Annotated in this window: 214 protein-coding genes and 4 pseudogenes (1 of these 218 running past the window's edge); 113 read left to right on the top strand and 105 right to left on the bottom strand. The window is 65.8% G+C overall.

The annotated features are described in order from the left end of the window. Positions 1-930, bottom strand: the 5' portion of a protein-coding gene (gene glpX / locus CSQ99_RS05640; protein WP_099038062.1) for a class II fructose-bisphosphatase. It extends 99 nt beyond the left edge of the window; the window shows 930 of its 1029 coding nt (coding positions 1-930); the start codon lies at positions 928-930; its stop codon lies off the left edge, out of view. Between the two features lie 54 nt (positions 931-984). Here glpX and CSQ99_RS05635 point away from each other — a divergent pair, with 54 nt between their 5' ends. Further along, complete coding sequence (locus CSQ99_RS05635; RefSeq protein ID WP_099038061.1) at positions 985-1632, top strand: DUF4245 domain-containing protein; 648 nt, start codon at positions 985-987, stop codon at positions 1630-1632. Positions 1633-1655: 23 nt separating this feature from the next. Beyond that, positions 1656-2483 (top strand): dienelactone hydrolase family protein, encoded by an 828-nt coding sequence (locus tag CSQ99_RS05630; RefSeq protein ID WP_099038060.1) that lies wholly within the window; start codon positions 1656-1658, stop codon positions 2481-2483. Here the strand turns inward: CSQ99_RS05630 and CSQ99_RS05625 are convergent. Genes CSQ99_RS05625 through CSQ99_RS05615 form a run of 3 tightly spaced genes read right to left on the bottom strand, consistent with a single transcriptional unit; the run spans position 2464 to position 5324 of the window. Next, the gene (locus tag CSQ99_RS05625) at positions 2464-3708 is read right to left on the bottom strand and encodes an AI-2E family transporter (RefSeq protein WP_099038059.1); all 1245 of its coding nucleotides are present in this window, start codon (positions 3706-3708) and stop codon (positions 2464-2466) included. The two genes, CSQ99_RS05630 and CSQ99_RS05625, sit on opposite strands and share 20 nt — an antisense overlap. 9 nt (positions 3709-3717) lie before the next feature. Then, positions 3718-4545, bottom strand: a complete 828-nt coding sequence (locus tag CSQ99_RS05620; RefSeq protein WP_099038058.1) for an SDR family NAD(P)-dependent oxidoreductase — start codon at positions 4543-4545, stop codon at positions 3718-3720. Then, on the bottom strand, positions 4545-5324 hold the full coding sequence (locus CSQ99_RS05615) for an SDR family NAD(P)-dependent oxidoreductase (RefSeq protein ID WP_099038057.1): 780 nt from the start codon (positions 5322-5324) through the stop codon (positions 4545-4547). Before CSQ99_RS05615 ends, CSQ99_RS05620 begins: the two co-directional genes overlap by 1 nt. Positions 5325-5388: 64 nt before the next feature. Between CSQ99_RS05615 and CSQ99_RS05610 the strand changes: the two genes are divergently transcribed. Together CSQ99_RS05610 and CSQ99_RS05605 are read left to right on the top strand one after the other, a co-directional pair. After that, complete coding sequence (locus CSQ99_RS05610; RefSeq protein WP_099038056.1) at positions 5389-5853, top strand: SRPBCC family protein; 465 nt, start codon at positions 5389-5391, stop codon at positions 5851-5853. A 40-nt stretch (positions 5854-5893) separates the two neighbouring features. Next, positions 5894-7573: a SulP family inorganic anion transporter gene (locus CSQ99_RS05605; protein ID WP_245908709.1), complete on the top strand. Its 1680-nt coding sequence runs from the start codon at positions 5894-5896 to the stop codon at positions 7571-7573. Between the two features lie 22 nt (positions 7574-7595). On the opposite strand, the gene CSQ99_RS05600 is transcribed toward CSQ99_RS05605, so the two are convergent. The 9 genes from CSQ99_RS05600 to CSQ99_RS05560 all read right to left on the bottom strand — a co-directional run bounded on the left by CSQ99_RS05600 (position 7596) and on the right by CSQ99_RS05560 (position 17739). Beyond that, a complete protein-coding gene (locus CSQ99_RS05600) occupies positions 7596-9173 on the bottom strand; it encodes an arylsulfatase (RefSeq protein WP_099038054.1) in 1578 nt (525 codons plus the stop codon). 284 nt (positions 9174-9457) lie between these two features. Then, a complete protein-coding gene (locus CSQ99_RS05595) occupies positions 9458-10336 on the bottom strand; it encodes a formylglycine-generating enzyme family protein (RefSeq protein ID WP_099038053.1) in 879 nt (292 codons plus the stop codon). After that, positions 10329-11249 (bottom strand): HAD family hydrolase, encoded by a 921-nt coding sequence (locus CSQ99_RS05590; protein WP_099038052.1) that lies wholly within the window; start codon positions 11247-11249, stop codon positions 10329-10331. Before CSQ99_RS05590 ends, CSQ99_RS05595 begins: the two co-directional genes overlap by 8 nt. Next, on the bottom strand, positions 11249-12793 hold the full coding sequence (locus CSQ99_RS05585; RefSeq protein WP_099038051.1) for an arylsulfatase: 1545 nt from the start codon (positions 12791-12793) through the stop codon (positions 11249-11251). The genes CSQ99_RS05590 and CSQ99_RS05585 overlap by 1 nt, the downstream gene beginning before the upstream one ends. A 52-nt stretch (positions 12794-12845) precedes the next feature. After that, a complete protein-coding gene (locus CSQ99_RS05580) occupies positions 12846-14387 on the bottom strand; it encodes an arylsulfatase (protein ID WP_099038050.1) in 1542 nt (513 codons plus the stop codon). 139 nt (positions 14388-14526) lie between these two features. Continuing rightward, on the bottom strand, positions 14527-15657 hold the full coding sequence (locus tag CSQ99_RS05575) for a 3-beta-hydroxysteroid dehydrogenase (protein ID WP_176560891.1): 1131 nt from the start codon (positions 15655-15657) through the stop codon (positions 14527-14529). A gap of 51 nt (positions 15658-15708) precedes the next feature. Then, a complete protein-coding gene (locus CSQ99_RS05570) occupies positions 15709-15921 on the bottom strand; it encodes an exodeoxyribonuclease VII small subunit (RefSeq protein ID WP_099038048.1) in 213 nt (70 codons plus the stop codon). Next, positions 15918-17153 carry an exodeoxyribonuclease VII large subunit gene (gene xseA / locus CSQ99_RS05565; RefSeq protein ID WP_099038047.1) on the bottom strand — a complete coding sequence of 412 codons (1236 nt, stop codon included), beginning with the start codon at positions 17151-17153 and terminating at the stop codon, positions 15918-15920. Before xseA ends, CSQ99_RS05570 begins: the two co-directional genes overlap by 4 nt. A 22-nt stretch (positions 17154-17175) precedes the next feature. After that, on the bottom strand, positions 17176-17739 hold the full coding sequence (locus tag CSQ99_RS05560; RefSeq protein ID WP_099038046.1) for a lipid droplet-associated protein: 564 nt from the start codon (positions 17737-17739) through the stop codon (positions 17176-17178). A 52-nt stretch (positions 17740-17791) separates the two neighbouring features. Between CSQ99_RS05560 and CSQ99_RS05555 the strand changes: the two genes are divergently transcribed. Beyond that, positions 17792-18793: a 4-hydroxy-3-methylbut-2-enyl diphosphate reductase gene (locus tag CSQ99_RS05555; protein ID WP_099038045.1), complete on the top strand. Its 1002-nt coding sequence runs from the start codon at positions 17792-17794 to the stop codon at positions 18791-18793. A 3-nt stretch (positions 18794-18796) separates the two neighbouring features. Here the strand turns inward: CSQ99_RS05555 and CSQ99_RS05550 are convergent, their stop codons facing one another. After that, positions 18797-19819, bottom strand: a complete 1023-nt coding sequence (locus CSQ99_RS05550; protein ID WP_099038044.1) for a DUF6542 domain-containing protein — start codon at positions 19817-19819, stop codon at positions 18797-18799. A gap of 84 nt (positions 19820-19903) precedes the next feature. On the opposite strand from CSQ99_RS05550, the gene ychF reads away from it, so the two are divergent. Continuing rightward, a complete protein-coding gene (gene ychF, locus CSQ99_RS05545) occupies positions 19904-20977 on the top strand; it encodes a redox-regulated ATPase YchF (RefSeq protein ID WP_099038043.1) in 1074 nt (357 codons plus the stop codon). On the opposite strand, the gene CSQ99_RS31975 is transcribed toward ychF, so the two are convergent. The 8 genes and pseudogenes from CSQ99_RS31975 to CSQ99_RS05515 all read right to left on the bottom strand — a co-directional run bounded on the left by CSQ99_RS31975 (position 20978) and on the right by CSQ99_RS05515 (position 26794). Then, positions 20978-21187: a hypothetical protein gene (locus tag CSQ99_RS31975; RefSeq protein WP_245908733.1), complete on the bottom strand. Its 210-nt coding sequence runs from the start codon at positions 21185-21187 to the stop codon at positions 20978-20980. Then, positions 21188-21445, bottom strand: a pseudogene (locus CSQ99_RS31970) (class I SAM-dependent methyltransferase); the annotation flags it as partial. Then, positions 21412-21579: a hypothetical protein gene (locus tag CSQ99_RS31230; RefSeq protein WP_245908707.1), complete on the bottom strand. Its 168-nt coding sequence runs from the start codon at positions 21577-21579 to the stop codon at positions 21412-21414. The gene CSQ99_RS31230 and the pseudogene CSQ99_RS31970, both read right to left, overlap by 34 nt. A 71-nt stretch (positions 21580-21650) precedes the next feature. Then, a complete protein-coding gene (gene arr / locus CSQ99_RS05535) occupies positions 21651-22079 on the bottom strand; it encodes an NAD(+)--rifampin ADP-ribosyltransferase (RefSeq protein ID WP_099038042.1) in 429 nt (142 codons plus the stop codon). A 138-nt stretch (positions 22080-22217) separates the two neighbouring features. Continuing rightward, a complete protein-coding gene (locus tag CSQ99_RS05530; RefSeq protein ID WP_099038041.1) occupies positions 22218-23612 on the bottom strand; it encodes a DUF1254 domain-containing protein in 1395 nt (464 codons plus the stop codon). A gap of 1 nt (position 23613) precedes the next feature. After that, a complete protein-coding gene (locus CSQ99_RS05525) occupies positions 23614-24981 on the bottom strand; it encodes a DUF1254 domain-containing protein (protein ID WP_218014577.1) in 1368 nt (455 codons plus the stop codon). A 71-nt stretch (positions 24982-25052) separates the two neighbouring features. Beyond that, the gene (locus CSQ99_RS05520; RefSeq protein WP_099038039.1) at positions 25053-25346 is read right to left on the bottom strand and encodes a hypothetical protein; all 294 of its coding nucleotides are present in this window, start codon (positions 25344-25346) and stop codon (positions 25053-25055) included. A 254-nt stretch (positions 25347-25600) separates the two neighbouring features. After that, positions 25601-26794 (bottom strand): annotated as a pseudogene (locus CSQ99_RS05515) (acyltransferase family protein). An 88-nt stretch (positions 26795-26882) separates the two neighbouring features. Between CSQ99_RS05515 and CSQ99_RS05510 the strand changes: the two are divergent. Together CSQ99_RS05510 and CSQ99_RS05505 are read left to right on the top strand one after the other, a co-directional pair. Beyond that, a complete protein-coding gene (locus tag CSQ99_RS05510) occupies positions 26883-28205 on the top strand; it encodes a S1C family serine protease (RefSeq protein ID WP_099038038.1) in 1323 nt (440 codons plus the stop codon). 62 nt (positions 28206-28267) lie between these two features. Next, positions 28268-29248, top strand: a complete 981-nt coding sequence (locus CSQ99_RS05505; RefSeq protein WP_245908705.1) for an LmeA family phospholipid-binding protein — start codon at positions 28268-28270, stop codon at positions 29246-29248. On the opposite strand, the gene CSQ99_RS05500 is transcribed toward CSQ99_RS05505, so the two are convergent. Continuing rightward, positions 29245-29934: a guanylate cyclase gene (locus CSQ99_RS05500; RefSeq protein ID WP_099038103.1), complete on the bottom strand. Its 690-nt coding sequence runs from the start codon at positions 29932-29934 to the stop codon at positions 29245-29247. The genes CSQ99_RS05505 and CSQ99_RS05500 overlap by 4 nt on opposite strands. Before the next feature lie 41 nt (positions 29935-29975). Between CSQ99_RS05500 and CSQ99_RS05495 the strand changes: the two genes are divergently transcribed. Beyond that, positions 29976-30152 carry a hypothetical protein gene (locus tag CSQ99_RS05495; protein WP_099038037.1) on the top strand — a complete coding sequence of 59 codons (177 nt, stop codon included), beginning with the start codon at positions 29976-29978 and terminating at the stop codon, positions 30150-30152. Here CSQ99_RS05495 and CSQ99_RS05490 read toward each other — a convergent pair. Then, positions 30149-30931 (bottom strand): adenylate/guanylate cyclase domain-containing protein, encoded by a 783-nt coding sequence (locus CSQ99_RS05490; protein WP_099038102.1) that lies wholly within the window; start codon positions 30929-30931, stop codon positions 30149-30151. The genes CSQ99_RS05495 and CSQ99_RS05490 overlap by 4 nt on opposite strands. Before the next feature lie 31 nt (positions 30932-30962). Between CSQ99_RS05490 and CSQ99_RS05485 the strand changes: the two genes are divergently transcribed. After that, positions 30963-31934, top strand: a complete 972-nt coding sequence (locus tag CSQ99_RS05485) for a hypothetical protein (RefSeq protein WP_099038036.1) — start codon at positions 30963-30965, stop codon at positions 31932-31934. 79 nt (positions 31935-32013) lie between these two features. Here CSQ99_RS05485 and CSQ99_RS05480 read toward each other — a convergent pair. Continuing rightward, a pseudogene (locus CSQ99_RS05480) lies at positions 32014-32396 on the bottom strand (nuclear transport factor 2 family protein). Between the two features lie 72 nt (positions 32397-32468). On the opposite strand from CSQ99_RS05480, the gene alsS reads away from it, so the two are divergent. After that, a complete protein-coding gene (gene alsS / locus CSQ99_RS05475) occupies positions 32469-34139 on the top strand; it encodes an acetolactate synthase AlsS (protein WP_099038035.1) in 1671 nt (556 codons plus the stop codon). A 6-nt stretch (positions 34140-34145) separates the two neighbouring features. Then, a complete protein-coding gene (budA, locus tag CSQ99_RS05470) occupies positions 34146-34973 on the top strand; it encodes an acetolactate decarboxylase (RefSeq protein ID WP_099038034.1) in 828 nt (275 codons plus the stop codon). Positions 34974-35098: 125 nt separating this feature from the next. On the opposite strand, the gene CSQ99_RS05465 is transcribed toward budA, so the two are convergent. Both CSQ99_RS05465 and CSQ99_RS05460 read right to left on the bottom strand, forming a co-directional pair. Continuing rightward, the gene (locus CSQ99_RS05465; RefSeq protein WP_099038033.1) at positions 35099-38023 is read right to left on the bottom strand and encodes an aminotransferase; all 2925 of its coding nucleotides are present in this window, start codon (positions 38021-38023) and stop codon (positions 35099-35101) included. Then, positions 38020-38904, bottom strand: coding sequence for an alpha/beta fold hydrolase (locus CSQ99_RS05460; RefSeq protein ID WP_425437782.1), 885 nt, complete (start codon positions 38902-38904; stop codon positions 38020-38022). The genes CSQ99_RS05465 and CSQ99_RS05460 overlap by 4 nt, the downstream gene beginning before the upstream one ends. A 104-nt stretch (positions 38905-39008) precedes the next feature. Between CSQ99_RS05460 and CSQ99_RS05455 the strand changes: the two genes are divergently transcribed. From CSQ99_RS05455 to CSQ99_RS05390, 14 genes are all read left to right on the top strand, one after another. Continuing rightward, positions 39009-39611: a TetR/AcrR family transcriptional regulator gene (locus CSQ99_RS05455; protein WP_176560884.1), complete on the top strand. Its 603-nt coding sequence runs from the start codon at positions 39009-39011 to the stop codon at positions 39609-39611. Between the two features lie 30 nt (positions 39612-39641). Continuing rightward, positions 39642-40112, top strand: a complete 471-nt coding sequence (locus tag CSQ99_RS05450; protein ID WP_099038031.1) for a VOC family protein — start codon at positions 39642-39644, stop codon at positions 40110-40112. A gap of 192 nt (positions 40113-40304) precedes the next feature. Then, a complete protein-coding gene (locus tag CSQ99_RS05445; protein ID WP_099038030.1) occupies positions 40305-41072 on the top strand; it encodes an MlaE family ABC transporter permease in 768 nt (255 codons plus the stop codon). Between the two features lie 11 nt (positions 41073-41083). Then, positions 41084-41944, top strand: a complete 861-nt coding sequence (locus CSQ99_RS05440; protein WP_099038029.1) for an ABC transporter permease — start codon at positions 41084-41086, stop codon at positions 41942-41944. A 4-nt stretch (positions 41945-41948) separates the two neighbouring features. Continuing rightward, complete coding sequence (locus CSQ99_RS05435; protein ID WP_099038028.1) at positions 41949-43406, top strand: MCE family protein; 1458 nt, start codon at positions 41949-41951, stop codon at positions 43404-43406. Positions 43407-43440: 34 nt separating this feature from the next. Then, positions 43441-44472 carry a virulence factor Mce family protein gene (locus CSQ99_RS05430; RefSeq protein WP_099038027.1) on the top strand — a complete coding sequence of 344 codons (1032 nt, stop codon included), beginning with the start codon at positions 43441-43443 and terminating at the stop codon, positions 44470-44472. After that, the gene (locus CSQ99_RS05425) at positions 44469-45824 is read left to right on the top strand and encodes an MCE family protein (protein WP_099038100.1); all 1356 of its coding nucleotides are present in this window, start codon (positions 44469-44471) and stop codon (positions 45822-45824) included. The genes CSQ99_RS05430 and CSQ99_RS05425 overlap by 4 nt, the downstream gene beginning before the upstream one ends. Beyond that, on the top strand, positions 45821-47143 hold the full coding sequence (locus tag CSQ99_RS05420) for a virulence factor Mce family protein (protein ID WP_099038026.1): 1323 nt from the start codon (positions 45821-45823) through the stop codon (positions 47141-47143). Before CSQ99_RS05425 ends, CSQ99_RS05420 begins: the two co-directional genes overlap by 4 nt. Further along, entirely contained in the window at positions 47143-48300 is a 1158-nt protein-coding gene (locus tag CSQ99_RS05415; RefSeq protein ID WP_099038025.1) for a virulence factor Mce family protein, read from the top strand. Before CSQ99_RS05420 ends, CSQ99_RS05415 begins: the two co-directional genes overlap by 1 nt. Position 48301: 1 nt before the next feature. Continuing rightward, positions 48302-49750 (top strand): MCE family protein, encoded by a 1449-nt coding sequence (locus tag CSQ99_RS05410; protein ID WP_099038024.1) that lies wholly within the window; start codon positions 48302-48304, stop codon positions 49748-49750. Next, positions 49714-50415: an Mce protein gene (locus CSQ99_RS05405; protein WP_099038023.1), complete on the top strand. Its 702-nt coding sequence runs from the start codon at positions 49714-49716 to the stop codon at positions 50413-50415. Before CSQ99_RS05410 ends, CSQ99_RS05405 begins: the two co-directional genes overlap by 37 nt. After that, positions 50412-51197, top strand: coding sequence for a hypothetical protein (locus CSQ99_RS05400; RefSeq protein ID WP_099038022.1), 786 nt, complete (start codon positions 50412-50414; stop codon positions 51195-51197). The genes CSQ99_RS05405 and CSQ99_RS05400 overlap by 4 nt, the downstream gene beginning before the upstream one ends. Then, entirely contained in the window at positions 51197-52105 is a 909-nt protein-coding gene (locus CSQ99_RS05395; protein WP_099038021.1) for an alpha/beta fold hydrolase, read from the top strand. The genes CSQ99_RS05400 and CSQ99_RS05395 overlap by 1 nt, the downstream gene beginning before the upstream one ends. Before the next feature lie 45 nt (positions 52106-52150). Then, entirely contained in the window at positions 52151-53440 is a 1290-nt protein-coding gene (locus CSQ99_RS05390) for a WS/DGAT domain-containing protein (protein WP_099038020.1), read from the top strand. Between the two features lie 48 nt (positions 53441-53488). Here CSQ99_RS05390 and CSQ99_RS05385 read toward each other — a convergent pair whose 3' ends face one another. Continuing rightward, positions 53489-55078 (bottom strand): HNH endonuclease signature motif containing protein, encoded by a 1590-nt coding sequence (locus CSQ99_RS05385; protein WP_099038019.1) that lies wholly within the window; start codon positions 55076-55078, stop codon positions 53489-53491. Between the two features lie 93 nt (positions 55079-55171). After that, a complete protein-coding gene (locus tag CSQ99_RS05380) occupies positions 55172-55771 on the bottom strand; it encodes a TetR/AcrR family transcriptional regulator (RefSeq protein WP_099038018.1) in 600 nt (199 codons plus the stop codon). Positions 55772-55796: 25 nt separating this feature from the next. Here CSQ99_RS05380 and CSQ99_RS05375 point away from each other — a divergent pair, with 25 nt between their 5' ends. Both CSQ99_RS05375 and CSQ99_RS05370 read left to right on the top strand, forming a co-directional pair. Then, entirely contained in the window at positions 55797-56561 is a 765-nt protein-coding gene (locus CSQ99_RS05375) for an SDR family NAD(P)-dependent oxidoreductase (RefSeq protein ID WP_099038017.1), read from the top strand. A 22-nt stretch (positions 56562-56583) separates the two neighbouring features. Further along, positions 56584-57117 carry a DoxX family protein gene (locus tag CSQ99_RS05370; RefSeq protein ID WP_099038016.1) on the top strand — a complete coding sequence of 178 codons (534 nt, stop codon included), beginning with the start codon at positions 56584-56586 and terminating at the stop codon, positions 57115-57117. On the opposite strand, the gene CSQ99_RS05365 is transcribed toward CSQ99_RS05370, so the two are convergent. Then, the gene (locus CSQ99_RS05365) at positions 57114-57812 is read right to left on the bottom strand and encodes an alpha/beta fold hydrolase (RefSeq protein WP_099038015.1); all 699 of its coding nucleotides are present in this window, start codon (positions 57810-57812) and stop codon (positions 57114-57116) included. The genes CSQ99_RS05370 and CSQ99_RS05365 overlap by 4 nt on opposite strands. A 73-nt stretch (positions 57813-57885) precedes the next feature. On the opposite strand from CSQ99_RS05365, the pseudogene CSQ99_RS05360 reads away from it, so the two are divergent. Further along, positions 57886-59639 (top strand): annotated as a pseudogene (locus CSQ99_RS05360) (DUF3556 domain-containing protein). Here CSQ99_RS05360 and CSQ99_RS05355 read toward each other — a convergent pair. After that, positions 59620-60411: a FadR/GntR family transcriptional regulator gene (locus CSQ99_RS05355; RefSeq protein WP_099038014.1), complete on the bottom strand. Its 792-nt coding sequence runs from the start codon at positions 60409-60411 to the stop codon at positions 59620-59622. The pseudogene CSQ99_RS05360 and the gene CSQ99_RS05355 sit on opposite strands and share 20 nt — an antisense overlap. A 187-nt stretch (positions 60412-60598) precedes the next feature. Here CSQ99_RS05355 and CSQ99_RS05350 point away from each other — a divergent pair, with 187 nt between their 5' ends. Genes CSQ99_RS05350 through CSQ99_RS05340 form a run of 3 tightly spaced genes read left to right on the top strand, consistent with a single transcriptional unit; the run spans position 60599 to position 63720 of the window. Continuing rightward, entirely contained in the window at positions 60599-61744 is a 1146-nt protein-coding gene (locus tag CSQ99_RS05350; RefSeq protein ID WP_099038013.1) for a thiolase family protein, read from the top strand. Further along, complete coding sequence (locus CSQ99_RS05345) at positions 61741-62550, top strand: crotonase/enoyl-CoA hydratase family protein (RefSeq protein WP_099038012.1); 810 nt, start codon at positions 61741-61743, stop codon at positions 62548-62550. The genes CSQ99_RS05350 and CSQ99_RS05345 overlap by 4 nt, the downstream gene beginning before the upstream one ends. Positions 62551-62577: 27 nt before the next feature. Beyond that, entirely contained in the window at positions 62578-63720 is a 1143-nt protein-coding gene (locus CSQ99_RS05340; RefSeq protein ID WP_099038011.1) for an acyl-CoA dehydrogenase family protein, read from the top strand. Here CSQ99_RS05340 and CSQ99_RS05335 read toward each other — a convergent pair. Continuing rightward, the gene (locus CSQ99_RS05335; protein ID WP_099038010.1) at positions 63717-64880 is read right to left on the bottom strand and encodes an acyl-CoA dehydrogenase family protein; all 1164 of its coding nucleotides are present in this window, start codon (positions 64878-64880) and stop codon (positions 63717-63719) included. The two genes, CSQ99_RS05340 and CSQ99_RS05335, sit on opposite strands and share 4 nt — an antisense overlap. Positions 64881-64933: 53 nt before the next feature. Here CSQ99_RS05335 and CSQ99_RS05330 point away from each other — a divergent pair, with 53 nt between their 5' ends. Further along, positions 64934-66136 (top strand): NAD(P)/FAD-dependent oxidoreductase, encoded by a 1203-nt coding sequence (locus CSQ99_RS05330; protein WP_099038009.1) that lies wholly within the window; start codon positions 64934-64936, stop codon positions 66134-66136. Beyond that, positions 66133-66477, top strand: a complete 345-nt coding sequence (locus CSQ99_RS05325; protein WP_099038008.1) for a cupin domain-containing protein — start codon at positions 66133-66135, stop codon at positions 66475-66477. The genes CSQ99_RS05330 and CSQ99_RS05325 overlap by 4 nt, the downstream gene beginning before the upstream one ends. On the opposite strand, the gene CSQ99_RS05320 is transcribed toward CSQ99_RS05325, so the two are convergent. After that, positions 66478-68484: an acetate--CoA ligase family protein gene (locus CSQ99_RS05320; RefSeq protein ID WP_099038099.1), complete on the bottom strand. Its 2007-nt coding sequence runs from the start codon at positions 68482-68484 to the stop codon at positions 66478-66480. Next, positions 68481-70103 (bottom strand): phytoene desaturase family protein, encoded by a 1623-nt coding sequence (locus CSQ99_RS05315; RefSeq protein ID WP_099038007.1) that lies wholly within the window; start codon positions 70101-70103, stop codon positions 68481-68483. Before CSQ99_RS05315 ends, CSQ99_RS05320 begins: the two co-directional genes overlap by 4 nt. Positions 70104-70216: 113 nt before the next feature. On the opposite strand from CSQ99_RS05315, the gene CSQ99_RS05310 reads away from it, so the two are divergent. Beyond that, positions 70217-70876 carry a TetR/AcrR family transcriptional regulator gene (locus CSQ99_RS05310; protein ID WP_099038006.1) on the top strand — a complete coding sequence of 220 codons (660 nt, stop codon included), beginning with the start codon at positions 70217-70219 and terminating at the stop codon, positions 70874-70876. On the opposite strand, the gene CSQ99_RS05305 is transcribed toward CSQ99_RS05310, so the two are convergent. Next, positions 70863-72011 (bottom strand): ABC transporter ATP-binding protein, encoded by a 1149-nt coding sequence (locus tag CSQ99_RS05305; RefSeq protein ID WP_099038005.1) that lies wholly within the window; start codon positions 72009-72011, stop codon positions 70863-70865. The two genes, CSQ99_RS05310 and CSQ99_RS05305, sit on opposite strands and share 14 nt — an antisense overlap. A 13-nt stretch (positions 72012-72024) precedes the next feature. Beyond that, complete coding sequence (locus CSQ99_RS05300; RefSeq protein ID WP_245908703.1) at positions 72025-73374, bottom strand: aspartate aminotransferase family protein; 1350 nt, start codon at positions 73372-73374, stop codon at positions 72025-72027. A 118-nt stretch (positions 73375-73492) separates the two neighbouring features. Between CSQ99_RS05300 and CSQ99_RS05295 the strand changes: the two genes are divergently transcribed. Genes CSQ99_RS05295 through CSQ99_RS05280 form a run of 4 tightly spaced genes read left to right on the top strand, consistent with a single transcriptional unit; the run spans position 73493 to position 77753 of the window. Continuing rightward, positions 73493-74722, top strand: coding sequence for a polyamine ABC transporter substrate-binding protein (locus tag CSQ99_RS05295; RefSeq protein ID WP_099038003.1), 1230 nt, complete (start codon positions 73493-73495; stop codon positions 74720-74722). Positions 74723-74728: 6 nt separating this feature from the next. Next, the gene (locus CSQ99_RS05290) at positions 74729-75670 is read left to right on the top strand and encodes an ABC transporter permease (RefSeq protein ID WP_099038002.1); all 942 of its coding nucleotides are present in this window, start codon (positions 74729-74731) and stop codon (positions 75668-75670) included. Continuing rightward, positions 75667-76548, top strand: a complete 882-nt coding sequence (locus CSQ99_RS05285; protein ID WP_099038001.1) for an ABC transporter permease — start codon at positions 75667-75669, stop codon at positions 76546-76548. Before CSQ99_RS05290 ends, CSQ99_RS05285 begins: the two co-directional genes overlap by 4 nt. Before the next feature lie 50 nt (positions 76549-76598). After that, positions 76599-77753, top strand: coding sequence for an aromatic ring-hydroxylating oxygenase subunit alpha (locus CSQ99_RS05280; RefSeq protein WP_099038000.1), 1155 nt, complete (start codon positions 76599-76601; stop codon positions 77751-77753). Here the strand turns inward: CSQ99_RS05280 and CSQ99_RS05275 are convergent. Together CSQ99_RS05275 and CSQ99_RS05270 are read right to left on the bottom strand one after the other, a co-directional pair. Further along, positions 77750-78493: a fasciclin domain-containing protein gene (locus CSQ99_RS05275; protein WP_099038098.1), complete on the bottom strand. Its 744-nt coding sequence runs from the start codon at positions 78491-78493 to the stop codon at positions 77750-77752. The two genes, CSQ99_RS05280 and CSQ99_RS05275, sit on opposite strands and share 4 nt — an antisense overlap. Before the next feature lie 82 nt (positions 78494-78575). Continuing rightward, positions 78576-79850 carry an MFS transporter gene (locus tag CSQ99_RS05270; RefSeq protein WP_245908701.1) on the bottom strand — a complete coding sequence of 425 codons (1275 nt, stop codon included), beginning with the start codon at positions 79848-79850 and terminating at the stop codon, positions 78576-78578. Between the two features lie 82 nt (positions 79851-79932). Here CSQ99_RS05270 and CSQ99_RS05265 point away from each other — a divergent pair, with 82 nt between their 5' ends. After that, positions 79933-80889: a GlxA family transcriptional regulator gene (locus CSQ99_RS05265; RefSeq protein WP_099037999.1), complete on the top strand. Its 957-nt coding sequence runs from the start codon at positions 79933-79935 to the stop codon at positions 80887-80889. Here CSQ99_RS05265 and CSQ99_RS05260 read toward each other — a convergent pair. Together CSQ99_RS05260 and CSQ99_RS05255 are read right to left on the bottom strand one after the other, a co-directional pair. Then, complete coding sequence (locus tag CSQ99_RS05260; RefSeq protein ID WP_099037998.1) at positions 80886-81461, bottom strand: TetR/AcrR family transcriptional regulator; 576 nt, start codon at positions 81459-81461, stop codon at positions 80886-80888. The genes CSQ99_RS05265 and CSQ99_RS05260 overlap by 4 nt on opposite strands. A 5-nt stretch (positions 81462-81466) precedes the next feature. Beyond that, the gene (locus CSQ99_RS05255; protein ID WP_099038096.1) at positions 81467-82405 is read right to left on the bottom strand and encodes an SDR family NAD(P)-dependent oxidoreductase; all 939 of its coding nucleotides are present in this window, start codon (positions 82403-82405) and stop codon (positions 81467-81469) included. Between the two features lie 26 nt (positions 82406-82431). Here CSQ99_RS05255 and CSQ99_RS05250 point away from each other — a divergent pair, with 26 nt between their 5' ends. Genes CSQ99_RS05250 through CSQ99_RS05240 form a run of 3 tightly spaced genes read left to right on the top strand, consistent with a single transcriptional unit; the run spans position 82432 to position 84877 of the window. Further along, positions 82432-82968: a gamma carbonic anhydrase family protein gene (locus CSQ99_RS05250; protein WP_176560883.1), complete on the top strand. Its 537-nt coding sequence runs from the start codon at positions 82432-82434 to the stop codon at positions 82966-82968. 44 nt (positions 82969-83012) lie between these two features. Continuing rightward, a complete protein-coding gene (locus tag CSQ99_RS05245; protein ID WP_099037997.1) occupies positions 83013-84158 on the top strand; it encodes an NAD(P)H-binding protein in 1146 nt (381 codons plus the stop codon). Beyond that, positions 84155-84877: a CPBP family intramembrane glutamic endopeptidase gene (locus CSQ99_RS05240; protein WP_099037996.1), complete on the top strand. Its 723-nt coding sequence runs from the start codon at positions 84155-84157 to the stop codon at positions 84875-84877. Before CSQ99_RS05245 ends, CSQ99_RS05240 begins: the two co-directional genes overlap by 4 nt. Here the strand turns inward: CSQ99_RS05240 and tet(V) are convergent. Further along, the gene (gene tet(V), locus CSQ99_RS05235) at positions 84874-86130 is read right to left on the bottom strand and encodes a tetracycline efflux MFS transporter Tet(V) (RefSeq protein ID WP_176560889.1); all 1257 of its coding nucleotides are present in this window, start codon (positions 86128-86130) and stop codon (positions 84874-84876) included. The two genes, CSQ99_RS05240 and tet(V), sit on opposite strands and share 4 nt — an antisense overlap. Before the next feature lie 89 nt (positions 86131-86219). Continuing rightward, positions 86220-87038 carry an enoyl-CoA hydratase gene (locus tag CSQ99_RS05230; protein WP_099037994.1) on the bottom strand — a complete coding sequence of 273 codons (819 nt, stop codon included), beginning with the start codon at positions 87036-87038 and terminating at the stop codon, positions 86220-86222. An 89-nt stretch (positions 87039-87127) separates the two neighbouring features. On the opposite strand from CSQ99_RS05230, the gene CSQ99_RS05225 reads away from it, so the two are divergent. Genes CSQ99_RS05225 through CSQ99_RS05215 form a run of 3 tightly spaced genes read left to right on the top strand, consistent with a single transcriptional unit; the run spans position 87128 to position 90003 of the window. Further along, on the top strand, positions 87128-88219 hold the full coding sequence (locus CSQ99_RS05225) for a CaiB/BaiF CoA transferase family protein (protein ID WP_099037993.1): 1092 nt from the start codon (positions 87128-87130) through the stop codon (positions 88217-88219). Positions 88220-88255: 36 nt separating this feature from the next. After that, a complete protein-coding gene (locus CSQ99_RS05220) occupies positions 88256-89008 on the top strand; it encodes a 3-hydroxyacyl-CoA dehydrogenase (protein WP_099037992.1) in 753 nt (250 codons plus the stop codon). Further along, positions 89005-90003 carry an NAD(P)H-dependent flavin oxidoreductase gene (locus tag CSQ99_RS05215; protein ID WP_099037991.1) on the top strand — a complete coding sequence of 333 codons (999 nt, stop codon included), beginning with the start codon at positions 89005-89007 and terminating at the stop codon, positions 90001-90003. Before CSQ99_RS05220 ends, CSQ99_RS05215 begins: the two co-directional genes overlap by 4 nt. Positions 90004-90096: 93 nt before the next feature. Here the strand turns inward: CSQ99_RS05215 and CSQ99_RS31665 are convergent, their stop codons facing one another. Next, positions 90097-90228: a hypothetical protein gene (locus CSQ99_RS31665; protein ID WP_099038094.1), complete on the bottom strand. Its 132-nt coding sequence runs from the start codon at positions 90226-90228 to the stop codon at positions 90097-90099. A 287-nt stretch (positions 90229-90515) separates the two neighbouring features. Between CSQ99_RS31665 and CSQ99_RS05205 the strand changes: the two genes are divergently transcribed. From CSQ99_RS05205 to CSQ99_RS05195, 3 genes are read left to right on the top strand one after another with little or no spacing between them, the layout of a single operon-like run. Then, complete coding sequence (locus CSQ99_RS05205; RefSeq protein ID WP_099037990.1) at positions 90516-92789, top strand: MMPL family transporter; 2274 nt, start codon at positions 90516-90518, stop codon at positions 92787-92789. Further along, positions 92786-93466 (top strand): TetR/AcrR family transcriptional regulator, encoded by a 681-nt coding sequence (locus CSQ99_RS05200; RefSeq protein WP_099037989.1) that lies wholly within the window; start codon positions 92786-92788, stop codon positions 93464-93466. Before CSQ99_RS05205 ends, CSQ99_RS05200 begins: the two co-directional genes overlap by 4 nt. Then, positions 93447-94082, top strand: a complete 636-nt coding sequence (locus CSQ99_RS05195) for a class I SAM-dependent methyltransferase (RefSeq protein ID WP_099037988.1) — start codon at positions 93447-93449, stop codon at positions 94080-94082. The genes CSQ99_RS05200 and CSQ99_RS05195 overlap by 20 nt, the downstream gene beginning before the upstream one ends. A gap of 24 nt (positions 94083-94106) precedes the next feature. On the opposite strand, the gene CSQ99_RS05190 is transcribed toward CSQ99_RS05195, so the two are convergent. Continuing rightward, a complete protein-coding gene (locus CSQ99_RS05190; protein ID WP_099038093.1) occupies positions 94107-94820 on the bottom strand; it encodes an NAD-dependent deacylase in 714 nt (237 codons plus the stop codon). A gap of 36 nt (positions 94821-94856) precedes the next feature. Between CSQ99_RS05190 and CSQ99_RS05185 the strand changes: the two genes are divergently transcribed. Beyond that, positions 94857-95222 carry an Rv1152 family transcriptional regulator gene (locus CSQ99_RS05185; protein ID WP_099037987.1) on the top strand — a complete coding sequence of 122 codons (366 nt, stop codon included), beginning with the start codon at positions 94857-94859 and terminating at the stop codon, positions 95220-95222. Here CSQ99_RS05185 and CSQ99_RS05180 read toward each other — a convergent pair whose 3' ends face one another. The 3 genes from CSQ99_RS05180 to CSQ99_RS05170 are packed head-to-tail and all read right to left on the bottom strand — an operon-like array spanning position 95223 to position 97432. Continuing rightward, on the bottom strand, positions 95223-96065 hold the full coding sequence (locus tag CSQ99_RS05180; RefSeq protein ID WP_099037986.1) for a class I SAM-dependent methyltransferase: 843 nt from the start codon (positions 96063-96065) through the stop codon (positions 95223-95225). A gap of 14 nt (positions 96066-96079) precedes the next feature. Beyond that, positions 96080-96601, bottom strand: a complete 522-nt coding sequence (locus CSQ99_RS05175; protein WP_099037985.1) for a DUF1697 domain-containing protein — start codon at positions 96599-96601, stop codon at positions 96080-96082. Between the two features lie 9 nt (positions 96602-96610). Then, positions 96611-97432, bottom strand: coding sequence for a class I SAM-dependent methyltransferase (locus tag CSQ99_RS05170; protein WP_099038092.1), 822 nt, complete (start codon positions 97430-97432; stop codon positions 96611-96613). A 57-nt stretch (positions 97433-97489) separates the two neighbouring features. Here CSQ99_RS05170 and CSQ99_RS05165 point away from each other — a divergent pair, with 57 nt between their 5' ends. Beyond that, positions 97490-97933, top strand: coding sequence for a PPOX class F420-dependent oxidoreductase (locus CSQ99_RS05165; RefSeq protein WP_099037984.1), 444 nt, complete (start codon positions 97490-97492; stop codon positions 97931-97933). 9 nt (positions 97934-97942) lie between these two features. Beyond that, positions 97943-98152, top strand: coding sequence for a DUF5302 domain-containing protein (locus CSQ99_RS05160; protein WP_099037983.1), 210 nt, complete (start codon positions 97943-97945; stop codon positions 98150-98152). A 67-nt stretch (positions 98153-98219) separates the two neighbouring features. Here CSQ99_RS05160 and CSQ99_RS05155 read toward each other — a convergent pair whose 3' ends face one another. The 6 genes from CSQ99_RS05155 to CSQ99_RS05130 all read right to left on the bottom strand — a co-directional run bounded on the left by CSQ99_RS05155 (position 98220) and on the right by CSQ99_RS05130 (position 104429). Further along, positions 98220-99866 (bottom strand): solute symporter family protein, encoded by a 1647-nt coding sequence (locus tag CSQ99_RS05155; protein ID WP_099037982.1) that lies wholly within the window; start codon positions 99864-99866, stop codon positions 98220-98222. After that, positions 99863-100198 (bottom strand): DUF485 domain-containing protein, encoded by a 336-nt coding sequence (locus CSQ99_RS05150; RefSeq protein ID WP_099038091.1) that lies wholly within the window; start codon positions 100196-100198, stop codon positions 99863-99865. The genes CSQ99_RS05155 and CSQ99_RS05150 overlap by 4 nt, the downstream gene beginning before the upstream one ends. A 152-nt stretch (positions 100199-100350) precedes the next feature. Then, positions 100351-102090, bottom strand: a complete 1740-nt coding sequence (locus CSQ99_RS05145) for a sodium/solute symporter (protein ID WP_099037981.1) — start codon at positions 102088-102090, stop codon at positions 100351-100353. Further along, on the bottom strand, positions 102087-102461 hold the full coding sequence (locus CSQ99_RS05140; RefSeq protein ID WP_099037980.1) for a hypothetical protein: 375 nt from the start codon (positions 102459-102461) through the stop codon (positions 102087-102089). The genes CSQ99_RS05145 and CSQ99_RS05140 overlap by 4 nt, the downstream gene beginning before the upstream one ends. Beyond that, complete coding sequence (locus CSQ99_RS05135; protein WP_099037979.1) at positions 102454-103212, bottom strand: LytR/AlgR family response regulator transcription factor; 759 nt, start codon at positions 103210-103212, stop codon at positions 102454-102456. The genes CSQ99_RS05140 and CSQ99_RS05135 overlap by 8 nt, the downstream gene beginning before the upstream one ends. After that, on the bottom strand, positions 103209-104429 hold the full coding sequence (locus CSQ99_RS05130) for a sensor histidine kinase (protein ID WP_099037978.1): 1221 nt from the start codon (positions 104427-104429) through the stop codon (positions 103209-103211). The genes CSQ99_RS05135 and CSQ99_RS05130 overlap by 4 nt, the downstream gene beginning before the upstream one ends. A 38-nt stretch (positions 104430-104467) precedes the next feature. Here CSQ99_RS05130 and CSQ99_RS05125 point away from each other — a divergent pair, with 38 nt between their 5' ends. After that, positions 104468-105046 carry an HhH-GPD-type base excision DNA repair protein gene (locus tag CSQ99_RS05125; protein WP_099037977.1) on the top strand — a complete coding sequence of 193 codons (579 nt, stop codon included), beginning with the start codon at positions 104468-104470 and terminating at the stop codon, positions 105044-105046. Here the strand turns inward: CSQ99_RS05125 and CSQ99_RS05120 are convergent. Together CSQ99_RS05120 and CSQ99_RS05115 are read right to left on the bottom strand one after the other, a co-directional pair. After that, entirely contained in the window at positions 105043-105426 is a 384-nt protein-coding gene (locus CSQ99_RS05120) for a recombinase family protein (RefSeq protein WP_099037976.1), read from the bottom strand. The two genes, CSQ99_RS05125 and CSQ99_RS05120, sit on opposite strands and share 4 nt — an antisense overlap. Before the next feature lie 109 nt (positions 105427-105535). Then, a complete protein-coding gene (locus CSQ99_RS05115; protein WP_099038090.1) occupies positions 105536-106195 on the bottom strand; it encodes a nitroreductase family protein in 660 nt (219 codons plus the stop codon). Between the two features lie 33 nt (positions 106196-106228). Between CSQ99_RS05115 and CSQ99_RS05110 the strand changes: the two genes are divergently transcribed. Next, complete coding sequence (locus CSQ99_RS05110; protein WP_099037975.1) at positions 106229-106375, top strand: DUF1059 domain-containing protein; 147 nt, start codon at positions 106229-106231, stop codon at positions 106373-106375. Between the two features lie 12 nt (positions 106376-106387). Here the strand turns inward: CSQ99_RS05110 and CSQ99_RS05105 are convergent, their stop codons facing one another. After that, positions 106388-107368 (bottom strand): Rv1157c family protein, encoded by a 981-nt coding sequence (locus CSQ99_RS05105; RefSeq protein WP_099037974.1) that lies wholly within the window; start codon positions 107366-107368, stop codon positions 106388-106390. A gap of 55 nt (positions 107369-107423) precedes the next feature. Further along, positions 107424-107996 carry a hypothetical protein gene (locus CSQ99_RS05100; RefSeq protein WP_099037973.1) on the bottom strand — a complete coding sequence of 191 codons (573 nt, stop codon included), beginning with the start codon at positions 107994-107996 and terminating at the stop codon, positions 107424-107426. Positions 107997-108170: 174 nt separating this feature from the next. On the opposite strand from CSQ99_RS05100, the gene CSQ99_RS05095 reads away from it, so the two are divergent. Beyond that, positions 108171-109373: a mannosyltransferase gene (locus CSQ99_RS05095; protein WP_099037972.1), complete on the top strand. Its 1203-nt coding sequence runs from the start codon at positions 108171-108173 to the stop codon at positions 109371-109373. Here CSQ99_RS05095 and CSQ99_RS05090 read toward each other — a convergent pair. Next, a complete protein-coding gene (locus CSQ99_RS05090) occupies positions 109318-109602 on the bottom strand; it encodes a 4a-hydroxytetrahydrobiopterin dehydratase (protein ID WP_099037971.1) in 285 nt (94 codons plus the stop codon). The two genes, CSQ99_RS05095 and CSQ99_RS05090, sit on opposite strands and share 56 nt — an antisense overlap. A 26-nt stretch (positions 109603-109628) precedes the next feature. On the opposite strand from CSQ99_RS05090, the gene CSQ99_RS05085 reads away from it, so the two are divergent. After that, entirely contained in the window at positions 109629-110018 is a 390-nt protein-coding gene (locus CSQ99_RS05085) for a (deoxy)nucleoside triphosphate pyrophosphohydrolase (protein ID WP_099037970.1), read from the top strand. Here CSQ99_RS05085 and CSQ99_RS05080 read toward each other — a convergent pair. Continuing rightward, entirely contained in the window at positions 110015-111337 is a 1323-nt protein-coding gene (locus CSQ99_RS05080; RefSeq protein ID WP_245908698.1) for a cytochrome P450, read from the bottom strand. The two genes, CSQ99_RS05085 and CSQ99_RS05080, sit on opposite strands and share 4 nt — an antisense overlap. A gap of 96 nt (positions 111338-111433) precedes the next feature. Here CSQ99_RS05080 and CSQ99_RS05075 point away from each other — a divergent pair, with 96 nt between their 5' ends. Then, entirely contained in the window at positions 111434-112495 is a 1062-nt protein-coding gene (locus tag CSQ99_RS05075; RefSeq protein ID WP_245908696.1) for a helix-turn-helix transcriptional regulator, read from the top strand. Here CSQ99_RS05075 and CSQ99_RS05070 read toward each other — a convergent pair. Continuing rightward, the gene (locus CSQ99_RS05070; protein WP_099037968.1) at positions 112447-112713 is read right to left on the bottom strand and encodes a hypothetical protein; all 267 of its coding nucleotides are present in this window, start codon (positions 112711-112713) and stop codon (positions 112447-112449) included. The two genes, CSQ99_RS05075 and CSQ99_RS05070, sit on opposite strands and share 49 nt — an antisense overlap. A gap of 297 nt (positions 112714-113010) precedes the next feature. On the opposite strand from CSQ99_RS05070, the gene typA reads away from it, so the two are divergent. Beyond that, positions 113011-114906, top strand: coding sequence for a translational GTPase TypA (gene typA, locus CSQ99_RS05060; RefSeq protein ID WP_176560882.1), 1896 nt, complete (start codon positions 113011-113013; stop codon positions 114904-114906). Positions 114907-115020: 114 nt separating this feature from the next. Further along, entirely contained in the window at positions 115021-116853 is a 1833-nt protein-coding gene (locus CSQ99_RS05055; protein WP_099037966.1) for an ABC transporter family substrate-binding protein, read from the top strand. Here the strand turns inward: CSQ99_RS05055 and CSQ99_RS05050 are convergent. Continuing rightward, complete coding sequence (locus CSQ99_RS05050; protein WP_099037965.1) at positions 116847-118094, bottom strand: chloride channel protein; 1248 nt, start codon at positions 118092-118094, stop codon at positions 116847-116849. The two genes, CSQ99_RS05055 and CSQ99_RS05050, sit on opposite strands and share 7 nt — an antisense overlap. Before the next feature lie 40 nt (positions 118095-118134). Between CSQ99_RS05050 and mshB the strand changes: the two genes are divergently transcribed. Then, positions 118135-119010, top strand: coding sequence for an N-acetyl-1-D-myo-inositol-2-amino-2-deoxy-alpha-D-glucopyranoside deacetylase (mshB, locus tag CSQ99_RS05045; protein ID WP_099037964.1), 876 nt, complete (start codon positions 118135-118137; stop codon positions 119008-119010). A 115-nt stretch (positions 119011-119125) separates the two neighbouring features. After that, positions 119126-119554 carry a hypothetical protein gene (locus tag CSQ99_RS05040; protein WP_176560881.1) on the top strand — a complete coding sequence of 143 codons (429 nt, stop codon included), beginning with the start codon at positions 119126-119128 and terminating at the stop codon, positions 119552-119554. 3 nt (positions 119555-119557) lie between these two features. Here CSQ99_RS05040 and CSQ99_RS05035 read toward each other — a convergent pair whose 3' ends face one another. Next, a complete protein-coding gene (locus CSQ99_RS05035; protein ID WP_141562648.1) occupies positions 119558-120688 on the bottom strand; it encodes a hypothetical protein in 1131 nt (376 codons plus the stop codon). 215 nt (positions 120689-120903) lie between these two features. Between CSQ99_RS05035 and CSQ99_RS05030 the strand changes: the two genes are divergently transcribed. From CSQ99_RS05030 to CSQ99_RS05020, 3 genes are all read left to right on the top strand, one after another. Beyond that, the gene (locus CSQ99_RS05030; RefSeq protein WP_099037962.1) at positions 120904-123483 is read left to right on the top strand and encodes a bifunctional FO biosynthesis protein CofGH; all 2580 of its coding nucleotides are present in this window, start codon (positions 120904-120906) and stop codon (positions 123481-123483) included. A 137-nt stretch (positions 123484-123620) separates the two neighbouring features. Next, positions 123621-124082, top strand: coding sequence for a DUF2231 domain-containing protein (locus CSQ99_RS05025; protein ID WP_099037961.1), 462 nt, complete (start codon positions 123621-123623; stop codon positions 124080-124082). 119 nt (positions 124083-124201) lie between these two features. After that, positions 124202-124753 carry a YceI family protein gene (locus tag CSQ99_RS05020; RefSeq protein ID WP_099037960.1) on the top strand — a complete coding sequence of 184 codons (552 nt, stop codon included), beginning with the start codon at positions 124202-124204 and terminating at the stop codon, positions 124751-124753. Positions 124754-124823: 70 nt separating this feature from the next. Here the strand turns inward: CSQ99_RS05020 and CSQ99_RS05015 are convergent, their stop codons facing one another. The 3 genes from CSQ99_RS05015 to CSQ99_RS05005 form a co-directional block, all read right to left on the bottom strand. Further along, positions 124824-125795, bottom strand: a complete 972-nt coding sequence (locus CSQ99_RS05015) for an LmeA family phospholipid-binding protein (RefSeq protein ID WP_099037959.1) — start codon at positions 125793-125795, stop codon at positions 124824-124826. Between the two features lie 77 nt (positions 125796-125872). Continuing rightward, positions 125873-127894 carry an NADPH-dependent 2,4-dienoyl-CoA reductase gene (locus CSQ99_RS05010; protein ID WP_099037958.1) on the bottom strand — a complete coding sequence of 674 codons (2022 nt, stop codon included), beginning with the start codon at positions 127892-127894 and terminating at the stop codon, positions 125873-125875. Positions 127895-127902: 8 nt separating this feature from the next. Then, entirely contained in the window at positions 127903-128448 is a 546-nt protein-coding gene (locus CSQ99_RS05005) for a PadR family transcriptional regulator (protein ID WP_099038086.1), read from the bottom strand. Positions 128449-128759: 311 nt separating this feature from the next. Between CSQ99_RS05005 and fdxA the strand changes: the two genes are divergently transcribed. Both fdxA and dapC read left to right on the top strand, forming a co-directional pair. After that, on the top strand, positions 128760-129083 hold the full coding sequence (fdxA, locus tag CSQ99_RS05000) for a ferredoxin (protein ID WP_006243040.1): 324 nt from the start codon (positions 128760-128762) through the stop codon (positions 129081-129083). After that, positions 129083-130219, top strand: a complete 1137-nt coding sequence (gene dapC, locus CSQ99_RS04995) for a succinyldiaminopimelate transaminase (RefSeq protein WP_099038085.1) — start codon at positions 129083-129085, stop codon at positions 130217-130219. Before fdxA ends, dapC begins: the two co-directional genes overlap by 1 nt. 3 nt (positions 130220-130222) lie before the next feature. Here dapC and CSQ99_RS04990 read toward each other — a convergent pair whose 3' ends face one another. From CSQ99_RS04990 to CSQ99_RS04975, 4 genes are all read right to left on the bottom strand, one after another. Then, entirely contained in the window at positions 130223-130855 is a 633-nt protein-coding gene (locus tag CSQ99_RS04990; protein WP_099037957.1) for a response regulator, read from the bottom strand. After that, positions 130852-132021: a sensor histidine kinase gene (locus tag CSQ99_RS04985; protein WP_099037956.1), complete on the bottom strand. Its 1170-nt coding sequence runs from the start codon at positions 132019-132021 to the stop codon at positions 130852-130854. The genes CSQ99_RS04990 and CSQ99_RS04985 overlap by 4 nt, the downstream gene beginning before the upstream one ends. 9 nt (positions 132022-132030) lie before the next feature. Continuing rightward, complete coding sequence (locus CSQ99_RS04980) at positions 132031-133512, bottom strand: carotenoid oxygenase family protein (protein ID WP_099037955.1); 1482 nt, start codon at positions 133510-133512, stop codon at positions 132031-132033. 90 nt (positions 133513-133602) lie between these two features. After that, a complete protein-coding gene (locus tag CSQ99_RS04975) occupies positions 133603-135204 on the bottom strand; it encodes a PucR family transcriptional regulator (RefSeq protein ID WP_099037954.1) in 1602 nt (533 codons plus the stop codon). A gap of 95 nt (positions 135205-135299) precedes the next feature. Between CSQ99_RS04975 and pruA the strand changes: the two genes are divergently transcribed. Together pruA and CSQ99_RS04965 are read left to right on the top strand one after the other, a co-directional pair. After that, entirely contained in the window at positions 135300-136928 is a 1629-nt protein-coding gene (gene pruA, locus CSQ99_RS04970; protein ID WP_099037953.1) for an L-glutamate gamma-semialdehyde dehydrogenase, read from the top strand. Between the two features lies 1 nt (position 136929). Next, positions 136930-137892 carry a proline dehydrogenase family protein gene (locus tag CSQ99_RS04965; RefSeq protein ID WP_099037952.1) on the top strand — a complete coding sequence of 321 codons (963 nt, stop codon included), beginning with the start codon at positions 136930-136932 and terminating at the stop codon, positions 137890-137892. A 46-nt stretch (positions 137893-137938) separates the two neighbouring features. On the opposite strand, the gene CSQ99_RS04960 is transcribed toward CSQ99_RS04965, so the two are convergent. Beyond that, on the bottom strand, positions 137939-138481 hold the full coding sequence (locus CSQ99_RS04960) for an NUDIX domain-containing protein (RefSeq protein ID WP_099037951.1): 543 nt from the start codon (positions 138479-138481) through the stop codon (positions 137939-137941). Between the two features lie 21 nt (positions 138482-138502). On the opposite strand from CSQ99_RS04960, the gene CSQ99_RS04955 reads away from it, so the two are divergent. From CSQ99_RS04955 to CSQ99_RS04945, 3 genes are read left to right on the top strand one after another with little or no spacing between them, the layout of a single operon-like run. Further along, on the top strand, positions 138503-139909 hold the full coding sequence (locus CSQ99_RS04955; RefSeq protein ID WP_099037950.1) for an acyl-CoA synthetase: 1407 nt from the start codon (positions 138503-138505) through the stop codon (positions 139907-139909). Continuing rightward, positions 139900-140256, top strand: a complete 357-nt coding sequence (locus CSQ99_RS04950) for a VOC family protein (RefSeq protein ID WP_099037949.1) — start codon at positions 139900-139902, stop codon at positions 140254-140256. The genes CSQ99_RS04955 and CSQ99_RS04950 overlap by 10 nt, the downstream gene beginning before the upstream one ends. A 23-nt stretch (positions 140257-140279) precedes the next feature. After that, on the top strand, positions 140280-140837 hold the full coding sequence (locus CSQ99_RS04945) for a M15 family metallopeptidase (protein ID WP_099037948.1): 558 nt from the start codon (positions 140280-140282) through the stop codon (positions 140835-140837). A gap of 4 nt (positions 140838-140841) precedes the next feature. Here the strand turns inward: CSQ99_RS04945 and CSQ99_RS04940 are convergent, their stop codons facing one another. Beyond that, positions 140842-142020, bottom strand: a complete 1179-nt coding sequence (locus CSQ99_RS04940) for an MFS transporter (RefSeq protein ID WP_099037947.1) — start codon at positions 142018-142020, stop codon at positions 140842-140844. A gap of 53 nt (positions 142021-142073) precedes the next feature. Here CSQ99_RS04940 and CSQ99_RS04935 point away from each other — a divergent pair, with 53 nt between their 5' ends. After that, positions 142074-143264: an ROK family transcriptional regulator gene (locus CSQ99_RS04935; RefSeq protein WP_099037946.1), complete on the top strand. Its 1191-nt coding sequence runs from the start codon at positions 142074-142076 to the stop codon at positions 143262-143264. Here the strand turns inward: CSQ99_RS04935 and dapD are convergent. Next, the gene (gene dapD / locus CSQ99_RS04930; RefSeq protein ID WP_176560888.1) at positions 143261-144214 is read right to left on the bottom strand and encodes a 2,3,4,5-tetrahydropyridine-2,6-dicarboxylate N-succinyltransferase; all 954 of its coding nucleotides are present in this window, start codon (positions 144212-144214) and stop codon (positions 143261-143263) included. The two genes, CSQ99_RS04935 and dapD, sit on opposite strands and share 4 nt — an antisense overlap. A gap of 15 nt (positions 144215-144229) precedes the next feature. Between dapD and dapE the strand changes: the two genes are divergently transcribed. The 4 genes from dapE to CSQ99_RS04910 all read left to right on the top strand — a co-directional run bounded on the left by dapE (position 144230) and on the right by CSQ99_RS04910 (position 148962). After that, positions 144230-145297, top strand: a complete 1068-nt coding sequence (gene dapE / locus CSQ99_RS04925; protein WP_099037944.1) for a succinyl-diaminopimelate desuccinylase — start codon at positions 144230-144232, stop codon at positions 145295-145297. A gap of 82 nt (positions 145298-145379) precedes the next feature. Continuing rightward, positions 145380-147026, top strand: a complete 1647-nt coding sequence (locus CSQ99_RS04920; protein WP_099037943.1) for an ABC-F family ATP-binding cassette domain-containing protein — start codon at positions 145380-145382, stop codon at positions 147024-147026. Positions 147027-147102: 76 nt separating this feature from the next. Then, positions 147103-148224, top strand: coding sequence for a hypothetical protein (locus CSQ99_RS04915; RefSeq protein ID WP_099037942.1), 1122 nt, complete (start codon positions 147103-147105; stop codon positions 148222-148224). Between the two features lie 30 nt (positions 148225-148254). After that, positions 148255-148962: a hypothetical protein gene (locus CSQ99_RS04910; protein WP_099037941.1), complete on the top strand. Its 708-nt coding sequence runs from the start codon at positions 148255-148257 to the stop codon at positions 148960-148962. 4 nt (positions 148963-148966) lie between these two features. On the opposite strand, the gene CSQ99_RS04905 is transcribed toward CSQ99_RS04910, so the two are convergent. Beyond that, complete coding sequence (locus CSQ99_RS04905; protein WP_099037940.1) at positions 148967-151054, bottom strand: AAA family ATPase; 2088 nt, start codon at positions 151052-151054, stop codon at positions 148967-148969. 72 nt (positions 151055-151126) lie between these two features. Further along, positions 151127-152563, bottom strand: coding sequence for an RNA-guided endonuclease InsQ/TnpB family protein (locus CSQ99_RS04900; RefSeq protein ID WP_099037939.1), 1437 nt, complete (start codon positions 152561-152563; stop codon positions 151127-151129). Between the two features lie 128 nt (positions 152564-152691). Between CSQ99_RS04900 and CSQ99_RS04895 the strand changes: the two genes are divergently transcribed. Beyond that, positions 152692-153252 (top strand): LOG family protein, encoded by a 561-nt coding sequence (locus CSQ99_RS04895; protein WP_245908691.1) that lies wholly within the window; start codon positions 152692-152694, stop codon positions 153250-153252. A gap of 58 nt (positions 153253-153310) precedes the next feature. Then, positions 153311-155122: a long-chain-acyl-CoA synthetase FadD6 gene (gene fadD6, locus CSQ99_RS04890; RefSeq protein ID WP_099037937.1), complete on the top strand. Its 1812-nt coding sequence runs from the start codon at positions 153311-153313 to the stop codon at positions 155120-155122. Here the strand turns inward: fadD6 and CSQ99_RS04885 are convergent. Continuing rightward, entirely contained in the window at positions 155112-155666 is a 555-nt protein-coding gene (locus CSQ99_RS04885) for a dihydrofolate reductase family protein (RefSeq protein WP_099037936.1), read from the bottom strand. The two genes, fadD6 and CSQ99_RS04885, sit on opposite strands and share 11 nt — an antisense overlap. Positions 155667-155826: 160 nt before the next feature. Between CSQ99_RS04885 and folP the strand changes: the two genes are divergently transcribed. The 5 genes from folP to CSQ99_RS04860 all read left to right on the top strand — a co-directional run bounded on the left by folP (position 155827) and on the right by CSQ99_RS04860 (position 158910). Next, positions 155827-156651, top strand: a complete 825-nt coding sequence (folP, locus tag CSQ99_RS04880) for a dihydropteroate synthase (RefSeq protein WP_245908716.1) — start codon at positions 155827-155829, stop codon at positions 156649-156651. Next, positions 156648-157598 (top strand): glucosyl-3-phosphoglycerate synthase, encoded by a 951-nt coding sequence (locus tag CSQ99_RS04875; protein ID WP_099037934.1) that lies wholly within the window; start codon positions 156648-156650, stop codon positions 157596-157598. The genes folP and CSQ99_RS04875 overlap by 4 nt, the downstream gene beginning before the upstream one ends. Before the next feature lie 66 nt (positions 157599-157664). Continuing rightward, positions 157665-158039: a DivIVA domain-containing protein gene (locus CSQ99_RS04870; protein ID WP_099037933.1), complete on the top strand. Its 375-nt coding sequence runs from the start codon at positions 157665-157667 to the stop codon at positions 158037-158039. Next, entirely contained in the window at positions 158036-158617 is a 582-nt protein-coding gene (locus CSQ99_RS04865; protein WP_425437779.1) for a DNA-3-methyladenine glycosylase I, read from the top strand. The genes CSQ99_RS04870 and CSQ99_RS04865 overlap by 4 nt, the downstream gene beginning before the upstream one ends. Before the next feature lie 125 nt (positions 158618-158742). Beyond that, positions 158743-158910 (top strand): DUF3117 domain-containing protein, encoded by a 168-nt coding sequence (locus tag CSQ99_RS04860; protein ID WP_003406247.1) that lies wholly within the window; start codon positions 158743-158745, stop codon positions 158908-158910. Between the two features lie 27 nt (positions 158911-158937). On the opposite strand, the gene glgA is transcribed toward CSQ99_RS04860, so the two are convergent. Next, a complete protein-coding gene (gene glgA, locus CSQ99_RS04855; RefSeq protein WP_099037932.1) occupies positions 158938-160101 on the bottom strand; it encodes a glycogen synthase in 1164 nt (387 codons plus the stop codon). A gap of 146 nt (positions 160102-160247) precedes the next feature. Between glgA and glgC the strand changes: the two genes are divergently transcribed. Beyond that, positions 160248-161462 carry a glucose-1-phosphate adenylyltransferase gene (gene glgC, locus CSQ99_RS04850; protein ID WP_099037931.1) on the top strand — a complete coding sequence of 405 codons (1215 nt, stop codon included), beginning with the start codon at positions 160248-160250 and terminating at the stop codon, positions 161460-161462. Here the strand turns inward: glgC and CSQ99_RS04845 are convergent. Beyond that, a complete protein-coding gene (locus CSQ99_RS04845) occupies positions 161459-162049 on the bottom strand; it encodes a DUF4126 domain-containing protein (RefSeq protein ID WP_099038083.1) in 591 nt (196 codons plus the stop codon). The genes glgC and CSQ99_RS04845 overlap by 4 nt on opposite strands. Positions 162050-162271: 222 nt before the next feature. On the opposite strand from CSQ99_RS04845, the gene CSQ99_RS04840 reads away from it, so the two are divergent. Both CSQ99_RS04840 and CSQ99_RS04835 read left to right on the top strand, forming a co-directional pair. Continuing rightward, positions 162272-163204 carry a hypothetical protein gene (locus tag CSQ99_RS04840; RefSeq protein ID WP_141562647.1) on the top strand — a complete coding sequence of 311 codons (933 nt, stop codon included), beginning with the start codon at positions 162272-162274 and terminating at the stop codon, positions 163202-163204. Between the two features lie 48 nt (positions 163205-163252). Continuing rightward, positions 163253-164539, top strand: a complete 1287-nt coding sequence (locus tag CSQ99_RS04835; protein WP_099037929.1) for an HNH endonuclease — start codon at positions 163253-163255, stop codon at positions 164537-164539. A 6-nt stretch (positions 164540-164545) separates the two neighbouring features. On the opposite strand, the gene CSQ99_RS04830 is transcribed toward CSQ99_RS04835, so the two are convergent. From CSQ99_RS04830 to CSQ99_RS04810, 5 genes are all read right to left on the bottom strand, one after another. Next, positions 164546-165220 carry a methyltransferase family protein gene (locus CSQ99_RS04830; RefSeq protein WP_099037928.1) on the bottom strand — a complete coding sequence of 225 codons (675 nt, stop codon included), beginning with the start codon at positions 165218-165220 and terminating at the stop codon, positions 164546-164548. 20 nt (positions 165221-165240) lie between these two features. Further along, positions 165241-166857: an ABC transporter permease gene (locus tag CSQ99_RS04825; RefSeq protein ID WP_099037927.1), complete on the bottom strand. Its 1617-nt coding sequence runs from the start codon at positions 166855-166857 to the stop codon at positions 165241-165243. Then, entirely contained in the window at positions 166854-167798 is a 945-nt protein-coding gene (locus CSQ99_RS04820; protein WP_099038082.1) for an ABC transporter ATP-binding protein, read from the bottom strand. The genes CSQ99_RS04825 and CSQ99_RS04820 overlap by 4 nt, the downstream gene beginning before the upstream one ends. Beyond that, positions 167761-168456 carry a TetR/AcrR family transcriptional regulator gene (locus CSQ99_RS04815; RefSeq protein ID WP_099037926.1) on the bottom strand — a complete coding sequence of 232 codons (696 nt, stop codon included), beginning with the start codon at positions 168454-168456 and terminating at the stop codon, positions 167761-167763. Before CSQ99_RS04815 ends, CSQ99_RS04820 begins: the two co-directional genes overlap by 38 nt. A gap of 112 nt (positions 168457-168568) precedes the next feature. After that, complete coding sequence (locus tag CSQ99_RS04810; protein ID WP_099037925.1) at positions 168569-169237, bottom strand: O-methyltransferase; 669 nt, start codon at positions 169235-169237, stop codon at positions 168569-168571. A 177-nt stretch (positions 169238-169414) separates the two neighbouring features. On the opposite strand from CSQ99_RS04810, the gene sigE reads away from it, so the two are divergent. From sigE to tatB, 4 genes are all read left to right on the top strand, one after another. Continuing rightward, a complete protein-coding gene (sigE, locus tag CSQ99_RS04805) occupies positions 169415-170206 on the top strand; it encodes an RNA polymerase sigma factor SigE (protein WP_099037924.1) in 792 nt (263 codons plus the stop codon). A gap of 88 nt (positions 170207-170294) precedes the next feature. After that, positions 170295-170726 carry an anti-sigma E factor RseA gene (rseA, locus tag CSQ99_RS04800; RefSeq protein ID WP_099037923.1) on the top strand — a complete coding sequence of 144 codons (432 nt, stop codon included), beginning with the start codon at positions 170295-170297 and terminating at the stop codon, positions 170724-170726. Positions 170727-170795: 69 nt separating this feature from the next. Further along, complete coding sequence (htrA, locus tag CSQ99_RS04795; protein WP_099037922.1) at positions 170796-172286, top strand: serine protease HtrA; 1491 nt, start codon at positions 170796-170798, stop codon at positions 172284-172286. Between the two features lie 3 nt (positions 172287-172289). After that, a complete protein-coding gene (gene tatB / locus CSQ99_RS04790; RefSeq protein WP_099037921.1) occupies positions 172290-172724 on the top strand; it encodes a Sec-independent protein translocase protein TatB in 435 nt (144 codons plus the stop codon). Here tatB and CSQ99_RS04785 read toward each other — a convergent pair. The 4 genes from CSQ99_RS04785 to CSQ99_RS04770 form a co-directional block, all read right to left on the bottom strand. Continuing rightward, positions 172721-173863 (bottom strand): Mrp/NBP35 family ATP-binding protein, encoded by a 1143-nt coding sequence (locus CSQ99_RS04785; RefSeq protein ID WP_099037920.1) that lies wholly within the window; start codon positions 173861-173863, stop codon positions 172721-172723. The two genes, tatB and CSQ99_RS04785, sit on opposite strands and share 4 nt — an antisense overlap. A 33-nt stretch (positions 173864-173896) precedes the next feature. After that, a complete protein-coding gene (locus tag CSQ99_RS04780; protein ID WP_099037919.1) occupies positions 173897-175405 on the bottom strand; it encodes a lytic transglycosylase domain-containing protein in 1509 nt (502 codons plus the stop codon). A 98-nt stretch (positions 175406-175503) separates the two neighbouring features. Beyond that, positions 175504-176055 (bottom strand): DUF1003 domain-containing protein, encoded by a 552-nt coding sequence (locus CSQ99_RS04775; RefSeq protein ID WP_099037918.1) that lies wholly within the window; start codon positions 176053-176055, stop codon positions 175504-175506. After that, a complete protein-coding gene (locus CSQ99_RS04770; RefSeq protein WP_099037917.1) occupies positions 176052-177347 on the bottom strand; it encodes a magnesium transporter MgtE N-terminal domain-containing protein in 1296 nt (431 codons plus the stop codon). Before CSQ99_RS04770 ends, CSQ99_RS04775 begins: the two co-directional genes overlap by 4 nt. A 25-nt stretch (positions 177348-177372) precedes the next feature. Between CSQ99_RS04770 and CSQ99_RS04765 the strand changes: the two genes are divergently transcribed. Next, positions 177373-178356: an HpcH/HpaI aldolase/citrate lyase family protein gene (locus CSQ99_RS04765; RefSeq protein WP_099037916.1), complete on the top strand. Its 984-nt coding sequence runs from the start codon at positions 177373-177375 to the stop codon at positions 178354-178356. On the opposite strand, the gene CSQ99_RS04760 is transcribed toward CSQ99_RS04765, so the two are convergent. Together CSQ99_RS04760 and CSQ99_RS04755 are read right to left on the bottom strand one after the other, a co-directional pair. Continuing rightward, on the bottom strand, positions 178334-178759 hold the full coding sequence (locus CSQ99_RS04760) for a DUF4190 domain-containing protein (RefSeq protein ID WP_099037915.1): 426 nt from the start codon (positions 178757-178759) through the stop codon (positions 178334-178336). The two genes, CSQ99_RS04765 and CSQ99_RS04760, sit on opposite strands and share 23 nt — an antisense overlap. 21 nt (positions 178760-178780) lie before the next feature. After that, a complete protein-coding gene (locus tag CSQ99_RS04755) occupies positions 178781-179473 on the bottom strand; it encodes a DUF4190 domain-containing protein (protein ID WP_099037914.1) in 693 nt (230 codons plus the stop codon). Positions 179474-179593: 120 nt separating this feature from the next. On the opposite strand from CSQ99_RS04755, the gene CSQ99_RS04750 reads away from it, so the two are divergent. The 6 genes from CSQ99_RS04750 (at position 179594) to CSQ99_RS04725 (ending at position 185300) form a co-directional block, all read left to right on the top strand. Beyond that, positions 179594-180118 carry a YflT domain-containing protein gene (locus CSQ99_RS04750; RefSeq protein WP_099037913.1) on the top strand — a complete coding sequence of 175 codons (525 nt, stop codon included), beginning with the start codon at positions 179594-179596 and terminating at the stop codon, positions 180116-180118. A 237-nt stretch (positions 180119-180355) separates the two neighbouring features. Beyond that, entirely contained in the window at positions 180356-181774 is a 1419-nt protein-coding gene (locus CSQ99_RS04745; protein WP_176560880.1) for an ABC transporter substrate-binding protein, read from the top strand. Beyond that, positions 181771-182682, top strand: coding sequence for a carbohydrate ABC transporter permease (locus CSQ99_RS04740; RefSeq protein ID WP_099037911.1), 912 nt, complete (start codon positions 181771-181773; stop codon positions 182680-182682). The genes CSQ99_RS04745 and CSQ99_RS04740 overlap by 4 nt, the downstream gene beginning before the upstream one ends. Continuing rightward, a complete protein-coding gene (locus CSQ99_RS04735; protein WP_099037910.1) occupies positions 182682-183518 on the top strand; it encodes a carbohydrate ABC transporter permease in 837 nt (278 codons plus the stop codon). The genes CSQ99_RS04740 and CSQ99_RS04735 overlap by 1 nt, the downstream gene beginning before the upstream one ends. Before the next feature lie 4 nt (positions 183519-183522). Then, positions 183523-184707 (top strand): ABC transporter ATP-binding protein, encoded by a 1185-nt coding sequence (locus CSQ99_RS04730; RefSeq protein WP_099037909.1) that lies wholly within the window; start codon positions 183523-183525, stop codon positions 184705-184707. After that, a complete protein-coding gene (locus CSQ99_RS04725; RefSeq protein WP_099037908.1) occupies positions 184707-185300 on the top strand; it encodes a suppressor of fused domain protein in 594 nt (197 codons plus the stop codon). The genes CSQ99_RS04730 and CSQ99_RS04725 overlap by 1 nt, the downstream gene beginning before the upstream one ends. Here CSQ99_RS04725 and corA read toward each other — a convergent pair. After that, positions 185297-186400 (bottom strand): magnesium/cobalt transporter CorA, encoded by a 1104-nt coding sequence (gene corA / locus CSQ99_RS04720; protein WP_099037907.1) that lies wholly within the window; start codon positions 186398-186400, stop codon positions 185297-185299. The genes CSQ99_RS04725 and corA overlap by 4 nt on opposite strands. Positions 186401-186554: 154 nt before the next feature. Between corA and CSQ99_RS04715 the strand changes: the two genes are divergently transcribed. Genes CSQ99_RS04715 through CSQ99_RS04705 form a run of 3 tightly spaced genes read left to right on the top strand, consistent with a single transcriptional unit; the run spans position 186555 to position 189642 of the window. Further along, entirely contained in the window at positions 186555-187544 is a 990-nt protein-coding gene (locus CSQ99_RS04715) for a malate dehydrogenase (RefSeq protein ID WP_099037906.1), read from the top strand. Positions 187545-187592: 48 nt separating this feature from the next. Further along, entirely contained in the window at positions 187593-188777 is a 1185-nt protein-coding gene (locus CSQ99_RS04710; protein WP_176560879.1) for an NAD(P)-dependent malic enzyme, read from the top strand. A gap of 7 nt (positions 188778-188784) precedes the next feature. Then, the gene (locus CSQ99_RS04705) at positions 188785-189642 is read left to right on the top strand and encodes a glycine betaine ABC transporter substrate-binding protein (protein ID WP_099037904.1); all 858 of its coding nucleotides are present in this window, start codon (positions 188785-188787) and stop codon (positions 189640-189642) included. Positions 189643-189657: 15 nt separating this feature from the next. On the opposite strand, the gene CSQ99_RS04700 is transcribed toward CSQ99_RS04705, so the two are convergent. Then, a complete protein-coding gene (locus CSQ99_RS04700) occupies positions 189658-190497 on the bottom strand; it encodes an SDR family NAD(P)-dependent oxidoreductase (RefSeq protein ID WP_099037903.1) in 840 nt (279 codons plus the stop codon). Between the two features lie 21 nt (positions 190498-190518). After that, the gene (locus CSQ99_RS04695; protein WP_099037902.1) at positions 190519-191349 is read right to left on the bottom strand and encodes an SDR family NAD(P)-dependent oxidoreductase; all 831 of its coding nucleotides are present in this window, start codon (positions 191347-191349) and stop codon (positions 190519-190521) included. A 224-nt stretch (positions 191350-191573) separates the two neighbouring features. On the opposite strand from CSQ99_RS04695, the gene CSQ99_RS04690 reads away from it, so the two are divergent. Next, positions 191574-192536, top strand: a complete 963-nt coding sequence (locus CSQ99_RS04690; protein WP_099037901.1) for a type IV toxin-antitoxin system AbiEi family antitoxin domain-containing protein — start codon at positions 191574-191576, stop codon at positions 192534-192536. A gap of 55 nt (positions 192537-192591) precedes the next feature. Here CSQ99_RS04690 and CSQ99_RS04685 read toward each other — a convergent pair whose 3' ends face one another. Both CSQ99_RS04685 and CSQ99_RS04680 read right to left on the bottom strand, forming a co-directional pair. Next, positions 192592-196314, bottom strand: a complete 3723-nt coding sequence (locus CSQ99_RS04685) for a multifunctional oxoglutarate decarboxylase/oxoglutarate dehydrogenase thiamine pyrophosphate-binding subunit/dihydrolipoyllysine-residue succinyltransferase subunit (protein ID WP_099037900.1) — start codon at positions 196312-196314, stop codon at positions 192592-192594. A gap of 178 nt (positions 196315-196492) precedes the next feature. After that, entirely contained in the window at positions 196493-197245 is a 753-nt protein-coding gene (locus CSQ99_RS04680) for a hypothetical protein (RefSeq protein WP_099037899.1), read from the bottom strand. Between the two features lie 145 nt (positions 197246-197390). Between CSQ99_RS04680 and CSQ99_RS04675 the strand changes: the two genes are divergently transcribed. Continuing rightward, on the top strand, positions 197391-198704 hold the full coding sequence (locus CSQ99_RS04675) for a multidrug effflux MFS transporter (RefSeq protein WP_099037898.1): 1314 nt from the start codon (positions 197391-197393) through the stop codon (positions 198702-198704). Positions 198705-198782: 78 nt separating this feature from the next. After that, positions 198783-200636, top strand: coding sequence for an MFS transporter (locus tag CSQ99_RS04670; RefSeq protein ID WP_099037897.1), 1854 nt, complete (start codon positions 198783-198785; stop codon positions 200634-200636). On the opposite strand, the gene CSQ99_RS04665 is transcribed toward CSQ99_RS04670, so the two are convergent. From CSQ99_RS04665 to CSQ99_RS04655, 3 genes are all read right to left on the bottom strand, one after another. Further along, complete coding sequence (locus CSQ99_RS04665; RefSeq protein ID WP_176560886.1) at positions 200633-201979, bottom strand: FAD-binding oxidoreductase; 1347 nt, start codon at positions 201977-201979, stop codon at positions 200633-200635. The genes CSQ99_RS04670 and CSQ99_RS04665 overlap by 4 nt on opposite strands. Before the next feature lie 40 nt (positions 201980-202019). Further along, positions 202020-205424 carry a TM0106 family RecB-like putative nuclease gene (locus CSQ99_RS04660; protein ID WP_099037895.1) on the bottom strand — a complete coding sequence of 1135 codons (3405 nt, stop codon included), beginning with the start codon at positions 205422-205424 and terminating at the stop codon, positions 202020-202022. Positions 205425-205485: 61 nt separating this feature from the next. Then, a complete protein-coding gene (locus tag CSQ99_RS04655) occupies positions 205486-206022 on the bottom strand; it encodes an LppP/LprE family lipoprotein (protein WP_245908713.1) in 537 nt (178 codons plus the stop codon). A gap of 111 nt (positions 206023-206133) precedes the next feature. Between CSQ99_RS04655 and CSQ99_RS04650 the strand changes: the two genes are divergently transcribed. The 4 genes from CSQ99_RS04650 to CSQ99_RS04635 all read left to right on the top strand — a co-directional run bounded on the left by CSQ99_RS04650 (position 206134) and on the right by CSQ99_RS04635 (position 212212). Continuing rightward, positions 206134-207834: a DEAD/DEAH box helicase gene (locus tag CSQ99_RS04650; RefSeq protein WP_099037893.1), complete on the top strand. Its 1701-nt coding sequence runs from the start codon at positions 206134-206136 to the stop codon at positions 207832-207834. Then, a complete protein-coding gene (locus tag CSQ99_RS04645) occupies positions 207831-208970 on the top strand; it encodes an acyltransferase family protein (RefSeq protein WP_099037892.1) in 1140 nt (379 codons plus the stop codon). Before CSQ99_RS04650 ends, CSQ99_RS04645 begins: the two co-directional genes overlap by 4 nt. Positions 208971-208997: 27 nt before the next feature. After that, a complete protein-coding gene (locus CSQ99_RS04640) occupies positions 208998-209717 on the top strand; it encodes a siderophore-interacting protein (RefSeq protein ID WP_099037891.1) in 720 nt (239 codons plus the stop codon). 116 nt (positions 209718-209833) lie between these two features. Further along, entirely contained in the window at positions 209834-212212 is a 2379-nt protein-coding gene (locus CSQ99_RS04635; RefSeq protein ID WP_099037890.1) for an arylsulfatase, read from the top strand. Positions 212213-212233: 21 nt separating this feature from the next. Here CSQ99_RS04635 and CSQ99_RS04630 read toward each other — a convergent pair whose 3' ends face one another. The 4 genes from CSQ99_RS04630 to CSQ99_RS04615 form a co-directional block, all read right to left on the bottom strand. Then, positions 212234-212818: a TetR/AcrR family transcriptional regulator gene (locus CSQ99_RS04630; protein ID WP_099037889.1), complete on the bottom strand. Its 585-nt coding sequence runs from the start codon at positions 212816-212818 to the stop codon at positions 212234-212236. Continuing rightward, on the bottom strand, positions 212818-214059 hold the full coding sequence (locus tag CSQ99_RS04625) for a cytochrome P450 (RefSeq protein ID WP_099037888.1): 1242 nt from the start codon (positions 214057-214059) through the stop codon (positions 212818-212820). Before CSQ99_RS04625 ends, CSQ99_RS04630 begins: the two co-directional genes overlap by 1 nt. A gap of 82 nt (positions 214060-214141) precedes the next feature. After that, entirely contained in the window at positions 214142-215509 is a 1368-nt protein-coding gene (locus tag CSQ99_RS04620; protein WP_099037887.1) for an FAD-binding oxidoreductase, read from the bottom strand. Between the two features lie 22 nt (positions 215510-215531). Continuing rightward, positions 215532-217187 (bottom strand): L-lactate permease, encoded by a 1656-nt coding sequence (locus CSQ99_RS04615; RefSeq protein ID WP_099037886.1) that lies wholly within the window; start codon positions 217185-217187, stop codon positions 215532-215534. Positions 217188-217317: 130 nt separating this feature from the next. On the opposite strand from CSQ99_RS04615, the gene CSQ99_RS04610 reads away from it, so the two are divergent. After that, complete coding sequence (locus tag CSQ99_RS04610) at positions 217318-219942, top strand: helix-turn-helix transcriptional regulator (RefSeq protein WP_099037885.1); 2625 nt, start codon at positions 217318-217320, stop codon at positions 219940-219942. Positions 219943-219963: 21 nt separating this feature from the next. Here CSQ99_RS04610 and tap read toward each other — a convergent pair whose 3' ends face one another. Continuing rightward, positions 219964-221205, bottom strand: a complete 1242-nt coding sequence (tap, locus tag CSQ99_RS04605) for a multidrug efflux MFS transporter Tap (RefSeq protein ID WP_099037884.1) — start codon at positions 221203-221205, stop codon at positions 219964-219966. Between the two features lie 58 nt (positions 221206-221263). Here tap and CSQ99_RS04600 point away from each other — a divergent pair, with 58 nt between their 5' ends. Further along, positions 221264-222103, top strand: a complete 840-nt coding sequence (locus CSQ99_RS04600) for a uracil-DNA glycosylase (RefSeq protein ID WP_099037883.1) — start codon at positions 221264-221266, stop codon at positions 222101-222103. Here CSQ99_RS04600 and CSQ99_RS04595 read toward each other — a convergent pair. Then, positions 222078-222695 (bottom strand): TetR/AcrR family transcriptional regulator, encoded by a 618-nt coding sequence (locus tag CSQ99_RS04595; RefSeq protein WP_218014576.1) that lies wholly within the window; start codon positions 222693-222695, stop codon positions 222078-222080. The genes CSQ99_RS04600 and CSQ99_RS04595 overlap by 26 nt on opposite strands. 54 nt (positions 222696-222749) lie before the next feature. Between CSQ99_RS04595 and CSQ99_RS04590 the strand changes: the two genes are divergently transcribed. Then, complete coding sequence (locus CSQ99_RS04590; protein ID WP_099037881.1) at positions 222750-224006, top strand: FAD-dependent oxidoreductase; 1257 nt, start codon at positions 222750-222752, stop codon at positions 224004-224006. A gap of 7 nt (positions 224007-224013) precedes the next feature. Next, positions 224014-225051: an LLM class flavin-dependent oxidoreductase gene (locus tag CSQ99_RS04585; RefSeq protein ID WP_099038081.1), complete on the top strand. Its 1038-nt coding sequence runs from the start codon at positions 224014-224016 to the stop codon at positions 225049-225051. On the opposite strand, the gene CSQ99_RS04580 is transcribed toward CSQ99_RS04585, so the two are convergent. Both CSQ99_RS04580 and CSQ99_RS04575 read right to left on the bottom strand, forming a co-directional pair. Next, a complete protein-coding gene (locus CSQ99_RS04580) occupies positions 225052-225495 on the bottom strand; it encodes a nitroreductase family deazaflavin-dependent oxidoreductase (protein ID WP_099037880.1) in 444 nt (147 codons plus the stop codon). Between the two features lie 3 nt (positions 225496-225498). After that, positions 225499-225936, bottom strand: coding sequence for an HIT family protein (locus tag CSQ99_RS04575; RefSeq protein WP_099037879.1), 438 nt, complete (start codon positions 225934-225936; stop codon positions 225499-225501). A gap of 65 nt (positions 225937-226001) precedes the next feature. Between CSQ99_RS04575 and CSQ99_RS04570 the strand changes: the two genes are divergently transcribed. Then, on the top strand, positions 226002-227378 hold the full coding sequence (locus tag CSQ99_RS04570) for an amidase (protein ID WP_099037878.1): 1377 nt from the start codon (positions 226002-226004) through the stop codon (positions 227376-227378). A 61-nt stretch (positions 227379-227439) separates the two neighbouring features. On the opposite strand, the gene CSQ99_RS04565 is transcribed toward CSQ99_RS04570, so the two are convergent. After that, positions 227440-227955 carry a DNA-deoxyinosine glycosylase gene (locus CSQ99_RS04565; protein WP_099037877.1) on the bottom strand — a complete coding sequence of 172 codons (516 nt, stop codon included), beginning with the start codon at positions 227953-227955 and terminating at the stop codon, positions 227440-227442. A 40-nt stretch (positions 227956-227995) separates the two neighbouring features. Between CSQ99_RS04565 and CSQ99_RS04560 the strand changes: the two genes are divergently transcribed. Further along, positions 227996-229027, top strand: coding sequence for an adenylate cyclase regulatory domain-containing protein (locus tag CSQ99_RS04560; protein ID WP_099037876.1), 1032 nt, complete (start codon positions 227996-227998; stop codon positions 229025-229027). Positions 229028-229097 lie beyond the last annotated feature (70 nt).

Here is a 229097-nt window from a genome sequence, read left to right as displayed (position 1 = left end):
GGTGCCGGACTTGCTGCGCATCACGATGGACTGCGTGGTGCAGCCGCCGCCGGTGTAACGCACGCCCTGCAGCAGGTCCCCGTCGGTGACGCCGGTGGCGCAGAAGAACACGTTCTCCCCAGACACCAGGTCCTCGGTCTTGAGCACGCGGTCGACGTCGTGACCGGCGTCGACGGCCTTCTGGCGTTCGTTCTCGTCGGTAGGCGCGAGCTGGGCGTGGATCGCGCCGCCCATACAGCGGATGGCGGCGGCGGTGATGATGCCCTCAGGGGTGCCGCCGATACCCGCCAGCATGTCGGTGCCCGAGTTGGGGCGGCACGCCGAAATGGCGCCGGCCACGTCACCGTCGGAGATCAGCCGGATGCGGGCGCCGGACTCACGAACGTCGGCGATCAGCTGTTCGTGGCGCGGCCGGTCGAGGATGCACACCGTCACATCCCGCACCGACATCCCCTTCACCTTGGCGACGGCGCGGACGTTGTCGCCGATCGGCGCCGTGATGTCGATCGCGTCCACGGCGTCGGGGCCGACGGCGATCTTGTTCATGTAGAAGACGGCCGACGGATCGAACATCGCGCCGCGCTCGGCAACCGCGAGCACGGAGATGGCGTTCGGCATGCCCTTGCTCATCAGCGTGGTGCCGTCGACCGGGTCGACCGCGAAGTCGCACTCCGGTCCGTCACCGTTGCCGACCTCTTCGCCGTTGTAGAGCATCGGCGCGTTGTCCTTCTCGCCCTCACCGATCACGACGACGCCGCGCATCGATACGGAGTTGACCAGCTCACGCATGGCGTCGACGGCGGCCCCGTCGCCGCCCTCTTTGTCGCCGCGGCCTACCCATCGGCCCGCTGCCATCGCGCCGGCCTCGGTCACCCTCACGAGCTCGAGGGCGAGGTTACGGTCGGGTGCTTCACCACGCGCGGGAGTCATGGGGGGATTGTCCCATTAACCGCCCGGCGTTTGAGACCTGGGATACTGGCGACCATGAGCACCCAGCCGCAGCCGGCTCCGAAGCCAGCTAAGTCGCGGCTGCTCCAGGACGGCCGGGACATGTTCTGGTCGATCGGGCCGCTGATACTGGCCTGCATCGTGCTGGCCGGAGTGCTGGGAATGTGCTCGTTTCAGGCCAGCGGGCCCGCTGAGGGGCCTGCGCCGACCTACGACGCGCCCGGTGCGCTGCAGGCCGACGCCGACGCCCTCAAGATCCCCATCCGGTTGCCGCAGCTACCCGAGACGTGGCAGCCGAACTCCGGCAGCAGAAACGGCATCGACGACGGCCGCACAGACCCAGCGTCGGGGCAACGCCTTCGCGCGGTCTCCTCGACCGTCGGTTATCTGGCGCCCAGTGGCATGTACGTGAGCCTGACCCAGAGCAATGCCGCCGAGGAAGAGCTCGTCGCGTCGATGGAGGCCGATCTGTACCCGACGGGCGTCGAGGACGTCGACGGCGTCAGCTGGGTGGTCTACGGCGGCGGAGACCGCGACGGGCGGCCCGGCGAGCCCCTGTGGACGACTCGACTGGACGGTCCGACGGGTCCGGCGCAGGTTGCGATAACCGGCGCCGCGAACACCGACGAGTTCCGTACGCTGGCTGCGGCGACGCAGACCGCCGCTCCACTGCCTGCCAAATAGCCGACTGCCAAGTAGGAGACGCCATGACCGCGCCCGACCCGAATGTCGCCGGCCAGGCGGTGCTAGAAGCAGATCTCACCGGCTGGAATGTTTCGCCCTTCTCCGCCGCGGGCTTCACCCATGACGTGTACCGCAGGGGTGAGGGTCCGGGTGTGGTGCTCATCCCGGAGATGCCCGGTGCCCACCCCGGCGTGTTCGCGCTGGGAAATCATCTGGTGGACAACGGGTTCACCGTCGCGATTCCGTCGCTGTTCGGCACTCCCGGGGCGCCTGCGATGCGCCCCGGCGCGGTGCCGGTGATGTTGCGTGGTTGTGTGGCAAAGGAATTCGCAGGTTTCGCGACCAATGCCGATCGGCCGGTCGCGCATTATCTGCGCGCGTTGGCGCGGGATCTCAACGAGATGACGCCTGGCAAAGGTGTCGGCGTGATCGGTCAGTGCTTCACCGGCGGCTTCGCGCTCGCGGCGGCTGTCGATGACAGCGTGCTCGCGCCCGTGCTCAGCCAGCCGTCGCTGCCGTTTCCGCTGACGCCGAAACAGCGACGCGACCCCGGTCTGTCCGAAGCCGAACTGGAGATCGTCGAACGGCGTGCGGCCAACGAGGGGCTGTGCGCGTTGGGACTGCGGTTCAGTGAGGACCCACTGGTGCCCGCCGAACGGTTCAAGACTCTGAAGGACCGGCTTGGCGATGCGTTCGAGGTCATCGAGATCAATTCGAAGAAGGGCAACGAGCACGGCTTCGGCAAGATGGCACATTCCGTGCTGACGCTGGAGCGCCGCGATCAGGAAGGCCACCCCACCGACGACGCGATGAAGCGCGTCATCGAGTTCTTCAATCAGCGCCTGACGTAGTTGCGGGTTTCGCCTCGTCCTTTTCTGTGTCCTTCTCTGGGCCCTTCTCGACGTCCTCATCCGTCGCGGTCTGGGCTTCTTCGCGCTTCTGCTTGATGCGGCGGCCCAACCACCAGAAGGGGTTTCGGCGCTTGGGTTTCGCATCCTTCTCGTCGGGTTCATCCATCGGCACACCCTTGTAGACGGCCAGGTACACGCTGATCGTGGTGACGATGATGATCATCAGCACCGGGCCGATCACAATGCCCCACGCGCCGAACATCGCGATGCCGGCGAACACCGCCAGCAGCATCAGTGCCGAGTCCAGGCGGGCGGCGCGGGGAACGAGAATCGGGCGCAGGAAGTTGTCGATGTTCGTCACCACGATGAGGTGGAAGAGGATCACGAACACGCCGCCGAAGACGTTGCCGAACAGGATCATCCCGACACCGAACGGAATCGTGATGATACCGCTGCCGAGCGGTATCACCGACAGCGCGGACAGCAGGACCGCGAAAAGGAAGAAGCCCTGGTGGAATCCGGCGATATAGATCGACCCGGCACCGGCGACACCCTGGCAGACGGCGATCACGAACTGTCCCATGACAGTGCCCTTGACCATGGCGCCCATCTTCGCCATGTAGAGGTCGGTGATCTCCTCCCCGAGCGGGTTGAGCCGCCGGATGAGCAGCAGCACCTTGTCCCGATTGGTCAACAACGACAGGAACACGTACAGGAACAGGATCGCTGAGGTGATCGCTCCGAATGCGCCGCCCGCCGCACCCTGCAGGATGCCCAGCAGCCACTTGCCGACTTCCTGTGCGACCGTCGTCATCGAATCCTGGAGCGATTCCGGCGTGATCGTGTAGTCGACGAACGGCACCCGGTGCAGCAGTTCGTTGGCCAACGTCAGTGACCGGTCGCCGAGGGCGGACAGGTCGGTGCGCTGGACCCAGACGGCCACTCGTTCGACCATGGTGGTGATCTGGACAACCGCGAGGAACACGAAGAGGCTCAACGGCACGATCACCGCCGCGAATGCCGCCAGCAGTGTCAGCGTCGCCGACAATCCCGCGCCGAGTCGCTTGTTGAGCCGCGTGTAAAGCGGCTGGAACAGGTACGCCACGACCGCGGCGACCACGATCAGAATGAAGTACCCACGCAGGAAGTACGCGCCGAAGAAGATCGCGACGAACGTCGCGATGGCAAGCGCACGCTTCTGTGTCAGCGTGAATTCGGTCTTCACGCGCTATTTCTAACGGACTTTCGGCCTCGCCTCGACCTGTTTGGCACGCTGGCCCTCGATGAAGCGCATCGACAAGCGATTCATCAGCGTCGGCGCGAGCCTGGCGAACAGCCATTGAGCGCGCGCGATCCGCGGTTTCACCAGGATTGCCTTGTTCTTCTCGATCGCACGCAGGACGTCGTGCGCCAACCGGTCGGCGTCATACGGCTTGCCGCCCTGGGTCTGTAGAAAGTAGTCGCGTCCGATGAATCCGCCGACGGCGCCCTTGTCGAGGATCGGTGTTTCAACCGCGGCCGGGCAGACCACCAGAACGCCGACGCCGCGGGGAACCGCCTCGGAGCGCAACGCCATCGACAGCCCGACGACCGCGTGCTTGGTCGTCACGTAACTGGTGATCTGGCCGGCCGCGGCCAAGCCCGCCATCGAGGCGGTGTTGACGATGTGACCGTGCCCTTGGCGCAGCATCAGGGGGTAGGCCGCCGCGACGCCGTGCACGACCCCGCGGAGGTTGATGTCAATGATCGCGTTCCATTGGTCCAGCGTCAGCAGTTCGGTGTCGCCGCCCCAACAGATTCCCGCGTTGTTGAACATCAGGTCGAGTCGGCCGGCGCGGTCGACCACCTCGTCGACGGCGGCCTGGACAGCCGATGCGTCGGTGACGTCGAGGTGTGCTGAACGGGCCTTGTCTCCCAGCGCCGCCGCGGTCCGCTCGGCGGCCTCACCATCGATGTCGGTGCAGACCACGTATGCTCCCGCTTCGATCAGCGCGCGGCACAAGGCGGCGCCGATACCCGATCCGGCGCCGGTGACGATGGCCTGCTTACCCGCGAAACTCACTAAGCCTCCGCAAGTTTCATGACGTGGCTCAGCACATCCGGATAGCGCTTGAGATGCGCGCCGCCGTTGAGATCGAGGACCTCGCCGGTCAGCCATGAGTTCTTCGGCGAACAGAGGAACACCACCGCGTCCGCGATCTCCTCGGGCTTGCCCGCGCGCCCCATGGCGGTGTTCTCGACGTAGTCCTCGACAAGGCCGGGCACGAGCGACGACCCCTCTGTCAGCGGCGTCTCGACGAACCCGGGCGCGACCGCGTTGACGCGGATGCCGCGCGGACCCCACTCCAGCGCCGCGACCTGGGTCAGCATCGACAGCCCAGCCTTGGCCGAGCAATATGCGCTCATGCCGACGGCCGGCTGCCGTCCGTTCAGTGAGCTGATCGACACCAGCGATCCCCCCTGCCGTAATTGCTGTCCGGCGTATTTCGCGACGATGAACGACCCGTTCAGGCAGACGTCGACGACGCCGCGGAATTCATCGACGGAAAGATCGGTGATCATGCCGAGGCTCCCGAAGCCCGCGCAGTTCACCACGACATCGACCGGGCCTGTCTCGCCGAAGAGGCGTCCCACCGAGGCCTCGTCGGTTACGTCCACCTGGGCGGCGGTGTGTGGCTCGCCCAGTTCAGCGGCCCGGTCGCGTGCGCCGTCCGTGTTGAGGTCGGCGATCGTGACCTGGCAGCCGTCGGCGACCAGCGCCCGCGCGGTGGCCCAACCGATGCCGGATGCTCCGCCGATGACCACAGCTTTCCTGGCCACCCGCTCACTACCGTTGCTCATCCAGTTGCCCTTTCAATGGCGAAGTAGAACGTGTTACAACCTAGCGCTTTGGCAGACTCGACCCATGAGCGATCTGAATATGTCGCAGACGATTCACGTGTCCGTCCCACCCGACACCCTCTACGAGATGGTGTCCGACGTGACGCGGATGGGTGAGTGGAGCCCGGTCTGCCGGGAGTGCTGGTGGGACGAGGGCGCGGGTCCGCATGTCGGAGCCTGGTTCACCGGCCGCAATGTGACACCTGAGCGAACGTGGGAGACCCGCAGTCAGGTGGTGGCCGCCGAGCCTGGGCGGAGGTTCGCCTGGGAGGTCAACAACGGCTGGGTGTCCTGGTGCTTCACCTTCGCACCCGACGGCGAGGGAGCCCTGCTCACGGAGTCCTGGATATTCCTGCCCGCAGGCATTGCCGGGTTTCACCAGCGCTTCGGCGCCGACGCCGATGCGGAGATCGAAAAGCGGCGGCAGGCCGCCGAGGACGGCATCCCCGCCACGCTGGCCGCGATCAAGAAGGCCGCCGAAACCGGCTGATAGGGCTCACCGAACTTCCTCGGGTGGCAGGGTGTGATGGGTGAGCCGGCTTCGGGCACTGGGGCGTCCGCGATTCCGTGACGTGATCGCAGGGCTGGTCACCGGCCTGTTCTCGATCCCAGAAGGTATGGCCTACGCCAGCATCGGCGGCTTCAACCCGGTGGCCGGTCTCTACTCCGGCATCGTCTCCACGATTGTCGGGTCGATGTTCGCCAGGACGGTGCTGATGGTCACCACACTGACCAGCGCGCTCGCCCTGACGTCGCAAAGTGTGTTGACTGCCGCGGGTCTCGACCCGACCGATCCCTCCAACATCGCGGCACTCGTGCTCGTCGCGGGCGCGGTCATGTTGTTGTTCGGGCTACTGCGTTTCGGGGCGATGATGAACTTCGTCTCCAACGCCGTGATGACCGGGTTCACGACTGGTATCGCGCTGCAGATCATCGCAGGAGTGATCCATGACGCCACCGGCTACCGACCCGACAGTCACAACACGATCGGCAAGTTCATCGATGCCTTCGCACGCGTCGGGTCGTGGCAGCTTGCGCCGTGTCTGGTCGCCGTCGCCACCGTCGCGGTGTGGGCGGCGTTTCATTACATCAAACCGCTGGAGGCCTTCGCGACGCTCATCGCGCTGGTGGTGGTGACGGCAGGCGTCGCGATCCTCGCGGTCAGCCGGGAAGTCGATGTCGAGACCGTCGGCGACATCGCTTCCATCCCGAATGCGCTGCCACCGTTGGAGCTTCCGAACTTCGCCGCCATGCCGGAACTCTTGGCCGGAGGATTGGCCGTGGCACTGGTGGGTCTTGCCCAGGCCGCGGGAATCTCGGCTGCGGTGCCCAATCCCGACGGGACTCGTCCGAGCACCAACAAGGATTTCGTCGCCCAGGGCGCGGCCAACCTGGCCGGCGGCTTCTTCGGTGCGCTGCCCACAGGTGGGTCGCTGTCGCGGACCGGGGTGGCCGTCTCCGCGGGAGCGCAGACCCGGTGGGCGGGTATCTTCGCCGGGATTTGGCTGGCCGCACTCGTTCTGGTTGCCGGGTCGTTGGCGGAGCTGATCCCGATGCCGGTGATCGGCGGCCTGATTCTGGTGATCGGGTTGGAATTGGTCGCCGGCCGCTGGCGTGACATCAAGATAGTGCTGCGGACGGCGCCACTGTCCGCGGTGGCGATGCTCATCACGTTCGCGGCCACCACGCAACTGCCGCTGCACACCGCGATCCTCGTCGGGGCGATCACATCGCTTGTGCTCTACTGCGTGAAGGCCGCGGAGTCGGCTCAGCTGATCGCGTTGCGCCCCAACGAGGATGGATGGGAGCGGGCGCCGGTGCCCGAGCAGGCCCCGAGCAATGAGGTCACCGTGCTGCACTACGCCGGAGTCGGACTGTTCGCCGAGGTACCAAGGATCGACGAGGAATGGCCGACGGTGGCGGACTCACACAACGCAGTGGTGGTCTTGTCCATGGCGGCACTGCCCGACGTGCCCTCCTCGAAGGTGATCAACGCGCTGACGAAGTGGGCAACAGATCTGCAGAGCAATGGCGGTCGGTTGATCATCGCCGGGGTGAGCCCGAAGACCGAAAACGAGTTGACCCGGGGCGGCGTCGTCGACCTCATCGGCGAGGACGGAATCCTGCCCGCGACGACACGGGTGTTCGGTGCGCTCGAGGAGGCAGTCGAGCGCGGGCGACAATGGATCGCCGCGCACGGTGACAACTGACGCCCGAGCAGCCGGGTTTGCCTCAATTGCCGGTGGGCAGCCCGATGTTCAACCCGGCGTCCGCAAGTTCCTCTCTGAGGAACTGGAATCTCTGATATTGCGTGACGGTGATCGGGCCCGAATAGCCTTCGCTTTGCAGCTTCCGGGGCGGGTATTTCAGATAGGTCTGCATCAGCTCCTTGACCGCCTCGTTGATGGTCACGAGGGTCCAGGTGTGTTCGGTGTAGTTGTTCATGAAGATGTCGTACCGTTCCTGCGGGTCCTGCCAGAGATCGAAAATCTGGGGGACGGTCGCAACATAGGATTGCGCACCTTTCCAGCCGAGGTTGGTATCGACCGCGAGACCTCCTGTGCTCGCACCGTCATCGCCGCGCAGATTGAAGACAGCCTTGTAGTGGCCGACGCGCACGGCACCGGGGGTGAGTTCGTTCTCGCTGAAGTAGAACCAGGACTTGCGCTCGGACTTGCCGGTTCCCAACAACAGCGGTGACATGTCGTAGCTGTCGAAGATGATGGGTTCGCCCTCGCGGTCGTTGTCCGGCAATTGCGCGCCGGCCAGCGCGGCAAAGGTCGCCATGTAATCGAGGCCGCCGACGATGTCGGAGTTGCGTGATCCAGGTTTGATCCCTGGGCCCCAGGCGATGGCAGGCACGCGATTGCCGCCCTCGCGAACGGTGCCCTTGGTACCGCGATAGGGCGTATAGCCCGCGTCAGGGTAGACGTCCTGCCAGGCGCCGTTGTCCGTCGTCCAGAACACATAGGTGTTCTTGTCGAGACCCAGCGAGCGGATCTTGTCCATGATGCGGCCGATTCGGGTGTCGTTCTCCACGATGGAATCCGCGTACTTCGACTTGGAGAGCGATTTGCCCTTGAAATCGGGGTGCGGCATGTTCGGCTGATGCACCTTCATGAAGTTGACGTGCATGAAGAATGGGGTTTCGGACGTCGCGTTCTCGTCGAGGAACTCCAACGCATCCTTTTCGACGTACTCGTCGAAGTAGGGAATGCCCACGAGCCCTTGCTCCGGCGTATCGACATATTGGCCATTGACCTTGAAGTCCTCTGTCGGCGCCTCGCCCGCTTTGCCCGATAGCGCGCCGCGTGTCACGCGCTCGAACATCGCGCGAAGCTCGTCATCCATGTCCGGGAACCATTCCGGGTCGGCATAGGTGTAGGCGTTGAGGTGATACAGACCGCAGTGCCGCATTTCGTCGAAGCCGTGCGCGTTGGGCAGCGCATAGTCGGACTCTCCGAGGTGCCACTTGCCGGTGAAGAAAGTCTTGTAGCCGGCGGTCTTGACCACAGACGCGAGAGTCCACTCTGCTGCAGGCAGCCCGCCGCCCTGGCCCTGGAATGCCACGGTCGTCATACCGCTGCGATTCGGGATGCGTCCGGTGAGAATCGCCGCGCGCCCAGGTGTGCAACTCGGTTGTGCGTAGAAGGACATGAACTGCATGCCCTCTTCGGCCATCCGATCCAGACTGGGGGTCGGCATCCCGCGGTTTTCGCCACCTCCGTACACGCCCGCATCCCCATAACCGAAGTCGTCGGAGACGATGAGGACAATGTTGGGCTTGGGCTTGCTGGATTCTTGCGCCATGTGTACCTCCCGGTGATGTGCAGTCAGTTCGCTGGCTGCAGAACGCCCTCCTCGATCGAGGAGGTGGCGGCAAAGAAGAGCTCGCAGGCGGACCCGCCGCGGGACTGTCCCCCTGCCGATGGCGCGAAGACGCGCCTCGACTGGTTCACGGCATCCGCCGTGACATTAATCGGCCGATTGCATGTTGAGTTCGTGCGCATTCGCCGATTCCGACATAGCTGACGCATACCCGCCAAAATGAATGATCAACCCGCAGAAGTAGGCCCGGTCCGGCTGATGATGGCTCATCGTTTGACGCAGCGAAATCCGATGTGGCTCATGCCGGTGTCGATCGGCTGTGGACGGCGTGCCGCGGGGCGGTATCGCAGGCAGTAGACGTCGGCGCACAGGAACGATCCGCCCTTGACCACCTTGCGGGGCACCTGAAACTGGGGTTGGCGCTGGTCATAACTGTCTGAGGCGCAACAGGGCTGGTCATCGCGGCTTTCGCCGTACCAGTCGGTGGTCCACTCCCACACGTTGCCCGCCATGTCGAACAGCCCGTAGCCGTTGGGCGGGTAGCTGCGGACTGCGGCGGTGCGCCCGTAACCTTTTTCCGGCCGCCAGGGGAATTCGCCGTGCCAGTAGTTGGCCATCGGCTGGTCAGGCGATTCCGGTTCGTCGCCCCAGGTGTATTCGGCGTCCTCTAGTCCACCCCTGGCCGCGGTTTCCCATTCCGCCTCGGTCGGCAGCGACATACCGGCCCACGCCGCGTAGGCCTCGGCGTCCTCGTGAGCAACGTGCACAACCGGGTGATCGGCGCGCTTGTCGACCGACGACAACGGACCGACGGGGTGGCGCCACGACGCCCCCGGTGTCCACGTCCACCACAGATTGAGATGTCGAAGGTCCACGGGTCCCTGAGTGCGCGTGAACACCATCGACCCTGGCTGTAGGTTCTGCGCGGGCGCGTCGGGATATGCGGCGGGGTCCAAGGGTCGTTCGGCGACGGTGAGATAGCCCGTGGCCGCGACGAACTCGGCGAAGTGGGCGTTGGTGACCGTAGTCGTCATCATCCAGAACCCGTCGACTTCGATCGGCCGGGTCGGCGCCTCCTCAGGGTAGTGGCGGTCCGACCCCAGCAAAGCAGTCTGCGGCGGGATCCGGATGAGGTCGTCACTCACCGAAGACGGTCGTCCAGTCGTTCTTGATGCTCACGACGGTCCAGCCGTAGGTTGCGGCATGCTCGAGCGCCCGTTCTGCGCCTGCCGTGTAGTCGAATTCGCGTTCGGCGTCGTCGTGCAGTACCAGTAACCGCAGGGCTGCCGCCCCTGGCCTTCCCGAGTACTGCAGCATCTCGTCGTCGCCGTTGGAGTTGCCCGCCGACAGGATGGGGCGCCTGCCAATCCGGCTCCAGACCCGCACCGGCTTCTCGGGTCCGTCGTCGAAGATGTCGAGCGCAGGCTGGATCAGCAGATCGCCGTGGCCCTCCGCCCCTTCGAACTTCAAACCCTGTGCACTACCGACGACACGTTCAGGGGGGATGCCGTAGATCGCCGAGGTGATCGGCCGCATGAAATCGCGGCCCCCGCCGGAAACGATGTAGCAGGTGAAGCCGTTGCTCTCGAGATATCGCAGCAACTGCACCATCGGCGTGTAAATACATTCCTGGTAGGGGCGGTTCAGTGTCGGGTGCTTCGCCTCGGCGAAAAAGGCCGATACCCGTGCCGCGTGGTCCTCGACGTTCATCGCCTCGTGAAGGGACATCACCGCCCCGGCAAGTACTTTCAGGTCGGTATCATCGCCTTGGTAGTGCTTGGTGATCGCACCGCCGAACCACTGGAGATCGCCGGCGACCGCGGCCTGGTAGGGCTGCTGGCCGGCTAGCGACTCGTCGGCCACGGCCCGCTCAGCGAGTCTGCGGATGATGAAGTCGAGCTGGATGTACATCGGCTTCTCACACCACAGCGTGCCGTCGTTGTCGAAAACCGCGACACGGGCCTCGGGCGCAACGTAATCCGGACCGTGGGCGGTGACCCGCCCCACAAAGTCGACGATCGCGGACTTCGTCGGTCCGTCGGTCCACGACTCGAGCATCAGCCGCCCCGGGTGGCCAGGAACTTCTCGAGTTCCTCGACCGCGTTGTTGATGGTGAACGACGCCGGTTCCTGCCGCGGCGGGAACTCCTTGAAGGTCTCCAGGAACTGGTTGACGATCGCGGAGCCGTAGAACATCAGGTATAACCGGTCAATGAGCCAGTCCCAGTAAGTGTTCGACGTGACATCGGCGTGTTCGAATGGATCGGTGCGCAGGTTGAAAAGCTTGGGTGCACGCAGCGCGGTAAACGGCTCGAACCACACCTGAAGCGTGCCCTGGCAGCGCTGCTCCATGAACACGATCTTCCAGTTTTCCGCCCGGATCCCGAGCACGTCGCCGTCATCGGAGAAATAGATCATTCCCCGCCGGGGGCTCTGGTCCACTTCGCCGGTGAGATAGGGCAGCAGGTTGTAGCCGTCGATGTGCACCTTGTACTTCATGTCGCCGGCCTGGTGGCCCTTCTTCAGCTTTTCGACGATATCCGTATCACCTGCGGCCGCCAGGAACGTCGGCAGCCAATCATGATGCTGGACAATCTCATTCGATACCGACCCGGGTTTGATCTTTCCGGTCCAGCGGATCATCTCCGGTATCCGGAAGGCGCCTTCCCAGTTGGTGGCCTTCTCGCTGCGGAACGGAGTGGTCGCGCCGTCGGGCCAGCTGTTGGCGTGCGGGCCATTGTCCGTCGAGTAGATGACGATGGTGTCCTCGGCGATGCCCAGTTCGTCGACGAGGTCCAGCAGCGTACCGACATTGCGGTCATGGTCGATCATCGTGTCGTGGTACGGCGACTGCCAACGGCCCGACTGGCCGAGGCTCTCCGGCTTGGTGTGCGTCCGGAAGTGCATGTGGGTCATGTTCATCCACACGAAGAACGGCGTGGCTGCCTCGTGTTGGCGCCGGATGAAATCCGCACACGCCGAGGTGGTCTCGTCGTCGATGGTCTCCATGCGCTTCTTCGTCAGCGGTCCGGTGTCCTCGATGCGTTGCTTGCCGACCGGGCCGTAGCGGTCGTCGACCTCGCTGGAATCCTCTTCGGTTGCCCACGAGTGGATGACGCCACGGGGGAGGAGCGCCTTGCGCAGCAGTGGCGCCTCCTCGGCGGTCGGATAGTCCTCGTGCTCAGGTTCCTCCTCCGCGTTGAGGTGGTACAGGTTGCCGAAGAACTCGTCGAATCCGTGCGCCGTCGGCAGGAACTTGTTCAAGTCTCCGAGGTGATTCTTACCGAATTGCCCGGTGGCATAACCCAAGGGCTTGAGCAGTTCGGCGATCGTCGGATCTTCCTTCTGCAGACCGATATCCACACCCGGCATACCGACCTTGCTCATGCCGGTGCGGTAGACGCTTTGTCCGGTGATGAACGACGACCGTCCTGCCGTGCAGCTCTGCTCACCGTAGGAGTCGGTGAAAAGCATCCCCTCGTCGGCGATCCGGTCGATGTTGGGGGTGAAATACCCCATCATTCCGCGGCTGTAGCAACTCAGGTTCGAGATGCCGATGTCGTCACCCCAGATGACCAGGATGTTCGGCTTCTTGTCAGGCATGCACAATCCCTCTCTTGAATTGTCGTGGCCGTACGCGGGTGCTGTCGATCCTTTAGTCGGATGCCAGGAAATCTTCGAGCTTCTTGACGATCTGATCGACGCTGAAGCTGGCCGGTGGGTGCCGCGGCGGGAACTCCTTGAACGTGTCGAGGAACTGCGCAGCCATCGCCGTGGCGTAGAAGACGAAGAAGTCGTGCCGGAGGAACCACTCGTAGTAGGTGTTCGACGTGATGTCGGCGTATTCGAACGGGTCGGTGCGCAGGTTGAACAGTTTGGGCACCCGTAGCGGTGTGAACGGCTCGGCCCAGGTCCGCAACGTGCCCTGTGCGCGCTGCTCGGCGAAGACGATTTTCCAGTTCTCGAAGCGCATCCCGACCAGTTCGGCGTCGTCGTTGAAGTAGAAGAAGCCCCGTCGCGGGCTGTGCTCGACCTCGCCCATCAGATACGGCATCAGGTTGAACCCGTCGACGTGCACCTTGTATTCGACATCCCCGATCTGGTGGCCCTTCTTCAACTTGTCGCTGATATCGGGATCACCGGCCGCGGCGAGCAATGTCGGAAGCCAGTCATGATGCTGGATGATGTCGTTGGATACCGTGCCCGCCTTGATCTTTCCCGGCCAGCGGATCAACTCCGGAACCCGATACGCACCTTCCCAGTTCGTGTTCTTCTCGCTACGGAAGGGCGTCGTGCCCGCGTCCGGCCACGAGTTGCGGTGCGGTCCGTTGTCGGTCGAGTAGATGACGATGGTGTCGTCGGCGATGCCGAGTTCGTCCAGCACATCGAGCACTGTGCCGACATTTTTGTCGTGGTCGATCATCGCGTCGTGGTACTCGGATTGCCACAGTCCGGCCTGTCCCTTGCTGCCGGGCTTCAGGTGTGTGTACATGTGCATGTGGGTGAAGTTGCACCAGACGAAGAACGGGTTGCCTTCGCCGTGTTGCCGCTTGATGTAGTCCACGGTGCGGTCGGCGATGTCGTCATCGATGGTCTCCATCCGCTTGGCGGTCAGCGGGCCGGTGTCCTCAATCGTCTGCTTGCCGACCGGGCCGAACTTCTCGTCGTCGGGTTCGGTCGACGCCTCGTCCAGCGCCTTGCAGTCGAGTACGCCGCGTGGCAGCGCCGTCTCGTAGAGCTTCGGGAATTGGTCCTTGTGCGGGTAGTCGAACTGCTCGGGCTCCTCCTCGGCGTTGAGGTGATACAGGTTGCCGAAGAACTCGTCGAACCCGTGCACGGTCGGCAGGTATTTGTTCAGATCGCCGAAGTGGTTCTTGCCGAACTGTCCGGTCGCGTAGCCGAGCGGCTTGAGCAACTCGGCGATCGTCGGGTCCTCGGCGGCCCAGCCGATGTCCACGCCGGGCACGCCGACCTTGCTCATCCCGGTGCGGTAGACGCTTTGTCCACTGATGAAGGCCGCCCGGCCGGCAGTGCAGCTTTGCTCGCCGTAGGAGTCGGTGAAGCGCATGCCCTCGCTGGCGATCCGGTCGATGTTCGGGGTGCGATAGCCCATCATGCCGTCGCTGTAGCAACTCAGATTGGAGATCCCGATGTCGTCGCCCCAAATGACCAGGATGTTCGGTTTCCCATTGGGCATGGGCTGCTCCTTCCAGCAGGTCGCCACGACGAACGCTATGCGGTATCAAGGCAACTCGTGCTGGAAAGTGGAGCTTCTCAGCGGAAACTTACGTGCGAGGGTGCGCGTCATCGAATGATGACGCCGCCGAGCGAACGGTCTAACCCTCTAGCGGCGCGGCCGCAATGCTGACCGCCGGCGCGTGGCCGGCGTTCTTCATCTGATGGAACAGGTCGACGTAGTAGGGCAGACACTCGTCCATCGCGCGCTCGGTGGTGAACAGCGGCTCGTATCCGAGGTCGCGTTTGGCCTTGGCGATGGAGAAGTAGTTGTCGAGGTAGAGCCGTTCCACCCCGAGGGGCTCGACCATCGGCTTGGGAATCCCGAACTTGAAGTGAAACCACTGCCACACAGTCATCGCGAACCACACCAGCCGGCCGGGCACACGGATCTTCGGGTAGCTCTGGCCGCACGCCTCCACCACCGGCCGGGAGAACTCGAACATGTTGATCGGATCGCCGTCGTTGATGAAGTACGCCTGACCGGGCGCCGTGCCACCGGGCACCAGATGCTGGGCGGCGAGGATGAAGCCGTGAATCAAGTTGTGTACGTATGAGTTGTCGAGCTTGACGTTCTTGCCGCCGACCAGCACCTTGACGTGACCGGCGAGCACGCTCTCGAACACCTTGCGGAACATGGTCTGGTCGCCGCGGCCCCAGATGCCGCTGGGCCGGATCGAGCAGGTGAGCAGACCAGCGCCATCTTCGCCACCGTTGGCGGCCAGCACGAACTTCTCCGCGACGACCTTCGTCTCGGTGTAGAGGTCGTTGAATCGCTCGGTGTAGGGCAGTGTTTCGTCGCCGCCGGAGATCTTCTTGCCGCCCATCACGACGCTGTTGGAGGCGGTGTAGACGAATCGCTTGACGCCGGCGGCCTGCGCGGCATGCACGAGGTTCTCGGTGCCGGTGACGTTCACCGAGAAGCTGCGCTTGCGGTATTCCTCGGTGACCGACGCGCCGCCCATCAGGTCGATGATCGCCGCGGTGTGGAATACGGTGTCGGTGCCGGCGACGGCGGCGGCCACGGTTTCCAGATCGCAGATGTCGCCCTCAAGGACCTCGAGCTTCGGGTGGGCGGGAAGAGGCGAGGGGACGCGGTCGAATGAGCGGACCTCGTGCCCGCGGTCAAGCAGTTCGGTCACCAGGTTGGCGCCGACGAATCCGGAGCCACCGGTGACGAGTACGCGGCCAAGGTCGGTGGTCAACGTTGAATCACCCATGCCGGGAAGAATAACTGAAACGTGTTACAGTTTCGACCCCTTGTGCCGAGATTCGTTCCGATATCAACTTTCTTCCTGGTCCTTGGCGGCCAGCGCGTCCTCCACCCGCTTGCGGGCTCCAGCGAGCTGCTCTTCGCATCGTTTAGCCAGTTCTTCGCCTCTTTCCCACAGCTTCAGCGAAGTATCCAGATCCAGTCCACCCTGTTCCAGCTGCTGCACCACGGCGATGAGCTCATCGCGGGATTCTTCGTACCCTAGCTGACTAATGGGCTTCATTTTGGTGGTATCCCTTCTGGGCCGTCGCTGACCGCCGTGACTGCGCCGTCGGCCACCCGGACCCGCAGCCTTGCGCCACTTGGGGCGTCGGCGGTGGTCCGCAGTACTGCGGCGTCGGGCAGGGTCTGCACGACCGCATAACCGCGGGCGAGCGTGGCCGCCGGTCCAAGTGTGGCCAGCCGGGCCGACAGATGCCCGACCCGGTCGGCCTCCGCGGCCACCAGGCGGGTGATGTCGCGCCGGGCGGCGGCACGCGCGCGGTGCACCTCCTCAGACCGGGCGGTGAGCGCGGCCAGCGGCGCTGCGAGTACCGGTCGGCTGCGCAGCTGGTCGAGCAGATGCTGCTCGCGGTGCACCCAATTCCGTAGCGCACGGCCACCGCGCCGGCACAGGTCCCTGATGACCGCCTGCTCGGCCGCGGCATCGGGGACGATGCGTTTCGCCGCATCGGTGGGCGTGGCTGCGCGTACGTCGGCGACCAGATCACACATCGGGTTGTCAGGCTCGTGGCCGATGGCGCTCACCACCGGCGTTGTGCACCTGGCGATCTCACGACACAGCGTCTCGTCGTAGAACGGCAGTAGCGCGTCGATGTCGCCACCGCCACGGGCGATCACGATCACGTCGACGTGAGGGTCGGCGTCGAGCTCGCGCAGCGCATCGACGATCTGAGCGACGGTGCTGGGGCCCTGTACCGCCGTATTGCGGATGGCGAATCGCACTGCGGGCCAGCGGGTCTGCGCGACCGAGACGACATCGCGCTCCGCTGCCGACGCCCGTCCGGTGATGAGTCCGACGGTGTTCGGCAGGAACGGCAGCGGCCGTTTGAGGCGCGGATCGAAAAGGCCCTCGGCCTCGAGAAGTTTACGCAGGCGTTCGATGCGCTCGAGTAGCTCACCGAGGCCGACCGCACGAATCTCGTTGACACGCAACGCAACAGTGCCTCGGCCGGTGTGAAACTGCAGCTTGCCCTGCATGATGACCTGCACACCCTCGCCCAGTTTGACCGGCGCGTTCTCGACGAGATCTCGCGGGCAGACCACGGACAGCGACATGTCGGCGGCCGGATCGCGCAGCATGATGAACACGACCGTGGGCCGCAGGTTCAGCTGGGCGATCTGCCCCTCCACCCAAATGGTGCCGAGTTTGTCGATGTACTTCGCGACCCGGGTGGAGACCGCGCGAACGGGCCAGGGGTTGTCGGGGGACTTGCCCGGCTCGGCGTCAGTCATTTTCCAGAAGCGCTGGGGGTGGTCACTTCGCGGTCGCGCGGGTGATCCTGTTGGAAAGCAGCGTCTGGAAGGGTGCGCGTGCCTTGGTGGCGTCCTCGTATGCCAGCAGTGCCTCGAGGTCTGCGACCCGCAACGCGGTCAGCCGCGCCCGGAGCTGTGCCAGCGTGAGCGACTCGTATTCGAGTTCTTCGACGATCTCGGGCGCACTCGCGGACGTCGACTGGGCGGGCGGTGCGGATTTCGTGTTGTCGTCGGATTCGGGTTCACCGCCGGTGAACAGCGCGAAACGACCCTCCGTGAGGCGTTCCCCGTCCACCACCGGTGTTGACGGCCCATCGTCGAGGTCTTCGTCGAAGGTGGCCCACTCGGGCTGCTCTTCCTTCGGCGGGAAGAGCGACTCGATGGTCTCGTCCCCCTTGATGACCAGGTCAGCGACGTCTTGCTGCATTTTCATCACGAGATGCGCGAGCTGACTGGCCACGGTCATCGGGTACGTGAGGATGGTCTGCGGAATCTTGCGGGTTTCCTCGATGGCGGTCACTGCCGCCCCTACCAGCAGACGGACCCCATATGGTGCGGTTGCCATGGCCCCACCCTACGGTTGGCCTGATTACCCCGCGTGTCAGTACCCTGGAAACATGCCACCGACAATCAACATGGGGATTCCGGGCGCATCGAGCTCGGTGACCGGTGGCGTTTCGGGCAAGCGGGTGCTGCTGGCCGAGCCGCGCGGATACTGCGCCGGGGTCGATCGCGCTGTTGAGACCGTCGAGCGAGCGCTCGAGAAGCACGGCGCACCGGTCTACGTCCGCCACGAGATCGTCCACAACGTGCACGTCGTGGAGACATTGGCCAAGGCGGGTGCGATCTTCGTCGAGGAGACCGACGAGGTGCCGGAGGGCTCCCTCGTCGTGTTCTCCGCGCACGGCGTCGCTCCGACCGTCCACGTCGAGGCCGCCCAACGCAACCTCCGGACCATCGACGCCACCTGTCCGCTGGTCACCAAGGTGCACAACGAAGCCAAGCGCTTCGCCCGCGACGATTACGACATCCTGCTCGTCGGTCACACCGGCCACGAGGAAGTCGTCGGCACCGCCGGCGAAGCGCCCGATCACGTTCAGGTTGTAGACAACCCCGACGCCGTCGACAACGTCACGGTGCGCGATCCCAACAAGGTCATCTGGCTGTCGCAGACCACGCTCAGCGTCGACGAGACCATGGAAACCGTGCGCCGGCTCCGGGAGAAGTTCCCGACGCTGCAGGATCCGCCAAGCGACGACATCTGCTACGCCACCCAGAATCGTCAGGTCGCGGTCAAGGCGATGGCGCCGGAGTGCGAACTGGTGATCGTCGTCGGGTCCAAGAACTCGTCGAACTCTGTGCGGTTGGTCGAGGTCGCACTGAACGCAGGCTCCGATGCCGCGTATCTGGTCGACTACGCCGAAGACATCGACCCCGCTTGGCTCGACGATGTGACGACTGTCGGCGTGACGTCCGGCGCATCCGTGCCGGAACTGCTCGTGCGTGGAGTCCTCGAGCGCCTCGCCGAGTACGGCTACGACACCGTGCAGCCGGTCACGACAGCCAATGAGACGCTGGTTTTCGCCCTACCCAGAGAGATCCGGCCGGCCCGCGTTTAACGGTCAGATGTCGTATTCCCAGCTTTCGACGGCCCGGTCCCGCGGCGGTCGGCGGTACTGCGCGTAATCTTCGCCGTCTTCGCCACCGCGATAGCGCACCCGCGATACCGGGTGATGCGTGCCGTTGCCGTTGCTGCCGTGCAGGGGCGGCTGGTCCTCGTCGTAGCGTCGCCGGCGCTCGGGGCGCTCGTATCCGGCGCGGCGATCCGACGGTGGCTTGTCGTCGTAGGGGCGCCTGCGCCTGCCGGACTCTGAGCGGGGTTTGCGGCGCGGTTCGACGGGTGGCTCGGCCTGCCTGCGGGGGCGCGGGCGGCGCGGCCGCTCGGCCACGGGCTCGATGTACTCCGTATCCGGGGGCCGGGCATGCCGTGATCGCGCCGGTGCGGTGCGGCTCGTTGGCCTGGGTGTGCGACTCGTCGATCGGCTGGGGCGCGCGGCTGTGCTTCGCCGCCGCGGCGGCTCGTCGGCCTTGTCGACCTTTTTGTCGGCGCCGCGGCCGGCCAGCAGAGCGGAGATCTTTGATGACACCGCCTCGGCCAGTCCGCCGCCGCTCGACTCCTCCTCGGCCGCTGCGCTTGGCGCGCCCCGACGCGAGGACATCGCGGCGTACCAACGGGCCATTCCGATGAGCAGCACCACAGCGGAGGTGAAGAACATCAGCGGAAAGCGCTCGATGAGCGGATAGGCGCAGTTGATCAGCGTGTCTTTGATATTCGAGAGTTGGCTGCCGGTGAACACGAAGTACGCCGTCGGAACCGCGGCGAACAGCAGCAGTGGCGGCTGGATGCCGGCGGTGAAGATTCCGGCCTGTCGCACCGCCAGCACCGCGAAGATGCAGCCGACGACATAGGTGCCTGCGAACACCGACGTCAACTCTTTGGCGCCGGAACCGGCGTCGTAGGCGAATCCCACCGCCATCAGTGTGGCCGCGATGAGCACAGCACCCCACCACGGAACGCCCGGGATATTGGGGTGCACGGAACGATGGTCGGCTGTCACGGCCGACCGCGCGCGCTGCGCTGACACATGTAGACCGTACCGGCTATTGCTTGGCGAGGCTGTGAGCGCGCTGCTGGCGAGCCCGTCACAGTCTCCTAGACTCTGGAGCCTGTGAGCTTGAATCTGGGAATCGTGGGACTGCCCAACGTCGGCAAGTCGACGCTGTTCAATGCGTTGACGCGGAACAACGTGCTGGCGGCGAATTACCCGTTCGCGACGATCGAGCCGAACGAGGGGGTCGTCGCCCTGCCCGATCCGCGACTCACGGAGCTCGCGAAGATGTTTGACTCGGAAAAGATCGTCCATGCGCCGGTCACGTTCGTTGATATCGCCGGAATTGTCAAAGGCGCCTCCGAAGGTGCGGGCCTTGGCAACAAGTTCCTGGCCAACATCCGCGAAAGCGATGCGATCTGCCAGGTGGTGCGGGTGTTCACCGACGACGACGTCGCGCATGTCGACGGCCGCATCGACCCGAAGTCCGATATCGAGGTGATCGAGACGGAGCTGATCCTCGCCGATATGCAGACGCTGGAGCGCGCGCTGCCACGGCTGGAGAAAGAGGCGCGCACGCATAAGGACCGCCGTCCGGTGCATGAGTCGGCGTTGGCGGCGCAGGAGATCCTCAATAGCGGTACGACCCTGTTCGCTGCGGGAACGGATGTCTCGGCGCTGCGGGAGCTGAATCTTCTGACGACCAAGCCGTTCCTATACGTCTTCAACGCCGACGAGGGGGTGCTCACCGACGACGCACGGGTCGCAGCGTTGCGAGAGATGGTGGCGCCCGCGGACGCGGTGTTCCTCGACGCCAAGATCGAGGCGGAACTGCAGGAGCTCGACGACGAGTCGGCCGCCGAGCTGTTGGAATCGATCGGCCAGACCGAGCGGGGCCTGGATGCGTTGGCGCGCGCGGGTTTTCACACACTGCGGCTGCAGACGTATCTGACGGCGGGGCCGAAAGAGTCGCGCGCGTGGACGATTCACCAGGGCGACACCGCGCCGAAAGCGGCCGGGGTTATCCACACCGATTTCGAGAAGGGCTTCATCAAGGCCGAGATCGTCTCCTACGACGACCTGATCGCGGCCGGATCGATGGCCGCCGCGAAGGCCGCGGGCAAGGTTCGCATGGAGGGCAAGGACTACGTCATGGCCGACGGTGACGTGGTGGAGTTCCGCTTCAACGTCTAGTCATTCGGCGCGCACAGCAAGTGCGGCGTGCCGCCGCGTTGGATCAGTGCCCGCTCGCTGCGCACGGTCGACTTCGACGAACCCGGCCCTCGATAGCATCTGTGACATTCGGTCAACGGGCCAGCGGTAGGCGGTTGTCACCTTGTGGTCGAAGGTTTCGACGTCATCGCCGTCGAAGAAACCCACCACCAGAGTGCCGCCTCTGGACATCGTTCGGCGGAACTCGGCTAAAACTGCTGTGAGGCTCCTCGGTTCGCAGTGAATCAGGGAGTACCACGCGAGGATCCCGCGTAGTGAACGATCTGGAATATCGAGGGTGTGTAGCGAGCCGATCGCGAAATCAATGTTCGGCCAGTTCGAGCGGGCGTTATCGATGAATGCAGGTACCAGGTCTATGCCCTGCGCCGTCAGGCCGAGATCTGTCAAGTAGGCGGTCAGATGGCCGGGACCGCACCCGACATCAAGCACATCGCCCTGGCATCGCCCGAAATTCCGCGCCACAAAACGCAGGTCTTCGGGGCGACGGCAGAGATGGCGCCGAACCTACTGATGTAGATGTCAGCCACCTCGGTGTAGCGGCGCCTGACGATGCGGTCGGCCACGGAACAAACCTATTACGGCTGAGATACTGAATTTGGCACCCGGGCCGCCTGAATGTGAAGCGGAAGCGGATTCAGTCGTAGATCACGTCCAGACCGCGTCGCGCCAAATCGGCCAATGTGTCGCGCATGGCTTGAATCTGTTCCGGTGAATGACCCACCCAGTCGGTGATCTCGCCGATTATTCGTACGGGCTCTCGGGTGCGATAGGAGCGAGTCGGGTTTCCGGGGTGCCGCTTGTCGGTCACGTTCGGGTCGTCCTCGACGGCGCCCGTCGGTTCCACGAGGTATATGCGGCCCCGGCCTTCGCCGACCGCCATCTCGGCTCCCCAGGTGGCGGCGTCGAGCGTCTGGGTGACATAGACGTGGTTGGCGTTGCGGCCGCTGTCGTAGTTCATCCGATGCCCGGGTACCAGCACGTCACCGACCGCCAGGTCGGCCTTGGTGCCGTGCAAAAACGCACCGGACTCATGTGGTTCAAAGGGTTTCGGGCTCTCGGGCACAAGATTCTCCGTCCGTCGATGGTCTGGTCGGACGAGTCTGCGGCACCTAGGGGGTCTTGCCGCAAGCCCCCCGCCCTGCCATAGTTTGAAAGTGGGAGCCGCCTAGTCAGCTGTCCCGCGGTGCTATGAAGGCGCAGTTCACCTGACGGCTTCGAAGTCCGGCATTGTGAATGTCTTCGTGTTCAGCGCCTCGGTCCCGCCGTAGAACCGCACGGCGGGCAAAGGACGCTTGCCCTCGGTCGGAATCCAGTTGGATTCAAGACCTTTGTGCGGTGACGGGCCGACATAGATGGTCACGCCACCGTCGGCATTCTTCGTCATCGTGTCGAGGTCGTAGGAGGACAGGGTGGTTCGGTTCGTCTCGCTGTAGATAAAGGCCATGGTTGCGCGGTCGTAGACCGTCAGTGCCCAGAATTGGGTGACTGGCATGTCTGCAGGCACATCGAGTTTGTAGAGCTGACCTGCTTCGAGCGGCTTTCCCTGGTTATCGGCGATCGCCATCAGATACTGCGTGGCCGGACTGTCGCTGAGCACCTTCGGCATGTACGTGCACCAGAAATACTCCGCGGCACGGCCGATCAAATCAATGTGATCGTCGTAGACGAATGTGAAAGTGCTGTTTTCGTCTGATTGCAGCAGCGAGGCGTAGTGCCGATCGGGCCAGTAGAGCTTGTCGGTCGGGAAGGTGTCGAACCAGTGTTGCAAGAACGCCCAGGCGTCGATGGCGGCCTGGCGCATCGCCCGATTGGCGGTCTCGTCGGGCGCGAAGGGCTGGTCCTTCTTGATGCCCAGCGTGGCCAGCATCCCCATCATGACCTTGTCCTGAGGCTTGACGGGTTCGACGCTGGTGATGGCGTGCAAGTCGACGAAGTGGCGTTCGTCGTAGAACGGAAGTGTGGGGTAGCGGACGTCGATGGGGTCGACGAAGCGTTGTTCGGGTGGATCGGCAGCCTCGGACAGGTAGTAGAGCCGGAGCCGCTGGGCGTAGCGGTAGGCGTCGGCGACGGTCTTGCCCGCGGCCGGTACGGACCGGAAGGCAAGCGCAACACGGAAGTTCGGCGACGCCACCGGTATATACCCCTCGGGCACCACATCGCGGTAGCCGGGCGGGGTGATGAGCAATTTGCCGCCATCGCCCTTGTCTACTCCCGACGGCCCGACGTCGGCTATCGACAGTTGCCACGCGTCGACTACCTGCCCGTACACGCTGCCGTCGGCACCTGCTGCGGGGATCTCCAACACCGCCGGGCCTCGGCGCAGATCTGTGAACGCGGTGATATAGGGCGTGGTGCTGTTCGCGGTGATCGCTTCGAGTTGCGGCGTGGCGGTTCCCGAGTAGGCGATGATGTCGTTGTCCCTCAGGCCGAGATCATCGAAAGCGGCGCGCCGGAAGCTGTAGATCGCCACAGCGGGAAGGCACCACAACGCAGCCTCGAACGCACGCTGGTACTTGATCTGATAATCGAAATCCGTGACGGAGCACGTCGCACCCTCGGGCGGCTGACCGCCCTGCGGTTCAGTTCTTCTGTCCATGTCAGTTCTGACGCGTCACCTGAGGTAACTGCCAGGTTCCGTCGAGGATCGCGTCGGTGGGCTGGTACATACGTAAGATCACGTAGAAATCGCCTGCCGGGGCGGGCAACCAGTTCGTATCCGTCGCCTGGGCTGGCTGCTCGTTCTGAATGGCGATGGTGACCGAACCGCCGGCTCGCTTCTTCAACCCTTCGGTGTCGGTTCCCACTTTGTATCGCTGGATGGGATTCTCAACGAGCATCTTGTCGGCAGCGTTGTACATGGTGAGCGACCAGAACGCGTCGACGGGCGGTTCGGAGGCCATGGTCAGTTCGTATTTGTTTGCGCCGCTGAGTGTCTGGCCGTCGGCGTCGGTGTAGCGGATGGGATACATCGCCTCCCGTTCGCCATTGCCGCCGAGGTATGGCCCGGCGACCATGGCACGCATCGGGTAGTTGAAGCCGAAGCTGTCGAGTCCGGTGACCCAATTCCAGCCGTTGCGTACCGTCGCGGTACTGCCGAAGGACGAAATCGCCACGGCCGGGCCATCGTTTAGCGCGCGCACCACACCGCGACGCGCATAGCCTGAGAGCTTGGACTCGTCGAATCCCTCTGCCGTAAGGCCGATTCGGGCGAACTGACCGAAGAGTGCCTCGTCGGCCGGCTTCACGGCATTCGAGGTCAACGCAAACGCGAGATGCTCAAAGAACCCGAGCTCGTGACCGGAAATCGAGGGCAGAGCGGACAACTCGGGCGAACTCGTGGTCCCGCTCGTTGACTGAAGGGTGAAGTGGTCCTGCAAGTCGTGAACCGGGCCCGCGGCTTCGTCCTGAGCCATGCGCAGCCGCCCCCACAACCATGCCTTGTTGGTCGAGACGTCGAGGCGCGTGGCATCGGTTGGCAGGGTTCCGGTCCATCCGGGCGGCACCAGGACGTAGCGAGCTGACTTCGTGCCGGTCGTCCTTCGACCGATGTAGTGCTCAAGCTCCTGCCACATGTTGAAGACGTTGACGACGTAGTAGCGATCCGAGGTATCTGGAACCGATAGCACCATCGGCTCGTCCAGGACGACGACGGCGCTCATGTACAGGGTGTCGTTGTTGGCGGTCGGCATGTCCTTTGCTGCCGGGGTGGCAAGCTCTCGCGCCCATCCGATCGTGTTGATCGGCGCGCGATAGCTCGTAGCGGCAACTCCCGACGACACGTCGGAATACGTCCGGATGACGCGCTCCATCCGCACGAGGGGATAGCCCCAGCAGTACGCCGAGATTCCGAGCTGATAACCATCGGCCTCGAGACCGGCGGTGATGACCTCTGGGCTGGCGGGAGTAGTCAACAGCGCGTCGTCAAAAGCTTCCCCAGTACCGGCGGTGGGATTCGGCTCAGACACTCCGCGCCTCCTCATTTACGACCCTAGAGGTAATTGACCGAGCTTCGATCGAATAAACGCGCGACACCTAGTCAGCTGTCGCGCGGTTCGATGAAGGAAATCGCGAGAATCATCGCGAGCAATCCAAAGATGGTGATAGCGGACAGCAGGTCGCCCCACTGAAATGGGTAGAGCTCACCGTCGATCGACAACACCAGCACCGTCTCGATGACACCGAACACCACGAAGAATGCACCGAAGAGGATGCGGGAAACCCTGCGATGCAGCGCGGTACGTCGCAGTTCGAGAATCAGCGTCAACAGCAGCAATGGCAGGATCTGTGCGAGCGCCGAGGCCGTCGGGCCGTCCATCACCACGATCGTCATCTGTTCGCTCCGCCCATCGCATCGGACGCTATCAAGCGACTGCACCTTCAGCTAGCGATCGGTGGCGCGTGTTCGAACCCCAGCTGAGGTGCACGACATGTTCCAGTCGATCCTCACGGTGAAGACGCTCACGGCTCAGTTCAACGGCAATGAGATGGCCTGGGTCGGCGAGAGTCATTTCGGCGCCGGACCGAATGTCCAAATCGCCTAAAAGATAGAAATATTCGCCTGGGATGACGATGGCAACCTGCTGATCAAGACCGACTACCCGATGCCAGAATCGGTTGACGCCGACAGCGATCCGTGCGCTCACCTACTCGAGGGGCAGAAGTAGTCCAGCCCGGCCGCGTCCACCGGTGCAGCAACCAGGCAGGCGGAATCGTCAATGCCAGGGTCACTGCGAAGACGGCGATCCACGAGCCGGTGAAGACCGGCCAGCGCAACACCGACGCCATCACGATCTCCATGATGATCACGTGAAGCAGGAAGATCTCGTAAGAAATCTCGCCGAGCCTGACGACCGGAGCTGAGCTCAGCAGTCGCTGGAAGCCATTGCTCTCGCCAAGAACCAACACGGCGACCGTTGAGCAGGCGACGGCGGCGTAGAGGGCGACTTTCGCCAGCGTCTGCCACAGCGTGGCATCACCGGTGGTGACGTCACCGGCGATCGACGTTGACACGAGCAGAAAGCTGCCCACCGCGAGCGGACCTGCGATCAGTAGCCGCACCCGCGCGCCGAGGACCTGCAGCACCGCCAGCGCCATTCCGCCGACGAAGTAGAGCAGATGCGCAGGCAGCCACATGCCCGCCGAGGTGGGTAGCCAGTCGGTCGCGTGTTGCAGCCACAGCCATACCGGGGTGACCGCGGCCAGGCCCCCAAGGCCCACAAGCAGCAGTCCCGGCCGCCAGATCCCCTTGCACAACACCGCCAGCAGCAGCCCGGCCAACAACGGCAGGGCCGCATAGAAGGCGAATTCGACGGCCAGACTCCAGGTCTGCGTCAGCCCCTGATGCATCACGAAGAAGTAGACCGGTTCGTAGATCTGCGTCAGGGTGAGATGCTCCAAAAGGCCCTTCCAGGTGTGCCCGGGGTTGGGGCCTGCGTCACGGAATTGGTACAGCGCAAAGGCGACCAGGACCACGACCACGTAGGCAGGAGCGATACGCCGCAACCGGTGAAATACTTAGCGGCGCAACGACGGTGGCGACGTTCCACCTGCAGCCGCTCGCAGCCACGGACGGAACAACAGAAACCCGGAGAGGACGAAGAAGATCGGGACGCCGATCTCCAGACGCGCGTAAAGCGCCCCAAGGTAGCCATTCGTCAGCTGCCCAGTGCCGTATGCCGCGTGAGTTCCGATGATCAGCAGCGCTGCGAGTGCACGCAGACCGGTGAGCGACGCCACCCGATCCCCGTTGCGGGGCAGGAAAAGTCGTCGGCTATCCATAGGTATCTCTCAGTCCACTCTCAGATGGTCCAGGCAGGCTTGTCTAATCAACTGTGCAATTTGAAGATTCAGGAGCGAAGAAGACGTCATGACCAACACCCCGCCGCGAGCCCCGCGATATCCACACCGTCCGCCCTACGCGGATCATGTTAGGGGACAAGCACGCCCGGATGACGTCAGAACCGAATCGTATCGCTCTCCGTGGGACTGGCGCCACCCAGGTCAAGCGGCGACGCCGCCCTATGGCGCGTATCACACTGTGCGTGAAGATGTTACGGGACCGATTGCCGTTCAACGGCCGAAGCGGTCGCGTGGACATATCAAGATGATCGGCGGAGCCGTCGCGGTCGCGGTGGTGAGTGGCGGCATCGGTGCGGCTGTTGTGGCGGGCCAGTCAGACCCGGCCTCCGTCGGGCCGACCGCGGTGGCCGAAGGGCCGTCGACCAGGCCGGCGGCCAACCTACCGGCCGGTTCGGTGGAGGAAGTCGCCGCCAAGGTGATGCCCAGTGTGGTCAAGCTGCAGATCGACTCGGGCCGTTCCAGTGGCGAGGGTTCCGGCATCGTTCTCACCTCGGACGGGCTCATCCTGACCAACAATCACGTGGTCGCCTCCGCCGCTGCCCCGTCGGGCTACGGAAGTGGTGGCGGCGTACGAGCCACCGTGTCGTTCTCCGACGGCCAGACCGTGCCGTTCGAGGTCGTGGGAACCGATCCCTCAGGCGATCTCGCCGTGGTTCGCGCCCAAGGGGTTTCGGGCCTCACGCCGATCACCATCGGCTCGTCCGCCGATGTGCAGGTCGGCCAGAACGTGGTCGCCATCGGCTCACCCCTGGGCCTGCAGGGAACCGTCACAACGGGAATCGTCAGCGCGCTGAACCGTCCAGTCTCTGCCGGGGATGGTTCCGGTGAGGCGCCCTCGGTGATCGATGCGATCCAGACCGATGCAGCGATCAACCCGGGCAACTCCGGCGGTGCGCTGGTGAACATGAACGGTGAACTGATCGGGGTGAACTCCGCGATCGCGACCCTCGGTGGCAGCCAACAGGGCTCCGGGCCGCCAAACGGCTCGATCGGCCTCGGCTTCGCCATCCCCTCCGATCAGGCCAAGCGCATCGCCGATGAATTGATCTCGAACGGCACGGCCACCCATGGCTCGCTCGGCGTGCAACTCAGCAAGGACCCCACCGCCAGCGGTGCAGCTATCGCCAAGGTCGTCGCCGGAAGCCCCGCCGCGCAGGCGGGACTGCCCAGCGGCTCGGTGGTCACCAAGGTCGATGACCGGGTCATCGACGGGCCCGAGGCGCTGGTCGCCGCGGTGCGGTCGAAGGCGCCCGGTGACACCGTCACGCTCACCTACGTCGACGGGTCCGGCGCAGCTCAGACCACCGACGTCACCCTCGGGCAGGCATAGTCGCGGTGCCGCGCCGTTGATCGGCCTGTCGCACCACAGTGGGATCGGGCACAATCGCGCAAGTGACACCGCCGCAACGCCCCGGCCAGCCTGATTGGCGCGGCCGGGGTGGGCCACCGCCGGACCCGACGACCCAGCGCCTGCCATCCGCCGGACGTCCGGAGCCGCCCACCGATCAGCTCCGCGCGCAGCGACGGTCCCCGCTCACGGGGCCGACCAGGAAAATCCGGCGGGCTGAATCGCCGGCCGACGCGAGTCCGACGCAGAAGATCCCGTCGACGCAGGCGCCGCCGCCACCGTTCACCGAAACCCCGGCGCGCCCGCGCCGCCGCAGCCGTCAGCCGATCGTGCTGATCGGCATCATCGTGCTCGCCCTGGTGGCCGGCGGGCTTGCCGGTGGCGAACTCTTCGCCAGGCACCGTGCGGACTCGATCTTGGTGGCGGTCGCCGAATGCGTCGTCGAGGACGGCGCCTCCGTCTCCTTCGGTGTGAATCCGCCCTTTCTGTGGCAGTACTTCACCGGCGACTACACCAATATCTCGGTCACCACCGACGGCGACCGGGTACAGAGCGCCGACGGTATGACGGCCGAGGTGACCCTCGTCGACGTCCGGTTGCACGAGTCCGGAGATTCCAAGGGCACCATCGGATCGCTCGACGCGACGCTGAGCTGGAAGTCGGCAGGCATCAAGGACACCGTCGCCGAAAACCTGCCCGGCGTGGGCAATCTCGTCACCGGTGTGCGCACCGACCCCGCCGCGGGCACGGTGATCCTGGAGGCCGGCGACAACAACGTCACCGCCAAACCCGTCGTCACTGACGGTGACCTGAACCTGGAAGTCCTCGAGGTGACGGGCCCGCTGCCAAAGGATGCGGTGCAGAGCGCCTTGGACGGATTGACGAAGAAGCTGAACGACAACTACCCGCTCGGAATCCGCGCCGAGAGCGTCGAAGTGACCGGTGCGGGCGTCGTCGGAAAATTCTCCAGTCAGAACGCGTCGATTCCCAACGAGGACGCCAACCCCTGCTTCGCGGGCCTCTAGCCCCCGCTCGGCGGGACCACGACCGCGATTTCGTCGCCGAGCTGGTAGCCGGGCGCGAGCGGCAGATCGTCACCGCTCCAGAACACCCCGGGGTCAAACCAGTTGTAGTGCTTCTCCGTCGACAGCAGTCCCATCTCCTCGTAGGCGATGGCGACGGTTTCGGCGCAGTAGGCGGTCTCGAGGCCGACCTGCAGCTTCTCCTGCTTCTTGCGTTGCGTGGCCTCGCGAACCTTGTTGTGCAGGAACGGGATTCCCCGGGTGAAGTCCGCGGTGTTCACGCGGCCCCGAAACCACCGCCCAGTCAGTTTTGCGGTGCTGGGAAACGGCGTGCCGTCCATGCGGGCAACCACTTTGAGGGCGCGGTCCTCCTGGTCGCGATTGGCGTATGGCGTCAGCTCACGAAACCAGCAGCGCTGGTGGTAGTTGTGCACCCATCGCTCCACGACCTGGCGTGCGTCGTTGAGCTGGACTCCGCGGTGATTGCCGCCCGTCCACATGTCCGTCAGCTTGTCGCCCAGTTCGGCGTGCCAGATCAGCGGCGGCAGATCCTCGATCGCGATCGTCATTCCGACGTGGTTGACCGGGCTGTTGCTCATCGTCTGAATAGCCCGATCGGGCCCTGAACTGCCTCGGAACAGCCACAGATCACCGGTCCGGGTCTCATCGAGCGCCTGCGCCAGCGACACGGTGCTTGGATTCACCGCCACAGCTTAGGCAGACTCTCGGTATGCGTGGCATCTGGAAGTGGGTCGGGCTGGCCGGGGTCGCCGGTGTGGTGGCGGGCGGAGCATTGGTCGCGCGCGATCAACGTCGCCGCAACGCGTACACGCCCGAGGACATCCGCGCGAGGCTGCATCAGCGCGTCGCCGAGGCCGATGAAGCCAAGGACGACAAGAAGCACTAAGCCGCGACGGCGTAAAGCCGGTAGGTCCCGCTGAACCCCTTGAGGTCGGCGTCGCGGCCGCCGTCGAACGCGAAGCCGTCCACCTCGGTGAGTGCGTCGCGGACCTCCTTGCTGACCAACACCTCACCGCCGTCGGCCGCACCGGCCACGCGGGCGGCCATGGCGACGTTGCGCCCGAACAGATCGTCGCCGCGCCGTACCGACTTGCCCACATGGATCCCGATACGCACCCGAATGCTCTCGGATTCCCGACGAAGTGAGCGCTGGATGTCGAGGCTGCGCCGCACCGCCTGGTCCGGCTGGGCGAAAGCGACCATGAAACCGTCGCCCTGGCTCTTCACCACGTGACCCGAATACTTCGACACATGCCGGCGCACCATCTTGTCGTGCCTGCTGATCAGCCTGACCCAGGCCCGGTCCCCGATGCGTTCGTTGAGTTCGGTGGACCCCTCGATATCGGAGAACAGGATCGCGACCCTCCCGCTCGGTGCCAGCCGCGCCAGGTCCGGACGTTCGACCTCGGCCCAGTCGGCGAGGTCTTCGATCGAGGACCGCACCGCTGCCCCGAACCCGTCCTTGCGCAGGATGTTGGCCGTCTGCCATACGGTCTTGACAGCTTCGCGACCACCGGAGAGCAGCATGTTTCTGGTGTCGACACGGGTGCGCAGTTCTTCGAGTTCCTCGCGCTCGCGGTTGCGCTGCACATAGAGCACGACGAGTGCGACGGCCTCCACCGCGGCGATCGCTCCGAGCACGTACGCCGCGATCTGTGCACCCATCACGGGTCAAGTATTGGATGCTGAAGCCGTGATGTCACCGATGCCGGCGATGTCGGGGCAGGCCCCGTACTACGAGAGTCGCTACATCCGGGCCAACCATCCGGACCGGCCGCAGGCGCTGTGGTTGCGCGAGACGTTGCTGTTGCCGACGGTGGGGGAGCCGGTCGCAGATGTGTGGGTGATGGTGTTCGACCCCGACGGGTCGGGAAACCGCGCGCTCAAGGAGCCCTATCCCATCGATGCGGCCACCTACGACTACGACGATTGGACCGCGCGCATCGGTGCGGCCACCCTCGACGACCGCTCGGCACAGGGCGTCGTCACCGGCGGTGCCCGCTCCGCGCGCTGGGACCTGCGGATCACCCCGGGGACCGACGAGCCGGTCAAGCTCCTCACCGAGCGGGCCTACCGGGCGCGCGTCCCGACGGCCAAGACCACGGTGCGACACCCGCTGGCGCGGTTCAACGGCTTGCTCGAACTCGATGACTCACGCGTCGTCCTCGACGACTGGACCGGCAGCGTCAACCACAACTGGGGTTCCAAACACACACCGTCCTACGCCTTCGGCCAGGTGTGCGGCTTCGATAACGCACCGGACTCAACGCTGGAGATCGTGACGGCACGCGCCGCGATCGGCCCGGTGCTGACGCCTGCGGCGACGCTGTTCGTATTCCGGCACGCCGGCGAGGAATTCGCGGTGCGCTCGGTCCTGCACAGCCTGCAGACGCACGCCCGCTATCGGCCGTTCTCGTGGACGTTCGGCGGCCGGATCGGGGATCACATGATCGAGGGGGAGATAATCGTCGAACCCGAAGACGTCATCGGCCTGACCTATACCGACACCGATGGCGGGCAGAGGTACTGCTACAACTCGGCCATTGCGACGTGCCGAATGCAGGTGGCGGGCAGGGCATTTGCACGTGGGGAGCTGGTCGCTTCCCGGCGGGCGATGTTCGAGATCCTCACCGACGTCCGCCATGAAACGGTGCCATTGCTGGCCTAGGCGAACCGTGAGTGTGCGGTTTCGTCCGCGACACGCCGGTACAGCGCATCAAACGGCACACTCGGCAGTGGGTCGTCCGCTAGGCGAACGCCTTCGTCACCGTCGCCATGTCGAAGTAGTCCGACCACTTGACGATCTTGCCGTCGACGACCTCGAAGACGCCCATCACCGGCAGCGCGATCTCACCGCCGTCCTTGCGGCGCATGACGTCGGTGCGTTCGTTCATGACGATCCCGGACGTGCCTGAGCCGTCGCTGACCTGCCGGTGCACCTGGAAGTCAATGCCGTCGAACGCCGCCGTGAACCCGGCGATGAACTCCTTGATCGCCTCCGGTCCGGTCACCGGATCCATCGGGACGTTGTGGTACACGCCGTCTTCGGTGAAGTAGGAGGCCAACTCGGCCGCGTCGGGGCCCACTTCTTGCAGAACTCGGTCACCAGCGCATCAGGGGTTTGTGTCATCCCCTTGTCATACCTTGAATCGGGGCTTGCTCGGTAGGCTGGCCTCCCGCGACCTGATGCAGGAGATGACTGATGGACACGACGCCGGTTCGCTCGGCCCAGCGGGTTGTCGAGACGATCGACCTCGCAGGCGTCCGTTACGTGTTCGGAATACCCGGCGCCAAGATCGACGCCGTCTTCGATGCGCTGCTCGAGGGGACGGCGGAACTCGTGGTGTGCCGCCATGAACAGAACGCAGCTTTCATGGCAGCGGCGATCGGCCGGCTGACGGGTACGCCGGGCGTTGTCCTCGTGACGTCGGGGCCGGGAACCACTAATTTGGCGACGGGCCTCGTCACCGCCACCACCGAGCAGGATCCGGTGGTGGCCATCTGCGGTGCAGTCAACCGCGACCAAAGGCTCAAGCGCACGCACCAATCCATGGACGCGGCACGCTTACTCGGCGCCGTCACCAAGTACGTGGGCGAGGTCGCGGCCCCCGATGATGTCGCCGAGACTGTAGCCAACGCGTTCCGTCTCGCTGCCACCCATCCACGCGGAGCCACCGCGGTGCTGTTGCCCGCCGATGTCGCCGCAGCGGTGACGGCGGCGGCACTGACGACGATGCCCACGGTTCCCCGGATGGGATCCGCTCCGGCGGCGGGCATCACACGGGCCGCCGAGGCCGTATTGGCGGCGCACGCACCTGTGGTGCTCGTCGGTGACCGCGGCTCAGACCCCGAGATCACCGCGGCACTGCACCGACTCATTGCCGACACCGACCTACCGGTCGTCGAAACGTTCCAGGCCGCCGGGGTGATCTCCCGCGAACTCGAGACGCACTATCTCGGGCGGGTCGGGTTGTTCCGAAACCAACCCGGCGACGTCGTGCTCGCACGCGCCGATGTCGTCATCGCCGTGGGTTACGACCCGGTGGAATACGACGCGCAGCTGTGGAATACCGACCCGACCCGGACGGTCATCCACATCGATGCCGTGCCCGCCGCCATCGACAACCACTATCGGCCGGCAATAGAACTACACGGCGATGTCGCGGCGACCCTCGGCGAACTCGCGCCGCTGCTGAGCGGCCTGCGAGTCGGCGCCGAGGTGAACAACGCCATCGCTGAACAGCGTGACCGACTCACCGCCATCGATCAACAGGCAAGAGCAACAGCAGAATCCGAGCACGGACTGAATCCGGCCGCCGTCGTGCTCACCCTGCGCGACCACCTCAGCGACGACGCGACCGTCGCGTGCGACGTCGGCTCGAACTACATCTACATGGCCCGGCACTTCCGGTGCTACCGACCGCGGCACCTGTTGTTCTCCAACGGGCAACAGACGCTGGGCGTCGCGCTTCCGTGGGCTATCGCGGCCGCCCTGGTGCGACCAGACACGCAGATCGTCTCGGTATCCGGTGACGGCGGATTCCTGTTCTCCGCACAGGAACTCGAAACCGCACAGAGGCTCGGAGTGACGCTTACCCACATCATCCTGCGCGACGACACCTACGACATGGTTGCGTTCCAAGAGGTGATGAAGTACGGCCGTACCTCCGGGATCCAACTCGGTTCCTACGACACCGTGAGCTACGCCGCCGCGTTCGGGGCGCACGGCTACCGCGTTAACACAATGGCGGAGTTCGTCAGCACGCTCGAAACCGCGCTTGCCGAGCCAGGAGTCAGCATCATCGACGTGCCCGTTGACTACAGTCACAACGTCGATCTGGGGCAACAACTCCACGACGATGCGTTCCACTGACCCCCTATGACTGATAATGCGCGGAGTCGAATCGCACGGCTCGCCAAGGTATTTCATCATCATCTCCCACTCACGTCGACGACGTCCAGCACGCCCCAGGCCTCCCGCGAGGTGTTCCAGTACTCAACGCTGGAAGCGCTGCTGGGCGGCGTTTACGACGGTGAGGTCACGATCGGCGAGTTACTCACCCACGGTGACTTCGGACTGGGGACCTTCAACAGCCTCGATGGTGAGATGATCATCCTCGACGGGATCTGTTATCAGTTGCGATCCGACGGGACCGCCCGGGTCGCGTCCGACAGCGAGCAGACACCGTTCGCCGCGGTGACGTACTTCAGCCCGCAGGCGACGTCGACTGTGCATGCCCCGATGACCTATCAACAGCTCGATACTCTTGTCTCCGAACAGATTCCAAGCCCCAATCTGAATTATGCCATCCGGGTTACCGGCCACTTCAGCACTGTCAGGACACGGACCGTCGCACGACAGCACCGGCCCTATCCGACGTTGACCGAGGCCACCGAGGGACAAGCCGAAGCGACGTTCACTGATATTGCGGGAACGCTCGCCGGCTACCTCAGCCCCAGCTATGAGCAGGGGATCACCGTGGCCGGGTACCACCTGCATTTCCTCGACGAGAGCCGCACCCAAGGCGGTCACTGCCTCGACTTCACCCTCACCAGCGGCGCCGTCGCGATCGACACCATCACCGCACTGCACCTCAGCCTGCCGCAGTCGGGAGCGTTCCTGACCACCCCGATGCCTCTGCCCGGGGCGGCCGACGAGCAGATCCGCAAAGCCGAAGGCGGCGGGTCATCTGCCAAAGCTCACTGAAACAACGTAAATCGCGCCCGCGACGGCCGCGATCCGATGGTGCTGAGGTCGACGCCGAACGCGGCGCCGACCGTCCATGCCACGACCGCAGCCAGGTTCCACCCGGCCAAACACATCACGAGGGCCTACCAGCCTTCAGTCAGCACCCTGTCCAGGGTGTCGACATAGAAGTCGGCCCCCTCGACATCAATGCACAACGGCGGCTTGGTCTTCAGGATGTTGAGATGATCGCCGGTCGGCTGGATGATCACGCCGAGTTCGAGCATGCGGTCGCAGATCGCGGCAGTCTCCTCGGTTGCGGGCTCGAGAGTCTGCGCATCACGAACCATCTCGACGCCCAGGTACAGCCCGATTCCGTGCACGGTGCCGATGATCGGATGCCGCTGCTGCAGTGCTTGCAACCCTGCCTTGAGGTGCGCGCCGACTCGAGAGGCGTTCTGTTGCAGCGCCTCATCGGCCAACACGTCGAGCACCGTGATGCCGATCGCACACGACAGCGGGCTGCCACCGGTCGACGAGAAGAAGTAGCCCTGCGATGCGAATCTGTCGGCGACCTCGCGGCTGGTGATCACCGCGCCGAGCGGATAGCCGTTGCCCGTCGACTTGGCGATCGACACGACGTCGGGCACCGCGTCTTGCTGCTGGAATCCCCAGAACCATGCGCCGAGGCGGCCATACCCGACCTGAACCTCATCGGAGATCGCCAGCCCGCCGCCGGCGCGCACGGCGGCATACACCCGTTGCAGGTAGCCGTCGGGCAACGCCATGCCGCCCGCATTGCCGTAGACGCTTTCGCAGATGAAGCCCGCGGGCGCTCGGCCGGCGGCGATCAGTTCCTCGATTTGCTGCACCGCATCACCGGCGTACCGCACCGCATCGGCCCCGCGGTACTTGCCACGGAAGCTGTTGGGCGACTCCACCGTGTGCACCCAGTCCGGCCGGGTCGCAAGCGCATTCGGATTGTCGGCGATCGAGGTCGACACCGCGTCGGTGCCGTAAGTCCACCCGTGGTAGGCCTCCCTGACCGCCACCACATCGCGCCGGCCGGTCGCCGCTGTGGCCAGCCTGATCGCCAGATCGCTTGCCTCCGAACCGGAGTTCACCAAGAACACGGTGTCCAACGGGTCAGGCAGGGTGGCCGCCAGCCGCTCGCTGAACTCGACCACCGCCTCGTAGTTGAACCGCGAATTCGTGTTCAGCTTGCGAAGCTGACGGGCCGCGGTGTCGGCGACTCGCGGATGCGCATGGCCGAGCACAGTCACGTTGTTGACCATGTCGAGGTAACACCGGCCCCGGGTCGAAAGCAGGTAGTTGCGCCAACCGCGTTCGATCTGCGGCGGCGTGCGGTAGTAGTGCTCCTGCACCTGGGCGAAACTCGCGTCGCGGCGCGACAGCAAATCGCGGGCAGTCCGCGCCTCCCTCGCACCCAACCCGAGCAGCGGTCGCGGATCCCGTGCCAACGCAAGCCAGCCCGGCGCCAACTCCGCGGTCGTGAACAGCGGGGCCACCGGGGCGCCGGCCGGCCGGACACCAAGCTGCACCCACTGCTGGGCCGGTGCCTGCGCAAGGGTCCCGCCGGCCCGCAAGCTGCCCGTCGCGACCGCCTCCACACCTGAAAGGGTCAACTCGTAACCGCCACCGCGGAAGGTGACGGAGTCCGGCGACGCATCCATGATCTCGCCGTCCCACGGGGCGAGCAGGGCGGTGTCGGCCGCCGGCCACAGGCCGATGCCGGTTGGTACGACCGCGGGGCTCTCATCACTCAATTTCGGCGCCCGATCCAGCCTCGGCTGACCGAACATGGTGGCCGCCAGATCGGCGCCGCCGTCAACGGCGGCGCGCGCCTGCACATCCGCGACATCCGTTGCGAGCCATCGTCCGTCGTCGTAGCAATCCGACGTGGTCGACAGGTCCAGTGTCACCACCGAGGCGACGTCGACGAGTTTGGACGTCACCTCGACCGCATAAGAGGCCGGGGCCAGTCCGAGGTGGGCCTTGACCGCCGCGGTCATGACCTCGATCGGGACCGAGGTGGCCTGTTCGAACATGCGCCACTCGCCGTCGGACTGCCCGGTCACGTAGTCGTTGTCGGGGTCGAGCGCGGCCTGCTGCGCGCCGCTGACGATCAGTACCGCGGTGCGCAGCACCAGTAGCGGCCAGAATGCTTCCGCCTCGGTGACCGACAGCGGCCGAATGTCGTTGAACGCCCGGACCACCGGCAGCACGGAGGCCGGGTGGCTGCCCGCATGCCCAAGCACGCATGACGCCGTGATCGCCAGTTCGGCGACGGCCCAGCTGTCAGTCAGATCCCCGAAGTCGATGACCCCGTCGGCGTGTGCGAACCCACGATCGCGCGACACCACCACGTTCGCATCGGTGAGATCGAGATGCACCGCCTGGCGGGGCAGGTCTTCGGCCAGTGCCGCGATGCGAGACCACGCCGCCTGCGTCGCTGACTCGAGTGCGGTCCGGTGCGCCGGATCGGCAACGTGTGAAATCAGTTCGGCGACAACGTCGGCGCCGTGGCGCAGATCCCATTGCAGGATCCGGTCCAACCCGGGATGGGTGAATGCGGCGAGCGCCCGGCTCACCCGGCCGGCCACCTCGCCGAGACCGGCCGCTGCGGCGGGCGACAGATAGCCGGCCTCGAGCAGCGTTCCGCCCGGAAGATACTGCAGCAGCCTGATGTACGCGGTGCCATCAACCAAACCCGTTATGGTCGTGCACTTCTCACCGGCGAGGTTGGGAAGTGGAACCGCGACCCGCAAGTCGGGTTCGGCCGCGGCGATCTGGTGCGCCGCCAGATCCTGAGCGTTGAGTTCGGCTTCGTTGAAGGCCGGGTTCGCGACCTTCAGCACCCCGGCGATCACCCCGTCGTCTAAAATGACGGTGAAATTCCGGTCTTGCTGGCTACCAAGCGATTTCGCGCGGGCCCGCAATCCGTAGTGCTCGTGCAGGATCTGCTCGGCCTGCTCCTCGCTCACCTGCGGCGCCGGCAACTCCGGCTCTTCCAGGAAATTGAAGCCGACGGTGCGGCGGTTGACGGTCACTTGCAGACGAACTGCACCACGACTTCGGAGAAGGCATCGTTGTCATCCCCGGCGGCCGTGTGCCCGGCTTCGGAGAGCTCGACGAACTCGGCGCGGGGCACCTTCTCCAGAAAGTCTTTGACACCATCGGAACTCACCACGTCAGAAAGCTTGCCACGGATGAGCAGGATCGGGATCGTCGACTCGATCACCGCCCGTTCGAGCTTCTCGATCCGGACGAACGGGTCGTCCGTCGGCGCGGTGAGGAACGCCGGATCCCAGTGCCAGAACCACCGGCCGTCACGCAGTCGCAGATTCTTCTTCAACCCCTCGGGGCTGCGGGGCTTCTTGCGATACGGCAGATAGGCGGCGACCGCGTCGGCCGCTTCGTCGAGCGAGGCGAAACCGTCGATACCACTGGCCATGAAGTCGCGAATGCGGGCGCTGCCGTCCTTTTCGTACCGCGGCACCACATCGACGAGCACGAGTTTGGTCACCTTCTGTGGTCCGGCGACGTAGGCGACCAGCATTCCGGTCATTCCGCCCATGCTGGCGCCGATCAGGACCACCGGACGCCCGATCTGATCGATGACGCCAAGGGTGTCGTCACACAGCGCGTCCACCGTGTAATTCGCGTTCGGCGCCCGGTCGCTGTCACCGTGGCCACGGCTGTCCAGTGCCACCACATGTAGGCCCTGATCGGCCAGGATCTGTCCGGTGCCCTTCCACGAGAACCGGTTCTGGCCGCCGCCGTGCAGCATCAGCACCGTCGGCTGATCGGAATCAGATGTCGCCGCCGGGGCGGCTCCAGCGTCGGAGTTCCCGCGGTTCCACTCGTCGGCGACCAGGGTGATGTCCTCGCTACCGCGGAACTTCACGGTTTGCGGTTCGCTGCGGGTCATACTCACGGCATCCTCCAGGCTGGCCCCGGAGCCTCACGTTACCGAGGCAAGAATTGCGTCGATCTTCGGCCCGCGGGCTTCGCCACTTCCATACACTTTGGTACGTGCAGCCAGATTCTGCCGACGATGGTGACCGCGGATGCATCATCGATGCCGCATACACCTGTCTCGCGGAGCCGCACAGCGGTGCGATTCCAGTGGCGGCGATCCTGCAGCGCGCGGGTGTGTCGACGCGGGCGTTCTACCGCCACTTCGAGTCCAAGGACGAACTGTTCCTGGCGATGTTGCGCCAGGAGACCGACCTGTTGGCCGAGCGCCTTGACCGCATCTGTGCAGACGTCCCTGGCGGCCCGGTGGATCAACTCAAGGCCTGGATCGCCGGCATGTTCGGATTGATTCACGACGACCGGACCCGAATGCATTTCACGGTCATCGACTCCGACGAAGTGCGCGCCGCCAAGGGATACCGCGAGACGCGCGAGCAGGCCCACGCCGATCGGGAGCGCTCGCTGGTCGGGATTCTGCGCCGCGGCCGCGAGGACGGCACATTTCCATTGGCCGATCCCGAAGAAGATGCGATCGCGATCAGTGCGCTGATCAGCAGGGTGCTGCTCTCCCAGCATTACCAGGACGGAGACGGTGTGCAGCGGGCGCAGAACCAGGTTCTGGACTTCGCGTTGCGCGCCCTGGGCGCCACCGGGCGATGAGTTTCAGGCGGTACCGCAGTCTGTTCTGACATGCCTTCGATTACGCCAAGCCTCTGGTTCGACAACAATCTCGAGGAAGCCGCTGCGTTCTACACAGCGATCTTCCCCAACTCCTCGATCGAGGGGTTCGAGCGGTATACCGGCACCGGACCGGGTACGCCCGGCGAGGTGGCGTGGGGCACGTTCTCGCTGGACGGACAGCGGTTCATCGGCATCAACGGTGGCCCGCAGTTCTCGTTTTCCGAAGCGGTGTCGTTCGAAATCCGCTGCAAGGACCAGGCGGAGGTCGACTATTACTGGGAGCGGTTGCTCGACGGGGGCGAGGAGTCGCAGTGCGGGTGGCTCAAAGATCGGTTCGGCCTGAGCTGGCAGGTCGTGCCTGACCGGCTCTATGAGCTGCTCGCCGACCCGGACCCCGAACGCGCCGCCGCGGCAAACCAAGCGATGCTAGCCATGCAAAAGATCGTTGTCGCCGAATTGGAGGAAGCCGTCCGTATTTGACGGTTACTGCATCTAAATAGCGTCCCGGAAGTAGCCTTTCGTATGGCTTCCGCCGGGCAACGTCGCCTCGCTCACGGTCCTGTCGCGCGTCCAGCAATCCGTGATGCTACGGTCACCCGCGTCGCTGTGCTCTGGTCCGATTCACAGCACATGTGGAGCCGGGGGATCTGTTCAGGCGGAAGGAAGTAGCACGTGGTCGCTTCCGACGTCGTCACCAAGCCGGTCCGCGCTGTCGGCGGGTTCTACGGGATGGCGCTCGACACGTTCGTCGCGATGGTCAGGCCGCCGTTTGCATGGCGCGAATTCATCACCCAGGCGTGGTTCGTCGCCCGCGTGTCGATCGTGCCGACGCTGATGTTGACGATCCCCTACACGGTGCTGCTGACGTTCACCTTCAACATCCTGCTCAGAGAGTTCGGCGCCGCCGACTTCTCCGGCACCGGTGCCGCGCTCGGCACGGTGCGCCAGATCGGGCCGATCGTGACGGTCTTGGTGGTCGCCGGCGCGGGAGCCACCGCCATGTGCGCCGACCTCGGTGCCCGGACCATTCGTGAGGAACTCGACGCGCTTCGGGTGATGGGCGTCGATCCGATCCAGGCGTTGGTGGTCCCGCGCGTGCTCGCCGCGACCTTGGTGTCGCTGGCGCTGTCCGCGACGGTGATTCTCGTCGGACTCGCAGGCGCGTACTTCTTCTGTGTCTACATCCAGAACGTCTCCCCGGGTGCGTTCGCGGCGGGCCTGACCCTGATCATCGGGGCCCTCGACGTCACGATCGCCTTGATAAAGGCGGCGTTGTTCGGGCTCTCGGCCGGTCTGATCGCCTGTTACAAAGGCATTTCCGTCGGCGGCGGTCCCGCGGGTGTCGGCAACGCGGTCAACGAGACAGTGGTCTTCACCTTCATGGCGCTGTTCGCGATCAACGTCGTCGCTACGGCGGTGGCAGTGCGGGTGACGATGTGAGTAGCCCCCCGATGGAAAGGAGCCGCCGGCCGATTGACCGGCGGTTCCCGCGCCTGGCGCAGCGGCTTGACGGCTGGGTCGGAGCCTGGAATCAGGTAGGCGTGCAGACCAAGTTCTACGGCAAGACGCTGCGCAGCATCGGCTACGTATTCACGCACTACCGGATCGAACTGATGCGGATCATCGCTCAGATGGGCCTGGGTACCGGCGCTCTGGTGGTGATCGGCGGAACCGTCGCGATCGTCGGGTTCCTCACCGTGACCACCGGCGCGTTGGTGGCGGTGCAGGGTTACACCGACTTCTCCGAAATCGGCGTCGAAGCACTGACCGGATTCGCGTCGGCCTTCTTCAACGTCCGCCTGATCGCGCCGGCGACCACGGCCATCGCACTGGCGGCCACCATCGGCGCCGGCGCCACCGCACAACTGGGGGCGATGCGAATCAACGAGGAGATCGACGCGCTCGAGGTGATGGGGATCCGCAGCGTCGCCTATCTCGCCTCGACCCGCGTGATCGCCGGTCTCATCGTGGTGATCCCGCTGTACTGCGTCGGTGTGCTGGCGTCGTTCTGGGCGGCGAAGTTCGGCACCACGGTCATCTACGGTCAGTCGACGGGCGTCTACGACCACTACTTCCGGACGTTCCTGAATCCCACCGACCTGGTGTGGTCGTTCGTTCAGAGCATCGCGATGGCGGTGGTGATCATGTTGATCCACACCTATTACGGCTTCACGGCAAGTGGCGGACCCGCCGGCGTGGGGGAGGCTGTCGGGCGTGCGGTGCGAACCTCACTTATCGTGGCCGCGTTCGTCGTGATGATGATCTCGCTGGCCGTGTACGGGCAGTCCGGCAACTTCAATCTGGCTGGATGACGCGATGGCTGACGTGAGGGACGACGAAGGGTTGCACCCCGGGTGGTGGACGCTGATCCTGGTGCTCTTCGTGATCGGCGCCATCTGGCTGACGCAGGCGTTGTTCACGGGTTCGTTGAAGAAGTTCGTGCCGGTCACCCTGACTTCTGACCGATCGGGCCTGGTGATGGAGAGCGACGCCAAGGTCAAGCTGCGCGGCGTTCAGGTCGGACGGGTCGCCGCGATCGAAGGCGGCACCGAGCCGGTGAAACTCAAGCTCGAGATCTACCCGGATCAGATCGAGCACATTCCGGCCAATGTCGAGGCGCAGATCCGCGCTACGACCGTGTTCGGCGCCAAGTTCGTCGACCTCGTTTATCCGAGCGATCCCAGCGCGCAGCGCCTCAAGGCCGGCCAAGTCCTGGTGTCCCGCAATGTCAGCGTCGAGGTGAACACGGTCTTCGAGAACGTGGTCGGCGTACTCGACCAGGTCGACCCGGCGAAGCTCAACAGTGTGCTCTCCGCGCTCGCCGAAGGTGTCCGCGGTAAGGGCGATCGGATCGGACAGGCGACCACCGACGCCAATCAGGTGTTCCTCGCGCTCAATCCACGCAGCGAGACCGTGCGCGCCGACTGGCAGGCCCTTCGAGACTTCAGTGATACATACAGCGTTGCGGCACAAGACATTCTCGCGACGCTCAACGCGGCCAGCACCACCAGCGTGACGGTGACCAAGCATGCGGACGCCCTGGACGCGTTGCTGCTCGGCACAATTGGGCTCTCCAACAGCGGCATCAGCCTGCTCGCGCCCAGTCAGGCCGATCTGATCAAGGCCATCAACGTGCTGGAGCCGACCACCAACCTGCTGTACAAGTACAGCCCGTCCTACACCTGTCTGCTGGTCGGCGCCAAGTACTTGCTGGACCACGGCGGGTACGAGGCGCCGGGTGGCAACGGGCGTTCGATCATCCTCGACGCGGGTCTGGCCCTCGGGGACGATCCATACAGCTACCCGCGGCACCTGCCCATCGTCGGCGCCAAGGGCGGTCCCGGGGGTAGGCCGGGCTGCGGCTCGCTACCCGTTGTCAAGGACAACTGGCCGGTGCGCCAGCTCGTCACGAACACCGGTTTCGGAACCGGAGTGGACTGGCGCCCCAACCCGGGCATCGGGTTCCCCGGTTACGTCAACTACCTGCCGACTACTCGCGCGGTGCCCGAACCGCCGAGTATCCGAAACCTGTTCGGCGGACCCGCTATCGGGCCGGTCCCGTATCCGGGTGCGCCCGCCTACGGCGCCCCGATGTACGCACCGGATGGAACGCCGTTGTGGCCGGGACTGCCGCCGGCACCTCCGCCGGGAGCCCCGCGAGATCCGGGTCCGACTCCGGGTTCGGAGCCGTTCGTGGTGCACGCGCCCGCATTCCAACAACCGACGCCGTTGCCGCCGGTTCCACTGCCGCACTTCGCAGCGCCAGGGCCATGACCGTGCACCCGCCGACCGAGAAAGGAATGCCACGATGACCGCCAGCTGGAAAAGCGCAGCCGTACGTCTCGGCATCTTCCTGGCCGTGTGTCTGGTGGGTGTGTTCGCGTTGTATGCGGTGTTCGGGCAATTGCGCTTCGGCGAGAAGTCCAATACCTACAAGGCCGAATTCCTCAATGTGACAGGGCTGGAGACCGGCGACTTCGTCCGCATCGCCGGCGTGGAGGTCGGGCAGGTCGAGCACATCTCCATCCAGCCGGATACGACTGCACTCGTCGAGTTCACCGCCGACACCTCGGTTGTGCTCACCGACGGCAATCGCGCGGTGATCCGCTACGACGATCTGATCGGCGGCCGCTACCTCTCGTTGGTCGAGGGCGCCGGCGGCACCACGAAGATCAACCCGGGCGGCACGATTCCGCTGGCCCGGACCTCGCCTGCGCTGGACCTCGACGCTCTGATCGGCGGATTCCGGCCGCTGTTCTCGGCATTGGACCCCGATCAGGTCAATGCGTTGTCCGGACAGCTGATTGCGGCCTTCGAGGGCCAGGGCGCGACCATCGGCTCATTTCTGACGCAGACCGCGGCGCTGACCAACACGCTGGCCGACCGCGATCAGTTGATCGGGGACGTCATCGTCAACCTGAACACCGTGCTCGGATCCCTCGGCGGCCAGAGTGAACAGTTCTCCAAGGCGGTCGACTCGCTGTCGGAACTGGTGAAGGGACTTGCGGCCCGCAAGACCGACATCGCCAACGGGGTCGCCTATGCGAACGCCGCCGCGGGCAGTGTCGCGGATCTGTTGGCACAGGCGAGGCCGCCGTTCGCGAAGACCATTCAGGAGACCGATCGGGCGGCGGGGATCGTGGTGGCCGACCACGACTACTTCGACAACCTGCTCAACACGCTTCCCGATGCCTATCAGGCGCTGAGCCGACAGGGTATCTACGGCGACTTCTTCTCGTTCTATCTGTGCGACATCATCCTCAAGCTCAACGGTAAGGGTGGTCAGCCGGTGTACGTGAAAATCGCTGGACAGCCGACGGGGAGGTGTGCGCCGCGATGAAGCCGTTCTCAGAGCGCAGTCCGCTCGTCATGGGCGCCATCGGCCTCGGCCTGACCGCCGTGATCGTGCTGGTCGCGCTGCAGTACGACAAGATCCCGTTCCTGAACCAGACCAAGCAGTACTCCGCCTACTTCGCCGAAGCGGGCGGACTGACAACCGGTGCGGGCGTGCAGGTTTCGGGTTTCCGGGTTGGCGAAGTCCAGTCGATCGAACTGGACGGGCCGCAGGTGCTGATCAAGTTCACCATCGACGACGACATCGCGATCGGGGACCGCACGGAGGCGGCGATCAAGACCAAGGGTCTGCTGGGCACGAAGATCCTCGAGGTCATGTCGCGTGGCGACGACCGCCTGGAGGGCACGATTCCGCGTGACCGCACGACGTCGCCGTACCAGCTGCCCGACGCGCTCGGCGAACTCGCGACGACGATCAGCGGTCTGAACACCACCCAGCTTTCCGATTCGTTGCGGGTGGTGGCGGACACGTTCTCCGAGACTCCACCCGAACTGCGGGTCGCGGTCGAGGGCGTCGCCCGATTCTCCGAGACTCTCAACGAGCGCGACGCAGAGTTGCGCGAATTGCTCACCAACGCCAACAAGTCGACGGCCGTGCTGGCCGAGCGCAGCGACCAGGTCGTCAGTCTGGTCGCCGACACCAACGCGCTGCTGGCCGAGCTGGAAAACCAAAGCGCCGCAATCGATCAGATTTCGGGCAGCATCTCGGCGCTGAGCCAGCAGCTGCAGGGGTTCATCTCCGAGAACCGCGACACGATGAAGCCGGCGATCGAGAAGCTCAACGGCGTGCTGACCGTTCTCGACAACCGCAAGGAGCGGCTGCAGAAGGGGCTGAAACTGTTGAGCTCCTACGCGATGTCGCTGGGGGAGTCCGTGTCGTCGGGGCCGTTCTTCAAGAACTACATCGCCAACATCCTGCCGGGTCAGTTCCTGCAGCCGTTCATCGATGTGGCGTTCTCCGACCTCGGGCTCGATCCCAACGTGCTGCTGCCTTCCGAGCGCACCGATCCTCAGGTCGGCACACCGGCTATGCCCGCGATGCCGGTGCCGTATCCCCGCACCGGCCAGGGCGGCGATCCGAATCTTCATCTGCCCGATGCCATTACCGGCAATCCCGGCGATCAGGGGTGCGGCCCGCCCGGGCTGCCGTTGCCCGGCCCGACCGGCTGCTACCCCTACCGCCAGCCGCTACCGGCCCCGCCGCCTGGCGGACCTCCGCCTGGGCCGCCTGCGGTGGCACCGCCGGGTCTGGGGTCCATCCCCGTCCCGACGCCGACCCCGGTGATGGTTCCCGCGCCCGGTGAGGCGCCACCGGTCTCCGGGGAGGCGGGACGATGAATCGCGTTCGCAGAAGTTGGGTCGCTGTAGGCCTCGTCGTACTGCTTGTTGCGGGCGTAGCGGTGCTGTTCCGAACCAGCGACACCATCAACCGCACCAACGTCGTCGCGTACTTCGAGAACAGCAACGGCATCTACGAGGGTGACGACGTTCGGATTCTCGGCGTGAACGTCGGGCGAATCAACAAAATCGAGCCCCAGCCCGATCGGGTCAAGATCTCGTTCTGGTACGACAGCAAGTACCAGGTGCCCGCCGACGCCGCCGCCGCGGTCCTGTCGCCGACGCTGGTGACCTCTCGTGCCATTCAGCTGACGCCGGTGTACACCGGCGGCCCCACGATGGCCGATGACGCGGTGATCCCGCGCGAGCGCACAGTGGTACCGGTCGAATGGGACACCCTGCGTCAGCAGCTCGAAAGGCTTGCCAAGGAATTGCAGCCGACGGAGCCAGGAGGGGTGAGCCCGCTGGGTTCGGCCATCAACACCGCGGCCGACAACTTGCGCGGCCAGGGTGCCAACATCCGCGACACCGTCATCAAGCTGTCCCAGGCCTTTTCGGCCCTCGGCGACAAGAGCACCGACATCTTCTCGACCATCAAGAACCTGTCGATCCTCGTTTCGGCGCTGCAGGACAGCACGACGCTGATGCGTCAGCTCAACCAGAATCTGGCGTCGGTGACCGGGCTGCTCGCCGACAGTCCCGATGAAGTCGCCAACGCCGTGCGTGACTTCAACGCGGTGGTCGGTGAGGTGCAGACCTTCGTGGCCGACAACCGCGAAACGCTGGGCACCACATCCGACAAGCTGGCCGGTGTGACGCAGGCGCTGCACGACAGTCTCGATGACGTCAAACAGTTCCTGCACGTGGCGCCCAACACGTTCCAGAACTACGTCAACGTCTATCAGCCCGCGCAGGGCGGGGCCAGCGCCATCCTGGCGGTGAACAACTTCGCCAACCCGATCAGCTTCCTCTGCGGTGCCGTGCAGGCGGCGTCGCGCCTGAACGCCGAGCAGTCGGCGAAGCTGTGCGTGCAGTACCTGGCGCCGATCATCAAGAATCGTCAGTACAACTTCCCGCCGATCGGGCAGAACCTCTTCATCGGCGCCCAGGCGCGGCCGAACGAGATCACCTACAGCGAGGAGTGGATGCGGCCCAATTACATTCCGCCGCAGCCGCCGGTCGCGCCGCCGCCCGCCGCACCCGATGGTGCGGCGCCGCCACCGCCCCCAGGGCCTCCGCTGCCCGCCGAGGCCGTGGTCGCTACGAATCCCGCTGACGGGCTGCAGGGCCTGATGGTGCCGTCTGGAGTGGGGCCGTGATGACTAGGCAACGAATTCGATTGCGCGCCACCGCGGGACTGCTGGCGATGGGCCTCGTGGTATCGGGGTGCGGTGACTGGCAGGGGCTGAACTCGGTTCCGCTGCCGGGGGTCGAGGGCCGTGGCCCCGGCGCATTCACCATTCAGGCGCAGATGCCCGACGTCGACAACATCGAACCGAACTCCCGGGTTCGGGTCGCGGATGTCACTGTCGGCAACGTGACCAAGATCGAGCGCCAGGGCTGGAACGCCCTCGTCACCATGGAGCTCAACGAGAACGTCCAGCTGCCCGCCAACGCAACGGCGAAGCTCGGACAGACCAGCTTGTTGGGTTCTCTGCACATCGAACTCGCGCCTCCAGCCGACGAGGCCCCCGAAGGCAGATTGCACGAAGGTTCGCTGATTCCGCTGAAGTCGTCGGGTAAGTTCCCGAGCACCGAGCAGACGCTGGCCGCCGTCGCGATGATCCTCAACGGTGGTGGGATCGGCCACGTTCAGGACATCACCGAGGCGTTCAGCACCGCGTGGGCCGGTCGCGAATCCGACCTCCGCAGCCTTATCGAGCAGCTCGACATCTTCATCGGCTACGTGAACGACCAAAAGGGCGACATCATCGCCGCCAACGAGAGCATCGACAACCTGGTCGGCCAATTTGCTGAGCAGAAGCCAGTGGTGGACAAGGCCTTACGCACCATCCCAGATGCCCTCGCCGTGCTGAAAGATCAGCGGAACAACCTCGCCGAAGCGCTTGTGCAGCTGGGCAAGTTCAGTGCGCTGGCCGCCGATTCGGTCGACCAGACAAAGGACGCCCTCGTTCAGGAGCTCAAGGATCTCGGCCCAACGCTCGAACAGCTGGCCAACGCGGGCCCCGCGCTCACCAGGGCGCTGAGCTTCCTGCCGACGTTCCCGTTCCCGAAAGAAACGCTGACCAACTGGATTCGGGGCGATTACGCGAATCTGTCGCTGATTGTCGACATGACGTTGAGTCGCATCGACCAAGGGTTCTTCACCGGGACACGGTACGAGTGCAACCTGACGTGGATGGAGCTGTTCTGGGGCCGCACCATCGGCCAGATGCCCAGCCCGTGCAACCACAATGTCCCGCCCCCGGGCGGCAATCCGTTGCTCGAGGCCTATCGCTGGGATCAGGGGCCGTGACATGCGACTGACTCGACAGATCGTCATCCAGCTGCTGATCTTTTCGATGCTGGCCGTGATAGCGCTGGGAATCATGGTCATCTCCTACATGCGCCTGCCCGCCCTCATGGGTGTCGGGCAGTATCGCGTCACGCTGGAGTTGCCCGAAGCCGGTGGGCTTTACCCGCGGGGAAACGTCACCTATCGCGGCACCCAGGTGGGCATCGTGAAGAGTGTCAACCTCACCGAAAACGGTGTCGCAGCTGATCTTTCGCTCGATTCCAACGTGCCGATCCCCGCTGACCTCGAAGCGGAGGTGCACAGCCAGTCCGCGGTCGGCGAGTTGTTCGTACAGCTGATCCCGCGCAGCGGCGACGGCCCGAACCTGAAAGATGGCGACGTCATCCCGCAGGACCGTGCGCGAGTGCCCATCGACGTGAACACGGTCCTGGACGCAACCAACCGCGGTCTCGCTGCGATTCCCCGTGACAACCTGCGGACCGCGGTGGACGAGGCGTACTTGGCGTTCGGTGGACTCGGGCCCGAGCTATCCCGGTTGGTCGACGGCGGGACGTCGCTGGCCATCGATGCCCGCGCGAATCTCGATCCGTTGACCGCCCTCATCGATCAGTCGAAGCCGATCCTCGATTCGCAGACCGACAGCGGCGGTGCGATCCAGGCGTGGGCGTCGAACCTTGCATCGGTCACCGATCAGCTGCAGTCGCAGGACGGTGCGGTCGCGGGCATCCTGGAGAAGGGGCCTGGCGCAACCGAAGAGGTGCGGGCACTGTTCGACAGGTTGCAGCCCACTCTGCCGATCGTCCTGGCCAACCTGGCGAGCATCGGCGAAGTCGCCGTCACCTATCAGCCGAGCCTCGAACAGCTCCTGGTGCTCTTCCCGCAAGGCACTGCGACGACCCAGGCGATCGGTGTCGCCAAGGCGAACACCAAGCAGGACTACATGGGCGACTATCTGACGCTGAACCTCAATCTGAACCTGCCACCGCCGTGTACGACCGGGTTCCTTCCGACTCAGCAGCAGCGGGTGCCCGCGCTTCAGGACTATCCGGACCGGCCGGCGGGCGACGTGTACTGCCGCGTCCCGCAGGATTCGCCGTTCAACGTGCGCGGTGCGCGCAACCTGCCGTGCGTGACCGTGCCTGGCAAACGCGCCCCCACCGTGAAGATGTGTGAGAGCGACGAGACCTACGTTCCGCTCAACGACGGCTACAACTGGAAGGGCGACCCCAGCGCCACCCTGTCTGGACAGCCGATTCCCCAGTTGCCACCGGGAGAAGTCGCTCCTCCGCCGGGCGCGGCGCCGCCACCGATAGCGGCCGCTGAATATGATCCGGCGACAGGCACGTACGTTGGACCGGACGGACGCGTCTACACGCAGTCCAATCTGGCCCGAAGCGCGGTAGAGGAGCAAACATGGCAGACGATGCTGCTGCCCCCGACGGGGAACTGAACGAGTCTTCGGCCGCTGAAGAGAAATCCGACGGCGCCGAGCCCGAATCAGCCGCGCAGGAGGCCAGCACCGCGTCGGAAACCAAAGCCGCCGACGAGTCTGACGACGAGACGGTGGATGATGCCGCCGACGAGTCTGTCGACGAGGCGGTGGATGATGCTGCGGCGTCTCCGAAGCCGCGGATGTCGCACGTTCGACTGGCTCTGATCGCCGGGCTGGTGGCGGTGGTGGCGCTCGCCGGGCTCACCGGGTGGACGGGCTACCGCGCCTACGACTCCTACCAGGGCGAGAAGCAGCGCCAGCTGTTCCTGCAAGTCGGCAGGCAAGGCGCGCTGAATCTGACGACCATCAACTGGGAGCACGCCGAGGCGGACGTGCAGCGCGTCCTCGACTCGGCGACGGGACAGTTTTACGACGACTTCCAGAATCGTGCGGCGCCTTTCATCGAGGTCGTGAAGCAGGCGCAGTCGAAATCGGAGGGTTCGATCGCCGAAGCGGGGTTGGAATCGGCATCCAGTGAAGAGGCGCAGGTGCTCGTCGCGGTGACCGTGAGCACGTCGAATGTCGGTGCACCCCAACAGGAGCCGCGGGCCTGGCGAATGCGGCTGACAGTGACAAAGGTTGGTGACGAGGCGAAGGTGTCCAACGTGGAGTTCGTGCCGTGAGCAACAGACACAGATTACCCAAGGGCCTGCCCGACAGCGGGAATGAAACCCCGGAGTCGACGGATGCCACCGAATCGTCCGAGACCACCGATGCCGCGGTGACTGACACTGCGGTGACTGAAACTGCGGAGGCCGAGCCTGCGGAGGCCGAGGCTGCAGAAGCCGAGCCTGCGGAGCCCGAAGCAACCGAGCCCGACACTGCGGAATACCCGGAGGATTCAACGGAATCCGCCGAGGCCCCCGAGGTCACCGAGGCTACGAAGCGGAAGGCCGATTGGCCACGCGTTCTCGCCTACGGCGTGCTGCCCGGGCTCGCGCTGCTGCTCGCATTGGGGGCGGGCTTCGCTAGGTGGGAGTACGTCGCAAGTGACTATGGTGCGCTGCCGCCCGTTGCGTCGGAGCAGAACCCTTCTCCGGCAATGGATTCGATTGCCGCGGCCAAGGAAAGCACCATCCAGATGTTGTCGTACAAGCCGGACACCGTCGAGCAGCAACTCAACGGCGCTCGCGACCTGCTGACCGGTGAGTTCCGTGATTCGTACACATCGCTGATCAACGATGTCGTGATTCCGGGCGCGAAGCAGCAGCAGATCTCCGCCGTAGCGTCGGTTCCGGCCGCGGCGTCGGTATCGGCTGATCCGACGCATGCCGTGGTGCTGGTCTTCGTCAACCAAACCGTGGTAGTCGGCCAGGATCCCCCGTCAGACACCGCGTCCAGCGTTCGCGTGACGATGGAGAAGGTGGATGGCCGCTGGCTGATTTCGGAGTTCGAACCCGTCTGATGCTCGAGCCCGACACGATCGACGTCGCGACGCCGGCAGTGCAGCTTCGGGCTCTGTCGTGGGGTCCGGTAGATGCGCCGATCGCATTGTGCCTGCACGGTTTCCCGGACACCGCCCACGGGTGGCGCAAGGTTGCGCCGTTGCTCGTGGCCGCGGGTTGGCGGGTGGTAGCGCCGTTCAATCGGGGATATGCGCCGTCGTTGCTGCCTTCGGACGGCAGCTTCCATATCGGTGCGCTGATGTACGACGCGTTGAAGGTTCTCGATGCGGCCGGGCCGACAGGTCGTGATGTGATCATCGGTCACGACTGGGGCGCGATGGCAGCGGCGGGGCTGGCGGCGATGCCGGACAGTCCGTTCGAGAGGGCGGTGATCATGTCCGTTCCGCCGAGCGCCTCGTTCCGTCCGCCCGGTGGCCGGGTTGCCGATGCCGGCCGCCTGGTTGCGACATTGCCGGCGCAGCTGCTGCGGAGCTGGTACATCCTCTACTTCCAGTTGCCTTGGCTGCCAGAACATTCCACCGAATGGATCGTGCCCCGGCTGTGGCGGAAATGGTCACCCGGATATCAAGCCGACGAGGATGTGCGGCACGTCGAGGCAGCTATCGGGGCGCCCGAGCGCTGGCGCGCCGCACTGGGCTACTACCGCACCGTGGCGCGCAGCACGAAGGCGCCTGCACCGTACACCGAGCTGCACGAACACTGGCTGGCTCCGCCGCAGATCCCCACGCTCTATCTGCACGGTCGCGACGACGGCTGCGCCACACCGGATTATGCGCACTGGGTCGAGAAGATACTGCCGGACAGTAGTGAGGTCGCGATCGTCGAAGATGCCGGGCACTTCCTTCAGCTGGAGCAGCCTGACGTCGTCGCCCGCCAAATCGCCGACTTCGTGGGGCCCGCGCGCTAATCCTTCTTCAGCCCGGAACGGTTGCGGCGGCGCTAGCCTGGATGCATGACGGTCCGCCGGAGTCGCCCCGGCGGCGACATCAAGCAGCGACTGTCTGCCGTGGATGCGCAGACGTACTGGATGTCGGCGAAGATCCCCAACGACACCGTGCTGCTGTACGGGTTCTCCGGCGGGCCCGCCGACCCGGATGCGGCGCTCGAGGAAATCGCCGAGCGGGCCCGCGGCTGTCCCGATCTGACGATGTGTATCCAGGATGGCGGACGTCTCACTTATCCCACGTGGGTGCATCGCGACGTCGACCGGTCGCTGTTCGTGGTGCACGACACCGAGGACCGCACCTTCCAGGCGTGCCTCGACGAGGCGAGTGCCCTGACCGCCGATCGTCTTGATGCGCGGGTGGCGGCGTGGCGGATGCACGTGTTCACCGACATCGAGGGCGTACCCGGTGCGGTGGGCCCGGGCACGGTGGCGGTTCTGCAGATTTCGCACGCGCTCGGTGGTGGTGGGCGCACGTCGGCGCCCGCTGCGATCATGTTCGGTCGGCGCGTTGGCGGCGCGCCTGGAATCGACGCCCCGCGCACCCGGCCCTTCGATTTGCCGATCGTTGGCTTTCGGGCAGCACGGGCGCATCGCCAGCTGGTCGAAGATACCGAGGCAGGACGGGTTCCGCCGCCTGCTGATCTGCGTCCGGTGTTGCGGACCAATGCACGACCTGCGGGACCGCGACGTCTGCGGACCTTAGATCGGCGGCGTTCGGACATGTCTGGTTCCACTGTGACGGTCGCGGCCCTGTCCGCGGTTTCGGTTGCGCTCGCTGAGCATCTGCGAAGCCTCGGCGAGGATCCGTCACACCTGGGTGCTGAGGTGCCGATGGCGAAACCGCCACCGCGCTTGGCGTACAACCACTTCGGGAATGTCGGTGTCGGTCTTCACCCGGAGCTCGCCGAGCCGGAACGTCTCGAGCGAATCGCCGCCGACCTCGACGCTCGCCGGCGACGCGCGGCGCATCCTGCCGTTCGCATGGCGGACCTGGCGTTCGCCGCTACGCCGGCGCCGTTGTTGCGGTGGGGCATGGACCGGTTCGATCCCGATGTAAGGGTTTCGAAGGTCACGGGCAACGCGGTGGTGTCGAGTGTGAATTGCGGTGCGAAGGATTTTCATTTCGGTGGTGCACCAGTGACTGTGGCATGCGCGTTTCCCGGTCTGTCGCCGATGATGGGGTTGACGCATGCCGTGTGTGGGGTCGGCGACACGATCTCCGTCAGCGTGCACGCAGCCGAGTCGGCCATCGGCGATATCGATGCCTATGTCGAACGATTGGAAGCTGCTCTCTAACAGTGCTATTCGCCTGCATGTATCGGGAGAACTGACGGTTGACGGCCGTCAGAACGGCGGCGGATCGTGGTCGCCCACCGATCGCGGCCTGGATCCGAAATAGGTTTCGCTGCAGGTATTCCCGGGATCCTCGCGTTGTTGGCGCGCGCGTTCTTCTGCGTCGGCCTGCAGGGCTCGTTCGTTGTGTCGGCGTTCGTTGTCGATGGCTTTGGTGCGGTTCTGGGTTCGCGTTGCTGTGCGGCGGGGCATCGCCAGCGCGCGAGCGCGGCTGTCGGCGCTCGATGGGGTTGAGTCCCGCGTCGTCACGGGTGCGGTGGGTCGGCACAGGGTGGGGAACAGGAGTCGGCTGCCCGGATGGGTGGTGTAGGTCTGCCCGTGTGGGGAGGTCCAGGTGATGGTGCCGTCGGGTGATTGGTGGTCGTGCCAGCCGCCGAACGTTTTGAGTAGGTGATGTTTTCGGCATAAACATTTGAGGTTGGATGCTTGAGTCGGGCCCGTGGGGTAGGCGATGGTGTGGTCGATGTCGCAATGGTGGGCGGGTTCGTCGCAGCCCGGGAAGCGACACGTCATGTCGCGGCACCGGATGAAGGTGGCCAGTACCGCGGTGGGGAGGTAGCGCGGCTGCGGCGGCGCATCGCCAGGATGAACGATCGGCATAATTTTGGCGGTGCCGGCGATCTTGGCGGCCAATAACGGGGCGGGCAGCAGGCCGCCGCCCATCAGTGCCGCCGGCGCGGTGGCTGCCGGGCCGGTCGGTGGTTCGGGGGTGACGGGTTCGCCCGGCCGCGGTCGACGGGGTTCTTGACCGTCGAGTCGGGCCGCGGTGTCATCGGTCAGGGAGTCTTCGTGGGTGATGACGTGGACGACCACCGTGCTGGGCTGCTCGTCGGCGGCCGGGCACTGCGGATCTTGACATTGGCAGGCGAGGCGGTCGGCGCCGTGTCCGATGGCACCCAGGGCATCAGCGCGACGCTGATCCATGGTTCTGGGATCACCCCCGCACACCGCGTCAGCGATGGCCTGCAGCCGTTGGTCGAGGGCGTCGGCGTCGGTGGCCAACAGCCGGGCCTCGATGTCGGCGGTCCCCGACCCGTCCTCGGGTTTGCGGACATCGGCAAAGCGCCCACGCGCGGTGTATTCGGTGCGGCGTACCGCGGCCGGGTCGTAGCGGTCGACCCAGTAGTCGATCTCGGTCTGGGTCTTGTCCACCGACAACGACGCCCAGCCCGCGACGTGGGCGGCGATCTCGGTATCCACCTTCCCCAGCGCATCGGTGTCTTTGATCAGCCGGGTCCGGGAGACGACCGCGGCCACCATCCGGTAGGTGATCGCCCCGGCAGCGAACACCTCGGCCACCCGCGGCAGCCGGTGGCGCAGCGCGTCGGCGATCAACAATTGATGGGCGGCCACCCCCAACGACACATTCTGTGCGGCGGCCACCGAGGCGGCCACGGCGTCCCAGTTGTCCAGGCACCACTGCTCGCGCTCAAGAGAGCCGTCGGCGGCCAGCATCGCCTCGAGTTCATCGGCCATCGCCGACAGCCGCCGTGCGCAGGCAGCGTTTTCCACCCGCGCCCACGCCCCCACCGCAGCCGAAGCCCGGCTGGTGAGGGCGGTGGCGACGAGGTGATCGAACATGCCTCCACGCTAACCACACCCCCGACACAAAACCCCAGCTCACACCCAACCTGTGGATGAAAACCCGATTGGGGATAACTCTTCGGCCAGAGCTCACGGGCGCAGCGAAGCGATCCCGATGTCGATAGCCGCCTCGAGGTAACTGAGGTCGCCGGTGGCCAACATGATGCCGACGCCGCCCTGGATCCCGGCGAGCAGAGCGGCGGCGACCCGGTCGGCGTTGAGTTCGTTCGACACCTTGCCATCGGCCTGCATGTGTCGCACACCAGCGGTGATCTCGTCATGCCACTGCCGCATCAGCGCCGACGTCACCGCCTGCGCGCCTGGCGTCGTGCGCCCGATCTCCGACATCAACACCGACAGCGAGCAGTTCTGCCCCTGCCGCCTATAGCGGTCCACCACCGCGTCACGCCACCGTTGCCACGCCGCCCAGGACGTCAGCTCCCCGAGGTAGGGCTGCTGGTCGTCGAGAACCTGCTGCGCCTCGTGCGCGGCGACGGCCAGCAGTAGCTGCTCCTTGCCGTCCGGGAAGTAATGGAACAGCTGGCTCTTCGAGGTCTCGGTCCGCGCCATGATGTCTTCGAGGGTCGCCACCGCGACGCCTTGTTCACGAATTTCGGCGGCGGCGCCCTCGATGATCCGCTGCCGGGTCGCACGTCCTTTGGCCGTCAGTTTCTGGACTTGCGAGTCCATTTTGAGAAGCGAACCATGTGGACTCATGAGTCAAAACAGTACGCGGCTCGCGGGCCGCACAGCATTGGTCACGGGATCCACCGGCGGTCTGGGCGTCGCCATCGCCGCCGCATTCGCCGACGAGGGAGCGTTCGTAATCGTCAGCGGCCGTGACAAACAACGCGGGGACGCCGTCGTTGCAGACATCCGTTCTAAGGGAGGCCAGGCCGACTTCGTCGCCGCTGACATCGGCGCAGGCGAAGCCGAAGTGCGCCGTCTCGCCGAACAAGCCACGGCCGCCGCAGGTGGCCACCTCGACATCCTGGTGAACAACGCCGCGTTGCTGATGATGCCGAAGGCCACGGCCGAGATCGACGAGCGCGAGCTGCAGGAAGGTTTCGCGGTAAACGTGTTCGCGCCGTTCCTGCTGACCGGCCTGCTGGCACCCCCCATGGCCGAGCGCGGTCACGGCGCAGTCGTCAACATCGGATCCAATACCGGTCTGCGCGGAAGCGCGGGTTCGGCCGTCTACTCCGGAAACAAGGCGATCCTTCATTCGTTCACCAAGTCCTGGGCCGACGAGTACGGACCTGCGGGTGTCCGCGTCAACGCGGTGGCACCGGGACCCATCTCGACAGAACGTGCCAAAGAGTTCGCCGAGCACGTCGGCCCGATGCTCGCGCGGATTCCCTCAAGACGGATGACAACGCCGGAAGAAGTCGCCGCGAGCGTGGCTTTTCTGGCCAGCGACGACGCCGCCAACATCCACGGAGCCATCCTGAGTGTGGATGGGGGCTGGGCAGCGGTTTAACACATGGCCTAGATTTTGTTGCATGACTGCATACGACTCCGCTGCTGACATAGGCCTGCTGATCCTGCGTGTCGTGCTCGGTCTCACGATGGCCGCGCATGGCTACAACAAGTTCTTCGGCAAGGGCGGGTTGAAGGGCACGGCCGGTTGGTTCGACAGCATGGGCATGAAGCCCGGCATTTTCCACGCCCGGATCGCCGCGACCACCGAGATGTCAGCGGGTATTGGTCTGGCCGTCGGCCTGCTCACCCCGATCCCCGCTGCGGGCTTCGTCGCACTGATGCTGGTCGCCGCGTGGACGGTGCACCGGCCCAACGGCTTCTTCATCGTCAAGGAGGGCTGGGAGTACAACCTGGTGCTGGCGGCGTCGGCGGTCGGCATCGCGACGATAGGGGCGGGGAAGTACAGCCTCGACTACCTGTTGTTCCGGACCTCGGCGCTGTACGACTTCCTGCACGGCTGGTGGGGTTTGGTCATCTCGCTCGGTCTCGGTCTGGCCGGCGGCATCGGTCAGCTCGCCATCTTCTACCGGCCGCCCGCCAAGGCTGACGCTTAAGCCAGCCCGAGCAACAAGTCCGCAAGGACCTGCGGTTGCGACAGCATCGGCGAATGTCCACCGGGCAGTTCGATGAGCTCGGCGTCGAGCCGCTCACGAACGGCTTTGACAGACCACTCGGGCCGCAGCATCCGATCGTCGCTGCACACGACGTACGTCGTCGGCAGCCGTGGGTGTTCGATCAGTGAGAACGGAAACATCGCCGGATTGACCGACTGTGGCCGAAGGCGATCCAGCGCAGCCTGCGCGGTCTGTTCGTCGCAGTCGTAGTAGAAGAGGTCGCGTGCGATGTCACGGTCTGTCCACCGCTGACACATCTGATCGTCGAGTGTGCTCAGTCCCCGTTCGTAGGCGGGGTTGAGCATCTCCGGTTTATCGGCCAGCTGTTCGGCCAGGCTGCGGCCGACGTCGGGGATCATCGCGCACAGATACACGAGATGCCGCAGCGGTCGGCGGGCGGCGACCAGGGGAATCGTATTTCCAGCGTAGGAGTGTCCGACCAGCACAACATCGTCGTCACAGTCATCCAGTGCCGCACACACGATGTCGGAATAGGTATCGAACGTCGCGGAGCTGTCCTCGAGAGGCAGCTCCATGGTCACCACTCCATGCCCGGCTTGCTGCAGTGGCGGTGTCAGTTGCTCCCAACACCATGCGCCGTGATACCCGCCGTGAACCAGTGCGAACGTGGTCATGCAGTGAGCCTAGGGGCCGGCGAGTCCGACGAACTGATTCCGCAGACCTAGAACACGTTCTAGTCTTGCGGCCATGGGATTCCTCAAGCCCGACATGCCCGTCGTCGACTTCGCCGAGTGGAGCAAGGGTTCGCGCTCCGAGATGATCCGGCCCATGGCACGGCACTGGGCCGAGGTGGGCTTCGGCACACCGGTGGTAATGCACCTGTTCTACGTCTTCAAGATCCTGCTCTACATCCTCGGCGGCTGGCTGTTCGCCTTGGCCACTACGGGCGTGGACGGGTTCACCAACGTTGCGCAGTGGTGGACCGAACCCATCGTGTTTCAGAAGGTCGTGCTCTACACCATGCTGTTCGAGGTCATCGGCCTCGGCTGTGGGTTCGGCCCGCTGAACAATCGGTTCTTCCCGCCATTGGGATCGATTCTGTACTGGTTGCGGCCCAACACCATTCGGCTGCCACCGTGGCCGAATCGGATACCGCTGACCAGGGGTGACGCGCGCACACCGCTCGACGTCGTGCTGTACGGAGCCCTGCTGGTGGTCCTCGTCGTGGCATTGTTCTCCAACGGCACCGGTCCGGTCCCTGCGCTCGGCACGACCATCGGCGTACTGCCGATGTGGCAGATCTGGACCATTCTCGGCCTCCTGGCCGCGGCGGGTCTACGCGACAAGGTGATCTTCCTGGCCGCCCGCGGTGAGGTGTACGCATCCTTCACGGTGGCCTTCCTGTTCGTCGGCTACGGAGTCGACATGATCATCGCCGCGAAGTTGGTGTGCGTGGCGATCTGGATGGGTGCTGCGACGTCAAAACTCAACAAGCACTTCCCATTCGTGATCTCGACGATGATGTCGAACAATCCGTTGATCCGGACAAAGTGGCTCAAGCGACGGTTCTTCGAGAAGTTTCCCGACGATCTGCGGCCCGGCCCGGTGTCGCGGTTCATCGCACATTTCAGCACCGCGATCGAGATGCTGGTGCCGTTGGCGCTGTTGTTCTCACATGGCGGCTGGCCTACCTACATCGCCGCCTTCGTCATGCTGTGCTTCCACTTCGGCATCCTGTCGGCGATCCCCATGGGAGTGCCGCTGGAATGGAACGTGTTCATGATGTTCTGTGTGGTAACGCTTTTCGTCGGCCACGCCGAAGTGGGCCTCGTGATATGGCCACGCCGCTGCCCGTCCTGCTGTTCGCCCTACTGGCCACCATCGTGGTGCTCGGCAACCTGTTCCCGCGTAAGATCTCGTTCCTTCCTGGCATGCGGTACTACGCGGGAAACTGGGACACCACGTGGTGGTGCATCAAGCCGTCGGCCAACGAGAAGATCGAGCGTGGGCTCGTCGCCATCGCGAGCATGCCGGCTTCTCAGCTCGAGAAGGTCTACGGCAGTCCGGAACAAGCGATGATCTACCTGTACAAGGGATATGCCTTCCGCGGCTTCAACTCTCATGGCAAGGCCCTGCTGACGTTGGTGCACAACGCACTGGCCGGCCGCAATCAGGACGAGTATGTGATCACCGAAGGTGAGCGGCTCTGCAGCACCGCAGTCGGCTGGAATTTCGGCGACGGTCATATGCACAACGAGCAGCTGATCGCCGCGATGCAGAAGCGGTGCAACTTCGAACCCGGCGAGGTGCGCGTCATCCTTCTCGACGCGCAACCTTTCCACCGCCAGCGGCAGGAATACCGGTTGGTCGACGCGGCGACGGGGGAGTTCGAGCGAGGCTACGTGAACGTCTCCGACATGGTGACGGGGCAGCCGTGGAGCGACGACATACCCATCCACGTGACGTGGTCGGAGACGGACTCTAGCCCATCACATCCCTGACTTTGACGTCCTCGAGCCCCTCCAACATCAAATTGCGCGCCACGTCGAGATGCTTGCGCCAATGAGCTTCGGCCGCCGCGCCGTCGCCGGCGCGCAGCAGCTGCATCAAGCGCCGGTAGGACCGCATGAGCTTGTCGAAGTCCGCCTTCGACACCGGACGGCCTTCCTTGAAGGCGAATGCGGTGTGCCGCACGGTGATCTCGTGCAGCATGCCTGCGATGATCGTCAGCGTCGTGTTGCCCGACAGCTCGACGAGCCGTTGGTGGAAGTCGCCCGTCGTCTCAGCTAGCCGACCCGACTCCCACCCGCCGGGAACGTGGTCGGCCAGCATCCCGTCCAGCTCGTCGAACGCCTCCTGCGTGCCGGACTCGGCGAGAAGCCGGGCGGCCATGGGTTCGATGCCCGACCGAGCCGTGAGCAGGTCCGCGATCGTGGCGCCCGACAGTTCGAGCAGCAGACCCGCGGGACGTGCCACGATCTCGGGACCGGGCACTCGGACGCGGGCGCCAGTGCGCGAGCCGCGGCGAACCTCGACGAGCCGCTCGGATTCCAGCACACGGACGGCTTCGCGCAACGTCGGCCTGCTGACCCCGAAATGGGTCATCAGCTCTGCTTCGTTGGGCAGGAAGTCACCATCTTTGAGCTGGCCGTCGACCACCATGCGCCGCAACGTCCCGGCGACGAGCTCGGCGGTCTTCGGCGATCGAACTGCCGTACCCCCGCCTACCCCGTCCGGGCCGATCATCGGCGCCAGCGGTCCACTACGAGCCACTCCAACTCCCACATATAGCTGCTGGCCGATGTGCCAGCTATACAACTCAGTAAACCATGTGGAACATTGGGGACCGCGCGGATCGCGCCAGAATCGCAGCTGGGGCCAGCCTACCAACCAGTAGGTTGACCTAGTAAACCTAGTTGCTCTACCTTCGGGACTACACGACTTTCAAAGGAGATAGGTCATGGCTGAAGCCGTCATCGTCGAGGCTGTACGGTCGCCGGTCGGCAAGCGCAACGGCGGGTTGTCGGGTGTTCACCCCGGCGAGCTGTCGGCGCAGGTGCTCAATGGTCTGGCCCAGCGCTCCGGCATCGACCCCGGCATCGTCGACGACGTCATCTGGGGCTGCGTCATGCAGGCCGGCGAGCAGGCGCTCGATATCGCGCGCACCGCCGTGCTGGCGGCGGGCTGGCCCGAGACCGTGCCGGGCGTGACCGTCGACCGGCAGTGCGGGTCGAGCCAGCAGTCCATCCACTTCGCCGCGGCGGGCGTGGTCGCCGGACACTATGACGTCGTCGTCGCCGGTGGCGTCGAGTCGATGTCGCGCACCCCGATGGGCGCTTCGCTGGCCAATGGCGGCCACCCGTACCCGGAGGCGTTCCGCAACCGTTACACCCAGACCCCGAACCAGGGCATCGGCGCCGAGATGATCGCCGAGCAGTGGGGATTCGACCGCACGGCGGTGGATCAGTACTCGCTGGACTCTCATGAGAAGGCCGCGGTCGCACAGGATGCCGGCGCATTCGACGACCAGATTGTCGGCATCAAGGATCAGGACGGCAATGCGGTTCTGAAGGACGAGGGTATCCGTCGGGGTACCACCATCGAGAAGATGGCGGGCCTGAAGCCCGCGTTCAAGGAGGACGGTGTGATCCACGCCGGCAACTCCAGCCAGATCTCCGACGGATCAGCCGCCATCCTGTTCATGTCCGCCGAGAAGGCGAAGTCGTTGGGCCTCAAGCCCCTTGCCAAGGTGCACACGGCCACGCTGGCCGGGGCCGATCCGGTGATCATGCTGACCGCACCGATTCCGGCCACCCAGAAGGCGCTGAAGCGCTCGGGTCTGCGGCTCGAGGACATCGGCGTATTCGAGGTCAACGAGGCGTTCGCCCCGGTGCCGCTGGCGTGGCTCAAGGACATCGGCGCCGACGAGAAGAAGCTCAACCCCAACGGCGGCGCCATCGCGCTGGGCCACCCACTCGGTGGCTCCGGCGCCCGCATCATGACCACAATGCTCTATCACATGCGGGACAAGGGAATTCAGTATGGCCTGCAGACCATGTGCGAGGGTGGCGGCCAGGCCAACGCCACCATCATCGAGCTGCTGTGACCGCTGACGCGACCGCTGATGTGACCGCACCGGCTGCTCTCGCCGAGCGGCGGGGCAATGTCCTCATCATCACGCTCAACCGTCCCGAGGCCCGCAACGCCGTCAACAGCGCGGTGAGCATCGCGGTCGGCGACGCCCTGCAAGCGGCGCAGGACGACCCGGAAGTACGCGCCGTCGTGATCACGGGTGCAGGACAATCCTTCTGCGCCGGAGCAGATCTCAAGGCGATATCGCGCCGCGAGAACCTGTTTCATCCCGACCACGGCGAATGGGGCTTCGCCGGATACGTCCACCACTACATCGACAAGCCGACGATTGCCGCCGTCAACGGCACCGCACTCGGCGGCGGATCCGAACTGGCACTCGCCAGTGACCTCGTCGTCGCAGAGGAACGTGCCAAGTTCGGGTGGCCCGAAGTCAAGCGGGGTTTGATCGCCGCCGCGGGTGGCGTGTTCCGCATCGTCGACCACCTACCGCGCAAGGTCGCGATGGAGCTGATCTTCACCGGCGAGCCGATGAGTTCGGCCGACGCACTGAAGTGGGGGCTCATCAACCAGGTTGTGCCCGACGGTACCGCGGTCGACGCGGCTATCGCACTCGCCGAACGGATTACCTGCAACGCACCGCTGGCGGTATGGGCGAGCAAGCGGGTCGCCATGGGCGTCGATGACGGAACCATCACCGGCGACGAGGCCGGCTGGAGCAGGACCATGCGTGAGATCGGGACTCTGATTCGTTCCGAGGACGCCAGGGAGGGACCGCTTGCCTTCGCCGAGAAGCGCCAACCGGTCTGGAAAGCCAAGTAAGCCCACTACGCGTAGTAGGAGAAACCAGTGAAGCGCACGATCTACGACGCCGAGCACGAGGCGTTCCGCGACACCGTCCGTGGTTACATCGACAGTGAACTCGTTCCCAATACCGAAAAGTGGGAGGCCGACCGCATCGTCGACCGCTCGGCCTACGTGGCGGCGGGCAAGCACGGTCTCATCGGGTTCAACATGCCCGAGGAGTTCGGTGGCGGCGGTACCGACGACTTCAGGTTCAACGCGATCATCGACGAGGAGATCGCCAAGGCGGGCGTTCCCGCGCCCGCGCTGAGCCTGCACAACGACGTCGTCGGCCCGTACTTCAAGGACCTGACGAACGACGAGCAGAAGAAGCGTTGGCTGCCCGGGATCACGAGCGGCGAGACCATCATCGCCGTCGCGATGACCGAACCCGGTGCGGGCAGCGACCTCGCCGGCATCCGCACGTCGGCGGTGCGCGACGGTGACGACTGGATCGTCAACGGCTCCAAGACGTTCATCTCGTCGGGCATCAACTGCGACCTCGTCGTCGTGGTCTGCCGTACAGATCCCGAAGCAGGCCACAAGGGCTTCACGCTCCTGGTCGTCGAGCGCGGCATGGAGGGCTTCACCCGCGGCCGCAAGCTGGACAAGATGGGCCTGCACGCCCAGGACACCTCGGAGCTGCACTTCGAGAACGTCCGTGTGCCGAACGCGAACGTGCTCGGCAAGGAGGGACGCGGCTTCTACCACCTGATGACGAACCTGCCGTCGGAGCGGCTCTCGATCGCGATCACCGCGGTCGCAGGCGCACGCGAAACCTGGCGTCAGACACTGCAGTACGCCAAGGATCGCAAGGCCTTCGGCCAGCCGATCGGCAGCTTCCAGCACAACCGGTTCCTGCTCGCCGAGATGGACACCGAGCTCGAAATCACCGAGACCTACATCGACCGGTGCCTGCAGGGTGTCGTCGACGGTGAACTGAGCGCGGTCGAGGCGGCCAAGGCGAAGTGGTGGGCGACCGAGACCGCCAAGAAGATCGTCGACCAGTGCGTGCAGCTGCACGGCGGCTACGGCTACATGCTGGAGTACCGCGTCGCGCGCGACTACGTCGACGGACGCATCCAGACGATCTTCGGTGGCACCACCGAGATCATGAAGGAGATCATCGGCCGCGACCTGGGGCTCTAAACGGGCTCGAGCAGTGCGGCAGGGCCACGCGTCATCAGCTGACGGCCCACGATGATCCGCTGAATCTCGCTTGCGCCCTCCCAGATCCGTTCCACGCGAAGCTCACGGAACATCCGCTCGGCGACGTTCTCGCGCATGTAGCCGCGGCCACCGAAGATCTGCACCGAACGGTCGGCCACCCGGCCCGCCATCTCCGAGCAGTACAGCTTCGCCATGGAGGCCTGCCCGTGCAGTGTCTTGCGGTCGTGCCCGGCGTCAATGGATCGGGCCACCTCGTAGAGCATGGTTCTGGCCGCGAACAGCTCGGTCGCGTTGTCGGCAAGCATGCCCGCCACCAACTGGTGCTCGCCCAGCGACTTGCCGTCGACCACCCGTGTCTGTGCGAACGCCGTCGTCTCGTCGACGAGGCGCGCAGCGGCGCCGACGCAACGTGCGGCCACCATCATTCGCTCGAATCGGAACCAGTCCTGGGTGAACGTCATCGGACCGCCCTCGGTACCGACCAGGTTCGCGCGGGGAACCCGAACGTCGTTGAACGCCACGATCGGGTGCTCGTCGGCGATATGATGCGAATAGTGCGGTGTGCGAACCACTTCCACACCCGGCCACGGCAGATCGACCACCAGCAGCACGTGGTCGCCCTCCGGCAGGACGGCTTCGACGAACACGTAGTCGGCGAGGTTGAACGACGTCACGTGCCACTTGACCCCGTTGACCACATATTCGTCGCCGTCCCGGCGTGCGGTGGCGACGAGCGCGGAAACGTCTGAGCCCGCGTTCTCTTCGGTGATCGCATAGGCCTCGTGCTTCTCGCCGCGTACCGACGGCAGCAGCCAGCGTTGAAGTTGGTAGTCGGTGGCCACGTCGACCCACCACTGCGGGGGAGTGGCCATCACCCAGGCCAGTCCGTTGGTCACCCGGCCGCATTGTTCCTGGACCAGCACCTGCTGCAGTGCGGTACAACCCTGACCGCCGACCGATGCCGGCATGTTGGTGGCATACAGACCCAATTCGATTGCGCGCGCGTGATGCTCGGCGGTGAGTTCCTTCGGCAGCACACCCCCGGCCATCTCGGCCTCCACCTCGTGCGGCATGAGAGTTTCGACGAACGCCCGCGCGGTGTCGCGAATGGTCCGATCCTGTTCGGTCAGGCCGTACATCCGTACCTCCACCCTCTTGACTGAGCGTTCAGTCTATGCCAGCGTTCCATGGTATGACCAGCTCCCACAGTGCCGACGTTGTGGTGGTGGGCGGCGGGACGGTCGGTGCGTGGACGGCCGTTCTGCTCGCCGAGAGCGGCGACCGACGGGTTGTGCTGCTCGAAGTGGCCACCCTGGGTGATGGCGCCAGCAGCCGGGCCGCGGGCATGGTGCGAGCCCAGGGCGGCACGGAGACCGCCATCAAGCTCGGCCTTCGCACCCAGGACTTCTACGCCGCCAGCGGTGATCGCTTCCCGTTGGACTGTGGTTTCGTGGCGCAGGGCTACCTGATGCCGTGTTTCAGCCAGGCCGAAGTGGAGCAGGCGCACGAGCGCATCGCGTTGCAGCGCTCGCTCGGGCTCGACGTGGAGTGGCTGTCCGCCGACGACATCGACGGTCGTGACACCGGCCTGGCACCGGGAGCGACGCTTGGCGCGTCCTATGCACCCGGAGACGGATACATCGACGCGCCGCGCAACGTGCTGGCATACACCGCCGCGCTCACAGCGTGCGGTGTCGATGTGCGCGAACATTGCGCGTTCACCGGCCTTCGCACATCGGGCGGCCGCGTGGTGGGCGTCGACACCTCCGACGGCCCGATCGACACCGAACGCGTCGTGCTGACCGGCGGCCCAAAACTCGGCAAGGTCGGAGCGACCGCAGGAGGACGGATACCTGCGGGCGGAGCGCGACATCAGGTCGTCGTTACCGCGCCCGTCACAGCGTTCGACGTGCACGCCGTGCCGATGGTGTTCGACCTCCCTTCCGGAATCTACTGGCGTCCAGGCGAAGCCGGCGGTCTGCTATGGGGTATGAGCAACCCCGACGAGGCACCGGGCGTCGCCGCGGACTTCGACGAGACCTACTATCGGAAGGCCCGCGACCGCATCGAGGAATTGCTGCCCGGTGTCAAAGGCCTCGGCCTTCGGCGCATGTGGGCGGCGACCATCGACTACACACCGGACCACCTGCCCATCCTCGGACCATTGCTGACCGACGACGGTCCTGTTGAGGGCACGGTCGTGGCAAGCCCCGCCGGGCACGGGATGATGTGGGGCCCCGCGGTCGCGCAGGCCGCCGCCGACCTGACCGCGACCGGCGAATGCGGATGGCTTGACCTCACCGACCTCGGGCTCGACCGCTTCGACGCCGACGGCAACAGTCGCGTTGCCCCAGAACCGATCTCACTACCCTTCCCGGAGAAAGCAGCACTGTGAACACCATCGACACCGCACTACTCACCAAGGCCGCCGACGCAGAACTCGAGGACTGGGGCCCGCTTGCCGAAGCGACAGGTGATCCGATGGCGACGCACGGTCTCGAGATGTGGGTGGACGGCGACAAGTCCGCAGGCATCTGGCAGTGCACGCCGGGACCGTCGTACTGGGTTCAGGACGAGAACGAGGTCATCTACGTATTGTCCGGCCGGATGACTGTCACACCCGACGGTGGCGAACCCGCAGAGATCAAGGCCGGCGACATCGCGGTGTTCCCGACCGGCTGGAAGGGCACCTGGGATTTGCACGAGACGGTGCGGAAGGTCTACTCGATCTTCTGATCACGGCTGTCGGCGGATCATCACGGCGTCCACCGCGATCACTCCGTGCGGTGTAGCGATGACGGGATTGGCCTCCACCGCGTCGAACTCGTTCCCGCGATCGACGGCCAACTGCGAAACGGAGGCGATGACGTCGGCCAACGCGTCGATGTCCACCGCGGGCGCCCCGCGCCATCCGGCGAGTAGTGGCGCCATCCGCAGACTGTCGAGCATCCGCAGCGCCCCCGGCCGCGACAGCGGCGGGTATGCCACCACACGGTCTTGCATCAACTCGATGAGCGTGCCGCCCGCGGCGACCACCACCAACGGGCCGAACGCGTCGTCTCGCACGAACCCCACCGAGATCTCCACACCGCCGTCGACCATCGTCTCGACAGTCACCGCGGCTCCCAATCGCTGCGCCATTTTTCTGTAGGCCGCCGTCAAAGCGGCCTCGTCGGCGAGGCCCAGCACCACACCGCCGACCTCGGTCTTGTGTAGCACCCCAACGGTTTTCAGCACCACTGGATATCCGATCGCAGCTGCCACCGCCACCACCTGGGCGAGCGAATCCGCTGACCGCGATTCCACCACCGGGATCCCGTAGGCGGCCAGCACCTCGGACGCCGACGCGCCGATCTCCCGACGGCGATCACGACTTGGTACCTCCTCGACGGGAAGCGGCCAACGCGCGAGATGACCGAGCGCGGCCAGCCCACTGCGCGCGCCTTCCAGGACTGGAATCCCGTAGTCGCGCAGCCTTTGTGCCGTTGTCTGATCGATCGCCGAGGATACCGACGCAACGACCGCGATCGGCGCCTGCGTCTCGGCCGCAACGTCGAGCACCGCGTCCGCATAGGCGGTGTCGTCGTCGAATTCGGTGACGAGGTCGACCGCAAGGGCGGTGACCCCCACACCTGGATCGTCGACCATCGCGCGCAGACATCTGCCGAACAAATTACGAGTGTCGGCCCCCGTACCCCACACATCGAGGGGGTTGGTCGCGGCGAGCCCGTCGTCGAGCAGCGCGCCGATCGTGGCGAGCGTGTCATTGGCCAGGTCGGCGAACTCGATGCCCAGGTCGTGGGCCAAGTCGGCGACCAGCGCGCGTTCGGCGCCGGAATCATGCACCGTCGCGACGCCGCCCCGGCGGGACCGCTTTGTCGCCGAGAACAATTCCAGCGTATCGGCGAACTCGGCCAAGTCACCGACGTGTACCGCGCCGGTGGCCGCGCAGAATGCGTGCCATGCCGCGCGATCACCTGCGAGCGCACCAGAATGTGCCGCCACCATCGCCTTGCCCCGGGGCGATCCACCCACGGTGAGGATCACCACCGGCACGCCCTGGCCCGCCGCTCGCAGCAGCGCCTTTCGCAGCCTCGGCACGTCGCGCGGCGTCTCCATGAGCAGCGCGATGCTGCGGGTATCGGGATCATCGAGTGCGAACTCGACATAGTCTGCGGTGTTGGTCACCAGTTCCTGGCCGGAGGACACCGCCAGACGGAAGCCGAATCCGCGCCGCGCGCGCAGCAGCGTCGAGAACGCCGACCCGGAATGCGTGATGAGGCTGATTCCGCCGGAGGGCAACGGATCCGGTTCCAGATAGCCCAACGCTCGCACACCGCGCGCGTTGTTGATGAAGCCCATGCATCCCGCGCCGCACACTGCCATGCCCGAACTCGTGGAAATCGCGGTGACCTTATCGCGCAATCCGTGCGCGGAGCCGAACAGCACCGCCCCTCTCGCGCCGATCGCCACAGCGGACTCCAGCTGCTCGAGCAGGGCCTCGTCGGGCACCCCGAGCAACACCAGGTCGACATCGTCATCGAGATCGGTCATTGACGGCGCGCAGAGTGTATCGCCGATCCGGTCGTAGTGGGGATTGACCAAATGCACACGTGCCGAACCACGTTGGGCCTCAATGACCATTCGCGAACCGAAGCTGTCGGGACGCGGGCTGGCTCCGATGACGGCCATCGATCGGGCGCCGAGCATGGCGGCGACGGCCGCGCGCCGCGCTTCGCTCATCGCCTTCCGAAGCGGCGCTTCTTGTCCGCCAGCGCCGCCCGTGCCGCCTGCCATCCGGGGATCCCGCAGACGCCACCGCCGGCGTGTGTGCCCGAGCTGCCGTTGTACAGCCCTCCGATCGGCGTGCGATAGTCTGCGTACCCCGGCGCAGGCCGCATGTGGAACAGCTGCTCCAGCGAGAGTTCACCGTGGAAGATGTTGCCGCCGATCAGGCCGTACTCCTGCTCCATCTCGTACGGGCCGACGACGTCGCGGTGCGTGATCGAGGCCTTGAAACCGGGTGCCACCTGGTCGTAGGTATCGATCACCCGGTCGGCGTAGGCGTCGAGTTCCTCGGTGTGCGGCGCGTTCGACCACTCGGCGGGCACCCACTGGGTGAACAGCGACATGATATGGGTGCCATCGGGATTCAACGTCTTGTCCAAGGTGGTCGGGATGACTCCGTCGCTGAACGGCAGCACCGCGGCCTTACCGACGCGCGCCTCCTGGAAAGCCGCCTCCAGGTAGTCAATCGAAGGCGCCATCTCGATCGAACCGGTCAGATGTTCCGCCATTCCGGAACTCGGATTCGCCGTGAAGCTCGGCAACTGTGCGAGCGCGACGTTGATCTTCACCACGCCGCTGCGGGACTTGAAGTGCTCGATGTCCCCGACGAAGTCGTCAGGCAGCTCGGACGGCGAAAGGTGTTCGAGGAAGGCGATCTTCGGATGCAGCGTGGTGATGACAAGCGGTGCGGTGATCTCTTCACCGTTCGCCAGAACCACACCCCGCACCTGGCCGCCGCGGGTCAGCACCCGGGAAACCTTTGCGTTGGTGCGGATCTCGGCGCCGAAACTCTTCGCGGATCGCGCGATGGACTCAGACACCCCTCCCATGCCACCCTCTGGGTAGCCCCAACTGCCGAGCTGACCGTCACCGACGTCGCCGATGGAGTGGTGCGCCATCACATAGGCAGTTCCCGGCTCACACGGCCCGGCCCAGGTCCCGATGATGCCGTTGACCGCCATCAGGCCTTTGACCTGCGGTGATTCGAACCAGTCGTCGAGGAGATCGGCGATGCTCATGGTCAGCAGTCGGGTGATGTCCGCGGTGAGGCGCGGCGTGATCTTCTTGCGCAGCGGCCAGGCCAGCTTGGCCAGGTCGAGCAGATCGGACGGTCGCTTCGAGCCGACATTGGGCGGCACCTGCGTCAGCAGCGGCCCCATCACCTCGGCGATGCCGCCGATCCAGTCGTTGTATTCCGGCAACGCGTTCGCGTCCTTCTTGGAGAACTTGGACAGCTGCTCGTGGGTGCGCTTGGGGTCGTCCTCGTAGATGATCAGTGACCCGCCCTCGGGAAAGGCCTGGTACGACGGGCCCATCGGATGCACCTTGTAGCCGTGCCGCTCGAGTTCCAGCTCCCGCACAATGGTCGGCGGCATCAGGCTCATCACGTACGACAGCCGGGTCACCCGCAGGTGTGGAGCGTCCTCCCAGGGCGCCTCGGTCGTGGCCGCTCCGCCGAGGGATCCGCGGCCTTCCAGAACCAGGGTCCTGGCTCCCGACCGGGCCAGATAGGCCGCAGACACCAACCCGTTGTGTCCGCCGCCGATGACGACAGCGTCGTAGTTGTTCGACATGGAAGCCCTACTTTCGTCGGCGCTGCGTGCGTCCTGACTGACTGTTCAATCTAACCAAGTGTTAGGCTATAGACAAGAGCAACGATGCACTTCGGAGGGGAGCCGACACGACCATGGCCGAGCCCGCACCCGCGACGGAACAGAACGAGGCGCGACGCATCGAGATGCTGCGCGCCGCAGCGGAGCTGATCTGCGAACGGGGTTTCGGCGACACCCGTATCGCCGATGTCGCCAAGCGGGCAGGCGTGAGCTCGGCACTCGTCATCTACTACTTCGGGACGCGGGACCGCCTCCTTGTCGACGCACTGCGCTATTCGGAGGAGTCGTTCTATGCGGCGGCCGAGCAGATGCTGGGCGAGGTTTCCGCGCTGCGCGAGCGGCTCTCATTGCTGATCCGCTGGACGTGCGTGCGGGAGGGGAACGACGACATACCCGGGGCGTGGGGATTGTGGTTCGACCTCTGGGCCCAGGCCTTCCGGCACGATGAGATCAAGTCCGACCGGGCAGAACTCGACGCCAAGTGGCGAGAGATGATCGTCGACGCGATCCAGTCGGCGGACCCGTCTGAGTTCGATGCGAAAGTCAATGCCCGCATGTTCGCGCTGGAGTTCGCGGCACTCCTCGACGGTCTGTCCATTCAGGTGGCGCTCGACGACCCCGAGATCGACTCAGATCTGGCCTATGACATCGCAATGCGGTTCGCCGAGCGAGAACTCGACCTCGCTCCGGCGAAGAAGCGGGTCAACGGCAGGGCCAAAGTCAAGAAGGGGTGAGTGCGCTTACCTCGTCGGCCACCGGATCGGCCACCGACAGTGCCGAGCTGCGGTGCAATACGCGCACCGCATCGTGCGCACAGACGCAGTTGACCTGCGCCCCTGGCTCGTGTGTCACCGAGCCGGGTCCCGCGTGGTTCGGCACCTCGACAACCAACGCCGCAGGTGCGCCGACGTCGACATGCACTTGCGTGTAGTTGCCGAGGTAAACGACCTCCGACACCACTCCGCTGATCACGTTGTGGCCCTGTCCAACTGGGTCATTTGGCGAGTGCAGGGCGATCCGCTCAGGCCTGATGACGATCGCCGCCACGCCCAAGTCCGCGGAGTCGCCCACGGCCGCCCCGAGGCGCGTGCCCAGCGCCTCACATACTGCCGAGGCGCCGCTGGCCTCCACGACGACGGCGTCAAAGATGTTGGCGGCACCGAGGAATCCCGCGACGAACGTGGTGGCAGGAGCAGAGTAGATCTCTTGCGGTGGACCGACCTGTTCGACGCGGCCCTCGGCAAGCACCGCGATCTGATCGCTCATCGTGAGCGCTTCTTCTTGATCGTGCGTGACATAGACGAAGGTGATGCCGACCTCGCGCTGCACCGCGCGAAGTTCCAATTGCAGCTGCTTGCGCAGCTTCGCGTCCAGGGCGCCGAGGGGCTCGTCGAGCAGCAGCACGCGCGGACGCAACACCAGCGCCCGGGCCAGCGCTACCCGCTGCTGTTGGCCGCCGGACAGCTGGGCCGGTCGCCGTTTGGCGAAGTCGCTCATCCGCACCAGCTCCAGCGCCTCCCCGACACGGCGCTTGGTGTCCTCGCGCGACGACTTCTGGTACCTCAACCCGAATGCGACGTTGTCCCAGACCGTCATGAACGGGAACAACGCGTAGGTCTGGAAGACGGTGTTGACCGGGCGACGGTGCGGAGGATCCCCCGCCACGTCGCGGCCGTCGAGCTCGATCCGCCCGGAGTCGGGTTTCTCGAAGCCCGCGATCATCCGCAGGGTCGTGGTCTTACCGCAACCGGAAGCGCCAAGCAGCGAATAGAACTGGCCCGCGGGGATACTCAGGTCGATGCCCATGACGGCCGGGACGCCGTCGAACGATTTGACCAACTGATGCAGTTGGATCTCGCCACCCGTCACCGCACGGGACCCGTCAGCACATCACCGCGTCGGCGAACCGCGTGAAGTTCGCGGCGAATCGGTCGACATCGTCGCGCTGGTGCTGAACAGACAACAGCCATTGCTCCACCTTCCCCCATGGCGGGAGAAACACACCGCCATTGTGCTGCATCAGCCAGTGCAGATGGCCCAGTCTGGCGTCGATCTGCAGGAAGTCGCGGAATTCGCGCACCTGCTCCCGGCGGAAGGTGACGCAGCCCTTGGCGCCCGCGACGACGACGTGCCAGCCGACGCCGTGCCGGGCGATGACGGATTCCAGGGATTCGCCAAGCCGAGCGGCGAGCCCGTCGAGGTGTGTGTACGCCGCCGGTGTCAGCACGTCGGTGAGTGTCGCGCGGGAGGCCGCCATCGCCAACGGGTTCCCGTTGAACGTGCCGACCTGTTCGTAGCGCCCGTCGGCGATCGCTGACATCACCTCGCGGGTGCCTCCGATGGCCGCGACCGCGATACCGCCGCCCAATGCCTTGGCCAGGCACACCATGTCGGGCACCACGCCGGTGCGCGCTGTGACACCGCCCGGTCCCGTGGTGAAGCCGGTCTTCACCTCGTCGAAGATCAGCAGCGCGCCCTCGGCGTGCACCAACTCGCGGATGGCGGCGAGGTAGCCGGCGTCGGGCGGGATGATGCCTGCGTTCATCATCATCGGCTCGAGGATCATCGCGGCCACTTGTCCGCGATGTTCGGACAGTGCACGGGCCACCGCTTCGGCGTCGTTGAACGGCACCACGATCACGAGATCGCGGATCGCCGAGGGGATACCCGAGTTGCCGGGAACCGAGTTGGGGGAGTCGCGCGGTCCGACCTGGTCGGCCTCGGGAAGCACTGACACCTGCACCGAATCGTGGTGGCCGTGATAGCAACCCTCGACCTTGATGATCAGATCGCGGCCCGTCAGCGCGCGTGCCAGATGCACCGCGTCCATGGTGGCTTCGGTGCCGGAATTGGCGAACCGCCACAGTGGCAGATCGAACCGGCGGGCCAACTCGCCTGCGATCCAGATCGCGTCCTCGGTCGGTTGCGCGAAATGCGTACCACGCCGAACCCGGTCACTGACCGCTTCGACGATCGCCGGATGGGCATGCCCGGCAATGGAAGCGCCGTAGCCGCCGTGCATGTCGACATACTCGTTGCCGTCCACGTCGTAGACCTTCGGGCCTTTTCCGTGGCTCATCCACACGGCCTGCGGCTCGGCGATCTGCCAGTTCGACGTCGCCCCGCCGGCAAGGTGTTCTTGCGCCTTGGCGATGAGTTCCGTGCTGCGCGGCTGGCGGCGCAGGAAGGTTTTCTCCTCGTCCGATATCAGTTGGTCTACGGTGTCTGCCACCTTGGGCTCCACCACCGACGAAGACACGGTAGACCTCCACTCCGCTACGGTTGACTGAGCATTCAGTCTATGCGAGAGTCCTACCAGCGACAAGACGTGAAATCAACGGGAGGTCCCGATGCCAACACCTCCGACCCGCCGTCAGTTTTTGGCGCGCGCAGCGATTCTCGCCGCCGCAGCGCCCACCCTTCCCGCCTTCCTTGCGGCGTGTTCCAAGCCCGAATCGTCTTCGGGAGGACCGAGTCTGACGCTCGCATCGCCGGACAATCCGGTGAAATGGCCGATCCCCGATGACAACAAACCGATCGCCGACAATCTCGCGCCGGAGCAGGGCGCGACGCTCAAGATCTACAACTACGCCGACTACCTCAGCCCGCAGGCCATGAAAAGCTTCGAGGACAAGTACGGCATCAAGATCGAGGTCTCGACCTTCAACGACGGCGACGAGGCGATCACCAAGCTACGCAGCGGCGTCGACTTCGACATCTACAATGCCAACTACACCGAGATCAGCCGCCTGGTCAACGGCGGGCTGCTGCGCCCGCTGAACCACACCTACGTTCCCAACATCAAGAACGTGTGGCCCAGCTTCACCGACCCCTGGTACGACCAGGGTTGGCAGTACAGCGTGCCGTACACCATCTACACCACCGGAATCGGTTGGCGGACCGACCAGGTACCCGCCGATATCGGCGCATTGGCCAATCCGTACGAGTCGTTGTGGGATCCGCAGTACAAGGGCAAGACGGCGGTCATCGACGACTTCCACACGGCGATGGCCATGGTGCTACTGAAGCAAGGCATCACCGACGTCAACACCTCATCGGAAGCCGATCTGAAGATGGTCGGTGAGCAACTGCAGGCGCTGGTGGCCGCCACCTCGCCGAAGGTCACCATCACGATGTACAACGACCTGCCCGCCGGACAAATGGGTCTCGCACAGATGTGGTCGGGTGACGTCATCAATGCGCAGTCCTACCTACCCGAAGGCACCGGCCCGGAAATCCTTCGCTATTGGTTCCCTTCCGACGGAAAGGGACTCGTCGACAACGACATGCTCGTGACGCTCAAGGGCGGCAAGAACCCGGTCCTTTCCCACCTGTTCATCAATCACATGCTCGATGCCGAGGTGGCGAAGGAGAACTTCTCCGCGATCGGTTACCAGCCGCCGCAGAACAGCATCACGCCGGATTCGCTTGTCCAAGAAGAGTTCATCCCGGAGAACCTGCGCTCGGCGATCGTGAGACCGGAGTACTTCGACGTCGGCTACCGACTGCTGGAGCTCGACGCGGCCAACGAGACCGCATGGCGCAACGTGTGGCAGGCCTTCCAGGCCGGCGGGTCGTAAGTACCTGTGGCGGTCCCGGTGGTCACCGCGCCTCCGCGGCAGGCTCCGCCGGCCCGTCAGCGTCGCAATCGGCTGTGGGCCGTGCTGGCCGCTCCCGGAATCGTCTGGTTGTTCGCGTTCTTCTTATTCCCGCTCTATGTAGTGCTGTGCATTGTCTTCGGTCAGGTCGACCCGCTGTTCCGCACTCCCGTCCCGGTGTGGAATCCGCTGCAGTGGGATCCCACCCAGTTCACTTACGTGCTGACCCACATCGTCGGCGACAATGGTGTGTACGGTCCGGCCATCGCGCGCACGTTCATCTACGTGTTGGTTGCCAGCGCGCTCTGCCTACTCATCGCCTTCCCGGTTTCGTACTACGTGGCCCGGCTCGCCGGCAAGCGCAAGGGGTTGGTGCTCGCGCTGTTGATAGCGCCGTTCTGGATCAGCTACATGATGCGGATGTTCGCGTGGGTGAACCTGCTTCAGGACGACGGCCTGTTCAACAAGGTGCTCAGTCTGGGAGGCATGTTCACCCCGGACGTCAAATGGTTGACCGGACAGCCCGTGGTGGTGATCCTCGGGCTGGTCTACGGCTATGTCCCGTACATGATCCTGCCCCTCTACGCGGGCCTCGACCGGCTTTCGCAGCCGATGCTCGAGGCGTCGCGTGACCTTGGCGCCGACCGCTTTTCGTCGTTCTGGCGCGTGACGCTGCCGTTGTGTCGGCCGACGATCGTGGCGGCGCTGCTGCTGACCTGCCTGCCGATGCTCGGCGACTACTTCACCAACGACATGTTGTCGGCGTCGCCGAAGACGACCATGGTCGGCAACCTGATCAACGATGGCGTGCAGGCTCCGGGGCAGACCGGTCAGGCGGGCGCGTTCGTCATGCTGGTATTCCTCATCGCGCTGCTGCCGATGCTGTACTACCTGCGTTCGGTCACGCGAGGCAGCGAGCTGTCCACATGAGAGGCCCCGTTGCATGGTGGAACAACCCGTGGCGGCCACCACGTTTCCTGATCGCGATCACCATCGGCTACCTGCTGTGGTCGCTACTGCCGGTCATCATCGCGGTGGTCTACTCGTTCAACGCCGGCCGATCGCGAACGACCTGGCAGGGCTTTTCGACCCGCTGGTACTGGGGTGACGAGACGCTATCGGTATGGCACAACGACGCGCTGCACACCGCACTCCTGCAGACCATGAAGCTGGGCGTGATCGCGACTCTGATCACGATTCCGCTCGGGACGCTGTTTGCGATCGGCATCGACCGGTGGCGGGGCAGGCTGCCTAACGGGGCGAACTTCCTGATGCTGCTGTCATTCGTGCTGCCGGAGGTGCTACTCGCCGTCGCGCTGCTGTTCGTGATCACTGCGGTGGCGGTACCGGTCGAACTCGGCACCACCGCACAGGTGATCGGCCTCGTCACCTTCCAGGTGTCCTACCCCGCGGTGCTGGTGCGGGCAAGACTGGCCACCATTGGGCCCCAATACGAAGAGGCTGCAATGGATCTCGGTGCGTCACCGATCGGGGCGCTGCGCCGGATCATCATGCCGATGCTGATGCCCGCGATCTTCGCGAGCACTGTGCTGGTGTTCGCCGACGTCATCGACGACTTCGTTTTGGTGCGTTACCTGTCCGGAGACGCTGCTACCGAGCCCGTCTCGGTGAAGATCTACAACACCGCCCGCGCCGCGCCGACGCCGGCGCTCAACGCGTTGGCCACACTGCTCCTGCTCGCGGCGTTGGCTGCCGTCACGGTCGGATTCCTTGTCTACCGATACCTGACCCGATCGGACACCACGACGAAGGACCGCGGCATCGGGGCGTTCGCGGGAGAGGCGTGAACTGGTGGATCCCTGTAGACCACCGAGGTCGCGCGCAGTAGGCTGACTGTATGTTCAAACAGGGTCGGGCTCCAGTCCCTGCCGACGGGCTGGCCGCGGCGCTCGCCCCGTTCGGCCAGTCGCGGATGCTGCCGCGCGAGGCCTATGTCGACCCAGACGTGTTCGCGTGGGAGCAGCGCCACATCTTCTCCGGATGGTCCTGTGTCGGGCACGCTTCGGATCTGGCCGGGGTCGGTGCGCAGAAGGCGGTGGGCACCGGCCGCAACGCGATACTGCTGGTGCGCGCCGAAGATGACGTCATTCGCGCGTTCGCCAACACCTGCAGACATCGCGGGCACGAACTGTTGGCGTGCAACACGGTGACCAAGGGCCGCGGCGTGGTGTGCCCGTACCATTCGTGGTCCTACCGCCTCGACGGCCGACTACGGAACGCTCCAGGGTTCGGTGATGTCGAAGGGTTCGAGCCTGACGAGTTCGGGCTCGCCGAGATGCGACTGGTGAACTGGCACGGCTGGCTGTTCGTCGACCCGAGTGGTCAGGATGCCGAATTCGCCGACCATGTCGCGGGTCTGGACGAGGTAGTCGGCCCGTACCACCCGGAGGACCTGACCATCGTCGCCCGGCACTCCTACGAGCTGGCCACCAACTGGAAGGTCATCGCCGAGAACTATCAGGAGTGCTATCACTGCTCGACCATCCATCCGGAGCTGTCCCGGATCAGCCCCCCGACCAGCGGCGAGAACCTGGATCTGAAGGGCACGTGGATGGGCGGCTGGATGTCGATCGTCGAAGGGGCCGAAACGATGTCGCTGACGGGCAAGAGCGGCGGTGTCGCCATCGCCGGTCTCTCTGAGCGAGAGCTGCGCAGCGTGATGTACCTCGTCGGATATCCGAATCTGCTGGTGAGCCTGCATCCCGACTACGTGATGACCCACCTGATGACGCCGCTGGCCGCGGACCGGACATACGTCGAATGCGCCTGGGCGTTCCCGAAAGACGTTGCCGCCGAATCGGATTTCGACCCGTCGTACGCGGTCGACTTCTGGGATCTCACGAACCGCCAAGACTGGGCGGCCTGCGAGTCCGTGCAGCGGGGACTGACGTCGCCGCATGCCCGGCCGGGACCACTGGCGCCCGACGAGGACGGCGTCTATCAATTCGTGACGCGGGTGGCCCGGGCGTACTCCGGCGCCGCCGGGCCCTAGCCGATCGGGGCGTCCGCCGCAGGCATGGGGGCCTCGGCGGGCGGGGCCGCGGGCGTCGTCGCCGGCGTCTCGCTCGTGGTCGTCGTGGTGGAGGTCGTGCTCGACGTCGCCGACGGCGTGAGAGCGGTCGGCGGCGTCTTGGGATCCAGCACCGTGTCGATCAAATAGATCCGCGCGTCCTTGGCGAAGATCGCACCGCAGACGAGCTTGGCGGTGTCGTTGACCTTGATGTCGCCGCCATCGCCCTCGACCTTGATCTCGGCACCCTGCTGGGTCGGCCGCTGGCCCTTGACGTCCTCGTTGCCGAGCAGGCCGAGGAAGTCGTGGTAGTAGACGAGGTCGCTCAGCGCGGCCGGGTCGGCCTTGAGCGCGTCGACCTGCGCGGGAGCCAGCTTGGCGAAGGCCTCATTCGTCGGCGCGAACACCACGTAGGGGCCGTTCTCCAAGACCGGGACGATGTTGACCGCGGGGTTGAAGCCACCCGAGATCGCCGAGTAGAAGGTGCTGGCGTCGGGGATGCTCTGCAGCGCGGTGCCCACCGGCGAGGTGGACAGCGTCTTGTAGTTCGGCACGGCGGTCTTGAACGCGTCGCAGCCCGGCCCCTGGGGATCGGGAATCTCGAGCTCGGGTGCGGGCTCGGTATCGGGCTGGGCGTAGGCGGTCACGGCCAGCGGTATCGACAGCGCGATCGCGGCGATTCCGGCGGCGGCGCCAATGGTCTTGCTGGTGCGGGTCTTCACGTAAGTGCTCCTCAGATCTTCCAGTCGCATCGCATGGTAAAGCCCGCAACGCGCCTTCGCCAAAGTGAAAAGCTGGTAAAACCTAAGGTGCAGGTGCTCTGACCTGCGTTTTGCGGATCTTGCCACACAACGCGGCCGCGACGAAGCAAAGGCCCCCTGCGAGGTAGAACGCCGTGTCGTAACCACCCTGCAGATCACGCAGCCATCCGGCGCCCGCCGCGGCCACTGCCGCGCCCAACTGGTGGGACGCGAAGACCCAGCCGAACACGATGGGAGAACGGCTGCCGAAGTAATTCCGGCACAACACGATCGTCGGAGGAACGGTGGCTACCCAGTCCAAGCCGTAGAAGATGACGAAGACCCACGTGCTGGGTTCGGCGTGCGGCGAAAGCAGCGACGGCAACGCCAGCAGCGAGACTCCCCGGCCGGTGTAGTAGACGACGAGCAGCAGGCGCGGGTCCACGCGGTCGGTCAGCCATCCGGAGAACACGGTGCCGGCTACATCGAGAATGCCGATGGTCGCCAGCAGGCCGGCCGCGACCGTCGTCGGCATGCCGTGGTCATTGGCCGCCGGAATGAAGTGCGTGCCGATCAGTCCGTTCGTCGTCATCCCGCAGATCGCGAAGCTCGCCGCCAGCAGCCAGAACGCCGGAACGCGAGCGCCGATCAACAGGCCGTCGAACGCAGCGCGGAAGCTCGAAGCCGGGACCGCGGCCGGTTCGGTCGCAGCCGTCGCGCCGTACGCCGTTAAACCCTTGTCCTGCGGGTAATTTCGCATGAACACCAGCACGAGCGGGACCACACACAGCGCCGCGGCCGCGACGATCAGCGACGCCCAGCGCCATCCGTGCCGGGTGGTGACCTCGGCGACGACCGGTAGAAAGATGAGTTGCCCTGTCGCACTGGCGGCGGTGAGCACCCCCGTCACGAGGCCGCGCCGCGACTCGAACCAGCGTGTCGCGATCGTGGCGACAAAGCCCATCGAGATCGCTCCGGTGCCCGCGCCGACGAGCACGCCCCACAGGAGCACCAGCTGCCAGCTCGCCGTCATCGTCACGGACAGCGCCGAACCGCCCGCGATCATCAGCAGCGCCCCCGACAGCACCGGGCGCACACCGAAGCGGTCCATCAGCGCCGCGGCGAACGGCGCCGTGAGCCCGAACAAGGTCATGTTGACCGACATCGCCAGCCCGACCACGCCGTGCGACCACCCGAACTCGTGGTGCAGCGGATTCATCATCACGCCCGGCACCGATCGGAAGGCCGCCGCGCCGAGGATCGCCACAAAGCTGACGGCCGCGACCACCCACGCCCAGTGGATCCTCGGCGCGGTCTGCTGTGCGGCGGTCGACGTCACCGCATCACTCTGGTCAGCGCGAACCCGGTTCGACCAGTGGCATGAATGACAACATTCGTCAAGAACATGCCAAACTGGGTGGATGCACCGCGTCGCCGTCCTCCTGTTGCCGCCCGTCGTCGGGTTCGACGCCACCATCGCGCCGCTGATGTTCTCCAACGCGAGCGACGACGACGGCAACCCGCTCTACGACGTGGTGACCTGCGCACTGTCTGGCGACCCCGTCGCCGCCACGACCGGCTTCTCGGTGCTGGCAGAGGCCGGCCCGGAGGCACTGGTGACCGCCGACACCGTGGTCATTCCGGGTACGAGGTATCCGTCCGCCCGAGAGGACGGCACGCTGACGCCCGACGTCGCGGCGGCGCTGGCACTGATCCGTCCGGCCGCGCGGCTGGTGTCGATCTGCACCGGGGCGTTCGTGCTCGCAGCCGCCGGTCTGCTCGACGGCCGCCCCGCGACCACGCACTGGCGATTCGCCGACGACCTGCGCCGGCTGCATCCACGGGTGCGCGTCGACGAGAACGTGCTGTTCGTCGACGACGGCGACATCCTTTCCTCGGCGGGCCTGGCGGCTGGAATCGACCTGTGCCTGCACATCATTCGGTCCGACCACGGTGCACAGGTGGCGAACGCGGTTGCGAGGTACTGCGTCGTCCCACCGTGGCGCGAAGGTGGACAGGCACAGTTCATCGACCGGCAGGTGCCTGCGCCCGACCACTTCTCGACGGCCCCCACCCGCGAGTGGGCGTTGCGACATCTCCACGAGGAGCTCACGGTGTCGCGGTTGGCCCGGCACGCCAAGATGAGCGCGCGGACGTTCAGTCGGCGGTTTCGCGAGGAAACGGGCCAGGCCCCCGGTACATGGATCCGCAACCGCCGCATCGACTTCGCCCGCGAACTGCTGGAGTCCCGGGACCACCCCGTCGACGAGGTGGCCAGATTGTCGGGCCTGGGCTCCGGCGCAAACCTTCGCCATCACCTGCGCCGTGGTGTGGGGATGTCACCGTCGAGTTATCGCAAGGTCTACCAGGGCGCCTAGCGACTGTCGGGCAACACCGTCGCCACCATCCGGGCGAGGTCGTCGGCGGTCTGCTGGAAGTTGTCGATGCCGCAGCTCGCGTGCACCAACGCGCCGACGAGGCCGAATTCGAGAGTTTGTGTCACCTCGGGCCACGCGCCCGAGCGCAGCATGGTGCGTACCCGCCGGTGATACTCGGCGTGGATGCGCTCCCGGACGGACCGCACCGACGGGTCGGCACCGACGAGCGCGCTGGAGCACGCGGCCGCAAGCCCGGGCTCGTCGGCCAACAGCATCACGAGATGTGAGAACTGGGCCACCATCCGTTCCTGGACACCCAGGTCGACGTCGACGTCCAGCGGTGCGGCTCGCAGCCGGTGGAGATAGATCTCGGCGACGATCGCGTCCTTCGACCAGAACTGCTCGCGCAGCGACCCGACGGATACCCCTGAGCGCTTGCTGATCGCCGCCATGGTGATGTCGGAGTACGGAATCTCGCGCAACAGTTCGACGGTCGCACGCACGATCTCGCGCGTCTCCTCGTCATCGCGACTGCGGTCGTCGTAGGACCGCAGATGTACGACGTCGGACATGCGTCTCAGCGTCCTGTGCTCGCGACGGCACAGAGCCGCTCCGAGACATCCCAGAGCTGCTGTGCGTGTGCCTTGTCCATGGCATACGGTGCCTGGTCATCTCTGATCCGGCAGTCCGCGAGGTATACCGAACCGACGTCCTCGAGATCGTCGCTGACCGCGGCCCACACCTGCGTGGCCGCACCGTGTTCGGGCATCGTGAAGTCGCGTCGTACGTCGACCTTGTCCAGCGCGGGATCCGACGGCACGAACTGCGTCAGGGCGGTGAAGTCGTCGCGGGACATGTGCCGTGCCAGCTCTGTTGCCACGACACCCGGGTGCACCGCGAACGCCCTGATGCCGCGGTCGCGCAGCCGCCGGTCCAGCTCGACCGTATGAAGAATGTTGGCCGTCTTCGATGCCCCGTAGGCGGCGAACTTGTCGTACTCGCGGTGCTCCCAGTTCGGGTCCTCCAGGTCGACGTCGCTGAGCCGGTGCCCGTCTGACGACAGATTCACGATGCGCGCACCGCCGGCGGCGGCGAGCTGCGGCGTCAGTAGCCGCGTGAGTTCGAAATGGCCGAGATGGTTGGTGCCGAACTGCAATTCGAAACCATCGTGCGTTCGGCCGAACGGTGTGAACATCACCCCGGCGTTGTTCATCAGCACGTGGATGGCCGGCACGGTGGCGCTGATCGCGTCGGCTGCCCAATAGACGGCGGCCAGCGAGGTCAGGTCCAACTCCACCGTCGAAGTCACCGCGCCGGGAACCGCGGCGCGAATCCATCCCTCGGTATCGGCCAGGGCGGTGCGATTGCGGGCGGCAAGGATGACGTGTGCGCCGGTGGCGGCGAGCGCTCGCGCCGACTCCCTGCCCAGCCCGGCCGAGGCGCCGGTGACGACGCAGACCTTGCCGGTCAGGTCGACGCCATCGACGACCTCGAGTGCTGTCGGGGTAGTGGTCACCACGTCAGGATGTCACGGTGCATACGATGACGCGCATGCCTGAGCCGCTGATTCTGTCCATCCGCGGTCGTGCGCCCGCGCTGCACGACGAAAGTTGGGTGGCGCCCAATGCGAGCCTGATCGGCCAGGTGACACTCGGCGCGAGTGCCAGTGTCTGGTACGGCGCCACGCTGCGCGCGGAGGCCGAGCCCATCGAGATCGGTGCGGGCACCAACATTCAGGACGGGGTCACGATTCACGTCGACCCCGGATTTCCCGTCAGGATCGGCACCAACGTCAGCGTCGGGCACAACGCCGTGCTGCACGGCTGTGAGGTCGAGGACGGCTGTCTCATCGGGATGGGGGCGGTGATCCTCAACGGCGCGAAAATCGGCGCGGGATCGCTGATCGCTGCCAGTGCGTTGGTGCCACAGGGCTTCGTGGTGCCGCCGCGGTCGCTGGTGGCGGGCGTGCCCGGCAAGACGCGGCGCGACCTCAGTGACGCCGAGGTGACGCACAACAGGAACAACGCGCAGGTGTACCAGGCGCTGGTCGAGCTGCACCGCGACGCGAACAGCGCCTGAATGCGCCAAGGTTCCGATCCGGCGCCTTCGGGTACAGCCGTACGGTGAGCAAACTGCGAATCCTGGTCACCGGCGCGACCGGTTATGTCGGATCGCGGCTCGTCACCGCCCTGCTCGAGGCGGGGCATGACGTCGTCGCGGCCACTCGAAACCCTGCCCGGCTGGCCGATTTCGGCTGGCATGACCGGGTCACCGGGGTGGCGCTGGATGCGCACAACAAGGAGTCGGCACGGCACGCGTTCAATACCGCCGGGCCGGTGGATGTTGTGTACTACCTGGTGCACGGAATCGGGCAGCCCGGCTTTCGCGAAGCGGATAACCGCGCAGCGGCCATCGTGGCGACTGCGGCAAAGAATGCCGACGTGCGCCGGATCGTCTACCTGGGCGGGTTCGTTCCCGACGACGACGACCTCTCCGAACACCTGAGCAGTCGCGCCGAGGTCGCCGAGGCACTCAGCGTGGACGGCGGTCCCGACGTCGTGTGGCTGGGTGCGGCGATGATCATCGGGTCGGGCTCGACATCGTTCGAGATGTTGCGCTACGTCGGCGACCGGTTCCTGCTGATGCCGATGCCCGGATGGTCGGTCAATCCGATCGACCCGATCTCGATCAGCGATGTCATCTACTACTTGGTCGTCGCCGCCGGCGACCGGGTGCCCGCGGGGTCCTATGACATCGCCGGTCCGGAGACATCGTCCTACGCCGACCTCCTGCGGGCATACGCGCGCATCGCAGGCAAGTGGCGCGCCGAACTGCCCGTCAACGGGGTCGACACCGGACTGGTGTCGTGGGTGACGTCGGCGGTGTTACCGGTTCCCGGCGGACTGGCGTCGGATCTCGTGGAGTCGCTCGACCATCCAATGATGGCCTCCGGGAACGGGCTTCGTGATCTGGTGTCCGATCCGCCCGAGGGTCTCGTCGGAATCGATGAGGCGATCACAAGAGCCTTGGAGAGCCGCAAGCCCCGTCCTGTCGACGCCTTGGTCGATCCGCATCACCTGGCCGACACCGATCCGGTGTGGGCGGGCGGCGACACATTGCGCATTCGACAATTGGCCCGCCATATCACTCCGGCGTTCGCGCGACCCGCGCTGGGGCTGCTCGGCGTCGTGCCGGGGCCCGTCGCAGGCGCAGTGCGCACCGGACTCGACACGGCCATCGGCCTGGTACCGAGGATGAAGTCGGCGTGACCCAGCCCTCCGTTACCCGGCCACGATGGCTGGCCGAGGCCAAGGACGTTGTCGGCGCATGCCCTGTGCCGCATCACGAGCCACCCGCGCTGATCCGGCGCAGGCGCATCGTTGTCGCGATCGTATTGGTGATCGGCGCTGGGCTGCTTGGGTATTCGCTCGCCCGCCCGCCGGGAGACGCCTCGTTCTTCTGGCTGACATTGGCACTGGCCGCGGTGTGGGCCGTCGGCGCGCTGGCGTCCGGGCCCCTGCACCTGGGCTGCATTCGATTGCGTGGTCGCAACCAGCGCCCGTTCATCACCGGAACTGCAGTGGGCCTGCTGCTCGGCGCCGTATTCATCGTCGGCGGGTTGATCGCCCGTGAGATTCCCCCCGTACGCGAGTACATCACTCGCGTACTGGAATTCGCTGATTACGGGCCGCTGCTGCTGGTCACTTTCATCACGGTCGTCAACGGCGTGGCCGAAGAGATGTTCTTCCGCGGCGCTCTCTACACCGCGCTCGGCCGGTTTCATCCGGTGCTGGTATCGACGGTGCTGTACGTGATCGCGACGGGCGTTGCCACCGGCAACCCGATGCTGGGTTTCGCGGCGATCATCCTCGGCACGGTGTGTGCGGTCGAGCGCCGTATCACCGGGGGAGTGCTCGCGCCGATGCTGACCCACTTCTTCTGGGGTCTGGTCATGGTGCTCGCACTTCCCCCGATGTTCGGCGCCTAGCGCAAGGGATGCGCCAGTTCGTCCTGCCGCATCTTCGCCGCATACATCGCGATGGCCGCCAATATCACCGGTGCGATACCGGCCACCAAGAAGATCGTCTGCATTGAAACGACTTTCGACAGCGGGCCGACGATCGCGAACGACACCGGCATGAAGGCCAGCGAGACGAAGAAGTCCAGGCTTGATACGCGGCCGAGCATCGCCGTGGGTACCCGCCGTTGCAGCAGGGTGCCCCAGATGACCATGCCCGCACCGTCGGTGACGCCGATGACGAACGTCGCGAGGGCCATCAGCGTGAACGACGACGTGAAGCCGACGATCACCAGAGGGACGGAGCCGACGCCCCACATCGCCATCATCACCGTCAAATAGCGACGGGGTAGCCGACCCGACGAGACTGCAAGCGCGCCAAGGGCGCTGCCCATCCCGAAGAACGCAAGGATGAAGCCGTACATCCGCGCGCCATCGTCGAACCGGTCATTGGCGATGAACGGCAACAGCACCTCGATGGGGCCCAGCACCACGAGGACGAACATGCTCGCGAACAGCAGCGTCCACAGCAACCACGGCGTGCGCAGCATGAACACGAAGCCGTCCCGCAGATCGCGCGCCATATGCGGCTGCTGGCTACCGGGTTCGCGGACAGGCGCTGTGGTGGTTCCTCTGGTGGCGATCAGCAGCACCAAACCGATGGCGAACAGCGCAGCCACGACGACGGAGCCCAGCGCCGGAAACGTCGCACCCACCAACATTCCGGCGACCGCAGGCCCGACGGCGCGCTGGAACACCGGGCGCACCACGCCTTCGACGCCGTTGGCGGCCAGCAATTGTTCGGCGGGCAGGATCCTCGGCAGGATCGCGCTGTAGGCCGGGAAAAAGAACGCCGCCGCAACGCCAAGCAGCCCCGCGGCCACCGCCATATGCCAGATCTGCAGCGAGCCAACCAATCCGAGTACGGCAACCACCGATACGACGATGACGTTGACGGTCTCGACGAGGATGATGATCGAGCGTTGGTTGAAGCGATCGGCGGCGATCCCGCCGACGAGGAGGAAGGCCACGATGCCGACACCGAGGCACGTCGCGACCAGCGATAGCGCTGCGGGGTCATTCTTGAGCTCGATGACCTGAAGGGCCATCACGACGGCCCACATGCCCTCGGCGAAGATCGACAGCGAGACCGCCGTGATCAGCAGGCGGTACTCGCGGATCTGAAACGGTGCGAGCACGCGCCAACCGCCGGCGTTGTGCACCGGCTGCTGGATCTCGTATTGCGTACTCACCTGTCGATGGTCGCCGATGAGCTGTGGCCGAGTCCAACGAATTTCGGCCGCGGCCGTGCCTAGGAGTCGGTGAAATTCGCCTTCCGGCGCTCCTGGAAGGCGCGAGCGCCTTCGCGGAAGTCGTGCGAGACGAGCAGCGCCAGCTGCCCCTCTGTCTCGCGGCCGATCGCGGCATCGAGCTCGGTCAGCGTCGCGGCGTTGATGGCGTGTTTGGTCTTGCGCAGCGATACGACCGGGCCGTTCAGCAATGCGGAGATCACCTTGTCCACTTCGGCGTCGAGTTCCCCGGCGGGATGCACGGCGGTGACGAGACCCCACGCGAAAGCATCGCTGGCGCTGATCCGTTCGCCCATCAACGCCATCCGCATGGCGCGGATACGGCCGACCGCCGCGGCGATCAACGCCGATGCTCCGCCGTCGGGCATGAGACCGATCTTGGTGAAGGCCAGCATGAAGAACGCCTTCTCCGAGGCCACGACGACGTCGGATGCCAACGCCAACGACGCGCCGACACCGGCGCATGGCCCCTGCACGACGGCGACCACCGGCTGCGGCAGGTTCACGATAGACCGAACGGCGTCGTTGGCGGCGTTGAGAACCGACTCGGGTCCGTCGACCGACTTCTGTGCCTGATCCTCGTCGCTGATGCCGGCGCCGGATGAGAAGCCCCGACCTGCACCGCCCAGTCGTACGACCTTGACCCGTGGGTCGGTCGCGGCCTGTTCCAACGTCGAGGTGATGGTCCTGAACATCGCGGCGGTCAGCGAGTTGAGACTGTCCGGCCGGTTCATCGTGACGTGCAGAACGCCGTCGACGAGTTCGACGAGCAGGTCGTCGATACCGGTGTAGGTCTGCTGGCTCGAGTCGACGGATGTCATGGCTGCACCCTAGGACCGATCCACTTGGTTATACAAGTAAGCTATGTCGGCGTCGACAGGGTTGTTGGTACGAAGGGCGGTTAGAGGGCATGGCGGGACCACTTCACGGATTGCGCGTCATCGAACTGGCCAGTATCGGCCCAGGTCCGCACGCTGCGATGATCCTCGGCGATCTCGGCGCCGACGTCGTGCGCGTCGAGCGGCCCGGAAAACTGGGCGGCATCCCGTCGACGAAACGCGAGGCTGCCTTGCGGAATCGGCGCTCGGTGACCGCGGACCTCAAGTCCGACGAGGGTCGCGAACTCGTCCTGAAGCTGGTCGCCAAGGCCGACGTCCTACTCGAGGGCCTGCGACCCGGTGTCACCGAGCGATTGGGCCTCGGGCCCGAGGACTGCGCCAAGGTCAACGAGCGGCTGGTCTACGGCCGCATGACGGGGTGGGGTCAGACCGGGCCGCGGCGCCTGCAGGCCGGCCACGACATCAACTACATATCTCTCAACGGCGTGCTGCACTCGATCGGCCGGGCGGGCGAGCGGCCGGTGCCGCCGCTGAACCTGACCGGCGACTTCGGCGGCGGGTCGATGTTCCTGCTCGTCGGCATCCTCTCCGCGCTGTGGGAGCGGCAGACCTCGGGCAAGGGCCAGGTCGTCGACGCCGCGATGATCGACGGCTCCAGTGTGTTGGCGCAGATGATCTGGGGCTTCCGTCAGGACGGCATGTGGTCCGACACGCGAGGCGTCAACATGCTCGACGGCGGCGCACCGTACTACGACACCTACACCTGCGCCGACGGCAGGCACATCGCGATCGGTGCGATCGAGCCCCAGTTCTACGCCGAGATGATCAAGGGGCTGGGCTTGGATGGTGCCGACCTCCCGGACCAGAACGACATGGGTCGCTGGCCCGAGTTGCGCGCGGCGATCACCGAGGCGGTCGCGGCCAAGGATCGTGATCATTGGGCGAAGGTGTTCGCAGACACCGACGCCTGTGTGACGCCGGTGCTGTCCTTCGGCGAGGTCGAGTCCGAGCCACACGTCACCGAGCGCGACACCTTCTACCGCGACGGCGATTACCTACAGCCGATGCCTGCGCCGCGCTTCTCGCGCAGCGTGCCGCCGACCCCGACGCCGCCAGGACAGGCAGGCGCCGACACCGAAGCTGTACTCCGAGACTGGGTTTAGACCCCAGGTCTACCAAGAAGAGAGGGACACAAAAAAGTGGAGATCAAAGACGCGGTCGCCGTCGTCACCGGCGGCGCCTCCGGGCTGGGCTTGGCGACCACGAAGCGGCTGCTCGACAGGGGAGCGTCCGTCGTCGTGATCGACCTGCGAGGTGAAGAGGCCGTCGCCGCGCTCGGTGACCGGGCCAAGTTCGTCGAGACCAACGTCACCGACGAGGTCGCGGTGGGCAAGGCGCTCGATGTCGCCGAATCGATGGGCCCGCTGCGCATCAACGTCAACTGCGCAGGCATCGGTAATGCCGCCAAGACGCTGAGCAAGGACGGCCCGTTCCCGCTGGACGCCTTCAAGAAGGTCGTGGAGGTCAACCTGGTCGGCACGTTCAACGTGCTGCGACTGTCGGCGGAGCGTATCGCCCGCAACGAGCCGCTCGGTGAGGAGCGCGGCGTCATCATCAACACCGCCTCGGTTGCGGCGTTCGAGGGCCAAGTCGGCCAGGCCGCGTACTCGGCATCCAAGGGCGGCGTCGTCGGCATGACCCTGCCAATCGCCCGTGACCTGTCCCGCGAGTTCATCCGCGTCGTCACCATCGCGCCCGGACTGTTCAAGACTCCGCTGCTGGGCTCGCTGCCCGAAGAGGCGCAGAAGTCGCTGGGTAAGCAGGTGCCGCACCCAGCCCGTCTCGGTGACCCCGACGAGTACGGTGCGCTCGCGGTACACATCATCGAGAACCCGATGCTGAACGGCGAAGTGATCCGCCTGGACGGTGCGATAAGGATGGCGCCCCGATGAGCATTACGACGAAGTTCACCCAGACCTTCGGGGTCGAGCACCCCGTCGTGCAGGGCGGTATGCAGTGGGTCGGCCGTGCCGAACTCGTTGCGGGCGTGGCGAATGCGGGTGCGTTGGGGTTCATCACCGCGCTCACCCAGCCGACGCCTGCGGACCTGGCGAAAGAGATCGCCAAGTGCCGGGATCTGACGGACAAGCCGTTCGGTGTGAACCTGACGATCCTGCCGACGATCAATCCGCCGCCGTACGACGAGTACCGGCAGGTGATCGTCGACGCAGGCATCAAGATCGTCGAGACCGCTGGCTCCAATCCGGCGCCGCACCTGCCGATGTTTCACGACAACGGGATCAAGGTGCTGCACAAGTGCACGTCGGTGCGGCATGCGGTCAAGGCGCAGAGCCTGGGTGTGGACGGCATCAGCATCGACGGTTTCGAATGCGCCGGCCATCCCGGTGAGGACGACATTCCGGGCCTGGTGCTGATCCCCGCGGCGGCGACCAAGATCGATATCCCGATGATCGCCTCGGGTGGATTCGCCGACGGCCGTGGCCTGGCGGCGGCGCTGGCACTGGGAGCCGACGGCATCAACATGGGCTCACGGTTCATGTGCACCGTCGAGTCGGCCATCCATCAGAACGTGAAGGACGCGATTGTCGCGGGCAGCGAACTCGACACCGAGATGATCTTCCGCCCGCTGCGTAACACCGCCCGCGTCGCGAGCAATGCGGTGTCACGCGAGGTCGTGGAGATCCTCAACCGCGGCGGTCAGTTCTCCGACGTCAAGGACCTGGTGGCCGGATCCCGAGGCGTCAAGGTCTATGAGGTCGGCGACCTGGATGCGGGCATCTGGTCGGTGGGTACCGCAATGGGTCTGATCAACGACATCCCGACCTGCGGCGACCTGGTGGCACGGATCGTCGATGAAGCCGAGGAGATCATCACCGGCAGGCTCGCGGGCATGGTCGAGGCGGATCGAGAAGAGAACGTCGCGTAGGACAGAATTTCACCGAACAGGAATCAACGAGATGGGCCCCGCGCTGGGGCAAACCGTCACGGAAGAACGCGCGCCCTCAGGGCGCGCGTTTCTTCACACCGCGGTTGGCAGCGTGTGCTCGTCGTCGAGCTGCTCCGAGGTGTCGCCCTCTACCAGGAAATCACCGTGGTAGAGCGCCTCGAAGTCAACCTTGATGACATCAGCACTGGTGTCGTCGATCCACATGTACTGAACAGTAACCATCACCATTAAGAGTTCTTTGAGTCACGTTTCGGAAAATGATGGCAATTCTTACCGCCGGGTAGGGTCCGAATCTACCCGTAAGTAAGTATTGGCTGGTCGGGACTTGACGTGGGTCGGGATGGCCTCGTCGACAAAATTCACGCCGTCTGGAGCCAAACCATTGAACGTGGCGTCCGTCCGCGTCGTACCTAAGGGAGGTGCGCATTGCACCGCTAACTTATCGCTGATAAGTTAGCGACGGTATTCATCCACTCAGGGGAGAACGCGACGTGCTAGAACGCATCGCAGGGCTGGCGATCAGGGCGCCGAGGCGCATCGTGGCCGTCGCGGCGCTCGTCATGGTGGCCTGTGGGATCTTCGGCATCCCGGTCGCCAAGAGCCTGTCCGCCGGAGGCTTCCAGGACCCCACGTCCGAGTCGGCGCAGGCGACCCAGCTGCTCGTCGACAAGTTCGGCCAGGGCGATATGGAGCTGGTCATCAGCGTGACTGACGACAGCGCGGCCGCCGGTGCGCAGAGTCCCGCGGCCCGCGCGGCCGCCACCGACATCGTCACGGCGCTGCAGGAATCGCCGAGCGTCGGCGAGGTGACCTCGGCGTGGACCGCGCCACAGTCGGCCGCGCCGGCTCTGGTCAGCACGGACGGCAAGACCGGTCTGATCGTGGCCGGGATCACCGGCGGGGAGAGCGGCGCCCAGAAGCACGCCAAAGAGCTCACCGACAGGCTCGTGCACGACCGCGACGGCGTGACGGTGCGGGCGGGCGGTGTGGCGATGACCTACGTGCAGATCAACGCGCAGAGCGAAAAAGACCTGCTGATGATGGAGGCCATCGCGATCCCGCTGAGCTTCATCGTGCTGGTCTGGGTGTTCGGGGGGCTACTGGCCGCGGCGCTGCCCCTGGCCGTCGGCGGATTCGCGATTCTCGGGTCGATGGCCGTGCTGCGTGCAACCACCTATGTCACCGATGTGTCCATCTTCGCGATGAACCTCACCATCGCCATGGGTTTGGCGCTCGCCATCGACTACACGCTGCTCATCATCAGCAGGTACCGCGACGAGTTGGCCGACGGCGTGGATCGGGATCGGGCGCTGATCCGCACGATGACGACCGCCGGTCGGACGGTGCTGTTCTCGGCGCTGACCGTCGCGCTGTCGATGGTGGCGATGGTGCTGTTCCCGATGTACTTCCTCAAATCGTTCGCCTATGCCGGGATCGCGGTGGTGACCTTCGCCGCCGTGGCCGCGATCGTGGTGGCGCCCGCGGCGATTGTCCTGCTCGGCGACCGGCTCGACGCGCTGGACACCCGTCGGCTGTTTCGCCGTCTGCTCGGGCGACCCGAGCCAGTGCGCAAGCCGGTCGAGCAGATGTTCTGGTACCGCAGCACGAAATTCGTTATGCGCCGGTCGATTCCCGTCGCTGTCGCCATCATCGCCCTGCTACTCCTGCTCGGCGCGCCCTTCCTGGGGATCAAGTGGGGCTTCCCGGATGACCGTGTGCTGCCGCAATCCGCGTCGGCGCGCGAGGTCGGCGACGAACTCCGCAGTGAATTCGCCGTCGACTCGTCGACCAATGTCACCGTCGTGATACCCGATGCGGCTGGGGTGGCCCCGCCCGAACTGGATCGCTACGCGGCGGCACTGTCGCGGGTTGCCGACGTGTCATCGGTGTCCGCTCCCGGCGGTTCGTTCGTCGACGGTCAGTTGACCGGCCCGCCCGCCGCAGCCACCGGCATGAAGGACGGCAGCGCGTTCCTCACCATCGGCAGCTCCGCGCCACTGTTCACCGACGCGTCCGAATCCCAACTCGACGCGGTACACGCCGTCAGCACACCGGGCGGAAAGCCAATTCTCGTCACCGGGTTGGCGCAGATCAACCGTGATAGTGCGCAGGCGATCACATCACGGCTGCCGCTGGTGCTGGGCGTGATCGCCGGAATCACCTTCGTGCTGCTGTTCCTGCTCACCGGCAGCGTGATTCTTCCGCTGAAGGCGTTGGTGCTCAACGTGTTATCGCTGTCGGCCGCGTTTGGCGCGCTGGTGTGGATCTTCCAGGACGGCCACCTGGGTGCGTTGGGCACGACCCCGACCGGAACTCTGGTCGCGAACCTGCCGGTGCTGTTGTTCTGTATCGCGTTCGGGCTGTCGATGGACTACGAGGTGTTCCTGGTGTCCAGGATCCGCGAGTTCTGGTTGAAGTCTGCCAAGACGCGGGCGGACAACGATGAAAGCGTGGCGCTCGGACTCGCGAAGACCGGACGCGTCGTCACCGCGGCCGCGCTGCTGATGTCCATTTCGTTCGCCGCCCTGATCGCTGCCGAGGTGGCCTTCATGAAGATGATGGGCGTCGGCATGACGCTGGCCATCATCGCCGATGCGACACTGGTTCGTATGGCGTTGGTACCCGCATTCATGCACTTGCTTGGACGGTGGAATTGGTGGGCGCCCAAACCCCTGGTGAAGCTGCACGAGCGGATCGGCATCAGCGAGTCGGCAGAAGATCCTGCGTCGGCCGCCGCAACGCCGGCGGCCGTGCCCGCGCGATGAAACGGCGGCGCGCGGCCCGCGGATCGGGTGAGCAGCTCCGCGATGAGATTCTCGATGCGACGACCGATCTGCTGTTGGAAACCGGTCACGCCAAGGAGGTTTCCATCCGATCGGTGGCCCAACGCGTCGGGGTGACACCGCCCTCGATCTATCTGCATTTCACCGACAAGGACGCATTGTTGGACGCGGTGTGCGCACGGTATTTCGAGAAGCTCGACGAGGAGATGCAGGCGGCCGCCGCGGATCAGCCTTCGGCCATCGATGCGCTGCGGGCGCAGGGGCTCGCCTATGTGCGTTTCGCGGTGAAAACCCCTGAGCTGTACCGCATCGCCACCATGGGAGAGGGTCGGCCGGGAAGCGACGTGGATGTGATGCTGAACAATTCGGCGTTCGTTCATATCCGCAACACGGTCGCGGCCTTGATGGCCGACGGCATCCTCCCGGAGAGCGATCCGACCACCGTCGCGCTGGAACTGTGGACGGCCGCGCACGGGGTCGCGGGGATGTTGATCTCACGGCCGTACCTACCCTGGGGCGAGAAAGAGGACTTCGCCGACCGGGTGCTGAAGGCCATCGTCGTCGGCGAGATTGTGTGTGGCGCGATCGGACCCGCGACGGCACCGCAGGACGCCGTCGCCCAATTGAAGGGACTGCTGGATGCCCGAGACAGTCGATAACCCGTTCTTCGCCCGGTTGTGGACGGTGATGTCTGCCCACGAGACCGATGCCATCCGGCAGCTGCGGCGAGAGAACCTCGCGGGCCTGACCGGTCGCGTGCTGGAGGTCGGTGCGGGCACGGGGACGAACTTCGAGTTCTACCCCGAGACGGTGACGGAGGTGGTCGCCGTCGAGCCCGAGCGTCGGCTGGCTGAGCTGGCGCAACGGGCCGCGGCCACGGCGCCGGTGCCCGTCACCGTCAGCACCGACACGGTGGAGCAGTTCATGGCATCCGGGCGCGAGCCGTTCGATGCTGTGGTGTGCTCACTCGTGCTGTGCTCGGTCGAGGACCCCGAAAGTGTTTTGCGGGAACTGCATTCGTTGTTGCGTCCCGGAGGGGAGCTTCGGTACCTCGAGCACATTGCGAGCAGCGGGGCACGCGCAGGCCTGCAGAAGTTCGCCGATGCGACATTCTGGCCGCGAATGCTGGGCAACTGCCACACGCATCGTCACACCGAACAAGCCATCACCGGCGCAGGGTTCGCGGTGTCGGGCGCGCGGCGCGAGTGGACGATGCCGACGTGGGTGCCGCTTCCGGTGGCGGAGTTCGCGATCGGCCGCGCGGTCAAGCGGTAGCCGCACCAAAACGCACACAAATCCCTAGTCGAGCAGGGCGGGCAACCTCTGCAGGAGGCGGGGCAACGCACCCGCCGCGGTCTCACGCAGCGACACCGTCGCGGCGGCGGACAGCGGCGTGGGCTCGGGGTTGACCTCGATGACCACCTTGCCGTTGGCCAGCGCCATCTCCGGCAGCCCGGCCGCGGGATAGACGATCGACGAAGTGCCGACCACGATCACGAGGTCGGCTGCTGCGACCGCGTCGATCGAGCGCTGCCACTCGTCGTCGGGCAGCGCCTCGCCGAACCAGACGACGTTGGGCCGGATCAATCCGCCGCAGGCGCACCGTGGGGGATCGACCGTCTCCACCGGTTCGGTCATCGTGGGCAACTCGTCGGTGTACGTGGAATTACAGCGATCACAACGAAATTCGAACAAGCTGCCATGCAGGTGGTAGACGTTCTTGCTGCCGGCGCGCTCGTGAAGATTGTCGACGTTCTGAGTGACGACGTGCACGTCGGCGAAGTCCTGCCAGGCCGCCACGGCCCGGTGGCCGTCGTTGGGGGCGACCGAGCCCATCATGTAGTGACGCCACAGGTACCAGGCCCACACCCGCTCGGGGTTCGCCTGCCAGCCCTCCGAGCTGGAAATTTCGTAAGGGTCGACTTTGGCCCACAAGCCAGTCTCGACATCGCGGAACGTCGGCACACCGCTCTCCGCCGAGATGCCCGCGCCGCTGAGGACCGTAACCTGCACATGACCAAAGTAGCTGCTTTGGGCGATACTGAGCACGTGACCGAGTTGGGGGATTGGGTTTGTATCGACCATCGCGCTCCAGGCCCACTGTTTGACCAGCTCAGGACACAGATCATCGACGGCGTGCGGGACGGTCGGCTGCCACCGGGCACGCGGTTGCCCACCGTACGCGAACTGGCCGGTCAACTAGGCCTTGCCGTCAACACGGTGGCCCGCGCCTACCGTGAACTGGAGACTGCGGGCGTTGTCGAAACCCGAGGCCGCTTCGGCACTTTCGTTGCCCGGGTCGACCCCGCCGATGCCGCGATGGCCACCGCCGCGCACACCTATGTGTCGGCGGCAAAGGCTCTCGGCATCGATAAGGCCGACGCGGTCCGCTACGTCGAAGCTGCATTCGGCTAGTTAGCCGAACTCCAGAAGCGTGTTCACCGGGCGCACGGAGTCGAAAAGCGAGATCCGCTGAACCGCGGACACGACCGCGTTGAACGCTTTGCCGCGTCCAGGCGGCATCGGCAAATCGTGCACAGCTCGAATGCCGGGCACCTCGTTGGCAAGATTTGCCAATTCTGAAGGCGTCATGCTGAACGGCATTGGTGGCACCCGGTAGCGCAGCGTGGGCCGCAGCAGTCCCCGGGTGACGCCTTTGGCGAACCAGTCCGGCGCCAGGTCGAACATCATCCGTCCACCAGCGAAGCGCTCGGCGCACGCGGCGATCAAGCCGAGGGCTTCGGAGGGCTGCAGGTACATCAGCAGGCCCTCGGCGGTGATGAACACACCGTCGTCGGTCCGAACCCGCTCCATCCAGCTGAAGTCGAGCGCCGACTGTGCGCACATCTCGATCCGCTCCGATTGTGGCAGCAGCTTGCGGCGCAACTCGATCATCGGTGGGAGATCGACGGTGAGCCAGCGGAATTCGTTCCCAACCCCGGCGGTGTCGAGGCGATAGAAGCTGGTTTGCAAACCCTCCGCCAGCGCCACCACAGTGGCTTTCGGGTGGTCGGTGAGGTAGCGGCGTGCCTCGGTGTCGAAGGCACGCGCGCGGACCGCCATATCCTGACGGCGGCTGAAGCCGAACTTGGCCCATTCGAAATCGATCGAGTCGACGAGCCGGATCGCCATCGGATCGTCGAGGATCGAATCCGGGCGGCGAGCCTCGTTGGCGCGCACCTGCAACGTCATCAGCGCCGTCTCGGACACGCCGGTCAATACGGCGCCGTCGGCCTTCGCGGTCGGTTCGGAACTCACACGGCTGAATGTACCTACCGCAGGACTTTCTCGATCGTCCGCAGGTTGCGGGTGGTCGTCGAGGACTTGTAGCGCTTCTTGCCCATCGTCTTGCCGATCGTGGTGTCCAACGTGCCCTTGTTGGGGACCTGCCAATAAATGACACCCTCACCGCGCTCGATCTTCTCGTCGGCTCCTGCGTCTTTGGCGAGGTCTGCGAGTTCGTCGAGCACGTCGGCGTCGGTGACGAACGTGACGTAGGAATGGAACCCGTCGACCTCGCGTTCGAACGGGAACCGTTCCGATATCGACCGCACGGTGTCGAGGTCGTAGGCCAGCACCCAGGCGTCGTAGCCGAACGCGTCGCGCAACGCCTTTTCGGCCTTCTTTCGGACGCCGTCCACGCCGGACCGGCTGTCCAGCAACACATTGCCGCTAGCCAAAATCGTTTTCACATTGGTGAATCCGGCGTCTTCGAATGCCTTCGCCACGTCGGCCATCTTTAGGTTCACGCCGCCGACGTTGACGCCGCGAAGAAATCCGGCATATCGGGTCATGGGGCGAGCCTAGAACTGCAGCAGCGTGTAGCTCGGGCGATTGCGCCGGTAGAAGCCGATGCGATCCAGCGGTTGCCAGGCCGCCATCTTCCATAGGAGGCCCCGCCCTGCGGGTTGTGCCCGGTCATGCGCGGCACGGACGCCGGGAATGCGACCGGCCAGCGCGACGGCGTCGTCGGGGGACAGGGAGAACGGCATCGGCGGGGCGATATAGCGGTCGGAGAGCTTCAGGCCCTTCAGGGTGCGCTTGCTGAGCCACTCCGGGATCGAGTCGAACATCATCTGCCCGCCGGGGAACCGGGCCGCGCAGTCGCGGATCAGGCCGAGCGCGTCATCGCGTTCGAGATACATCAGCAGCCCTTCGGCGGTGATGAACACGCCGTTCGAGTCGTCGACGCGGTCCGTCCAGCTCAGGTCCAGCGCCGACTGGGCCAGCGGCACGACACGATCGTCGGCGGGTAGCAGCTGTTTCCGCAATGCCATGACCGGCGGGAGATCGACTGAGTACCAGGTCAATTGGTCGGCAACACCGGCGCGCTCCAGACGCCAGAAGCTGGTCTGCAGGCCCTCGGCCAGGGCGACCACCGACGCCTTGGGGTGCGTGGTCAGATAGGCGCTCGCGGCGGTGTCGAAGGCAACGGCCCGCAGTCCGTGCGACTGGTTGGGTTTACCGAACTTGCGGTAGTCGTAGGAGATCGCGTCGAACAGCGTGACCGCCCAGGGGTCGCGGATCACCCCGTCGGACCGCTTGGCCTCGGTGCCGCGGTTGTGCAGAGTCCACAGCGTGGTGGCCGAGACGCCTTCGAGGACTTCTCCACTGACCGTCATCATCTGCTTCATGCTAGATATGTCGCAATTCACGCGGAGATTCCGACGTAGGCTGCAGTCATGGGACGTCACGTTCTCGACGACAAGCTGTTGGCGTTGATCGGCGGAAACTCGCTGGGCGTCCTGGCCACGATCAAGGGTGACGGCAGGCCGCAGTTGTCAAACGTGTCGTACTACTTCGACCCGCGCAATCTGACGATCCGCGTGTCGATCACCGAGCCTCGGGCCAAGACCCGAAACCTGCGGCGCGACCCGCGCGCGTCGATCCACGTCAGCTCGGACGACGGCTGGTCGTACGCGGTGGCCGAGGGTGACGCCACGCTGACCCCGCCGGCCGCCTCGCCGCAGGACGACACCGTCGAAGCGCTGATTGCGTTGTACCGCAATATCGCCGGTGAGCATCCTGACTGGGACGACTACCGACGGGCGATGGTCGACGACCGGCGGGTCGCGATGACACTGCCGATCAGCCATGTCTACGGCATGCCGCCCGGCAAGCGTTAGGCTGCGATCATGGCAGCGGAGGGCAGGAGCGAAGCGACCCGGGATTCTGACGGGGCACCGGAAGACGACACCAAGCGCAAGTTCAAAGAGGCGCTGGAGCGGAAGAAGGCCAAGTCAGCGGGTGGTTCTGCCCATAAAGACGGCGGAGCGAAGGGGCCCAAGGCGCAGGGACATGGTCCCCTCGAGAGTCGCCGCGAGTTCCGGCGCAAGAGCGGCTAGTTAGTTGCGAATTCGGCGCGCTAATCAACCGTGACGGGCGATTAGCGCGCCGAAATCGCGGTCAAGATCAGTGGCTGACGGCCTTCTCGGCACCCACGCCGGTCAGGCACCGCACCTCGAACTCGGCGTTGATCTCCGGGTCGCCGCGATCCGGTGAACTCAGGGTGCCGACGATGCCCAGGATGAACGCCAGCGGGATCGACACGATGCCGGGGTTGGCCAGCGGGAACCAGGCGAAGTCGACGTTCGGCAGCATTGCGGTCTTCGCTCCGGACACCGCCGGCGAGAAGATGATCAGCACGATCGTCGAGGTCAGACCGCCGTACATACTCCACAGCGCACCGCGGGTATTGAACCGCGGCCAGTACAGCGAGTAGATGATGGTCGGCAGGTTGGCCGCGGCGGCCACCGCGAACGCCAGCGCGACGAGGAACGCGATGTTCTGCTCAGCGGCGAGGATGCCGAGACCGATGGACAGGATGCCGATCACCACCACGGTGATGCGGGATACGCGGACCTGCTCGCTCTCGCTCACCTGATGGCTCTTCATCACGCTCGCGTAGATGTCGTGCGCGAATGACGTTGCGGCCGTGATGGTGAGGCCGGCGACCACCGCGAGGATCGTCGCGAACGCGACGGCCGAGATGATGCCGAGCAAGACGACGCCACCGAGTTCGAAGGCCAGCAGCGGCGCTGCGGAATTCTGTCCGCCGGGGGCCTCGCGGATCGCATCGGGTCCGACGAGCGCCGCTGCGCCGTAACCCAGTGCGAGGGTGAACAGGTAGAACGCGCCGATGAGCACGATCGCCCACACCACCGAGCGACGCGCCTCCTTGGCGGTCGGCACTGTGTAGAAGCGCATCAGCACGTGGGGCAGGCCCGCCGTGCCGAGCACCAGTGCCAGCGCCAGCGAGATGAAGTTGATCTGCGAGGTCAGCGAGGCGCCGTACTGGGCGCCGGGCGCAAGGACGTCACGGCCGGCCACCGCCGCATCCGACGAGCCCGAGACCGCGGTCTGCGCCGCGCCGAGCATCTCGGAGAAGTTCAGCCCGAACTTGGCCAGCACCCAGACCGTCATCATGGCCGCGCCGCCGATCAGCAGGACGGCCTTGATGATCTGCACCCAGGTCGTGCCCTTCATGCCACCGATCAGCACGTAGGCGATCATCAGCAGACCGACGACGGCAATGACAAGCGCTTGACCGATATCGCTGGTGATGTTGAGCAGCAGGGCGACGAGGCCGCCGGCGCCCGCCATCTGCGCCAGCAGGTAGAACAGGCACACGGCCAGCGTGGTGGTTGCGGCTGCCATCCGCACCGGTCGCTGCTTGAGCCGGAAGCTCAGCACGTCGGCCATCGTGAATTTGCCTGCGTTACGCAGCAATTCGGCGACCAGTAGCAGGGCCACCAGCCATGCGACCAGGAAGCCGATGGAGTAGAGGAAGCCGTCGTAGCCGTAGACGGCGATGGCGCCTGCGATTCCAAGGAAGCTGGCCGCGGACAGGTAGTCACCGGAGATTGCGATGCCGTTCTGCGGCCCGGTGAAAGACCTTCCCGCGGTGAAGAACTCGGCTGCGGTGGCGTTCTTCTTGCTGGCACGGATCACGATGAAGAGTGTGATCGCTACGAAGAGACCAAAGATGCCGATGTTGGCGACGGGACTGCCGACCGTGGTGCCGTCGGCGGCGAGGATGGTCAGGGTGTCGTGGTTCATGCTGCGCCGCCTTCGAGCTTGTCGCGGATCGCCATGGCGCGCGGGTCGAGTTCGCGGTTGGCGAAGCGGACGTAGATCGCGGTGATGACGAAGGTCGACACGAACTGTCCGAGGCCGACGATGATGCCGACGTTGATGTTGCCCCACACCTTGGTGGCCATGAATTCGTGTGCGAACGCGCCGAGGAGCACGTAAACCGTGTACCAAACCAAAAACAGTGCGCTCATCGGGAACACGAAGCGGCGCAATCGGCTTCGTAGCTCCTGGAATTCCGGGCTGGCCTGGACGGCCATGTACTCCTGACCGCTGACTGCGGTTTCTGTTGGCGGCATCATGTGCTCCCTAGGCGTCGAATGTGAACCGGCTCAACTGGTGAAACTAGATGAGATGCAGGTCACATACCCACCCCTTGCGGAGTCAACACGGCGAAACCCGCAGGTGATGCGGTGAGCGGTCGATCGCTGACGACGAACGGTGGAGGGATCTAGCCCCTGGGCACGCGCTCGACGCCCATGCCCAGCCGTTCCGGCACGTGCATGCGGGCGAAGATCTGCGCGACGTCGGCGGGCGCTGCGGTCCGCGTGAGGCGGCTGACGAGAATCATCGTCGCGAACGCCAGCGGAACGGTGATCGCCGCGGGGTAGCCGATCATCACCGCCGGCCAGCCGCCAAGCACTTCATCGTCGATCCCGCCTGCCACCGCCACCGTCACAGCGGTGCCCGACAGCACGCCACCGACCACCAGTCCACAGGCAGCGCCCCATGCGGTCAGCCCTCGCCACCAGATGCCGAGCACAAGCAACGGGCACAGCGTCGACGCGGCGACGGCAAAGGCCAGTCCGACGCTGCGTGACAACTCCAGCTCGCCGGTGGTGGCCAGCGACAGCGGGATCGGGATCAGCCCGCCAACCACCGCCGCCACCCGGAAGTCGCGCACGCGGCCGCGCATCACGTCGGTCGCCAACGCACCCGCGATGCTGACCAACAGACCCGACGACGTCGCCAGGAACGCCGCGATGGCCCCGGCGGCGACGAGCGCGGCGAGCAACTGCCCAGCCGCCCCGCCGATGGCGCTCGACGGCGCGAGAAGGACCGCGGCGTCGGCGTTCCCGGTGATCAGGACCCGCGGAACGTAGAGGCGGGAGAAAACGCCCAGCAGCGTCGGGAACAGATAGAACAGCGACAGCAGGGCGATGACGGCCAGCGCTGTGTGCCTGGCCGCGCGGCCGTCGGGGTTGGTGTAGAACCGCACGAGCACGTGCGGTAACCCCATGGTGCCCAGGAACGTTGCGACGATGATCGACAACACCTGATAGAGCGGATGGTCGCCGCCGAGACCGCCGCCAGACGCGATCCACTCGGCGCCGCTGCTGGGCGTGCCCGCCACCACAGGTGTCGCCGCGCCTGCCGCAAGAATCAGTGTCGTGCCCGCATCCAGGGTGTGGTCGCCGGGCACCGGGATCTGCTGGGCATCAACGGGTGTGCCGTCTAGCAAGCCCGTCACCGTGATGCCCGCGGGGTTGGCGACCCGCACCACCACATCGGTTTCGATCGCGACCGTGGTGTCCGCGGTGACTATCGGGGGTAGTGGGCCACCGAGGTCGCCGCGGTCGGTGACGAACAGGCCCAGCAGCGCCAGTGCGGGTATCGCGATCGCGGTCAGCTTCAACCAGTACTGGAACGCCTGGACGAACGTGATCGACCGCATACCGCCCGCCACCACGTTCGAGATGACGATGACGCCGACCACCAGTGGACCCACCCAAACCGGAAGACCCAGAAGGGCTTTCAGTGCGAGTCCGGCGCCCTGGTATTGCGGCACCAGGTAGTAGATGCACACCACCACGACGACGATCATGGCGACCTTGCGCAGGCGTGCCGAACCCAGTCGGAACTCGGCGAAGTCCGGAACCGTGTAGGCCCCTGAGCGGCGAAGCGGCGCAGCGACGAACAGCAGCAGTCCGAGATACCCCGCGGTGAAGCCGACCGGATACCACAACGCGTCGGCACCGTACTTGGCGATCAAGCCGGCGACACCGAGGAACGATGCGGCCGAGAGGTATTCACCGGAGATCGCGGCGGCGTTCCATTGCGGACCCACGGTTCGTGAGGCGACGAGGAAGTCGGAGGTGGTGCGGGAAAACCGAACTCCGTACACGCCGATCGCGACGGTGGAGACCACCGCCAGCAGCAGCGCGGCCGCGGTCAACGGTGACCCGGTCATGGTTCGCTGTCGACGACGCCGACGAAGTCGCGCTCCGCCTGCTCGGCCAATCGCACGTACAGCCGTCCGACACCGTAGAAGAAGGGATAGACCAGCACGGCGAGGACAAGCCAATTGAGCCGGATGCCGGCGACGGTGATGGCGGCGAGATCCGGAAACGCCGCGTTCAGCAAGGGAATCGCCACAACGGCACACACCACGACGGTGGCCAGACGCAATGCCAGTCCCAACTGGGCGCGCATCAGACCGCGCACCAACGCGTCGCCGACGAGGGTCTGTTCCTGTACCTCGATCCGGGTTCGCACCATACGGGCACCGCGCCGCTGGGACAGCACGACGCGTTGGCGTTGAGGTCTTTCGTTGCTAGTCATCGGGTTTCAGGTTCCGCATCGGGTCGCGGACAACGCGGTCGCGCAGTTCGCGGGCCTGGCGTCGGCTGACGGGCAGTTCGACCGCGGGTGAAGCGCCGTTGGCGCGCAGGCGCACCAGCACCCCTGAATCGCTGTTCCGGAGCCCGGTGACCTGTCGCAGCGCCACCAGATAAGACCGATGCACCCGGTGGAAACCCTTGTCACGCCAACGACTTTCGAGGGTACTCAACGGGATGCGCACCAGGTGCGATCCCGACGAGGAGTGCAGCCGGGCATAGTCGCCCTCGGCCTCCACCCACCCGATGGTGTCCCGCGGCACCAGGTGGGTGACGCCGCCGAGTTCGGCTGGGATCACGTCGTCGTCGGCCTGGCTGGGTTCGATCGTCGCCGCCAGCACCCGTCGTACCGCCTCGTCCAGACGGTCCTGGCGGATCGGTTTGAGCAGATAATCCAGTGCGCCGACGTCGAAAGCCGCCACCGCTTTGTCGTCGTGGGCCGTCACGAACACGATGGCGGGCCGGTTCGAGAAGTTGGCGAGCACGCCGGCGAGTTCGATGCCGGACAGCCCGGGCATGTTGATGTCGAGGAAGATCGCATCGATGGGCCGGCCGTTGAGTTCGCGCAGCGCCGACGTGGCGTCACCGGCGCGCAGCACCTTGCCGATGTCGCCGTGCCGGGAGAGGAGGTAGGCCAGCTCGTCCAGCGCGGGCGCCTCGTCGTCGACCGCGAGCACCGTCAACACCTTGCTCATGCCCGCACTCCCGCGCGGAATTTAGGTACTCGCATCACGACCTTTGTGCCTGCGCCGATCGCCGTTTCGACCACCAGACCGTAGTCGTTGCCGAACGCCGCGCGCAGCCGGTGATCGACATTGGTCAGCCCGACGTGCGCGGAATCCTTCTTGTCGACCGTGTCGACCGTGTCGACGGTGTCGTCCTTGTCGTCGGACAGCGCGTCACCGTGTCCGGTGCGCAAGGTGTCGGGGTCCATGCCGACCCCGTCGTCCTCGACCGTGATGATGCAGTCCGAGCCCTCGTCGCGGGCGATGATCTCGATCTCGCCACCCCCCTGTCCCGAAAAGCCGTGCCGGACCGCGTTCTCGATGAGGGGTTGCAGCGCCAGGAACGGCACGACGACGTTGAGCACCTCCGGCGCGACCTGGAGCCTGACCTTCAGCGCGTCACCGAATCGCGCGCGCTCCAGGGTGAGATAGCGGTCGATGTTGCGAAGTTCGTCAGCCAGCGTCGTGTACTGCCCGGCGGCGCGAAACGAGTAGCGGGTGAAGTCGGCGAATTCGAGGATGAGCTCGCGGGCACGGTCAGGGTCGGTGCGTACGAACGACGCGATCGTGTTGAGTGCGTTGTAGATGAAGTGCGGGCTGATCTGGGCCCGCAGCGCCAATACCTCGGCTCGGTCGAGACGGGCTCGCGACGCGTCGAGTTCGGCGAGCTCGATCTGACTCGTCGCATATCGCGCGACCTCACCGACTGCGCCGAGTAGGCCGGGCGCGGGGGAGCGGGTGGTCACGACGACCAGGACGCCCAGTGCGTCGCCACCCTCGGTGAGCAGTGGCTGCGCGACGACCGTCGAGCTACGGGCATGGGTCAACACCCGTCGTCCTCCGGAGATCGACTCGCCGGCCGAGCGTTCACACGCGTCGTGCACGTCGGGCGTCCACAACGTGTCGTCGGAAGGATCCTGTGCCAGCAGGTGCCCGTCGGCGGCGAAGACGGCCACGCCTTCGGTACCGGTGAGCCCGCGCAGGAACGGGGCGGCGGTGTCGGCGGAGTCGGTGTCCAGGCCCTGACGCAGGGCGCGTGCGGCCAATGAGGCGGTGTGTAGCGCGGTGTGGACGGCCCGTTCCGTGGGGGTGGCGACGACCCGGCGGGTGCGCACCGTGACGACCGCGGCGGCAACGGCGGCGATGAGCAGCACCGCCGCCAGGATTATCGCGAGCTCGCCGGACATCTCACCTCACCAGGTCGATGTCAATTTAAACTGGCGAGGTGGCGAAACTGCAGCTAGTTCAAGATCCCGCGGCCGACGAGCTGTTGGAGTCGAATCCATTCGCGTTGCTGGTGGGCATGCTTCTCGATCAGCAGTACCCGATGGAGGCGGCGTTCGCGGGGCCGAAGAAGATCGCTGATCGCATCGGCGGGGTGGACGCCCGCGAGATCGCCGATTACGACCCCGAGAAGTTCGTGGCACTGTGTTCGAAAACCCCTGCGATACATCGCTTCCCAGGCTCAATGGCCAAGCGGGTGCAGGCGCTGGCGCAGCTCATCGTCGACGACTACGGCGGTGACGCATCGGCGCTGTGGACGTCGGGGGACCCGGACGGGGCCGAGGTGCTGCGCCGGATCAAGGCGTTGCCAGGCTTCGGCGAGCAGAAGGCGAAGATCTTTCTGGCGTTGCTGGGCAAGCAGTACGGCGTGACGCCCGACGGGTGGCGCAAGGCCGCGGGCGATTACGGGAAGGCGGGGTCGTTCCTATCGGTCGCCGACGTGGTCGATCCCGGCTCGCTGGAGAAGGTCCGCTCCTACAAGAAGCAGGCCAAAGCGGCCGCCAAGGCGGCGAAGAGCTAGCGCGACTGGCGGTCAGGCTGCAGATCGAGGTCGGCCAGGGTGCGCAGGATGCCCGCGACGACGCGGCCGGTCGTCGTGCCGGTGTCCAAACCCTCCCGCAATGCCCGCAGGCGCAGTCCACGGTCGGTGAGGTCGGCGATGGTTCGGGTCACCTCGGTGGTCGTGCGGCCGAGGCGGTCGAGTGCGACGACGATGACCGTGTCGCCGGACTTGGCGTAGCTCAGCATGGCGTACAGGCCGCCTCGGGCCCGGTCGGCGGATTCGGCCAACGTGTCGGTGAACACCCGCCTCGGGTCGACGCCCTCGGCGCTGAGCGCGCCGAGTTGACCCTCGAGGTTCTGCCCGACGGCGCCAGCGGCGTAACCCAACATGCAGGTCATGCATATAAGGTCCCACGCCTGCCGTCAGTGCGGAAGAGGTGCGGCGTCTTCGAGGCTGGCTAACTGCCGAACTGTTATCGAACGTCCACCTACCGGCGGGAACCGCGTTCTAGGCCCGAAACGGCTCACCGTCGAATCGGTCGCGGGTCGCGAACTCAGAAACCGGCTTACGGGTGAGCTTGCGGATCTGCTTCACCGGCCGGCCGATCGGCAGCAGCGCGGCGACCGCGTAGTCCTCGGGGATCCCGAGCAGTTCTTTTACGCGGGGCTCCTCGGCCACCGTCACGGTCGCCAGGACGCCGCCGAAGCCCTCGTTGCGCGCGGCCAACAAGATGTTCCACACGAATGGATACACCGAGGCGCCCGCGATGAGTCCGATTCGGTCGAGGTTCTGGTCGAATGCGGCGCATACATTGAGGTCCACGCACACCACGAGTACGGCGCCGCAGTAGATGAACGGTGTGTAGGGGCCTGCCTCGGTGGCAGCGACTTCCTGCGGCGAGACTTTCATGGGTTTCACCGGGTTCCAGGGGAATTCGCCGTTCTTGACCTGCGCCGTGTAGCGGCGCGCCCCCGTGACGCTGAGGTCGGCCAATGCCTGACGCGTATCCCCGTCGCGGACGACGATGACATGGGTGCCCTGGCGGTTGCCTCCGGTGGGCGCGAAGCGGGCGTTGTCGAGGATGCGCCCGAGCGCACCGTCGGGCAGGGGATCGTCGGTGAATCGACGGACAGCACCCGTCGTGCGCATGACATCAGAAAGCTCCATGCCCAACATCATCGGCTGTGGGAAGCTGAACGTATGAAGACACACCTGAATTGCCCGTGCGGCGAGGCGATCACCGGTGAGACCGAGGACGATCTCGTGGAGAAGGCCCAGGCTCATCTGTCAGAGGTGCACCCCGGCCGCGACTACGACCGGGACGCGATCCTCTTCATGGCCTATTGACCCAGGCGCAGGTCAGGGAACGACCGTAGAGCCGATGGTCGGCATGAACTGACACTGCATCTCGGTGGTGCTGACCTGACCGAAGATGGTCGAGATGATGCTGCCCGAGCCGGTGTCGGCGATCGCGACCAGTGTGGTCGGTCCCTCTGGATTGATATCTGACCGCGGCACCAACGTGGCCCCGCCCGACTTGCCGGTGGTCAGGTTCACCCAGGTGACGTTCAGCGGCAGCTTCTGCTCAGCGGCCGGCCCCGGAGTGCCGATCGCGGTGAACACGTAGGCGGTCTGGCCCGGTCCCGGTCCAGGCGTCGGAATCTTCGCGGGGCCGGCGACCGAAATCGCTGTGGCGAGGACGTTTCCGCCGTCCTTCTGGCACCCGTTGCTGATCGACGGATACAGGAAGTCCTGCGTCGTCGGAGCATCCGGACCGAATTCGGGGCCGCCGGGTGCGGCGGCGGGTGCGGCCGCGGCCGGATCCGGGCCAGGCGCCGGAGCCGGAACAGGAACCGCGACCTCCGGTGCAGGACCTGGGGCAGGCGCGGCGACTGCCGCAGCCTCAGGGGCTGGGGTGGGTACCGCTTCTGGGGCAGGCACCGCCTCCGGCACGGGTCCGACGGCGTGAGCCGGGTTGACTCCCGCGGGCAGGTGCGCAACGGTGCCCGGCGCCGCGCCCGGCGCCGGGGTGTGGGCCACGAACTGGTTGACGGCCGTCGCGACGTTTCGGGAATCGGCCGGGGCTGCGGCGTCGCCGGCGAACACCGCGGCGGCCGCCATCAATGTGGATGCCGCACTGGTCGGATCAGCGGCAGCCGCCTGAATGACGGGCCCGAGACTCTGCACCGCAGGCAGGCCCGGCGCCTGGAGCGCGTCGATCGGCAGTGGTGCGGGCGGTGCCGGCTCTGCGTTGGCAACACCGGTCACGCTGCCGAACAGCAGCGTGACCGATGAGCCGATCGCAACGGCAGCGGTGGCGAACATCGTCCTGGTTGACATGACTCCCCCAAAGAGTGGTTGTAGTTGGTCTTCTCGGTCGATGTCGCCGCGGCCGTCAGGGCAGGGCCGACAACGGCAGCATCAGCGGTGCTGCGGGAAGTGCCGCTGCGGGTGCGGCCGCCGCGGGTGCGGCCGCCGCGGGTGCACCGAGCGCAGGTGCGGCGGCAGCGACCGGTGCGGCAGCCGTCGAAGCTGCCGGCAGGAGGCCGGCTAGCGGCGTTCCGGCGGGCAGCAAGGAGGCAAGACCGCTCAGCGGCGACGCGGCCTGCGTCAGCAGGTCGGCCGGGTTGGTCGCGGGCGCAGCCGCAGTGCTCACCGGAGCCGCGCCGGGCAGTCCCGCCGGAGTCTGCGGAAGGGTGATCGACGCGGTCGCGGCCGGCGGCGGTGTTGCGGGTGTCGCGGCCGGGGTGGAGGCGGTGTTCAGCAGCGACGTGACGCCCTGCATGAGCTGGGTCGCGGCGGCTGGATTGGACGCGAGCTGCTGGATGAACGGCAGGCCCGGAACGCCGGGGGTAGGGGCGGGTGCCGCAGGCTGGGCGGCAGCGGTGCCACTCAGCGTCACCGCGGCCGTGACGGCTCCCGCAGCGGCAATCATCGTGGTCACGAACAGTTTTCCGGTGATGTGCATGGTTCTCCCATTCAGGTTTGTCGGCACGCCTTCGCCCGAAGCTACGGAGTTACTGGTGTGACTCAAGTGACACGTGTGGCATTTATTCAACCGTTACGGATGCGAAGGCAAACGGTGACCGGTCGATAGAATCGACGGATACACACGCCACCCGCTGCTCCGACCGCCGCGCGAATGCCTGCCCGACTGGCCGCCGCGGCGCCGATTCTGTTGGTGATCAGCGTCGTCGCGCGCCTGGCGTGGACTTACCTTGTGCCCAACGGGGCCAATTTCGTCGACCTGCATGTGTATGTCGGCGGAGCGGGCATGCTCGACGATCCTGGCACGCTCTACGACTACGTCTACGCCGATCAGACGCCGGACTTCCCGCTGCCGTTCACGTATCCGCCGTTCGCGGCGATCGTGTTCTACCCGCTGCACCTGTTGCCGTTCGGGCTCGTCGCGTTCGCGTGGCAACTCGGTCTTTTCGCGGCACTGTATGGCGTCGTGCGCATCAGCCAGCGGCTGTTGGGGCTGAAGAGCCATCGAGCCGCCCGGGCGGCGATGTTGTGGACGGCCGTCGGCATCTGGATCGAACCCCTGCGCAGCACCTTCGACTACGGGCAGATCAACGTGCTGCTGGCGCTGGCGGTGCTGTACGCGGTGTACAGCACGCGATGGTGGATTTCCGGACTTCTCGTCGGTCTCGCGGCAGGGGTGAAACTGACTCCGGCGGCGTCGGGTCTGTACTTCCTCGGGGCCCGGCGATGGGCGGCCGTCGTGTTCTCGGCGGTCGTGTTCTTCGCCACGGTGGGCATCTCGTGGTTGGTCATTGGCGACGAAACCCGTTACTACTTCACCGAATTGCTGGGTGACGCCTCCCGGGTAGGGCCGATCGGTACGTCGTTCAACCAGTCCTGGCGCGGCGGAATATCCAGGATCCTCGGGCATGACGCGGGCTACGGGCCGCTGGTGCTGGCCGGCATCGTGGTGACGGCGGCGCTCGCGGTGCTGGCGTGGCGGGCGATCGGCGGGGCTTCGGACCGGCTCGGGGCGATCGTCATCGTGCAGTTGTTCGGACTGCTGTTGTCGCCGATCTCGTGGACGCACCACTGGGTGTGGCTGATCCCGCTGATGATCTGGCTGCTGCACGGGCCGCTGCGGGCGCGGCTCGGCGCACGCGTGCTGGGCTGGGGGTGGTTGGCGTTGACCCTCGTCGGGGTGCCGTGGCTGCTGAGCTTCGCGCAGCCGACGATCTGGGACATCTCCCGGCCGTGGTACCTGGCGTGGGCCGGGTTGATCTACATCGTGGCGACGCTGGCGACTTTGGCGTGGATCGCCGCTACTGGCCGACGATCGCGTCGATCTCCTTCGCCATCTCCACGTCCTTGTCGGTGATACCGCCCTCGGAATGCGTCACCAACGCGAAAGTCACTGTTCGCCAACGGATGTCGATATCTGGATGGTGGTCGGACTCCTCGGCCTTCTCGCCGACGCGCCGCACCGCGTCGATGCCGTCCAGGAAGGCTCCGAATTTGATCGATCGCCGCAGAGCGCCGTCGGCGCGCTCCCAGCCGTCGAGGTCGGGCAGTGCGGCGTCCACTTGGTCGTCTGTCAATACAGCCATGCTTGTTAGGTATACCGTCAGCCGCGATGTCAAACCAGATCGTCGTCGCCGGTGCACTGATCACGGATAACGCGCTGCTGGTCGCACAACGAGCCAGGCCACCTGAACTCGCCGGGCTGTGGGAGCTGCCCGGCGGCAAGGTGGCGGCAGGGGAAACGGACGGGGAGGCACTCGCCCGTGAACTCAAGGAGGAACTCGGCGTCGACGTGACCGTCGGCGCCCGCCTGGGCATCGACGTCGCGCTCAATCCGACCACCGCACTGCGCGCCTACCGGGTCAGCCAGACCGGCGGCACCCTGCACGCCAACGACCACCGCGCGCTGCGCTGGATCACCGTCGATGAACTCGACGGCCTCGACTGGGTGCCCGCCGACCGCACGTGGGTCCCCGAGCTCAGACAGGCGCTGACGTCCTAATGGGCTGCGACAGCGCGCACCGGCACCGACGTCGGCCCGGACAATGACGGCGTCGTCGTCCACTTCACCGGCCCTGCGAGTTCGAGTCCCGCGATGCGGTCGAACAGCCCGTTGAGGGCGACGACCACCTCGAGCCGGGCCAGATGCGCACCCATGCAGAAGTGCGAGCCATGGCCGAAGCCCGTGTGACCGACAGGATTTCGTTGGACATCGAAGCGGTCGGGGTCGGGGAAGCGGAGCGGGTCACGGTTGGCACCCGCGTAGTACAGCACCACCCGCGAGCGAGCGGGAATGACGGTATCGGCGATCTCGTAAGACGCCAGCGTCGTGCGCGTCACCCACTGCACCGGTGAGCCCCAGCGCAGCGTCTCCTCGATGGCGGCCGGGATCAGGTCGCGGTTATCTCGCAGCCGCGCATAAAGATCCGGGTCGGTGGCCAACTGGATGAGCAGGATACCGAGCAGGTTGGTGGTCGTCTCGTTGCCGGCGATCAGCACGATCAACGCGGCACTGAGCGCTTCCAGCGGTGTGATCTCATGCGCCGCGAGCGCCTTGCTGATACCGCCGAGCACATCGTCGTGCTCTTCGGAGCCGCCGGGGCGGCGACAGGTGGCGGAGGTGCGGCGGCGATGCAGTTCGTCGACGATGAGGCCCCGCAGCGACAGGATGCCCGGCAGTGCATGGCCGATCGTCATGGTGACGGCGCCGAGCGTGCTGGCACCGAACAGTGCCGTGACTCCGTTGGACCACACCCGGAAATCCCGCCAGCGGGAGCGGTCGATGCCAAGCAGTAGTGCGATGGCCGAGACGGGCAGCGGCACCGTAAGGGCGGGCACCATGTCGACGACCTCGCCGCGGGCCAGCGCATCGACGCTGGGATTCACGAATTGCGTCAGCGATCCCTCAAGTCGACGCATCGCCGACGGCGTGAAGTACGGCGCCAACACCCGGCGCAATCGCGCGTGATCGGGTTCGTCGGTGGAGACGACGCTCGGCATCACCGTGGACCGCAGCAGGACTCCCGAGCTCGACGACAACACATCGTGGGCGCGCGCCGCCGCGGTGACGTCTTCGTGGCGGGCCATCATCCATACGTTGAGCTTCTCGTTGACATGCACGGGGTGCTCCCGCAGTCGCTCCAACGCGGGGAACGGGTTCCTGATCGTGTCGGTGTCGGTGGGATCGAAATGAGTCCGCGGCACGCTCCTCGCGACAGAGCCGACCCGCGCGCGCCGCAGGTCCCGAACCGCACCCTGGCCGATCATCAGTCCGAAATCGCGCATCGTCGACGCGGCCACCGGCAAGGTAGGAGCTCGCATGTGGACAAGGATGTCGCCGTGCACGCTGCAGCGACATGATTGCGACGGCCAACTAGGTGGTCGATTCGGCCAACCACATGGCTCAAGCGGCCGCGCGTGACACGATCGCAGGCGATGGTGGCGACCAGGAGTCCGGCCGGAATTCGCTACGCGTTCGCGGTGGCCCGCGACGCTGGGCTGACCAGCCAGCGGCTCCTGGCCGGCACGCACTGGACCGAGAACGGAGTGGTGGCCGCCGGCTATCGGATCGATCAGGACGACGAGTTCGTCATGACCGCCAATCTCGCCCGCGAACTCGGTGACCCGCTGGCCGCGGGGATCAGCGTCGGATCGCAATTCACCGTCGGCGATTTGGGCATCTGGGGTTACGCGTTGCTGTCCAGCGCCGATGCCGGGGAGGCCCTGGCCGTCGCGCTTGCCTACGCGACGCTGTCGCCGACGGTGTTCAATCCTCAATCGGTGCGGGTCGGTGACGTGACGACTGTCGTGCTGCGTTACGAACATCTGCCCGTCGACGTCCGCGAATACTATGCGGCGCGCGACCTTTCGGCCCTGCCGTTGCTGCTGCGGATGTCCGGGCTGGCCTCGGCGCCGCTGACGGTGGAGGTCCCTTTCGACGGGGAGCAGGGTGGGCGACTACGCACTGCGCTGCATCCCTTCGACGTGGAAACCGGTGCGGCGCAATATCGTTTCCGAATACCGACCGGCGCCTTGGCGCTGCGCCTGCCGACCGCGGACCCGACCACCCGCGCCGCCTGCGCGCGCGAATGCGAACGCCTGGTGCACACCCGGGAGTCGCAACCCACCCTGTCGGCCACCGTCCGATCCCGTTTCGCGCAAAGTCCCGGGGCAATGCCCAGCATCGATGCGCTGGCCGCTGAACTGCATATGAGCACCCGCACGCTACGTCGTCAGCTCGACCATGAGCACACGTCGTACCGGGAGTTGCGCAACGACGTCGCGCACACGCTCGCCGTCGAATTGCTCAGTGTCGTAGGGCTATCGGTCAACGAGGTGGCCCGCAGACTGGGCTACAGCGACACCACGGCGTTCTCGCACGCGTTCCGGCGCTGGACGGGCAAGCCGGCCAGTGATTTCCGGGCTGCCACTCAGTACCGCAGCGAGTCGGTCAGCACCCGCACCCGATCGGTCGGGTGAGTGACCGCATGCAGCGGGTGCAGCAAGATCGGGTGGCGGCAATGCGGGCATGACGCCTGTGGCTGATTCGTCGGCGCTGTGGTCAGGTGATGGCACGCCGAGCAGTGCACCACGTGGAATCGGCCCATCCAGTTGAGCAAACCGAGATAGATCGCCAGCGTCGCAGCCGAAGCCACCACGAAGATCAGCGCGATGGTGAGAACCTCGTAAACCGTCATATTCGGCACCTCCAACGGCAAGTGAGAACACCTGGGAGACGCTTTAACGGTACGCCGCGGGGTCAGTTCTTGCGGGCGCGCTTGTATATCTTTTCGAGCTCCTTGCCGCGGATGCCCATGAGTTCGGCCTTACGCACTTTGTGCAGCACGAGCGGACATTTCTTGCACCTGGGTTTGCTTCGGCAGCACTTCTTCTTCGGTTTTATGTCGAGTAGCTTGCTGGCCTTCAAGTGAGCTATCTCTCTCGCATCTCTCTCGTTTTCGCGATTGAGTACCCGCACTGCGACACTTATCGGCGTGGATTTTAGGAATGTCGCCATTGTTGCGCACGTCGATCACGGGAAGACGACCCTGGTCGATGCGATGCTGCGGCAGTCCGGCGCCCTGACCCACCGCGGTGATGATGCCATCGAGCGATTGATGGACTCCGGTGACCTGGAGAAGGAAAAGGGCATCACCATCCTGGCGAAGAACACCGCCGTGCACCGCCGCCACCCCGACGGCAGCATGACGGTGATCAACGTGATCGACACCCCGGGCCACGCCGACTTCGGCGGTGAGGTGGAACGTGGGCTGTCCATGGTCGACGGGGTATTGCTGCTGGTCGACGCCTCCGAAGGCCCCCTGCCGCAGACCCGCTTCGTGCTGCGCAAGGCGCTCGCCGCGCATCTGCCGGTGATCCTCGTGGTCAACAAGACCGACCGCCCCGACGCCCGCATCGCCGAAGTCGTCTCCGACAGCCATGATCTGTTGCTCGACGTTGCCTCGGATCTCGACGAGGAGGCCCAGAAGGCCGCCGAGGACGCCCTCGGACTGCCCACGCTCTATGCGTCGGGCCGTGCCGGGATTGCGAGCACCATCGAACCCGCCAACGGCGAGAACCCCGAGGGCGAGAACCTCGACCCGCTCTTCGATGTGCTTCTCGAGCACATCCCGCCGCCCAAGGGCGACCCCGAGGCCCCGCTGCAGGCCCTGGTGACCAACCTCGACGCCTCGGCGTTCCTCGGCCGACTCGCGCTCATCCGGATCTACAAGGGCCGGATCCGCAAGGGTCAGCAGGTCGCGTGGATGCGCGAGGTCGACGGGCATCCGGTCATCACCAACGCCAAGATCACTGAGCTACTGGCGACGGAGGGGGTGGATCGAACATCCACCGACGAGGCCATCGCCGGCGACATCGTTGCCGTCGCGGGGCTGCCCGAGATCATGATCGGCGACACTCTGGCCGATACTGAGCACGCCCACGCGCTGCCTCGGATCACCGTCGACGAACCCGCCATCTCGGTCACCATCGGCACCAACACCTCGCCGCTGGCGGGCAAGGTGTCCGGCCACAAACTCACCGCCCGCATGGTCAAGTCACGGCTGGACGCCGAACTCGTCGGCAACGTCTCGATCAAGGTGGTCGACATCGACCGGCCCGACGCGTGGGAGGTGCAGGGCCGAGGCGAGCTCGCGCTGGCGATTCTCGTCGAGCAGATGCGTCGCGAAGGCTTTGAGCTGACCGTTGGCAAACCGCAGGTCGTCACGCGCACCATCGACGGCAAACTGCACGAGCCGTTCGAAGCCATGACCATCGACTGCCCCGACGAATTCGTCGGCGCCATCACCCAGCTGATGGCCGCCCGTAAGGGCCGCATGGAGGAGATGACCAACCACGCCGCGGGCTGGGTCCGGATGGACTTCATCGTGCCCAGCCGCGGGCTGATCGGCTTCCGCACCGACTTCCTGACGCTGACCCGCGGCACCGGCATCGCGAACGCGGTGTTCGACGGTTACCGGCCGTGGGCGGGGGAGATCCGTGCCCGCCACACCGGATCGCTGGTCTCGGACCGAACCGGCAAGATCACGCCGTTCGCCCTGACCCAGCTCGCCGACCGCGGCCAGTTCTTCGTCGAGCCGGGGCAGGACACCTACGAGGGCCAGGTCGTCGGCATCAACCCCCGCGCCGAGGATCTCGACATCAATGCGACTCGCGAGAAGAAGCTCACCAATATGCGCTCTTCGACGGCCGATGTTTTCGAGACACTGGCCCGCCCGCTCGAACTGGGGCTCGAGCTGGCCATGGAGTTCTGCGCCGAGGACGAGTGCGTTGAGGTCACGCCGGAGATCGTGCGGGTGCGCAAGGTCGAGTTGAACGCCACCATGCGAGGTCGTGCGAAGGCCCGCGCCAAGTCACGCGACAGCGGTTAGGCCGTCTTCGGTCAGCGCGGGGCTCAACCGGCACTCAGAGTCCGCTGCGCGGCTGCCGATACCCTGAACAGCGTGCCGAGGCCCGTACGCGTCATTGCCGCGATATCCGCGCTGATGACGCTCATATCGGGCTGCACCGTCAGCCCCCCGCCGGCGCCGCAGAGCACCGACACCACCGAGACGACAGCCCCACCGCCGGCGAAGGCAACGCAGATCATCATGGCCATCGACTGGATCGGCCCGGGGTTCAATCCGCACCTGCTGGCAGATCAGTCGCCGGTCAACGCAGCCATCAGTTCTCTGGTGCTGCCCAGCTCTTTCCGACCGGTGCCCGATCCGAAGACCCCGACCGGATCGCGGTGGGAGCTCGACACCACGCTGCTGGAGTCGGCCGAAGTGACCAGTGAGGATCCGTTCACCGTCACCTACAAGATCCGGCCCGAGGCGTCGTGGACGGATAACGCCCCGATCGGCGCCGACGACTTCTGGTATCTCTGGCAGCAGATGGTGAGCCAGCCCGGTGTGGTCGATCCCGCCGGGTACGACCTCATCACCGGCGTGCAGTCAGTGGAGGGCGGCAAGGTCGCGGTGGTGACGTTCTCGCAGCCGTATCCGGCGTGGCGCGAGCTGTTCAACAACATCCTGCCCGCTCATATCGTCAAGGACGTCCCAGGCGGCTTCTCGGCAGGCCTGGCTCGTGCGCTGCCCGTCACCGGCGGTCAGTTCCGGGTCGAGAACATCGATCCCCAGCGCGACGAGATTCTGCTGGCCCGCAATGACCGCTTCTGGAGCGAACCTGCCAAACCCGACCTGATCTTGTTGCGTCGCGGCGGTGATGCGGCCGCGCTGGCCGACTCGATCCGCAACGGCGACACCCAGGTGGCCCAGGTCCACGGCGGAGCGGCCACCTTCGCGCAACTGTCGGCGATTCCCGATGTGCGGACTGCGCGAATCGTCACCCCCCGCGTCATGCAGCTGTCACTGCGAGCACAACAGCCTGCACTGGCCGATTCCCAAGTGCGCAAAGCGATTTTCGGCTTGCTGGATGTCGACCTGCTCGCCGCGGTGGGGGCGGGCGACGACAACACCGTGACGCTGGCGCAGGCGCAGGTGCGATCGCCGTCCGATCCGGGCTACGTGCCGACTGCGCCGCCGGCGATCTCGCGAGAGGCCGCGCTCGGGCTGCTGATCGACGCGGGCTATGAGGTGGAGCCCGTCGCGACGCCGACACCGCCGACACCCGGTACGCCGGCTCCGGACAACGATCGCGGCCGCATCCAGAAGGACGGGGTGCCGCTGTCGCTGGTGCTCGGTGTCGCCGCCAATGATCCGACGTCGGTGGCGGTCGCCAACACGGCTGCCGATCAACTGCGCAATGTCGGCATCACCGCATCGGTTTCGGCGCTCGACCCGGTGGCCCTCTACGGCGACGCCTTGACGAACAACCGCGTCGATGCCGTGGTGGGCTGGCACCAGGCCGGGGGTGACCTGGCCACCGCGCTCGCATCCCGGTACGGCTGCCGTGCGCTGGAGGCCACCCCGATAGCGACGGCTGAGACCGAGACGTCCGCGCCGCAGACACCGACCGCTACGGCGACGGGCCCGACACCCTCGCCGCCGGCCCCGACGACGACCGCCACTTCGACCACCGATGCGAGCCCCGAGCCGGAAACCGACGAGTTGGTCCAGGCGCCAAGCAATATCACCGGGATCTGTGACCGCAGCATTCAGCCGAAGATCGACGCCGCACTCGACGGCAGCGAGCCTATCGACTCGGTGATCACCGCGGTGGAACCGCGACTGTGGAACCTCTCGACGGTGCTGCCGATCCTGCAGGACACCACGATCGTCGCCGCGGGGCCCAGCGTGCAGAACGTCAAGCTCTCCGGTGCGGTGCCGATCGGAATCGTCGGCGATGCCGGCACGTGGGTGAAAACCCGTCAGTGAGACGGCGGAGAAGCCTCAGCCGCTTGGCGTCGTTCGCGCATCACCCGTAGGCCGTGTGCGGCGAACGCGGCTATCGCGAACACGATCAGGAACCAAAACGGCGGGTGCGCCAGTTCCCACACGAACAGGGCCGCAAAAAGCGGTGATCGCTGAGTGATCGCCAAGACCCCGGCCGCACACGTGAGCGCCAGCGCTGATACGTGGATGTGCGTGCCTGCCAACTGATTCAGCGTGAGTGCGACAACCGATCCGGCCGCCGCACCGGTGGCCAAGGCGGGGGTGAGCAGGCCGCCGACGGCCCCTGCGCGCAGGAACACCGCTGTCAGAAGCGGTTTCAACAAGAGCAGCATGCATGCTGCGCCGAGCGTCATCCCGCTGTCCACCGCGACCGTCAGAATGCTTCGCCCGTTGCCCGGCAGTTCCGGATACCAGATCGAGCAGATGCCGATCAGCAGACCGGCCGCCGCGATCGCCGGAATCAGAATCCAGGAGTGATACTGCACTTTCGGGCGGGCGACGTTCATCACCCGGTTGAACGCCAGGCCGATGGCGCCGGCCAGCGGTGCGATGGCCAATGCCAAGAACGCGAACAAATAGGACGTCTGCGCCTCCGGCCAATCCAATGGGTGCTCGAGGTGGGTGACGGGCGCGGCGACCGCGACCGCCAGACTCGACGTGATCAAGGCGGTGCCCAGCACCCGCGGATGCCAGCTGCCGAGCAGAATCTGCGCGGCGAACAATGCCCCGCCCAGCGGCACGCTGTAGACCGCTCCCAACCCCGCACCGGCGGCACAACCGAGCAGAATCTCACGGTCGCGCGCCGTGAGGGCCAGCCGTGAGGTGCCGAAATCGCCGAACGCAGCAGAGAGTTGGCGAGGCGCGCCTTCGCGGCCCAACGACGCGCCCGCACCGACGAGCAGGACTTGAAGGAGTGCGTCGATGGACATCGACAGGCGGGGGATCGGGCGATGCGCCGTGATGGTCTCCGCCAACGGCGGAACGGTCGTCCGCCGCCGCAACATCCACCACCCGAAGCCGGCGAGCGCACCGCCGATCATCGGACCGAGCGCCCGCCGCACCGGACTGCTGTCACCGACGCCGGACAGCAGCGTGCCGAATGAATAGTGGTACGTCAGGTGTTCGATCGCGTGCAGCAGCAGCGTGGTGGCCGCACCTGCGGCTCCGGCGAGCAGGCCGACGATGATGATCGCGCATGCGAACTCGACTGTGCGGCGCGACACCAGGCGAATCTAGCGCTCCGTCGTCGTGCAAGCTGTGGCAATGGAGAGTCCGCGGCTGTTGTTTGTACATGCGCATCCAGACGACGAGACGCTGACAACGGGTGCCACCATCGCGCACTACGTTGCGCTCGGCGCGCGGGTACAGGTCGTCACATGCACGTTGGGTGAGGAGGGCGAGGTGATCGGCGACCGGTGGGCACACTTGGCCGTCGACAAGGCCGACCAGCTCGGTGGGTTCCGCGTCGGCGAGCTGACCGCGGCGCTGCGCGCTCTCGGTATCGACGAGCCGGTCTTCCTCGGCGGTGCGGGCCGCTGGCGAGACTCGGGGATGGAAGGTACCCCGCCGCGACATCATCAGAGGTTCGTCGACGCCGATCCGACGGAAGCGGTGGGCGCTCTGGTCTCGATCATCCGCGAGTTGCGCCCACATGTCGTCATCACCTATGACCCGCACGGCGGGTACGGGCACCCCGACCACATCCACGCCCATGAGGTGACGATGGCGGCGGTCGCGGCATCGGCGGACACCGAGTATCCCGGCGAGCCCTGGACCGTGCCGAAGGTGTACTGGACGGTGATTTCGAGAACCGCGATGGGCGCCGCCCTTGACGCGCTGGACGACGTACCCGATGACTGGATTCGGGTGTCCATCGACGACGTGCCGTTCGGCCACCCCGACGATGCGATCGACGCGATCATCGACGTCCCCGACCAGCTGCCGGTCAAGGAGGCGGCCCTGCGGGCACACGCCACGCAGGTCACCGTCGCGCCCGACGGCCGGTCGTTGGCTTTGTCGAACAACATCGCGCTCCCACTCGGCGCCGTCGAGCATTACATCCTGGTGGCGGGCGTCGCGGGCGCCCTCGACCACCGCGGGTGGGAAACCGATCTGCTTGCGGGCCTGAACCTCGAATAGCGGGGCCGCAACGGGGTAAGCTCCCGGACAACTCGTGGCCCGTGGAAGGGATGACAATGGACCCGGATCTGGATCCGAACCTGCAGCACTGGCAGGACCGGCTCGACAACTTCCAGTGGGTCCTCGGTTCGCTTGCCGGCGTGCTCGACAGCATTCCGACCTGAGTTCGTTTGCACCCGCCGCCGACTATCGGCGGATCACTGTTCTGACGCTGCTCGCTATCGACGGCGCTCTTTGCGCGATCCTCGCGTCGTTCTTTCTCCCGACCTACATCGGTACCTGGCCGTTTCCGATCAGCGCGCTGGTCGCCGGTGTGGTCAACGCCGCACTGGTGTGGGCCGCGCTGCACTGGACGTCGTCGCCGAGAACTGCGGCCCTACCCCTGCTCACCTGGCTGCTGACCGTGGCGGTGCTGTCGCTAGGCGGGCCGGGCGACGACATCGTCTACGGCGGCGCCGGAATCATGCAGTACGGGACTCTGCTGCTGATCGCACTCGGCACGCTGCCCCCCGCAGTGGTCCTGTGGCGTCACGTGAACGCCTGAGTGTCACGTCTCGGTGTCGCCACCTGGGTCGGCCGTTTTCTGCTGCTCGCCGTTGTCATTCGTTGTCGTCGTCGGGCCGGTAGGCCCCCCATTCGGGTTCTGCGACAAAGGTGACGTCGTGGCGTTGTCGAGGCCCTCGGCTTCGGTCTGCTCTGTGCGCCCCTCGACCGTCAGTCCGGTGTCTATCTGCTCGTCTTCCTCGACCACGACGAACTCTTCGATCTGCTCTTCCCCGTCGGTGTTGAGGTTCACGTCGAGTTCACCGATGAATTCGTCCTGCGTCAGCTCTTCACCTTTGGTGAGCTCTTCCTGTTTGCCGATGAATTCGTCCTGCGTTAGCTCTTCACCTTGGTTGAGCTCTTCCTCTTCACCGATGAATTCCTCCTGCGGAGGCGCTTCACCGAGGTCCTCGGTTCGGGCCAGCTCAGTCGACTCGTCGAACAAGGACGTCATCATCAACCCGGCGTCCGCATCTTCCGCGGCGAAGGGGCCGATGGGCGGAATCGGCGGCAGCGGCGGCAACCAGAAGGCAAGCTCGTCGTTCGCGAAGTAGATGAACGAGTTGACGGTGTCGACCACAACGTTGCCCAGCCCGTCCCAGAAGCTGATGCTCCCGCCGAGCCAGTCGGCGACGTTGAAGGTGATGCTTCGCACGATGCGTTCGACGAGGTTGTAGACGATGTTGATTTGAGGGGCTAGCCAGCCCACGTAGGGAATCCAGCCGACTGCGTACGCAGCGACCTCAAATCCCCACGCCACCCACGGTTCGACGGCGTTGTAGACGTTTTTGATCGCGCTGTCGATCGAATTGCCGCCCACGACCGGGGGAAAGTCGGGCTCGGGAAAGGGGGCACCGGCGCTCGGCGGCACGATGATTCGTCCCAGCCAATCAATGAGCAGATTCGGCAGGTCGACAGATGCGACTGAGGGGCCGAGCAGCATCTCCGACGAGCTGTGCTGGTCTGTCAGCAAGCGTGGTTGCGGCGATAGCTGCGTGGGCTGGACGCTTGCGGTCAATCGGACCGTTGGTTCAGGGGCTGGCTGCGGAATCGGCCGCACCGGGGCGAGCGCGACAGCACCGGCGGTCAGCATCGTCACTCCGGTCACCATCAACGAGCGTGCGGTGCGGTTCATGTTGTCCTCTTCATCCGACCCGGCCCGAAACCAACCTACAGGATGTTTGCCCACACGTTAATAATTACTCGACGAGTTTTGCTGACTAGGGTCTATGCGACAGCGGCGCGCCGCAGTCGTCGTTGCGCGGACTACTGTGGCCGGTATGTCAGGCGCCGGTGTTTCAGAATGTGAGACGTGCGGATGATCCTCAACGAACGCGGGGTTACACGGGAGTGGCTCTGAACCCCCAGCACGGCGCCGATCTCCCCAGCCCGGTGGTCCCACCGAAGTCCGGCACGCCCAGTCCTGCGGGCCTGCGTCGCGTGCTGCGACGAGCCCGCGACGGTGTGGCTCTCAACGTCGAGGAAGCCGCGATCGCGATGACCGCCCGCGGGGATGACCTCGTGGACTTGTGCGCCAGCGCCGCCCGGGTCCGTGATGCCGGTCTCGAGGCCGCCGGCCGACGCGGACCCGATGGGCGGCTACCGGTGAGTTACTCGCGCAAGGTGTTCATTCCCGTCACCCATCTGTGCCGTGACACCTGCCACTACTGCACGTTCGTCACGGTCCCCGGCAAACTGCGGGCAGAGGGCGCCGGCATGTACATGGAGCCCGACGAGATCCTCGAAGTCGCGCGTCGCGGCGCCGAATTGGGTTGCAAGGAGGCGTTGTTCACGCTCGGCGACCGCCCTGAGGCGCGGTGGGACGAGGCACGGCAGTGGCTGGACGAGCGTGGCTACGATTCGACACTGGACTACGTGCGGGCGATGGCCATCCGGGTACTGGAGGAGACCGGGCTGCTGCCGCATCTGAACCCGGGCGTCATGAGCTGGTCGGAGTTGTCTCGGCTCAAGCCGGTGGCGCCGTCGATGGGCATGATGCTGGAGACCACATCGCGGCGGTTGTTCGAGACCAAGGGCCTGGCCCATTACGGCAGCCCGGACAAGGATCCAGAGGTCAGGCTGCGCACGTTGGCCGACGCGGGCCGCCTGTCGATCCCGTTCACGACGGGACTGCTGGTCGGGATCGGGGAGACCCTTGCCGAGCGCGCCGACACCATCCATGCGATCCGGCGTTCGCACAAGGAGTTCGGACACGTTCAGGAAGTGATCGTGCAGAACTTCCGGGCCAAGGACCACACCGCGATGGCGGCGACGCCGGATGCTGGCTTCGATGACTTCGTCGCGACGGTGGCGGTCACGCGCCTGGTGATGGGACCCAAGGTGCGTATCCAGGCACCGCCGAACCTGGTGTCGCGGCAGGAGTGCCTCGCGCTGATCGGCGCGGGAGTCGACGACTGGGGCGGCGTGTCGCCGCTGACCCCGGATCACGTCAACCCGGAGCGGCCGTGGCCCGCACTCGATGAGTTGTCCGCGGTCACGGCCGAGGCCGGCTACGACCTGGTGCAGCGGTTGACGGCACAGCCGCAGTATGTGCAGGGCGGCGCCGCGTGGATCGATCCGCGGGTGCGTGGGCACGTCGACGCGCTGGCCGACCCGGATAGCGGTCTGGCACGCGACGTCAACCCCGTCGGACTGCCGTGGCAGGAGCCAGATGAGGCGACCGAATCCCTTGGCCGAACCGACCTTCACTCGGCCATCGACGACTCGGGCCGGCTCACCGAGACGCGCAGCGATCTGGGTAGCGCGTTCGGCGACTGGGAGTCGATCCGCGAGAAGGTGCACGAACTGGCGGCCCAGGCACCGGAACGCATTGACACCGACGTGCTTTCGGCGTTGCGTTCCGCCGAGCGTGACCCGGCCGGACTGTCCGACGACGAATACCTGGCGCTCGCGATGGCGGACGGTCCTGCGATGGATGCTGTTGCTGCACTTGCAGACTCATTGCGGCGCGATGTCGTTGGCGACGATGTGACCTTCGTCGTCAACCGCAACATCAACTTCACCAACATCTGCTACACCGGCTGCCGGTTCTGCGCCTTCGCGCAGCGCAAGGGCGACGCAGACGCGTTCTCGCTCTCGGTCGACGACGTTGCCGAACGGGCGTGGCAAGCGCACGTCGCAGGCGCGACCGAGGTGTGCATGCAGGGTGGTATCGACCCGGAGCTACCGGTGACCGGCTACGCCGATCTGGTGCGGGCGGTCAAGGCGCGGGTGCCATCGATGCATGTGCACGCGTTCTCGCCGATGGAGATCGCCAACGGAGTGACCAAGAGCGGTTCAAGCATCCGCGACTGGCTCACCGAGCTTCGTGAGGCCGGCCTCGGCTCGATCCCCGGTACGGCCGCCGAGATCCTCGATGACGAGGTCCGCTGGGTGCTGACGAAGGGCAAGCTGCCGACGTCGATGTGGATCGAGGTCGTCACCACCGCACACGAAGTCGGGCTGCGGTCCAGTTCGACGATGATGTACGGCCACGTCGACACGCCGCGGCACTGGGTCGGCCACCTCCGCGTGCTGCGCGAGATCCAGGACCGCACCGGCGGTTTCACCGAGTTCGTGCCGCTGCCGTTCGTGCACCAGAGTTCGCCGCTCTACCTGGCAGGCGGGGCACGGCCCGGGCCCACGCATCGCGACAACCGCGCTGTGCATGCGCTGGCGCGGATCATGTTGCACGGCAGGATCTCCAACATCCAGACCAGCTGGGTCAAGCTCGGCACCGAACGCACCCAGGTGATGCTCAACGGCGGCGCCAACGATCTGGGCGGCACGTTGATGGAGGAGACCATCTCGCGGATGGCCGGTTCGGAGTTCGGCTCGGCCAAGAGCGTCGAGGAGCTCACGTCGATCGCCGAGGGCATCGGCCGTCCGGCGCGGCAGCGCTCCACGACGTACGCGCCGCTGGCTGCCTAGCCTTACCTAACCACCGGTCACCGAAATACGCTGCGGTAGTTGGGCTTTACGCAATTCAACCGTAATACTGCGTTTCGGCGTTCCTGACTTCTGACCGTGTATACCTTGGGTGGGCCGTCGTCGACACCGGGAGTGCAATGGACACCATCTCTGGAATTCCCGCCCACGCGCTACTGGTGCACGGCATCGTGGTACTCGCACCCCTGACCGCGCTGCTGGAAATCTTGTGCGCGTTCTGGCCCGCGGCCCGGCGTCGGCTGGTGTGGCTGGTGCTGGTCTTCGCCGCAGTGACCACGGTGCTTACCCCGTTGACGACGACGGCAGGCGAGTGGCTGCTGGAAGAAGGCGGGCCACCGCGGCCGATTCTGCTGGAACATGCCGAGCGCGGAGAGTGGATGATCTACTTCTCGGTCGCCATGCTGATCGTCGCGCTGGCGTTGGCGGCGCTGCACTGGGCGGAAAGCCGGTCGGACAAACCGCGGAAGGCCGCGACCATAGTGCTCGCCGTCGTTGCGCTTGTGGTGGGGGTGTCCTCGATCGTTGCGGTAGTTCGGATCGGCCACTCCGGCGCGGAGACCGTCTGGGGCGATAGGGGCTGACTCTGCTGGCTGCTGCTTCCAGTCCCGGGCGCCGGTCCGGAATACATTCGGACCGCAGTCCGTTTACTTCCTTTGAAGGTGCCGGGGAGGCCGGCGCTCTGAACAAGGAGTTAACGAGCATGACCGCAGCCACCGGAACCGCCCAGCTCGCCACGGGTACATGGGCGATCGATCCCGTGCACTCGACCGTCGGATTCTCCGTACGTCACCTCATGGTGAGCAAGGTGCGAGGCACCTTCGACACCTTCAGCGGCGCGATCGTCGTCGCCGAGGACGGCACCCCGTCGGTGACCGCCGAGATCGCCGTCGACTCCATCAACACCCGCAATGAGCAGCGCGACGCCCACGTGCGGTCAGCGGACTTCTTCGACGCCGAGCAGTATCCGACCGCCAACTTCGCCTCGACCGGTGTCCGGCCCAATGGGGACACCTTCCTCGTCGACGGCGACTTCACCCTCAAGGGCGTCACCAAGCCGGTCACCCTCGAGCTGGAGTTCAACGGCGTCAACCCCGGCATGGGGCACGGCGAGGTCGCAGGCTTTGAGGCATCGGTGGTGTTGAACCGCAAGGACTTCGGTATCGACATCGACATGCCGCTGGAGACCGGCGGCACCGTGGTCGGCGATAAGGTCACCATCACGCTCGAGATCGAGGCGCTCAAGCAGGCGTAAGCACGAGCACCAAAGCTGGCGCGCCTGCAGGCGGACGAGATCCTGCAGACGCGCCGGCTGCGTTTGGTGCTCACATCTCGAAGCAGCCGCCTGCGCCGTCGCTTGCCGGGATATCGATGTCGCTTGCCGAGAACTCGGCCGTCACTCCGCTATCCGTGACTTCGAGCGAATCCGCGCGGAGGTTGTACTCGTTGTCGGTGAGTTCGCTCGTCATCTCGTCGAGCTTGGACTGCAGGTCTTCGGCAGGCAGATCCAGGTCTCCGCCGAGCGTGAATCCGTCGGGCTGGATTTCCAGCTTGATTCCGCCGTCGGCTGTCGTCTCGGGTTTGACGGCGATACTGCTGTCGAACATCCCCGCCAAGGTGACGATCCCGGTCGAAGGATCGGTCCGGATGCCTGTCACGACGTCGTCGGTCGAGATCCAGTCGCCCAGGAAACTCAGGAAGCTGCCCTCGAGGTATTCGTCGATGGCCTCCTTGAGAGCGGTGTTGGCAGATTTCCGCATCCCTTCGTTCGTCCAGTCGACGGTCGCGTCGATGGCGCCGACGGTGCCCTGCCCGTTCACGCCACCTTTCGTCTCGACGTCGTCGACAGCGATGTTCGCGGTCATGCCTTCGGCGCTGAGAATGTGAGAGCCGTTCGTTGTGATGGTGAACCCGGTGTAGCTGTCGTTGAAGTACTGCATGAGAACCGGCGGCGAGGTCTCGAACGACACGTCCACGGAGTCCTCGGAAGCCTCGATGAAGCACGCGGTGGCCGACTTGATCTTGTCGACGGCTACCGTGCGCGCGTAGAGCTCGGCGCCGAGTAGGCCCCCGGCGGCGATGGTGAGCACGATGACTGTGACGAGCAGGAGTGTGACCGGACCGCGAGAGCGTTTGCGTTTGGTGATCGGTTGCGGTGGTGCAGGCGGGGCCGGCGGAGCCACCTGACTGGACCAGGCCTGCGTGGGCAGGGTGTGAAAGGTCTGTGTCGGCGCAGTATGGAAGGCCTGCGTCGGCGCAGTATGCAGCGTGTTTTGGGCGTACATCGGGTAGGTCATGTCCTGGTCTTCCGGCTAGTGGCGTTGATGGAAGACTGAGCGCACGCGCTTGGAAGATTCTTAATGCGGGCCCCGAGCTACAGCCGCGCCGCCAGTTCGGTGCCCTGCCTGATCGCTCGCTTGGCATCGAGTTCTGCGGCCACGGCCGCACCGCCGATGACGTGCGGGTCGACGCCCTTGGCGCGCAATGCGTCCTCGAGATCGCGTACCGACTCCTGGCCGGCGCAGATCACCACGTTGTCGACCGCGAGCACGCGCGGACTCGACCGATCGGATCCGAAGGTGATGTGCAAGCCATCGTCGTCGATACGTTCGTAGTTCACGCCCGACAGCTGTTGCACGCCTTTGGCCTTCAGCGAGGCCCGGTGGACCCAGCCCGACGTCTTGCCCAGCCCCTTGCCCTGCGGGCCTTTCGTCCGCTGCAGCAGGTACACCTCGCGGGCCGCTGGCGATGGGATCGGAGTCGTCAGCGCACCACGCACCTCTTGCGGGTCGGCCGCACCCCATTCGGCCTTCCACTCTTTCAGGTTCAGCGTTGATGACTCGTCGGTGACGAGGAACTCGCTCACGTCGAACCCGATTCCGCCCGCGCCCACGACGGCCACCGTCTTACCGACCGGCGAACCGGTGATGGCTTCCGGGTAGGAGAGCACCATTGGGTGGTCGATACCGGGAATGTCGGGCATCCGCGGCGACACCCCGGTCGCGAGCACCACCTCGTCGAAGCCGGCCAGTTCGTCGGCTTCCGCCCGTGTGCGTAGCCGCACATCGACGTCGTATTTGTCGAGCATGCGCGTGTAGTAGCGCAGCGCCTCGCTGAACTCCTCCTTGCCGGGAATCCTTCGGGCCAAGTCGAACTGACCGCCGACGACGTCACCGGCCTCGAACAACGTCACCCGATGGCCGCACTGCGCCGCGCTCACCGCGGTGGACAATCCAGCGGGTCCCGCCCCCACCACCGCGACGCGCTTGGCCCGACGCGTCGGACCGAGCACCAGCTTCGTCTCGTGACCCGCGCGCGGGTTCAGCAGGCACGACACCGTCTTGTGCGCGAATGCGTGGTCCAAACAGGCCTGATTGCACGCGATGCACGTGTTGATCTCATCGGCGGCGTCCGCCTCTGCCTTGCGTACCCAGTCCGGATCGGACAGCAGCGGCCGCGCCATCGAGATCAGCGCGACGTGTCCGTCGGCGAGAATGCGCTCGGCGGCCTGCGGCATGTTGATCCGGTTCGATGCGACCACCGGAATGCTGACGAGTTCGGCCATCGCGTTGCTGATATCGACGAACGCACTGTTGGGAACGGAGGTGACGATCGTTGGCACCCGGGCCTCGTGCCAACCGAAGCCGGCGTTGATGATCGTCGCTCCCGACTTTTCGACTTCTCTTGCCAGCGATACGATTTCGTCCCAGCTCTGCCCGTCCTCGACGTAGTCGGCCATCGACATCCGGTAACAGATGATGAAGTCACGGCCGACGGCCGCGCGGGTACGGCGCACGATCTCGACGGGGAACCGCCGCCGATTCTCCGCCGTGCCACCCCACTTGTCTCTGCGCTTGTTGGTGCGCGGCGCCAGGAACTGGTTGAGCAGGTAACCCTCGCTGCCCATGATCTCCACGCCGTCGTAGCCCGCGTCGCGGGCCAGCAGCGCGCACTTCACGAAGTCATCGATCGTGCCTTCGACGTCTCGCAACGCGCGCGGCTTGAACGGGTTGATCGGCGCCTTGATCGAGGATGCACTGACCGAAAACGGATGATACGCATAACGTCCCGCGTGCAAGATCTGCAGCAGAATCTTGCCGCCGGCCCCGTGCACCTCAGCGGTGATCCTGCGATGACGACGGGCATCCGACGAGGACACCATCTGCGCCGCGAACGGTAGCAACCAGCCGGTTCGGTTCGGCGCGTAACCGCCGGTGATGATCAGCCCGACGCCGCCGCGGGCGCGCTCGGCGAAATACGCCGCAAGCCGGTCGGTGTCACGCGCGCGATCCTCCAGGCCGGTGTGCATCGATCCCATGACCACGCGATTACGCAAGGTGGTGAAGCCGAGGTCCAACGGCGACAACAGGTATGGATAAGGGGGGCTACGTCTCATCCTCGTCCTTAAAGGGCTGCGATCACTTCGTCGAGCCAGTCGATGGCGCTCTCTTCCGCGCGGATTCCGCCGCGCAGCACGAGGTATTGGTGCAGGGTTGCGCCGCTCAACGCGCCGGGGTCGGGAAACTGACGCTTCTCGAATCCCCGATACGCATCGAGTAATTCGGCCCGCTCGGCACGTAGCGACGCGACCTGCGCGCGCAGCGCGTCCATGTCACCGTGCTCGATGCCGCGCACCTTGACCGCCAGGTCCCGGGTGCGGTTGTCCGCCACCGTGCTCCCGCGACCCGACAGCGGTTCGGCGATCCAGCGGGCGAGTTCGACACGGCCGGCGTCGGACACCGTGTACACCTTCTTGTCCGGCCTGCCCTGCTGGGTGACCGGCGTGACGTGCACCCAGCCGTCATCCTCCATCGCCCGCAGCGTGCGGTAGATCTGCTGGTGAGTGGCTGCCCAGAAGTATCCGATGGACCGGTCGAACCGCCGGGCGAGCTCGTATCCGGATCCGGATTGCTCGCACAGCGCGACGAGAATCGCGTGGGGCAGGGCCACCTGCGCAGCGTAGGACGCCGAGGGCCGGATATGCAACTTGTTGCACTGCACTCAGGCGCATACGATGTCGACGCTCGTGCAGCCACGCTGAGCACTCGATCAGCGCGCTGACATGATGGGTGTGGCGACTGGTCTAGGTGTATCTGCGACGTCTAGTATCAGTAACCACGCGCCACCCTTAACCGGGCGGCGCGTAAAGTTAGGGCACACTGAGACGACCGTCCAGGTATGTATTACGCATACTTGCTCAGAACTCATGGGCCTTGACCCGAGATGGCAGCCCCATTGGACAGGAGATCGAGGAGCAACCTGTGACGTACACGATTGCCGAACCCTGCGTCGACATCAAAGACAAGGCGTGTATCGAGGAATGCCCTGTCGACTGCATTTATGAGGGCGCACGCATGCTGTACATCCACCCCGATGAGTGCGTGGACTGCGGTGCCTGCGAGCCGGTCTGCCCGGTCGAGGCCATCTATTACGAGGACGATGTGCCGGACCAGTGGTCCAGCTACACGCAGATCAACGCCGACTTCTTCGGCGAACTCGGATCCCCCGGTGGCGCGTCCAAAGTCGGCCAGACCGACAACGATCCCCAGGTGGTCAAGGATCTGCCGCCCCAAGGCGAGGACTGATAACGGCTCGGCAGTCCGCGGAGCGTAGCGAGGCGGCGCGACGGCTCCGTTCGGCGTCTTTGCCTGTGTTCCCCTGGGACACCCTGGCTGACGTCACCGCGCTCGCCCGGTCGCACCCCGACGGCATCGTCGACCTTTCGGTCGGCACCCCCGTGGACGAGGTGGCTCCGGTCATCCGTGACGCGCTGGCCGCGGCCAGTTCGGCACCCGGCTACCCGACGACGGCGGGCTCGCCCGCGTTGCGGGCCTCCGCGGCGGCGGCGCTGCAACGCCGATACGGAGTCACCGGTTTGACCGACGAAGCCGTGCTGCCGGTGATCGGCACCAAGGAGCTCATCGCCTGGTTGCCCACACTGCTCGGCCTCACACCCGATGATCTGGTCGTGGTGCCGGAATTGGCTTATCCAACATACGAAGTCGGGGCGCGGCTGGCAGGAACACCTTTCGTGCGTGCGGATTCACTGACTCAGCTGGGCCCGCAGTCGCCCGCGCTGGTCTACCTGAACTCACCGAGCAATCCGACCGGCAAGGTGCTGGGCGTCGACCACCTGCGCAAGGTGGTCGGCTGGGCGCGAGACCGAGGTGTACTCCTCGCCTCCGACGAGTGCTACCTAGGGCTGGGCTGGGACGGCGAGCCGATCTCGGTGCTGCATCCGTCGGTCTGCGACGGCGACCACACCGGACTGCTCGCCATCCACTCGCTGTCGAAGACGTCGTCGCTGGCGGGCTACCGCGCCGGGTTCGTCGCCGGCGATCCGTCGGTGCTCGCCGAGTTGCTGGCCGTGCGCAAGCACGCAGGGATGATGGTGCCGACGCCGGTGCAGGCTGCGATGGTTGCCGCACTCGACGACGACGACCACGAACGTGAGCAGCGCGGCCGTTACGAGCGGCGCAGGGCTACGCTCATGCCCGCCCTGCAGTCGGCCGGGCTGACCGTCGATCATTCCGAAGCAGGGCTGTACATCTGGGCCACGCGCGGCGAGGCATGCCGCGACACGGCGAACTGGCTGGCGCAACGCGGGATCCTGGTGGCGCCCGGCGAGTTCTACGGTCCTTCAGGCGCACAGCATGTCCGGGTCGCGTTGACCGCGACCGATGAACGGATGGCCGCTGCCGTACAACGACTTACGGCGTAGTGCTCATCCGAGCAGACCCATCGACATCGCGGTCGTCACAGCTGCGGTGCGGTCCGAAACGCCGAGCTTGTTGAAGGTCCGCAGCAGATGAGTCTTGACGGTCGCCTCGCTGATATGCAATGCGCGTCCGATCTCGGCGTTGGTCTTACCGGTGGACACCAGGCCCAGCACCTCGATCTCCCGCATGGACAACGCCGCTGAAGCGGGTTGGCGCACAAAGCGAACCAGTCGATCGGCAACCGTCGGCGCCAATACCGTCTTCCCGCGCGCCGCGTCACGAACTGCTTGCGCGAGTTCGGCGCGGGACACGTCCTTCAACAGATACCCGGCTGCGCCTGCCTCAACCGCGCGCAGGATGTCGGTGTCGGACTCGTAGGTGGTGACGACGACGATGCGTGTCCCGGGCAGCAGTGCGAGTATCCGCTCGGTCGCCGTCACACCGTCGGTGTCCGGCATCCGCAGATCCATGAGAATGACATCGGGCCGCAGGGCTTCGGCCATGGCAATCGCCTCGGCACCGGAGCCCGCCTCGCCCACGACGGTGAGGTCGCCTTCGGCGTCGATCATGCCGCGCAGCCCCTCACGAACCACAGGATGATCGTCGACCAGCAACACCTTCGTGGCGGCGGCGGTCACGAAGGCACCTCGACCGTCAGCGTCGTCCCGCCGCCTGCGGCCGCCGAGACGCTCACCGCGCCGCCCACCTGCGCCACCCGGGCGCGCATCCCACGCAGTCCGAAGCCCTCGATCTGTCCGCGGTTCAGTCCAATGCCGTTGTCCGTCACCGTAAGCCGGACTCCTGAATCCGAGGGCGACAGCTCAACCGTGACGGCGCTGGCGTGCGCGTGCTTGCGGATATTGGCGAAGGCCTCCTGCACGGCACGCAGCAGCACCACATCGGAGGCCATGCTCTGGGGTGGCACGTCGCCGGCGATGTGCACGGTCACGAGCGCGTCGGTCTCTGCCGCGAGCCGGTCACACTGACGCTGGATGGCGGCGGGCAGTGGCTCTTCGAGGGGGCTCGGCGTGAGTTCGGCCACCATTGCCCGTGCTTCGGCAAGGTTTTCCCGTGCGGTGGCAGCAATCAATTCGACGTGTCTTTTCGCCTTCGCGGTATCGGATTCCAACTCGGGTTCGACGGCCTGGGCGAGCATGACGATGCTGGTGAACCCCTGGGCGAGCGTGTCGTGGATCTCGCGGGCCAGTCGTTCTCGTTCGGCAGCGGTGCCCGCCTCTCGTGACAGGCGGGCGCTCTCGGCGCGCGTGGCCGCGAGTTCGCCGACCAGTGCCGCCAGCTGTCTACGCTGCCGCATCGACGTGATGATCACGGTGCCGATCACCGGCGCGATGATGACGCCAATGAACGTAAAGGCAATGGCGATACCGATATTCGGCGACCGAATTCCTTCCCTGACTATGACCAGGGTCAGGGGGATCAGGTTGATCGCCGTGGTGGTCACCAACGCGGCGCGCAGCGTCAATGTCGCGAACACAATTGGGTAGAGCGTCGGCACCGCCGCCACTGCAACCGGAGAAGCCCACAGCGCGAGGGTCCACAGAGCCACCACAACTCCGACGAATAATGCTGCAGCCCAGCTGTTTTCAGGCAGGATAAAGATCCTGCGGCCCAACGTCACTACGCAGAGCATCATGCCCGCGATCGCAGCGATGGCTACCGGTGCGGTTCCCGGAAATCGATGATCGAGCACGACCACCGCGAACATGGCCGCCGCACCGACACCGACGACATAGACCATCCACAGCCAATGCCACTCGGCGCCGCGCGGACCGTCCACACCCATGCGGCGACTTTAGTCCTCCGCCGTCGGTACCCAGTTGCCGTGGAAACCGTGCGGCACCCGGGCCGGAAGGTGCACGGTCGCCACCGTTTCCATGGTCTGGCCGTCGAGGAGAACCAGGTCGCTGCGGTCGGAGGATTTGTCGTAGACGAACCCCATCACCACGCCGTCGTCTTCGGCGGCGTCGGCGCTGGTGGGGACGAAGACGAACTCGCCGGGTTCGCGGCCTGCCCCGAACACGTGGGACTGGGTGCGTCGCGTGGTGACGTCGACCTTGAGGATCGCGTTGGGCTCCGAGATCCCCTCCTTCTCTCCCGAGAAGCCGACCGAGTATCCGTAGCGATACCGGCGTCCGACCCGTCGCTCGTCGACCCGAGGGAACTCCTGCGACGTGTCGTCGATGCGTTCCTCGGCGACCTTGCCCGCGGTCAGGTTGACCGTCCACCGATCCAACGTTGGGTGGCCCGGCACGAGCGCATGGCCCGAAGCGAACACTGACGCGTGCCGCACGATGTCCAGCACCACCTGGTCGCCGTCGTCGTAGGCGTTGAGCGGATGGAACACATAGCACGAGTTCACCTCGAACCAGCGGATGTCGGCCGCGGTGCCCTCGCGCGGCATCACGCCGACGCGGGCCTGCCGTTCAGGGGCCCAGCGGTACGGCATTCCGGACGGGCCGCCCCCTCCGCGCGCCGACCCGCGCATCGCCGCGCGCAGGAAGAAGTCCGGTGCGGCGTGCCGTTCGGCGAACCGGGTCAACAGTGTCGCGACGGTCTTGGCCGGTCTGCTGTGCAGTTTCGAGCCGAAGTCCAACGCCACCGGAAGGTCGTAGAGAACGACATACTTCTCGGTCAGCGAGAAGTCGTGCATCATCGTCTGCGCCCTCAGTCGGATGTCCACCGTGCGACGGACTTTCCCGTCGACTCCGGTCACCGTGTACTGCACGATGTTTCCGCGCATCGGGTTGTAGGAGACCGCGTGCAGTTCACCGGTTAGCGGGTCCCGCTTGGGGTGGGCGCTGTATCCGGCGAAGAGCGTGCCGCAAAAGTCGGACGGTCCAACGGTTTCCAGTTCGTCGGTCAGCTCGTAGGGACGCGCTCCGGCCTCGACGATCGCCAGCGTCCTGCCGCCCTGCCCGATGATGTTGGTGTTCGCCGCGAAGTCGAACCCGCCTTCGATAGGACCGCCACGCCAGGGCTCGCCCAACTTGCGCGCGACGTCCGCGGACCTCACCCACCGGTTGCGGTACCAGTGCGCCCTACCGTCGCGCAGCCGCAGACCATGTGCCATTCCCGACCCGAGGAACCAGTGGTAGCGGGCGGGGTCCACCTCGCCGATCGGATTCGGGCCGATGCGCAGATAGCGCCCGTCGAGGTACTCCGGAATCGTGCCCGTGACGTCGAGGTCGAGGGCCGTGATCTCCTCGCGCACCGGAGCGAAGTTTCCGTTCAGGTACGGGTTCTCTGTCTCGCGGACAGGGACTGCTGTCGTCATGAGGCCATCGTGCGCCTGAAGGCGGGGTTCGCGCGACGCCTTGACGGATGAACTTCGGTGTCCCTCGATCGGTTGACAGCCGACCTGGGGCTATCGCTCGGTGGCCCGCAATCCGAGCGTAAGCACCAACCGCACGTCGGGATCCTCCAGCGAGGTGGACATCAACTTTTCGATGCGCCGGACCCGGTATCGCACGGTGTTCGGGTGCACATGCAGGTGCTCGGCGACGGCGGATACGTCGCCGAAACCGTCCAGATAGGCCTTCAGCGTCTCGGCCAGGATCGGGTCCTCATCGCGCAACAGCCGCACGCGGGGATCGACCAGTCTGGGTCGCTGGGCCACGTGTGACACGATCTCGTCCAGGAGCACGGTGGTGTGCGCCTCGTCCAGCGAGGTGATTTGTGCGATCGCGCCGGGGTGGCGATCCGCACTGTCGAGCACGCGGTCGACCTCGATCCGGGCCGGAGCGGCGCCCGCCAGTCCGCCGAGCGGTGCAGCGACGACGGCGCGAAGGGTCAGGCCGAGTTCGCGATGCATCGCCGCCACGACACCACGCACCCACGACATCACCGATGACGGTGCACCGATCTTGGGTAACAAGACGTAGACCCGCCGACCGAACGACACCGTCTGGGCATCGGCGCGAAAAGCACTGGCGCTCAACGCAATGACACCGGTGGGTGCAGACCCTTCGGACCGAGGGCCACCCGGGAACGCCTGGAATCCGACGAGCGCCGCCCGGCCGTCGGCGGTGATCCCCAGCTCTCGCGCGATCGCGGCGACGTCGACGTCGTCGCCGGCAAGCCCGAGCAGTTCGGTCACCTGCACCGCATGGGTCGACGGCGTCGACGCGAGCCGCGCCATGACCCGGGCGGCCAGCACCGCGCCTCCGCGCAGAATCTCCTCGGCGTCGTCGGCCAGCGGTGCGGACCCCTGCTGCAACCAGATCGTCCCCCCGAACGCCGCCGGACGGCGCGCGTCGGCACTCGGAACGTGAATGCCGACAGCCAGCCGTGGGCGCAGGCCGAGTTCGGGCCGCTCGGCGACCCGCACCACGGCACCGCCTGCGCGCAACGCGTCGAAGATGCCCCACTGGCCGATCCACTCCAAGTGTTCGGGCGGACCGGCACGGCCCAGGATGGTCAACCGGCGCAGTTCGTCTGCTTCGCCGCTGGACGCCGAATACGCGAGTACATGCGACTGGTCGTCTTCGATGCTGACCATGCCTCGGGTGCGGTCCGCGATCGACTGGGCGAGCCCGAACAGATCGGTCCCCGAGTCACGGTCGCCCCCGTCGCCGTGGTGTTCGAAGGCGTGGTTGACAAGCCGGTACAGCGATTCCCAACGCGCCCGCGTATCGACGGCCACCACCGCTGTGCCGAGTGCGACGGCCCGAGCCACCGCAGCCTCGCTGGGTTCCTTGACGAAGATGGCCGTCGGCACCCTTCCGGTCCCGGCGAACTGCTGCTCGAGCCAGCGCACGGCCTCGGCGTCGGCGACGCCCAACAGGAAGAAGAGATCCGCGGAACCGGCGCCGACCGACAGACCCAACCGGACGTCGTCGGCGTCGACGAGGGCGACCGAGCCGACCGGCATATCCAGGCCGCGGGGGGCCTCGACCAGCGTGACCATCGTGCGGTCCAGGGCCAGCAGCAGCTGACCGAGCCCGAGGCCGGAGGACGGTGCGGTCATCTACGCGCTCCTTTGTCCGATCCAACTATAGAGCTAGATACTATTTGTCCGATCAGCCATCGGTTAGCAACGGCGTCAGCGGGGATCCTTGGTGCATGGACGCCATCACCGACGTGCCCTCGCCTGCCAACGAGCCGGTCCACGAATACGCACCCGGCTCTCCGGAGCGCTCGCGGCTCACCGAGGCCCTGAAAACGCTGGCCGCCGACCCGAGAGAGCTGCCCCACGTCATCGGCGGCGCCCACCGTATGGGTGGGGGGACCCGCACCGACGTGGTTCAGCCGCACCGCCACAGCGCACGACTGGGCACCTTCACCAACGCAGAGCATGCCGATGCGACGGCCGCCATCGATGCGGCGATCGCCGCCAAGCCAGGCTGGGAAGCCACCCCGTTCGACGAGCGCGCCGCGGTCTTCCTTCGCGCCGCAGACCTGCTCGCCGGACCCTGGCGGGAGAAGTTGTGCGCGGCCACGATGCTGGGCCAGTCCAAGACTGCCTATCAGGCCGAGATCGACGCGGCGTGTGAACTGATCGACTTCTGGCGGTTCAACGTCGAGTTCGCCCGCGAGATCCAGGCGCAGCAGCCCATCAGTGTGCGTGGCGTATGGAACCGCACCGACTATCGGCCCCTAGAGGGATTCGTCTACGCCATCACACCGTTCAACTTCACCGCGATCGCGGGCAATCTGCCGACCGCGCCTGCGCTGATGGGCAATACCGTGGTGTGGAAGCCGTCGCCCACGCAGACATTCGCCGCATACCTGACCATGCAGCTACTCGAGGCGGCCGGCCTGCCGCCGGGTGTCATCAATCTGCTGACCGGTGACGGGGTTGCGGTTTCCGATGTGGCGCTTGCCGATCCGCGACTTGCCGGGATCCACTTCACGGGGTCGACGGCGACATTCCAGCACCTGTGGCGCGAGGTGGGCGCCAACATCGACCGCTACCACACCTATCCGCGGCTGGTCGGAGAGACCGGTGGCAAGGATTTCGTGCTGGCTCATACATCCGCCAGGCCCGATGTGTTGCGCACAGCGCTGATCCGCGGCGCATTCGACTACCAGGGCCAGAAGTGTTCGGCGGCATCGCGGGCATTCATACCCCGGTCGGTGTGGCAGCAGATGGGCGACGACTTCCTTTCGGCCACCGAGGCGTTGTCCTACGGCGACGTCACCGACCTGACCAATTTCGGTGGTGCGCTGATCGACGAGCGGGCATTCGCGAAGAACGTCACGGCGATCGAGCGTGCCAAGAGTGCTGCGGGCGTCACCGTTGCCGTCGGCGGCGAATACGACGACAGCGAAGGCTATTTCGTCAAACCGACGGTTCTGCTGTCCGACGATCCGGCGGACGAGTCGTTCTCCACCGAGTACTTCGGACCGATCCTTTCGGTCCACGTGTACCCGGATGGCGACTACGAGCGCATCATCGACGTCGTCGATGCCGGAACCCGGTACGCGCTGACCGGAGCGGTGATCGCCGACGACCGTTCGGCAGTGCTGACCGCCCAGCAGCGGTTGCGTCATGCGGCGGGCAACTTCTATGTCAACGACAAGCCGACCGGAGCGGTCGTCGGCCAGCAGCCGTTCGGTGGCTCGCGGGCGTCGGGGACCAACGACAAGGCGGGCTCACCGCTGAATCTGCTGCGCTGGACGTCGGCCCGGTCGATCAAGGAGACGTTCGTCCCGCCGACGAACCACGAATACCCGCACATGGAGGCATGAGATGGGCGTCTTCGAGCAGGTTGCACGCCCGGCGATCATGGCGGCCAGCCGGTCCGGCGGGATGCGCCGCGCCGCGGAGCGCCTGCCTGTCACCCGGGATGTGGTGCATCGCTTCGTCCCCGGTGAAACGGTGGCGGACGCACTGGAATCCGTTGGGCAGTTGAGGGATTCGGACCGTCTGGTGTCGATCGACTACCTCGGCGAGGACGTCAGCGACGTCGACGCGGCGAGCGCCACCGTTGAGGCCTATCTGACGTTGCTCGACGCCCTCGACCACCGTGGGGAGCCCGCGGCCGCCGTGCGACCGCTCGAGGTGTCACTGAAGCTGTCGGCCCTGGGGCAGGCCTTACCCCGCGACGGCGAGAAGATCGCGCTGGAGAACGCCCACACCATCTGCGAGCGGGCGCAACGCGCCGGGACGTGGGTGACCGTGGACGCCGAGGATCACACGACGACCGATTCGACGCTGTCCATCGTGCGTGATTTGCGTACTGAGTTCGGGTGGCTGGGCACGGTTCTGCAGGCCTACCTGCGGCGCACCGAGGGTGACTGCGCAGAGTTCGCCGCATCGGGTGCGCGCATCCGACTGTGCAAGGGTGCCTACGACGAGCCCGCGTCGGTGGCCTACCGAGATCGCGAGGACGTCACCGCGTCCTACCTTCGGTGCCTGCGGGTGCTGATGGCGGGCGACGGCTATCCGATGGTCGCCTCGCACGATCCAGAGGTCATCGGGGCGGTACCGGCTCTTGTTCGTGAGTTCGGCAGGGGCATAGACGATTTCGAATACCAGATGCTCTACGGAATTCGCGACGCCGAGCAGCGCAGGCTGGCCGCCGAGGGCAACCATGTCCGCGTCTACGTGCCGTTCGGTACGCAGTGGTACGGGTACTTCGTGCGTCGGCTGGCCGAGCGGCCCGCCAACCTGACGTTCTTTCTGAGGGCGTTGGCCGAGCGCCGTCACTAGCAGTCCCCGGTGCGGAGGCGGCACGTCGAACAACACAATCTGCGAATCATGCTCGGCGTTCGGACAACAAGAACAGCGCATACGCCGCGATGGACTGGGCGTCGGTGATCTCGCCGTCGAGCATCATCTGCTCCACCTCGGCACGGTGAAACCATGCGCTGTGCATGTCCTGTTCCTCGTGCTCGCGCGCGTGCTCGCCCTCGGTGAGTCCTGTCGCGACAAACACCCAGCCGCGCTGGCTGGTCATACCCGGCGCCACGTCGAGCTGGCCGAGCAGTGTCAACGTCTGGGCGCGCAAGCCCGTTTCCTCGCGCAGTTCCCGGGCGGCGAGCTCGTTTGGCTCGAGATCCTTGAGGTCCGGCGCCGTGCCCTGGGGGAACTCCCAGCGCCGCAGACCCAGCGGATAGCGGAACTGTTCGACCAGGTGGAGTCGATCGCCGTCCCGGGCGATCACCAGCGCATACTTCGGCTTGTCGAGGACCGCGTAGATGCCGTTGCTGCCGTCGGGCCGCCGGATATCGTCTTCGCGCAGCGAGAACCAGCTGTTCCGATAGACCTCTCGTGACGCAACTTTCTCGATCCAATCCACCAGGCCAGTATCCTCACGTTCGTGCTGCTGTCCTCCTTGAACCCCGCGGCGGTGGCGGCTGGCGCCGACATCGGCGACGCGGTGCGCATCGACGGCGCGGTGCTCAGTCGTAGCGATCTCGTCGGTGCGGCGACCTCCGTCGCCGAGCGGGTGGCTGGCGCGCAACGCGTCGCGGTGCTCGCGACCCCGACTGCTACCACCGTGCTGGCGGTGACGGGCTGCCTGATCGCAGGCGTGCCCGTCGTCCCGGTGCCGGCCGACGTCGGCGCGGCTGAACGCACACACATCCTCAGCGACTCCGGAGCGCAGGCGTGGCTGGGGGAGAAGCCGGCGGACACGGGCGGACTCCCGCACGTCCCCGTGCGATTGCACGCACGGTCGTGGCACCGCTACGCCGAGCCGCATCCCGAAGCGACGGCGCTGATCATCTACACCTCGGGCACCACCGGCCCTCCCAAGGGGGTGGTGCTGAGCCGGCGCGCCGTCGCCGCCGACATCGACGCGCTGGCCGAGGCCTGGCAGTGGACGCCCGAGGACACCCTCGTGCACGGCCTGCCGCTCTATCACGTGCACGGACTGGTGCTGGGCCTGCTCGGGTCGCTTCGCATCGGAAATCGGTTCGTACACACGGGAAGGCCGAAGCCCGACGCCTATGCCGCGGCCGGCGGATCGTTGTACTTCGCCGTTCCGACCGTATGGTCACGGGTGGCCGAGAATGCCGCAGCGGCGTCGGCGCTGACCTCTGCTCGTCTGCTGGTGTCCGGAAGCGCCCCGCTGCCGGTGCCTGTGTTCGAGCGGCTGGCCGAATTGACCGGGCATTCGCCCATCGAACGCTACGGATCAACGGAGTCGCTGATCACCATCAGTACCCGCGCCGACGGGGAACGCCGCCCCGGATGGGTGGGACTGCCGGTGAAGGGAATCGAAACAAGACTGCTCGACGAGTCGGGTGCCAATGTCGCACACGACGGTGAAACCATTGGGCGGCTTCATGTCCGGGGCGCGACACTGTTCGACGAGTACCTCAATCGCCCCGACGCCACCGCCGACGTGTTGGACGCCGACGGCTGGTACCACACCGGCGACGTCGCGGTGATCGACGCCGACGGCATGCATCGCGTCGTCGGCCGCGAGTCGGTCGATCTGATCAAGACCGGTGGCTTCCGGGTCGGTGCCGGTGAGATCGAGGCCGCGCTGCTCGGGCACGCCGGTGTCACCGAAGCTGCGGTGGTAGGTGTTCCGGACGACGACCTCGGCCAGCGCATCGTCGCGTTCGTCGTGGGCGATGCTGATCCGCAGGTGCTGATCGATTATGTGGCACAGGAGCTTTCGGTACACAAACGACCGCGGGAGGTGCGGATCGTGGATAGCCTGCCGCGCAATGCGATGGGCAAAGTGCTGAAGAAGGAGCTGGCACAGTGGCACTGAAGTTCGACGAGATCTGTATCGACGCCCACGATGCCACCGCCTTGGGCCGCTGGTGGTCGCAGGTGCTGGACTGGCCGCACGATGTGGACGATGACGGCGACGTCGTGTTGCACGCGCCAGCAGGTGCGGGTGTGAACTGGATATTCATCGCAGTTCCCGACGAGAAAGTGGTCAAGAACCGTATCCACCTCGATTTCCGTCCCGATGACCAGCAGGCCGAGGTGGACCGCGTCCTGGCTCTGGGTGCGCGCCATGTCGACGTCGGGCAGCACGGCGACGAGAGTTGGGTCGTGCTGGCCGATCCGGAGGGCAACGAGTTCTGCATCCTCGCTGCCACAGACGATTGACTTCGCCCACCCCGATCGTCGGCATGGTCGTGGCGGCGGTCGCCCTTCTCTTCGGCGCGTGCGCTACAGCGCACGCGCAACCTTCACCGCCCCCGGCGCCGAGCGAGGCGGAACAACCTCTCGACATCGGCACCGCCGCCACCGACACGTTCGGCGGCTGGCTGCCTGATGGCGTCACATTGAGCCCGTTCGACGTGGCGAACCCGATCGTCGGTGCGCTGGATCCCACGCTATTGGCCGCGATTCAGGACGCGGCGCGTAAAGCCGCGGCCGAGAATATCGACATCCAGATCAACTCGGGATGGCGATCGAGAGGATTCCAGGAGCGACTGTACGACGATGCGGTGCGCGCCTACGGCAGTCCGGACATCGCGCGCCAGTTCGTCGCGTCGGCCGACACGTCAAAGCATGTCGAAGGTAAGGCGGTCGACATCGCCCCGGTGGAGGCCGACAAATGGCTGATCGCCAACGGCCAGCAGTTCGGGCTGTGTCAGATCTACGCCAACGAGATATGGCATTTCGAGCTGGCCGTCGACGACCAAGGCCGCTGCCCGCCGCTGAAACCGAACGCCGCAGGCTGAGTCGTCATACGCTCTGGGGGAACGCTTTTCGCGCTGTCAGTGCCACCGCAAGCCCCAACCCCACCAGGGCCGCGGCCACCAAGGGCAGCGCTGTGAGACCCACGGTTTGAAGCAGGACCGCGCCGATGGCGGCGCCACCGGCGATGCCGACATTCGCCGTGGCGTTGACCCAGGCTCCGGCCTGTTCGGGGGGCAGCGCATGAGTGCGCACCGCGGTGGCCTGGTAGATGGACGGAATACCGCCGAATGCCCCACTCCACAACGCCGTCGCCGCAAGCACCGCGACGAGCGTCGGCCATGAGATGCCCAGCGCCGTGACCGCGACGATGACACCGCCGAGTGCGACCGCCACGGTACGACGGGGACTGCGGTCGAGGTTGCGCCCGACCCACCACAGGCCAACGAGCCCACAGGCGCCGCACGCCAACAGAATCGGGCCGACGAACGCCGGGCGGACTCCACTGGACAGCAGCAACACGCTGATGAACGTATACGCCGTGAAATGTCCGAGGAACGTCAGCAGATTGGAGGCCGAAACGGCCGCAAGCGCACCACGGCCGCTTCCGTCGCGATGAGTCGCGTGCGGTGTGTGCTCCACCCGGGGCAGCAACTTGTACACCGCGACGACCGTCAGACACGACAGCGCCGCCAGGACCGCGAACGAGACTCGCCACCCCGCAGCGGTCCCGACCGATGTCGAAAGCGGCATTCCGAGAACGAATCCCGCCGACGCGCCACCGGACACGATGGCTAGTGCGCGGCCGACGTCGGCGGGCGAGACCAGGCGGGGGACGTATCCGATCACCAGGGAGAAGAACAGCGCATGCGTCAGGCCGCCGACCGCACGGCCCGTGGCCACGACGGCGAACGTCGGCGCCGCGGCCACGAGGGCATTGCTGACGACGTAACCGAGCAGGGTCGCCAGCAGGAGTGGGCGACGGGGAAACCGCGTCGTGGCGACGGTCAACGGCACCGCAAGTGCCGCCACCATCACCGCGTAGAGGGTGACCAGCAGACCGGTGACGGATTCAGGCCTCGAGAACGTCGCACCGATATCGGGGAGGAGTCCCACCGGCAGCATCTCGGTGGTCACGGCCAGGCCCGAGGCCGTCGCGAGCGAGAGCAGTCCGGGCAGGCGCGTGCGAAGCCCGTGCGCGGCGGCGCGATCGGCGGTCAGGGTCACACGGTAGAGAATATACTCGTTGAGCGAGTAAATAAAATGAGATACTTCCGCTGATGGCTCACGATCCGAGGCAGTCAGCGCACTCGCGTTGGCTGGGTGCCGCTGCGCTCCTTGCTGTGGTGCGGTCCGAGCCGGGGATCACGAGGACCGCCGCCGCCCAGCGCCTTGGCATCGGCAGCGGAAACGCCACCGAGCTGACCACCCGGCTGCGCGCGTCCCGGCTGCTCGACGAACAACCGGCGCCGGCTCAGGGGCGCGGTCGTCCGACGACGGCGCTCGGGCCCCACGCCGAAGGGCCACTGGTGCTCGCGGTCGATCTGCGGGCCAGCGACTGGCGACTGGCCCTTGCGGGCATCGACGGGCGGCCGAACGTGGTCAACCAATCCGGGTATGCGGATGATCCGGACTCCGCCCTGGCACAAGTGGCCAAGGCGATCGGCGCGGTCTACCGGCGAAACACCAAGAGGCTCAGAGCGATTTCGATCGCCGTCGCGGGCCCCGTCAGCGGTGCCCGGCTGGGTCAGTTCCCCTCCAGGGGGTGGAGCGATGTCGACCTGTCTGTGCTGACGGCGAAGGTCGGAAACCGTGCCGACGTCGCCCTGCTGGTGGGCAACGACGCCACCCTGGCCGGACTGGCCGAGGCGAGGACCGGCGCTGCACGCGGAGCGACCACCGCGCTTCACCTGATCGTCGCGCAGGGGATCGGCGGCACGCTGGTGGTCAACGGCGAGCCGGTGACAGGGGCGCATGGAGCGGCGGGAGAATACGGCCACATCCCCTTCGCCGATCCGCATCTCATCTGTCCCTGCGGGGCTCGGGGCTGCTGGGACCTGACCGTCGACGGACGCGCGCTGGCCCGTCATCTCGGTGACCCGCCACCCGATGACGCGGTGGGCTACGTGCACGCCGTCATCGACCGGCCCGACCGGGATGCGCGTACCCGACGGGCATTGAACGCCGTCTCCGATTCGCTGGGGCGCGGCATCGGCGGCCTGGTGAATCTGCACGATCCCGACGTCGTCACGCTGGGCGGTGCGGCTGTGCCGTTACGGGCAGCGGCCCCGGAGGCCTTCGTCGACGCGTACCGCGACGGGCTGATGTCGTTCCGCAAGGCGGCGCCGCCGCCGGTGCATGACGGCGTCCACGGTGAGGAGGGTCCGCTGCACGGTGCTGTCGAACTCGCGCTCGATCACGTCGTCAGTGCCGCAGGCGTCGCCGATTGGGTTGCCCTGCAGGACTTCTAATTGGCGTGCAGGGCCTCGTTCAGCGTGATACCGCTGCCGTCGCGCTTCACAACCTCGACAGCGCCGGTCACCGAATTGCGCCGGAACAGAAGATTGTTGACACCCGAGAGGTCGCGAGCCTTCACCGTTTGGCCGTCAGAGGTGGCCACTTTGGTGCCGGCGGTGACATAGAGACCGGCCTCGATCACACAGTCGTCGCCCAGTGAGATGCCCAGTCCGGCGTTGGCCCCGAGCAGGCAGCGCTGGCCCACCGAGATCACCTCGGTGCCGCCACCGGACAGCGTCCCCATGATCGACGCTCCGCCGCCCACGTCGGAGCCGTCGCCGACGACCACGCCCGCCGAGATGCGGCCTTCCACCATCGAGTTGCCCAGCGTTCCTGCGTTGTAGTTGACGAAGCCCTCGTGCATCACGGTCGTACCCGCGGCCAGGTGCGCCCCAAGGCGAACGCGGTCGGCGTCGGCGACGCGCACCCCCGGCGGCAGCACGTAGTCCACCATGCGCGGGAACTTGTCGACGCCGTACACCGTCACCGGACTGCGCCGGCGCAGGCGGGCCCGCACGATCTCGAAGCCGTCGACCGAGCATGGTCCGTGGTTGGTCCACACCACATTGGTCAGCAGGCCGAAGAAGCCGTCGGCATTCAGGCCGTGCGGTGCGATCAGCCGGTGCGAGAGCAGGTGCAGCCGCAGATATGCGTCATAGGCATCGGTGGCCTTGTCGTCCAGCGACGAGATGGTGGTACGGACGGCGACGACCTCGACGCCGCGGTCCTCGTCGGGTCCGGTCAACACGCCCAGTTCCTCGGGAATCTCGGCGACGGATAACCGGGCGGTGCCCGAGTCTCCTTCGGCGCCCAGTTCCGGCGCGGGGAACCAGGTGTCGAGGACCGTTCCGTCGGCCGCGAGCGTCGCAAGGCCTATACCTGCAGCAGAAGTCACGCCGATCAGACTAACGTCAGGCGGGTGGCCCTGGACTTGCACGGCGACCCGATCGCCCTGACCGCGGCGCTGGTGGACATCCCCAGCGAATCTCGCAGTGAGCGCCGCATCGCCGACGAGATCGAAGCCGCCCTGCGTGATCAGACCACCGGTTTCGAGATCGTGCGCAATGCCGACGCGGTGCTTGCGCGCACGAACCTGGGCCGGCCGTCACGTGTGCTGCTCGCCGGTCACATCGACACCGTTCCTGCCGCCGACAATGTGCCCAGCCGCCTGGCCGACGGGGTACTGCACGGCTGCGGTACGTCGGACATGAAGTCGGGGGATGCGGTCTTCCTGCACCTGGTTGCCACGGTGGCCGAACCGCAGCACGACATCACGCTGGTGATGTACGACTGCGAGGAGATCGAGGCCGCCGCCAACGGTCTCGGCCGTATCGAACGTGAGCTGCCCGAGTGGCTGGCCGCCGACGTCGCCATTCTCGGCGAGCCCTCAGGTGGTTACATCGAGGCCGGCTGCCAGGGCACGCTGCGGGTCGTGGTGAGTGCGACGGGAACTCGGGCGCACTCGGCGCGATCCTGGTTGGGCGACAACGCAATCCACAAAATCGGTGCGGTGTTGGATCGACTGTCGTCATATCAGGCCCGCAATGTCGACATCGACGGCTGCACCTATCGCGAGGGGTTGTCGGCTGTGCGCATCGACGGCGGGATCGCGGGCAACGTGATTCCCGACGCCGCCGCGGTGACGGTGAACTTCCGATTCGCGCCCGACCGCAGCGTCGACGAGGCCGCCGCGCACGTACGCGAGGTGCTCGACGGGCTCGACGTCGCGATCGAGTTGACCGACGCGGCCAACGGTGCGCTTCCGGGCCTGACGGCACCCGCTGCCGCTGCGCTGGTGGACGCCGCCGGGGGACAGGTACGGGCGAAGTACGGCTGGACCGACGTCGCCCGGTTCGCGGCGCTGGGCATCCCGGCGGTCAACTACGGCCCCGGCGACCCGAACCTCGCCCACCGCGTCGACGAGCATGTCGACACCGCGGCGATCACCGCCGCAACCAGCATGTTGCGGAGATACTTAACCGGTTGACACCGATCAGTACGCTGGAAGCATGCGGTGAGACAACGACTCCGGTGTCCGAAAGTCGTTTTCGTTACGAGAGATCTCTCGCATGTCTACTTCTGCATCTATCACCTGTTCCAACTTGTCGTTCGCATTCGGTGACGGCACACCTCTCTTCACCGATCTGTCCTTCACCGTGGGCGGCGGCCGCACGGGACTGGTCGCACCCAACGGAGCCGGTAAGAGCACGCTGCTCCAGTTGATCGTCGGCGATCGCACACCCACCGGCGGATCGATCAGTGTCGACGGCACCGTGGCCTATCTGCCGCAGACGTTGCCCTTCGTCGCGGACAGAACCGTCGCCGAGGTGTTGGGCGTCGCGCCCGCCATCGCCGCGCTGAACGCGCTGGCCGACGGCGATGCCGGTGACGACGTGTTCGCCGCGATCGGTGACGACTGGGACATCGAGGAGCGCAGCCGCGCTCAGCTGGACCGGCTGGGCCTGGGCCACCTCGACCTCGACCGTCGCCTCGGTTCACTGTCAGGCGGCGAGGTCGTCTCCCTCGGGCTGGCCGCGCAGCTGCTCGAACAGCCCGACGTGCTACTGCTCGACGAGCCGACCAACAACCTCGACGTCGACGCGCGGCACAAGCTGTACGACGCCCTTGATGACTTCACCGGATGCCTGTTGCTGGTCAGTCACGACCGGGTGCTGCTCGACCGGATGGACCGCATAGCGGAGTTGCATCGCCGGAGCCGCCCCGGCGGCGACATCGAACATGGCGAAATGCTCTTTTATGGCGGCAATTTCACGATGTACGAAGAAGCGGTCAACGAGGCCCAGCGGGTAGCCGAGAGCAACATCCGCAACGCCGAACAACACCTCAAACGCGAGAAGCGTGAAATGCAACAGTCACGCGAACGCGCGGCCAAGCGGTCGTCCTCGGCTGCGCGCAACCTCAAGGATGCCGGGCTTCCGAAGATCATCGCCGGCGCGAGGAAGCGCAGTGCGCAGGAATCCGCGGGCCGGATCGACGGGGTCAATGCCGCGCGCGTTGCCGACGCGAGGGCCCGTCTCGACGAGGCCGAGCGCACGCTTCGAGACGAGGACGTGCTCGTTCTGGAGTTGCCGGACACAAATGTGCCTGCCGGGCGAACGGTCGTGCAGGCCGACGGACTGGCGGCCCGCCGTGGGGGCCGGACGCTGTTCACCGATGTCGATCTGTCACTGCGGGGTCCTGAACGCATCGCACTCACCGGTCCGAACGGGGCAGGCAAGTCGACCCTGATGCGCATCATCGGCGGCGAGTTGGCACCCGACGGTGGCAGCGTCCAGCGTGCCGACGGCCGAGTGGCCTACCTGTCGCAGCGACTCGACCTGCTGCGCCCCGAGAGCACCGTCGCGGAAAGCCTGGCTGCGTCCGCGCCGAGCCTTTCGGAAACCAGGCGCATGCATCTGCTGGCCCGGTTCCTGTTTCGTGGCAACCGCATCCACCTGCCGGTGGCCGCACTGTCGGGGGGTGAGCGGCTACGCGCGACGCTGGCCTGCGTGCTCTACGCCGAACCGGCGCCGCAGCTTCTGCTGCTCGACGAGCCGACCAACAACCTCGACCTGGTCAGTGTCGGTCAGCTGGAGGCTGCACTGAACGCGTATGAGGGCGCATTCGTGGTCGTCAGTCACGACGAGCGATTTCTGGCGCAGATCGGCGTGCAGCGCACCCTGCGGCTATCGGCCGGCCGGCTGGATCCGATGTAGTCTCCGCTGATCGTCGATCTTGACCGACCGAATTCGCGGACCGGCAGCTACCGGGGACACGGTAAATTTGGTCCCTATGGCGATCGAGCCCGATACCAGCCCGTACGGGGGTCAGACGGTGACCGGCCCGGGCTGGCCGAACGTCGACGAGGAGGCGCTGGCCGCGGCGGCCGCCACCTACGAGGCGCTGGCGGCCAAGATCAGCGGCACAGTGGTCCCTGCGCAGCAGGGACAGCTGATGAAGCTCACCGACGTGTGGGAGGGCACGGGGTCGATGGCCGCCGCAGGCGAGGCGACCACGATCATCGGCGGCCACGAGGCCAACGCGATGCACGCCACCGCGATCGCGGCCAAACTGCGCGCCATGGAGGCCACAGTCGTGAAAACGAAACTCCTGGCAAACACCATCGCGCAGGAGACGCAAGCGGAATGCGAAGCGATCGCCGCGATGCCCTTCCCGAACGCTGCGGAGCTGGCCAGGAGCCGGGTCATGATGGGCCTTTCGCAAAACATGGCCAACGTGACCACCAACACGACCGAGCTCGCGAACACCCTCGGCGTGCCCCCCAGCCTGCCGCTGCCCGGCGCCCCATCGGTGCCCGGCGCCAAAGAGGCCGAGGACACGACCGAGGAAGCCGCCAAACAAGCCGGTCAGGGCTCTGACCAGGCGATGCAGATGCTCAGCCAGCTGGGGTCGATGGCCGGACAGCTTCCGCAGATGCTGATGCAGATCCCCCAGCAGATGATGCAGCCGCTGCAGCAGCTGTCCCAACCGCTACAGCAGCTGACCTCGATGTTCGGGCAGGGCGGCAAGGCGGATTCGATGGGCGCAGCCGGAATGCCGTTCTCGTCGTTCTCCAACCACCCGCTGGCGGGCGGAGGCGGTGCCGGCGGTGGCTCCGGCATGGTGCGGGCAGCGTCGCTGCCCGGCTCCGGAGGTGTGCCCTCCCAGACGCCGTTGATGGCGAATCTGGTGGGCGGCGCCAAGCCGGTGTCCACCGCTCCGGCCGACGGCGCGCTGGCTGGTAGCTCCGCAGTCGGCGGGGTGGCGCCGATGGCCGCGGGCGGCGGTATGGGTGGGATGGGCCCGATGATGGGCGGTGCGCGCGGCGAGAGTGGCGGCACATCGCCGGGGCTGGCCGTGCCGGCGCCGCTCGACCATGACCTCGACGACGATGACGCGGACGATGACTGGTGAGAGCTTCAGCGATGAAAAGGATGGACTGCGATGGGTAGCCCGCTGAAAAAGCCCGAGGGCATCAGCTGGAACGCGGCTTCGATCGAATTGCCCGAGATACCAATGCTTCCCCCGGGCCCGGACGCGATGAGCGCGACGATCTCCGCCGTGCTTCCCACGCTGGCTGCCCAGTTGACCGCCAACGTCGCCGCGCTTCAGGCGAAGGAGCACACGTACTCCGGCAAACTGGGCGCTGCGCAGGCGGCATACACGAGCTCCGATGAATCCGGATCGCAGTCCGTCGGCCAAGTTGTCGGCATGCTCGGCAAGCTGGGTGAACAAGCGGGCCAGATGGCGGGCGCGCCCGCGCAGGCCGCCCAGGGCGGGTCCGGCATGTTCGGTTCGCTGATAGAGCAGGCGATGAAGGCGGCCCAGGGCGGCGAGGGTGGGGCCGGTGGTCAGGCTCCGGCGGGCGGCGCGCACGCCGGTGCCGCTCCTGGCGCACTGCCGCCGGGACAGCAGCAGCCTGGGCGTGACCCCCTTGAACAGCGGGTCGAGCGGCTCGAGGAGCGCGCTGAGGCCGAAGATCGCCCGTTCGAACAGCCCGCAGCGCAGCGTGAGGAACGCGAACCGCTGCAGCGGGCCGACGACAGCAACCTGGCTTCCGGACCGCGGGACGGCGCCTCCGGTGCGGCCCCTGTGGCGCCACCGGAGCAGCCGCGCCACGCGGCCGATGAGGACCTGGGTCGCAGGCTGTAGCCGTCTAGTGGTCGGCGGCCTGCGCGGCCGCATCCTTGGCGGCACGGTGCATCCCGATTGCAGTCAGCCGCTGTGACGCCTCGCGCAGGCCCGCAATGTCGCGACTGACCAGTGCGCGGGCATGGTCGAGCGCCAGTTGCCCAATTACGCAATCACATTCGGAGCTGGCGCGCGCGATACCGTCGGCCGCCCGAATATCGCCGAGCCGCACCGAATCAAACAGCGCCCGCAGTGCGACCGCCGCCTGCCCGCCACGCTCGGCGGTGCGTGCTGCGTCGCGCGCCGCGGTGATGGCGCCATGCGTGTCACCCCGCGCGGACATCGTCCACGCGCGCGCCAACGCAAGCTCCGGCGCGAACAGCATCGACTTCAGTCCGTGCCGAGACTCTGCACGGGACAACGCCTTTCCCGCTTCGACCGTCGCCCCCTGTTGGCCGAGCGCCTGCGCCAACAGCATCCACGCCAACGGGCCCCACGAGTAGCCGGTCGGTGCCAATGCGGCAGCCGCCCTGCGCAACAGCCGGACCGCCGCCTCGAGTTCGCCCTTCGCGATCAGCACATCGGCCACCAACACCTCGCCGATGGCGCGCCCAGGCTGCTGCAGCTGCGCGAAGTCGGTGAGCTGTTGGCCGAGTTCCTGTGCCTTGTCCAGTTCGCCTGCCATCAACAGCGCTGTCGTCTGGCCGAATCCGCTGGTGAACCGCAACAGTCCCGGATGCCCCGCAGCCATCGCTCGTTCGGCGAAGGTGTCGACCTCGGCGAAGCGTCCCATCCGGGCCGAACTCAACGCCGCGGCAGCGGCCGCCCACCCGATCGCGGTGTCGTCGGCCGACGATGACGAAAGGACCTCGCCGGCGATCTGAAGTGCACGACCGGGACCGCCGGCATTCATCGCGAACGTCGCCGACAATGCGTCGAGGGTGATCTGGGCAGCAGGGGAGGACACCTTGTTTCGCGTCGCCTGCAGAAACGCCGTGGCGCGTTCTGGCTCAGACAACATCCAGAATTGGTTGGCCGCCAGCGGAAGGGCCCACGCCATCAACTCGGCTTCCGAAAGAGTGGACGGATCAACCTGGGCCAGAACAGAATCGGCGTCGCGGCCACGGCCCTGCCACGCGAGGGAATAGGCCAGTGTGAGCCGCGCGGGCAGGCCGGCTGCGCGTTGCAGTGCTGCCCGGCTCAGCCGCTCGGACAGGACCAGGTCGCCGAGGCGCAGGGCTTCCCCGGCGGCGGTGACGATCTCCGCGGTCGGCTGTGGGCGATCGGCGTCCAGTGCGAGCACGGCCAGCCGTAGCAGGTCCACCACGTCGCGAGAGGGCGCGGCGCCGAGTCGCTCGACGAGCTCTGTGCGCAGTCGGCGCAGTTCCGGGCCGCCCATCGCGTCGCGCACGGCGTCGACGAACAGCGGATGGGCCGGTCGCACCTGCTCGTCATCGACGACGATCGCGCCGGCGACCTCCGCCTCGGCGACGGCTTCGCGGCTCACCAGATCGGAGAGCTGAGCGAGTGGGAGCGGATCGTCGACGGCCAGGTATTCCAGGACCCGGTGAGCAGTGGCGGGCAGTGCCGCGACGAATTGTTCGACCAGAGTGGCCACTCGGCTTTCGTCATGACCGGCGGGGTGCAGCTCGAGTCGCTCGAGCAGGTCGTCCTCCCACAGTGCCGAGATCTCTTCGGCCACAGGCCCGTTGGGTGCGACCGCCACGATGAGCGTCGCCGCGCCACTGACGGCCAACTGATAGACCAGCGCCGCCGACAACTTGTCCAAGAGGTGCGCGTCGTCCACCACCAACAGTCGTCCATCGCCGAGTGACTCGCGCGCGTTGCGCAGCACCTCCGCGGTCTTGCCGGTATCCGGTACCTCGATGAGGTGGCTGAACGCGGCGAACGGGATTGTGGCGGTTGGCGCCGTCGCAATGACCCAGTCCACGCGGTCGAACTGGGCGCCCAAACGTGCGACGGCGGCACGGGCCAGCGTGGTCTTGCCGACTCCCGCGGGGCCGACGATCACCGTCCCGGCCCGAGCGCCCCACCCGGCTTCGAGAGTTTCCAGTGCCGGTTCAAGCGGCGCGGTCACCCACTCAACTGGCACGGCCGGAGTCTAAAGCTAAAGCGTGTCGAATCCTTGAAGAATTTCGACACCGACCTTCCCGGGCGTCCTCGGTTACGCCACCGACGCGGCGTGAACGTTGGTTCCGGCTTCATCCCGGATGGTTTCACCGGCACACGCAGGGTGTCGGTCAGCGCCGTCCGGTCGGCGGGCATTTGTGGCCCGGCCCCGTTGCTTTGGGGTCCGGGGTTCGAGGTGGCAGTTGTAGTTCGCTTCGCCCCAGCGAGCCAAGTTGATCGCTGCGTTGAGGTCGCGGTCAACGGAGTATCCACAACTGCAGGTGAATGTGCGATCTGCAAGTGTCAGTTCTCCGTTGGCTAGCCCGCAGGCGGAACAGAGTTTGCTCGATGCGTACCACCTGTCAGCCACAGTGACTGTTCCCCCACGCCATTGCTGTTTGTATTTCAGCATTCGTGCGAAATCGGTCCACCCGGCGTCGGAGATCGCTCGGGCTAGACGATGGTTGCGCAGCATCCCCGACACATTGAGATCTTCGATAACTAGTCGGTCGTGGGTCTTGACCAACGTGTTCGACACCTGGTGTAGGAAGTGGCGACGTGCATTCGCGACGCGGTAGTGGTGCCGCCCGAGTTTCGCTGCGGCAGCTTTACGGTTTTGGGATCCTTTCTGCTTACGTGACAAGGATTTCGACAATCGCCTTTGTCGACCGAGGCGACGGGCTAGTGCTTTGGGTGCGTCGGCTATGCGGGCGACTTCAGTACCGTCCTCGGACGCAGCCACGACGAACGTCGACAAACCACGATCGAGGCCGACCCACCCACCGCTATCGGAAGGTTCTCGCGGCGAATGCATATGCGCGGGGTGCAGGTTCGCGGCTTCGATGTTCAGCGCGATCCACCAGCGTCCCGCCTGACGGGTCACAGTGGCGAAGAGGATCTTGGCACGGCCGTTAGCGATCATGCGCCGCAACCGACGCGTGTCGTCCTGCACCGCCAACTGTCCGATACCGGGCAAGCTAACAGAACGGGGACGTCCGCCGTCGCCGACCCGGATCGAGGGAACCCCCCGCTTTGAGTGTCTGTTGCGCAGCCTAAACGAAGGCGTTACGCCGTTCTTTTTCTTGAATTTGGGAAAGCCGACCTGCATCCCTGCTCCCCTGCCGGATCGGGAGTCCGACCACGCGGCGAGAGCCCGACCGCAATCAACGGCTGCTTCCTCGAACACCTGCTGGCAGACCTCGTGCCGCCACGCCAACCCGGTCACCTGTATCTCCGGTAGTCCAGACTTTTCGACAGAAAACACGCGGCCTGCTTCTTCGGGTTTCTTCCATGCATTGAATGCGTTGATGAGGTCGAAACCGGTCCATGGCACATCTGTGTGCCTGCCAGAGTTTCGTTGGTCAAGACCAGTTTTCACCATTCGCAGGCACTGGTTGAACGCGAAACGTGCCGCTCCAGCATGCCGGTCGAGCGCGTCGTGCTGGGCGGCGGTCGCATCCAGACGAAATTTGAAGGTAGTGTGGCGGCTCATCTCACGTCGAGCGTCCCACTGCCCACCGACAAGGGTCCGGTAGCCGTCAGTGAGCGATCACTGAGCGGCTTCCTGGACTTACACGCCTAACTCGTTCGCACGACATGGACACGCCCTATGTTGTCCTTGTGTCCGGCGAACCCGACCGCGAATGGGCGGTCTGTGTCTACTGCGCGTCGGGACCGACGCACCCCGAACTGCTGGCGCTGGCCGAGCGGGTGGGCGCCACGATCGCGGAGCGCGGCTGGACGCTGGTGTCCGGCGGCGGAAACGTCTCGGCGATGGGAGCGTTGGCAGTCGCGGCCAGGGGACGCGGTGGCCATACGGTCGGCGTGATTCCCAAAGCGTTGGTGCACCGCGAGGTCGCCGACGTCGACGCCGACGAACTCGTCGTCACCGACACGATGCGTGAACGCAAGAAGGTGATGGAGGAGCGGGCTGACGCGTTCATCGCTTTGCCCGGTGGGATAGGCACGCTGGAGGAGTTCTTCGAGGCTTGGACCGCCGGTTCCCTGGGTATGCACGACAAGCCGGTGGTGATGCTCGACCCGTTCGGGCATTACACCGGTTTGCTCACTTGGCTGCACGGGCTGATCGACAGCGGCTACGTCACCCAGCGCGCGCTGGACCGGCTGGTGGTCGTCGAGGACGTCGACGCCGCTCTGGCCGCCTGCGAACCGCGCGGGTGAGTGCGCTCACCCGCGCCGATAGTGTGTTCGGCAAGCGAACACCGGAGGGACTCACCGAATGGCCGACCAGAAGTCCGGCGTCCGGAGCAGCGTCGGGCTGCTCGACATCGCCACCCGCGTACCGCGCCTGTTGATGGACGCGCCCGTCATGCTGCGCGGCGCGATGACGGGGTTCATGGCGCGCCCGACGGCCAAGACGTCGATCGGCAAGGTATTCCAGGACCGCGCGGCGCGCTACGGTGATCGGGTTTTCGTGCGGTTCGAGGACCAGCAGCTCACGTACCGCCAGGCCAATGAGACCGCCAACCGCTACGCGGCGGTGCTGGCCGCGCGCGGGGTCGGGCACGGCGATGTCGTCGGCGTCATGCTGCGCAACTCGCCGCAGACCGTGTTGCTGATGCTTGCCGTGGTCAAGTGCGGCGCGATCGCGGGGATGCTGAACTATCACCAGCGCGGCGACGTGCTCGCCCACAGCATCGGACTGCTCGACGCCAAGGCGGTCGTCGCCGAAACCGATCTGATCGAATCCATCACCGACAGTGGCGCCGACACCACCGGGCTGATGACGATCGAGGAGTTGGACCGGCTCGCCGCCACCGCCCCCACCCAGGACCCCGCGACGACGGCCGCGGTGCTGGCCAAGGACAAGGCGTTCTACATTTTCACGTCGGGCACCACGGGGATGCCGAAGGCCAGCGTGATGACCCACTACCGGTGGCTACGCGCGCTCGCCGGCTTCGGCGGTCTGGGCCTGCGGCTGCACAGCGACGACACGCTGTACTGCTGTCTGCCGCTCTATCACAACAACGCGCTGACGGTGGCCCTCGGATCGACGGTGAATGCCGGTGCGACCCTGGCGCTCGGCAAGTCGTTCTCCGCCTCGAAGTTCTGGGACGACGTGATCCGCTACCAAGCGACGGCGTTCATCTACATCGGCGAGATCTGCGCGTACCTGCTCAACCAGCCGCCCAAGGACACCGACCGCAAGCACAAAGTGCGGGTGATCATCGGCAACGGTCTGCGGCCGGCCATCTGGGACGACTTCACCAAGCGTTTCGGCATCCCCCGGGTGTGCGAGTTCTACGGCGCCAGCGAGGGCAACACCGCATTCGTCAATGTGCTCAACATCGACAAGTCGACCGGGATCTGCCCGACGCCGGTGGCATTCGTGGAGTACGACGCGGAGACCGGAGATCCGGTGCGCGACGACAACGGTCGTGTGCGCAAGGTCAAGACCGGCGAGCCGGGGCTGCTGCTGTCGAAGGTGAGCAACTTTCAGCCTTTCGACGGTTACACCGACAAAAAAGCCAGTGAGAAGAAGCTTGTCCGCGACGCGTTCAAGGAAGGCGATACCTGGTTCAACACCGGCGACTTGATGCGCTCGCAGGGCTTCGGGCACGCCGCCTTCACCGACCGGCTCGGCGACACCTTCCGGTGGAAGGGCGAGAACGTGGCGACCACGGAGGTCGAGGCCGCGGTGTCGAGGGACTCGCAGATCGAAGAGGCCACCGTGTTCGGCGTCGAAGTCGAAGGTGCGGGCGGTCGGGCAGGTATGGTCGCGATCCAGCTCAAGGACGGCGAGGAGTTCGACGGCAAAGCCTTGGCGAAAGCGGCATACGAGCGCCTCCCCGGTTACGCCGTGCCGCTGTTCGTCCGGGTGGTGTCCGAACTCGCTCACACGTCGACGTTCAAGAGCCAGAAGGTGGACCTGCGCAAGCAGGGCTACGGCGGCACCTCGGGCGAAGGCGACGAGGAGGCCGAGAAGATCGAGGACCCGATCTACGTCCTCTCCGGGCGTGACGAGGGCTACGTCGAGTTTTACGACGAGTATCCCCAAGAGGTCGCCGCGGGCAAGAAGCCTAAGAACTGAGGCGTTTCTGGTAGTGCAGCAAGAGCGCGCCGCTCTCGGTGGACTGCGAGCTGACCAGCTGCAGGCGGCGCTGTTCCTGCTGCCCGTCGAACATCCGATATCCGCGTCCGGCGAAGGTCGGCGCGATCAGCAGCCGGTAGTCGTCGATCAGACCGGCGTCGTGCAGCGACTTGGCCAGCCCGACGCTCGCGTGGATGCCGATGTCGCCGATGTTTGAGCCGTCCTGTTCCTTGAGGTCGCGGACGTACGTTTCGGCAGGGCCGCCGACGACGACGGAATTCGACCACTGCGCGTTGAGCGGTCTCGAGGTGAACACGTGCTTCGTGGTGGCATTGATGAAGCCGCGAAACGGCTCCTCACCTTCGTTGGGCCAATGGCCCGACCAGTAGTCGTACGTCCCGCGGCCGAGCAGTACGTCGTCCTGGCTGCCGATCACCTCGGCGATGTTGTCGAATACCGCCTGATCGACATCGAAAACCCAGTCGCCGGGTTCCTCGGCAACGCCGTCGAGCGACCACATGTGAAATAGGACGACCCGTCGCATCTCGGCTCCTCTGTCGGTTTCCGCGCTCGATACTCGCTTGGGTTGACTATGCCGCGGACGAAATCTCATCGTTTCTGGGTCGCTTCTGGCCGGCCCGTAGCCTTGGGGCGTGCAGTCGACGTTTCTGGGCCGCCCGGTGGCCGGCGATCGTGCGCTGATCATGGCGATCGTCAACCGCACACCGGATTCGTTCTATGACCGCGGTGCGACCTTCACCGATGAGGCCGCCAAGACCGCCGCCCATCGCGTGATCGAAGACGGCGCCGACGTCGTCGACGTGGGCGGCGTCAAGGCCGGCCCCGGCAGCTCGGTCGACGTGGACGAGGAGATCGCCCGGGTCGTGCCGTTCATCGAATGGCTCCGCGACACCTATCCCGACCAACTGATCAGCGTCGACACCTGGCGCGCAGTGGTGGCCAAACAGGCCTGTGCGGCCGGTGCGGACCTGATCAACGACACCTGGGGCGGCCATGACCCCGCGCTGCCGGAGGTTGCCGCGGAGTTCGGCGCCGGGCTGGTCTGCTCACATACCGGCGGCGCCGAACCGCGCACCCGTCCGTTCCGAGTCAACTACGGCATCTCTGAACGCGGCGTCGTCGATGACGTCGTCGCGGAGGTCACGGAGGCCGCTGAGCGTGCCGTCGCGTCCGGGGTGGCCAGAGACGCGATCTTGATCGACCCGACCCACGATTTCGGCAAGAACACTTATCACGGTCTTAGTTTGTTGCGCCACGTGAAAGACCTTGTAAAAACTGGATGGCCGGTCCTGATGGCGCTGAGCAACAAAGATTTCGTCGGGGAAACTCTGGGTGTGGACCTGACCGAACGCTTGGAAGGCACTTTGGCGGCGACCGCCCTGGCCGCTGCCGATGGTGCCGCCATGTTCCGAGTGCATGAGGTGGGGCCCACTCGACGCGTACTGGAGATGGTCGCGTCGATCCAGGGAACGCGTCCACCGACGCGCACAGTGAGGGGACTGGCATGACTTTGTTACCGGAGCTGGCCGCCGCGGATATCGCGGAACATCCTTGGCTGGCCGACAACAGCTGGAGCCGGCCCATGTGGACCATCGCTGAACTCGAGGCCGCGAAGGGATCCCGCACCATCTCGGTGGTGTTGCCCGCCCTCAACGAGGAAGAAACCGTCGCCAGCGTCGTCGAGACCATCACGCCCCTGCTCGGTGGCCTGGTCGACGAGCTGATCGTGCTGGACTCCGGCTCGACCGACGACACCGAGATCCGCGCGCTTGCCGCGGGGGCCAGGGTGATCAGCCGCGAGGTCGCGCTGCCCGAAGTGGCACCGCAGCCGGGCAAGGGCGAGGTGCTGTGGCGGTCACTCGCCGTCGCGACCGGCGACATCGTCGTCTTCGTCGACTCCGACCTCATCGATCCCGACCCCATGTTCGTCCCCAAGCTGGTGGGTCCGCTGCTTACCGCCGAGGGCGTGCACCTGGTCAAAGGCTTCTACCGGCGGCCGTTGAAGGTCAGCGGCAGCGAGGACGCCAACGGCGGTGGCCGCGTCACCGAGCTGGTGGCCAGGCCGCTGCTCGCCGCGCTGCGCCCGGAACTGACGTGCCTGCTGCAGCCCCTGGGCGGTGAATACGCAGGCACACGTGAACTGCTGACATCGGTGCCGTTCGCGCCCGGTTACGGCGTGGAGATCGGACTGCTCGTCGACACCTATGACCGCCTCGGCCTGGACGCGATCGCGCAGGTCAACCTGGGCGTGCGGGAGCACCGCAACCGGCCGCTGACCGAACTCGCCGCGATGAGTCGCCAGGTCATCGCAACTCTGTTCTCCCGGTGTGGGGTGCCGGACTCCGGCGTCGGCCTGACTCAGTTCTTCGCCGACGGTGACGACTTCACGCCGCGCACGTCGGAGGTGTCGCTGGTCGACCGTCCGCCGATGAACAGCCTGCGGCCGCGCTCCTAGGTCACCCGGGGACGTCGCCGCGCGCAGTGTCTGTGCTTGTCGGGGCGATCGGGCAGTATCAGGGGCGTGACCCTGGTTCTGCTGTATCTGGTCGTGCTGATTCTGATCGCCATCGTGCTGTTCGCAGTGGGCAGTGTCGTCTTCGGGCGCGGTGAGTCGTTACCGCCATTGCCGCGTGATACGACCGCCACCGTGCTGCCCGCCTCCGGCGTCACCGGCGCCGACGTCGACGCGGTCAAATTCAGCCAGACACTGCGCGGCTACAAGACCAGCGAAGTGGACTGGGTGCTCGATCGGTTGGGTCAGGAACTCGATCTGGTGCGCGGGCAACTGGCCGCGGTGCGTGCGGCCCTCGGGATCGATGACGACGAGTGGGGTGAAGACCGCATCGTGGGTGGCGCGCACGCGCTGCCGTCGTCGGAGGCAGAGGGCCAAGCGTGACCGTGGACGATCGTATCCGCTGTGCATGGATCGACGAATCACGATTGTCGCCAGAGGATTTCGTGATCTACCGGGACTACCACGACACCGAGTGGGGCCAACCGCTGCGGGATTCCAAGGCGCTGTTCGAGCGAGTCACCCTCGAGGCATTTCAGAGTGGTCTGTCGTGGCTGATCATCCTGCGCAAACGAGAGAACTTCCGCCGCGCGTTCCACCGGTTCGATGTCGAGCGCGTCGCGCGCTATGGCGAGCGCGACATCACGAGGTTGATGGCCGACGCCGGCATCGTGCGCAACCGCGCGAAGATCGAGGCCACCATCGCCAACGCCCGTGCGGTCGGCGATCTTGATGTGGACCTCGCGGAGTTGTTGTGGTCGTTCGCGCCATCGCCGAGGCCGCGGCCGGCCCGCATGGCGGATGTCCCGGCGGTCACCCCGGAGTCCACCGCGATGGCCAAAGAGCTGAAGCGGCGAGGCTTCCGATTCGTCGGGCCGACGACCGCTTACGCCTTGATGCAGGCGACAGGAATGGTCGACGACCACACCGCAGATTGCTGGGTGCCAGCGACAATCCAGTGACCCCTCGAAGCGTCATCAAGGTCAGTTTCGCCGGGTCTTTGCACACTCGAGGCCGTGCATAGGGAACAATGGAGGGAATTCGTTAGGCCCACCGTGCGGGCTGGCTCATGTGGAGGGAGCACTCGATGGCGGCGATGAAGCCCCGGACCGGCGACGGTCCCCTGGAAGCAACAAAGGAGGGGCGAGGCATCGTGATGCGGGTACCGCTGGAGGGCGGCGGACGTTTGGTCGTCGAACTGACCCCCGATGAGGCGGCCGCGCTTGGCGACGAACTCAAGGGCGTCACCAGCTAGTCGGAGCGTGCCCGCGAGGGTTCACGCCTAGGAAGCAACCTTCCGATAGATCTCCAGGGTCTGCTCGGCGATGTGCGCCCAGGAGAACTCTTCGATACAGCGCTGCCGCCCGGCCTGCCCGTAACTCTTGGCACGCTGCGGCTCGGCCACCACGGCATTGACCGCGTCGGCCAATCGCGATTCGAAGCCCGCCCGGTCGTCCGCGTCGTAGTGCACCAGGACCCCGGTGTGTCCGTCGGCGACCACCTCGGGGATACCGCCGACGTCGGAGGCAACCACCGCAGTCGAGCAGGCCATCGCCTCCAAGTTGACGATGCCGAGGGGCTCGTACACCGACGGGCATACGAAAACAGTTGCAGCTGAGAGTATTTCGCGAATCTTGGAAATCGGCAGCATCTCGCGTACCCAGAACACGCCGGTGCGACTGCGTGCCAGCTCCTGAACGGCCTCGGTCACCTCTGCCGCGATTTCGGGCGTATCCGGTGCGCCTGCGCAGAGCACGAGCTGGATGTCGGGTGCGAACCGGTGTGCCGCCGCGATCAGATGCGGGACGCCCTTCTGGCGGGTGATCCGCCCGACGAAAGCGGCGATCGGGCGGCTCATGTCGACACCGAGTTCGGCCAGCACCGACTCGCCCGGTTCGACCGGGGCCGGATACCAGACTTCCGTGTCGATGCCGTTGCGCACCACATGGACCCGGTTCGGATCCAGCGACGGATACGTGCTCAGGACGTCGGCGCGCATGCCCGAGCTGACGGCAATCACCGCATCGGCCGCTTCCACCGCGGTCTTCTCCACCCACGACGAGACGCGGTACCCGCCGCCGAGCTGTTCGGCCTTCCACGGCCGCATCGGCTCCAGCGAATGCGCAGTCAGCACATGCGGGATCCCGTACAGAAGCCCCGCGAGGTGGCCCGCCAACCCGGTGTACCAGGTGTGCGAGTGCAGCACGGTGGCGTGCCCCGATGTGTTGACCATGTTCAGATCCGCCGACAGCGTCGACAACGCGGGGTTGGCGCCGAGCAATGCCGGATCGGGCTGCGCCACGAACGCGCCGTCGCGAGGTGCGCCCATGCAGTGCACGTCGACCTCACACAGGTGCCGCAGCTGCGCGACGAGTTCAGTGACGTGTACGCCCGCCCCGCCGTACACCTCGGGCGGATACTCCCGTGTCATCATCGCCACCCGCATGGTTTCGACGGTATCCCAGAAGGCGAGCCGGATGTCTGGACCGCAGCCTTGTTTCGTATGCGGGATATCGGGGATAGATCTCAATAACCTTGACAGACAGCATCGAATGCCTAGCCGAGGGTGACGGGTGCGGATAGGTTTGAACCATGCGGGAACTGCCACACGTGCTGGGCATCGTCCTGGCGGGCGGCGAGGGCAAGCGGCTCTACCCATTGACCGCCGACCGGGCAAAGCCGGCGGTGCCGTTCGGCGGCGCCTACCGGCTCATCGACTTTGTGCTTTCGAATCTGGTCAACGCGCGGTATTTGAAGATCTGCGTTCTGACGCAATACAAATCGCATTCGCTGGATCGACACATCTCGCAGAACTGGAGACTTTCGGGGCTTGCCGGTGAGTACATCACGCCGGTGCCCGCTCAGCAGCGCCTCGGCCCGCGGTGGTACACCGGTTCCGCGGACGCCATCCTGCAGTCGCTGAACCTGGTCTATGACGAGGACCCCGACTACGTCGTCGTGTTCGGTGCTGACCACATCTACCGAATGGATCCGGAGCAGATGCTCCAGTTCCACATCGAGAGCGGCGCGGGTGTCACGGTCGCTGGTATCCGGGTGCCGCGCGCCGAAGCGAGTGCGTTCGGTGTCATCGACTCCGACGAGTCGGGGCGTATCCGCGCGTTCATCGAAAAGCCCTCCGACCCGCCCGGCACGCCCGACGATCCCGAGCAAACGTTCGCGTCGATGGGCAACTACATCTTCAGTACCAAGGTGCTCGTCGATGCGATCAAGGCCGACGCCGATGAAGACCGCTCCGATCACGACATGGGCGGCGACATCATCCCGCGCCTCGTTGCCGACGGCATGGCCGCGGTGTATGACTTCAACGACAACGAAGTCCCCGGTTCCACCGAGCGCGATCACGGCTACTGGCGCGACGTCGGAACGCTGGACGCGTTCTACGACGCCCACATGGATCTGGTGTCCGTGCACCCCGTGTTCAACCTGTACAACCGGCGCTGGCCGATCCTCGGCGAGTCGGCCAACTTGGCACCGGCGAAGTTCGTCAACGGCGGTTCGGCCCAGGAGTCGGTGGTCGGCTCGGGCAGCATCATTTCGGCGGCGTCGGTGCGTAATTCGGTGCTGTCGTCCAATGTCGTGGTCGATGACGGCGCGATTGTCGAGGGCAGCGTGATCATGCCGGGCACCCGGGTGGGCCGCGGCGCGGTAGTGCGCCACGCGATCCTGGACAAGAACGTCGTCGTCGGGCCCGGCGAGATGGTGGGCGTGGACCTGGAGAAGGACCGCGAACGCTTCGCGATCAGCTCCGGCGGCGTGGTCGCCGTCGGTAAGGGCGTCTGGATCTAGGTTTCGCCACCCGCTCGCGCTCGTCGTCGTCGGCGCAGCAGGCGCCACCCGGCCCAGACCAGCGCGACGACGGCAACCAACACCAGCACCGGTACCAAGATCGCGGCGAAGACGAGGCCGACGCTGATTCCGTCCTCGACAGTGCTCAGCACAGGCGCAGCCATACCCGCGGTCGCGACGTTGGCCGCGGGTCGCACCGCCGACTTCGTCAGCGACACCACCAGGGCGACGACGACGCCGATCGCCACGGGGATCCACTGGCCGGACTGTGCGAACGCGCCCGGGTCGGCGACGGCGTTGGTCTGCGCGGCGGTGCCCGACCCGAACACGATGCCGCCAGCCGTCGGACGGACGAAGGTTTGGATGGCATCGTTGATGCTGTCGAGTGCTGGGACCTTGTCGGCGACGATCTCGACGACCAGCAGCACGGCGACGATCGCCATCACCCAGCCGTTCTCGAGCCACGTCCAGCCGTGCGGCAGCGTGACCAGATCGGTGAACCGCGACAGCAGTCCGAGGGCCAACAGCGGGATATAGGCATTGAGCCCCGCTGCTGTCGCCAGCCCGAATCCGGTCAGCAGTTCCATGGAGATCAGTATGCGGTGGAGCGAAAACATGTCAGTGCGTGTTCGTACTTTGACCGTATGGGGTCGAAACGCAATCGAAGTAAAGGGCGCGTTCGGAAGGCCGGCAGAGATCCTTTCAGCCTGCTGGTAATCGTCAGCATGATGTTGTACAACTCGGATCCGCGTCGAACGGGTCGGTACGGCGCCCCGGAGCCGTGTGATCGCGCATGGGCGGTTGCACGAATGATCCAGGACTCCAGCGCGGCAGGGTCCACGATGCTCGCCGCTTTTGCGGAGTTCCTCGGTGATGACGACGACGAACTGGTGAACCAGATCCGTGCGGAGCTCACCGCCCGTCGGCCGCTGACGCCGAGATGGCTCGCTCAGCTCGGGCAGACGCGGATCCACCGAGGTGTAAGGGGCAGCCACGTGCTCGATCCGAACGACCTGCTTCTGCTGCAGTTTCGGGTGCCTACCGTTGGCGAATTCACGTGTGCGGTCGACCTCGACCTCCACATTGGGGATTTCATTCGCCGCGTCGAATTCTTTCGAGGTCCGCTGGAGACGGTTCTCAACATCATTGACGAACCAGCGACTGACATGCGTTGCGACGAAGTCGATCTCGCTGACATCCGTGCTCGTTTGAAGGCTGCCATCGAGTTCGAGGTCCTGTTCTCGCCCCGTCAGGCTTCGGGGTGGCCAGAATACGGCGCGCTGGTCGAGTGGCTGATCCGAGATTTGCCGGCCGGCGGCTCTGCGCTCCCGCGGTCTGAGTGGAGCACGCAAGATGCCGCCGCCCTCATCGCGAGGTTTTCCGCCTCAGTCGGAGGTGCGGCATTCGGCCGAAGGCAAGCGGAGCTGCTGGAGTCTTTGGTCGAGTTCGGGATGGAAGACGGCGCCGGAGACCCTCTGCGTTGGAACGAACGTCGGGCCGAACGATGGTTGTTCGACCACCTGCTGGAGGACACCGATTATTGCTTCCTCGACCGAGTCGAGGCGGCCCCTTACCTGCTGCGCGCATTCATACGGTTCGCGCACGACGAGGTTGGCATCCGCTCGGACCTTACCGACGAGGTGCTCGAGATGGTCGATGCATGGGACGACAAGTACTTCAACAAGCTCCGCCACAAGCTGGCCGATGATGACGATGCCGACTGGTTCGGCAGGGCGGTCTGAGATCGGTGACGACCAGACTTGTCGGTGTCACAGAGTAGAGTCGAAAACATGTTCGAATCAGCCGCTGCGGCCGACCCCATCGCCTATGAGGCGACGCTGGTCGAACGCATCGCGGACTTGGAACGCGGCAAGTCCGCCGCAGCCGCCGAACAGGCCAGAGTCACCGCCGACCTCGACGCGGCGCGCCGTGCACGCGAGGCGGCCGAAGGCGTACCCGCGGCCAAACGGGGCCGCGGCCTATCCGCCGAGATCGCGCTCGCCCGCCATGATTCCCCTAACCGTGGCGGTCGGCACCTCGGGTTCGCCCGCGCTCTCGTCCACGAGATGCCTTACACCCTGGCGGCATTGGAATCCGGTGCGCTCTCTGAGTGGCGGGCCACCCTCATCGTGCGCGAGTCGGCGTGCCTGTCCCTCGAAGACCGTCGAAAGCTGGACGTCAGGATGTGCGCCGACCAGTCCGCATTGGAGGGCCTCGGCGACAAGCGGATTGAGGCCGAGGCCAAGGCCGTCGCCTATCAACTCGATCCGCAGGCATTCGTCGATAAGGCCGTCCGCGCACAATCCGAGCGCACCGTCACCGTCCGCCCCGCCCACGACGCGATGACCTACGTGACCGCCCTGTTGCCCGTGACCCAGGGCGTGTCCGTCTACGCCGCACTAAAGCGCGCCGCCGATACCAGCTTCGACGACCGCAGTCGTGGCCAGGTCATGGCCGACACCCTCTTTGAACGCGTCACCGGTCACCACGCCGATGTCCCAGTTCCCGTCGCGATCAACCTCGTCATGACCGATGAGACCCTGTTTGGCGGCGCCACCACGCCGGCTCATATCCCCGGGTATGGACCGGTGCCTGCGGCAATCGCGTGCCGCCTGGCGGGCGACGCCATCGCCGACGAGAAATCCAAAGCCACTCTGCGCCGACTTTTTCGTCACCCCGACTCCGGAGCTCTGGTCGCGATGGAATCCCGATCACGTCTATTCCCAAAGGGTCTGGCCCAATTCATCGCTTTCAGAGACGACACGTGTCGGACTCCGTATTGCGATGCGCCGATTCGGCACACCGACCACGCCATCCCTCATGCGCGCGGTGGCGCTACCACTGCCGCCAACGGTCTCGGCGAGTGTGAGGCCTGCAACTACGCCAAGGAAGCGCCCGGCTGGCTCGTCCACACGTTCGACGCCGCAGGCCAACGCCACAAGGCGGTGTACATCACCCCGACCGGAGCGCACCACGAATCGCACGCGCCGCCATTGCTCAACGACGTCGTCGTGTTCAAGCCGAGTGCGGTCGAGGCGCTGATCGCCAATCACCTCGCAGGATTGACCGCGGCCTGATCTCGCTCACCACACCCCGGGGACCAACCGGTAGTGCACCTTGTGCGTGTATTCCTCGTAGCCGTCGAGCTCCTGACGCAGCGCCTTTTCCTCGTCGGTGATTCGGAGCGCGAGGATCAGCAGGGCCGGTGCGATGAGGACGAGTCCCCAGTACGAGTCGAGCGCCAGCGGCGTGCCGAGCATCATGACGAGAGTTCCGACGTACATCGGGTGGCGGACGAGGCCGTACAAGCCGGTGGAGACCAACTCTTGATCTGCCTCGACGGTGACGGTGGCCCCGGCGTAGTTGTTCTGGATAACGACGAACTGGGCCATGGTGAGCCCGAGGAAGACCAGAACCAGGCCGATGACGATTACGGTTGTCGGCACCGTCGACCATCCGAACCGATGGTCCAACGCACTGACAACGAGAACCGCTGCGACCGAAAGGACGGTGCCGGTGATGATGACTTTCTGCAGCGGTCTCGTCTCCGCGAACGGACCCGCCTTCATGCGGCGCTTCAGTGCGTCGGGCATCTTCACCGCCAGATAGAGGCTTGGTCCCATGGTGGCGAAGATGAACACGAAGATGAAAAGCCAAGCCTGCCAATAGTGGAACGTGCCGGCGGGCCAGAACAGCGCCAGGCCGAAGAAGACGAGGCCGAAGACCACCGATGCCAGCGATTGAAGTGCGATCTTCATAATTTCTCCCTTCGACGGATTCAGGCCGCGTCGCGACGGCGATAGATGGCACCGGCGACGAGCGTCAGGGCCACGGCCACAATGACCATCGCGGTCATTGCCACGACCGGATAGCTCGACGGCGCGGTGGTCTGGCCGACGGGCGACAGGTCGAGCAGCCAACTCGGCAAGCGCAGCAGGGCGCCGAGATACAGCGACACGACCACGAATGTGACTGCAATCCAGCCGATCCAACCCCTGCGTACCGCGACTGAAAGGGCGGCGATACCGGCCATCACGGCCATCGCAGGTACGTATGCCAGGCCGCCAAGGGTCAGCCGCGCGATTGTTCCCGGCTCGCCAAGAGTGATGCCTGCGCCCAGCCCGTTGCCCAAGCCCGCGAAGAACATCAGCACGGCGGAGCCGATGAGCGCCGAGGCAACTGCGGTGACGAGCCACCGCCAACGCGACACCGCCCCCGCCAGCACGACTTCGCCGAGGCCCTTCTCTTCGTCGTTGAGCAACCGCAGCACGGCTGAGACGACGTATGCGGTGGCCGCGGCGGCAAGGAACTGGGTCATAGTCGTATAGACGCTGTCGGTGCCCTGTGCCACCAGCACCCGCTGGATCAGCTCGTTGTCCTCGGCCGCGTCCAACAGCGACTTCGTCATTGAGCCAAAGGCCAAGCCGCCCAGGAACAGTCCCGCCGACCAGCCCATAGTTTGGCCTCGTTGCAGAGTCAGATGCAGACCGAGTACCGACTTGATCTCGTGCGCGTTAGGGCGTTCACCGGAGGACGGGATGGTGCCGGCGTCGTACTGCCGCCTGCTCTCCAGAGCGGCCGCCAACGCGATCAGCCCGAGAGTCAGAACCACGAGAAGGGCGAACGGCCACCAGCGCACGTCGACGAAGGCCCGCATCTGTTGAGCCCATGCGATCGGCGAGAACCAGCTCAGCGCGCTACCGGAGTTGTCGATGACGTCGCCGATCCCGCGGACGAATACCGCCAGCGCCAGCGCGGCCATAGCGGCACCGGTCGCGGTGCGCGACTGCCGCCACAGCTGGGCCGTCACCGCGGCGACCGCGCCGAACACCATGGCCACACCCGTGATACCCAGACACATTGCCGCGGTGTCGACGAGCCCGAAGCCGGTTGAGGCCATCGCCAGAGTCATCGTGACCGCCAGCGCGGCATTCACGCCGCCGACGAGGATCAACGCAGCGGTGGTCCGTGCGTATCGTCCGACCACCGAGGACAGCACCAGTTCGGCGGCACCGCCTTCCTCCTCGGCGCGGGTATGGCGAATCACGCTGAGGATGGCGAGGATCGACGTCGCAACGATCATCGTGAGCATCAGCTCGTTCGCCATCATCGCGCCCAGGTCGGTTTCATTGCCGCCGAACATCGGACCGCCCATGATGATCGCGGCGGGCGTCTTCATCAGGTTCACCCTGGCCTGGCGCTGAGCCTCGTCTGGGTAGGCCAGCTTGATGGCGCTCGGGGCGTACACCATCATCAACGTCAAAGCCGCCAGCCAGATAGAAAGGCGCACACGGTCGCGGCGCAACGCCAGCCTGAGCAGGCTCAATGTTCCGGTCCACAAACCCATTCCGGTGTGGGCGACTCGCGCACGCGGCGCGAAGGCGGTGGTACTCATCGGGTGGCTCCCTGGTACTCGCGCAAGAACATGTCTTCGAGCGACGCGGGTGTCACGGTCAGATCCAGGATGCCAAGATCGGTGAGTTGTCCCATGGCACGATCCAGCTCGTTGCGGGCCACCGAGAAGGTGTAATGGCCGTCGTCGATCGCGAAGTCGTGGATGAACGGACTGCGTTGCAGCGCTTGACCATCGGTGCTGGTGCGTACTTTAACCGTCGTGCGCATCAGGTGCCGTAGCTCGTCGAGTGAGCCTGACTTCACCGTGCGTCCGGCGCGGATGATCGTGACGCTGTCGCACAGCTTCTCGACCTCGGCCAAGATGTGGCTGGACAGCAGCACTGCCGCGCCGCGCTCGGCCACTTCTTCGACACACTGCTGGAATGCCTTCTCCATCAGCGGGTCCAGACCCGAGGTCGGCTCGTCGAGGATGTAGAGCTCGGCGTTGGTGGAGAACGCGGCGACGATCGCCACCTTCTGCCGATTGCCCTTGGAGTAGGTGCGCGCCTTCTTGTGGGGGTCGAGTTCGAAGCGCTCGATCAGCTGATCGCGCCGACGGGTGTCGACGCCGTTGCCGCGCAGCCGGGCCAGAAAGTCGATGGCCTGCAGTCCTGTCAGGTTGGGCCACAGCGTCACATCGCCAGGGACGTAGGCGATTCGGCGGTGCAATTCGACGGCGTCGTGCCACGGGTCGTCGCCGAGCAGTCGCACGGTTCCGCTGTCGGCCCGCAACAGGCCGAGGAGCACACGGATCGTGGTGGACTTACCCGCCCCGTTGGGCCCGAGGAATCCGGTGATGTGTCCCGGTGCGACGATCAGGTCGAGGCCGTCGAGTGCCTTTGTCCGCCCGAATGATTTCGACAATCCCCGGATCTCGACCGCGAATCGCGATCGCTCGCCAGCGTTAGCCCGCTGCAGGGACATTGCTGTCGGAGTCGTCATCTCCATCTCCTTCTTGTGATGTGAACGGAATGCCCTGTTCGTGTGCCGCCAGGAACGCGTCGTACATCGTCGAGTCGGCCATGAGGCCGTTCGTGAACATCTCCAGCGCGGGCAGCATCATGTCTTCGCCGTAGTCGCGCAGCACGGCGCGCACGTCAGTGGGGTTTTCGTGCATCTGCAGGTAGAGCAGGAAACCGCCGCCGTTGATCATGCTGAGGTACCTCGCCCTGGCCTTCGGATCGCGGCTTGGCTTGAGAATGCCTGCCGCAACGCCCTCCTCGATGTACTGCTCGGCGTTGTCGATCATGCGCTGCCAGAACGACTTTGCGAGGTCACTGCCGGACTGCATGCTGCGCACCAGGTAGGCCATCATCGGCGCGTAGCCCTCGATCTCGGCTACCTGAGCAAGCCAGTCGGCCGGGTCAGCGGTGCGCATCGACTCGGTCTTGGACTCGCGCACCACCTCTGCGACATGGTCGTCGCAGGCCTTGCGCAGGCCCTCCTTGGACCCGAAATGGTGGATCACCAGCGCGGCGGACACGCCTGCGGCCTCGGCGACGGTCCGCAGCCCGATGTTGAACCCGTGCTGACCCCACTGGTCGATCGCGGAATCACGAATCCGGGCGATGGCCGTTCGATCGTCGGAAGCTGAACGCATGTTTAGTACGCTAAACGCGCGTTCAGCCGACGGTCAAGGGGCTACCGCGTCAAGAGTCCGTAAATATCCCGCCAACCTCTGGCCGGACGTCGGCCCTCGCGGAAAAGAAACCTCAGTCGCGGGCCGCGGCGAGCAAGCCGTCGCCGAGTGGGATCAGCACCGGCGTGAGCCGCTCGTCCTCGGCGATGAGCCGCGCGGCCTCGCGGACCGCGGCCACCTCGGCGTCTTTCGCGCTCGCATCGCCGGCACGGCCACCCAGCGCGGCACGGTGCACCACGATCGCGCCCCCGGAGCGCAGCAGCCGCACGCCCTCGACGACGAACTGCGGCTGATCTACGGGATCGGCGTCGATGAACACCAGGTCATAAGAGTCGTCGGCAAGGCGGGTGAGGACTTCCTGCGCCCTGCCGCTGATCAGCCGGCTGCGGCCCGGGCCGACGCCCGCCTCGGTAAACGCCTGCTTGGCGATGCGCTGATGTTCGGGCTCGACGTCGATCGTGGTGAGCACGCCGTCCTCGCGCATCCCGGACAGCAGCCAGAGCCCGCTCACTCCGGCGCCGGTGCCCACTTCGACGACAGCTTTGGCCCCGGTCATCTTGGCAAACACGCACAGCAGCGCCCCGACGGCGGGGGTTACCGCACCCGCACCGATGTCGATGGCGCGCTCACGGGCAGCCGCGACGATCGCGTCCTCGGAGATCGACTGCTCGGCGTGCTTGACGATCGACTCGGCACGGCTCTGCGGCGCCCCACCTCCAATGACGTCGTCGATGCCTGCCATGCCCGCAGCGTAAAGCCAACCCCAAAGGCCGACCCTGCGACACGCCCGTCCCCGAACTGCGGATTTCGGTCGAAAGCGCAAGGTTTTCGCAGGTCGAAAATGGGTAGAGAATCTTTCTCAGGAAATGTTCAGTCTGCTCATATGCCAAGCACACCAGGGTCGGAGACGGTATGTCGCATGGACGATGGCGGACGTTGGGACGCAGGGAATAAGCGCAAGGAGTTTCACGTTGCCGCGAACATCGGGCCGTCGATACATGGTGACGGCTGTGACCAGGAGGATCTGACGAAGAATTCAAACGCCCCCACCGCCCCGGTGACGATGGCTCACCTCGAGCAGTACACCGATGGCGAATGGGTAGAGCCTTCAGATGAACTGACCGGGACCGCCGTCTTCGACGCGACGGGGGACCAGACCACCATGCCGTCATGGGACGAGTTGGTGCGCCAGCACGCCGACCGCGTCTACCGGCTGGCTTACCGCCTGTCCGGCAACCAGCACGATGCCGAGGATCTGACGCAGGAGACCTTCATCCGCGTCTTCCGTTCCGTGCAGAATTACCAGCCGGGCACGTTCGAGGGCTGGCTGCACCGCATCACCACAAACCTGTTCCTGGATATGGTCCGCAGGCGTGGCCGTATCCGGATGGAGGCCCTGCCGGAGGATTACGACCGGGTGCCCGCGGACGACCCGAACCCTGAGCAGATCTATCACGACTCGCGATTGGGTCCTGATCTGCAGGCTGCGCTGGATTCGCTGCCGCCGGAGTTCCGCGCCGCGGTCGTACTCTGCGACGTCGAGGGCTTGTCCTACGAGGAGATCGGCGCCACGTTGGGCGTCAAGCTCGGCACCGTGCGCAGCCGAATCCACCGCGGCAGGCAGGCGCTGCGCGACTATCTGGCCCGCCACGGCAACGGCGATTCGACCGGGGAATCGGCCTACTACCGGGACACAGCCAAGTCGGCCTGAGTGTTCGCAGGTGTCTGGCGCCGCGTGCCGCGCTACATTCGAGTCAGTAACGTTTACGCGATGCGAGTACGCCGAGAGGAGCTGGGCGATGGTCGACCCGGGACATGTGTTCCGCCGCGCATTCTCCTGGCTGCCTTCTCAGCTGGCGTCCCAGAGCGAGGCACCGGTCGGACCGCGTCAGTTCGGCTCCACCGAGCATCTGTCGACCGAGGCCATCGCGGCGTTTGTCGACAATGAATTGCGCCTGACGCCGCACCTGCGAGCAGCCAGTCACCTGTCCTTATGCCCGCAATGTGCGACAGAGGTCGAGGCCCAGAAGCAGGCTCGCAGTGCACTGCGGGAGTCGCATCCGATAGTCATGCCGAGCTCGCTGCTTGGTCAGCTGTCCCAGATTCCGCTGCACAGTGCAAACACAGCCAGCTCGGCCACCACCGCTGACGCCGCCGCGGATCCGGCCGCGTCGGCCCAAGATTCTCAGTTTGCTGAAGGCGCGCACCAGGGGCGCCGTAAGCGCCGGTAGGGTGAATGCAGAGTCGATCAACGGCGAGCGCCGGCCATTGCTGGCGCGCGGATAGAGGGTGATGAACGGGTGAGCAATCTGGACGAGACCGGTCGTGAACGTCTCGAGCCGCGGCCGTTGTCGCGGCCGCCCGTCGATCCGGCGTCAAGTAGGGCGTTCGGCAGGCCCGAGGGCGTGCGCGGGTCGTTCCTGGGTGCGGACAAGTACCGCGATCAAGGCGCCTTCACGCCGAAAGATCAGCCTCCCGATCCGGTGCTCCATGAGGCCTTCGGCCGGCCCTACGCCGGTGGCGAGTCGCTGCAGCGTCACCCGGCGGATGCGGGTGCGCTGGATGCCGAGCGTGCCGGGCAGGGCGCCGACGAACCTGACGACCCGTGGCGCGACCCCGGGGCCCCGGTCGCCCTTGGCACCCCGGCGATGACCGAGGTGCCACGCGGACCGTCGGCCGTCAGCACGGGCAAGCTCGGAGTGCGCGACATTCTCTTCGGCGGCAAGGTGTCCTATGTCGCGCTGGCCGTCCTGGGCATTGTGGCGCTCGTCATCGGTATCGCCGGTGGCTGGGTCGGTCGTACGACGGCCGAGGTGGTCCAGGCGTTCACCACATCCAAGGTGACACTCGAGACCAGTGACTCGGGCGACGCGCCAGAGGGCCGTTTCGCCAAAGTTGCTGCGGCAGTAGCCGATTCAGTGGTGACGATTGAGACGAAGAGTGACGAGGAAGGCTCGCAGGGCTCCGGGGTAGTCGTGGACGGCCGCGGTTACATCGTCACCAACAACCACGTGATCTCCGAGGCGGCGGTCAACGCGAGCAAGTACAAGATGACCGTCGTCTTCAACGACGGCAAGGAAGTGCCCGCCAACCTGGTCGGCCGCGACCCCAAGACCGACCTCGCCGTGCTCAAGGTCGACAACGTCGACAATCTGACGGTCGCCAAGTTGGGTGACTCCGACAAGCTCTACGTCGGTCAAGAGGTGATCGCGGCGGGTGCCCCGCTGGGGCTGCGCAGCACGGTCACCGCAGGCATCATCAGCGCGATGCACCGCCCGGTCCCGCTGTCTGGCGACGGGTCGGACACCGACACCGTCATCGACGGCCTGCAGACCGACGCCCCGATCAACCACGGGAACTCCGGTGGCCCGCTGATCGACATGAACGGCGACGTGATCGGCATCAACACCGCGGGCAAGTCGCTGTCCGACAGCGCCAGCGGCCTCGGCTTCGCGATTCCGGTCAACGAGGTGAAGACGGTCATCGAGTCGCTGATCAAGGACGGCAAGATCGCCCATCCGACGCTGGGCCTGACCGCCCGTTCGGTGAGCAACGACCTCGCGTCGGGCGCTCAGGTGGCCAACGTCAAGGCCGGCAGCCCGGCCGAGAGGGCGGGCATCCTGGAAAACGACGTCGTCGTGAAGGTCGGCGACCGGACCGTCGCTGACGCAGACGAATTCGTCGTCGCCGTGCGCCAACTCAAGATCGGGCAGGATGCGCCCATCGAGGTGATGCGCGACGGCAGGCCTGTCGTCTTGATCGTCAACCCCGGCCCTGACAACAGCACCTAGACGATGTTCGCGAACGTCGGCTGGGGCGAGATGCTGGTCCTGGTGATCGCCGGCCTGGTGATCCTGGGGCCGGAACGCCTGCCGGGCGCGATCCGGTGGACGTCGAGCACACTGCGGCAGGCTCGTGACTACATCAGCGGCGCCACCACCCAGCTGCGCGACGACCTCGGCCCGGAGTTCGACGACCTTCGCGAGCCGTTGAGTCAGCTGAACAAGCTGCGGGGGATGACGCCGCGTGCGGCGCTCACCAAACATCTGCTCGACGGCGACGACTCGATCTTCACCGGCAAGATCGACACGCCCGCGACCAACACCGAAAAGCCCGTCAGCGACGGTGCGCCAACGCCGGCGGCGTCGATCCCGAACGCGCCGGAGGCGTCAGAGTCGATGACGCCCGAGGCGTCCGCAAAGACGCCGTACGACAGCGACGCGACCTAACGGCCCGCGGGGTCCAGGCCCAGCGACATACCCGCCAGTCCGCGCTTACGGCTCAACAGGGCGTCGGCGATACTGCGCAACTCCTTGCCCGCCACCGAATCCGGTGCCGACAGCACCAATGGCACCCCGGCGTCGCCTGCGGTCACCAGCGCAGGGTCGAGCGGAACCTGGCCGAGCAGTGGCACGTCGGCGCCGACCGAGCGGGACAGGCTCTCGGCGACCTGCTTGCCGCCGCCCTCGCCGAAGATCTGCATGGTCGTGCCGTCGGGCAGCAGCAACCCGGACATGTTCTCCACGACGCCGACGATGCGCTGACGAGTCTGCAGCGCGATCGCACCGGCCCGCTCGGCCACCTCGGCAGCCGCCAGCTGAGGCGTCGTCACCACCAGGATCTCCGCACCCGGGATCAGCTGTGCGACCGAGATCGCAATGTCTCCGGTACCCGGCGGCAGATCCAATAGCAGGATGTCCAGATCCCCCCAGTAGACGTCGGCAAGGAACTGCTGCAGCGCACGGTGCAGCATCGGTCCGCGCCAGACGACGGGGGTGTTGCCCTGGGTGAACATCGAGATCGAGATGACCCGGACGTCGTGTGCGACGGGTGGCAGGATCATCGACTCGACCTGGGTGGGTCGATCGGTAGTGCCCATCATCCGCGGTACCGAATGCCCGTAGATGTCGGCGTCGAGCACGCCGACCGACAGCCCGCGCGCGGCCATCGCCGCAGCCAGGTTGACGGTGACGCTGGACTTGCCGACGCCGCCCTTGCCTGATGCCACGGCGTATACCCGGGTCAGGGAGCCGGGCTGGGCGAACGGAATGACGGGTTCGCGGGAATCGCCACGCAGCTGCTTGCGGAGTTCGGTGCGTTGGTCGTCGCTCATCACGTCGAGGGTCACCTTGACTGCGCCGGTGCCCGGAACGTCGGCGACCGCCTGGCTGACGCGCTCGGAGATCTCGCTCTTCTTCGGGCACGCCGCGGTGGTGAGGTACACCTCGACGTGTACACCGCCGTCGGGCTCGATGGTGACGTTCTTCACCATGCCGAGTTCGGTGATCGGTCGCCGCAACTCGGGGTCGATCACCTTCGTCAGCCCGGAACGGACCGCGGACTCCAGGTCAGGGGAATTAGAGGACATCACCGTCGAGTCTAGGCGGACTCGGCGGGCGTCCTAACCGGCCGGTCCTGGCGGAGGGCCGGGCAGCGGTGCTTCAGCGGGACCTGGCGGTGGTCCGGGCGGCGCGCCCTGCGGTGCCACCGGGCCGGGTGGCGCTGCCAACGGGCCGGGGGCAGGTGCCATCGGAGCGGGACCGGGGGGAGGCGCCAGCGGACCGATCGGACCGGGTGGCGGTGCCATTCCCGGCGGCAGCATCGGTTGCGCAGCGGGCGGTTCGCCCAGCGCGGCCTGCAATGGTGCGGGCTGGTCCCTGATGCAGAACACCGCGCACTCCGGCGCCGGCTTCGGCGGCGGCTGCATCCACGGTGGCACCCACGGTTGCGGTTGGGTCTGCGTCGGCGGAGCTGCCAGGGGGCCCGGTGCGGGTCCAGGCAGCGGACCGAGACGCTGGCCGGGCACGAATCCGGGGAGCTGGCTGGCGACGTCGCTGCGGGCGAGCATCGGCATCAGCGCCAGCGGATCGTTGGCGGGCAATCCGAGCGCGTTGAGCGGCAGCCCCGGCCCGAGGCCCTGGTATTCATTGAGATGCGTGGGACCGTTGTCGTCGCCGAGCACGGGGACCGCGCCGGTGATCGGCGGCAGGTCGACGGGCACGACGCCGGTGGCGTACGCGGCGGCCCAGCCCAACACGTTGCGGGCATAGGCCACCGAGTTGTTGTAGCGCAGAATCGCGGACATCACGTGGGACTGGTCGCGCAGGTTCATCCCGCCGCTGCACAGATAGCGTGCTGCAGCCAGGGTCGAGTCGAACAGGTTCTGCACCTCGGCCTTGCCGTCGCCGTCACCGTCGGATGCGTAGCGAGACCAGGTGCCGGGCAGGAACTGCATTGGGCCCATCGCGCGGGCGTAGGTGACGCGGTCGGCTGTGCGGTTCTGGACGATTACCTCGTTGCCGGGCAGCGTCCCGTCCAGCGCCGGCCCGTAGATCGGCCGCACGGCGGTACCGCGAGAGTCGGTGGCGCCGCCGTAGGCGTGCATCGATTCGATACGTCCGATACCGGCCAGCAGGTTCCAGCTGACACCGCAGCCGGGGGTCGCCACCGCCATCATCCGTTCAGCGTTGCGGTACGCCGACAGCGCCATCGCCGGAATGCGAAGTGTGCCAGGAGCATTGACGACCATCGCAGGCGCGGGAGACGAGGCCGAGGATCCGGCGAAGTGAAAGTCGGTCGGGGTCTTGGTGACCGCGACGACAGTGGCGCCTGCACGGTCGGCCGAGGCCGACTCGACAGCGGCCAGGGGCATCACCGCGGAGTCGCGGACCGGCGAGCTCGGTTGCACCGATCCGCCGACCGCCCCCACCAGAATGATCGGCACGATGACTGCGAATCCGGAGGCGGCGCGGGCACGAGCAGGCGTAAGGGCCCCCCGGACGCCAGACGGTCGCAGGGTGCCCCGGATATCAGCAGCGCGCACGCGAGAAACAGCGCCGGTGACGCTGTGCGCGACCCGCCCGGCGTGGCGTCGCGCTGCCTTGAGGGCGGCGCCTCCCCCTATGTGCACTCGACCGTCCTTGGTCTGTCGTGGTTGTGAACCAAGTCACCATACCTAGTCGATTCCGCGCGTGTTACAGCAATGGCTCCAGCTGATATCAAGGCAATTCAACTCGGCTTTTTGGAGCGGCGCTCATTCTGCTCTGCTTTACCGCCACCGTCGCGCTTATCGGACCCCGTTGGCGGCTGCAGCCGATTGAGCAGCTCATGGATTTCCTCGAGTTCACGCCGCAGGTAGTCGCGGGTCGCCACCTCGCCGACCGCCAACCGCAATGCGGCCAGCTCACGGGCCAGATACTCGGTGTCGGCCTTGGTCTGTTCTGCTCGTCGCCGGTCCTCGTCGAGAGACACCCTGTCCCGGTTCTCCTGGCGATTCTGGGCTAGCAAAATCAGCGGCGCCGCATACGCCGCCTGCGTGGAAAAGGCGAGATTGAGCAAGATGAACGGATACGGATCCCACTGCAGGCTCACGGCAAACAGATTCAGGATGATCCAGACGATCACCATGATGGTCTGCCAGGCCAGGTACCGGCCAGTGCCGAGGAAGCGCGCAATCGACTCCGAGAACTTGCCGACGGCCTCGGCGTCCACGTTGGGCGCGAACCGGCGACGCGAGACCCGCGGGGTGTCCAGGCGCTGGCGTGCCGTCAGGTCACTCATGACGCACCCTCGCTGGAGGTGAACAGCTCTGGCTCTTCGCGTTCGCGCCAATCATGGGGCAGCAGATGGTCGAGCACATCGTCGACCGACACCGCGCCGAGCAGGTGGCTCTCCTCGTCGACGACCGGACCGCACACCAGGTTGTAGGCGGCGAAATACCGCGTCACCGCGGACAGTGAGTCCTCAGGTCCCAGATTGGGCAGGTCGGTGTCGATGATGCCGCTGACCAGCGACGCGGGGGGTTCACGCAAGAGCCGCTGCAGGTGCACGCAGCCCAGGTAGTGGCCGGTGGGGGTGGCCGTCGGTGGGCGCGTCACGAACACCAGAGATGCCAGCGCCGGGGTCAGGTCGGGGTCACGGACCCGGGCCAGGGCCTCGGCGACCGTGGTGTCTGGGGCCAGCACGACCGGTTCGGAGGTCATCAAGCCGCCCGCGGTGTCGGGGGAGTGCGAGAGCAGGCGGCGCACGTCCTCGGAATCCTCGGGATCCATTCGCCGCAGGAACTGCTCGGCGTCGAGTGGGGTCATCGAACCCAGCAGGTCGGCGGCGTCGTCGGGATCCATGGCCTCGAGCACATCGCCCGCGCGCTCGGCAGGCAGCTGCCTGAGCATGTTGGCCTGCTGGTCTTCTGGGAGTTCCTGCAGCACGTCGGCCAGCCGCTCGTCGTCGAGCGCGTTGACCACCTCGTAGCGGCGCTTGTCCGGCAGCTCGCGAATGGCCTCGGCCACCTCGACCGCCCGCTGCCCGACGAACTGTTCCAGCAGCTGTGCCACCCCCTGGTCGGGCATCGCCAGGCCCGACGGGGTCAGGCCCTGGACGTGCTGCCAGTCCACGATCTGTACGTTGCCGCGGCGGCCGAGGCGCCGCGCAGCCCGCACCGCCACCTTGGTCACCATCCAGTCGCGTGTGCGGGTCGGTTCGATGCCCAGATCGACCACGTGCATGTCGACGCCGGACAACTGCTCCTGGTCGGGATCGTCGACCCTGACCTGCGTCTCGACCACCTGGCCGAGCACGAGCACCTCACCCGGGCGTTGAGTGAACTTGCGCAGCGACACGCTGCCGGTCGCCAGCGTCACAGCGCCGGGATCGATGGCCGTCACCCGCAGGATCGGCACGAAAATCCTTCGGCGCGTGAGCAATTCGACGACCAGGCCGAGCACGCGCGGCTGTTGGCGCACGATGCTGATGCTGATCACCACGTCGCGGACGCGGCCGAGGGATTCCCCGTCTGGCCCCAGCACCACCATCCCCACGAGTCGGGCCGCATAGACCCTGTTCACCGCCGCCATGCCTAGAAGGGTAAAGAGTGTGGTTGTGGAAAACCGCTATCGACCCCGCCGAACGATACTTTCGGTTCCCGGCAGCAGCGCGAAGATGATCGACAAGGCAAAGAACCTGAACGCCGATGAGGTCTTTCTCGATCTCGAAGATGCGGTCGCGCCCGACGCCAAAGCCGAGGCGCGCGCTCAAGTGGCCGCCGCGTTGGCCGCGTCAGGGTGGGCCGGGCAGTTGCGCGGAGTTCGGGTCAACGACTGGACCACGCCGTGGACCCATGCTGACATCATCGACGTCGTGTCGGCCGCTGGGGCGTCGCTGGATATCGTGGTGCTGCCGAAGGTGACCGACGTCGCCCACATTCACGCCCTTGACCTCCTGCTGAGCCAACTCGAAGTGACTCACGGACTTCCGTTGGGCCGCATCGGTATTGAGGCGCAGATCGAGAATGCGCAGGGCCTGACCAACATCGACGCGATCGCCTCGGGTCCTCGGATGCAGGCGCTGGTTCTCGGCCCCGCCGACATGGCGGCGAGCCTGAACATGCGCACGTTGGAGGTCGGCGAACAACCCGAGGGCTACGACGTCGGCGATGCCCACCACCACGTGCTGATGCGCATCCTCATCGCTGCCCGCACACGCGGCATCCTCGCAATCGATGGTCCGTACCTGAAGGTGCGCGACGTTGACGGCTTCCGCCGGATCGCCGGCCGATCCGCTGCGCTTGGCTACGACGGCAAATGGGTGTTGCACCCCGACCAGATCGCGGCGGGCAACGAGATCTTCAGCCCGCGTCAGGAGGCCTACGACCACGCCGAGCTGATTCTGGAGGCCTACGAGTGGCACACCTCGCGCGCAGGCGGGGCTCGTGGCGCGGTGATGCTGGGCGACGAGATGATCGACGAAGCGAGCCGCAAGATGGCGCTGGTGATCGCGGGCAAGGGGCGCGCCGCAGGGATGGAGCGCAAAGGCGAGCCGTTCCAGCCACCGGTCGAGCGCGTCAGACCAACTGCCAACCGCTGACCATGAGCGCGAGGTAGAGCACCACGACCATCACCGTGCCCGCGAGTGCAAGGCCGCCGATGATCGCACCGGCCAGCGCCAGACCATAACCGTCCTGTCCCGTGCGTTTGGTCTCGCGAATCGCAATGACGCCGAATACGAGCCCGACGATCCCCAATGGACCGCAGCACAGCAGGCCGCCGATGGCACTGACGAGCGCAGCGATCGCGTTGCCGTTCGTGCCCGGCGGCTTGACCGCCCGATACGGGTCGTAGGTCGGGTAATAACCCGGCAGTGGGGGAAATCCGACGCCGGCGGGATAGCCAACGGGCACATAGGGATTCGGATTCTCGAGCGCCGGGTACTCGACGGCGCCGGACGGGTGCGGCTGCTGCGCTGGACGGTCCGGGTCGCTGGTGCTCATCTGGTCGGCGGCGTTCGCCGATCAACTACTCATGACGCCGATGGTCCAGGCCACGTTGAGCAGCAATGACAACACACCGACCACTATGCCCGCGATCGCCAGGCCGTGGCCCTTCTCGCCGCTCTGCTTGATCTGGTTCATCGCCACGATGCCGAGCACGATGCCGACGATCGAGCCGATGCCACAGCAGATGCCGACCACGGAAGCCACCAGCGAGCCGATCGCCATCGCGTTGGTCTTCTCCGCCGGCGGGCCGTAGGCCGCGTAGCCCGGCGCCGGATAACCGGGCGGCGGGCCGAAACCGGGAGGCGGCCCATAACCCGGCGGGGGCGGACCGAAGCCGGGTGGCGGCGGGCCGAAGCCGGGAGGCGGCGCGTTGTACGGCGGAGGCGGCGGATATCCGGACTGGTCGACAGGAGGAGGGAAGCCGCCCGGCGGATAGCCCGGAGCCGAATCGTACGAAGGCGGCGATTGGTAGGGCGTGGGGTCGTACGCCGGCGGGGCCGTGTACCCGGACTGCTCGACCGGCGGCGCCGCAGGCTGCTCGGCGGGCCGCGTTTGGTAGACCTGCGTGGGCTGATCGTGAATTTGCCCCTCCGCCTCGGTCGCCTGCTCGATCGGCGGGGCCTCATAGCTGGTCGACGTCGGCTCGGATGCGCCTTCGCCAGAGCCGGATGATGCCGTTTGGCCAGCGTCCTCGCCCGGATTTGTCATGCTGTTCAACCTAGCGCAAATACAGGGCACCTTTGCGGTGCCGCAGGCGTTGATCTGGGTGAGATCGCCGACCGAACAAATGGCGGACACCAGGCGCGCAATAGAGGAGAATGAGCAGCGATGACCAGCCCGTTTCAGCCTGGACAGCAGACCGGCGCAACACCTGGCACCCCGACGAACCGACGCGGGCCTGCGGCACTGCCGACCCCCCCGAAGGGCTGGCCGATCGGGTCCTATCCGACCTACGCCGAGGCGCAGCGCGCGGTCGACTACCTATCGGACCAGGAGTTTCCGGTCGAGCACGTGACGATTGTCGGCGTCGACCTGATGCAGGTGGAACGCGTCACCGGCAAGCTGAGCTGGCCCAAGGTGCTCGGTGGTGGCGTACTCACCGGCGCATGGCTTGGCCTGTTCATCGGCCTGATCCTCGGATTCTTCAGTCCGAGCCCGTGGGGGGCGTTGATCACCGGTCTGGTCGCTGGTGTGTTCTTCGGCCTCATCACCTCGGCGATTCCGTATGCGATGGCACGCGGCACAAGAGATTTCAGCTCGACCATGCAACTCGTCGCCGGACGTTACGACGTGCTGTGCGACCCGCAGAGCGCCGAGCGTGGCCGGGATCTGCTGGCACGCTTGAAGATCTAGACCACCCTTTCGCGCGACGCGCGCGTTAGCCGGCACTTTGCCCACGTCCTCCCCCCGGGCGCGTCCGCCCACCGCAATTTGAGTAACGGTGTGCGACGCGCGCGGCCGAAGTGTTGCAAATCACCGGTTACTGGCAATACGGTTCTTCGCGCAGGAGGGTTCCTCGGGAGCCCGCCCCGGCGGCGACATCGATCTTGGAGCCCCCGGCGGCGACCCAGGAGCCGCTCCGGTGGCGACATGAGACCCGGACGGGAGGCAGCGGTGGGCCCACGGCGGCTTGGTGCTGCGGCGTTGGCCGCGTTGACGACGGCGTCGGTGGTTTCGGCGTGCGGATCGGGCGGCGGCGGAACCGTCATCAACTTCTACACGCCGGCAAGCGAGATGGCCACGTTCACGGCGGTGGCCAAGCGGTGCAACGAGGAACTCGGCGGGCGCTTCACCATTCAGCAGATCAGTTTGCCGAAAGAAGCCGACGCTCAGCGTCTGCAGCTGGCCCGGCGGCTGACCGGGAACGACAGAACGCTCGACGTGATGGCGCTCGACGTGGTGTGGACCGCCGAGTTCGCCGAGGCGGGTTGGGCATTGCCGCTGTCCGACGATCCGTCGGGACAGGCCGAGTCCGAGGCGACCGCCGACACGCTTCCCGGCCCGCTGGAAACCGCCAAGTGGCAGGACAAGCTGTACGCCGCGCCTGTCACCACCAACACCCAATTGCTCTGGTATCGCGCGGATTTGATGGCCGAGCCGCCGCCGACGTGGGATGCGATGGTAGCCGAGGCGACCCGCCTGCACGCCGAAGGCAAGCCGAGCTGGATCGCATTGCAGGCCAAGCAGTACGAGGGTCTGGTGGTGTGGTTCAACACGCTGCTGGAAAGCGCTGGCGGTCAAGTTCTTTCCGACGACGGCAAGACCGTCACACTGACCGATACCGATGAGCACCGGGCCGCGACGGTCAAGGCCCTGGAGATCATGAAGGCGGTTGCCACCGCACCGGGCGCAGATCCGTCGATCACGCAGACCGACGAGGGCACCGCACGACTCGCGCTGGAACAGGGCAAAGCCGCGCTCGAGGTGAACTGGCCGTTCGTGCTGCCATCGATGCTGGAGAACGCGGTCAAGGGCGGGGTGTCGTTCTTGCCACTGAACGACGATCCCGCACTGGCGGGCAGCATCAACGACGTCGGCACCTTCTCGCCGAGCGACGAACAGTTCGAGGCGGCCTACGAGGCGAGTAAGAAGGTGTTCGGTTTCGCCAACTACCCGGGCGTCACCGACGAGCCGGCCAAGGTGACGCTGGGCGGGCTGAATCTTGCGGTGGCCAAGACCACGCAGAACCGTGCGGAGGCGTTCGAGGCGATCAGATGCATGCGCAGCGCCGAGAACCAGCGCTACACCTCGGTCGAGGGCGGGTTGCCCGCGGTGCGCGCATCGCTCTACGACGATCCGACGTTCCAGAAGAAGTACCCGCAGTACGAGATCATTCGTGAACAGCTGACCAACGCCGCGGTCCGGCCGGCTACGCCCGTCTATCAGGCCGTCTCCACCCGGATCTCGGCGACGTTGGCCCCCGTCACCGACATCGACCCGGAAAGCACGGCCGACGAGTTGACCGTTCAGGTGCAGAAGGCGATCGACGGTAAGGGCCTGATCCCATGACCGTCACCGCCGAGCCGATCAAGGTTGGCACCGACGATACGAAATCCGAACGGCGCCTGGCATTCACACTGATCGCACCCGCTGTCATCCTGATGCTTGCGGTCACCGCGTACCCGATCGGGTACGCGGTGTGGCTGTCCCTGCAGCGCTACAACCTCGCACAGCCCGACGACGTCGAGTTCATCGGCCTGGAGAACTACATCACGGTGCTGACCGACCGGTACTGGTGGACGGCCTTCGTTGTGACGCTGGCGATCACCGTCGTGTCGGTGGCCATCGAGTTCGTGCTTGGCATGGCCCTGGCCCTGGTGATGCATCGGACGATCTTCGGAAAGGGCGTGGTGCGCACCGCGATCCTGATTCCGTACGGGATCGTCACGGTCGCGGCCTCCTATAGCTGGTACTACGCGTGGACGCCCGGCACCGGATATCTGGCCAACCTGCTGCCCGAGGGCAGTGCGCCGCTCACTGAGCAGCTTCCGTCGCTGGCCATCGTCGTCCTCGCCGAGGTGTGGAAGACGACGCCGTTCATGGCGCTGCTCCTGCTCGCCGGGCTGGCACTCGTGCCACAGGATCTGCTCAATGCCGCGCAGGTAGACGGAGCAGGGCCGTGGAAACGCCTGATCAAAGTGATTCTGCCGCTGATCAAACCGGCGATCCTGGTCGCACTGTTGTTCCGCACACTCGACGCATTCCGGATCTTCGACAACATCTATGTGCTCACCGGCGGCGCCAACGACACCGGGTCGGTGTCAATCCTTGGCTACGACAACCTGTTCAAGGCGTTCAACCTCGGGCTGGGGTCGGCGATCAGCGTGCTGATCTTCCTGTCGGTGGCGATCATCGCGTTCATCTACATCAAGCTCTTCGGTGCGGCGGCGCCAGGATCCGACGAGGAGAGGCGCTGATGGCCGAACGGGCCGGTGCAGGCCGGGCGACCGGCTGGACCGTCATCAACATCATCGTCGTCGCCTATGCGTTGTTACCGGTGTTGTGGATCCTGAGCCTGTCGCTCAAGCCGACGTCAAACGTCAAAGACGGCAAGCTGATTCCGACGCAGATCACCTTCGACAACTACAAGGGAATATTCTCCGGCGACGCGTTCAGCTCGGCGCTGATCAACTCGATCGGAATCGGGTTGGTCACCACTGTCATCGCCGTGGTGATCGGCGGAATGGCGGCATATGCGGTGGCCCGGCTTGCCTTCCCGGGTAAGCGGCTGCTGGTCGGCGTGGCGTTGCTCATTGCGATGTTCCCGCAGATCTCGCTGGTGACACCACTTTTCAACATCGAGCGCAGGCTCGGGTTGTTCGACACCTGGCCCGGCCTGATCATCCCCTACATCACCTTCGCGCTGCCGCTGGCGATCTACACCCTGTCGGCGTTCTTCAAGGAGATCCCCTGGGATCTGGAGAAGGCGGCGAAGATGGACGGCGCCACACCCGCGCAGGCATTCCGCAAGGTGATCGCCCCGTTGGCCGCCCCTGGCATCGTCACCGCGGCCATTCTGGTGTTCATCTTCGCGTGGAACGACTTGCTGCTGGCGTTGTCACTGACGGCGACTCAGCGGGCGATCACGGCCCCGGTGGCGATCGCCAACTTCACGGGCAGTTCGCAATTCGAGGAACCGACCGGGTCGATCGCCGCGGGCGCGATGGTCATCACCATCCCGATCATCATCTTTGTTCTCATCTTCCAGCGACGGATCGTCGCCGGACTCACGTCCGGCGCGGTGAAGGGGTAGTTCCATGGCCGAAATTGTGTTGGACCGGGTAACCAAGAGTTACCCCAACGGCGCGGCGGCCGTGAAGGATCTCTCGATCACGATCGCCGACGGGGAGTTCATCATTCTGGTCGGCCCCTCCGGCTGCGGAAAGTCCACCACGCTCAACATGATCGCCGGCCTCGAGGACATTTCCTCCGGCGAGCTGAGCATCGGTGGCGAACGGGTCAACGAGAAGGCGCCGAAGGACCGTGACATCGCGATGGTGTTCCAGTCCTACGCGCTCTACCCGCATATGACCGTGCGCCAGAACATCGCGTTCCCGCTGACCCTGGCCAAGATGAACAAGGCCGAGATCACTAAGAAGGTCGAGGAGGCCGCGAAAGTCCTTGATCTGACCGCGCTGCTGGATCGCAAACCCGCACAGCTATCCGGCGGGCAACGGCAGCGGGTTGCCATGGGGCGTGCGATCGTGCGCAACCCCAAGGCGTTCCTCATGGACGAGCCGTTGTCGAATCTCGATGCCAAACTTCGCGTGCAGATGCGTTCGGAGATCGCGCGCCTGCAGGACAAGTTGGGCACCACCACCGTCTACGTCACCCATGACCAGACCGAGGCCATGACGTTGGGGGACCGCGTGGTGGTCCTTCTTGCTGGGGAAGTGCAGCAGATCGGCACACCCGAGGAGCTGTACAACCGCCCGGCCAACCTGTTCGTCGCGGGTTTCATCGGATCTCCGGCGATGAACTTCTTCCCGGCCACCGTTACCGATGTCGGTGTGCGCCTGCCGTTCGGCGAGGTCACGCTGACGCAAGAAGTCCACGCCCTGCTCGCCGGGCATCAGAACCCCAACAATCTGATCGTCGGCATCCGGCCCGAACATCTCGAGGATGCCTCGGTGATGGACGGCTATGCGCGGATAAGGGCGTTCACGTTCGACGTGACGGTCGACTTCGTCGAGTCGCTGGGCGCCGACAAGTATCTGCATTTCAAGAGCGAAGGGGCAGGCGCGCAGGCCGCCCAGCTTGCGGAGTTGGCCAGCGAGTCGGGCGTCGGCGAAAACGAGTTCGTGGCAAGGGTTTCCGCCGAGTCAGTGGCCAAGCAGGGTGACACGGTTCAGCTGGCCTGCGACACATCGAAGTTGACGATCTTCGACGCCGATACCGGCAAGAACCTGAGCCTTCCCGAGCCGACGACGCCACCGGCCTAGTGATCGACGTTCCGGCGAAGGTTCGCGCGCACCTGCGCGAGCACTTCGCCAGGGCCGGTATCACCGCCGAGCCGGTCGAAGCCAGCGTGACGTTCGTTGGGACCGAACGGATCGACGTGCTGCGTTTCGGCCCTGATGGCGAAGGCGTCAGTCACTATGTGTCGGTTGGCTGTTCGCGTCACCCGATGTTTGATCCTGCGGAGCTGGTGACCGATGCGCTGCACGGACCGCGCGCCGAGGCCGTCGTCGCGCTGCGGGGACCGTCCCCCAAGGGTCTCGCGCGTTCGCTGGCGGTCCTGGCCGCGGCCCCCGCCGTCGAGGGCCTGATCCTGGAACCGGATGCGCTGATCGATCTGGAGACACCGCTGTGGGAGGGTGCTCCGTTCTCCGCTTTTCTGTTGGGGCGCAGCGATATCGACGACGTGGCTTTGACCGACCCGCTACCGCCGGTGACGGTGCTGGCCGCAAACCCGATCACCGCGACCGAGGCTGCGTGGGTGCGGCTCAAGGGGGCCGATGCCATGCGGGAAGCGTGGGTGCAGGACGGCGTCGACGTGCTGGATCCCGCCAGGCGGGCCGCGCAGCCGAGTTAGAGCCAGTGGTTACGCCGGAACGCTCGGAACAGCAGTCCACAGATGATCACCATCAGGAGCAGGACCGCGGGATAGCCGTACGCCCAGTGCAATTCGGGCATGTTGTCGAAGTTCATGCCGTAAATGCCCGCGATGGCGGTCGGCACCGCGGCGATGGCGACGTAGGCCGAGATCTTGCGCATGTCGATGTTCTGCTGCATGGCCACCTTGCCTGCGGCGGCCTGCACAAGTGAGCTGAGCATCTCGTCATAACTGGTGATCCGGTCGGACGCCTGGATGTTGTGGTCGAGCACGTCGCGCATGTATCGGCGGACCTCGATCGAGATCAGGTCGTTGTGGTCGGCGCCGATTCGCTGCAATCCCAATGTCAACGGCGCGACCGCCCGGCGCAGCTCGACGATCTCGCGCTTGAGCAGGTAGATGCACTCGATGTTGGTCTTGCGAGTGGGAGAGAAGATGTCCTCTTCCATGGCGTCGATGTCGGTCTCGATCAGATCGGTGACATCGAGGTAGCTGTCGACGACGTGGTCGGCGATCGCATGCATGACCGCATACGGTCCGAGCGCCAGACTGGTGGGCGACGCGTCGAACTTCTTGCGGACACCGGCCAGCCCGCTGTGATCACCATGGCGGACGGTGACCACGAAATCGGGACCGACGAAGATCATGATCTCGCCCGTTTCGACAATCTCGCGGGCCAGCGCCACGGATACGTGCTCGACGTAGTTCACGGTCTTGAGCACCAAAAACAGGGTGTTGTCGTAGCGCTCCAGCTTCGGTCGTTGGTGGGCGTGTACAGCGTCTTCGACCGCCAGCGGGTGCAGGCCGAACACGTCGGCGACAGCCTGCATCTGGTGTTCGTCGGGACCGTGCAGGCCGATCCAGGCGAATGCCTGCCTGCCCGACGCCTCGAGTTCGTGCACCTTGTTCAGCGCCGCGGCGTGGGTGTACTTGCCGGGCAGGCGGGTGCCATCGCAGTAGACGGCGCAATCCACCATGGCCCGCGCGACGGGAACATGGATCGAGGCGGCATCCGGTGGGGCGGGCTTGGTTCGCACGTTGGGTCGTAGTGACGGAGGCAGTTGACGGAACGATGGCATCGAGTCACTCTCCCCTGGTCAAGACCGGCAGCACCGGTCTGATGGGCCTTGGTGAATGCTACGCGGCACGCCACTTGGCCACCCTGCTAGTTTCGTCGACGAAGGCAACGCGCCCGCGGAGCGGGCATCCAATTCCGTCCAAGGAGCACCTGACGTGAGCACAACTCCCCTCAAGGTCGCGGTCACCGGTGCCGCCGGCCAGATCGGCTACAGCCTGCTGTTTCGTCTGGCCAGCGGTTCATTACTCGGCCCGGACCGGCCAATCGAGTTGCGTCTGCTGGAGATCGAGCCCGCGCTGAAGGCGCTCGAGGGCGTTGTCATGGAACTCGACGACTGCGCGTTCCCGCTGCTGGCCGGGGTCGAGATCGGCGCCGACGCCAACAAAATCTTCGACGGGGTGAACCTGGCACTTCTGGTCGGCGCACGTCCTCGCGGCCCCGGCATGGAGCGCGGCGATCTGCTCGAGGCCAACGGTGCGATCTTCACCGCGCAGGGCAAGGCGCTCAACGAGGTCGCCGCCGCCGACGTCCGCATCGGCGTGACCGGTAACCCCGCCAACACCAACGCGCTGATCGCGCTGAGCAACGCACCCGACATCCCGAATGAGCGGTTCTCCGCGCTCACCCGTCTCGATCACAACCGGGCGATCTCGCAGCTGGCCCGCAAGACCGGCGCCGCGGTCACCGACATCAAGAAGATCACCATCTGGGGTAACCACTCGGCGACTCAGTACCCCGACATCTTCCATGCCGAGGTGGGTGGCAAAAACGCCGCCGAGGTCGTCAACGACCAGGACTGGATCGAGAACGACTTCATTCCGACCGTCGCCAAGCGCGGCGCGGCGATCATCGACGCCCGCGGCTCCTCATCGGCCGCGTCGGCCGCCTCGGCGACCACCGATGCCGCGCGTGACTGGCTGCTGGGCTCCGCGAAGGACGACTGGGTGTCGATGGCGGTTCTCTCCGACGGCAGTTACGGCGTGCCCGAGGGCATCATCTCGTCGTTCCCGGTGACCACCAAGGATGGCAACTGGTCGATCGTGCAGGGGCTGGAGATCGACGACTTCTCCCGCAGCCGGATCGACAAGACCACTGCGGAGCTGGTCGACGAGCGCAAAGCCGTCACTGACCTGGGACTTATCTGAGACAAAGTCGATTAGGTTACCTACCAGTTCGTCAGTAACCTGAGCGCCGTGTCCCAAGCGGTGAGAAAGCTGTCTGACCAGAGACCCCCGATCGTGCTGCATGACGACGAGATCTTCGATGCGCACGTAGGCGGAAAGCTGTCGGTAGCGCTGAACACGCCGCTCGACACACAGCGCGCATTGTCGGTCGCGTACACGCCGGGCGTTGCGCAGGTCAGCCGTGCCATCGCTGCCGACCACACGCTGGCGGCGCGGTATACCTGGGCCAACCGTTTGGTCGCGGTGGTCAGCGATGGCAGTGCGGTCCTCGGCCTCGGTGATATCGGGCCCGCGGCGTCGCTGCCGGTGATGGAGGGCAAGAGCGCGCTGTTCAAGGCGTTCGCCGACCTCGACTCCATCCCGATCGTGCTGGACACCAAGGATCCCGACGAGATCGTCGAGACCCTGGTGCGGCTGCGGCCGTCATTCGGTGCGGTCAACCTCGAGGACATCTCGGCCCCGCGCTGTTTCGAAATCGAACGCCGCGTCATCGAGGCGCTGGACTGCCCGGTGATGCACGACGACCAGCACGGCACCGCGATCGTCGTGCTGGCGGCGCTCATCGGCGCCGCCGAGGTCCTCAATCGCGACATCACCGCGCTGCGTGTGGTCGTCTCCGGTGCCGGCGCCGCCGGTGTCGCCTGCGCAAAGATTCTGCTGGCCAGGGGTATCAGCGATATCACGCTGCTGGATTCCCAAGGCATCCTGCACTCCGACCGCGGCAACCTCAACTCGTACAAGGCGGAGATCGCCGAGCAGACGAATCCGAACGGCCTTTCGGGTGGAATCACCGAGGCGCTCAAAGGCGCCGACGTGTTCCTCGGGTTGTCCGCCGGTGTCGTGCCCCCGGAGATCGTCGCGACGATGGCCCCCGGCGCGATCGTGTTCGCACTGTCCAATCCCGACCCGGAGATCCATCCCGACGACGCGAAGGAGTATGCAGCCGTGGTGGCCACCGGTCGCAGCGACTTCCCGAACCAGATCAACAATGTGCTCGCGTTCCCGGGTGTGTTCCGGGGTGCGCTGGACGCCGGCGCTCGCCGGATCACGGAGAAGATGAAGGTGGCGGCGGCCGAGGCGATCTTCTCGGTGGTGGGTGACGATCTCGCGGTCGACCGCATCGTGCCCAGCGTGCTGGACCCGCGGGTGGCCCCCGCGGTGGTGCAAGCAGTTGCCGCGGCGTCGAAGGCCTAGGGTCCCGGTGCGCCGCCTCGCCTGCGCGCTCGCCGCGTTGGTGATGGTGAGCGTGGCCGGTTGCGGCGGCGTTGTCGAGACTCCATCGGTGGCGGTCGGGTCGGCGCAGGATCCCGAATCGGCGTTGATCGCGCATATCTACGCCGAGGCGCTGCGCTTCTACGGCAGCCCGGCTCATGTCGAGCAGTCGCCGGATCCGCTGACGAAACTGGACTCGGGGGAGGCACGCGTGGTTCCCGGATTCACCGGCCGCGTACTGCACAGGTTCTACCCCGACTCGACCGCGCGGTCAGCGACCCAGGTCTACCGCGAGATGGTGTCCGCGCTGCCCGAGGGCGTGGCCGCCGGCGACTACACGACGTCCGCGCAGGACAAGCCCGCACTCGCAGTCACTGAAGCGACCGCGCATGCCTGGGGCTCACGAGATCTCACCGCGGCAACCCGCAACTGCGACGATCTCGAGGTTGGCCAGGTGTCCGGTGATTCCTACGCGGCCCGGCCCGATGTCCCCAGCGTTCTTGGCACGTGCAAGCTGCCGAAGCCCCGCGAATATCCCGACCGCGCAACGCTGTTGGCGGCCGTGCGGGCGGGGGAGGTCGACGCGGCCTGGACGTCTACCGCGGCCCCGAACATCCCGGCGGAGCTGATCATGCTGTCCGACCGCACGTCGCTGATCCGTGCCGAAAATTTGGTGCCGCTCTACCGGCGTAACGAGCTCAACGAGGCACAGGTGCTGGCGCTCAATGAAGTGGCCGGCGTGCTGGACACCGCGGCGCTGGCCGATATGCGGGCGAAAGTCGAGGACGGCACCGAGCCGGGGTTGGTCGCGGGTGTCTTCCTCGCCGAACACCCACTGGGTGACTGAGCCGCCAGCGCGACATCAGCGCGTCGGGGGCAGCAGCCTCTTGTTCATCGGACCGAGCACCCGCATATAGCCAGAACCCATCACCCGCACGATGGCGTCGAACAGTTTGGCGTCGGCGCCGGGCAGCACTCGCGCCTTGTTGCCCTCGACCGCTCGCAGGATGATTCTGGCCGTGCGCTCGGGGCTGGTAATCGCGACTCTGTCAAATACGGTTGCGAGCGCATTCTTGTCGAGATCCGTTGCGGTGCTGGCGTTGTGGATGAGGGGAGTCTTGATGTAGCCGGGGTGCACGCACGTCACCTTGACCGGATGGCCTGCCGCCGCCATTTCTTGGCGGAGCGCTTCGGTGAAACCCCGCACTGCGAATTTCGCCGAGTTGTACGCCGCCTGCCCCTGCACCGCGAACAGGCCGTACATACTCGAGATGTTGACCACGTGGCCGTAGCCCGATGCGATCAGGTGCGGCAAGAAGGCCTTGGTGCCGTTGACCACGCCCCAGAAGTCGACCTCCATCACCCGCTCGAGATCCTTGAACGCCGTGACCTCGACGTCGCCCATGAACGCGATGCCCGCGTTGTTGTAGATCTGATTCACCGAGCCGAAATGGTCTTTGACCGCGTCGGCGTATGCAAGAAACGCCTCACGCTCGGTGACGTCGAGTCGGTCGGCTTTCAGCGGTGCGCCGATCGCCTCGAGCCGCTCCTCGGTGACCGCCAGACCTTCGGTGTCGACGTCACTGATCGCCAGTTTGGCACCGCGGCGTGCCAATTCGACCGCCAGTGCCCGCCCGATGCCCGATCCGGCGCCGGTGACGACGGCGACCTTCCCCGCGAAAGTACCCGCGAATTTCTCCATCGCGCCCAGTGTCGCAGTGAATCAGTGCGCGTTGGGCACGATCCGCGAGACGACCGTCGAGAACAACCGCTGGTAGCCCGATCCCGTGATCCGCACGATGATGTCCAGCGCCTTGGCGTCGGGGCCGACCAGCACGCGCGCCCGGTTCTTGCGCACAGCGTCGAGGATGATCTGCGCCGCCTTCTCGGGCGTGGTGATCGTGAGCTTCTTGTCGAAAGTCTTTGTCAGACCTTCTTTGTCGACACCCTCGGCCGCGGTCGAGTTGCGCATGATCGCGGTCTTGATGCCGCCGGGATGCACGGTCGTCACTTTGACCGGGTGTCCGGCGGCAGCCATCTCCTGGCGCAGCGCCTCGGTGAACCCGCGCACCGCGAACTTCGCCGAGTTGTACGCCGCCTGGCCGGGAACCGAGAAGATGCCGAACAGGCTGGACACGTTCACGACATGCCCGTCGCCGGAGGCGATCAGATGCGGCAGAAAGACCTTCGTGCCGTTGACGACACCCCAGTAGTCGACGTCCATGACCCGTTCGATGTCCTTGAACGGCGTCACCTCCACATCGCCGACGTAGGCGATGCCCGCGTTGTTGTAGATCTGGTTGACCTTGCCGAAGTGCTCGACCACCGCGTCCGCATAGAGCTCGAAGGCCTCACGCTCGGTGACGTCGAGCCGGTCGGCCTTCACCGGTGCGCCGATCGCCTTGAGCCGCTCCTCGGTGACCGCAAGGCCCTCGGTGTCGACGTCACTGATTGCGACGCTGGCGCCGGAACGGGCGAGTTCGATCGCCAGCGCCTGCCCGATGCCCGAACCGGCACCGGTTACCACGGCGACCTTCCCGGCGAAGCCGTCCATGCGCACTCTCCCTCGTATCGTTGACTCGGATCGAGGCTAGTCGGTACCCGCGGTAGTGGGTACTGGGCCCCCGTCCCCAGCTCACGCGTGGGCCCGTGGGGGATGGCCCGCTAATGGGTTGATCCCACGCGCGATGTGTAGGCGATCAACCCGTTAAGCAGTTGTCCACAGCGACGAGTCGCGGCAGGTTGGCCGCTGGCTCGTTCCCCGTCACGCTTACCCGTGTGACGCGTTGGCATCTCAAGCATGTCGATCATCTGCTCTGGGCGCAGGACGGGGTCATTTCGCGTCGCCAAGTTCTGGATGCCGGGGGATCCGATTTCGACATCGCCAGAATGCTGCGTCGTCGCGAACTGACCGATGTTCACCGCGGCGTCTACGTGAGCCACAGCGGCCAACTCACGCTGCGGCAGCGGCACTGGGCTGCGGTTCTGGCGTTCTGGCCGTCCGCGCTGGCGCACGTCTCGGCGCTGCCCGATCCGCCAGCGACGGTCGTACACGTCGCCGTCGGCCCAGGGCGCAATCTGCGGCCGTTGCCGCGAATCGTGCTGCACCGGACGCCCGACTTCGAGCTACGCGCCGAACTGGACCGTAGCCCGCCGGTAATTCGCCTGGAGCACGCGCTAATCGACGTGGTCTGCGGAGACCTCCGCGCTAAGGACGTGGCGGCCGCGTACGCCGTACAGGCGCAGGTGTGTGCCAGCAGACGGACCACGCCGCAGCGGATACTGCAGGTATTGGCGACTCGCCAACGTGTTTGCGGCCGGCGCACGTTGGAGGCAATGCTCGCGGATCTTCGTGATGGTGCATGTTCGGTGCTGGAGCGCGGTTACCTGCATCGAGTCGAGCGGGCGCACGGGCTGCCCAGAGGGGAGCGTCAAACCCGGAGCACGGCGACTGGCCGGCTTACCTACCAGGACGTGTATTACCGGGGTCAGGGGGTTGTGGTCGAACTCGACGGCCGCGCGTTTCACGATGCGCCGCGGGACCGCGATCGCGATGCGCTGCGTGATCTCGCGGAGTTGAGCCGATCAGACCTGCTCACAACGCGAGTGACTTATGGACTCGTCTTTGGCGATGCATGCCGCACTGCGGTCCTGATCGGTGACCTGCTCCGTCGCCGGGGCTGGACCGGTCGGACACGAACCTGCCCCACATGCCGTCCCGCGCTCGCACTAACGGGGTGATCGCATTCGCCATCTGCAGGGGATCACCCCGTCTAAACGCGTTGAGGCAGAAACCCTAAGGCGCGAACGCCTCGTCGATGATCTCCTGCTGTTCGACGGCGTGCACCTTCGAGCTGCCCGACGACGGCGCCGACATCGCGCGCCGCGAAATCCGCTTGATGCCCGACAACCGGTCCGCGCAGACCTCGGGCAGCGTGAGGCCGAACGTCGGCCATGCACCCTGGTTCGCCGGCTCTTCCTGCACCCAGAAGTACTGCTCGGAATTCGGGTACAGATCGAGCGTCTCGCTCAGCCGGCGCCTGGGCAGCGGGGCCAGCTGTTCGATCCTCACGATCGCCACGTCGTCGCGCTCCTCCTTGTTCTTTCGTGCCACCAGCTCGTAGTAGATCTTGCCGCTGGTCAACAGGATTCGCTTGACCTTGTCGCGATCGCCGGTGCCCTCGGTATAGGTGGGCTCCTCGATCACCGATCGGAACTTCATCTCGGTGAACTCGCGAAGGTCGCTGACGGCGGCCTTGTTGCGCAGCATGGACTTCGGCGTGGCCACGATCAGCGGGCGGTGAATCCCGTCCAGGCCGTGCCTGCGCAGCAGGTGGAAGTAGTTCGCCGGGGTCGACGGCATCGCGATGGTCATCGAGCCCTCCGCCCACAGCAGCAGGAACCGCTCGATGCGGGCCGACGTATGGTCGGGGCCCTGGCCCTCGTGTCCGTGCGGCAGCAGCAGCACCACATCGGACAGCTGGCCCCACTTGGCCTCGCCCGAGCTGATGAACTCGTCGATGATCGACTGCGCGCCGTTGACGAAGTCGCCGAACTGCGCTTCCCACAGCACAAGTGCATCGGGGTTGCCGACCGAGTAGCCGTATTCGAAGCCCACCGCGGCGCACTCGGACAACGCCGAGTCGTACACCATGAACTTGCCGCCCGTCGGCTCGCCGTCGGCGTTGGTGGTGAGCAGCTGCAGCGGCGTGAATTCCTGACCGGTGCTGCGGTCGATGATCACCGAATGCCGCTGGGTGAACGTGCCGCGGCGGGTGTCCTGCCCGGATAGCCGGATCGTCTTCCCTTCGGCCAGAAAGGATCCCAGTGCGAGCAGCTCGGCGAACGCCCAGTCGACCTTGCCCTCGTACGCCATCTCACGGCGCTTCTCGAGCACCGGCTTCACGCGGGGATGCACGTTGAAGCCGTCGGGGAAGGCCAGGTGTGCATCGCCAATTCGGGCCAGCAGAGACTTGTCGACGGCGGTGTTCATCCCGGCGGGCACCATCTGGTCGGACTCCACCGATGCGCTCGGTTCGATCTCGTGCTTCTCGAGTTCGCGGACCTCGTTGAACACCCGCTCGAGCTGACCCTGGTAGTCGCGCAGCGCGTCCTCGGCTTCTTTCATCGAGATGTCGCCGCGGCCGATCAGCGCTTCGGTATAGGTCTTGCGCGACCCGCGCTTGGTGTCGATGACGTCGTACATGTACGGCTGCGTCATCGACGGGTCGTCGCCTTCGTTGTGCCCGCGCCTGCGGTAGCACAGCATGTCGATGACGACGTCCTTCTTGAACTGCTGGCGGAAGTCCATGGCCAGCCGTGCCACCCAGACACAGGCCTCCGGGTCGTCCCCGTTGACGTGGAAGATCGGCGCACCGATCATCTTCGCGACGTCCGTGCAGTACTCCGAGGAACGTGAGTCGCCCGGGTGCGTGGTGAACCCGATCTGGTTGTTGACGATGATGTGGATCGTGCCGCCGGTGCGGTAGCCACGTAGCAACGCCAGGTTCAGCGTCTCGGCAACCACGCCCTGTCCGGCGAAGGCGGCGTCGCCGTGCAGCATCATCGGCACGATCGAGAATCTGTTGGAACCATCGGCCTCTTCTCCGACGTCCAGCAGGTCCTGTTTGGCGCGCACCAGTCCTTCGAGCACCGGGTCGACGGCCTCGAGGTGGCTCGGGTTGGCCACCAGCGACACCGCGATGTCGTTGTCGCCGAACATCTGGATGTAGTTGCCGGTGGCTCCGAGGTGGTACTTGACGTCGCCGGAGCCGTGGGCCTGTGACGGGTTCAGGTTGCCTTCGAACTCGCTGAAGATCTGCGAATAAGGCTTGCCGACGATGTTGGCCAGCACGTTGAGCCTGCCGCGGTGCGGCATCCCGATCACGACCTCGTCCAGGCCATGCTCGGCGGCCTGGTCGATCGCCGCGTCCATCATCGGGATGACGGTTTCGGCGCCCTCGAGTGAGAACCGCTTCTGCCCAACGTATTTCGTCTGCAAGAAGGTCTCGAACGCCTCTGCGGCATTCATCCTCGACAGGATGTACTTCTGCTCGGCGACGGTCGGCTTCTCGTGCTTGACCTCAATGCGTTCCTGCAGCCACTTCTGTTGATCGGGCTCGAGAATATGGGTGTACTCGACACCGATATGACGGCAGTACGCGTCGCGCAGCAGCCCGAGAACGTCGCGCAGCTTCTTGTACTCGCCGCCGGCGAAACCGTTGACCTTGAACTCGCGGTCCAGATCCCACAGCGTCAGGCCGTGGCTGTTCACATCGAGGTCGGGGTGGCTGCGGAACCGCGTCTGGTCGAGCCGCAACGGATCGATGTCGGCCATCAGATGGCCGCGGTTGCGGTAGGCCGCGATCAACTCGAGGACGCGGCCGTTCTTGTCCTCGATCGGGTCGGGATTGTCGGTGCGCCACCGCACCGGCTCGTACGGGATGCCCAACTCGCGGAAGATCTCGTCGAAGAAGCCGTCGGACAGGAGTAGCTCGTGCACTGTGCGCAGGAAATCGCCGGACTCCGCGCCCTGAATGATCCGATGGTCGTAGGTCGAGGTGAACGTGACCAGCTTGCCGACGCCCAACTCGGAGATGCGTTCCTGGCTCGCGCCCTGGAACTCGGCCGGATACTCCATCGCGCCGACGCCGATGATGGCGCCCTGCCCGCGCATCAGCCGGGGCACCGAGTGCACCGTGCCGATCGTCCCCGGATTGGTCAGTGAAATCGTGACGCCGCCGAAGTCTTCGGCGGTCAGCTTGCCGTCGCGGGCGCGCCGCACGATGTCCTCGTAGGCGGCGAGGAACTGGCCGAACCGCATGTTCTCGCAGTTCTTGATGCCCGCCACGACGAGCTGGCGGTTGCCGTCCTTGCCCTGCAGGTCGATCGCGAGTCCGAGGTTGACGTGCTCGGGGGTGACCGCGTTCGGCTTGCCGTCCACTTCGGCGAAGTGCCGGTTCATGTTGGGGAACCGCTTGACCGCCTGCACCAGCGCGTAGCCGATCAGGTGGGTGAACGAGATCTTGCCGCCGCGCGTGCGCTTGAGGTGGTTGTTGATGACGATCCGGTTGTCGATCATCAGCTTGGCCGGGATGGCCCGCACGCTGGTCGCGGTCGGCACTTCCAGGGACGCCGACATGTTCTTGACCACCGCGGCCGCCGCGCCGCGCAGAATCTGAACTTCGGAACCGTCGGCGGGTGCAGGCGCAGACGCCGGCTTCGGTTTGGCGGGCGCAGGCTCGCTCTTGGTCTCGGCGGCTTTCGGCGCGGCCTTCTGTGCAGGTGCGGGAGCGCTCTCGGCCGGCTTGGGCGGAGGCGCAGGTGCGGGTTCGGGTGGCGCGACGGGCGCAGCCGCCCGCTGTCCGTTGCCGGCCTGGCTCTCGGTGGTCGGCTCGGGGGAGTAGTCGACAAGAAACTCATGCCAACTGGGATCTACCGACGAGGGATCCTCGCGGAACTTGCGATACATCTCCTCGACCAACCACTCGTTCTGTCCGAATGGTGAAGGTGAGCTCACGGTAGCTACTCGCCTCGATTCCTTCGCCTCATGCAAGCGCGCGTGCGCTCGCCGCTCATAGTCTCCTGCATTCAGCGGGTACCCCGCTATCTGCCGCCTAAAGGCTATCCCTCTCCCAACAGCCAGACCATGACAACGCCCTTATGGTCGTTGTGGTCTGCTGCGAAGGCGGCAGCGGTTAGGTGCGCGGCGGGGGCAGGACGTGAATCGCTGCGGGCCAGCGCGGCGGCGGATCGCCGAACGCCTTGCGCGCGTTGGCCACGATGCGCTTGCCCATCACCCGATTGCCTACGCCACCGACGACGGCCCCGATGCCGACGGGCAGCAACTTACCGAAAGCGATCGCCCCACGCTTGAGCGTGTAGCGCTTGACGAAGTACTTCAGCAGACGTGAGTTCAGTTGTGACACCGCGGGCAACGGCAACGTCGCCGCGCCGTCGGCGAGCCACGAGCCGCTCGTACGGCCGGGGCCGAGCAGGTCGGCCACCGCGTGCTTGCTGTCCTCACCGACGAGGACCGCCAGCACCAGAGTCCGTCGACGCTCCCGATGATCGGCGGGAATGCCGAACACCTCGGCGACGGCAAGCACATAGATGGACGTCGCCTCGAGGAAGACCACCGTCTCGCCCGCGACGGCCGACATTGCGGCCAGCGTCCCGATCCCGGGGAAGGCAGCCGCCGAGCCAACGGCTGCACCGCTGGCCATCACCGCGGCGAGGTAGTGCTTCTCGAGCCGGGTGACGATCTCGGCAGGTGTCGCGTTCGGGCTCTGCTGGCGCAGACGGTCGACGTAAGCCTTGACGGCGGGTGCCTGGACCCGTGCGCTGCGTTCGATGATCGCCGAGAGCACCTTCGCCGCAGCACTCGGATTCTCGTCGGCGCCATCTCTGGTCGCCGGCAGCTGGTTCTTGGCGCTTGACCTGGCACTCATGTGCGGCCTCCCTGTGCGAACGGCTGGCCTTTCAGGCTAGCCCTATGTGAACGCACAACTACCGGCGGCGCGTGCCCCAACGTGACGGCGCTCACTGTCTGAAATTCCGGGAAGAAAATATTGGGAAGCGACGCTAACCACTTTCATGGCAACATCACCTTCCGTGGATCTCGCGCGCGCAGAACCGACCCGCGAGCGTCGGGTGCCTAGCCGTACGCGGCTGATCCTGCTTCTCGGTGTCATGGTCGCCCTTGGCCCGTTGACCATCGACATGTATCTGCCTGCACTGCCGAACATCGCCGACGACTACGGGGTGTCGTCGTCAGTCGTGCAGCTCACGCTCACCGGGACCCTGGCCGGTCTGGGGCTGGGCCAGCTGATCGTCGGCCCGCTGTCGGACTCACTTGGCCGGCGACGGCCTCTCATGGCGGGCATCGTGCTGCACATCGTGGCGTCGATGCTATGTCTGTTCGCGCCGAACATCGCACTGCTCGGCCTGGCCCGCGGCCTGCAGGGGATGGGCGCGGCGGCCGCGATGGTCGTGGCCTTCGCCGTCGTGGGCGATCTGTTTGCGGAGTCGGCCGCCGCGACCGTCATATCCCGCTTGATGCTCGTTCTCGGCGTCGCCCCGGTCCTCGCCCCGTCACTTGGCGCCGCAGTCCTGTTGAAGGCGTCCTGGCATTGGGTGTTCGCGGTGCTGGTGTTGATCGCCGGGGCGCTGCTCTTGCTCGCCGCGATGGCGCTGCCGGAGACGCTGGCGGTGTCGCATCGACGACCGTTGAAGGTGCGCAGCATTGCGGCCACCTATGTCGAGGTGCTGCGCGACGGTCGCTTCGTCGTGCTCGTCCTCGTCGCCGCGCTCGGTATGTCCGGACTGTTCGCCTACATCTCGGGTGCGGCTTTCGTGCTGCAGGACCGGTTCGGCCTGGATCAGCAGTCCTTCGCGCTGGTGTTCGGTGCCGGTGCCGTCGCGCTGATCGGCGCGACACAGTTCAACGTCGTGCTCTTGCGCCGGTTTGCACCGCAGACCATCGCACTGTGGGCGCTGGCCGCAGCATCGACCGCGGGCGTCATCTTCGTGGGTCTTTCGCTCGCCCACATCGGGGGGCTGCTCGGATTCGTCGTACCGGTGTGGGCGATCCTCGGCGCGATGGGTCTGGTCATCCCCAACGCTCCTGCGGTCGCACTGTCCCGTCATCCAGAAGCCGCCGGCACCGCGGCGGCCGTGCTCGGAGCGGCTCAGTTCGGTCTTGGCGCGGCCATCGCGCCGCTCGTCGGAGTGCTCGGCAACGACGCGGTCGCGCTCGCGCTGGTGATGACGGTCGGTATGGTGATCGCGTTGTTCGCATTGGCCCTTGCGCTCCGCTTCGGGGCCCGGGCGACCGGCACGCCGGTGCCTGAGTCCAAGGACAATGCACCCGACGGCGTCATCGGCGACACCGTCCCCGAGCCGGCCTGAGGTCTGTACTGGCACGATCCTGACTTGTCGGGATCAGCCACCATCCGTAGCGTCGGCTGAATTGAGTAAGTCGATGTGATGGTTCAGACCCTGACCCCCCGCAGTGCCACGGCAAACCCGTGGCACGCCTTGTGGGCGATGTTGGTCGGCTTCTTCATGATCCTGGTCGACGCGACCATCGTGTCGGTGGCGAACCCGTCGATCATGGCCGCGCTCGGCGCCAGCTACGACTCGGTCATCTGGGTGACGAGCGCCTACCTGCTCGCCTACGCGGTCCCACTGCTCGTGGCGGGCCGCCTTGGCGACAGATTCGGGCCGAAGAACCTCTATCTGGCGGGGCTCACGCTGTTCACCGTCGCATCGCTGTGGTGTGGGCTGGCCGACAGCATCGGCATGCTGATCGTCGCCCGTGTCGTGCAGGGTCTCGGGGCGGCGCTGCTTACACCGCAAACGCTGTCCACGATCACCCGCATCTTCCCCGCCGACCGCCGTGGTGTGGCGATGAGCCTGTGGGGTGCGACGGCAGGCGTGGCGACACTGGTCGGCCCGCTGGCCGGCGGCCTGTTGCTCGACGCACTGGGCTGGCAGTGGATCTTCTTCGTCAACGTGCCGGTCGGCATCGTCGGGGTCGGCCTGGCCCTGCGGCTGATCCCGCAACTGGACACCGGTACGCAGCGATTCGATCTGCTCGGTATGACGCTGTCCGGGATCGGCATGTTCATGATCGTGTTCGCCCTGCAGGAGGGGCAGTCGCACAACTGGGCACCGTGGGTGTGGGGCACGATCGCCGGCGGCATCGGCTTCATGGCCGCGTTCCTGTTCTGGCAGTACGTCAATCCCAACGATCCACTCGTCCCGCTGCACATCTTCCGCGACCGCGACTTCTCCCTGTCCAACATCGGTGTGGCCACCATCGGTTTCGTCGTGACGGCGATGATCGTGCCGGTGATGTTCTATGCCCAGGAGGTATGTGGGCTCTCGCCGACGCGTTCAGCGCTGGTGGTTGCGCCGATGGCCATCGCGTCCGGCGTGCTGGCACCGTTCGTCGGCAGAATCGTCGACAGGTCGCATCCGCGTCCGGTGGTGGGCTTCGGCTTCTCCTTGGTGGCGATTTCGTTGACATGGCTGTCCATCGAAATGACGTCCGTCACGCCGATCTGGCGGATCGTGCTGCCGTTGACGGTCACCGGCGTCGGAATGGCATTCATCTGGTCACCGCTGGCGGCGACCGCCACCCGCAATCTGCCGCCGCAGCTGGCGGGTGCGGGCTCGGGCGTCTACAACACCACCCGTCAGGTCGGGTCCGTGCTGGGCAGTGCGGGCGTGGCGGCCTTCATGACGTGGCGCATCAGCGATGAAGTCGGAGTGACGGCGGCAGACTCATCTCAGGGTGGCGGGGCAGCGGACCTGCTGCCCGCGTTCCTCCAGGAACCGTTCTCCGCGGCGATGTCACAGACCCTGCTGCTGCCGGCGTTCATCGCGCTGTTCGGTGTCGGTGCGGCACTGTTCTTCCTCGGTTTCGGCAACCCGCGGTCGACGGTTTTCGACGATCGCGGGTTCGACGACGCCAACCGCGGCCGCACCATGGAATGCGGCGACGACGAGGTTTTCGCCGTCGACCATGACGAGTACGTCGAATACACGGTGTCGTGGGATGACCCCGAACCGCGGCAGGCGAGTCGACGCGACACTGAAACGGTCACCGAGCCGATCAGCTTTGCGCACAACGGTTTCCATGTCGACGACGAGCAGCGGTTCCAGCCCGGGCGCCGCCACGCCGGGGGCGGTCACGAGCGGCCGTCACGGCACGGGATGCGCGACGAGGAACCGGACCCGCGGCCGCTCTGGTTCGAGTCCACCAGCGGGCATGCCCGCGAGGATCCCGACGACAGTTCGGGTCACGGCAGGCATGCGACGCCCTGGCGCGACTAGCCGAAGAGCACCGCGGGGTTGAGATAGCCGGTGGGGTCGAATGCCGCTTTGACCGCCCGCATTGCCGCGATGTCGGACTCGCTGCGCGACATTGACACGTAGTCACGTTTTCGGGTGCCGACGCCGTGCTCGGAGCTGACGTTGCCGCCCAGGTGTGCGATCAGCGCCATCATCGCCGCGTATAGGTCGTGTTCGGAATCGGCGTCCAGCACGCACCGCACCAGATTGAGGTGGAGATTCCCCTCGCCGATGTGGCCGAACAACACCGGAATCGCGTCCGGGGCGTGCTCGGAGACCAGCTCGACGGCTTGGCTCGCGAACGCGGGGATCGCTGCAAGAGGCAGCGAGACATCGAATTTCAACGGCGGCCCGTGCACTCCGAGCACCTCGGCTACGGCCTCGCGCACCTGCCAAAGCCGCTGCTGTGCAGTCGCATCGACGCCCACCGCGGGTTCGCCGGCCAACTGCGCGTCTTCGAGCGCTTCGGCAAGGCGCTCGGTCTGATCGATGTCGCCGGCCAATTCGACCAGCAGCAGCCAGGCGCCGTCGACGGGCGCGGACACACCGGCGTGCTCGGCGGTCAGCGCGCTCGCGCGTGCGTCGATCAACTCGAGCGCCGCGATCCCGTCCATCTCGCGGAACACACGACCCGCCGCGATGGCCGCATCCAGGTCGGCGAACCCGCTGATCGCCGTCACACGGTGTCTCGGCGCGGGATGCAGTCTCAGGTCCAGGCCGGTGATGACGCCGAGCGTGCCCTCGGCGCCGATGAACAGCGAGGCCAGGTCGTAGCCGGTGTTGTCCATGCGCACCTGGCTGTGGCGGCGCACCACCGTGCCGTCCGGCAGCGCGACGTCCAGGCCGATGACCTGCTCGCCCATGTTGCCGTAGCGGACCGTGCGCAACCCGCCGGCATTCGTCGATGCCATCCCACCGACAGTCGCGGAATCGCGCGCGGCCAGATCGACCCCGAACACCAGCCCCGCCGCCGACGCCGCCCGTTGCACCTCTGCCAGCGGGACGCCGGCGCCAACGCGGATTCGCCGTTCGGCGACGTCGACCTCGCCGACGTCACGCAGCCGCTCGGTGGACAACAACACGTCGTCGTGCTCGGGGACCGTCCCGGCCACCAGCGAGGTTCGTCCGCCTTGGACGGTGACGTATACGCCGGCATCGCGACACCCGCGCAGCACCGCCGCGACTTCGTCAGCCGAGCCCGGCCGGACGAGCAGGCCGGCCTGTCCGCGGTATCGCCCGGTGTGGTCCACGCTGCGACCGGCGAGCACGTCGGGGTCGGCGCTGACATAGCCGGACCCGACGATTTCCGCCAGCCGCTCGGTCAAGCTCACTAAGTGGGTCTATCACAGGTGGCTGATCGTCGGCTCAGCCGACGCCGCCCAGCGAAAGGAACGCACCCAGCTCGACGAGGCGGTCCGGCGTCCCGGGCAGGTATTCGGTCAGCAACGGCGACTGCACGATGACGCTGAGGTATTTGGCCCGACTTACCGCGACGTTGAGTCGATTCCGGTTGAGCAGGAACGCGATTCCGCGAGGAACGTCGTCGGCCGACGATGCCGTCATCGACACGAACACCACCGGCGCCTGCCTGCCCTGGAACTTGTCGACGGTGCCCACCTCGACTTCGGTCAGACCCGCATCGTCAAAGCGCTGCCGCAACGTCACGACTTGAGCGTTGTACGGCGTCACGACCAACACGTGCTCCTGGGCCAGCGGTACCGTGCCGTGCTCGTCGGTCCATGCGGTGCCGAGCAGGCCGCGGACCTCGGCGAGAATCGCGTCGGCCTCCTCGGGACTGTCGGTGGAGTTGCCGTTGTGCTCGACGGTGAGCACACGCACTCCGGGCCGCTGCCCATCGAGACTGCGCGCCGCGGTCACCGTGCCATGCGAATGCAGTCTGCCGTCGTAGGACAGCGCCGACACCGCCGCACACACGGTCGGGTGCATACGATAGGACCGATCGAGGAAGTAGCCCAGTTCGGCTGGCAGCGTGTGCTTTCCGTCGATGAGCCAGGCAAGGGCCGAGCAGTCCACGGGTTCGGGATGGGTGCCCTGGCTGACCTGCGGCAGTTGTTGCGGGTCGCCAAGCAACAACAGGTTGCGCGCCGACGGCGCGACCGCGATGGTGTTGGCGAGGCTGTACTGGCCCGCTTCCTCGACGACGAGCAGATCGAGCGCGTGCCGCGGAACGCGTCCGCTGTTTGCGAAATCCCAAGCAGTGCCCCCGATTACGCAGCCTTCGGAATTGGCGATGAAGCCGGCGTAGTCCTTTTCGTCGACCTCGCGCCACGGCGCTCCCGCGCTCTTCTTCTTGCCAACCCGATCCGCGGGAACTCCCGCTTCGATCACGCAGCCGAGCAGGTTCTCCACCACGGCGTGTGACTGGGCCACCACACCGATGCGCCACGCGTGCTCGTTGACGAGTCGGGCGATCACCTTGGCGGAAGTGAACGTCTTGCCGGTGCCCGGCGGGCCGTGCACCGCGAGGTAGCTCGAATCGAGATCCTGCAATGCGTAGGCGATGTCGTCTGCGATGTCCTCGCCGCGCGGGAGGCCGCCGCCGCTGGTCGTGCGCGGGGCGCGACGCAACAGGATGTCGGTCACCGCGTCGCACGGCAGGTTGGGAAGGCCGGCGGCCACATAGGCCGCGGTCTGTTCGATCGAGGCCTGCAGCGGCCTGGCGGGTATCGGCGATCCCGGTGTCAGTGCGAACGGCAGCTGGTCGAAGATGTCTCCGTCCTTGGGTTGGCGTTCGAGGATGACGACCTCGGTGGGCGCCTCGGCGTTGTCGCAGTCGACGACCGCGACTGAACCGAAGCCGCGACGATCGGCATCCACGGCCAGGCCGACGGGTGCGGGCGGGTCGTACAGCGCGTACATGGTGTTGGCCACTCCGCCGTTCGCGACGCTGCCGATCAGTCGCACGTGCCGCTGGGGCTTTCGCGCCTTGGGTGGTTGGTGCCAGTCGTTGACGATGACGGCCTTCTCGGCGATGAAGACGTCGCTGTTGTCGGCCCATTCGTCGACGGGATTGTTGACGCGGTCGAAGTGGCTCCACCAGAACGGCTTGTGCTCGCGCCGGTGAAAACCCCTGGCGGCAGCGACCATCGCCACAGCTGTCTGCTCGGCGGTTCGCTTTTCGACGCCGTCACCCGCGAACTTCAGCAGCGTGCGTTCGAGGTCGTCGCCGAGTTCGATCACCGCGCCGTCGCTGTCGTCGCGCACCGGTTGCGGGCCGCGCGGCGGAACGCCGGATTCAATGGCGCGAGCCATCATCCAGTCGCGCAGGCGGCGGGTCGACCGGCAGTCGTAGACGTTGTAGTCCTCGATCTCCTTGAGCACGCCCGCCGCTTCGTCCGTACGTCCTTCGTCGCGCAAGGCGCAATAGCGCGCGTACTGAGTGATGGAATCGGTTGCGGTGGTCACCTCGCCGCTGCGCAATTCGTTGCCCATGTAGAGCGGCTCGAGCGATTTGATGCTGTAGTTCTCGGTGCCGACTCGAATGCTCTTGCGTACCAAGGGGTACAGGTCGACCAGGATGCCGTTGCGCAACAGGTCGTCAATGTCGTTCTCGCCGACGCCATATCGACCTGCGAGCCGGAGCAGCGTGCTCTTCTCGTAGGCCGCGTAGTGATAGATGTGCATGCCCGGGTAGCGCTTGAGCCGCTTGCGGACCATGGCCAGGAATTCGACGAGCGCTTTGCGTTCACTGGCGCGGTCATGGGCCCAGAACGGGTGGAATTCGTCTTTCGTGGTGAGGACGCCCCAGAGGTATTCCAGACCCCATTCGCGACCGTCGACGGTCCACAGCGGGTCGCCCTCGAAGTCGAAGAACAGATCACCCTTGTTCGCGTCGGGCAGCACCATCAGTGGCTGCGCGTTGACCACCTCGTACGGCGGCTTGCCGTCCACCCTCGGGGAGATTTGCAGACGTGCCTGGGCGGTGAGCGCGGTCACGGTGCGCCCACTCAGTTCGGGCACGGGCCCGGCATGCGCGGCGAGTTCGGCGACGGTGGTGATGCCTGCGTCGATCAGGCGGGCCCGCTGGCTCACCCGCATCCCCGCGACGAGCAGCAGATCGTCATGGGCGCGGACTTCGATCTCGCACTCCGGACAGCGGAAGCATGCTCGCACTTCCTCGTCCTCCCACGTGACCGCCGAACCGCCGGCAAGGTGGTCGTCGAGCAGCCGTTGCAGGCCGGCACGCCTACTCAGATAGACCGGAAGCAGTTCGTCGACGCGGTATCTCACCGTCGCGCCGTCGCCGAGCACCAACTCCACCTCAGCTGCCACCGGCACGCCGGCGCGGGACAGGGTGTCGGCGTAGGCCGCGAGCTGCAGCAGGGCCTCGACTTTGACCGAACGCGCGAGTTTGGTGTCCCGCAGGAGGTACTGGTCGGAGTCCAGCACCAGGAAGTCGGCGAAACCGGCGAAGCGGCCGTCGAACATCGCGGCCTGATAGATCACCGGCGCCCGGCGTTGCACGGCGTGCATGGTCGCCTCGGCCGCTGCGGTCAGCCCGTCGACGGTGTATTCGGGGCGGCCGATGATCGCGACGTTCTCTTCGGAGAGTTCGCGCAGCTCGTCGAGGTGGCGTTGTTCGTGCTCGCCGCCGAGCTTGGCGGTGCGGGCAAGCAGTTCGTCTTCGACGGAGACCGCTGCGCCCCTGCCGAGTTTGGCGTCGAATGCGCGCAGGAGCGCGTACTCACAGCGGGCGGCCGCCGCCAGATCGGATGCGCTGTATATGACGCTGCCGCCGGAGACGAACACGGTGCCACTGTAGGTGAGCGCGACGACACCTGACCTCTAGCGACCTCTAGCGCGATACGCACTATCCCGTGTTGCCGATCAGCTCGACGCCGTTGCCGTTCCAGCGGAACCTGACCACGCTGTCGAGTCCGGAGACACCGTTGGAGTACCGCAGTGCGACGGTGTCTCCGGTGGTCGCCGCGTCATCGATGCCGTTGAAGCCGTATGCGTCCGGCACTCCGGTCGGGATGAACTTGCCGAGATGGAACATCACAGCGCGGGTGTTCGGGTTCTCCGAATTGGTATTGGCCTCCACAATCACCACGGACAGCTGAGCGCACTCGTTGTAATTGCCTGCCAGCGGCGCGGGACTCCATCCCTGATTGCTTCGCGGGTCACGCGGCAACTCCGACACCGCGGCGGCGATCTCGGGTGCGGCAAGGTTGACGTCGCACGGATCGGCTTCGGGCACCGGGGCCGACACCGGGCCCGAGGGGGCAGGCGCGCTCGCCGGGGGCGCTGTGCTGACGTTGGGCGCCAATGGTCCGGGAGTCTTGGAGGCGGTGGAGTCGCTCGATCCGCAGCCGGCAATCGCGGATGCCACCGCGACCGTCACCATGCAAATCACGACCGCCGACTTCACGTTGGGCACCGTACCGAAAGCGGCGACGACGATTGGGCAGGCCGCGCGGCGGGTCGGGCAGCTGACGGGCACTAGACTCATCGTCTGATGACGTCCTCCGACCCGGACGCGAACCGGGCAGAACTGACCTTCGACGACCTGCAGATACACCCATCGGTGCTGCGGGCGATCGGCGACGTCGGGTACGAGTCGCCATCGGCGATCCAGGCCGCCACCATCCCGCCGATGATGGCCGGCTCCGACGTCGTCGGGCTGGCTCAGACCGGGACCGGCAAGACCGCGGCATTTGCCATCCCGATTCTGTCGAAGATCGATCCCGCCAATAAGTCCACGCAGGCGCTGGTGCTGGCGCCCACTCGGGAGCTGGCGTTGCAGGTCGCGGAGGCGTTCAGCCGCTACGGCGCGCATCTGCCTCAGATCAACGTGTTGCCGATCTACGGCGGCTCGTCCTACGGTCCGCAGCTGGCCGGGCTGCGGCGCGGCGCCCAGGTGGTGGTCGGCACGCCGGGCAGGGTGATCGACCACCTGGAGAAGGGCACGCTCGATCTCACCCACCTCGACTATCTGGTGCTCGACGAGGCCGACGAGATGCTCCAGATGGGCTTCGCCGAGGACGTCGAACGCATCCTTGCCGACACCCCCGAGTACAAGCAGGTGGCGTTGTTCTCCGCCACGATGCCGCCCGGCATTCGTAAAATCACCAAGAAGTATCTGCACGACGCCGTCGAGGTGTCGGTCAAGTCGAAAACCGCCACCGCAGAGAACATCACGCAGCGCTATATCCAGGTCGCCGGTCCACGCAAGATGGACGCCCTCACCAGACTCCTCGAAGTAGAGCCGTTCGAGGCGATGATCGTCTTCGTTCGCACCAAGCAGGCCACCGAGGAGGTCGCTGAGAAACTGCGGGCCCGCGGTTTCGCCGCTGCGGCGATCAACGGCGACATCGCTCAGGCCCAACGCGAGCGCACCATCGCGGCGCTGAAGGACGGCACCATCGACATCTTGGTGGCCACGGACGTCGCGGCCCGTGGACTGGATGTCGAGCGCATCAGCCATGTGCTGAACTACGACATCCCGCACGACACCGAGTCCTACGTCCATCGCATCGGGCGCACCGGTCGGGCCGGTCGCTCCGGACAGGCTCTGCTGTTCGTGTCGCCACGCGAGCGGCACATGCTCAAATCCATCGAAAAGGCGACCCGCCAACAACTCACCGAAGCCGAACTGCCCACCGTCGACCACGTCAACGCGCAGCGGGTGGCGAAGTTCTCCGACTCGATCACCGACGCTCTCGGCGCGCCCGGCTTCGAAATGTTCCGGCGGATGATCGAGGACTACGAGCGCGAGAACGACGTCCCGATGGTGGACATCGCCGCCGCGCTGGCGGCGCAGTCCCGCGACGGCGAGCAGTTCCTGATGTCGGAACCGCCGCCGGAGAAGCGCCGCGAACGCGACACCCGGCCCGGTCGCGACGACCGCGGACCCGGACCCAAGCGGTCGCGCGAACGGCGCGGCGACTTCGCTACCTATCGCATCGCGGTGGGTAAGCGGCACAAGGTGATGCCGGGTGCGATCGTCGGCGCCATCGCGAACGAGGGCGGCCTGAACCGAAGCGATTTCGGACACATCTCGATCCGGCCCGACCACTCGCTGGTGGAGCTGCCGTCCAACTTGTCCCAAGACACCATGAAAGCCCTTGAGCGCACGCGCATTCAGGGCGTGCTGATCAATCTGCAACCGGATCGTCCGCCACGAAAAGGCGGGAAATCCGGCCACAAGTCCAAATGACCCTGTCCAACAGAGTCGCCCAGGGCGGTCTGGAATCCGTCGGTAAGGCGGAGCGGGTCGCATCGCTCACCGGAATCCGGGCCGTCGCGGCGCTGCTGGTCATGCTCACCCACGCCGCGTACACCACCGGCAAGTACACGCACGGTTACGAGGGATTGGTGTACTCGCGCGCGGAGATCGGCGTGCCGATCTTCTTCGTGCTCTCCGGGTTCCTGCTTTTCGCCCCGTGGGTGAAGGCTTCCGCAACCGCCGGTGCGCCGCCGTCGGTGCGCCGCTACGCCTGGCACCGGGTACGACGGATCATGCCCGCATACGTCGTCACGGTGCTGGCGGCGTATCTGCTGTACCACTTCCGCACTGCCGGGCCCAATCCCGGCCACACCTGGGAAGGCCTGTTCCGCAACCTCACGCTGACCCAGATATATACCGACAACTATCTGTATTCCTTCCTGCACCAAGGGCTTACGCAGATGTGGAGTCTGGCGGTCGAGGTCGCCTTCTACATTGTGCTGCCGCTGCTGGCCTACCTGCTACTCGTGGTGCTGTGCCGGCGCAGGTGGCGGCCGGGGCTGTTGTTGGCGGGCCTCGGCGGGTTGGGTCTGCTCACCCCGGCGTGGCTGATCCTGGTGCACACCACCGACTTCCTGCCCGACGCGGCGCGGCTGTGGCTGCCGACGTATCTCCTGTGGTTCATCGGCGGGATGGTCCTCGCGGCCCTGCAGCCACTGGGGGTGCGGGCATATGCGCTCGCGTGCATTCCGCTCGCGGCCATCTGCTATTTCATCGTGTCCACGCCGATTGCAGGTGAGCCCACCACGTCGCCGGCGGAGCTGCGCGAAGCGCTGGTGAAGGCGGGCTTCTATGCGGTGATCTCCACGCTGATGGTGGCGCCGCTCGCGTTGGGTGACCGCGGTCTGTACGCGAGGTTTCTGGGTTCGCGGCCCATGGTCTTCCTCGGCGAGATCTCCTACGAGATCTTCCTGATCCATCTGCTGACGATGGAACTGGTGATGGTCGAGGTCGTCCGGTACCCGATCTACACCGGCTCGATGTGGATGCTGTTCTTCGTCACGTTCGCGGTGACGGTGCCGCTGGCCTGGCTGTTGCACCGCTTCACCCGCGTGCGCACCACCTGAGGAGCTAGTTAGGTTACCCTAACTAGCATGTCGGAAACGAAGCCTTCGCGTGGATTCCCGGGTGCGGTGCTCAAGCTGCTCAGAGCCGGTGACTACACGCTGACCGTGACGTCGCGACGCGAGCTCAGCCCGCACTACCTGCGGCTGGGTTTTCACGCCGGCGGGATGCTGAACGACCAGGCATCGCATCCGACGATGTGGATCCGGATGTGGTTCGCCGACGGGGACAAAATGCATCAACGCGGCTACACGCTCGTCGACCCCGATCCCACGGCGGGCACGGTGGACATCGAGTTCGCGTTGCACGACGGCGTTGCGGCCAACTGGGCGAAGAACGCGGAGCCGGGGGACACGGTGGACGTGACGGTGCTGGGTAGCAACTTCGGACTGCCCGAACCGCAGCCCGCGGGATACATCATTGTCGGCGACACCGCCTCGCTGCCCGCGATCAACTCGCTGTTGGACGCGATCGGCGACACCCCCTCGTGGGTGTTTCTGGAGGCAACCCACGAGGAGGACAAGCAACTGCCGGTGCGCGGGCGGGCGGCCGACGTGGAGTGGGTGGACCGCAAGAACAACGGTGAGGCCCTGGTACAGGCCATCGGCTCCTCGGTGTTCGACGCCTCCGACCACTTCGGCTGGGTGGCGTGCGACAACCGCACCACCCGCGCAGTGGCCAAGGTGTTGCGCGAGGACTACGGCATTCCCCGCAAATCCATCAAGGCGCAGGCGTATTGGGTGGCCTGACCAACCGGTGAAGGGCTTCTGGCGCACGCATTAAAAGCCCGCAACGACAGACAACGCCGCATAGTCTGGCCGTCTCGGGCTCGAGAATCGTGGTCCGGATCGCCGAGAGGACGTCTATGCCCAGTTCGTCGAACAATGGTCAGCCGGAATCGTCGGCGGTCCGACGCGACATCCTGCCGATTCCCGACGTTGCGCACGTCGGGCTGACGACATATGACGCCAAAGATCCCGACACCACGTATCCACCGATCGCGAGGTTGCGTCCGCCCGACGGCGCGCCGAATGTGCTGATCGTCCTGATCGACGACGTGGGTTTCGGCGCGTCATCGGCGTTCGGCGGGCCGTGCAACACTCCCGTGGCCGAGCGGCTGGCGGCCAATGGATTGAAAATGAACCGATTTCACACCACAGCCTTGTGCTCGCCGACCCGTCAGGCTTTGTTGACCGGACGCAACCACCACTCGGTAGGGATGGGCGGTATCACCGAGATCGCCACCTCCGCGCCCGGTTACAACAGCATTCGGCCCAAGGACAAGGCGCCGATCGCCGAAACCCTTCGGCTCAACGGATACTCGACGAGCCAGTTCGGGAAGTGCCATGAAGTCCCGGTGTGGGAGGTGTCGCCGGTCGGACCTTTCGGGCAGTGGCCCACCGGTTCCGGCTTCGAGCATTTCTACGGCTTCATCGGCGGCGAGGCCAACCAGTACTATCCGGGCCTCTTCGAGGGCACAACGCCCGTCGAACCGGAGAAGACGCCCGAGGAGGGCTACACGCTCACCGAGGACCTGGCCGACCGGGCGATCACGTGGGTCCGCCAGCAGCAGGCCCTGGCACCCGACAAACCGTTCTTCATGTACTTCGCGCCCGGCGCCACCCATGCGCCGCACCATGTACCCAAGGAATGGTCCGATAAGTACAAGGGCAAGTTCGACGAAGGATGGGATGTGTTGCGGGAGAAGATGCTTCCACAACAGAAGGCGCTGGGCGTCGTCCCCGACAGCGCCGAACTGACCGCGCGCCACGACGAGATCCCCGCGTGGGATGACATGCCCACCGAACTCAAACCCGTGCTGGCGCGACAGATGGAGATCTACGCAGGCTTCCTGGAGCAGACCGACCACGAGATCGGCAGGCTGGTCGATGCGATCGACGATATCGGCGCCCTGGACAACACGCTGATCTACTACATCATCGGCGACAACGGTGCATCGGCCGAGGGCACACCGAATGGGTGCTTCAACGAGATGGTCACGCTGAACGGTATGGCAGGACTCGAGACCACCGAGTTCCTCATGTCCAAGATCGACGACTTCGGAACTCCGAATGCGTACAACCACTACGCCGTCGGCTGGGCGCATGCGCTGTGCGGGCCGTATCAATGGACCAAACAGGTGGCGTCGCACTGGGGTGGCACCCGAAACGGCACCATCGTGCACTGGCCTAACGGTATTGCCGACAAGGGTGAAACACGCGACCAGTTCCACCACGTCATCGATGTCGCTCCGACAATCCTGGAAGCGGCGAAGATCCCCGCGCCGACAATCGTCAACAGCATCCAGCAGGCGCCGCTGGAGGGCGTCAGCATGATGTCCACGTTACGTAACGGCGATGCACCCGAGAACCACGTCGTGCAGTACTTCGAGATGTTCGGGAACCGGGGTATCTACCACAAGGGTTGGACTGCGGTTACCAAACACCGCACGCCGTGGTTGATGACGGGTCAACCGGCGCTTGACGACGACGTATGGGAGCTCTACGGGCCCGATGACTGGACCCAGGCCCATGACCTCGCGGCCGAGAACCCGCAGAAATTGGCTGAGCTGCAACGGTTATGGCTGATCGAGGCGACCAAATACAATGTGGTTCCGATCGACGATCGGTCGGTGGAACGCTTCGATGCCGACATCGCCGGGCGGCCCAAGCTGATCAGCGGTAACAGCCAGACGTTGTTCTCCGGTATGCGGCTGTTGGAGAACTGTGTCGTCAACATCAAGAACCGCTCGCATGTGGTCAGCGCGAAAGTGTCGGTACCCGATTCCGGTGCCGCCGGTGTGATTGTGACGCAGGGTGGCGGTGTCGGCGGTTGGTCCCTCTACGCGCACGAGGGCGCATTGAAATACTGCTACAACTTCTTCGGCATCGACTACTTCTACGTCACCGCCGACGAGCCGATTCCCGGCGGTGAGCATCAGCTGCAGATGGAATTCACCTACGACGGTGGCGGGCTGGGCAAGGGCGGAACGGTCACGCTCTACTACGACGGCAGGGCTGTCGGTACGGGCAGGGTGGAACGCACAGAACCCCTGGCCTTCTCGGCCGACGAAGCGTGTGATGTGGGTTCCGACACGGGTTCACCCGCATCGCAGGACTACGCGGCGCACGGCAACAAGTTCAACGGTGTCATCGATTGGGTGAAGCTCGACGTCGGTGAAGACAGCCACGGTCACCTGGTCTCCGCCGAGGCAAAAATGAACATCTCGATGGCACGGCAGTAACTTTCCGAAGCTGTCGGGAAGCTACCCGGACGTCTCCGCCGTCGCAGGCACGACGATCGGTACGACGAACTCCTCGATCATCGCGCGCTCGTCGGCTTCGTCGTGGCCGGGGAAAACCAGCAGTGAGGTGATGACCCGCACCAGCCAGCGGGCCCGGTGCGTGACGATCTTGGGATCATCGGGCGCCAAGGAGATGACGAATGCCTCGGTCAATGCCCTGATGACTTCGGACTGCTCGGCCATATCGCCGCCGATCGGTCGCTGCGTCATCGCGAACCATGATGACAGCGCGGGGCTTTCACGGACATTGCGCAGTGACGTGAGGATGCCCTCGATCAACCGATCGCGCGGATCGACCAGCGCGTTGATCTGATCGGTCATCTCGCGGTAGAGCCGGTACGACTCGCGATGCACATACGCGGTATAGAGCGCTTCACGGTTCTCGAAGTACCGGTACAGCGTGGCGCGCGAGCACCCTGCGGCCGAGGCGATTTCGTGCATGCCGACGGTCGCGGCTTCTTTCTCGGCGAACAGGTCGCCCGCCGCGTCGAGAATGCGGTCGGCGGCCACCTCGGTGCGTCGTGCGGCCAGCCAGTCGCCGGCCATCAGGTGATCACCGTGAACGGAACCGACAGCGGCCGACGCACGTAACTGCCTCCGGCCCAGATCATTTTGTCCTCGTCGACCTCGAAGTTGGGGATCCGTGTCATCAGTTCGCGCAAGGCTACTCGCGACTGCATCCGCGCGGCTGCGGCGCCGAGGCAGTGGTGCGCACCGTGGCTGAAGGTCAGGATGTTGCGTGGCTTGCGTGTCACATCGAGCTCACCCGCGTCATCTCCGTATTGGCGTTCGTCACGGTTGGCCGATCCGTACAGCAACATCACGCGTCGGCCCTCGGGGATGGTGGTGTCGCCGATCGTGACGTCGCGGGTCACCGTTCGGCCGAGCATCTGTACCGGCGAGGTCAGGCGCAGCAACTCATCGATGGCGTCGGGGATTCGATCGACGTTGTCCGCCAGCAGCTTTCGCTGGTCGGGCCGCTGGTGCAGCAGCTGCACGGAGCCGCCGAGCATGCCGGTCGAGGTGTCGTTACCGCCGGTGACCATCGTGAAGGTGAACGCGAGGATCGACAACACACCCGCGATGTCACCGTCGGCGCCGACGCCTGCGGCTACGAGATGGGACACCGTGTCATCCTCGGGTTCGGCACGACGCTTTTCGATCAGCGCGGTGAAGTAGGCCATCATCTCGCCCAGCGCGTCGCCCAAATGCTCGAGCGCTCCACCGATGCCGCCATCGGCGGTGTTGGCCGCGACGATCGCATCGGTCCACCCGTCGAACTTGTCGCGGTCGTCTTCGGGCACACCAAGGTAGTGCGCGACCACCATCGACGGCAGCGGCTTGAAGAGTTCGGCAACGATGTCGCCGCCGCCATTGGAGCGCAACCCCTCGATGCGTTCAATGACGTACTCCCGCACCTTGGGCTCGACCGCCTCGACCTGGCGCGGTGTGAAACCTCGCGACACCAACCTGCGGAACTCGGTGTGTACCGGCGGGTCCTGCATGACCATCGGCGGGTTGTCGGCGAGACCGATGAGGTCGAGTTCGCCGTAGTTGACCGTGAGGCCCTGTGCCGACGAGAAGGTCTCGTGGTCACGCGCCGCCGCGAAGATGTCGGTGTGCCGAGACATCACGTAGTAGTCGTGGTCGGGTCGGTCTGCGGGGACGACGTGGTGCACGGGGTCGTGGTCGCGCAGTGCCCGGTACATCTCCCACGGGCTGGCCCAGGTGTCGGCGGTGGCGAGTTGGAAACGGACCGGTGAGCTCTGAGACAGAGTAGCCGTCATGTCTCATTGGTACGACAGCGCGCATGATCTTGTCAATAGATATCGGCAGATTTGCGGATCTGTCGCAGATAGCGCACAGCGACTAGATCGCGGCGCCCGGGTTCAGGATGTTGTCGGGATCGAGCGCCGCCTTGATGCGCCTGTTGAGTTCCATCGCCTCGCGGCCGATCTGGCCCTCGAGCCAGGGGCGTTTCAACCGGCCGACGCCGTGCTCCCCGGTGATCGTTCCGCCGAGGCCGACGGCCAGATCCATGATCTCGCCGAAGGCCTGGTGGGCGCGTTCGCTCATCGCGGCATCGGCGGGGTCGTACACGATCAGCGGATGGGTGTTGCCGTCGCCGGCATGCGCGATCACCGAGATCAACAGATCGTGGTTCGCGGCGATCTTCGTCACGCCGCTGACGAGCTCGGCCAGCGCAGGCAGCGGGACGCCGACATCCTCGAGCAGTAGCGAGCCCTTCAACTCCACGGCGGGAATGCAGAATCGGCGGGCCGCGACGAAGGCTTCGCCCTCGTCCGGATCCGACGTGGAAAACACTTCTTTCGCACCGTGTTTCGTGAATACCTCGGCCATGAACTCGGCGTCCTCGATGCCGGTCGCGCCGCGGTCGTCGGTCGCCGCGACCATCATCGCGGCGGCGGTCCGGTCCAGCCCCATCCGCAGCTTGTCCTCGACGGCGTTGATCGACGTCGAATCCATGAACTCCAGCATCGACGGCCGCATTTTGCCGGTGATGGTGACGACGGATTGTGCGGCGGCTTCGACCGAGTCGAACGTGGCGACGACGGTGCTGGCCACCTGCTGCGGTGGCAGCAGGCGCAACGTCACCTCGGTGATCACACCGAGCGTGCCCTCACTACCGACGAACAGCTTGGTCAGCGAGAGCCCGGCGACGTCCTTGAGCCGCGGTCCGCCGAGTCGCACCGCGGTGCCGTCGGCCAGGACCACCTCGAGGCCGAGCACATAGTCGGTAGTGACCCCGTACTTCACGCAGCACAGTCCGCCGGCGTTGGTGGCGATGTTGCCGCCGATGCTGCAGATCTCGAATGACGACGGGTCGGGTGGATACCACAGCCCATGCTCGGCGACCGCCGCCTTGACCTCGGCGTTGAGGAGTCCTGGCTGCGCGACGGCCGTACGGGTGACCGGGTCGACGGTGATGTCGCGCATCTTCTCGGTGGACAGGACGATGGCGCCGTTGAGCGCCGTGGCGCCGCCCGAAAGACCGGTGCCCATGCCCCGCGGCACGACCGCGATCTTATTGGCGGTGGCCCACCGCAGCGTCGCCTGCACGTCGGCAGTGCATCGCGGCCGCACCACCGCCAGTGGTATGCCCGCGTTCGGATCGAACGCGCGGTCCTGCCGGTAGGACGTCAGAATGTCGGGATCGGTGACGACGGTTCCGTCGGGCAACTCGTCGATCAGGGCCGCCAACACATTCGCACTCACGGATCGATCCTACGAGCGTGCATCACGGGACCATCCACGACAGCACCGGGGTGGCTTGCAACCCCGACAGGATGCACATCAGCAACAGGAAGCCCAGACTCCACAGCACGACCCGGCGGAAGATGTCGCCTTCCTTGCCGTCGAGGCCGACGGCCGCTGCCGCGATGGCAAGGTTTTGCGGCGAGATCATCTTGCCCAGCACGCCGCCGGAACTGTTCGACGCGGCCATCAGAACGTCAGACAGCCCAGCCTGATTCGCCGCTGTCACCTGCAGTGCCCCGAAGAGGGAGTTGGCGGACGTGTCGGAGCCGGTGACGGCGACCCCGAGCCACCCGAGGATGGGGGACAGGATTGCGAATGCTCCACCCGCCGCGGCCATCCAGGTGCCGAGGGTGATCGTCTGCCCGGACAGGTTCATCACGAAGGCGAGTGCCAGCACCGTCATGACCGTGACGATCGCCCAGCGGAGCTGATGCAGTGTCACCCCGTAGGCCTTGAGTGCCCGTGACGCGGAAAGCTTCAACGCGACCATTGTGAGGATGCCTGCGACGAGCATCTGGGTGCCAGGAGTGGTGAGCAGATTCAGGCTGAATTTGGTGAGTGACAACGACTCGCCTTCCGGGTCGACGACGTCGAGGCCCGGCCAGTCGAAGGCGAACGTCGCCTTGTCGAGCAGGCTTTTCACCACGGATATCTGACACACGACGAAGACCGCGATGATAATCGCGTACGGCGCATACGCCCGGATGACATCGGCACGCGAATCGTGACGGTTGTCGCCGTTCTCGACCCGCTGGGCGAAATCGGCGGAAGGTTCGTCGGCAGCGCCGCCCGCGACGGGCGCGGGCTGTTCGGTATAGGCGTGCTTTGGCCGCCAGACTCGCACCAACGCCACCACCGCGGCGGCGGAAGCCAGCGATGCGACCACATCGGCCAACGGCACGGACAGGAAGTTCGAGGTCGCGTACTGGGCCACCGCAAAGACGACGCCGCAGACCACGGCCGCCGGCCAGGTCTCCCGGACGCCGCGCCAGCCGTCGACGATGGCGACAAGAGCCAGCGGTACGAGCAGCGCCAGGATCGGGGTCTGCCGACCCACCATTGCGCCGAGCGTGTCGACGGGCAGCTCGGTGACTTTGCCCAACGTGATGATCGGCGTCGCCATGGCGCCGAACGCAACGGGGGCGGTGTTGGCGACCAACGCGAGCACGGCCGCCTTCAGCGGCTTGAAGCCGAGCGCCATCAGCATCACCGAGGTCACCGCGACCGGGGTGCCGAACCCGGCCAACGCCTCGATCAGCGCGCCGAACGAGAACGCGATGATGATGGCCTGGATTCGCTGGTCGTCACTCACCTGACTGAATGATCGTCGCAACACGTCGAAATGCCCGGTTTCCACGGTCATCTGGTACACCCAGATCGCGTTGATGACGATCCACAGAATCGGGAAGAAACCGAACGCGGCGCCCTCGGTGCCTGCCAGCAGGGTCTGGCCGACCGGCATTCCGTAGACCACGACGGCGATCACGATGCTGACGGCCAGCGATATCAGCGACGCCACCCACGCCGTCATCTTCAACGCGCCGAGCATCACAAAAAGCAGCAGGAGCGGTAGCGCCGCGATCACCGCACTCCAGGCGAGCGAGCCGGCGACCGGATCAAGAATTTGCTGGTACATGACTTTCCTCGAGTTGTGCCGCGCGTCACATCTCCTTCGGGTACCCCGGGTCGGCCGGATGTGAAACGCCGCAACGGGAATCCCCGTCGTTCAACGGCCGAGAGCTCGCCGAGCGGGTTATAGTCGCGCCGTGATCAGCGGGGATCCGCTGGCGGGACGCGACGGCGAGCTCTCAACTATTCGTCGCGCGCTCAGCGGGGGCAGCAAGAATTCCGGCGTCGTGATCGTGGGGGCCGCGGGCGTCGGAAAGACCCGGCTCGCACGCGAAGTCCTCGCGCGCGCCGAGAACGCGGGTGAGCGCACGAACTGGATCGTCGGCACGGAATCGGCGAGGGCGCTTCCGCTGGGCGCCTTCACCGCATTGATCAGCGATCCGATTGCCGACCCCATGCCCAATGTGCGGCACGTGATCAATTCCTTTGTCGCTCAACAACGTCAGGGCCGGATTTTGCTCGGCGTCGACGACGCGCACCTGCTCGACGGACTGTCCGCACACGTCGTTCATCAACTTGCCCACAGTCGTGGCGCCCGCCTCCTGGTGACGTTGCGCGCGGGCACGAAACCGCCGGATGCCATCACCGCCCTGTGGAAGGACGGCCTGCTCACCCGCCTGGACCTGGAGCCGCTGACCGTCGACGCCACCCGCGCGATGATCGAAACCGCCGTCGGTGGTGTCGTGGACGCCCGCAGTGCGCGCCGCTTCTGGAAGCTCACGGGCGGAAACGCGCTGTTCGGCCACCAACTCGTCAAGGACCAAGTGGCCGCGGGACGGATGCGGATGGTGGCCGGTGTCTGGATGTGGGACGGCGACGTCGCGGTATCGCAAAGCATCAGCGACATGGTCGGCAGGCGACTGCACGAACTTGATCCGGACGTGGCCCTCGTCGTCGACACCCTGTCGCAATGCGAACCACTCGCCGTCGACGTGCTGTGTGATCTGGTGGGACGGGGTGACATCGAATGCGCCGAACAGCTGCACCTGATCACCATCGAGCGCTCCGGTGGTCAACTGACTGCCCGCCTGGCGCATCCGCTGTACGGCGAACTCCGGCGGGCCGCCGCGGGCGAAATGTACCTGTCGAAGATCCGCGGCCGGTTGGCGCTACGGCTCGCCCAGGATGCGGACGCAGACTCCCAGGCCATCGTGCGCCGGGCCTTGCTGGCGCTGGAGTCCGATCTGCCCACCGATCCGCAACTGTGCCTTCAGGCCGCGCAATATGCGATGACGTTGCTGGACCTCGACCTGGCCGATCGATTCGCCACCGCGGCAGCGTCGGCAGGAGCGCCCGATGCTCTCGCGGTGCGGGCGATGAACCTGCTGCTTCTCGGGCGAGGCCCCCAGACCGAGGAGGTCTTGAGCGCAATCGGCGATGACGGCGGCGAAGGGGCATACCAGTGGGCCACCCTGCGGGCCGCCAACCTGATCTGGATGCTGGGCCGGTGCAACGACGCCGCCGCTCTGCTGGATGAGTTGGCCGCCCGCGGTCCGGAATCGCCGGCCGAGACGGCTGCGCGGACGGCCGTGGAAGCTTGCGTCGATGCGGTCTCCGCCCGCTGTGACTCCGCAGTGGAAAAGGCCGTGGCCGCACTGGAATCCGGCTTACTTTCGGATTTCCATGCGATGCTGGCGTCGGTCGCGTTGACCATGGCCCTGGGCGCCCTGGGCCGGGGGGACGAACTCAGCACTGTGGCGCAGGTCGCTCTCGACCGTTCCATCACGTCATTCCAGGCGTCTCACATGCGCTTCTGGTTCGGCAGTGTCTACGCCCGGGCGTGCCGGCTGACCGGCAGGACCGACGAATGTGTGGCCATGGTTGCGCGCCTTGCCGACTCGGCACGTGAGGCTCCGAGCCTGGCCTACGCGAACCTCGCCTCGCTGATGGGTGTCGCCGACCTGATGCGTGGCGATGTCAGGGGCGCAGTGAGACTCCTGCATGAGGCGCTCGCCGGTGTCGAAAGACACAGTGTCAGAACCGGTCTGCGACCTGCCACCTGCTTTCTGCTCGCCGAGGCGCACGCGAAGCTCGGCGAGGCGCAGCCCGCCAAGGACGCGATCGCCGAGGCGCAGTCCTGCGTCCCGCCCGACTACCTGTTCATGCAGACTGCGCTGAGCATCGCCACGGGGTGGTCGCTTGCCGCCAATGGGTGCGTCAACGAGGCCATCACCACCGTGCAGTCGGCCGGGGCAGCGGCGCGCGACCGTAATCAACCGACTCACGAACTGGCATGTCTACAGGTGGCTGCGCAGTGGGGCGACGTCGCCGGTGCGGGGCGTGCCCGCGAGCTCGCTGACGAGCTGGACCTGCCATTGGCCAAAGCCGTTGCCCGGCATACGGAATCGTTGGCCACCAACGACGGCGAAGGCCTACTGCTGGCGTCGAGCAACTATCAGGCTATCGGTGACCGTGCGGCCGCCGCCGATGTCGCCGCGCAGGCGGCGGTGGCCTTCACGGCGGGCCAACAACGTAAGCGCGGTCTTTATGCCGCCGCGGTGGCCAAGGAACTCAGCGATGCGTGCGGCGGCCTGTGCACACCGGCGTTGCGCAGCCCGGCCAGCCAGCCCTTGACCGGTCGTCAGCGTGAGATCGTCGAACTCGTCCTGACAGGCCTGACCAACCGTCAAATCGCCGACCGGCTGGTGATGTCCGTCCGCAGCGTCGAGGGTCACGTGTACCGCGCCTGTCAACGGGTCGGGGCGAGCTCCCGTGAGGAACTGGCGAGCATCGCTCGGGCGGGGCCCGCCGCGACACGCTAGAACTCTGGCCGAACGTTCTGCTCAGGCTGACGCTTCGGCGGGCGGCGGGCGATCAAGGTCCCGCAGCCCGGGCATGAAGATCGCCCCCACGCCGAGCAGCAGCATCGGCAGAGACAGTGCCAGGAAGGTCACATGGAGGCCGGCGGTGTCGGCGAGCGGGCCCGCCACGATCAATCCCAACGGGCCTGCGGCGTAGGCAAGCGAGCCCATCACCCCGACGACCCGGCCGCGCAGGTGCTTTGGGGCCCGCGTCTGCATGACGTAGTTGTAGATCGGCGCGATCGGCCCGTACACGAGTCCGACCACGGCGCACAGCACGAGAATCATCGGCAACGGGGGTAGGAACGCGATCACGGTCATCGCCACGCCGAGCGTGAGAACCGCGGTCAGCATGGTTGTGCGGCGGCTCATGTACTTCGACAGCACCGCATACCCGAGCGCGCCGATCAGACCGCCGATACTCAACGCCATCAACACCCAACCGAGCTGCGCGGGCTCATTGCGATCCGTGAAATATTTGGGGAATAGCACCGATTCCATCGGCATGTAGAGCCCGGTGGCGGCCAGGTCCACGAACGCCAATGCTCGCAGCACCGGGTTGTGCCAGACGAACTTCAGTCCCTCGACGATGCCCGCCCAGACGTTCTCGGGCAGCGAGTCTTTGTCGGGTTTTCCGGTGCCTTCCAACCTCAGCACGCTGATCGAGATGATCGACAAGACGAACGCCGTCGCCGTCACCCACATGGTGTTGATGCCCCCGAGCGTGGCGATCAGCAGTCCGCCGATACCCGGGCCGACGATGTAGGCCAGATTGAAGATCGCCTCGTAGACGCTGTTGGCGTGGTCCAGCGTCCAGCCCGCGCGACCGGCCGCCTCCGGCAACATGGTCTCGCGGGCGGTCATACCTGCCGGATCGAATAAGGCGCCGAGAGCGGCGAGGGTGGCCAGCACCGCAACGTTGATGACGTCGACCCCGTAGATCAGTGCCAGCACAGGCACCGCCGCCACCGACAACGCGGACAACGTGTCGGAGATCATCGAAACTCGCCTGCGCCCGAGATAGTCCACTGCGGCGCCCGCGATCAGGGTGGCCGCAAGCAGCGGCAGGGTCCCCGCCATCGCCACAACCGATGCTTCAATGGCAGAGCCGTTGCGCTGCAATACAAGCCATGGGAATGCGACGATCGAGATGCCGTTGCCGGCGCCGGCCATCAGCGCGGAGAACAGGATGAGGTAGAGCGGGCCGCGCTTGCTTTTCGTCATGGTGATCCCGAGGAATCTAGCAGCGGTGGGGGCCGCTCGGCACGCCATATTGCCCCGCATGCACAGTGTTCATGTGAAGCTGGCCCATCCGCGTACCGGAGCACTGTTCGACTCGCCGGTACCGCCGGGTGTCGGGTGGCCCGGTGACGTGGCCACGTCCTCGACCGTTGTCGCGGCAACGCCGACGCAGGTGAGACGGCTGGCCCGTGCGGTGACGGCGCTCGAACAGCTGGAGGCCGAAGTGTCGGTGTGCCGAGCTTGTCCCCGGCTGGTGCAGTGGCGTGAAGACGTCGCCGTCGTCAAGCGCAAGTCCTACGCAGACCAGCCGTATTGGGGACGCCCGATCCCCGGGTGGGGTTCACAGCGACCGACGGTGATGATCGTGGGACTTGCGCCTGCGGCGCACGGGGGTAATCGCACCGGCAGGGTCTTCACCGGCGATCGCTCCGGGGACTTCCTCTTCGCCGGGCTACATCGCGCAGGGCTGGCGAACCAGGCGCTCTGTGTCGACGCCGCGGACGGGTTGGCGCTCAACGACACTCGTGTGCTCGCCGCTGTGCGCTGCGCGCCGCCTGCCAACGCGCCGACCCCGGCGGAGCGGGCCGCGTGCGCGCCGTGGCTCGATGCTGAGTGGCGACTTACGCATTCGTCCGTGCGGGTGATCATCGCGCTCGGCGGGTTCGGGTGGCGGGCGGCGCTCGACATGGTGCGCAACGCCGGCGGGGCCGTCGGATCGCCGGCACCGAAGTTCGGGCACGGTGCGCTGGCCGACCTCGGCGAGGTCACGCTCGTCGGCTGCTTCCACCCCAGCCAGCAGAACACGTTCACCGGGAGGCTTACTCCGCAGATGCTCGACGATGTGTTCGAGCAGGCTAAGGCTCTAGCAGCCGTCGAATAGCTGCGAATTGGGCGTCGGCAAGCGAACCGTGCTCGGCGGGCGGAATCTCGTCGTAGTGGGCCACCGTCCACTCGTCGAACACCTGGATCACCCCCAAGGCCAGGGGAACCTGCAACGCCTCTGGCAGGTCGTCCCGCACCGCTCCCGACGCCCGACCCACCAGCAGGAGTTCTTCGACCCAGGCGCGCACCGCGGCCAGGGTGTCGCTCACGGTGCCCTGCTCCGTCGACGGCGACTGGCTGTAAAACATCCGGCCCAGGGTGAGGAACCACTCGTGGGTTTGTGAGGCGACGACGAGATCGGCGAAGAACCGCTCGAGCCGTGGCCAGAACATGCACCCCGCGAATTCCTCCGGCTTCGGAATTGAGATCGTCCCGGCGGCACTATCCAACAGTTCGCGAACCACGAATTCGAAAAGGTCGGCCTTGGAGTTCAGGACGTAGTAGAACGAGCTCTTGCTCATGCCGCAGCCGTCGATGATGCGGTTGAGAGAGGCGTTTCCGTAGCCTTCAGACGCGAATTCGGCCGCTGCGATCTCGACGAGCCGACGTCTCCTATCAAGGTCCATTCGCCGGAGCCGACCCGTGTTCACGCGACCATGTTAGCAAGTGGACCACCTAGTTCACAGAATGGTAGATTGGCGGATATGTTCATTCCGGCAACCGTCGAAAAGCAATATGAGCAGGCCAAGGCTGACGATCTGAAGGTGTTGGTCGTCGGGGCGGGCATCGCCGGTGTCACGGCTGCGCAACTGCTGCGCCGGGGCGGGCGTCACCCGGTGGTCATCGAGCGGACCGGCGACGCCTCCGCCGCCGGTTACATGCTCGCCCTGATGCCGATGGTCGACGCGGCGATCGAAGACCTCGCCGTCGGGGACCGATACCGCGCGTCCAGCGTGGCACTGCAGCGTTACGCCGTGCACGGTCACACGGGCCGTCTGCTGCGCGAGGATTCGATGGCAGAAATCATGGCCAGCTTCGGGGATTACCGCGGCATCGCACGCGGCGAACTGCTCGACGTACTCTCGGCGGACGGATGTCCCGTCGCGTTCGACTCGACGGTCACCGAGATACGAGAAACTCCACGCGGCGTGGAGGCGCGCGTCGCGACTGCCGATGTGGCACAACGACTCGACTTCGATCTCATCGTCATTGCCGACGGAATGCATTCCACGACCCGTGAATTGGTGCCGGCATACCGGCCCGCGGGGATCACCGACACCAAGTGGGGTGGCTGGGTGGTGTGGGCCCGGTCGAAAGACGCGGAACATGCCGAAGTCGAAACCGATCTGGGCGAAGAGGTCTGGGGCGACGGATTTTTCATCGGGATGTATCCCGTCGCCGGGGCCTTGGGCATATTTCTCGGCGGCCCACGGGCCGACACTATTGCGGGGCCCGGTCCGTTCACCGAGCGGATCCGCGCAAGGCTCGCGACGATCAACCCGCGGATCGCCGGCGCACTGACGGCGGTGGCGGAAGACGCAAACCCGTACTACTGGTCGCTCACCGATTGCCGCGCGCCGGCATGGACAACCGGGCACACCGTGTTGCTGGGTGATGCGGCCGCGGGTTTCCTGCCCACCGCGGGTGTGGGTGCGGGCATGGCGATGGAGTCAGCGTGGGTGCTCGCCCGCATGTTGCGTCATGCGGACCGGGCGGGTCTTTCCCGTCTGCTGCGAGCCTTCGAACAAGGTCAACGTCCACGCGTGGAGGCGGCCCAGGACAATTCGCGCCAGTTGGCGAAGGTGATGTTTCGCCGCAGCCGAACCCTGGCTTGGGCCCGCGAGTTGGCGATGCGGTTCATGAGTGTCGAGCGGGCACTACGGCCCATTCAGCGGCTACTGGGGAATCAACCGGACCCGGATGCGCTTGTCCGGGAACGTGCCGGCGCCACGCAGCGTTGATGGTGCAATGCAGCTTTCCGTTCTAGACCTCGTCCCGGTGCGCACCGACCAGTCCACGTCGGATGCCCTCGCGGCATCGACCCACCTGGCGCAGACCGCTGACCGGCTCGGTTACACCCGCTACTGGATCGCCGAGCACCACAACATGCCGTCGGTCGCGGCGACCAGCCCCCCGGTGGTCATCGCCCATCTGGCCGCGCACACCACCCGGCTGCGGCTCGGCTCAGGTGGCGTCATGTTGCCCAATCATGCGCCGCTGGCCGTCGCCGAGCAGTTCGCGCTCTTGGAGGCCGCGCACCCGGGACGTATCGACCTCGGCATCGGCCGGGCGCCGGGTTCCGACCCGGTCACGTCGATGGCACTGCGCGGTGCCGCCGGACGTGACGATCGGGACATCGAGGCGTTTCCGGAGTATCTCGATGATGTCGTCGCCCTGATGGGTGCGCGCGGTGTCCGGGTGCCGATCCCGAACCAGCACTATGTCCTCAAGGCGACGCCGGCCGCGGTGACGGAGCCGAAGCTCTGGCTCCTGGGATCGTCGATGTACTCGGCGCACCTGGCCGCCGCGAAGGGTCTGCCGTATGTGTTCGCGCACCACTTCTCGGGCCAGGGCACAGCCGAGGCGCTGGCCGTTTACCGGTCGGAATTCCGGCCCAGCGAGCTGGCGCCAGAACCGCTGACGTTCCTCACCGTCAACGCGGTGGTGGCTGAAACGCATGACGAGGCAATAGCTCTGGCGCTGCCCAACCTGCAGATGATGGCGCGCCTTCGGACCGGTCAGCCGCTTGGTGCCCTCGACCTCGTCGAGGATGCCCAGTCCGCGGTGATCAGCCCGCAGGCACAGCACATCGCCGAAGCCGTCCTGAGTCGTACCGTGGTCGGATCACCGACGGAGGCGGCCGAGCAGATGCGTGCACTGGCCGAGGAGTTCGATGTCGACGAGGTCATGGTCAACCCGGCCGCGTCAGCACGCCGCGGAACCGACCCCGCGACCGCCCCTGCGCGGGACAAGACGCTGGAGCTGCTGTCCAAGGAGCTGTTCTAGTCAGGCTTTCGGCGTGAGCGCGATGACGGTGATCGGCCGCGTCGTCTTCTTCTGATAGGCCGTGTAGCGGCCGCTGTTGTTCTCGTCGGCGATCCGGAAGAGTCTGGCGTAGTCGGCATCTTCTGGTCCCACGATCCGCGCTGTGACCGGAAACCGCTTGGGTCCCACGTTGATCTCGACCTCTGGTTGCGCCTTCAGATTGTGATACCAGGCCGGATACCGTTTCGCGCCCGCGTTGGACGCGACGATCAGATAGGACTCGCCGTCCTTGGCGTAGGTCAGCGAGTTCGTTCTTGCCGCACCCGTTTTCGCTCCGACCGAGCGCAGCAACAGGTTCGGCGGAGCAAAGGGCAGGCGGTGACCGATCCAGCCGTTACTGGCCTGGTAGATCTTGTCGTGGACGCTCAGCATCTTCAGCGCCGCGCGCTGCATGCGTGAAGCCATGGGTCAATCCCTCTCGGCGGAGTCGAGTTTGGCAAGCGCTTCCCGTAGGAGGCGTCCGGATTCCTCCCGGTCCGGGTCGCGCCGTAGCAGCATGCCTTTCGCGAAGGACAGCTTGTCGCCGCTCTGCCTGGGCAGGACATGCAGGTGGATGTGGAACACGCTCTGGAAGGCGGCCTTGCCGTCGTTGATGACGATGTTGTTGCCGTCGGCGTGTAGGCCGGACTGCCGCGCCGCGCGCGCGATCCGCTGCCCAATGGTCACCATCGCGGCGACCGTCTCCGGCGGCGTATCGGTCAGGTCGACGGTGTGCCGCTTGGGGATGACCAGTGTGTGGCCCCGGGTGAAGGGGCGAATGTCCAGCAGTGCCAGATAGTCGTCCTCCTCATGGATCTTGATGGCAGGAGATTCGCCGGCGACGACAGCGCAGAACACACAGGCCATTCGGCCACGTTAGCCTGATCGACACGCCCGCAGTCGCCGGGTGCGCGGCGAGACGGAGGTATGACATGGACGATCGTGAACTCGCCTTCGCCGGCGCCGCGCAGCAGGCCCGCATGCTGGCGGACGGCACCATCACCGCGCCTGCGCTACTCGATGTGTATCTGAATCGCATCGCCCGCCTCGATCCCGAACTCCGGTCCTACCGCGTCGTCCTCGCCGACAGCGCTCGGGAGCAGGCGGTGGCCGCCCAGGCCCGCCTGGACGCGGGTGAGCGGGTGCCGCTGCTCGGTGTGCCGATCGCCATCAAGGACGACGTTGACATCGCTGGTGAGACCACGACGTATGGGACTGCGGCCCACGGCCCCGCTCGCACCGCCGACGCCGAGGTGATCGCGCGACTCCGCGAGGCGGGTGCCGTCTTCGTCGGCAAGACCGCGGTTCCCGAGATGACGTTGTGGTCGTTCGCAGAAACGGTCGCGTTCGGTGCTACGAGAAATCCGTGGAATACCGACTACACGCCCGGCGGCAGCAGCGCCGGCAGCGCCGCGTCCGTTGCCGCGGGTCTCGCGTCGATGGCGTTGGGGTCCGACGGCATGGGGTCGATCAGGATCCCGTCGACGTGGTGCGGGCTGTTCGGGATCAAGCCGCAGCGAGATCGGGTACCGCTGGCGCCCCATGACGACGCCTGGAACGGCCTGACCGTCAACGGCCCGATCGCGCGAACGGTCGAAGACGCCGCACTGTTTCTCGATGTGACGAGTGACGAGTCAGGTTTCGTCGCCGCTGCGGCGAAAGAGCCTGGCATGCTTCGGATTGCGGTCAGCACGAAGGTCCCGTTGGGAGTGGTGACGCGGGTGGGTGCCCAGCAGCGCGCGGCAGTGGAGGAGTCGGCAGCGCTGCTGCGGGATCTCGGGCATCAGGTTGTGCTGCGGGATCCCGACTATCCATCGACGGCGATAGCCCATGCATTGTCGCGGTACTTCCGTGGGGCGTACGACGACGTGCAGACTTTGCCTCACCCGGAGCGACTGGAAGCGCGTACCCGGGAGTTCGCCCGGATCGGTGGCTTGGTCTCCGATGAGCGAATGATTCGGATCAGGGCGGCAGAGCGTGAACTCGCCGAACGCGTTCAGTCGATCTACGACGATGTGGACGTCGTCCTCACTCCGGGCACTGCGTTGGGACCGTCGCGGATCGGCGCCTATCAGCGGCGCGGCGCAGTGTCGACGCTGACGTTGGTCGCCGCCCGGGTGCCGTTCCAGGCGGTGTTCAATGCGACGGGTCAGCCGGCCGCCGTCGTGCCATGGGGCCTTGACGGCAACGGCGTGCCGACAGCGATCCAGTTGGTGGGGCGGCCGTTTGACGAGGCGACACTGCTGTCACTGAGTGCCCAGATCGAGAAGGCGCGACCGTGGGCGGATCGCCGCCCGGCGGTGTCCTAGCGCCCTCAATTCTCCGCGACCGTGCGTGTCTGCGGACGACACGCCTAGAACTATCGCGACTTTACGCACGCTCGCGACGTTCGAGCGCCTCGCGCCAGGCGGTCAACTTCTCCTCGTAACGCATCGTCTGGGCGGGACTCGTCGACGGAAGCCGCCGATAGTGCACATCCGGAGCGGCCGGAGCGACACGGACGAGACGGTTGAAGTTCTTCTCCGCGGCCGCACCGTTGAATAGGACCCGCGTGATGCCCGGCTGTGCGATGAACAGCTCATCAAAGTCGTTTCCCACCATGCTGTCCGGCTCTACCGCCGAATCCAGACTGCCTGCGCGCCGACATGATTTCAGTACGTCCCACACCGCGATGCCGTTGGCGACAAGCGCCGCCGTCCGGTCGTGGTACGGATCGTCGGCGGCGAACCCGAAGAGCTCACCGGTGATCCGCCAGAACGCGTTGCGGGGATTGCCGTAGTACTGCTGGGACTGAACAGAGCGCACGCTGAGCATGTTGCCGAGGATCAAGGTGTGCGCCCCGTCGCCGACGATCGGCAGAAGCCCATGCACTTCTGGCGCGGTCATGGGCCGAATATCGCACGCTTGGGCGGTATACGTTGACGCGGTGGCCGAAGACTTCGACATCGAGGCGTCCGGGCTGCTCGACGGTCTCGACGGCAAGGCCAGGACCGAGCGCGCTGAACTCATCGAGTGGCTGTTGGGCGAAGACTTCACCGTCGACCAGATCCGGGCGTCGTTCATGCCGATGTTGCTCGCCGCTCGCCGAGTTCTGGGTGAGGACGGGACCTACGTGTCGGCCCGCGAGACCTGCGAGAAGACCGGCATCGACCTGGAGTTGCTCCAGCGCTTGCAACGCGCGATCGGCCTGCCGACCGTGGACGATCCCGATGCCGCCGTGCACTCGCGAGCGGACGCCGAAGCCGCGGCCTATGGGCAACACTTCATCGAACTCGGAATCGAACCCGATCAGCTCGTACAGATCACCCGGCTCCTGTCCGATGGCCTGTCGCGAGCGGCCGAAGTGATGCGTTACGCCGGGCTGGCTTCGATCCTCGATCCGAACGCGAGTGAGTTGACCATCGCGAGAAATTCGGAACTGCTCGTCGGGAAAGCAGCCCCACTGCTCGGTCCCATGATCCAGGAGATGTTACGACTACAGCTGCGACATCTGCTGGAAACCGAGGCTATCAGCGCATCTGAACTGGCCGAGGGCCAACGGCTTCCGGGCGCGCGCCTGGTGAGCATCGCCTTCGCCGACCTCGTCGGGTTCACGAGCCTCGGCGAAGTGGTGCCGCCAGAAGAACTGGAAGGACTCGCCCACCGTCTGACCGACCTCGCGCACGAGGTCGCGGTCCCGCCTGTGCGTTTCATCAAGACCATTGGCGACGAAGTCATGCTGGTCAGTCCCGATCCGGTGCTGCTGCTCGACGCTGTGATGAGGTTGGTCGACGCGACGGAGGGTGACGACGAGATCCCGCGCGTCCGCGCGGGTATGGCGACCGGGATGGCGGTCAGCCGGGCCGGTGACTGGTTCGGCAGGCCCGTGAATCTGGCCAGTCGAGTGACTGGTGCCGCCCGTGAGATATTGTCAAGACCTGTGGATGAGGTTGTTTCAGGCGACCTCGGTTTCGGTTGATTCGTCGCTCTCGGCGGGTGTGATGCCAACGGGCCGTTCGAGTAGCTTGCCTTTGTGGAACACCGCGCCG

Origin of the sequence: Mycobacterium neglectum (assembly GCF_002591975.1) — a bacterium.
GTDB classification, from domain to species: Bacteria; Actinomycetota; Actinomycetes; order Mycobacteriales; family Mycobacteriaceae; genus Mycobacterium; species Mycobacterium neglectum.
Note: the sequence above shows the minus strand (reverse complement) of the source record. Positions and strands in the feature narration are given on the sequence as shown.

Excerpts from the sequence above, each read along its gene's own strand:
- CSQ99_RS05635 (WP_099038061.1), top strand. The coding sequence starts at position 985 with ATGAGCACCCAGCCGCAGCCGGCTCCGAAGCCAGCTAAGTCGCGGCTG.
- CSQ99_RS05630 (WP_099038060.1), top strand. The coding sequence starts at position 1,656 with ATGACCGCGCCCGACCCGAATGTCGCCGGCCAGGCGGTGCTAGAAGCA.
- CSQ99_RS05615 (WP_099038057.1), bottom strand. The coding sequence starts at position 5,324 with ATGAGCAACGGTAGTGAGCGGGTGGCCAGGAAAGCTGTGGTCATCGGC.
- CSQ99_RS05610 (WP_099038056.1), top strand. The coding sequence starts at position 5,389 with ATGAGCGATCTGAATATGTCGCAGACGATTCACGTGTCCGTCCCACCC.
- CSQ99_RS05600 (WP_099038054.1), bottom strand. The coding sequence starts at position 9,173 with ATGGCGCAAGAATCCAGCAAGCCCAAGCCCAACATTGTCCTCATCGTC.
- CSQ99_RS05590 (WP_099038052.1), bottom strand. The coding sequence starts at position 11,249 with ATGCTCGAGTCGTGGACCGACGGACCGACGAAGTCCGCGATCGTCGAC.
- CSQ99_RS05585 (WP_099038051.1), bottom strand. The coding sequence starts at position 12,793 with ATGCCTGACAAGAAGCCGAACATCCTGGTCATCTGGGGTGACGACATC.
- CSQ99_RS05580 (WP_099038050.1), bottom strand. The coding sequence starts at position 14,387 with ATGCCCAATGGGAAACCGAACATCCTGGTCATTTGGGGCGACGACATC.
- CSQ99_RS05570 (WP_099038048.1), bottom strand. The coding sequence starts at position 15,921 with ATGAAGCCCATTAGTCAGCTAGGGTACGAAGAATCCCGCGATGAGCTC.
- xseA (WP_099038047.1), bottom strand. The coding sequence starts at position 17,153 with ATGACTGACGCCGAGCCGGGCAAGTCCCCCGACAACCCCTGGCCCGTT.
- CSQ99_RS05560 (WP_099038046.1), bottom strand. The coding sequence starts at position 17,739 with ATGGCAACCGCACCATATGGGGTCCGTCTGCTGGTAGGGGCGGCAGTG.
- CSQ99_RS05555 (WP_099038045.1), top strand. The coding sequence starts at position 17,792 with ATGCCACCGACAATCAACATGGGGATTCCGGGCGCATCGAGCTCGGTG.
- CSQ99_RS31975 (WP_245908733.1), bottom strand. The coding sequence starts at position 21,187 with ATGTCCAGAGGCGGCACTCTGGTGGTGGGTTTCTTCGACGGCGATGAC.
- CSQ99_RS05530 (WP_099038041.1), bottom strand. The coding sequence starts at position 23,612 with ATGGACAGAAGAACTGAACCGCAGGGCGGTCAGCCGCCCGAGGGTGCG.
- CSQ99_RS05520 (WP_099038039.1), bottom strand. The coding sequence starts at position 25,346 with ATGACGATCGTGGTGATGGACGGCCCGACGGCCTCGGCGCTCGCACAG.
- CSQ99_RS05510 (WP_099038038.1), top strand. The coding sequence starts at position 26,883 with ATGACCAACACCCCGCCGCGAGCCCCGCGATATCCACACCGTCCGCCC.
- CSQ99_RS05495 (WP_099038037.1), top strand. The coding sequence starts at position 29,976 with ATGCGTGGCATCTGGAAGTGGGTCGGGCTGGCCGGGGTCGCCGGTGTG.
- CSQ99_RS05490 (WP_099038102.1), bottom strand. The coding sequence starts at position 30,931 with ATGGGTGCACAGATCGCGGCGTACGTGCTCGGAGCGATCGCCGCGGTG.
- CSQ99_RS05485 (WP_099038036.1), top strand. The coding sequence starts at position 30,963 with ATGTCACCGATGCCGGCGATGTCGGGGCAGGCCCCGTACTACGAGAGT.
- alsS (WP_099038035.1), top strand. The coding sequence starts at position 32,469 with ATGGACACGACGCCGGTTCGCTCGGCCCAGCGGGTTGTCGAGACGATC.
- budA (WP_099038034.1), top strand. The coding sequence starts at position 34,146 with ATGACTGATAATGCGCGGAGTCGAATCGCACGGCTCGCCAAGGTATTT.
- CSQ99_RS05460 (WP_425437782.1), bottom strand. The coding sequence starts at position 38,904 with ATGACCCGCAGCGAACCGCAAACCGTGAAGTTCCGCGGTAGCGAGGAC.
- CSQ99_RS05450 (WP_099038031.1), top strand. The coding sequence starts at position 39,642 with ATGCCTTCGATTACGCCAAGCCTCTGGTTCGACAACAATCTCGAGGAA.
- CSQ99_RS05440 (WP_099038029.1), top strand. The coding sequence starts at position 41,084 with ATGGAAAGGAGCCGCCGGCCGATTGACCGGCGGTTCCCGCGCCTGGCG.
- CSQ99_RS05435 (WP_099038028.1), top strand. The coding sequence starts at position 41,949 with ATGGCTGACGTGAGGGACGACGAAGGGTTGCACCCCGGGTGGTGGACG.
- CSQ99_RS05430 (WP_099038027.1), top strand. The coding sequence starts at position 43,441 with ATGACCGCCAGCTGGAAAAGCGCAGCCGTACGTCTCGGCATCTTCCTG.
- CSQ99_RS05425 (WP_099038100.1), top strand. The coding sequence starts at position 44,469 with ATGAAGCCGTTCTCAGAGCGCAGTCCGCTCGTCATGGGCGCCATCGGC.
- CSQ99_RS05420 (WP_099038026.1), top strand. The coding sequence starts at position 45,821 with ATGAATCGCGTTCGCAGAAGTTGGGTCGCTGTAGGCCTCGTCGTACTG.
- CSQ99_RS05415 (WP_099038025.1), top strand. The coding sequence starts at position 47,143 with ATGACTAGGCAACGAATTCGATTGCGCGCCACCGCGGGACTGCTGGCG.
- CSQ99_RS05410 (WP_099038024.1), top strand. The coding sequence starts at position 48,302 with ATGCGACTGACTCGACAGATCGTCATCCAGCTGCTGATCTTTTCGATG.
- CSQ99_RS05405 (WP_099038023.1), top strand. The coding sequence starts at position 49,714 with ATGGCAGACGATGCTGCTGCCCCCGACGGGGAACTGAACGAGTCTTCG.
- CSQ99_RS05395 (WP_099038021.1), top strand. The coding sequence starts at position 51,197 with ATGCTCGAGCCCGACACGATCGACGTCGCGACGCCGGCAGTGCAGCTT.
- CSQ99_RS05390 (WP_099038020.1), top strand. The coding sequence starts at position 52,151 with ATGACGGTCCGCCGGAGTCGCCCCGGCGGCGACATCAAGCAGCGACTG.
- CSQ99_RS05385 (WP_099038019.1), bottom strand. The coding sequence starts at position 55,078 with ATGTTCGATCACCTCGTCGCCACCGCCCTCACCAGCCGGGCTTCGGCT.
- CSQ99_RS05380 (WP_099038018.1), bottom strand. The coding sequence starts at position 55,771 with ATGGACTCGCAAGTCCAGAAACTGACGGCCAAAGGACGTGCGACCCGG.
- CSQ99_RS05375 (WP_099038017.1), top strand. The coding sequence starts at position 55,797 with ATGAGTCAAAACAGTACGCGGCTCGCGGGCCGCACAGCATTGGTCACG.
- CSQ99_RS05370 (WP_099038016.1), top strand. The coding sequence starts at position 56,584 with ATGACTGCATACGACTCCGCTGCTGACATAGGCCTGCTGATCCTGCGT.
- CSQ99_RS05365 (WP_099038015.1), bottom strand. The coding sequence starts at position 57,812 with ATGACCACGTTCGCACTGGTTCACGGCGGGTATCACGGCGCATGGTGT.
- CSQ99_RS05350 (WP_099038013.1), top strand. The coding sequence starts at position 60,599 with ATGGCTGAAGCCGTCATCGTCGAGGCTGTACGGTCGCCGGTCGGCAAG.
- CSQ99_RS05335 (WP_099038010.1), bottom strand. The coding sequence starts at position 64,880 with ATGTACGGCCTGACCGAACAGGATCGGACCATTCGCGACACCGCGCGG.
- CSQ99_RS05330 (WP_099038009.1), top strand. The coding sequence starts at position 64,934 with ATGACCAGCTCCCACAGTGCCGACGTTGTGGTGGTGGGCGGCGGGACG.
- CSQ99_RS05320 (WP_099038099.1), bottom strand. The coding sequence starts at position 68,484 with ATGAGCGAAGCGCGGCGCGCGGCCGTCGCCGCCATGCTCGGCGCCCGA.
- CSQ99_RS05315 (WP_099038007.1), bottom strand. The coding sequence starts at position 70,103 with ATGTCGAACAACTACGACGCTGTCGTCATCGGCGGCGGACACAACGGG.
- CSQ99_RS05310 (WP_099038006.1), top strand. The coding sequence starts at position 70,217 with ATGGCCGAGCCCGCACCCGCGACGGAACAGAACGAGGCGCGACGCATC.
- CSQ99_RS05295 (WP_099038003.1), top strand. The coding sequence starts at position 73,493 with ATGCCAACACCTCCGACCCGCCGTCAGTTTTTGGCGCGCGCAGCGATT.
- CSQ99_RS05285 (WP_099038001.1), top strand. The coding sequence starts at position 75,667 with ATGAGAGGCCCCGTTGCATGGTGGAACAACCCGTGGCGGCCACCACGT.
- CSQ99_RS05280 (WP_099038000.1), top strand. The coding sequence starts at position 76,599 with ATGTTCAAACAGGGTCGGGCTCCAGTCCCTGCCGACGGGCTGGCCGCG.
- CSQ99_RS05265 (WP_099037999.1), top strand. The coding sequence starts at position 79,933 with ATGCACCGCGTCGCCGTCCTCCTGTTGCCGCCCGTCGTCGGGTTCGAC.
- CSQ99_RS05260 (WP_099037998.1), bottom strand. The coding sequence starts at position 81,461 with ATGTCCGACGTCGTACATCTGCGGTCCTACGACGACCGCAGTCGCGAT.
- CSQ99_RS05250 (WP_176560883.1), top strand. The coding sequence starts at position 82,432 with ATGACGCGCATGCCTGAGCCGCTGATTCTGTCCATCCGCGGTCGTGCG.
- CSQ99_RS05230 (WP_099037994.1), bottom strand. The coding sequence starts at position 87,038 with ATGACATCCGTCGACTCGAGCCAGCAGACCTACACCGGTATCGACGAC.
- CSQ99_RS05225 (WP_099037993.1), top strand. The coding sequence starts at position 87,128 with ATGGCGGGACCACTTCACGGATTGCGCGTCATCGAACTGGCCAGTATC.
- CSQ99_RS05215 (WP_099037991.1), top strand. The coding sequence starts at position 89,005 with ATGAGCATTACGACGAAGTTCACCCAGACCTTCGGGGTCGAGCACCCC.
- CSQ99_RS31665 (WP_099038094.1), bottom strand. The coding sequence starts at position 90,228 with ATGTGGATCGACGACACCAGTGCTGATGTCATCAAGGTTGACTTCGAG.
- CSQ99_RS05200 (WP_099037989.1), top strand. The coding sequence starts at position 92,786 with ATGAAACGGCGGCGCGCGGCCCGCGGATCGGGTGAGCAGCTCCGCGAT.
- CSQ99_RS05195 (WP_099037988.1), top strand. The coding sequence starts at position 93,447 with ATGCCCGAGACAGTCGATAACCCGTTCTTCGCCCGGTTGTGGACGGTG.
- CSQ99_RS05175 (WP_099037985.1), bottom strand. The coding sequence starts at position 96,601 with ATGACCCGATATGCCGGATTTCTTCGCGGCGTCAACGTCGGCGGCGTG.
- CSQ99_RS05170 (WP_099038092.1), bottom strand. The coding sequence starts at position 97,432 with ATGATGACGGTCAGTGGAGAAGTCCTCGAAGGCGTCTCGGCCACCACG.
- CSQ99_RS05165 (WP_099037984.1), top strand. The coding sequence starts at position 97,490 with ATGGGACGTCACGTTCTCGACGACAAGCTGTTGGCGTTGATCGGCGGA.
- CSQ99_RS05160 (WP_099037983.1), top strand. The coding sequence starts at position 97,943 with ATGGCAGCGGAGGGCAGGAGCGAAGCGACCCGGGATTCTGACGGGGCA.
- CSQ99_RS05155 (WP_099037982.1), bottom strand. The coding sequence starts at position 99,866 with ATGAACCACGACACCCTGACCATCCTCGCCGCCGACGGCACCACGGTC.
- CSQ99_RS05150 (WP_099038091.1), bottom strand. The coding sequence starts at position 100,198 with ATGCCGCCAACAGAAACCGCAGTCAGCGGTCAGGAGTACATGGCCGTC.
- CSQ99_RS05145 (WP_099037981.1), bottom strand. The coding sequence starts at position 102,090 with ATGACCGGGTCACCGTTGACCGCGGCCGCGCTGCTGCTGGCGGTGGTC.
- CSQ99_RS05140 (WP_099037980.1), bottom strand. The coding sequence starts at position 102,461 with ATGACTAGCAACGAAAGACCTCAACGCCAACGCGTCGTGCTGTCCCAG.
- CSQ99_RS05135 (WP_099037979.1), bottom strand. The coding sequence starts at position 103,212 with ATGAGCAAGGTGTTGACGGTGCTCGCGGTCGACGACGAGGCGCCCGCG.
- CSQ99_RS05130 (WP_099037978.1), bottom strand. The coding sequence starts at position 104,429 with ATGTCCGGCGAGCTCGCGATAATCCTGGCGGCGGTGCTGCTCATCGCC.
- CSQ99_RS05120 (WP_099037976.1), bottom strand. The coding sequence starts at position 105,426 with ATGACCTGCATGTTGGGTTACGCCGCTGGCGCCGTCGGGCAGAACCTC.
- CSQ99_RS05115 (WP_099038090.1), bottom strand. The coding sequence starts at position 106,195 with ATGGAGCTTTCTGATGTCATGCGCACGACGGGTGCTGTCCGTCGATTC.
- CSQ99_RS05110 (WP_099037975.1), top strand. The coding sequence starts at position 106,229 with ATGAAGACACACCTGAATTGCCCGTGCGGCGAGGCGATCACCGGTGAG.
- CSQ99_RS05105 (WP_099037974.1), bottom strand. The coding sequence starts at position 107,368 with ATGTCAACCAGGACGATGTTCGCCACCGCTGCCGTTGCGATCGGCTCA.
- CSQ99_RS05100 (WP_099037973.1), bottom strand. The coding sequence starts at position 107,996 with ATGCACATCACCGGAAAACTGTTCGTGACCACGATGATTGCCGCTGCG.
- CSQ99_RS05095 (WP_099037972.1), top strand. The coding sequence starts at position 108,171 with ATGCCTGCCCGACTGGCCGCCGCGGCGCCGATTCTGTTGGTGATCAGC.
- CSQ99_RS05090 (WP_099037971.1), bottom strand. The coding sequence starts at position 109,602 with ATGGCTGTATTGACAGACGACCAAGTGGACGCCGCACTGCCCGACCTC.
- CSQ99_RS05085 (WP_099037970.1), top strand. The coding sequence starts at position 109,629 with ATGTCAAACCAGATCGTCGTCGCCGGTGCACTGATCACGGATAACGCG.
- CSQ99_RS05080 (WP_245908698.1), bottom strand. The coding sequence starts at position 111,337 with ATGCGAGCTCCTACCTTGCCGGTGGCCGCGTCGACGATGCGCGATTTC.
- CSQ99_RS05070 (WP_099037968.1), bottom strand. The coding sequence starts at position 112,713 with ATGACGGTTTACGAGGTTCTCACCATCGCGCTGATCTTCGTGGTGGCT.
- CSQ99_RS05055 (WP_099037966.1), top strand. The coding sequence starts at position 115,021 with ATGACGCTCATATCGGGCTGCACCGTCAGCCCCCCGCCGGCGCCGCAG.
- mshB (WP_099037964.1), top strand. The coding sequence starts at position 118,135 with ATGGAGAGTCCGCGGCTGTTGTTTGTACATGCGCATCCAGACGACGAG.
- CSQ99_RS05035 (WP_141562648.1), bottom strand. The coding sequence starts at position 120,688 with ATGAACCGCACCGCACGCTCGTTGATGGTGACCGGAGTGACGATGCTG.
- CSQ99_RS05025 (WP_099037961.1), top strand. The coding sequence starts at position 123,621 with ATGGACACCATCTCTGGAATTCCCGCCCACGCGCTACTGGTGCACGGC.
- CSQ99_RS05020 (WP_099037960.1), top strand. The coding sequence starts at position 124,202 with ATGACCGCAGCCACCGGAACCGCCCAGCTCGCCACGGGTACATGGGCG.
- CSQ99_RS05015 (WP_099037959.1), bottom strand. The coding sequence starts at position 125,795 with ATGACCTACCCGATGTACGCCCAAAACACGCTGCATACTGCGCCGACG.
- CSQ99_RS05010 (WP_099037958.1), bottom strand. The coding sequence starts at position 127,894 with ATGAGACGTAGCCCCCCTTATCCATACCTGTTGTCGCCGTTGGACCTC.
- CSQ99_RS04985 (WP_099037956.1), bottom strand. The coding sequence starts at position 132,021 with ATGGGTGTGGACGGTCCGCGCGGCGCCGAGTGGCATTGGCTGTGGATG.
- CSQ99_RS04980 (WP_099037955.1), bottom strand. The coding sequence starts at position 133,512 with ATGACGACAGCAGTCCCTGTCCGCGAGACAGAGAACCCGTACCTGAAC.
- CSQ99_RS04975 (WP_099037954.1), bottom strand. The coding sequence starts at position 135,204 with ATGACCGCACCGTCCTCCGGCCTCGGGCTCGGTCAGCTGCTGCTGGCC.
- pruA (WP_099037953.1), top strand. The coding sequence starts at position 135,300 with ATGGACGCCATCACCGACGTGCCCTCGCCTGCCAACGAGCCGGTCCAC.
- CSQ99_RS04965 (WP_099037952.1), top strand. The coding sequence starts at position 136,930 with ATGGGCGTCTTCGAGCAGGTTGCACGCCCGGCGATCATGGCGGCCAGC.
- CSQ99_RS04945 (WP_099037948.1), top strand. The coding sequence starts at position 140,280 with ATGGTCGTGGCGGCGGTCGCCCTTCTCTTCGGCGCGTGCGCTACAGCG.
- CSQ99_RS04935 (WP_099037946.1), top strand. The coding sequence starts at position 142,074 with ATGGCTCACGATCCGAGGCAGTCAGCGCACTCGCGTTGGCTGGGTGCC.
- CSQ99_RS04920 (WP_099037943.1), top strand. The coding sequence starts at position 145,380 with ATGTCTACTTCTGCATCTATCACCTGTTCCAACTTGTCGTTCGCATTC.
- CSQ99_RS04915 (WP_099037942.1), top strand. The coding sequence starts at position 147,103 with ATGGCGATCGAGCCCGATACCAGCCCGTACGGGGGTCAGACGGTGACC.
- CSQ99_RS04910 (WP_099037941.1), top strand. The coding sequence starts at position 148,255 with ATGGGTAGCCCGCTGAAAAAGCCCGAGGGCATCAGCTGGAACGCGGCT.
- CSQ99_RS04900 (WP_099037939.1), bottom strand. The coding sequence starts at position 152,563 with ATGAGCCGCCACACTACCTTCAAATTTCGTCTGGATGCGACCGCCGCC.
- fadD6 (WP_099037937.1), top strand. The coding sequence starts at position 153,311 with ATGGCCGACCAGAAGTCCGGCGTCCGGAGCAGCGTCGGGCTGCTCGAC.
- CSQ99_RS04885 (WP_099037936.1), bottom strand. The coding sequence starts at position 155,666 with ATGCGACGGGTCGTCCTATTTCACATGTGGTCGCTCGACGGCGTTGCC.
- folP (WP_245908716.1), top strand. The coding sequence starts at position 155,827 with ATGGCGATCGTCAACCGCACACCGGATTCGTTCTATGACCGCGGTGCG.
- CSQ99_RS04875 (WP_099037934.1), top strand. The coding sequence starts at position 156,648 with ATGACTTTGTTACCGGAGCTGGCCGCCGCGGATATCGCGGAACATCCT.
- CSQ99_RS04860 (WP_003406247.1), top strand. The coding sequence starts at position 158,743 with ATGGCGGCGATGAAGCCCCGGACCGGCGACGGTCCCCTGGAAGCAACA.
- glgA (WP_099037932.1), bottom strand. The coding sequence starts at position 160,101 with ATGCGGGTGGCGATGATGACACGGGAGTATCCGCCCGAGGTGTACGGC.
- glgC (WP_099037931.1), top strand. The coding sequence starts at position 160,248 with ATGCGGGAACTGCCACACGTGCTGGGCATCGTCCTGGCGGGCGGCGAG.
- CSQ99_RS04845 (WP_099038083.1), bottom strand. The coding sequence starts at position 162,049 with ATGGAACTGCTGACCGGATTCGGGCTGGCGACAGCAGCGGGGCTCAAT.
- CSQ99_RS04840 (WP_141562647.1), top strand. The coding sequence starts at position 162,272 with ATGATCCAGGACTCCAGCGCGGCAGGGTCCACGATGCTCGCCGCTTTT.
- CSQ99_RS04835 (WP_099037929.1), top strand. The coding sequence starts at position 163,253 with ATGTTCGAATCAGCCGCTGCGGCCGACCCCATCGCCTATGAGGCGACG.
- CSQ99_RS04830 (WP_099037928.1), bottom strand. The coding sequence starts at position 165,220 with ATGAAGATCGCACTTCAATCGCTGGCATCGGTGGTCTTCGGCCTCGTC.
- CSQ99_RS04825 (WP_099037927.1), bottom strand. The coding sequence starts at position 166,857 with ATGAGTACCACCGCCTTCGCGCCGCGTGCGCGAGTCGCCCACACCGGA.
- CSQ99_RS04820 (WP_099038082.1), bottom strand. The coding sequence starts at position 167,798 with ATGACGACTCCGACAGCAATGTCCCTGCAGCGGGCTAACGCTGGCGAG.
- CSQ99_RS04815 (WP_099037926.1), bottom strand. The coding sequence starts at position 168,456 with ATGCGTTCAGCTTCCGACGATCGAACGGCCATCGCCCGGATTCGTGAT.
- CSQ99_RS04810 (WP_099037925.1), bottom strand. The coding sequence starts at position 169,237 with ATGGCAGGCATCGACGACGTCATTGGAGGTGGGGCGCCGCAGAGCCGT.
- sigE (WP_099037924.1), top strand. The coding sequence starts at position 169,415 with ATGGACGATGGCGGACGTTGGGACGCAGGGAATAAGCGCAAGGAGTTT.
- rseA (WP_099037923.1), top strand. The coding sequence starts at position 170,295 with ATGGTCGACCCGGGACATGTGTTCCGCCGCGCATTCTCCTGGCTGCCT.
- tatB (WP_099037921.1), top strand. The coding sequence starts at position 172,290 with ATGTTCGCGAACGTCGGCTGGGGCGAGATGCTGGTCCTGGTGATCGCC.
- CSQ99_RS04785 (WP_099037920.1), bottom strand. The coding sequence starts at position 173,863 with ATGTCCTCTAATTCCCCTGACCTGGAGTCCGCGGTCCGTTCCGGGCTG.
- CSQ99_RS04775 (WP_099037918.1), bottom strand. The coding sequence starts at position 176,055 with ATGAGTGACCTGACGGCACGCCAGCGCCTGGACACCCCGCGGGTCTCG.
- CSQ99_RS04770 (WP_099037917.1), bottom strand. The coding sequence starts at position 177,347 with ATGGCGGCGGTGAACAGGGTCTATGCGGCCCGACTCGTGGGGATGGTG.
- CSQ99_RS04760 (WP_099037915.1), bottom strand. The coding sequence starts at position 178,759 with ATGAGCACCAGCGACCCGGACCGTCCAGCGCAGCAGCCGCACCCGTCC.
- CSQ99_RS04755 (WP_099037914.1), bottom strand. The coding sequence starts at position 179,473 with ATGACAAATCCGGGCGAGGACGCTGGCCAAACGGCATCATCCGGCTCT.
- CSQ99_RS04750 (WP_099037913.1), top strand. The coding sequence starts at position 179,594 with ATGACCAGCCCGTTTCAGCCTGGACAGCAGACCGGCGCAACACCTGGC.
- CSQ99_RS04745 (WP_176560880.1), top strand. The coding sequence starts at position 180,356 with ATGAGACCCGGACGGGAGGCAGCGGTGGGCCCACGGCGGCTTGGTGCT.
- CSQ99_RS04740 (WP_099037911.1), top strand. The coding sequence starts at position 181,771 with ATGACCGTCACCGCCGAGCCGATCAAGGTTGGCACCGACGATACGAAA.
- CSQ99_RS04735 (WP_099037910.1), top strand. The coding sequence starts at position 182,682 with ATGGCCGAACGGGCCGGTGCAGGCCGGGCGACCGGCTGGACCGTCATC.
- CSQ99_RS04730 (WP_099037909.1), top strand. The coding sequence starts at position 183,523 with ATGGCCGAAATTGTGTTGGACCGGGTAACCAAGAGTTACCCCAACGGC.
- corA (WP_099037907.1), bottom strand. The coding sequence starts at position 186,400 with ATGCCATCGTTCCGTCAACTGCCTCCGTCACTACGACCCAACGTGCGA.
- CSQ99_RS04700 (WP_099037903.1), bottom strand. The coding sequence starts at position 190,497 with ATGGAGAAATTCGCGGGTACTTTCGCGGGGAAGGTCGCCGTCGTCACC.
- CSQ99_RS04695 (WP_099037902.1), bottom strand. The coding sequence starts at position 191,349 with ATGGACGGCTTCGCCGGGAAGGTCGCCGTGGTAACCGGTGCCGGTTCG.
- CSQ99_RS04680 (WP_099037899.1), bottom strand. The coding sequence starts at position 197,245 with ATGAGTGCCAGGTCAAGCGCCAAGAACCAGCTGCCGGCGACCAGAGAT.
- CSQ99_RS04675 (WP_099037898.1), top strand. The coding sequence starts at position 197,391 with ATGGCAACATCACCTTCCGTGGATCTCGCGCGCGCAGAACCGACCCGC.
- CSQ99_RS04670 (WP_099037897.1), top strand. The coding sequence starts at position 198,783 with ATGGTTCAGACCCTGACCCCCCGCAGTGCCACGGCAAACCCGTGGCAC.
- CSQ99_RS04655 (WP_245908713.1), bottom strand. The coding sequence starts at position 206,022 with ATGGTGACGGTCGCGGTGGCATCCGCGATTGCCGGCTGCGGATCGAGC.
- CSQ99_RS04650 (WP_099037893.1), top strand. The coding sequence starts at position 206,134 with ATGACGTCCTCCGACCCGGACGCGAACCGGGCAGAACTGACCTTCGAC.
- CSQ99_RS04645 (WP_099037892.1), top strand. The coding sequence starts at position 207,831 with ATGACCCTGTCCAACAGAGTCGCCCAGGGCGGTCTGGAATCCGTCGGT.
- CSQ99_RS04640 (WP_099037891.1), top strand. The coding sequence starts at position 208,998 with ATGTCGGAAACGAAGCCTTCGCGTGGATTCCCGGGTGCGGTGCTCAAG.
- CSQ99_RS04635 (WP_099037890.1), top strand. The coding sequence starts at position 209,834 with ATGCCCAGTTCGTCGAACAATGGTCAGCCGGAATCGTCGGCGGTCCGA.
- CSQ99_RS04630 (WP_099037889.1), bottom strand. The coding sequence starts at position 212,818 with ATGGCCGGCGACTGGCTGGCCGCACGACGCACCGAGGTGGCCGCCGAC.
- CSQ99_RS04625 (WP_099037888.1), bottom strand. The coding sequence starts at position 214,059 with ATGACGGCTACTCTGTCTCAGAGCTCACCGGTCCGTTTCCAACTCGCC.
- CSQ99_RS04615 (WP_099037886.1), bottom strand. The coding sequence starts at position 217,187 with ATGTACCAGCAAATTCTTGATCCGGTCGCCGGCTCGCTCGCCTGGAGT.
- tap (WP_099037884.1), bottom strand. The coding sequence starts at position 221,205 with ATGACGAAAAGCAAGCGCGGCCCGCTCTACCTCATCCTGTTCTCCGCG.
- CSQ99_RS04600 (WP_099037883.1), top strand. The coding sequence starts at position 221,264 with ATGCACAGTGTTCATGTGAAGCTGGCCCATCCGCGTACCGGAGCACTG.
- CSQ99_RS04590 (WP_099037881.1), top strand. The coding sequence starts at position 222,750 with ATGTTCATTCCGGCAACCGTCGAAAAGCAATATGAGCAGGCCAAGGCT.
- CSQ99_RS04585 (WP_099038081.1), top strand. The coding sequence starts at position 224,014 with ATGCAGCTTTCCGTTCTAGACCTCGTCCCGGTGCGCACCGACCAGTCC.
- CSQ99_RS04580 (WP_099037880.1), bottom strand. The coding sequence starts at position 225,495 with ATGGCTTCACGCATGCAGCGCGCGGCGCTGAAGATGCTGAGCGTCCAC.
- CSQ99_RS04575 (WP_099037879.1), bottom strand. The coding sequence starts at position 225,936 with ATGGCCTGTGTGTTCTGCGCTGTCGTCGCCGGCGAATCTCCTGCCATC.
- CSQ99_RS04570 (WP_099037878.1), top strand. The coding sequence starts at position 226,002 with ATGGACGATCGTGAACTCGCCTTCGCCGGCGCCGCGCAGCAGGCCCGC.
- CSQ99_RS04565 (WP_099037877.1), bottom strand. The coding sequence starts at position 227,955 with ATGACCGCGCCAGAAGTGCATGGGCTTCTGCCGATCGTCGGCGACGGG.